The 228105-nt window shown below is 53.5% G+C and carries 214 protein-coding genes, 3 tRNA genes, 2 rRNA genes and 1 riboswitch (2 of these 220 cut by a window edge); of the genes, 112 read left to right on the forward strand and 107 right to left on the reverse strand.

What is annotated here, in order from left to right; genetic code table 11:
- The 6 genes from M0D42_RS02585 to M0D42_RS02610 form a co-directional block, all read left to right on the forward strand.
- Positions 1–1698: ribosomal RNA gene (locus tag M0D42_RS02585) — 23S ribosomal RNA — on the forward strand (it extends 1134 nt beyond the left edge of the window).
- A gap of 132 nt (positions 1699–1830) precedes the next feature.
- A 5S ribosomal RNA gene (rrf, locus tag M0D42_RS02590) occupies positions 1831–1945 on the forward strand.
- A 166-nt stretch (positions 1946–2111) separates the two neighbouring features.
- The gene (locus tag M0D42_RS02595; RefSeq protein ID WP_265020051.1) at positions 2112–2840 is read left to right on the forward strand and encodes a hypothetical protein; all 729 of its coding nucleotides are present in this window, start codon (positions 2112–2114) and stop codon (positions 2838–2840) included.
- A gap of 195 nt (positions 2841–3035) precedes the next feature.
- Positions 3036–3650 carry a TetR/AcrR family transcriptional regulator gene (locus tag M0D42_RS02600; RefSeq protein ID WP_265020052.1) on the forward strand — a complete coding sequence of 205 codons (615 nt, stop codon included), beginning with the start codon at positions 3036–3038 and terminating at the stop codon, positions 3648–3650.
- Positions 3651–3663: 13 nt separating this feature from the next.
- Positions 3664–4653 (forward strand): MDR family oxidoreductase, encoded by a 990-nt coding sequence (locus M0D42_RS02605; protein WP_265020053.1) that lies wholly within the window; start codon positions 3664–3666, stop codon positions 4651–4653.
- 187 nt (positions 4654–4840) lie between these two features.
- Complete coding sequence (locus M0D42_RS02610) at positions 4841–6775, forward strand: acyl CoA:acetate/3-ketoacid CoA transferase (protein ID WP_265020054.1); 1935 nt, start codon at positions 4841–4843, stop codon at positions 6773–6775.
- On the opposite strand, the gene cobF is transcribed toward M0D42_RS02610, so the two are convergent.
- The 6 genes from cobF to cbiE are packed head-to-tail and all read right to left on the reverse strand — an operon-like array spanning position 6767 to position 11930.
- The gene (cobF, locus tag M0D42_RS02615) at positions 6767–7525 is read right to left on the reverse strand and encodes a precorrin-6A synthase (deacetylating) (RefSeq protein WP_265020055.1); all 759 of its coding nucleotides are present in this window, start codon (positions 7523–7525) and stop codon (positions 6767–6769) included. The two genes, M0D42_RS02610 and cobF, sit on opposite strands and share 9 nt — an antisense overlap.
- A 3-nt stretch (positions 7526–7528) precedes the next feature.
- Positions 7529–8248: a uroporphyrinogen-III C-methyltransferase gene (gene cobA / locus M0D42_RS02620; protein ID WP_265020056.1), complete on the reverse strand. Its 720-nt coding sequence runs from the start codon at positions 8246–8248 to the stop codon at positions 7529–7531.
- The gene (locus tag M0D42_RS02625; RefSeq protein ID WP_419195957.1) at positions 8245–9561 is read right to left on the reverse strand and encodes a cobyrinate a,c-diamide synthase; all 1317 of its coding nucleotides are present in this window, start codon (positions 9559–9561) and stop codon (positions 8245–8247) included. The genes cobA and M0D42_RS02625 overlap by 4 nt, the downstream gene beginning before the upstream one ends.
- A gap of 1 nt (position 9562) precedes the next feature.
- Positions 9563–10357, reverse strand: coding sequence for a precorrin-4 C(11)-methyltransferase (gene cobM, locus M0D42_RS02630; protein WP_265020057.1), 795 nt, complete (start codon positions 10355–10357; stop codon positions 9563–9565).
- Positions 10354–10728 (reverse strand): cobalamin biosynthesis protein, encoded by a 375-nt coding sequence (locus tag M0D42_RS02635; protein ID WP_265020058.1) that lies wholly within the window; start codon positions 10726–10728, stop codon positions 10354–10356. Before M0D42_RS02635 ends, cobM begins: the two co-directional genes overlap by 4 nt.
- Positions 10725–11930, reverse strand: coding sequence for a precorrin-6y C5,15-methyltransferase (decarboxylating) subunit CbiE (cbiE, locus tag M0D42_RS02640; RefSeq protein WP_265020059.1), 1206 nt, complete (start codon positions 11928–11930; stop codon positions 10725–10727). The genes M0D42_RS02635 and cbiE overlap by 4 nt, the downstream gene beginning before the upstream one ends.
- Here cbiE and M0D42_RS02645 point away from each other — a divergent pair.
- On the forward strand, positions 11929–12687 hold the full coding sequence (locus M0D42_RS02645) for a cobalt-precorrin-6A reductase (RefSeq protein ID WP_265020060.1): 759 nt from the start codon (positions 11929–11931) through the stop codon (positions 12685–12687). The genes cbiE and M0D42_RS02645 overlap by 2 nt on opposite strands.
- On the opposite strand, the gene cobJ is transcribed toward M0D42_RS02645, so the two are convergent.
- From cobJ to M0D42_RS02680, 7 genes are read right to left on the reverse strand one after another with little or no spacing between them, the layout of a single operon-like run.
- Positions 12660–13412: a precorrin-3B C(17)-methyltransferase gene (gene cobJ / locus M0D42_RS02650; protein WP_265020061.1), complete on the reverse strand. Its 753-nt coding sequence runs from the start codon at positions 13410–13412 to the stop codon at positions 12660–12662. The two genes, M0D42_RS02645 and cobJ, sit on opposite strands and share 28 nt — an antisense overlap.
- Entirely contained in the window at positions 13409–14134 is a 726-nt protein-coding gene (locus tag M0D42_RS02655) for a precorrin-2 C(20)-methyltransferase (protein ID WP_265020062.1), read from the reverse strand. The genes cobJ and M0D42_RS02655 overlap by 4 nt, the downstream gene beginning before the upstream one ends.
- 4 nt (positions 14135–14138) lie before the next feature.
- Positions 14139–14768, reverse strand: a complete 630-nt coding sequence (locus tag M0D42_RS02660; protein ID WP_265020063.1) for a precorrin-8X methylmutase — start codon at positions 14766–14768, stop codon at positions 14139–14141.
- Positions 14768–15898, reverse strand: a complete 1131-nt coding sequence (locus tag M0D42_RS02665) for a cobalamin biosynthesis protein CobG (RefSeq protein ID WP_265020064.1) — start codon at positions 15896–15898, stop codon at positions 14768–14770. The genes M0D42_RS02660 and M0D42_RS02665 overlap by 1 nt, the downstream gene beginning before the upstream one ends.
- Entirely contained in the window at positions 15895–19170 is a 3276-nt protein-coding gene (cobN, locus tag M0D42_RS02670) for a cobaltochelatase subunit CobN (RefSeq protein ID WP_265020065.1), read from the reverse strand. Before cobN ends, M0D42_RS02665 begins: the two co-directional genes overlap by 4 nt.
- A gap of 19 nt (positions 19171–19189) precedes the next feature.
- The gene (cobW, locus tag M0D42_RS02675; protein ID WP_265020066.1) at positions 19190–20299 is read right to left on the reverse strand and encodes a cobalamin biosynthesis protein CobW; all 1110 of its coding nucleotides are present in this window, start codon (positions 20297–20299) and stop codon (positions 19190–19192) included.
- Positions 20300–20308: 9 nt separating this feature from the next.
- Positions 20309–20704, reverse strand: coding sequence for a DUF1636 domain-containing protein (locus tag M0D42_RS02680; RefSeq protein WP_265020067.1), 396 nt, complete (start codon positions 20702–20704; stop codon positions 20309–20311).
- Between the two features lie 84 nt (positions 20705–20788).
- A riboswitch (cobalamin riboswitch) is annotated at positions 20789–21014 on the reverse strand.
- Positions 21015–21036: 22 nt separating this feature from the next.
- Here M0D42_RS02680 and cobO point away from each other — a divergent pair.
- The 7 genes from cobO (at position 21037) to M0D42_RS02715 (ending at position 27136) form a co-directional block, all read left to right on the forward strand.
- Entirely contained in the window at positions 21037–21681 is a 645-nt protein-coding gene (cobO, locus tag M0D42_RS02685) for a cob(I)yrinic acid a,c-diamide adenosyltransferase (protein ID WP_265021083.1), read from the forward strand.
- Between the two features lie 15 nt (positions 21682–21696).
- A complete protein-coding gene (locus M0D42_RS02690; RefSeq protein WP_265021084.1) occupies positions 21697–22146 on the forward strand; it encodes a metal-dependent hydrolase in 450 nt (149 codons plus the stop codon).
- Complete coding sequence (locus M0D42_RS02695; RefSeq protein WP_265020068.1) at positions 22143–23591, forward strand: cobyric acid synthase; 1449 nt, start codon at positions 22143–22145, stop codon at positions 23589–23591. Before M0D42_RS02690 ends, M0D42_RS02695 begins: the two co-directional genes overlap by 4 nt.
- A gap of 63 nt (positions 23592–23654) precedes the next feature.
- Positions 23655–24380, forward strand: coding sequence for a molybdate ABC transporter substrate-binding protein (gene modA, locus M0D42_RS02700; protein ID WP_265020069.1), 726 nt, complete (start codon positions 23655–23657; stop codon positions 24378–24380).
- A complete protein-coding gene (gene modB / locus M0D42_RS02705) occupies positions 24380–25081 on the forward strand; it encodes a molybdate ABC transporter permease subunit (RefSeq protein ID WP_265020070.1) in 702 nt (233 codons plus the stop codon). Before modA ends, modB begins: the two co-directional genes overlap by 1 nt.
- Entirely contained in the window at positions 25078–26175 is a 1098-nt protein-coding gene (gene modC / locus M0D42_RS02710; RefSeq protein WP_265020071.1) for a molybdenum ABC transporter ATP-binding protein, read from the forward strand. The genes modB and modC overlap by 4 nt, the downstream gene beginning before the upstream one ends.
- A 58-nt stretch (positions 26176–26233) precedes the next feature.
- Positions 26234–27136, forward strand: coding sequence for a DMT family transporter (locus M0D42_RS02715; RefSeq protein WP_265020072.1), 903 nt, complete (start codon positions 26234–26236; stop codon positions 27134–27136).
- A 2-nt stretch (positions 27137–27138) separates the two neighbouring features.
- Here M0D42_RS02715 and M0D42_RS02720 read toward each other — a convergent pair whose 3' ends face one another.
- Complete coding sequence (locus M0D42_RS02720; protein ID WP_265020073.1) at positions 27139–27861, reverse strand: NUDIX hydrolase; 723 nt, start codon at positions 27859–27861, stop codon at positions 27139–27141.
- Positions 27862–28119: 258 nt separating this feature from the next.
- Between M0D42_RS02720 and M0D42_RS02725 the strand changes: the two genes are divergently transcribed.
- The 4 genes from M0D42_RS02725 to M0D42_RS02740 all read left to right on the forward strand — a co-directional run bounded on the left by M0D42_RS02725 (position 28120) and on the right by M0D42_RS02740 (position 30153).
- Positions 28120–28602, forward strand: coding sequence for an EF-hand domain-containing protein (locus M0D42_RS02725; RefSeq protein ID WP_265020074.1), 483 nt, complete (start codon positions 28120–28122; stop codon positions 28600–28602).
- A gap of 85 nt (positions 28603–28687) precedes the next feature.
- Positions 28688–29272 carry an RNA polymerase sigma factor gene (locus M0D42_RS02730; RefSeq protein ID WP_265020075.1) on the forward strand — a complete coding sequence of 195 codons (585 nt, stop codon included), beginning with the start codon at positions 28688–28690 and terminating at the stop codon, positions 29270–29272.
- Positions 29265–29648: a hypothetical protein gene (locus M0D42_RS02735; RefSeq protein ID WP_265020076.1), complete on the forward strand. Its 384-nt coding sequence runs from the start codon at positions 29265–29267 to the stop codon at positions 29646–29648. Before M0D42_RS02730 ends, M0D42_RS02735 begins: the two co-directional genes overlap by 8 nt.
- 4 nt (positions 29649–29652) lie before the next feature.
- Positions 29653–30153 (forward strand): periplasmic heavy metal sensor, encoded by a 501-nt coding sequence (locus M0D42_RS02740; protein WP_265020077.1) that lies wholly within the window; start codon positions 29653–29655, stop codon positions 30151–30153.
- A 9-nt stretch (positions 30154–30162) separates the two neighbouring features.
- On the opposite strand, the gene M0D42_RS02745 is transcribed toward M0D42_RS02740, so the two are convergent.
- Entirely contained in the window at positions 30163–31545 is a 1383-nt protein-coding gene (locus M0D42_RS02745) for a diguanylate cyclase (RefSeq protein ID WP_265020078.1), read from the reverse strand.
- A 70-nt stretch (positions 31546–31615) separates the two neighbouring features.
- Between M0D42_RS02745 and M0D42_RS02750 the strand changes: the two genes are divergently transcribed.
- The 5 genes from M0D42_RS02750 to M0D42_RS02770 all read left to right on the forward strand — a co-directional run bounded on the left by M0D42_RS02750 (position 31616) and on the right by M0D42_RS02770 (position 36139).
- Positions 31616–31906 (forward strand): DUF3572 domain-containing protein, encoded by a 291-nt coding sequence (locus tag M0D42_RS02750; protein WP_419195968.1) that lies wholly within the window; start codon positions 31616–31618, stop codon positions 31904–31906.
- A 76-nt stretch (positions 31907–31982) separates the two neighbouring features.
- Positions 31983–32675 (forward strand): HAD family hydrolase, encoded by a 693-nt coding sequence (locus M0D42_RS02755; protein WP_265020080.1) that lies wholly within the window; start codon positions 31983–31985, stop codon positions 32673–32675.
- A 58-nt stretch (positions 32676–32733) separates the two neighbouring features.
- Positions 32734–34482 carry a DUF4153 domain-containing protein gene (locus M0D42_RS02760; RefSeq protein WP_265020081.1) on the forward strand — a complete coding sequence of 583 codons (1749 nt, stop codon included), beginning with the start codon at positions 32734–32736 and terminating at the stop codon, positions 34480–34482.
- A gap of 65 nt (positions 34483–34547) precedes the next feature.
- Positions 34548–35135, forward strand: a complete 588-nt coding sequence (locus M0D42_RS02765) for a heme NO-binding domain-containing protein (RefSeq protein ID WP_265020082.1) — start codon at positions 34548–34550, stop codon at positions 35133–35135.
- Positions 35132–36139, forward strand: coding sequence for a GGDEF domain-containing protein (locus M0D42_RS02770; protein ID WP_265020083.1), 1008 nt, complete (start codon positions 35132–35134; stop codon positions 36137–36139). The genes M0D42_RS02765 and M0D42_RS02770 overlap by 4 nt, the downstream gene beginning before the upstream one ends.
- On the opposite strand, the gene M0D42_RS02775 is transcribed toward M0D42_RS02770, so the two are convergent.
- From M0D42_RS02775 to M0D42_RS02795, 5 genes are all read right to left on the reverse strand, one after another.
- A tRNA-Glu gene (locus tag M0D42_RS02775) sits at positions 36127–36201 on the reverse strand. The two genes, M0D42_RS02770 and M0D42_RS02775, sit on opposite strands and share 13 nt — an antisense overlap.
- A 66-nt stretch (positions 36202–36267) precedes the next feature.
- Positions 36268–36342 (reverse strand) — tRNA-Glu (locus M0D42_RS02780).
- Positions 36343–36468: 126 nt separating this feature from the next.
- Complete coding sequence (gene recJ, locus M0D42_RS02785) at positions 36469–38211, reverse strand: single-stranded-DNA-specific exonuclease RecJ (protein ID WP_265020084.1); 1743 nt, start codon at positions 38209–38211, stop codon at positions 36469–36471.
- A complete protein-coding gene (gene glpX, locus M0D42_RS02790; RefSeq protein ID WP_265020085.1) occupies positions 38208–39191 on the reverse strand; it encodes a class II fructose-bisphosphatase in 984 nt (327 codons plus the stop codon). Before glpX ends, recJ begins: the two co-directional genes overlap by 4 nt.
- An 85-nt stretch (positions 39192–39276) precedes the next feature.
- Positions 39277–40563, reverse strand: a complete 1287-nt coding sequence (locus M0D42_RS02795; protein WP_265020086.1) for a homoserine dehydrogenase — start codon at positions 40561–40563, stop codon at positions 39277–39279.
- Positions 40564–40752: 189 nt separating this feature from the next.
- Here M0D42_RS02795 and M0D42_RS02800 point away from each other — a divergent pair, with 189 nt between their 5' ends.
- Positions 40753–41340: a TetR/AcrR family transcriptional regulator gene (locus M0D42_RS02800; RefSeq protein ID WP_265020087.1), complete on the forward strand. Its 588-nt coding sequence runs from the start codon at positions 40753–40755 to the stop codon at positions 41338–41340.
- Positions 41341–41349: 9 nt separating this feature from the next.
- Here M0D42_RS02800 and M0D42_RS02805 read toward each other — a convergent pair whose 3' ends face one another.
- Positions 41350–42261 carry a pirin family protein gene (locus M0D42_RS02805; protein ID WP_265020088.1) on the reverse strand — a complete coding sequence of 304 codons (912 nt, stop codon included), beginning with the start codon at positions 42259–42261 and terminating at the stop codon, positions 41350–41352.
- A 122-nt stretch (positions 42262–42383) separates the two neighbouring features.
- Between M0D42_RS02805 and M0D42_RS02810 the strand changes: the two genes are divergently transcribed.
- A complete protein-coding gene (locus tag M0D42_RS02810; protein ID WP_265020089.1) occupies positions 42384–42803 on the forward strand; it encodes a PaaI family thioesterase in 420 nt (139 codons plus the stop codon).
- Between the two features lie 467 nt (positions 42804–43270).
- On the opposite strand, the gene M0D42_RS02815 is transcribed toward M0D42_RS02810, so the two are convergent.
- Positions 43271–44680, reverse strand: a complete 1410-nt coding sequence (locus tag M0D42_RS02815) for an aminotransferase class V-fold PLP-dependent enzyme (protein ID WP_265020090.1) — start codon at positions 44678–44680, stop codon at positions 43271–43273.
- 102 nt (positions 44681–44782) lie between these two features.
- Between M0D42_RS02815 and M0D42_RS02820 the strand changes: the two genes are divergently transcribed.
- From M0D42_RS02820 to arsJ, 5 genes are all read left to right on the forward strand, one after another.
- The gene (locus M0D42_RS02820) at positions 44783–45250 is read left to right on the forward strand and encodes an Lrp/AsnC family transcriptional regulator (protein ID WP_265020091.1); all 468 of its coding nucleotides are present in this window, start codon (positions 44783–44785) and stop codon (positions 45248–45250) included.
- 104 nt (positions 45251–45354) lie between these two features.
- Positions 45355–45708, forward strand: a complete 354-nt coding sequence (locus M0D42_RS02825) for an ArsR/SmtB family transcription factor (RefSeq protein WP_265020092.1) — start codon at positions 45355–45357, stop codon at positions 45706–45708.
- Positions 45705–46766: an ACR3 family arsenite efflux transporter gene (gene arsB / locus M0D42_RS02830; RefSeq protein ID WP_265020093.1), complete on the forward strand. Its 1062-nt coding sequence runs from the start codon at positions 45705–45707 to the stop codon at positions 46764–46766. Before M0D42_RS02825 ends, arsB begins: the two co-directional genes overlap by 4 nt.
- A gap of 25 nt (positions 46767–46791) precedes the next feature.
- A complete protein-coding gene (locus tag M0D42_RS02835; RefSeq protein WP_265020094.1) occupies positions 46792–47790 on the forward strand; it encodes an ArsJ-associated glyceraldehyde-3-phosphate dehydrogenase in 999 nt (332 codons plus the stop codon).
- A gap of 50 nt (positions 47791–47840) precedes the next feature.
- Positions 47841–49091: an organoarsenical effux MFS transporter ArsJ gene (arsJ, locus tag M0D42_RS02840; protein ID WP_265020095.1), complete on the forward strand. Its 1251-nt coding sequence runs from the start codon at positions 47841–47843 to the stop codon at positions 49089–49091.
- Positions 49092–49319: 228 nt separating this feature from the next.
- Here arsJ and M0D42_RS02845 read toward each other — a convergent pair whose 3' ends face one another.
- Positions 49320–50492 carry a hypothetical protein gene (locus M0D42_RS02845; protein WP_265020096.1) on the reverse strand — a complete coding sequence of 391 codons (1173 nt, stop codon included), beginning with the start codon at positions 50490–50492 and terminating at the stop codon, positions 49320–49322.
- Between the two features lie 35 nt (positions 50493–50527).
- On the opposite strand from M0D42_RS02845, the gene lepA reads away from it, so the two are divergent.
- Positions 50528–52342 carry a translation elongation factor 4 gene (gene lepA / locus M0D42_RS02850; RefSeq protein ID WP_265020097.1) on the forward strand — a complete coding sequence of 605 codons (1815 nt, stop codon included), beginning with the start codon at positions 50528–50530 and terminating at the stop codon, positions 52340–52342.
- A gap of 140 nt (positions 52343–52482) precedes the next feature.
- On the opposite strand, the gene M0D42_RS02855 is transcribed toward lepA, so the two are convergent.
- The gene (locus tag M0D42_RS02855) at positions 52483–53421 is read right to left on the reverse strand and encodes a hypothetical protein (RefSeq protein WP_265020098.1); all 939 of its coding nucleotides are present in this window, start codon (positions 53419–53421) and stop codon (positions 52483–52485) included.
- 1462 nt (positions 53422–54883) lie between these two features.
- Here M0D42_RS02855 and M0D42_RS02860 point away from each other — a divergent pair.
- The gene (locus M0D42_RS02860; RefSeq protein WP_265020099.1) at positions 54884–55069 is read left to right on the forward strand and encodes a CTP synthetase; all 186 of its coding nucleotides are present in this window, start codon (positions 54884–54886) and stop codon (positions 55067–55069) included.
- A 21-nt stretch (positions 55070–55090) separates the two neighbouring features.
- Here the strand turns inward: M0D42_RS02860 and M0D42_RS02865 are convergent, their stop codons facing one another.
- Positions 55091–55852: an alpha/beta fold hydrolase gene (locus M0D42_RS02865; RefSeq protein ID WP_265020100.1), complete on the reverse strand. Its 762-nt coding sequence runs from the start codon at positions 55850–55852 to the stop codon at positions 55091–55093.
- A gap of 72 nt (positions 55853–55924) precedes the next feature.
- Between M0D42_RS02865 and M0D42_RS02870 the strand changes: the two genes are divergently transcribed.
- Positions 55925–56299, forward strand: a complete 375-nt coding sequence (locus tag M0D42_RS02870) for a hypothetical protein (RefSeq protein WP_265020101.1) — start codon at positions 55925–55927, stop codon at positions 56297–56299.
- On the opposite strand, the gene M0D42_RS02875 is transcribed toward M0D42_RS02870, so the two are convergent.
- Together M0D42_RS02875 and glyA are read right to left on the reverse strand one after the other, a co-directional pair.
- On the reverse strand, positions 56259–57152 hold the full coding sequence (locus M0D42_RS02875) for a DUF817 domain-containing protein (protein WP_265020102.1): 894 nt from the start codon (positions 57150–57152) through the stop codon (positions 56259–56261). The two genes, M0D42_RS02870 and M0D42_RS02875, sit on opposite strands and share 41 nt — an antisense overlap.
- Before the next feature lie 82 nt (positions 57153–57234).
- Entirely contained in the window at positions 57235–58530 is a 1296-nt protein-coding gene (glyA, locus tag M0D42_RS02880) for a serine hydroxymethyltransferase (protein ID WP_265020103.1), read from the reverse strand.
- A 176-nt stretch (positions 58531–58706) separates the two neighbouring features.
- On the opposite strand from glyA, the gene M0D42_RS02885 reads away from it, so the two are divergent.
- Positions 58707–59468, forward strand: coding sequence for an NAD kinase (locus M0D42_RS02885; protein ID WP_265020104.1), 762 nt, complete (start codon positions 58707–58709; stop codon positions 59466–59468).
- A gap of 47 nt (positions 59469–59515) precedes the next feature.
- Here M0D42_RS02885 and M0D42_RS02890 read toward each other — a convergent pair whose 3' ends face one another.
- The 3 genes from M0D42_RS02890 to M0D42_RS02900 form a co-directional block, all read right to left on the reverse strand.
- Positions 59516–59722: a cold-shock protein gene (locus M0D42_RS02890; protein ID WP_265020105.1), complete on the reverse strand. Its 207-nt coding sequence runs from the start codon at positions 59720–59722 to the stop codon at positions 59516–59518.
- A 170-nt stretch (positions 59723–59892) separates the two neighbouring features.
- Positions 59893–61785, reverse strand: coding sequence for a propionyl-CoA synthetase (locus M0D42_RS02895; protein ID WP_265020106.1), 1893 nt, complete (start codon positions 61783–61785; stop codon positions 59893–59895).
- Positions 61786–62012: 227 nt separating this feature from the next.
- The gene (locus M0D42_RS02900; RefSeq protein WP_265020107.1) at positions 62013–64292 is read right to left on the reverse strand and encodes an NADP-dependent malic enzyme; all 2280 of its coding nucleotides are present in this window, start codon (positions 64290–64292) and stop codon (positions 62013–62015) included.
- Between the two features lie 223 nt (positions 64293–64515).
- Between M0D42_RS02900 and M0D42_RS02905 the strand changes: the two genes are divergently transcribed.
- The 6 genes from M0D42_RS02905 to M0D42_RS02930 all read left to right on the forward strand — a co-directional run bounded on the left by M0D42_RS02905 (position 64516) and on the right by M0D42_RS02930 (position 69928).
- Positions 64516–64929: a cytidine deaminase gene (locus M0D42_RS02905; RefSeq protein WP_265021085.1), complete on the forward strand. Its 414-nt coding sequence runs from the start codon at positions 64516–64518 to the stop codon at positions 64927–64929.
- Positions 64930–66237, forward strand: a complete 1308-nt coding sequence (locus M0D42_RS02910) for a thymidine phosphorylase (RefSeq protein WP_265020108.1) — start codon at positions 64930–64932, stop codon at positions 66235–66237.
- Positions 66234–67445: a phosphopentomutase gene (locus tag M0D42_RS02915; protein WP_265020109.1), complete on the forward strand. Its 1212-nt coding sequence runs from the start codon at positions 66234–66236 to the stop codon at positions 67443–67445. Before M0D42_RS02910 ends, M0D42_RS02915 begins: the two co-directional genes overlap by 4 nt.
- Positions 67442–68428 carry an adenosine deaminase gene (locus M0D42_RS02920; protein WP_265020110.1) on the forward strand — a complete coding sequence of 329 codons (987 nt, stop codon included), beginning with the start codon at positions 67442–67444 and terminating at the stop codon, positions 68426–68428. Before M0D42_RS02915 ends, M0D42_RS02920 begins: the two co-directional genes overlap by 4 nt.
- The gene (gene upp / locus M0D42_RS02925; RefSeq protein WP_265020111.1) at positions 68425–69057 is read left to right on the forward strand and encodes a uracil phosphoribosyltransferase; all 633 of its coding nucleotides are present in this window, start codon (positions 68425–68427) and stop codon (positions 69055–69057) included. Before M0D42_RS02920 ends, upp begins: the two co-directional genes overlap by 4 nt.
- A 67-nt stretch (positions 69058–69124) precedes the next feature.
- The gene (locus tag M0D42_RS02930; protein ID WP_265020112.1) at positions 69125–69928 is read left to right on the forward strand and encodes a hypothetical protein; all 804 of its coding nucleotides are present in this window, start codon (positions 69125–69127) and stop codon (positions 69926–69928) included.
- 17 nt (positions 69929–69945) lie between these two features.
- On the opposite strand, the gene M0D42_RS02935 is transcribed toward M0D42_RS02930, so the two are convergent.
- Together M0D42_RS02935 and M0D42_RS02940 are read right to left on the reverse strand one after the other, a co-directional pair.
- The gene (locus M0D42_RS02935; protein ID WP_265020113.1) at positions 69946–70956 is read right to left on the reverse strand and encodes a hypothetical protein; all 1011 of its coding nucleotides are present in this window, start codon (positions 70954–70956) and stop codon (positions 69946–69948) included.
- 68 nt (positions 70957–71024) lie between these two features.
- Positions 71025–72653, reverse strand: a complete 1629-nt coding sequence (locus M0D42_RS02940; RefSeq protein WP_265020114.1) for an AMP-binding protein — start codon at positions 72651–72653, stop codon at positions 71025–71027.
- 116 nt (positions 72654–72769) lie between these two features.
- Between M0D42_RS02940 and M0D42_RS02945 the strand changes: the two genes are divergently transcribed.
- Entirely contained in the window at positions 72770–73417 is a 648-nt protein-coding gene (locus M0D42_RS02945; RefSeq protein ID WP_265020115.1) for a sulfotransferase family protein, read from the forward strand.
- A 14-nt stretch (positions 73418–73431) separates the two neighbouring features.
- Here the strand turns inward: M0D42_RS02945 and M0D42_RS02950 are convergent, their stop codons facing one another.
- The 8 genes from M0D42_RS02950 to M0D42_RS02985 form a co-directional block, all read right to left on the reverse strand.
- On the reverse strand, positions 73432–75621 hold the full coding sequence (locus M0D42_RS02950) for a 3-hydroxyacyl-CoA dehydrogenase NAD-binding domain-containing protein (RefSeq protein ID WP_265020116.1): 2190 nt from the start codon (positions 75619–75621) through the stop codon (positions 73432–73434).
- Complete coding sequence (locus M0D42_RS02955) at positions 75618–76091, reverse strand: cupin domain-containing protein (RefSeq protein WP_265020117.1); 474 nt, start codon at positions 76089–76091, stop codon at positions 75618–75620. The genes M0D42_RS02950 and M0D42_RS02955 overlap by 4 nt, the downstream gene beginning before the upstream one ends.
- A complete protein-coding gene (locus M0D42_RS02960; protein WP_265020118.1) occupies positions 76091–77302 on the reverse strand; it encodes an acetyl-CoA C-acetyltransferase in 1212 nt (403 codons plus the stop codon). The genes M0D42_RS02955 and M0D42_RS02960 overlap by 1 nt, the downstream gene beginning before the upstream one ends.
- 10 nt (positions 77303–77312) lie before the next feature.
- Complete coding sequence (locus tag M0D42_RS02965; RefSeq protein ID WP_265020119.1) at positions 77313–77954, reverse strand: glutathione S-transferase family protein; 642 nt, start codon at positions 77952–77954, stop codon at positions 77313–77315.
- Positions 77955–78007: 53 nt separating this feature from the next.
- Positions 78008–78220: a hypothetical protein gene (locus M0D42_RS02970; protein WP_265020120.1), complete on the reverse strand. Its 213-nt coding sequence runs from the start codon at positions 78218–78220 to the stop codon at positions 78008–78010.
- 9 nt (positions 78221–78229) lie between these two features.
- Positions 78230–80005 carry an acyl-CoA dehydrogenase C-terminal domain-containing protein gene (locus M0D42_RS02975; RefSeq protein ID WP_265020121.1) on the reverse strand — a complete coding sequence of 592 codons (1776 nt, stop codon included), beginning with the start codon at positions 80003–80005 and terminating at the stop codon, positions 78230–78232.
- 18 nt (positions 80006–80023) lie between these two features.
- Positions 80024–80425: a MerR family transcriptional regulator gene (locus tag M0D42_RS02980; RefSeq protein ID WP_265020122.1), complete on the reverse strand. Its 402-nt coding sequence runs from the start codon at positions 80423–80425 to the stop codon at positions 80024–80026.
- Between the two features lie 289 nt (positions 80426–80714).
- A complete protein-coding gene (locus tag M0D42_RS02985; protein WP_265020123.1) occupies positions 80715–81083 on the reverse strand; it encodes a MerR family transcriptional regulator in 369 nt (122 codons plus the stop codon).
- A 117-nt stretch (positions 81084–81200) separates the two neighbouring features.
- Here M0D42_RS02985 and M0D42_RS02990 point away from each other — a divergent pair, with 117 nt between their 5' ends.
- From M0D42_RS02990 to M0D42_RS03000, 3 genes are read left to right on the forward strand one after another with little or no spacing between them, the layout of a single operon-like run.
- Positions 81201–81626 (forward strand): PaaI family thioesterase, encoded by a 426-nt coding sequence (locus M0D42_RS02990; RefSeq protein WP_265020124.1) that lies wholly within the window; start codon positions 81201–81203, stop codon positions 81624–81626.
- A complete protein-coding gene (locus tag M0D42_RS02995; protein WP_265020125.1) occupies positions 81623–82135 on the forward strand; it encodes a PaaI family thioesterase in 513 nt (170 codons plus the stop codon). The genes M0D42_RS02990 and M0D42_RS02995 overlap by 4 nt, the downstream gene beginning before the upstream one ends.
- Before the next feature lie 4 nt (positions 82136–82139).
- A complete protein-coding gene (locus M0D42_RS03000; protein ID WP_265020126.1) occupies positions 82140–83468 on the forward strand; it encodes an MATE family efflux transporter in 1329 nt (442 codons plus the stop codon).
- Here the strand turns inward: M0D42_RS03000 and arsC are convergent.
- From arsC to M0D42_RS03015, 3 genes are read right to left on the reverse strand one after another with little or no spacing between them, the layout of a single operon-like run.
- Entirely contained in the window at positions 83465–83803 is a 339-nt protein-coding gene (gene arsC / locus M0D42_RS03005) for an arsenate reductase (glutaredoxin) (protein ID WP_265020127.1), read from the reverse strand. The two genes, M0D42_RS03000 and arsC, sit on opposite strands and share 4 nt — an antisense overlap.
- Positions 83800–84858: a quinone-dependent dihydroorotate dehydrogenase gene (locus M0D42_RS03010; RefSeq protein ID WP_265020128.1), complete on the reverse strand. Its 1059-nt coding sequence runs from the start codon at positions 84856–84858 to the stop codon at positions 83800–83802. Before M0D42_RS03010 ends, arsC begins: the two co-directional genes overlap by 4 nt.
- On the reverse strand, positions 84855–85196 hold the full coding sequence (locus M0D42_RS03015) for a DUF952 domain-containing protein (RefSeq protein ID WP_265021086.1): 342 nt from the start codon (positions 85194–85196) through the stop codon (positions 84855–84857). Before M0D42_RS03015 ends, M0D42_RS03010 begins: the two co-directional genes overlap by 4 nt.
- A gap of 154 nt (positions 85197–85350) precedes the next feature.
- Here M0D42_RS03015 and M0D42_RS03020 point away from each other — a divergent pair, with 154 nt between their 5' ends.
- Positions 85351–86931, forward strand: coding sequence for a bifunctional metallophosphatase/5'-nucleotidase (locus M0D42_RS03020; RefSeq protein WP_265020129.1), 1581 nt, complete (start codon positions 85351–85353; stop codon positions 86929–86931).
- 47 nt (positions 86932–86978) lie between these two features.
- Here M0D42_RS03020 and M0D42_RS03025 read toward each other — a convergent pair whose 3' ends face one another.
- The gene (locus tag M0D42_RS03025; RefSeq protein ID WP_265020130.1) at positions 86979–87941 is read right to left on the reverse strand and encodes a pirin family protein; all 963 of its coding nucleotides are present in this window, start codon (positions 87939–87941) and stop codon (positions 86979–86981) included.
- 165 nt (positions 87942–88106) lie between these two features.
- On the opposite strand from M0D42_RS03025, the gene M0D42_RS03030 reads away from it, so the two are divergent.
- The 4 genes from M0D42_RS03030 to M0D42_RS03045 all read left to right on the forward strand — a co-directional run bounded on the left by M0D42_RS03030 (position 88107) and on the right by M0D42_RS03045 (position 90996).
- Positions 88107–88412, forward strand: a complete 306-nt coding sequence (locus M0D42_RS03030) for a DUF1992 domain-containing protein (protein WP_265020131.1) — start codon at positions 88107–88109, stop codon at positions 88410–88412.
- A gap of 113 nt (positions 88413–88525) precedes the next feature.
- The gene (locus M0D42_RS03035; protein ID WP_265020132.1) at positions 88526–89347 is read left to right on the forward strand and encodes a bifunctional allantoicase/(S)-ureidoglycine aminohydrolase; all 822 of its coding nucleotides are present in this window, start codon (positions 88526–88528) and stop codon (positions 89345–89347) included.
- 93 nt (positions 89348–89440) lie between these two features.
- Positions 89441–90442, forward strand: coding sequence for a type I glyceraldehyde-3-phosphate dehydrogenase (locus M0D42_RS03040; RefSeq protein ID WP_265020133.1), 1002 nt, complete (start codon positions 89441–89443; stop codon positions 90440–90442).
- Positions 90443–90444: 2 nt separating this feature from the next.
- Positions 90445–90996 carry a cysteine hydrolase family protein gene (locus M0D42_RS03045; protein ID WP_265020134.1) on the forward strand — a complete coding sequence of 184 codons (552 nt, stop codon included), beginning with the start codon at positions 90445–90447 and terminating at the stop codon, positions 90994–90996.
- 44 nt (positions 90997–91040) lie between these two features.
- Here the strand turns inward: M0D42_RS03045 and lpdA are convergent, their stop codons facing one another.
- The 6 genes from lpdA to puuE all read right to left on the reverse strand — a co-directional run bounded on the left by lpdA (position 91041) and on the right by puuE (position 100326).
- On the reverse strand, positions 91041–92771 hold the full coding sequence (gene lpdA, locus M0D42_RS03050) for a dihydrolipoyl dehydrogenase (protein WP_265020135.1): 1731 nt from the start codon (positions 92769–92771) through the stop codon (positions 91041–91043).
- Positions 92772–92783: 12 nt separating this feature from the next.
- Positions 92784–94052 (reverse strand): dihydrolipoyllysine-residue acetyltransferase, encoded by a 1269-nt coding sequence (gene aceF, locus M0D42_RS03055; protein WP_265020136.1) that lies wholly within the window; start codon positions 94050–94052, stop codon positions 92784–92786.
- 22 nt (positions 94053–94074) lie between these two features.
- Positions 94075–96726: a pyruvate dehydrogenase (acetyl-transferring), homodimeric type gene (aceE, locus tag M0D42_RS03060; RefSeq protein WP_265020137.1), complete on the reverse strand. Its 2652-nt coding sequence runs from the start codon at positions 96724–96726 to the stop codon at positions 94075–94077.
- A 318-nt stretch (positions 96727–97044) separates the two neighbouring features.
- Positions 97045–98364: a uracil-xanthine permease family protein gene (locus M0D42_RS03065; protein WP_265020138.1), complete on the reverse strand. Its 1320-nt coding sequence runs from the start codon at positions 98362–98364 to the stop codon at positions 97045–97047.
- A gap of 64 nt (positions 98365–98428) precedes the next feature.
- A complete protein-coding gene (locus M0D42_RS03070) occupies positions 98429–98914 on the reverse strand; it encodes an ureidoglycolate lyase (protein ID WP_265020139.1) in 486 nt (161 codons plus the stop codon).
- Positions 98911–100326, reverse strand: coding sequence for an allantoinase PuuE (gene puuE, locus M0D42_RS03075; RefSeq protein ID WP_265020140.1), 1416 nt, complete (start codon positions 100324–100326; stop codon positions 98911–98913). Before puuE ends, M0D42_RS03070 begins: the two co-directional genes overlap by 4 nt.
- Before the next feature lie 140 nt (positions 100327–100466).
- Between puuE and uraH the strand changes: the two genes are divergently transcribed.
- On the forward strand, positions 100467–100820 hold the full coding sequence (uraH, locus tag M0D42_RS03080) for a hydroxyisourate hydrolase (RefSeq protein ID WP_265020141.1): 354 nt from the start codon (positions 100467–100469) through the stop codon (positions 100818–100820).
- Here the strand turns inward: uraH and M0D42_RS03085 are convergent.
- The gene (locus M0D42_RS03085; RefSeq protein ID WP_265020142.1) at positions 100817–101722 is read right to left on the reverse strand and encodes a LysR family transcriptional regulator; all 906 of its coding nucleotides are present in this window, start codon (positions 101720–101722) and stop codon (positions 100817–100819) included. The two genes, uraH and M0D42_RS03085, sit on opposite strands and share 4 nt — an antisense overlap.
- 87 nt (positions 101723–101809) lie before the next feature.
- Between M0D42_RS03085 and M0D42_RS03090 the strand changes: the two genes are divergently transcribed.
- On the forward strand, positions 101810–103033 hold the full coding sequence (locus tag M0D42_RS03090) for a urate hydroxylase PuuD (RefSeq protein WP_265020143.1): 1224 nt from the start codon (positions 101810–101812) through the stop codon (positions 103031–103033).
- A gap of 9 nt (positions 103034–103042) precedes the next feature.
- Here the strand turns inward: M0D42_RS03090 and M0D42_RS03095 are convergent, their stop codons facing one another.
- Complete coding sequence (locus M0D42_RS03095) at positions 103043–103162, reverse strand: entericidin A/B family lipoprotein (protein WP_265020144.1); 120 nt, start codon at positions 103160–103162, stop codon at positions 103043–103045.
- Between the two features lie 160 nt (positions 103163–103322).
- Here M0D42_RS03095 and M0D42_RS03100 point away from each other — a divergent pair, with 160 nt between their 5' ends.
- Positions 103323–103940, forward strand: coding sequence for a DUF2726 domain-containing protein (locus tag M0D42_RS03100; RefSeq protein ID WP_265020145.1), 618 nt, complete (start codon positions 103323–103325; stop codon positions 103938–103940).
- Positions 103941–104147: 207 nt separating this feature from the next.
- Here the strand turns inward: M0D42_RS03100 and M0D42_RS03105 are convergent, their stop codons facing one another.
- Both M0D42_RS03105 and parE read right to left on the reverse strand, forming a co-directional pair.
- Positions 104148–104858, reverse strand: a complete 711-nt coding sequence (locus M0D42_RS03105; protein WP_265020146.1) for an HNH endonuclease signature motif containing protein — start codon at positions 104856–104858, stop codon at positions 104148–104150.
- 20 nt (positions 104859–104878) lie between these two features.
- Positions 104879–106837 (reverse strand): DNA topoisomerase IV subunit B, encoded by a 1959-nt coding sequence (gene parE / locus M0D42_RS03110; RefSeq protein ID WP_265020147.1) that lies wholly within the window; start codon positions 106835–106837, stop codon positions 104879–104881.
- A 247-nt stretch (positions 106838–107084) separates the two neighbouring features.
- On the opposite strand from parE, the gene M0D42_RS03115 reads away from it, so the two are divergent.
- The 3 genes from M0D42_RS03115 to ppk2 all read left to right on the forward strand — a co-directional run bounded on the left by M0D42_RS03115 (position 107085) and on the right by ppk2 (position 110390).
- On the forward strand, positions 107085–107849 hold the full coding sequence (locus tag M0D42_RS03115; protein ID WP_265020148.1) for a hypothetical protein: 765 nt from the start codon (positions 107085–107087) through the stop codon (positions 107847–107849).
- 124 nt (positions 107850–107973) lie between these two features.
- Positions 107974–109392 (forward strand): pyridoxal phosphate-dependent decarboxylase family protein, encoded by a 1419-nt coding sequence (locus M0D42_RS03120; protein ID WP_265020149.1) that lies wholly within the window; start codon positions 107974–107976, stop codon positions 109390–109392.
- Positions 109393–109463: 71 nt separating this feature from the next.
- Positions 109464–110390, forward strand: coding sequence for a polyphosphate kinase 2 (gene ppk2, locus M0D42_RS03125; protein WP_265020150.1), 927 nt, complete (start codon positions 109464–109466; stop codon positions 110388–110390).
- Here the strand turns inward: ppk2 and M0D42_RS03130 are convergent.
- On the reverse strand, positions 110387–111040 hold the full coding sequence (locus M0D42_RS03130; protein ID WP_265020151.1) for a TIGR02453 family protein: 654 nt from the start codon (positions 111038–111040) through the stop codon (positions 110387–110389). The genes ppk2 and M0D42_RS03130 overlap by 4 nt on opposite strands.
- A gap of 164 nt (positions 111041–111204) precedes the next feature.
- On the opposite strand from M0D42_RS03130, the gene M0D42_RS03135 reads away from it, so the two are divergent.
- Positions 111205–112581, forward strand: coding sequence for an MATE family efflux transporter (locus tag M0D42_RS03135; RefSeq protein WP_265020152.1), 1377 nt, complete (start codon positions 111205–111207; stop codon positions 112579–112581).
- Here the strand turns inward: M0D42_RS03135 and M0D42_RS03140 are convergent.
- Together M0D42_RS03140 and M0D42_RS03145 are read right to left on the reverse strand one after the other, a co-directional pair.
- The gene (locus M0D42_RS03140) at positions 112578–113000 is read right to left on the reverse strand and encodes a hypothetical protein (RefSeq protein ID WP_265020153.1); all 423 of its coding nucleotides are present in this window, start codon (positions 112998–113000) and stop codon (positions 112578–112580) included. The two genes, M0D42_RS03135 and M0D42_RS03140, sit on opposite strands and share 4 nt — an antisense overlap.
- A 15-nt stretch (positions 113001–113015) precedes the next feature.
- On the reverse strand, positions 113016–114218 hold the full coding sequence (locus tag M0D42_RS03145) for a pyridoxal phosphate-dependent aminotransferase (RefSeq protein WP_265020154.1): 1203 nt from the start codon (positions 114216–114218) through the stop codon (positions 113016–113018).
- A gap of 121 nt (positions 114219–114339) precedes the next feature.
- Here M0D42_RS03145 and M0D42_RS03150 point away from each other — a divergent pair, with 121 nt between their 5' ends.
- Together M0D42_RS03150 and M0D42_RS03155 are read left to right on the forward strand one after the other, a co-directional pair.
- Complete coding sequence (locus tag M0D42_RS03150; RefSeq protein WP_265020155.1) at positions 114340–114600, forward strand: succinate dehydrogenase assembly factor 2; 261 nt, start codon at positions 114340–114342, stop codon at positions 114598–114600.
- 85 nt (positions 114601–114685) lie between these two features.
- Positions 114686–115183: a MarR family winged helix-turn-helix transcriptional regulator gene (locus M0D42_RS03155; protein WP_265020156.1), complete on the forward strand. Its 498-nt coding sequence runs from the start codon at positions 114686–114688 to the stop codon at positions 115181–115183.
- Positions 115184–115186: 3 nt separating this feature from the next.
- On the opposite strand, the gene M0D42_RS03160 is transcribed toward M0D42_RS03155, so the two are convergent.
- The gene (locus M0D42_RS03160) at positions 115187–115615 is read right to left on the reverse strand and encodes a VOC family protein (protein ID WP_265020157.1); all 429 of its coding nucleotides are present in this window, start codon (positions 115613–115615) and stop codon (positions 115187–115189) included.
- Between the two features lie 207 nt (positions 115616–115822).
- On the opposite strand from M0D42_RS03160, the gene M0D42_RS03165 reads away from it, so the two are divergent.
- From M0D42_RS03165 to M0D42_RS03175, 3 genes are all read left to right on the forward strand, one after another.
- Entirely contained in the window at positions 115823–116656 is an 834-nt protein-coding gene (locus tag M0D42_RS03165; RefSeq protein ID WP_265020158.1) for a thymidylate synthase, read from the forward strand.
- Positions 116656–117135 carry a dihydrofolate reductase gene (locus tag M0D42_RS03170; RefSeq protein ID WP_265020159.1) on the forward strand — a complete coding sequence of 160 codons (480 nt, stop codon included), beginning with the start codon at positions 116656–116658 and terminating at the stop codon, positions 117133–117135. The genes M0D42_RS03165 and M0D42_RS03170 overlap by 1 nt, the downstream gene beginning before the upstream one ends.
- A gap of 163 nt (positions 117136–117298) precedes the next feature.
- Positions 117299–117637 carry a hypothetical protein gene (locus M0D42_RS03175; RefSeq protein ID WP_265020160.1) on the forward strand — a complete coding sequence of 113 codons (339 nt, stop codon included), beginning with the start codon at positions 117299–117301 and terminating at the stop codon, positions 117635–117637.
- Positions 117638–117701: 64 nt separating this feature from the next.
- On the opposite strand, the gene M0D42_RS03180 is transcribed toward M0D42_RS03175, so the two are convergent.
- Positions 117702–117908 carry a cold-shock protein gene (locus tag M0D42_RS03180; protein ID WP_072793626.1) on the reverse strand — a complete coding sequence of 69 codons (207 nt, stop codon included), beginning with the start codon at positions 117906–117908 and terminating at the stop codon, positions 117702–117704.
- A gap of 207 nt (positions 117909–118115) precedes the next feature.
- Between M0D42_RS03180 and M0D42_RS03185 the strand changes: the two genes are divergently transcribed.
- Together M0D42_RS03185 and M0D42_RS03190 are read left to right on the forward strand one after the other, a co-directional pair.
- Complete coding sequence (locus M0D42_RS03185) at positions 118116–118427, forward strand: ArsC/Spx/MgsR family protein (RefSeq protein ID WP_265020161.1); 312 nt, start codon at positions 118116–118118, stop codon at positions 118425–118427.
- Positions 118428–118471: 44 nt separating this feature from the next.
- On the forward strand, positions 118472–118840 hold the full coding sequence (locus M0D42_RS03190) for a hypothetical protein (RefSeq protein WP_265020162.1): 369 nt from the start codon (positions 118472–118474) through the stop codon (positions 118838–118840).
- Between the two features lie 4 nt (positions 118841–118844).
- Here the strand turns inward: M0D42_RS03190 and M0D42_RS03195 are convergent, their stop codons facing one another.
- The 5 genes from M0D42_RS03195 to thrS all read right to left on the reverse strand — a co-directional run bounded on the left by M0D42_RS03195 (position 118845) and on the right by thrS (position 123580).
- Entirely contained in the window at positions 118845–119405 is a 561-nt protein-coding gene (locus M0D42_RS03195; RefSeq protein WP_265020163.1) for a DoxX family protein, read from the reverse strand.
- Positions 119406–119407: 2 nt separating this feature from the next.
- Positions 119408–120163 carry a DNA-binding domain-containing protein gene (locus tag M0D42_RS03200; RefSeq protein WP_265020164.1) on the reverse strand — a complete coding sequence of 252 codons (756 nt, stop codon included), beginning with the start codon at positions 120161–120163 and terminating at the stop codon, positions 119408–119410.
- Positions 120160–121023, reverse strand: a complete 864-nt coding sequence (locus M0D42_RS03205; protein WP_265020165.1) for a DUF692 domain-containing protein — start codon at positions 121021–121023, stop codon at positions 120160–120162. Before M0D42_RS03205 ends, M0D42_RS03200 begins: the two co-directional genes overlap by 4 nt.
- Before the next feature lie 82 nt (positions 121024–121105).
- A complete protein-coding gene (locus tag M0D42_RS03210) occupies positions 121106–121411 on the reverse strand; it encodes a DUF2282 domain-containing protein (protein WP_265020166.1) in 306 nt (101 codons plus the stop codon).
- Positions 121412–121630: 219 nt separating this feature from the next.
- The gene (gene thrS / locus M0D42_RS03215) at positions 121631–123580 is read right to left on the reverse strand and encodes a threonine--tRNA ligase (protein WP_265020167.1); all 1950 of its coding nucleotides are present in this window, start codon (positions 123578–123580) and stop codon (positions 121631–121633) included.
- A 187-nt stretch (positions 123581–123767) separates the two neighbouring features.
- On the opposite strand from thrS, the gene M0D42_RS03220 reads away from it, so the two are divergent.
- From M0D42_RS03220 to M0D42_RS03230, 3 genes are read left to right on the forward strand one after another with little or no spacing between them, the layout of a single operon-like run.
- A complete protein-coding gene (locus tag M0D42_RS03220; protein WP_265020168.1) occupies positions 123768–124001 on the forward strand; it encodes a hypothetical protein in 234 nt (77 codons plus the stop codon).
- A gap of 24 nt (positions 124002–124025) precedes the next feature.
- Positions 124026–124781: an alpha/beta fold hydrolase gene (locus tag M0D42_RS03225; RefSeq protein WP_265020169.1), complete on the forward strand. Its 756-nt coding sequence runs from the start codon at positions 124026–124028 to the stop codon at positions 124779–124781.
- The gene (locus M0D42_RS03230; RefSeq protein WP_265020170.1) at positions 124782–125486 is read left to right on the forward strand and encodes an alpha/beta fold hydrolase; all 705 of its coding nucleotides are present in this window, start codon (positions 124782–124784) and stop codon (positions 125484–125486) included.
- A gap of 2 nt (positions 125487–125488) precedes the next feature.
- Here the strand turns inward: M0D42_RS03230 and phaZ are convergent, their stop codons facing one another.
- A complete protein-coding gene (phaZ, locus tag M0D42_RS03235) occupies positions 125489–126769 on the reverse strand; it encodes a polyhydroxyalkanoate depolymerase (RefSeq protein ID WP_265020171.1) in 1281 nt (426 codons plus the stop codon).
- A 105-nt stretch (positions 126770–126874) separates the two neighbouring features.
- On the opposite strand from phaZ, the gene M0D42_RS03240 reads away from it, so the two are divergent.
- The 3 genes from M0D42_RS03240 (at position 126875) to phaR (ending at position 129910) form a co-directional block, all read left to right on the forward strand.
- Positions 126875–128668 carry a PHA/PHB synthase family protein gene (locus M0D42_RS03240; RefSeq protein ID WP_265020172.1) on the forward strand — a complete coding sequence of 598 codons (1794 nt, stop codon included), beginning with the start codon at positions 126875–126877 and terminating at the stop codon, positions 128666–128668.
- Between the two features lie 131 nt (positions 128669–128799).
- Positions 128800–129240, forward strand: a complete 441-nt coding sequence (locus M0D42_RS03245; protein WP_265020173.1) for a phasin, PhaP — start codon at positions 128800–128802, stop codon at positions 129238–129240.
- Positions 129241–129361: 121 nt separating this feature from the next.
- Positions 129362–129910 (forward strand): polyhydroxyalkanoate synthesis repressor PhaR, encoded by a 549-nt coding sequence (gene phaR / locus M0D42_RS03250; RefSeq protein WP_265020174.1) that lies wholly within the window; start codon positions 129362–129364, stop codon positions 129908–129910.
- Positions 129911–129946: 36 nt separating this feature from the next.
- Here phaR and M0D42_RS03255 read toward each other — a convergent pair whose 3' ends face one another.
- From M0D42_RS03255 to M0D42_RS03290, 8 genes are all read right to left on the reverse strand, one after another.
- Positions 129947–131152 (reverse strand): DegT/DnrJ/EryC1/StrS family aminotransferase, encoded by a 1206-nt coding sequence (locus tag M0D42_RS03255; protein WP_265020175.1) that lies wholly within the window; start codon positions 131150–131152, stop codon positions 129947–129949.
- A 109-nt stretch (positions 131153–131261) separates the two neighbouring features.
- The gene (locus M0D42_RS03260) at positions 131262–131945 is read right to left on the reverse strand and encodes a type 1 glutamine amidotransferase (RefSeq protein ID WP_265020176.1); all 684 of its coding nucleotides are present in this window, start codon (positions 131943–131945) and stop codon (positions 131262–131264) included.
- 93 nt (positions 131946–132038) lie between these two features.
- Positions 132039–132845 carry an ABC transporter permease gene (locus M0D42_RS03265; protein ID WP_265020177.1) on the reverse strand — a complete coding sequence of 269 codons (807 nt, stop codon included), beginning with the start codon at positions 132843–132845 and terminating at the stop codon, positions 132039–132041.
- Complete coding sequence (locus tag M0D42_RS03270) at positions 132842–133726, reverse strand: ABC transporter permease (protein WP_265020178.1); 885 nt, start codon at positions 133724–133726, stop codon at positions 132842–132844. The genes M0D42_RS03265 and M0D42_RS03270 overlap by 4 nt, the downstream gene beginning before the upstream one ends.
- 59 nt (positions 133727–133785) lie before the next feature.
- The gene (locus tag M0D42_RS03275; RefSeq protein ID WP_265020179.1) at positions 133786–134505 is read right to left on the reverse strand and encodes a transporter substrate-binding domain-containing protein; all 720 of its coding nucleotides are present in this window, start codon (positions 134503–134505) and stop codon (positions 133786–133788) included.
- A 26-nt stretch (positions 134506–134531) separates the two neighbouring features.
- The gene (locus M0D42_RS03280; RefSeq protein ID WP_265020180.1) at positions 134532–135308 is read right to left on the reverse strand and encodes an ABC transporter ATP-binding protein; all 777 of its coding nucleotides are present in this window, start codon (positions 135306–135308) and stop codon (positions 134532–134534) included.
- 168 nt (positions 135309–135476) lie between these two features.
- Complete coding sequence (locus tag M0D42_RS03285) at positions 135477–135908, reverse strand: TerB family tellurite resistance protein (protein ID WP_265020181.1); 432 nt, start codon at positions 135906–135908, stop codon at positions 135477–135479.
- A 38-nt stretch (positions 135909–135946) separates the two neighbouring features.
- The gene (locus M0D42_RS03290) at positions 135947–136369 is read right to left on the reverse strand and encodes a TerB family tellurite resistance protein (protein ID WP_265020182.1); all 423 of its coding nucleotides are present in this window, start codon (positions 136367–136369) and stop codon (positions 135947–135949) included.
- A gap of 175 nt (positions 136370–136544) precedes the next feature.
- Between M0D42_RS03290 and M0D42_RS03295 the strand changes: the two genes are divergently transcribed.
- Positions 136545–137597: a Hint domain-containing protein gene (locus M0D42_RS03295; protein ID WP_265020183.1), complete on the forward strand. Its 1053-nt coding sequence runs from the start codon at positions 136545–136547 to the stop codon at positions 137595–137597.
- A 50-nt stretch (positions 137598–137647) separates the two neighbouring features.
- Here M0D42_RS03295 and M0D42_RS03300 read toward each other — a convergent pair whose 3' ends face one another.
- The 5 genes from M0D42_RS03300 to M0D42_RS03320 form a co-directional block, all read right to left on the reverse strand.
- A complete protein-coding gene (locus tag M0D42_RS03300) occupies positions 137648–139291 on the reverse strand; it encodes a CTP synthase (protein WP_265020184.1) in 1644 nt (547 codons plus the stop codon).
- Positions 139292–139523: 232 nt separating this feature from the next.
- The gene (secG, locus tag M0D42_RS03305; protein WP_265020185.1) at positions 139524–139886 is read right to left on the reverse strand and encodes a preprotein translocase subunit SecG; all 363 of its coding nucleotides are present in this window, start codon (positions 139884–139886) and stop codon (positions 139524–139526) included.
- A gap of 125 nt (positions 139887–140011) precedes the next feature.
- Positions 140012–141277: a sulfatase-like hydrolase/transferase gene (locus M0D42_RS03310; RefSeq protein ID WP_265020186.1), complete on the reverse strand. Its 1266-nt coding sequence runs from the start codon at positions 141275–141277 to the stop codon at positions 140012–140014.
- Positions 141278–141330: 53 nt separating this feature from the next.
- Positions 141331–141726 carry a DUF6524 family protein gene (locus M0D42_RS03315; RefSeq protein WP_265020187.1) on the reverse strand — a complete coding sequence of 132 codons (396 nt, stop codon included), beginning with the start codon at positions 141724–141726 and terminating at the stop codon, positions 141331–141333.
- An 83-nt stretch (positions 141727–141809) separates the two neighbouring features.
- The gene (locus M0D42_RS03320; protein WP_265020188.1) at positions 141810–142109 is read right to left on the reverse strand and encodes a YciI family protein; all 300 of its coding nucleotides are present in this window, start codon (positions 142107–142109) and stop codon (positions 141810–141812) included.
- 190 nt (positions 142110–142299) lie between these two features.
- Between M0D42_RS03320 and M0D42_RS03325 the strand changes: the two genes are divergently transcribed.
- The 3 genes from M0D42_RS03325 (at position 142300) to M0D42_RS03335 (ending at position 145804) form a co-directional block, all read left to right on the forward strand.
- Complete coding sequence (locus M0D42_RS03325; protein ID WP_265020189.1) at positions 142300–143595, forward strand: adenylosuccinate synthase; 1296 nt, start codon at positions 142300–142302, stop codon at positions 143593–143595.
- 10 nt (positions 143596–143605) lie between these two features.
- Positions 143606–143836, forward strand: a complete 231-nt coding sequence (locus M0D42_RS03330) for a DUF2842 domain-containing protein (RefSeq protein ID WP_265021087.1) — start codon at positions 143606–143608, stop codon at positions 143834–143836.
- Positions 143837–144190: 354 nt separating this feature from the next.
- Positions 144191–145804: a phosphotransferase gene (locus M0D42_RS03335; protein ID WP_330221186.1), complete on the forward strand. Its 1614-nt coding sequence runs from the start codon at positions 144191–144193 to the stop codon at positions 145802–145804.
- Positions 145805–145857: 53 nt separating this feature from the next.
- Here M0D42_RS03335 and M0D42_RS03340 read toward each other — a convergent pair whose 3' ends face one another.
- On the reverse strand, positions 145858–147771 hold the full coding sequence (locus tag M0D42_RS03340; RefSeq protein ID WP_265020190.1) for a hypothetical protein: 1914 nt from the start codon (positions 147769–147771) through the stop codon (positions 145858–145860).
- Positions 147772–147926: 155 nt separating this feature from the next.
- On the opposite strand from M0D42_RS03340, the gene M0D42_RS03345 reads away from it, so the two are divergent.
- Positions 147927–148601, forward strand: a complete 675-nt coding sequence (locus tag M0D42_RS03345; protein WP_265020191.1) for a thiamine diphosphokinase — start codon at positions 147927–147929, stop codon at positions 148599–148601.
- On the opposite strand, the gene M0D42_RS03350 is transcribed toward M0D42_RS03345, so the two are convergent.
- The gene (locus M0D42_RS03350; RefSeq protein ID WP_265020192.1) at positions 148534–149466 is read right to left on the reverse strand and encodes a DMT family transporter; all 933 of its coding nucleotides are present in this window, start codon (positions 149464–149466) and stop codon (positions 148534–148536) included. The two genes, M0D42_RS03345 and M0D42_RS03350, sit on opposite strands and share 68 nt — an antisense overlap.
- A gap of 117 nt (positions 149467–149583) precedes the next feature.
- Here M0D42_RS03350 and M0D42_RS03355 point away from each other — a divergent pair, with 117 nt between their 5' ends.
- Positions 149584–149964 carry a VOC family protein gene (locus M0D42_RS03355; protein ID WP_265020193.1) on the forward strand — a complete coding sequence of 127 codons (381 nt, stop codon included), beginning with the start codon at positions 149584–149586 and terminating at the stop codon, positions 149962–149964.
- Between the two features lie 89 nt (positions 149965–150053).
- On the opposite strand, the gene acs is transcribed toward M0D42_RS03355, so the two are convergent.
- The 6 genes from acs to M0D42_RS03385 form a co-directional block, all read right to left on the reverse strand.
- Positions 150054–152000 (reverse strand): acetate--CoA ligase, encoded by a 1947-nt coding sequence (gene acs, locus M0D42_RS03360; protein WP_265020194.1) that lies wholly within the window; start codon positions 151998–152000, stop codon positions 150054–150056.
- A 70-nt stretch (positions 152001–152070) separates the two neighbouring features.
- On the reverse strand, positions 152071–152826 hold the full coding sequence (locus tag M0D42_RS03365; RefSeq protein ID WP_265020195.1) for an ABC transporter ATP-binding protein: 756 nt from the start codon (positions 152824–152826) through the stop codon (positions 152071–152073).
- 14 nt (positions 152827–152840) lie between these two features.
- A complete protein-coding gene (locus M0D42_RS03370; RefSeq protein ID WP_265020196.1) occupies positions 152841–153596 on the reverse strand; it encodes an ABC transporter ATP-binding protein in 756 nt (251 codons plus the stop codon).
- 12 nt (positions 153597–153608) lie between these two features.
- Positions 153609–154814: a branched-chain amino acid ABC transporter permease gene (locus M0D42_RS03375; protein ID WP_265020197.1), complete on the reverse strand. Its 1206-nt coding sequence runs from the start codon at positions 154812–154814 to the stop codon at positions 153609–153611.
- A gap of 3 nt (positions 154815–154817) precedes the next feature.
- On the reverse strand, positions 154818–155849 hold the full coding sequence (locus tag M0D42_RS03380) for a branched-chain amino acid ABC transporter permease (protein ID WP_265020198.1): 1032 nt from the start codon (positions 155847–155849) through the stop codon (positions 154818–154820).
- A 126-nt stretch (positions 155850–155975) separates the two neighbouring features.
- On the reverse strand, positions 155976–157331 hold the full coding sequence (locus tag M0D42_RS03385) for a substrate-binding protein (RefSeq protein WP_265020199.1): 1356 nt from the start codon (positions 157329–157331) through the stop codon (positions 155976–155978).
- Between the two features lie 216 nt (positions 157332–157547).
- On the opposite strand from M0D42_RS03385, the gene M0D42_RS03390 reads away from it, so the two are divergent.
- From M0D42_RS03390 to M0D42_RS03405, 4 genes are all read left to right on the forward strand, one after another.
- Positions 157548–158774, forward strand: a complete 1227-nt coding sequence (locus M0D42_RS03390) for a helix-turn-helix domain-containing protein (protein WP_265020200.1) — start codon at positions 157548–157550, stop codon at positions 158772–158774.
- A 107-nt stretch (positions 158775–158881) separates the two neighbouring features.
- Positions 158882–159247 carry a response regulator transcription factor gene (locus M0D42_RS03395; protein WP_265020201.1) on the forward strand — a complete coding sequence of 122 codons (366 nt, stop codon included), beginning with the start codon at positions 158882–158884 and terminating at the stop codon, positions 159245–159247.
- Positions 159247–159522, forward strand: coding sequence for a hypothetical protein (locus M0D42_RS03400; protein WP_265020202.1), 276 nt, complete (start codon positions 159247–159249; stop codon positions 159520–159522). Before M0D42_RS03395 ends, M0D42_RS03400 begins: the two co-directional genes overlap by 1 nt.
- Positions 159515–162193 (forward strand): ATP-binding protein, encoded by a 2679-nt coding sequence (locus M0D42_RS03405; RefSeq protein WP_265020203.1) that lies wholly within the window; start codon positions 159515–159517, stop codon positions 162191–162193. Before M0D42_RS03400 ends, M0D42_RS03405 begins: the two co-directional genes overlap by 8 nt.
- 12 nt (positions 162194–162205) lie before the next feature.
- On the opposite strand, the gene M0D42_RS03410 is transcribed toward M0D42_RS03405, so the two are convergent.
- Genes M0D42_RS03410 through M0D42_RS03425 form a run of 4 tightly spaced genes read right to left on the reverse strand, consistent with a single transcriptional unit; the run spans position 162206 to position 164376 of the window.
- Positions 162206–162631 carry a TIGR01244 family sulfur transferase gene (locus tag M0D42_RS03410; protein ID WP_265020204.1) on the reverse strand — a complete coding sequence of 142 codons (426 nt, stop codon included), beginning with the start codon at positions 162629–162631 and terminating at the stop codon, positions 162206–162208.
- Between the two features lie 9 nt (positions 162632–162640).
- Positions 162641–163075 carry a YeeE/YedE family protein gene (locus M0D42_RS03415; protein WP_265020205.1) on the reverse strand — a complete coding sequence of 145 codons (435 nt, stop codon included), beginning with the start codon at positions 163073–163075 and terminating at the stop codon, positions 162641–162643.
- A gap of 1 nt (position 163076) precedes the next feature.
- A complete protein-coding gene (locus tag M0D42_RS03420) occupies positions 163077–163502 on the reverse strand; it encodes a YeeE/YedE family protein (protein WP_265020206.1) in 426 nt (141 codons plus the stop codon).
- A gap of 10 nt (positions 163503–163512) precedes the next feature.
- Complete coding sequence (locus tag M0D42_RS03425; RefSeq protein ID WP_265020207.1) at positions 163513–164376, reverse strand: MBL fold metallo-hydrolase; 864 nt, start codon at positions 164374–164376, stop codon at positions 163513–163515.
- A gap of 303 nt (positions 164377–164679) precedes the next feature.
- Here M0D42_RS03425 and M0D42_RS03430 point away from each other — a divergent pair, with 303 nt between their 5' ends.
- Together M0D42_RS03430 and M0D42_RS03435 are read left to right on the forward strand one after the other, a co-directional pair.
- Complete coding sequence (locus tag M0D42_RS03430; RefSeq protein WP_265020208.1) at positions 164680–164895, forward strand: hypothetical protein; 216 nt, start codon at positions 164680–164682, stop codon at positions 164893–164895.
- Positions 164896–164974: 79 nt separating this feature from the next.
- Positions 164975–167032, forward strand: coding sequence for an enoyl-CoA hydratase/isomerase family protein (locus tag M0D42_RS03435; RefSeq protein ID WP_265020209.1), 2058 nt, complete (start codon positions 164975–164977; stop codon positions 167030–167032).
- Here M0D42_RS03435 and M0D42_RS03440 read toward each other — a convergent pair.
- Positions 167025–167240: a hypothetical protein gene (locus M0D42_RS03440; RefSeq protein ID WP_265020210.1), complete on the reverse strand. Its 216-nt coding sequence runs from the start codon at positions 167238–167240 to the stop codon at positions 167025–167027. The two genes, M0D42_RS03435 and M0D42_RS03440, sit on opposite strands and share 8 nt — an antisense overlap.
- 133 nt (positions 167241–167373) lie before the next feature.
- On the opposite strand from M0D42_RS03440, the gene M0D42_RS03445 reads away from it, so the two are divergent.
- Positions 167374–167634: a DUF2312 domain-containing protein gene (locus M0D42_RS03445; protein WP_265020211.1), complete on the forward strand. Its 261-nt coding sequence runs from the start codon at positions 167374–167376 to the stop codon at positions 167632–167634.
- Between the two features lie 33 nt (positions 167635–167667).
- Here M0D42_RS03445 and M0D42_RS03450 read toward each other — a convergent pair whose 3' ends face one another.
- Positions 167668–168543, reverse strand: coding sequence for a hypothetical protein (locus M0D42_RS03450; RefSeq protein ID WP_265020212.1), 876 nt, complete (start codon positions 168541–168543; stop codon positions 167668–167670).
- Between the two features lie 83 nt (positions 168544–168626).
- On the opposite strand from M0D42_RS03450, the gene M0D42_RS03455 reads away from it, so the two are divergent.
- On the forward strand, positions 168627–170285 hold the full coding sequence (locus M0D42_RS03455) for an ABC transporter permease (RefSeq protein WP_265020213.1): 1659 nt from the start codon (positions 168627–168629) through the stop codon (positions 170283–170285).
- A 13-nt stretch (positions 170286–170298) separates the two neighbouring features.
- Here the strand turns inward: M0D42_RS03455 and M0D42_RS03460 are convergent, their stop codons facing one another.
- Positions 170299–171156, reverse strand: a complete 858-nt coding sequence (locus M0D42_RS03460) for a branched-chain amino acid aminotransferase (protein WP_265020214.1) — start codon at positions 171154–171156, stop codon at positions 170299–170301.
- 95 nt (positions 171157–171251) lie between these two features.
- A complete protein-coding gene (locus M0D42_RS03465; protein WP_265020215.1) occupies positions 171252–172226 on the reverse strand; it encodes a Hint domain-containing protein in 975 nt (324 codons plus the stop codon).
- 175 nt (positions 172227–172401) lie between these two features.
- Here M0D42_RS03465 and M0D42_RS03470 point away from each other — a divergent pair, with 175 nt between their 5' ends.
- Entirely contained in the window at positions 172402–175290 is a 2889-nt protein-coding gene (locus tag M0D42_RS03470; RefSeq protein WP_265020216.1) for a calcium-binding protein, read from the forward strand.
- Here the strand turns inward: M0D42_RS03470 and epsE are convergent.
- Complete coding sequence (gene epsE, locus M0D42_RS03475; protein ID WP_265020217.1) at positions 175276–176496, reverse strand: exopolysaccharide biosynthesis GT4 family glycosyltransferase EpsE; 1221 nt, start codon at positions 176494–176496, stop codon at positions 175276–175278. The two genes, M0D42_RS03470 and epsE, sit on opposite strands and share 15 nt — an antisense overlap.
- Before the next feature lie 116 nt (positions 176497–176612).
- Here epsE and M0D42_RS03480 point away from each other — a divergent pair, with 116 nt between their 5' ends.
- From M0D42_RS03480 to M0D42_RS03520, 9 genes are all read left to right on the forward strand, one after another.
- Complete coding sequence (locus M0D42_RS03480; protein ID WP_265020218.1) at positions 176613–177440, forward strand: glycosyltransferase; 828 nt, start codon at positions 176613–176615, stop codon at positions 177438–177440.
- Complete coding sequence (locus M0D42_RS03485; protein ID WP_265020219.1) at positions 177437–178834, forward strand: oligosaccharide flippase family protein; 1398 nt, start codon at positions 177437–177439, stop codon at positions 178832–178834. The genes M0D42_RS03480 and M0D42_RS03485 overlap by 4 nt, the downstream gene beginning before the upstream one ends.
- 97 nt (positions 178835–178931) lie before the next feature.
- Positions 178932–185327: a type I polyketide synthase gene (locus M0D42_RS03490; protein ID WP_265020220.1), complete on the forward strand. Its 6396-nt coding sequence runs from the start codon at positions 178932–178934 to the stop codon at positions 185325–185327.
- A gap of 3 nt (positions 185328–185330) precedes the next feature.
- Complete coding sequence (locus M0D42_RS03495; RefSeq protein ID WP_265020221.1) at positions 185331–186359, forward strand: glycosyltransferase; 1029 nt, start codon at positions 185331–185333, stop codon at positions 186357–186359.
- Complete coding sequence (locus tag M0D42_RS03500) at positions 186359–191023, forward strand: MupA/Atu3671 family FMN-dependent luciferase-like monooxygenase (protein WP_265020222.1); 4665 nt, start codon at positions 186359–186361, stop codon at positions 191021–191023. Before M0D42_RS03495 ends, M0D42_RS03500 begins: the two co-directional genes overlap by 1 nt.
- A complete protein-coding gene (locus M0D42_RS03505; RefSeq protein ID WP_265020223.1) occupies positions 191020–191745 on the forward strand; it encodes a 4'-phosphopantetheinyl transferase family protein in 726 nt (241 codons plus the stop codon). The genes M0D42_RS03500 and M0D42_RS03505 overlap by 4 nt, the downstream gene beginning before the upstream one ends.
- A gap of 76 nt (positions 191746–191821) precedes the next feature.
- On the forward strand, positions 191822–193096 hold the full coding sequence (locus M0D42_RS03510; protein ID WP_265020224.1) for a GumC family protein: 1275 nt from the start codon (positions 191822–191824) through the stop codon (positions 193094–193096).
- 555 nt (positions 193097–193651) lie between these two features.
- Entirely contained in the window at positions 193652–194317 is a 666-nt protein-coding gene (locus tag M0D42_RS03515) for a sugar transferase (RefSeq protein ID WP_265020225.1), read from the forward strand.
- A 125-nt stretch (positions 194318–194442) separates the two neighbouring features.
- Positions 194443–195954 (forward strand): hypothetical protein, encoded by a 1512-nt coding sequence (locus tag M0D42_RS03520; RefSeq protein WP_265020226.1) that lies wholly within the window; start codon positions 194443–194445, stop codon positions 195952–195954.
- Positions 195955–195984: 30 nt separating this feature from the next.
- Here the strand turns inward: M0D42_RS03520 and M0D42_RS03525 are convergent, their stop codons facing one another.
- Complete coding sequence (locus M0D42_RS03525) at positions 195985–196743, reverse strand: WecB/TagA/CpsF family glycosyltransferase (RefSeq protein ID WP_265020227.1); 759 nt, start codon at positions 196741–196743, stop codon at positions 195985–195987.
- Positions 196744–196925: 182 nt separating this feature from the next.
- On the opposite strand from M0D42_RS03525, the gene M0D42_RS03530 reads away from it, so the two are divergent.
- The 5 genes from M0D42_RS03530 to M0D42_RS03550 all read left to right on the forward strand — a co-directional run bounded on the left by M0D42_RS03530 (position 196926) and on the right by M0D42_RS03550 (position 203164).
- Complete coding sequence (locus M0D42_RS03530) at positions 196926–198050, forward strand: Gfo/Idh/MocA family protein (RefSeq protein ID WP_265020228.1); 1125 nt, start codon at positions 196926–196928, stop codon at positions 198048–198050.
- Complete coding sequence (locus M0D42_RS03535) at positions 198038–199282, forward strand: glycosyltransferase family 4 protein (protein WP_265020229.1); 1245 nt, start codon at positions 198038–198040, stop codon at positions 199280–199282. The genes M0D42_RS03530 and M0D42_RS03535 overlap by 13 nt, the downstream gene beginning before the upstream one ends.
- Entirely contained in the window at positions 199279–200244 is a 966-nt protein-coding gene (locus M0D42_RS03540) for a glycosyltransferase (protein ID WP_265020230.1), read from the forward strand. The genes M0D42_RS03535 and M0D42_RS03540 overlap by 4 nt, the downstream gene beginning before the upstream one ends.
- Positions 200244–202346, forward strand: a complete 2103-nt coding sequence (locus tag M0D42_RS03545; protein ID WP_265020231.1) for an NAD-dependent epimerase/dehydratase family protein — start codon at positions 200244–200246, stop codon at positions 202344–202346. The genes M0D42_RS03540 and M0D42_RS03545 overlap by 1 nt, the downstream gene beginning before the upstream one ends.
- Before the next feature lie 62 nt (positions 202347–202408).
- The gene (locus tag M0D42_RS03550) at positions 202409–203164 is read left to right on the forward strand and encodes a CpsD/CapB family tyrosine-protein kinase (protein WP_265020232.1); all 756 of its coding nucleotides are present in this window, start codon (positions 202409–202411) and stop codon (positions 203162–203164) included.
- Between the two features lie 21 nt (positions 203165–203185).
- Here M0D42_RS03550 and M0D42_RS03555 read toward each other — a convergent pair whose 3' ends face one another.
- Together M0D42_RS03555 and M0D42_RS03560 are read right to left on the reverse strand one after the other, a co-directional pair.
- Positions 203186–203551: a hypothetical protein gene (locus M0D42_RS03555; protein WP_265020233.1), complete on the reverse strand. Its 366-nt coding sequence runs from the start codon at positions 203549–203551 to the stop codon at positions 203186–203188.
- Positions 203548–204999, reverse strand: a complete 1452-nt coding sequence (locus tag M0D42_RS03560) for a UbiA family prenyltransferase (protein WP_265020234.1) — start codon at positions 204997–204999, stop codon at positions 203548–203550. The genes M0D42_RS03555 and M0D42_RS03560 overlap by 4 nt, the downstream gene beginning before the upstream one ends.
- A gap of 160 nt (positions 205000–205159) precedes the next feature.
- On the opposite strand from M0D42_RS03560, the gene M0D42_RS03565 reads away from it, so the two are divergent.
- Positions 205160–206818 (forward strand): phospholipid carrier-dependent glycosyltransferase, encoded by a 1659-nt coding sequence (locus M0D42_RS03565; protein WP_265021089.1) that lies wholly within the window; start codon positions 205160–205162, stop codon positions 206816–206818.
- Here M0D42_RS03565 and M0D42_RS03570 read toward each other — a convergent pair.
- Positions 206815–207621 carry a crotonase/enoyl-CoA hydratase family protein gene (locus M0D42_RS03570; protein WP_265020235.1) on the reverse strand — a complete coding sequence of 269 codons (807 nt, stop codon included), beginning with the start codon at positions 207619–207621 and terminating at the stop codon, positions 206815–206817. The two genes, M0D42_RS03565 and M0D42_RS03570, sit on opposite strands and share 4 nt — an antisense overlap.
- 109 nt (positions 207622–207730) lie before the next feature.
- On the opposite strand from M0D42_RS03570, the gene M0D42_RS03575 reads away from it, so the two are divergent.
- On the forward strand, positions 207731–208738 hold the full coding sequence (locus M0D42_RS03575; RefSeq protein WP_265020236.1) for an AraC family transcriptional regulator: 1008 nt from the start codon (positions 207731–207733) through the stop codon (positions 208736–208738).
- A gap of 25 nt (positions 208739–208763) precedes the next feature.
- Here the strand turns inward: M0D42_RS03575 and M0D42_RS03580 are convergent, their stop codons facing one another.
- The 3 genes from M0D42_RS03580 to M0D42_RS03590 form a co-directional block, all read right to left on the reverse strand.
- Positions 208764–210467 carry a hypothetical protein gene (locus tag M0D42_RS03580; protein WP_265020237.1) on the reverse strand — a complete coding sequence of 568 codons (1704 nt, stop codon included), beginning with the start codon at positions 210465–210467 and terminating at the stop codon, positions 208764–208766.
- Positions 210468–210937: 470 nt separating this feature from the next.
- Positions 210938–211024 (reverse strand) — tRNA-Leu (locus tag M0D42_RS03585).
- Between the two features lie 104 nt (positions 211025–211128).
- Positions 211129–211650, reverse strand: a complete 522-nt coding sequence (locus tag M0D42_RS03590; protein ID WP_265020238.1) for a DUF2306 domain-containing protein — start codon at positions 211648–211650, stop codon at positions 211129–211131.
- Positions 211651–211743: 93 nt separating this feature from the next.
- On the opposite strand from M0D42_RS03590, the gene M0D42_RS03595 reads away from it, so the two are divergent.
- The 4 genes from M0D42_RS03595 (at position 211744) to M0D42_RS03610 (ending at position 215581) form a co-directional block, all read left to right on the forward strand.
- Positions 211744–212529 carry a LytTR family DNA-binding domain-containing protein gene (locus M0D42_RS03595; RefSeq protein WP_265020239.1) on the forward strand — a complete coding sequence of 262 codons (786 nt, stop codon included), beginning with the start codon at positions 211744–211746 and terminating at the stop codon, positions 212527–212529.
- Between the two features lie 3 nt (positions 212530–212532).
- On the forward strand, positions 212533–213186 hold the full coding sequence (lipB, locus tag M0D42_RS03600) for a lipoyl(octanoyl) transferase LipB (RefSeq protein WP_265020240.1): 654 nt from the start codon (positions 212533–212535) through the stop codon (positions 213184–213186).
- Between the two features lie 94 nt (positions 213187–213280).
- Positions 213281–213748, forward strand: coding sequence for a c-type cytochrome (locus M0D42_RS03605; RefSeq protein WP_265020241.1), 468 nt, complete (start codon positions 213281–213283; stop codon positions 213746–213748).
- A gap of 231 nt (positions 213749–213979) precedes the next feature.
- The gene (locus tag M0D42_RS03610) at positions 213980–215581 is read left to right on the forward strand and encodes a tetratricopeptide repeat-containing sulfotransferase family protein (RefSeq protein ID WP_265020242.1); all 1602 of its coding nucleotides are present in this window, start codon (positions 213980–213982) and stop codon (positions 215579–215581) included.
- Between the two features lie 64 nt (positions 215582–215645).
- Here M0D42_RS03610 and M0D42_RS03615 read toward each other — a convergent pair whose 3' ends face one another.
- Together M0D42_RS03615 and M0D42_RS03620 are read right to left on the reverse strand one after the other, a co-directional pair.
- Positions 215646–217130, reverse strand: a complete 1485-nt coding sequence (locus M0D42_RS03615; RefSeq protein WP_265020243.1) for an inorganic phosphate transporter — start codon at positions 217128–217130, stop codon at positions 215646–215648.
- 98 nt (positions 217131–217228) lie between these two features.
- Complete coding sequence (locus M0D42_RS03620; RefSeq protein WP_265020244.1) at positions 217229–217687, reverse strand: NUDIX hydrolase; 459 nt, start codon at positions 217685–217687, stop codon at positions 217229–217231.
- Between the two features lie 301 nt (positions 217688–217988).
- Here M0D42_RS03620 and ctaD point away from each other — a divergent pair, with 301 nt between their 5' ends.
- The 4 genes from ctaD to M0D42_RS03640 all read left to right on the forward strand — a co-directional run bounded on the left by ctaD (position 217989) and on the right by M0D42_RS03640 (position 222197).
- Entirely contained in the window at positions 217989–219668 is a 1680-nt protein-coding gene (ctaD, locus tag M0D42_RS03625; protein WP_265020245.1) for a cytochrome c oxidase subunit I, read from the forward strand.
- A gap of 67 nt (positions 219669–219735) precedes the next feature.
- Positions 219736–220350 (forward strand): class I SAM-dependent DNA methyltransferase, encoded by a 615-nt coding sequence (locus tag M0D42_RS03630; protein WP_265020246.1) that lies wholly within the window; start codon positions 219736–219738, stop codon positions 220348–220350.
- 6 nt (positions 220351–220356) lie between these two features.
- Entirely contained in the window at positions 220357–220842 is a 486-nt protein-coding gene (locus M0D42_RS03635; RefSeq protein WP_265020247.1) for a DUF2244 domain-containing protein, read from the forward strand.
- Positions 220843–221066: 224 nt separating this feature from the next.
- Positions 221067–222197 (forward strand): hypothetical protein, encoded by a 1131-nt coding sequence (locus M0D42_RS03640; RefSeq protein ID WP_265020248.1) that lies wholly within the window; start codon positions 221067–221069, stop codon positions 222195–222197.
- Here M0D42_RS03640 and M0D42_RS03645 read toward each other — a convergent pair.
- Positions 222132–223202: an Mrp/NBP35 family ATP-binding protein gene (locus M0D42_RS03645; protein ID WP_265020249.1), complete on the reverse strand. Its 1071-nt coding sequence runs from the start codon at positions 223200–223202 to the stop codon at positions 222132–222134. The genes M0D42_RS03640 and M0D42_RS03645 overlap by 66 nt on opposite strands.
- A 228-nt stretch (positions 223203–223430) precedes the next feature.
- Between M0D42_RS03645 and M0D42_RS03650 the strand changes: the two genes are divergently transcribed.
- Positions 223431–223646 (forward strand): DUF1127 domain-containing protein, encoded by a 216-nt coding sequence (locus tag M0D42_RS03650; RefSeq protein ID WP_265020250.1) that lies wholly within the window; start codon positions 223431–223433, stop codon positions 223644–223646.
- Between the two features lie 502 nt (positions 223647–224148).
- Complete coding sequence (locus M0D42_RS03655) at positions 224149–225228, forward strand: DUF2235 domain-containing protein (RefSeq protein WP_265020251.1); 1080 nt, start codon at positions 224149–224151, stop codon at positions 225226–225228.
- Here M0D42_RS03655 and M0D42_RS03660 read toward each other — a convergent pair.
- Together M0D42_RS03660 and metF are read right to left on the reverse strand one after the other, a co-directional pair.
- Entirely contained in the window at positions 225215–225700 is a 486-nt protein-coding gene (locus M0D42_RS03660) for a PaaI family thioesterase (protein WP_265020252.1), read from the reverse strand. The two genes, M0D42_RS03655 and M0D42_RS03660, sit on opposite strands and share 14 nt — an antisense overlap.
- Before the next feature lie 82 nt (positions 225701–225782).
- On the reverse strand, positions 225783–226649 hold the full coding sequence (metF, locus tag M0D42_RS03665; RefSeq protein WP_265020253.1) for a methylenetetrahydrofolate reductase [NAD(P)H]: 867 nt from the start codon (positions 226647–226649) through the stop codon (positions 225783–225785).
- A 97-nt stretch (positions 226650–226746) separates the two neighbouring features.
- On the opposite strand from metF, the gene M0D42_RS03670 reads away from it, so the two are divergent.
- Together M0D42_RS03670 and M0D42_RS03675 are read left to right on the forward strand one after the other, a co-directional pair.
- Positions 226747–227652 carry a LysR family transcriptional regulator gene (locus M0D42_RS03670; RefSeq protein ID WP_265021090.1) on the forward strand — a complete coding sequence of 302 codons (906 nt, stop codon included), beginning with the start codon at positions 226747–226749 and terminating at the stop codon, positions 227650–227652.
- 105 nt (positions 227653–227757) lie between these two features.
- Positions 227758–228105, forward strand: the 5' portion of a protein-coding gene (locus M0D42_RS03675; protein ID WP_265020254.1) for an inositol monophosphatase family protein. 444 nt of this gene lie beyond the right edge of the window; the window shows 348 of its 792 coding nt (coding positions 1–348); its start codon is at positions 227758–227760; its stop codon lies off the right edge, out of view.

The following is a 228105-nucleotide window of genomic DNA, read 5'->3' on the forward strand; positions in this document are numbered from 1 at the left end:
AAGTTGTCCTGCGGCGAAGATGTAACTGGGCTCAAGCCATGAGCCGAAGTCTAGGATGCACATAGTGCATGGTAGCAGAGCGTAGTGTGACATAGTTCCAATCCTCTTTAGCATTCTTCGGAATGTCATGGAGGATATGGAGCTTTCGATGAAGCGGGCGCGTGAGCGATCCCGTGGAGAGATCACTAGTGAGAATGATGACATGAGTAGCGACAAAGAGTGTGAGAGACACTCTCGCCGAAAGTCCAAGGGTTCCTGCTTAAAGCTAATCTGAGCAGGGTAAGCCGACCCCTAAGGCGAGGCCGAAAGGCGTAGTCGATGGGAACCAGGTTAATATTCCTGGGCCAGATGGAAGTGACGGATCGTGAAGGTTGTTCACCCTTATTGGATTGGGTGGGCCGCTAATCGGTTCCTGGAAATAGCTCCATCATGAGATCGTACCCTAAACCGACACAGGTGGACTGGTAGAGCATACCAAGGCGCTTGAGAGAACGATGTTGAAGGAACTCGGCAAAATACCTCCGTAAGTTCGCGAGAAGGAGGCCCAGTTTCTACGCAAGTATTGACTGGGGGCACAAACCAGGGGGTGGCGACTGTTTACTAAAAACACAGGGCTCTGCGAAGTCGCAAGACGACGTATAGGGTCTGACGCCTGCCCGGTGCCTGAAGGTTAAAAGGAGGGGTGAGAGCCTCGAATTGAAGCCCAGGTAAACGGCGGCCGTAACTATAACGGTCCTAAGGTAGCGAAATTCCTTGTCGGGTAAGTTCCGACCTGCACGAATGGCGTAACGACTTCCCCGCTGTCTCCAACATCGCACTCAGCGAAATTGAATTGCCTGTCAAGATGCAGGCTTCCCGCGGTTAGACGGAAAGACCCCGTGCACCTTTACTACAGCTTCACACTGGCATCAGGCCATGCATGTGCAGGATAGGTGGTGGGCATTGAAACCGGAACGCCAGTTCCGGTCGAGCCTCCCTTGAGATACCACCCTTGCATTGCTTGATGTCTAACCGCGGTCCGTTATCCGGATCCGGGACCCTGTGTGGCGGGTAGTTTGACTGGGGCGGTCGCCTCCTAAAGCGTAACGGAGGCGCGCGAAGGTTGGCTCAGAGCGGTCGGAAATCGCTCGTTGAGTGCAATGGCAGAAGCCAGCCTGACTGCGAGACTGACAAGTCGAGCAGAGTCGAAAGACGGCCATAGTGATCCGGTGGTCCCGAGTGGAAGGGCCATCGCTCAACGGATAAAAGGTACGCCGGGGATAACAGGCTGATACTGCCCAAGAGTCCATATCGACGGCAGTGTTTGGCACCTCGATGTCGGCTCATCTCATCCTGGGGCTGGAGCAGGTCCCAAGGGTACGGCTGTTCGCCGTTTAAAGAGGTACGTGAGCTGGGTTTAGAACGTCGTGAGACAGTTCGGTCCCTATCTGCCGTGGGTGTAGGATACTTGAGAGGAGTTGCCCCTAGTACGAGAGGACCGGGGTGAACGATCCACTGGTGGACCTGTTGTTGCGCCAGCAGCAGTGCAGGGTAGCTATGATCGGACAGGATAACCGCTGAAGGCATCTAAGCGGGAAGCCCCCCTCAAAACAAGGTATCCCTGAGGGCCGTGGTAGACCACCACGTCGATAGGCCGGAGATGTAAGTGCAGTAATGCATTCAGTTGACCGGTACTAATGGCCCGATAGGCTTGATTTGATCCAGTAATAGACAGACATCACTGGAACCAAACAAGTCATACACAACACAATCAGTAATACTGACTTGGACAACACCGAATAAGTTTGAATTGGCTAAAGCCAATATCAAACTGCTTATCTATTTACTCGGTTTGGTGATCATAGCACGAGTGAAACACCCGGTCCCATTCCGAACCCGGCCGTTAAGCACCGTTGCGCCGATGGTACTGCATCTTAAGGTGTGGGAGAGTAGGGCATCGCCAAACCTAGTAAATAGATAAACAAAAATATGTATCTCTCATAAACGATGACATATGCACAGGCCGCCCGATGGGCGGCTTTCGTGTTTCTAGAATCCCGTACCAGCTTAAACGAAGTATCAACAAGTTTCTCCTATGTGTTTGTGCATATCTCCGGAGAAACTGGCTAGGCATGCGCAAAATTTGGTCAATTTACCTATCGGTATTGCTCGTTCATTTCTTGGCTGTACCCGTAAGCCGGGCAGGGGCAGAAGAAATTGATTGGGTCATGATTGAAGCGCGACTAGTGCCCCAAAACTGTTCGAAACCTCTGGAGTGCGTCCCAAAATCGTCCTTGATCTTACGAAACCTCGCTTTCATGGAGCAGGATGAGACACGGGAGTTGGCATTATTTCTGAATCGTATTGCGACGGTTCGGGGGATCGATGCCAAAGATAACTTGAATTATTCCTCGCCGATGATGATCCAAACGCTGCATCAGAAGCCGAAGGCGGATAAACCGCTCCTTCTGAAAGGCCATCCCGGTGTCTATTTTGATTCAGCCACATTAGATTCCATTTCGGAATCTAAGGCGTTTTCCGAATTCGTCCGCGTTCAGCTTTCAGCTGCGGGGGTTAGGTTTCTATCGAAAGAAGAGGTGGAACACATACCTGGTCGCCCGAAGATGAGTATTCGTTTTAATCGACATCGAGAGAGTGAGGGATGTATCATTCCTTTTTCAGTCTCCATGTCCATATCCGAAGAGACTGTATTGGTACGCAATCCTGCTCTTAAGACCACAAGTACGATCTGGTCAGGGTCAGTACGAGAAAACCTTGCGAATAGAAATTACCGTCCGGAGAGTGCGATCCGGGAGTTGGTCGAAAAGTTCCTGGCCGATTGGAATGCCGCTCAGGCATAGTGTCTGAAGGTACGCCCGAACCCACGTGGCAGTGAAGAAGAGGTACGCCCTCCCCAATGGGGGAAGTCTCGTGAAGCCCGAAATTGAGGATCAGATTGTGAACGGGTTTCCATAAAATTTTTGCGCTCCAAATCGCCACTTTATTTAATAGACTTTACAGTCTATTAAATATTTATGTCATCGGAACCCTCAGGATTGCCCAAAAAACGGGGACGCCCGAAAAGGGATCCTTCAACTTCTGAGACGCGGCAAAAACTGCTGCGCACAGGTCTCGCCTATCTGACGGAACGTGGGTACTCCTCTGTCGGGATAGATGAAATTCTGGCGTCATCAGGCGTGCCAAAGGGAAGTTTTTACCATTATTTCAGGAACAAAGCGGAGTTTGGCAGCGCTTTAATCGAATCCTACGACGCCTACTTTGTGGACAAGTTGGAGCGTTCACTAGACCGCAAGGACTTAAAGCCGCTGCAGCAGTTGCGCGCCTTCACTGAAGATGCGCAGGCCGGGATGGCGCGGCATGGGTTTCGACGTGGATGCCTCATTGGAAATCTTGGCCAGGAAATGGCCTCGCTCCCTGAAGCCTATCGGGAAAAGATCATTCAAGTTCTGGAAGGCTGGCAAGATCGTGTCGCGGAGTGTCTGGAGCGCGCGCAGTCTGAAGGCAGCCTTTCTACACATCATGATTCAGAGGCATTAGCAGCCTACTTTTGGATCGGCTGGGAGGGCGCGGTTTTGCGTGCCAAGCTCGAACACCTCCCAGACCCACTCAAGATCTTCGTGGATGGATTTTTCGCATCATTAAAAGCCTGAAGGAGGGCAGATCATGTTCAAAGCCATAGTGATCGACAAAGAGGGAGATAGTCAGGTTGTCGGCTATCATGAGATCGGCGATGCGCAACTGCCCGAGGGCGATGTGCTTGTTGACGTGGCCTACTCCACTTTGAATTACAAAGACGGACTGGCCATCACTGGCAGCGCCCCGATTGTGCGCCAATATCCACTTACGCCAGGGGTCGACTTCTCTGGCGTGGTTGCAGAGAGTGCTCACCCCGACTTCAAAGCCGGTGACCGTGTGGTTCTAAACGGCTGGGGCGTTGGAGAGAAACACTCTGGAGGGCTTGCTGAACGCGCACGTGTTAAAGGTGATTGGCTTGTGCACCTTCCAGAAGGGCTGTCCCTGCGTGAAGCCATGGTGATTGGCACAGCAGGTTACACGGCAATGCTTTGCGTATTGGCGCTGGAAAAACACGGCATCACTCCAGACGCAGGCGAAGTCGTTGTCACTGGGGCTGCTGGTGGGGTCGGCAGCGTTGCGCTCGCGCTTTTGTCGGCCAAAGGATACGAGATCGCTGCGGTGACGGGGCGAGATGGTGAAGCCGATTATCTGAAAACACTCGGCGCGACCAGCATTGTGCCGCGCGAAGAGCTGGAAGGCAAAGTCAGACCTCTTGCCAAAGAACGTTGGGCCGGAGGAATTGACGTTGTCGGCAGCACGATATTGGCCAATGTTCTTGCGGCGACGAAATATAACGGCTGCGTCGCTGCCTGCGGTCTAGCAGCAGGGATGGACTTGCCAAGCAGCGTCGCCCCATTCATTTTGCGGGGTGTCACACTCGCAGGCATTGACAGTGTCATGTGCCCCAAGCCAGAGCGTATGGCGGCCTGGGCGCGTCTTGCAACAGATCTGGATCTTAGCAAACTACAAAACATGGCTGTGGAAATTGCATTTGATGAGGTGCTTGAGGCCGCCCCCAAATTGCTTGCAGGACAGGTGCGCGGAAGGGTCGTAATACCCATCAATCCATCGCTATAAGAGACCCCCTGCACACTTCGGTATTCTGTTGTGTGCAGAATATTCATATATTTCAGAGCCTTAATTGCCGCTCCTCCGAAGGATGATGGCGTATTTGTTAGGTCGTGGGTCTCATTTTTGCTGAAAACTCCTTTGTGCGAACTGCTCCTTCCCAGGGCTTTCAAGGGGCAGCGGCAAGGGGGACCTTATGCAAGATAAAATCACTACCGCCGATCAGGCCATGGCACTCATCCGGGACGGGGATGTCGTGACTACAACTGGATTTGTTCAGAGCTGCATTCCAGAGATGTTGCACGCGGCTTTGGAAAAACGATTTCTGGAAAAAAGCCATCCCAGAGACCTTACATTGGTCATGTGCGCCGGCGCCGGCGACAGTAAAGGGCTTGGTACCGGGCGTCTCTACCATGACGGGCTGCTGAAACGCGTGATCGCTGGTAACTTTGGTCGCATGCCGAAAGTGGCGCAGGCGGCCATCGATGAAAAGATCTGCGGCTACAATCTCCCACAGGGGGTCATTTCACAGCTGTATCGTGCCTGTGCTGCAGGACAGCCGGGGCTGTTTTCTAAAGTTGGGCTGCACACGTTTGTTGATCCGCGACTTGGCGGCGGCAAGGTCAATAAACGCACTAAAGAGGACATAGTGAAGAGCCATGTCATCGATGGCGAAGAGTGGCTGTTTTACAAAGCCACCAAGATTGATGTGGCCTTTATTCGTGGAACAAGCGCTGATCCCAAGGGCAATATCTCGATGGAGAAAGAAGCGCTGACGCTTGACTGTCTGGCGCAGGCCATGGCGGCGCACAACAACGGTGGTATCGTAATTGCTCAGGTGGAGCGCATTGTCGAAGAAGGGTCTATTCCGCCAAAGAACGTCAAGATCCCTGGCCTCCTGGTCGACTGTGTGGTTGTCGCGGACTCAGAAGAGATGCACCGCATGAATTATGGGGTCATGTATGATCCAGGCCTCTCTGGCGAAATTCGTGTGCCAACCAAAGGCATGCCAAAGATGCCTTTGGATCAACGAAAGATCATTGCGCGCCGTGCGGCTTTTGAGCTGCCGCCGAATGGGGCGGTAAACCTTGGCGTTGGCGCCCCCGATGGGGTTGCGGCGATTGCCAACGAAGAGAAGGTAACGCCTTACATCACGCTGACCACTGAAGCCGGGGCCGTTGGTGGCGTTCTTGCTGGCGGGTCGAGTTTCGGCTCCTCTCGGAATGCCCATGCCATCATGGATCAAAACCAAATGTTTGATTTCTATGACGGCGGCGGCTTGGATCTGACCTGTCTTGGCATGGCGGAATGTGACCAACTGGGGAATGTGAACTCTTCACGATTTGGGGGGAAACTCAATGGTTCTGGTGGTTTCATCAATATCTCCCAAAACTCACGCGCTGTGGTCTTTGCCGGCACCTTTACGGCTGGCGGATTGAAAGTCGCGATCAAGGATGGTGAACTGAAAATCCTCGAAGAGGGGCGCAATCGCAAATTCGTTCAAGAGATTGAGCAGGTTACGTTCTCTGGCACCTATGCTGGGGGTCGCAATCAACCCGTACTCTATGTCACGGAACGCTGTGTCTTCCAGCTGACATCTCGGGGCATTGAACTGATCGAGGTCGCGCCGGGGATCGATATTGAAAGAGACATCTTAGCACATATGGATTTCACCCCGATCATGGAGAACGTCATCCAGATGGATGCGCGCATTTTCCAAGATAAACCTATGGGTCTTTTGGATGACCTTCTGAACGCCAATCTCGCAGATCGCGTGACCTATGAGGCGGAGCGCAACATGATGTTTGTGAACCTCGAAGGTTGGAGCATCAAGAAGAAGCAAGACGTTGAAGATCTGACACGGGTTTTGGAAGACGCCTGTAAAAAGACCGGTCGAAAGGTGAAGTCGATTGTGAACCAGAATGGCTTCCGTGTGGCAGAAGACCTTTATGAAGATTATATGAAATCAGTGGTTTACCTTCTGAAACGATACAGCATCACCACAGCACATTTCTCAACCAGCGCCTTCATGCGTCTGAAAATGCAAGAAGCGTTGTCCAGCCGCAGCCTGAGGCCGCATATCTTTGAAACCTCTGAAGAGGCGCGCTTTGCCTTGGAGGGATCAGACTGATTTGCGGCGCATCAGGTAGATATCCATGATCCAACCATTTTCAGCCCGCGCTTCGGCGCGGGTTTTGATGATCTTATCTTTAACATCACCAAGAGCACCTTCGCAGAGAACCTGCTGCGGCATGCCGACATAGCCTCCCCAGTAGATATCAATGCCGTCTGGTGTGATGTGCTGGAAGGAACATTCTCCATCAAGCATCACTGCGACGGTATCTGCTTCATTTGGCCATCCGTGGTCCCGGAGTTGCCGGCCTGTGGTAATAAGGACAGGTGCGCCCAAGTCATTCAGAGGGATCGCATGAGCAGCGGTCAGCATCTGTAACGAGGTGATCCCGGGTATGACGTTGACATCAATATCCAGTCCCTGCGCTTTCAGCCGCTCAGCGATCCTTAGGGTGCTGTCATAGAGCGAAGGATCGCCCCAGACCATTAGCGCCACATGGGCTCGCGCTCCGGCGTGCTGGTCAATCAAACCCGCCCAAATTGACGCAAGCGCGTCGTGCCATGTATTCACACCATCCAGATATTTGGGCGTAGAGGCATCGCGGATTGGATAGTCAAACTCAACCACATCTGGCGCTGCACTCAGAACTTCTGACACAATTCCCCGACGCAGATCCGCAAGCTCTGTCTTTTCATCGCCTTTGCGCGGCAAGAGGATTAAATCGGCAGCTTCAAGCGTCTTGATCGCCTGTAGCGTCAGATGATCCGGGTTGCCGGACCCAATGCCAACCAAAGACAGGGTGATCATCGGCTAAGCCTCCGCCAATTCGCCAAAGAGGATCAGACCGGGAGCAGAGGTGATCTCGGATGCAAGCTTCATGGCGAGCGCTTCCATGGTTGTGCGCTCCAGCGTCTGTTCTGGGTGACTGACGTTCTCGGCAAGCAAAGCTGGGCAGTCACGGCGCAAACCTGTCGCAAAGAGCTTCTCTGCGAGTTCCGGGAAGGTGCGCTTTGGCATGAACAACACTGTGGTTGCGCCGGGGTCTGCGAGCGATTGTAAATTCAGATCACCGGGAAGGGCGCCAGCCACGTCATGGCCCGTTACAAACTGAACCCGACGCGCGACAAGGCGGCGGGTAAGCGGGATGCCAGCGGCGGCGGCGGCCGCACAGGCCGAAGTCACGCCGGGGATGATTTCATAGTCGATGCCTGCCGATTTCAGCGCTGTGATTTCTTCTTCCAACCGACCGAAAATGCCTGAGTCACCGGACTTCAAACGCACCACATGTGCGCCGGTTTTGGCGTAATCCACCAGCAGCTGGCTGACGTGGTCTTGTTTCGGGGAAGGCCGTCCGGCGCGCTTGCCTACGCCCACAAGATCAGCCTCTGGGCTGGCATGTTCCAAAATTGGACCAGAACTCAGGTCATCAAACAGGATCGCCTGCGCTTTTTGAAGCCGGTTCACTGCTTTGACGGTCAATAGCTCCGGGTCGCCGGGTCCTGAGCTGACGAAACTGACAAATCCACTCATGATGTGGCCTCTGCGATCAGATGGAAGAACGTGCCCGTGACATGGCCTTTGACGGAACCGGTTTCTGGCACCGGATTGCCGTCGGCATCACCCACCTGCGCCAGTGGTTCGTCAGGCTCTTCCAAGATAGTTGAATAGTGGAACTCGTGTCCGCGCAGGCGTTCGCCAGAGCTAAAGCCCAACATCGGTGCATTCAATGTTGCTTGACGATAGCCGAGATGGAATTTGCGCTTTTCGTAAGAGGTTACAAGCCCCAGAAGGCCGAGCATTTCATGCCGGTTGCCTTCCTTATCAATCAACGCCTCACCTATGGCCATATAGGCCCCGCATTCGCCGTGCACCGGTTTGGTTTCGGCGTGTTTTCGCACCGCGCTGCGGAAATTTGTCGCCGCGGCGAGCTGCCCTGCATGCAACTCCGGGTACCCGCCAGGTAGCCAGACCAGATCTGCATCAAGAGCAGGGGCCTCGTCAGCTAACGGCGAGAAAGGCGTAATTTCAGCGCCTGCGGCGCGCCAGCCTTCGACAAGGTGTGGATAGGTAAAGCTGAAGGCAGCATCCTGCGCCATGGCGATTTTCTGCGCTGGAGGCTGGGGCAATGCTCCGGTGTGCGCCGGCCCAGCCGCAGCAGCGGTTTTAATCGCTTCAAGGTCAACGTTTTCCCGCAAGAAAGCTGCATAGCCTGCAATGGCTGCTTCGAGGTCAGGGTGCTCGACAGCTTGGATCAAGCCCAAGTGGCGTTCTGGCAGTGCGAGATCACCTCGACGAGGTAGAACACCAAGCACTTTGACACCTGCTTTTTCCATGCCAAGGCGCGTTAGACGTTCGTGACGCGGGCTGGCGCAACGGTTCAAGATAACACCAGCGAAAGGCACTTCGGGATTGTAGGATTTGAACCCCAGCGCGGTTGCGGCAGCGGATTGCGCCTGACCACCCACGTCGATGACGAGAACAACCGGCCAACCCATGGTCAATGCGGTTTCGGCTGAGGAGCCAAACCCGCTTTCGCCTTTGGTCGCAACACCGTCAAAGAGCCCCATTGAACCTTCTGCAACGATGATATCCGCGCCTTTTGACTGTTGTGACACCCCTCCTATCAAACTGTCATGCATCGCCCAAGTGTCGATGTTGAAAGACGGCCGACCAGCCGCCGCGCGGTGGAAGGCAGGGTCAATATAGTCTGGCCCTGACTTAAATGGCTGAACGTTCAAACCGTCTTCGGCCAGTGCCCTAAGGAGGCCCAGCATCACAGTTGTTTTGCCGGTCCCTGAAGAGGGAGCGGAGATAAGAATGCCCGGAGGGGTCGTCATTGCCATGTCAGTCGTCTCCATGGTTCCAGCTGGACCACGGGCTATTGGCGGTCTGGGGCCGGTACCTGCGGTCATAATCGGTGGCGTATAGGCAGCTTTCGTCAAAACCTTCACCCGCCAAGGCGGGGCCGACAAGGATCAGGGCTGTCCGGGTGACGTGCTCGGGCACGTCGGCCTGCATTTTCGCCAGTGAGGTGCGAATGATCTCCTGATCTGGCCAGCTGGCGCGATAGACCACGGCAACCGGGCAGTCTGAGCCGTAATGCGGGGTCAGATCGGAAATAACTTTCTCAACATTGCCGATGGACAGGTGGATTGCCAGAGTGGCGCCTGTCTTTGCAAAGTTCGAAAGGGTTTCACCGTCTGGCATGGAGGATGCGCGTCCGGGCGTCCGGGTCAGCACAACCGATTGCGCCAATCCGGGCAGCGTCAGCTCAGTGCCCAAAGCCGCCGCGGCAGCCGCAAAGCTGGGTACGCCAGGAGTTACAGACACCGGAATGTTTTCGGCTTTCAGACGACGGAGCTGTTCTCCCATAGCGGACCATACGGACAGATCTCCAGAATGGATGCGGGCCACATCTTTACCGGCCTCTGTGGCCGCTTTGCACTCAGCAACGATGGCATCCAAATCCAATGGGGCCGTGTTCACGATGCGCGCGCCTTCTGGGCAATGGGACAGGATTTCATCCGGTACCAACGAGCCCGCATAGAGGCAAACCGGGCTGCTTGCGATCAGATCGCGGCCCCGCAGTGTGATCAAATCGGCGGCACCCGGTCCGGCGCCGATAAAGTGAACGGTCATGTGTTTTGTCCTTCAGACGAGGTCATCGCTAAGGCACATGTAGCCATGCGATCCTCTGAAATATGGCGTGCAGCGATCAACCGGCCTTCTGCGCCAGTCGCAACCAAAGCGCAAGCTTCAGCCACGCTACCAGTCCCGCGTTTTTCGATAACTTTCTGGGCCTGTGTTTGGGTTTTCACAGATTGCATCGCATCTGCTGAAATCCTGTGCACTGGCAGATCAAGCTCTGCTGCCAGCTGTTTGAAACACAGCGCACCGGCCTTGTCATCAGGCACGGCGATGGCATCGGCACCGCCACCCAGCTTGTCATAGGCGTCTTTCAGGCTGCGCGCCGTTGCTTCGGCCCGGAAACCAAATCCTGCGATAATCATAGGGTGACGCTCCATTGTACGATTGGGTAACTGGCCTTCCAGCCGCGTTTGCTGCCAAGCGGTTTGCTTTCACTGACTTCAAACCGCATGAGGTCACCCCCTTTTGACGCGTGCCATTGCGCCAACAAAATTTCGGCCTCAAGTGTGACACCGTTGGCCACCAGACGTGTGCCCGCGGCAAGGTTGCCCCACAGCCAGTCCAGCATCTCGGCGCTGATGCCGCCGCCAATGAAGACAACATCGGGTTTGGGCACGTCACATAGAACAGCGGGTGCCGCGCCTGTTACAACGGATAGGGTTACGCCAAATTCGGCTGCATTTTCAGCGATACGCTCCGCGCGCGTCTCGTCGATCTCAAAGGCTGTCGCAGACAGGCTAGGATGAGCCAGAAGCCACTCGATGCTGATCGAGCCTGAGCCACCGCCAATGTCCCAAAGATGCTCGCCATGTTTGGGAGCAAGGGCAGACAGGGTCAACGCGCGCACGGGGCGTTTTGTGATCTGACCATCGTTGGCAAACAAACTGTCCGGGCGACCGGAAGTAAGGGGCAGGTGAGCGCCATCGCCTGCAACCTCCAGACCCACGCTGACCGGGTGGGCAATGTCGTCTGGGAATTGCGTTGCTGTCACGGTTCGAACGCGTTCTCGCGGACCACCAAGAGCTTCGAGAACATGAACTGCGCTTGCGCCAAAACCAGCGCCATCGAGCCAGTTGCCCAGGTCCTTTACGGCTTGTCCATCACGCATCGTGCAGAGAAGGCGTTGGCCTTCCGAAAGATGTGGGCGCAACCGCGCAAAGGGCGCTGCGTGCAGGCCGAAACAGGGCGTGCTTTCCAATGCCCAGCCAAGTTTCGCGGCCGCATGGGACATTGTGCCGACTGCTGGTAGAACGTGCCACTCAGCCGGATTCATATCGCGGGTGATGGATGTTCCAGCACCGTGCCAAAAAGGATCGCCTGAGGCCAGCGCGACGGTTCTGCGCCCTTTGTAGGACTTGAGAACGGAAAGCCCATCCGCGAAGGGAACTGGCCATTCAATCAACTCGGCACTCACTTCGGGCAGCAGCCCCAGGTGGCGTTTGGCGCCCATGATGATTTCTGCGTCTTGCAGTGCCTTCAGGCTTGCAGGCGGCAGCCCATCTGCGCCATCTTCGCCCAAACCAACGATGGTCAGCCAAGGCGCAACATTAGGATCAGCAGACATGACGCAGCACCTCCTTATTCTGGGTGGCACAACCGAAGCCAGTGCCTTGGCCAAACTTGTCGCTTCGCGGGGGCTGCAAGCCACCTTTAGCTACGCCGGACGTGTGGCCAATCCGAAGGTTCAGCCTCTTCCGACGCGCGAAGGTGGTTTTGGCGGTTCTGACGGTTTGGCGCAATACATTCGCGACCAAAACATTAGCCATGTCATTGATGCTACACACCCTTTTGCCGCGCAGATGAGCTGGAACGCTTTTGAAGCTTGCCGGGCAACTGGGGTAAATTTGACTGCTTTGACCCGTCCGGCCTGGCAACCTGTGGTGGGCGACCGCTGGCAGGTCGTTCCTGATATGGCAGGCGCGGTTACTGCGTTGAGAGGTCCAGCGAAGCGCGTGATGTTGGCGCTGGGACGGTTGCATATGAATGAATTCGCCCTCCAGCCGCAACACCACTACGTCCTGAGATTGGTTGACGCGCCCGACGTGCCGCCAGCCTTGCCCAACCACTCGGTTGTTGTCGCGCGAGGGCCGTTTGACGTCGCCGGAGACACGGCGCTTTTTCAGAAACACAATGTCGATGTCGTTGTTTGCAAAAACGCCGGAGGCACCGGTGCTGCGGCCAAAATTGAAGCGGCGCGCGCGTTGAACCTTCCGGTCATTATGATTGACCGACCCAAACTGCCCGAGCGCCCAGAAGTGGCGACACCCGATGCTGTTTTGGATTGGGTTGCAGCTCATCCTTCCACCGATCGTGGTGTGTAAACCAAAGGCGCTCCGTCGCGTTCGATGATCCGAGTTTGAGAAGACCCCAGCAGTACGACTGTGCGCATGTCTGCCATGTCTTCTGTCACTTCGGTCAGCGGGACGATTTTGATGGTTTGATCGGGCCGGCTCACGTTGCGGGCAAAGATCATTGGGCGCGCGTCACCGCAGGCTTCACGGAGAGCCTTCAGGGCTTTGCCAAATCCTTCGGGACGGGACTTAGAGCGAGGGTTGTAAAACGCCATCGCAAAATCGGCTTCAGCAGCCAGTCGCAACCGTTTTTCAATCAGCGCCCAGGGCTTCATGTTGTCGCTGAGATTGATGGCGCAGAAATCATGGCCAAGCGGTGCGCCGCAAGCAGCAGAGGCCGCCAGCATCGCGGTGATGCCAGGAAGGACTTGAATGTCGAGATTTCGCCAATGGGGTTCGCCGTGTTCCACAGCTTCCAGGACTGCCGCGGCCATGGCAAACACGCCAGGATCACCGGAGGACACCACAACAACGCGCTTTCCGTCGGTAGCCATTTCCAACGCATGACGCGAGCGGTCGATTTCGACGCGATTGTCTGATGCGTGTTTGGTCAAGCCCTCGCGGGCAGGGATACGCTCCACATAGGGGATATACCCAACAACATCAGTGGCTTGGTCAATGGCGGCCTGAACCTCTGGGGTGACAAGATAGTCATTTCCCGGACCGATGCCAACGATAATGACTGAGCCAGTCATGGACGCCGACCTTGGCCGTGCACCACAATGATCGAGAAGTAGGGGGTTACGTTTTCTGTCACTTCAGAAAGTTTGTTGACGGTTTGCTTTCCCATGGTCGCGAATTGCACCAAATAGGCATCGTCAAACTTGCCACCGGCTTTCAATGCGCGGATGACCTTTTCGAAGTTGGTTCCAATTTTCATGATCACCAAAGCGTCTGTGTCAGCAATATGCTGGGTGAGCTTCTCTTCACCCAGCGTGCCCATCAGAACCGTCAGCACGTCGTCGCCCCAGGTGATGGGCGCCCCAGTCGCTGTCCATGCGCCAGACATGCCTGTGATAGCCGGGACAACCTCGGTAGGTACGTGGTCTTTCACACGGGTGTAGATGTGCATGAAGGAGCCGTAGAAGAACGGGTCGCCTTCGCAGAGCACAACAACGTCTTCGCCGGATTTTGCCAGTGCAATCAGATGATCGGTGACTTCAGCATAGAAGCGCGACAGCATCTCATTGTAGCGCGGATCGGTCAGCGGGATTTCTGTTGTGACGGGATATTCCATTGGGAATTCAACCGCGCCAGCAGGGATCATCCCATCAACAATTGCGCGCGCCTGACCCTTGCGACCCGCTTTGCGGAAGAAGGCCACGTGTTTGGCGTTTGTTAGCAGACGATGTGTCTTGACGCTCATCAGGTCGGGATCACCCGGACCAAGACCAATGCCGTAAATGGTTCCACTCATTGGATTATTCCTTCCGGCTGGCGATGGCGTTGATCGCGGCAACTGTCATCGCCGAACCGCCCAAGCGGCCCTCAACAATCATGCAGGGCACAGGTTGATCCTGCCAAAGCGCGTCTTTGGATTCCATTGCGCCGACAAATCCCACCGGGCAGCCAATGATCGCCGCCGGGCGTGGGCACTCTGGGTCTTCAAGCATATTCAGCAGATGAAAAAGCGCGGTCGGCGCATTGCCAATCGCGACGATGGACCCGCCGATGCGGTCCCGCCAATGTTCCAAGGCCGCAGCGGAGCGAGTATTGCCGATTTCCTTGGCCAGCTCATAGATACCGTCAGCATGCAATGTGCAGATGACATCGTTATCGGCAGGCAAGCGCGGGCGCGTGACACCTTCGGAAACCATGCGGGCATCACAGAAAATGGGTGCGCCGTTTTCCATGGCTTCGCGCGCGGCGGCGACCATACCCGGAGTGAATTTCACAAATTTCTCAAGCCCAACCATGCCCGCGGCATGGATCATACGCACAACGACCTGTTCTTCGTCTTTGTCAAAGCCTGCCAGGTCTGCCTCGCGTCGGATCGTTGCAAAGCTTTCGTCGTAAATGGCCTGGCCATTCTTTTCATAATCATAAGGCATCAAAACTCTCCGATGCGGTCTAGCAGGTCTTTAGGGCTTAGGCCGGTCAGGGATGGCTCATCCCATGGCAGCCCGTTTTTCACAAGATCAAAGCGGCCATCGTGGCCGACAAGGGTCATTTCAGATTTACGCGGACGCGCGCAGCCTTTGGAGCAGCCGCTGACGTGAAGCCGTGCATTCGTGCTTGCTGCCAGCTTTTTGGCAATCTCGCGCGTTTCCACCGTCGAAGAGGTGCACAATGGCGCGCCGGGGCAGGCGTCGACGTTGAGAAGTGGATCATCTGGATCGGTTACAAAGGCGGTGGATTTCACAGGCGCTGCGTCTTCCGTCATAAACAGACGCCATGGCGTCACGCGCAGCGCGCGGCAACCGCTGGTTTTGACCAGCTCAGACAGCTGCGTTGACTCGATCTGCCCAAAGGGTGCACCGTAATAGGTTCCAAGCTCGGTTTGGCCGACTTCAGGCATTGAGCCATCCAGAACAGTCGATGCGGTTTGCCAGTCAGCTGGCAGTGGTGTGGTTTTGACATGTTGTGCCATACGTCGAGACGTGGCTCCGCCAGTCTCCGCAAACCAATGCGCCATTTCAATGGCCGCTGAAATTGTCTCTGCCTCTGCAACAGCACGACCTTTGGCACAGCCATCCGCGCGAACAACAATGTTTTTCCCAGAACGTTCGATCCGAATGTCTGCAGAGTTCTCGTGAAAGGCTGGGGCATCACCCGTGTCGACGGCAAAGCCGAATTTTGCAGGCAATTCGGGTAGCTCCGCGAGCCGCGCGTAAAGTTCCTTTGCGAGCCTTTTGGTCACGTCGCCATCCCGCCAATCAGGGGCAATCAGAATATTGCGCCGCGCTTCGAGCGCTGGATCGTCTGGTAGAAGGTCAAGCGCATTCAACTCTTGTAGTAGCGCCTCATGGTCTTCTTCACGCACGCCACGGATCTGTAGATTGGCGCGGCTGGTAAGGTCAATCAGGCCAGAGCCAAACTTGACGGATAAGTTGCAAAGACCCAAAGCCTGATCGGCTGTCACTCTTGCCATGATTGGGCGCACCCGCACCACAAGCCCATCGCCTGACATCATGGGGCGATAGGCACCTGGGCACCAGCCTTTGGCTACTGGTCGTGTCATGCGGTCGCCTCAAGTTCTGCCAAAATGGAATTGCGTCTGGTTTGCCAAAGACCAGCTTCAAAGAGTGCCGCAAAGCGATCGCGCATCGCTGTGAGAGCTTGTGGATTGTTTTCTTTTAGAAACTCTACGATGGCTTCATCGCCCAGTGTGGCCTCATGGTAGGCATCAAAAAGGGCTGGGTGCACCGCATCGGCCAGATGCGCAAAGGCGGCCATGTGTTCAAGAGTTGCAGCAATTTCCGCTCCTCCCCGGAAGCCATGGCGCATCATGCCCGCCAGCCAATCCGGGTTGGTCGCGCGAGCGTGCACGACGCGGGCGACTTCTTCGTCCAGTGTACGCGCACGTGGTTTCTCCGGGTTGCTCGCGTCCAGATGGTAGATTGCTGCGTTGCCGCCGGTAATGCCCTGCGCCGCTTTGAACCCGGCTTCGTGGCTGGCGTAGTCGACTGCCAGAAGGATATCGGTTTCCGGCATATCTTGAAGATGCACAAAGCTATCGGCGGCTGCCACGCGGTCGCGGATACCAGTTTGATCCTGATGCGGCTGGTCGTTGTCGAGCGCCCAGCTTGAAGCCGAGAGCCAAGCTTCGCCTGCGCGTGACTTGGCATCTTGGCCATAGTCCGTCAGGTGCCCCATGCCGAGACCGTAGCTGCCAGGTGCAGGTCCATAGACACGCGGGGCAGGGGGATGACCGGAGAAGGGGTTCCAATCAGCGCTTTCTTCGCGATCCGCGAGCGCGCGGACGGCTTGAGAAAACAGTGCAGAGAGCGTTGGGAAAACATCGCGGAAAAGCCCGGAGACACGCAGGGTAACGTCTAAGCGGGGGCGTTCCAGCATGGCGATCGGCAGGATTTCTACGCCTGAAACGCGTTCGGAGCCTTCGTCCCAGACCGGCTTAGCCCCAAGCAGATGCAGCGCCATGGCGAATTCCTCGCCTGCTGTACGCATGGTCGCAGAGCCCCAGAGGTCCACGATCAGGTTTTTTGGATAATCCCCTTCGTCTTGTAGGTGTTTGCGCACGAGCTCTTCAGCGAGTTTCACCCCCTGCGCATAGGCCGCGCGGGTCGGTACGCTGCGGGGGTCTGTTGTGAAAAGGTTGCGTCCTGTTGGCAAAACATCCGTGCGGCCACGATAGGGAGAACCCGATGGGCCCGCCTCAATGCGCTTGCCTTCCAGCGCCCGGATCAGGGCGGTGCGTTCAGAGGCTGCAGAGGGCGCGGCGTCAAAAGCGGATTGGTTGTCTGGGACGCGACCATAGATGTGCAGACCGTCGCCAAACTGGCTTTCTTTGATGTCACAAACAAAAGTATCGATCCGGGTGATGGCCTCAGCCAGAGATGTGGCCTCGTCCATGCCGAGTTGATCTGCAAGTCCAAGTGCTTCGGCCTCTGTGCGGATGTTATCTTGCAGACGGTCGCGGCGCTTCGGATCCAAGCCGTCGGCGTTTGAAAACTCGTCGAGCAGATTTTCCAGGTAGGCAAAGCGCTGTGGCGCTGCGCTTTCTTTCAGTGGGGGTGGTACATGGCCCAGGGTCACTGCGCCAATGCGGCGTTTGGCCTGAGCCGCCTCGCCGGGATCGTTTACGATGAAAGGATATATGACCGGGCGGTGGCCTGTAAGGACTTCAGGCCAGCATTCGCCAGAAAGGGCGACAGATTTACCTGGTAGCCATTCAAGCGTGCCGTGCGCGCCGACATGTACGATAGCATGGGTGTCGAACTGTTGTTGGAGCCAGAGATAGAAGGCGACGTAGCTGTGGCGCGGGGTGCGGGCGAGATCGTGGTATTCGTCTTCGCGTTCGGCATCAGACCCACGTTCTGGCTGCAGAGCGATCAGCAGGTTGCCGCGTTGGGTTGCCGCAAACCGGAAGCTGCCGTTCTCGCAGGATGGGTCATTCACCGGGGTGCCCCAAACCTCAAGCAGGTCGTCTTGCAAAGACTGAGGGAGCTGTTTCAGAGCGACTTGGTAGTCGGTAACCGACCACGTGATACTCTCAGAAGAAAGTGCATCCTGGAGTGGCGCAGCTTTGGAAACATGCAAGCCTTGTTCGCTGAAATCATCCGCGATGGTTTCGGCGCTTGCGATGGCGTCCAGACCGACAGCATGGGCCATGTTCCAATCCTGACCCGGGTAGGTCGAGAGAATCATGGCTACGCGTTTTTCAGGCATGGGCGTTTGATTCAAGCGCACCCAGTTGCAGACCTTATCAGCAATTGCTGCAATACGATCTGGATGGGCACGGTGACCAAAGCGAGAGTACTCCAGCTGCGGGTCTTTTTTGCCGGGTTCTTTGAAGCTGGCAACCCCTGAGAAGAGACGGCCATCGACTTCAGGCAAAACCACGTGCATGGCAAGGTCAGATGGGGCGAGACCGCGCTCGGCTTCGGCCCAGGCTTTCTTGCGACTGGTGGCAAGCGCCATTTGAAAAACAGGTGCATCGGTGGAATCAAGCGGCGAAGTGCCGTCATCACCTTTGCCGGAAAAGGCCGTGGCGTTTACGATGGCTGCGGGCTGGAGGTTTTGTAGCGTATTTGCCAGCCATACCGCGGCTTCAGGCTGTTTGAGGGTTGGAGCAAAGAGGCCTAAGACCTCATAGCCGCGGGACTCAAATTCTGTCGCAAGCGCTTCGATAGGTGCTAGGTCAGCGGCTGTCAGATAAGAGCGATAAAAGGACAGTACCACCAGGGGGTTGTCTGTCTGGCGTTTCGCTTCACAAACGCCAAGATCAGGCCGCCACGCCCCGAAACCCGGCACGGTTTTGCTGCCCATAACGGGTTTCGCATAGAGGCCTGCTGCCAATGCAAGCTGCGCCAAGGCTGCCTGAGCAGCCACCGCCCCACCTGTGTCACAGAGATGAGTAAGACGATCCAAAGTGGATTTCGGAAGGGTTGAAACCTCATCCAATCGGCTGTCTGGGCGCCCATCGGCAGGCAAGATCGCAAGAGCGACGCCTTTGCGGCGCGCCAAATCCTGAAGTTGCTGAATGCCGTAAGACCAATAGGGAATGCCGCCGATCAGGCGTACAAGAATGGCTTTGGCACCTTCCAAGGTCTGCTCGACGTAGGTGTCGACTGACAGGGGGTGTTTCAAAGCGGTCAGATTGGCGAGCCGCAGTGTCGGCAAATCGCCATTCGCGCGATGCCAGCCTGCCGCGAAAGCGCCGAGATCACTGTCAGAGAAAGATAAAACCACAAGATCGGCTGGGCTTTGACCCAGATCCATAGGGGTTTCACTTTCTTCTAACCTGTGGCTTTCGCGAAAGACGACATGCATGGCGGTTCATTCTGCCTTTTTAATTAACCAGCTCACCAATCAGCGCTGCACGGATGGCGTCGCTGTTGATGTTGTCATGTTCAGCAATGACCACGACTTTGCCCTGACGCCCTTCTGCTGGCTTCCAAGGACGGTCAAACTGATGACGCACACGTGCACCAACGGCCTGCACCAAGAGGCGCATTGGTTTGCCTTCGATGGCCACATAGCCTTTCACGCGCAGAATATTCTGTTCATTGGCAAGACGTTCCACACGCGCGGCAAACTCAGCTGGGTCGGTCTGTTCAGGTAGCTCAACCACGATGCTTTCAAATTCATCATGGCTATGGTCATGGTGATGATGGTGGTGTTCATGATCGTGGTGGTGATCATGGTCGTCAACGTGATGGTGATGATGGTCTTCATGATGAGACGGACGTGCGTCGATGTCGTCTTCGGCGGCGGCTTCCAGACCCAGAACGATACGTGGGTCAACAACACCTTCAGCCACTTCTACCACAGCGATCTTGCGCGGAGATTCTTTCGCAATCACTTCTTTGGCTTTGGCAACACCTTCTGGCCCCGCCAGATCAGGTTTGGTCAGTAGAATGATATCAGCACAGTTGATTTGATCTTCGAAGACTTCAGACAGAGGTGTTTCGTGATCCAAACCTTCATCCGCTTCGCGCTGGGCATCGACCGCAGCCACATCAGTTGCAAAACGGCCAGCGGCCACGGCTTCGGCATCAGCAAGAGCGATCACGCCATCCACGGTGATCTTGCTGCGGATATCCGGCCAGTCAAAAGCCTTCAACAACGGTTTTGGCAGGGCAAGACCAGAGGTTTCAATGATAATGTGCTCTGGGCGTGGCTCCAGTGCCATCAAAGCCTCGATGGTCGGGATGAAGTCATCAGCGACAGTGCAGCAGATGCAGCCGTTTGCCAGCTCCATGATGTTTTCGGCAGGACAATCCGGGATCGCGCAGGACTTCAGGATTTCACCGTCAACACCAACGTCGCCAAATTCGTTGACAACCACCGCTAGGCGCTTGCCCTGCGGATTGGTCATCAGGTGACGCACCAAAGTTGTTTTACCAGCGCCCAAAAATCCGGTGATAACAGTGACTGGGAGTTTTTCTAAAGTACTCATGGCAAGCTCTTATTCTGGCAGGTTCAGCGGCGGAACGCGCGCGATACAGTTTTTGCGGAAATGAACGGGGCGCTCGCGCCAGGGTACGATCCCATCTGCGGTGGCGGCGTATTTGGTGATACCTTCGTGCACGAGGGACGCGTCATCAGCGCCGGTGAAGTTGCCATAGACATAGGTCCAGCGCTCTGCGCCGCCACGTACGGCGATGGAACAGCCGCTGTCACAGTTGCTGAGGCATTCCACTTCGCGCACAGTGACATGATCTGGCCAGTCCATTTCATAAAGAGCTGCGCCAAGCTGCGCACCGGGGCGCGGGCCTTCGACATCTGTTGGCTGACCAGCGCGACAGGTGGCGCATACAAGCAACTCCACAGGCGCCAGTTCTGGCGTTACATCATTGGGCAAATTGTCTCTCCACTCCTTTGGAGGGACAAGGGCGAGGGACGGGGACGTTGCACGTATTCCCGACACCGGAACACCCCGTCCGGTTTCTTGTCTTTTGTCGCTGGCAGGTCTCCCGGCTTACGGATGTCAGGGCCCATTTTGATCTGGGCTCTGGTGGTGCTCTTAACCTTCCCGGCGCATTGCCAGTGGTGTGCAGAGACCTCTCCGGTCACGGTCGCGGGGGCGGCTGCGTTTCAAATTGCGTCGCAATCTTTATCGCATTCCCTTTTCACCTGTTCTAAGAACAGGAACCAACAGAACGGACATGCGCGATGGCGCAGGATGAGTCAAGCATGGAGGCCGACACCGTGAGCGATAACACCGACCAGACCGACGCCCAAAACGCCCGCCACGCGGAGAAGATGAAGAAAATCAAAGCGGCACGGGATCGTATGATGGCCACGAAGACCGAAGAAAAAGGTCTGATCATGGTTCATACTGGTCCGGGAAAAGGGAAGTCCTCCTCTGGATTCGGTATGATCATGCGCTGCATATCTCATGGCATGCCCTGTGCGGTGGTTCAGTTCATCAAAGGGGCCATGGCCACAGGTGAGCGCGCCTTTCTAGAAGAGCATTTCCCGGAAGAATGTAAGTTCTTTGTCTCTGGTGAAGGATTCACTTGGGAAACGCAGGATCGCGAGCGTGATATTGCGAAGGCGGAAGCAGGTTGGGAGCTGGCCAAGCAGCTCATTCGCGATGAGAATAACAGGTTTGTGCTGTTGGATGAGATCAATATCGCTTTGCGCAATGACTATCTGAACATCGATGATGTGGTGGAGTTTTTGCTAACCGAGAAGCCGGATATGACGCATGTCTGTCTGACTGGGCGCAATGCGAAACCAGAGCTGATCGAAGCAGCGGATTTGGTGACCGAAATGACTTTGGTGAAACATCCGTTCCGAGATGGGATTAAGGCTCAGAAGGGTGTGGAGTTTTAATTGATTATTGGCCACTTGCCAGCCGGGTACCTTGCCGCATGCGTCACCGAAAAGCTGACGCGGCTAAGAGTTTTGTTTTGGGCCGTAATTATTGGATCGGTTTTCCCTGACATTGATATGCTATGGTTCCACTTCGTTGACCAAGGCGCCCATCACCATCACGGGTATTTAACCCATCGACCGGCGATTTGGGCCGGTGTCGCGATCCTTGGGCTATGCCTTAGAAATTTTGCCGTTTCTGGGTTTGGGATTGGCGCTTTGCTACATATGGCTCTGGACACCATTGCTGGGGCTATCGCATGGGGATGGCCATTTTCAAATAAGTCGAGCACTTTTGTGATTGTTCAGCCAACACATGATCATTGGCTTTTGTCCTTTCTTTGGCATTGGACATTCAAAGTAGAGATCGCATTATCTCTTTTGGCCTTAACTGTCTTTTTAGTGCGTTGGAGAAATCGCGTATGACCAAAGCCATCATGATCCAAGGCACAGGCTCCAATGTCGGGAAGTCCATGCTTGTGGCGGGCCTGTGTCGTGCTGCTGTGCGGCGGGGGCTATCGGTTGCGCCGTTCAAACCTCAGAATATGTCTAACAACGCTGCAGTGACCTCGGATGGTGGCGAGATCGGGCGCGCTCAGGCATTGCAGGCTTTGGCGTGTAAGGTGCCATTAACCGTTCACATGAACCCGGTGCTTCTGAAACCTGAATCAGATGTCGGCTCGCAGGTGGTTGTGCAGGGCAAACGCCTCACTACAGTCAAGGCGAGGGAATATGCGAAGCTGAAACCCCAGCTCATGGAGAGTGTGCTTGAGAGCTTCAACCTACTGAAATCACAACATGATCTTGTGATTGTAGAAGGTGCTGGGAGCCCTGCAGAGGTCAATTTACGGGCCGGAGATATCGCCAACATGGGGTTCGCTCAGGCGAGCGAAACGCCCGTTATTCTTGCTGGTGACATCGATCGCGGCGGTGTGATCGCTCAGATAGTGGGCACGCAGGCGGTGATCGATGCCAAGGACGCGGCGTTGATCCAAGGGTTTCTCGTCAACAAATTCAGGGGCGATCCAAGCCTGTTCGACGACGGCTATGCCATGATTGAAGACAAGACCGGCTGGAAGGGCTTTGGGGTGCTGCCTTATTTTGGTGAAGCTTGGAAGCTTCCGGCTGAGGATGCCCTCGATATCCACGGATCGCGTACCGACGGGGAGTTTCATATTGTTTGCCTCGGCCTGTCGCGTATCGCGAATTTCGACGATCTGGATCCGCTCGCACAGGAACCCGATGTGCGCTTGACCATGCTGCGCGCTGGGCAGCCAATCCCAGGTGATACAGATCTGGTGATTATCCCCGGCAGCAAGTCGACGCGGGGCGATTTGGCATTCTTAAAAGAGCAGGGCTGGGACATCGACCTGCATGCTCACCTGCGGCGTGGTGGCAAAATACTCGGCATCTGCGGTGGTTATCAAATGCTGGGTCAAAGCATTTCAGATCCAGAAGGCATTGAGGGCCCGGCTGGGGAGACTGTTGGTCTTGGTTTGCTGGATGTGGAAACTCTCATGACAGCTGACAAGCGCCTGACAGAAACCAATGCAGTTCATGCTGCCTCTGGTCAGTCGTTTTCCGGATACGAGATTCACATTGGCCGCACAAAGGGCAAAGACTGTACTCGGCCCTTTGCGACCGTTGATGGCCGTAAGGAGGGAGCGACTTCCGCTGATGCTGCTGTGATGGGTAGCTATTTGCACGGGATGTTCTCCGATGATGGGTTTCGGAGAGCCTTCCTCGCCTCATTGGGCGCGAAAGCGGGCAATGTGAGTTACGCTCAAACTGTTGAGACAACTTTGGATGAATTAGCAGACCACATCGAAGCCCATCTGGATGTCGATGGCATCCTTGGGGCTGCTCGCTAAGTCTGCGGCTTGTAATACCTTTCGCCATAAGGAATAGTGCCTCAGACCTTCGGAGCCTGAGCCATGCGCGTCATCGCGTTGTTTTGCCTGATCTTTTTTGCACTGCCTGCGCGAGCGGAGGTGACGGTTTTTGCCGCTGCCAGCCTGCGCGGAGCCTTGGATGAGGTGAACGCCGAATTTGAGGGTGACGTCATTGTCTCGTATGCCAGTAGCGCAGCCCTTGCGCGTCAAATAGCACAAGGGGCTCCTGCTGATGTTTATCTGTCGGCAAATCCTGATTGGGTGCAGTATCTGGTTGATGATGACTTTGTGGACGTCCAGAAAAATGGACCAATTTTGGGCAACCAGCTGGTCTTGATTGGCTCCTCCCAATCTCTGGACACAACTCTGGATACACTTCCTTCAGTCTTAGAAGGGCGAAACCTGGCGACCGGGCTGACATCTGCCGTTCCCGCAGGGATTTACGCGCGGCAGGCATTGCAAAGCGCAGGGCTGTGGCAAGGTGTAGAGCCACACTTGGTTGAAACTGACAATGTGCGCGCCGCCCTGACTTTGGTGTCTCTGGCAGAAGTGGACTACGCCCTTGTGTACACAACAGATGCTTTGACTGCAGTAAACGTACGCGTTCTCGATCATGTATCTACAAGCACTCACAGCCCAATTCGGTATGCCGGAGCAGTTTTGAGTAAACATCAGGAAGCGGTAAATTACTTTGATTTTCTGACCACGGAACCTGCGCTCGAAATTTTTAAGGCCCACGGATTTCTCACTCTGGAAGGGGCGTCTTAGTGGGGGAGAGTTTTTTAAGCCCCGAGAGCTGGTCAGCGGTCGTACTTTCGCTGCGGGTTTCACTTGTGGCAACAATGCTGAGCCTGCCCTTGGCCATTTGGGTTGCTCATCTGCTTGCGCGCAAAGACTTCTGGGGAAAGCAGCTATTGAATGGGATTGTGCATCTGCCTTTGGTGATGCCGCCCGTCGTGACCGGCTATTTGCTGTTACTGACCTTTGGTCGGCGTTCATCTATTGGACAATTTATGGAAGAGACCTTTGGGCTGGTACTGGCGTTTCGCTGGACCGGCGCGGCTTTGGCTGCTGCTGTGATGGCGTTTCCTTTGATGGTACGCGCTATTCGTTTGGCTATCGAAGCGGTAGATCCCAAGCTTGAAGAGGCAGCCGCGACTTTGGGGGCGGGGCGTTGGTTCACATTTGTTAATGTGACGCTGCCGTTGATCTTGCCGGGCGTCATCGCGGGCGGTGTTCTGGGGTTTGCCAAAGCCATGGGAGAATTTGGGGCAACCATCACTTTTGTCAGCAATATTCCTGGTCAGACGCAAACGATCCCTTCTGCAATCTACTCAGCTTTACAAGTGCCCGGGCAGGAAAGCGATGTTCTGAAACTGGTTGGTCTTTCGGTGCTACTTGCAATGGGTGCTCTGATTGCTTCTGAATGGATTGCGCGTCGGCAACGGCGGCGGATGATTTCCTCATGACGCTTTCGGTTTCAATCAGCAGCAACCTAGATCAATTTGCACTCGAAGTGGACTTTCAGGCCCCACGAGGCGTGACCGCCATTTTCGGTGCATCAGGTTCTGGAAAAACCACGATTATCAATGCAATCGCCGGTCTCCATCGTCCTGATCGAGGGCAGATTTCTTTTGACGATGACGTGTTCTTTTCCTCCGACAAGGAGGTTGATCTGCCTGTTTCCAAACGGAGATTGGGGTATGTGTTTCAGGATCATCGGCTCTTTCCTCATATGACCGTTGTGGCAAACCTGAAGTTTGCACGGCGCGCACGTAAACTTGGACGCCAAGACGGGCAATTTGACAGGATCATCGACTTGCTTGGGCTAAGCAATGTCCTGGAGCGATATCCCGTTGATTTGAGCGGTGGCGAAAAGCAAAGGGTCGCCATAGGGCGGGCATTGCTTTCTGATCCTAAAGTTTTGCTGCTTGATGAACCCTTGGCATCGTTGGATCAAACGCGTCGGCTGGAAATTCTGCCTTATCTAGAACGTCTGAGAGATACCACTCAGCTACCAATCCTCTACGTGAGCCATTCCGTGAGCGAAGTGGCGCGCTTGGCCAATCATGTTGTGCTTCTGGATCGGGGACAGCAAGGAAAAACCGGAACGGTTTCTGAAGTGTTTTCAGACCCACAATCAGCGCAGTATGTTGCGCAATCTGATCTTGGTGCAGTTTTGTTTGCCCGCTTCGTGAAGGTACATGATGACGGCGTGAGCGAGTTGATGACATCGGGGGGTGGACGCCTTTTTGTAAACCAACAACTCCCTAAGTCTGATCATAAAGTCAGAGTGCGGATCAAGGCGCAGGATGTGATGCTAAGTCTTTCACAACCTGAAGGAATTTCAGCGCTGAACAGTTTGCAAGGCCACATTAGTGACATTCAAAGCAGCGCCACAGGCGGGGTGTTGGTGCAAATAGAATGCGGCGAAGACTTCATTTTATCTCGCATCACTGAAAGATCGCGCCGACAGCTGTGTCTTGAAGTGGGGCAAGAGATATTTGCTATCTTGAAAACGGTCTCCATGGCACAGAATGACATTGGTTATCGCAACAACTGATTTGACAATACGACAACATTAGTATGCAATAGTATACAGTTGAGGTGGGGAATTCTCTATGGAGCTTTGGATCGTCTTGTCGGTGATGGCTGCGCTGTTTCAGGCCGTGCGTTTCATGCTGCAAAAACACCTTAGCCAGATCAAGCTCAGCGCCTCTGGGGCGACATTTGCCCGCTTTGTCTATTCGGCACCGATCGCTGTCGTTGCAGCAGCGCTTTACTTTAACTCCAATGGCACTCCGCTTCCCGCCCTTGATTTGGGGTTTTGGGGATACGGCGCACTGGGTGGGTTTGCCCAAATCGCAGCAACGGTTTGTACTGTTCTGTTGTTTGGCCGCAGAAACTTCGCAGTTGGCCTGACCTTTAAGAAAACCGAAGTCATGATGGCCGCTGTCATCGGGCTCCTGTTTCTTGGCGATCTCATTTCTCCGTTTGGCTTCCTGGCGCTTTGCGTTGGATTGGCGGGGGTGTTGGTGTTGTCTGGTCCAATGGAAGTCGAAGGCCATTGGTGGCAACGCCTTTTAACACCTTCAGCAATGCTGGGCCTGTCAGCGGGCGCATTGTTCGGCGTGTCGGGGGTTTCCTACCGCGCTGCAAGTTTGACTGTACCAAGTGCGGATCCATTTGAACGTGCAATCCTCACGCTTGCCGTTGTGACAACCATGCAGATGGTTGGTATGGCGGTCTGGCTTTTCTTGAGGGACCGCGAAGAAATCACACGTGTTCTCAGCACATGGCGCACCGCGATCTTTGTGGGCATTACAAGTCTTGCAGGCTCATTTTGTTGGTTTGCAGCCTTCACCTTGCAAAACGCGGCCTACGTCAAAGCCGTTGGGCAAATCGAATTGATTTTTGGCTTTGCTGCTTCATCTTTGTTTTTCAAAGAGAAAATCACGAGGCGTGAGGTGATGGGCATTGCTTTAATTGCCACGAGCGTTCTGGTTCTCGTGATCTACGCCTAGATTTAACCACCCAAATCGGCTTCGGTCGGCGTGCGGCCGTAGAGGCGCGTGAACAATCCGGCTTCATCTGTGTTCTTGAAGAAGGGAACTGTGTCCGGAAGACCTTTTTCATGCAAGCGCCCTTCGACCTCTGCGAGAACCACTTCAGTGATAAAGGGAAGATCATAGCCGCGCGCTTGATCCAGAGGCACCCACTGAAGGTGGGAGAGTTCATCGCTAGCGCGCGAGAAGTCATCGAGATCACCGGAGAGGTCTGCCGCATCCACAAGGAAAAACCGCGCATCAAAGCGGCGGGGACGACCCGGAGGGGTGATGGCGCGGAAAACAAACTTTAGACCAGAAGCATGGGGCAGGTGCCCCGTCGCGGCATACTCACGCCAATCCTCGTTGGGATGAATGGGCCAATCTGCCTGTGTGCCCAGTACCAAACCGGTTTCTTCCCAAAGCTCCCGAATAGCTGCCGCAAAAAGCGCAGTGCCGATGCTTTCAGGTGTCTCTGGACGCAGGTCTTCCATAAGGCGCACAGAATTTATGTCGCTTGGAGGTGTGGCCAGTGGCACTGCGTGATCTTCCCGATCAACCGCGCCGCCGGGAAAGACAAACTTGTTTGGCATAAATGCCGCTTTGGAGCCCCGCTGGCCCATCAATACCTTCGGAGCCGTTTCTCGATCACGCAGAACGATGATGGTCGCTGCGTCGCGAATGGCGGTCTTATCGATGGTCATGGCGTGCCCTTCCGATATAGCTTTCCCAGAACCGTAATCGCCCTCATGAGGAGCGCCAACCGCAAAAGCGTCAAATGAATCCTCTCAGCGACTGTGACGCTGCGAATTTTCTAGATTTCAATTGGGCTTACGGCGCGCGCTAAAAACTTTTTTGAATCTTTTTCATCTTTTTGCGACGGAAAGCTGTTGGTCCGGCGTTTGACCTTTTGAAAACGGGCAACAAGCCGGTTTCGAGAAAACGGAAAAAGGAACCTGACTATGAAACGTGCAGTATTGATCTCCGGTGTAACAGCAATGGCTCTGGCTTTGACCGCAGGCGTGGCAGCCGCGAAGGGCGGCCACGGTGGCAAACACGGTCCAAAGATGAGTTTTGAGCAGCTTGATGCAAATGGCGACGGGCAAGTGACCAAGGAAGAAATCGCAGCAGCAGCCACAGCGCGCTTTAACGAAGTTGACACCAATGGCGACGGCAACCTCTCTGCAGAAGAGCTGGCAGCGGCGTCAGAGCGTGCAAAAGAAGAGCGCATCGCTAAGATGATCGAAAAGCGCGACGAGAATGGCGATGGTGTTCTGAGCCAGGCAGAAATGCAGCCTGATACAGATCGCACCGACCGCATGTTCGAGCGTCTGGATGCCAATGATGATGGTGTGATCAGTGCCGAAGAATTTGAGCAGATGAAAGATCGCCGCCAAGGCAAGCGTGGCGACAAGGAAAAGCGCGGCGATAGCGACGATAGCTGATCCGAAAGCCAATGGTTGCGCCCTTGCGAGCTGGGCGCAGCCATAACGATTGATACCGGGGTGTGAACCCGCTACTCCGACAGGGATGGAAATGCCGCGAGATAGCTTTCAGGACACCAGCGATGAGGCGCTGTTGGTACTTTACGCCAATGGTGACCCCAATGCCGCGCGTGTTCTGACGATGCGTTTGACTCCCAAAGTGATGGGCCATGCCTATCGCATGCTTGGGGATCGCGCCGAAGCGGAAGACACGGCTCAGGAAGCGCTGATCCGGCTCTGGAAGCTGGCACCTGAGTGGCGGCAGGGGGAGGCGAAGGTCACAACCTGGCTTTATCGCGTCGTCGCGAACCTCTGCACCGACAAGCTACGAAAGACACGCGGCGTGGCGCTGGATGCAGTGCCAGAACCTGAAGACGAAACCGCCAGCGCAGCAGAGCAGATGCAACACAAATCGCGTCTGGATGCTTTGCAAGCGGGGTTGAACACATTGCCAGAACGGCAAAAACAAGCGGTTATTCTGCGCCATATCGAAGGGTTGAGTAATCCTGAGATCGCAGAGATCATGGAGGTCGGCGTAGAAGCCGTCGAAAGCCTGACCGCACGAGGAAAACGCGCTTTGGCCAAAGCACTGGCCGGTCGCAAAGAGGAATTGGGGTATTCTGATGGCTGATAAAATGGCTGGAAAACAGAATATGGATGATCTTTTGGATGATCTCTTTGCCGAAGCCAAATCGGATGAGGCAGCGATGCCGTCAGACGATTTCATGGCGCGGGTATTGGCAGATGCGGAAACCCTGCAACTGCCAGCGCCTGAGGTGGCAGCACCGACCCGATCGCGTGGGTTGCTCCAGACACTCTTTGACACGATTGGTGGTTGGCAGGGCACAGGTGGTCTGGTGGCCGCTACGATGGCCAGCGTTTGGATTGGATTTTCCGGCGCGGAAAACCTGACCGTGGATGGCCTTCAGGCAATCGTGTCGGGCGACACAGATTTCTACCTCTCCGATCTTGGCGGAGACTTCAGCTTTGATTTTGGGGAAGGATAATCTCATGAGTGATCAGACACCTCAGCCCCGTGCACCGATGCGCCGCAGCCTGCGGGTCCTTCTGTTTGCCTCTCTCGCCGCGAACCTAATAGTTGTTGGCTTGGTGGCAGGTGCGGTCTTTGGCAATAAAAAAGGTGGGGATAAACCACCACGCGATGCCGATTTCATGGGGGCCTATACCCGGGCATTGCCAGACCAAGATCGCCGGGCCATTGGACGCGCCATCAGAGATCATCATCGCAATTCCGGGATCACACGCGAGCAGGCGCGGAAGCAGTTTCAGGAGATGCTTGGACTGATCCGAGCAACGCCATTTGATGCAGATGCGATGAGAGGACGGATGTTAGAGCAGGCGAAATCATCCTTTGACCGCCGCCAAGCCGCGCAGGATATTTGGCTGCAGCGGGTGGAGCAGATGACGGATGCCGAACGCCAGGATTATGCGGATCAAATTGAAGCGCAGCTGAAACGTGCTCCAAAGGGCAAGCCCAAGGGCACTAACTAAATTGAGGTTTCAGGCGGCGAGTTTAGAGATGCAAACCTGATCTCGCCCCAGCGCTTTGGCTTCATACAACGCTTTGTCAGCCTGCCGAAGCAGATCCTCGACAGGAAGATCTGGATAGCCCTTTCCGCCCATTGTCACTCCGACGCTCATAGTAATTGGAACTTCTGAGCTTTGATGCGTCAGGGGAATCGGCCTGTCGCGCAAAAGAGCGCAAAGTCTGGACGCCGTGGCCTGCGATCTTTCCAGATTTGTTTCAGACAGCACGATCAGAAACTCTTCACCACCAATGCGCGCCACAAGATCGATGGCACGTAGGTGCTCTCGCATCCGACGCGCTGTTTCGGAAAGAACTTCATCACCCGCGGCATGCCCAAATTGATCGTTCACCGCTTTGAAGTGGTCCAAATCAGCAAGTAGCACCGCGAATTGGCGTCCTTTACGCATGGCCTGATCTTGCAACCGACTGAGATGCGGCATGGCGTATCGACGGTTGAACAAGCCTGTCAGAGGGTCCGTGACCGCCGCTTGAAGCCCACTGGTTAGATTTGCTCGCAGATTGTCCGAGAAACGTTTCTGGCTCACCAGATTGGACACTCTCAGGCTCAGCTCATCGGCATCAAATCCGTGAAGCATAACATCGCTTGCACCAAGATCCATAGCGTCCACGACGGTTTCTCTGTCCTCCTGCTCTAGCATGACCAAGATACCTGCGTGTCGCGTGACCGTTCGTGCTCTGATTTCCGCGACAAGTCGCAGTCCCGGCTCAGGTTCGAGCGGATCGACCGCGATCACAAAAACATCCGGCGAAGGTGCATGGGATATGTCCTTCAACGTATCTCCATGAATACGGGATGTGATTTTGTAGGGTAGGATCGGTTTCAATAAAGAGGCCCATCGCACGCTGGTCGCGGCCTCTGGTGTCGCTAGATGAATACTTGAGCGGGGCGTGAAGGCAGAGCTGGGTTCTGCAAAACCCAGTGCCTCATTCGTCCGCTCGCGCAGCTGGTTTTCTTCAACGCTTTCATGTGATCTGAGCAAACTGCGCAAGCGCGCCAACAACACCACTTCGTCCATCGGGCGCACCAAAACGTCATTCGCACCTGATTTCAGGGCCCGCAGTCGCTCGGTGCGGTCATCTTCACTGGTGATGAGTACAATTGGAATGAACGCTGTTTGCTTTTGGTCTCGAAGCAACTTGCAGAAGTCCACTGAATCACAATCATCCAGCTGAACATTTATTAAGATCAGGTCGGGAGTCGCCTTGGCCAAAACCCGCTGCGCATCAGCTGCATTTTCCGCCTGCAACACCTCATAAACCGCATTTGTTAACCTGACTTTCAGGACAATACGGTTTGTCGCAATACTATCCACAATCAGTAGTTTGCCGGGCATTTGTCCTGTCCTTGCCAAGTTATGCAAACTATTAGTAAGCGTATTGGTTAACAAACTGTTTCAAAGGTTAATGAAATTGTCTTTTTCTTCAGAATCTGCCGAAACCCTCGCCCTAAACGCCCTTGGCTGGCTGGCAGGCAACGAAGAGCTGATGCCCGTGTTCATGGGAGCGACGGGTGCCTCGATTGACGATTTAAAAGGAAGAGCCGGTGATCCCGCTTTTCTGGCTTCAGTACTCGATTTCATTACGATGGATGATCAATGGGTTGTGGCATTCTGTGACAGTCAGCAGCTCGAATATACTGCACCTATGATGGCGCGTCAGGCGTTGCCAGGCGGTGAGCAGGTCAACTGGACCTAAAATGCTCTTTGTCAGAGGGCAGGGAACGGTCTAAGCAATGCAGCAAGAGGCATTCATATTTAGATTGGAACCTTCGGTGACCATCCAAGCCCTTTTGTTCGACAAAGACGGCACGCTCTTTGATTTCAGTAAAACCTGGAACAATTACACTTTGGGGGTGATTGAGCACTTTGCTGCGGGCAGTGCCGAGCGAATGCAATGGATCGCTGAGACCATCGAGTTTGATCTCGTGGGCTGCGCGTTCTTGCCAACAAGTCCGATCATCGCAGGCACCAATCGAGAAGCTGCGGAATTACTGGCGTCAGCCATCGATGGCAAAGACGCTGACGAGGTCGAGATCTATTTGTCCGAAAGTGCAAAGCACGTGCCCCTGGCACCGGTGCTTCCGCTGAAGCCATATTTAAGTGACCTCAAAGAAAATGGTTTCGCTTTGGGTGTTGTCACAAATGACTCCGAGCAGGCTGCGCGAGATCATCTTCGGTCCGCCGAAGCGCTTGATGTGTTTGATTTCGTTGCTGGGTATGACAGCGGATTTGGCGAAAAACCTGATCCCGACCCACTCCTGGCCTTCGCACAGCAGATCAAGTCCACGCCGGATAAGGTGGCAATGATTGGGGACAGCACCCATGATTTGATTGCAGGGCGGCGCGCGGGCATGGTGACGATTGGCGTGCTGACGGGACTGGCAACTGAGACTGTATTGGCCGAGTTTGCAGATGTAATCCTTCCAGATATCAGCCATATTCCTGATTGGCTGACCTCGGCCTGATCGCTTGCAATCTCAACCTTTCCACCTCTAGGCTGCCTGAAAAGAAAGGGCAGTCCTCATGAGCGAAACAGCGCCGCAGGGTGAACTCAATCAACAGCATTTATGGATGTGCCTATTAGGCGCCATCGCTGGGCTATCGATTTGGGTGCTCTTTGATGTCCTGCCAGATGCCATTGAGAACCAAAGACTTTTGCTTTGGCTCGCCAGCGCGATAGTTGGTTTTTTCATTTTGGCCTTCGCATTGCTGGGCAGTTTGCGCTGGAAAGAAGCCATGGCTGGCGCAACCGTTTTGGCCCTTTTCGACGCTGCCCTACTATTCTGGGCTAGTGGGCGGTTCGTTGAGTTTGACAATCTATTCGAAGAAAGTTTTGCCCCGGTCGCTTGGGCCGTGATCCTCTTCATCGGTGCGCCATTTGCCGCAGCAGCTCTGAATGGAAAGGCAAGAGATTATACCTTCCTGTTTGATACGGCCTGGAACATTGTGGTGCGCTACATTGCGGCCTGGGCCTTTGTCGGCCTCTTTTGGGCAGTGCTATATCTATCCGATGAACTGCTTGGAATTGTTGGCGTTTCCATCATCGATGATTTCCTAGATATTGATCCGGTGCCTTTCTTCTTGACCGGCGGAGCCTTGGGATTGGCACTTTCGATCAGCCAGGAGCTGAAAGCCTGTGTCTCGCCTTATCTTCCCCTCCGGCTCCTACGACTGCTTCTTCCGATGTTGCTCGTGGTCGTCGCAATCTTCATCATCGCTTTGCCACTGCGAGGTCTCTCTGATCTCTTCGGCGACTTCTCAGCTGCAGGCATTCTTCTGAGCGTGGCGATCGCATCTATAACATTAATTACATCCGCGTTGGATCGAGTGGATGAAGATGGGGTTCAATCCGCTCTTATGCGGGATGCCACCAAGGCGCTGGCCTTGCTATTGCCGATGCTGTCTGGGCTTGCCATGTGGGCGATTTGGCTGAGAGTTTCTGACTATGGCTGGACACCTCAGAGGATTGCTGCTGGCCTCTCTGCGCTTTTGGTATTTGCCTATGCTGTGCTCTATGCACTTGCGGTGCTGTTTAAAGACCAATGGCGCAGAATGATCCGTCAGACCAATATTGCGATGGCGCTGACTGTGATGAGCCTATCCGCACTGTGGATGACGCCGCTGATGGATGCCCAGCGGTATTCGTCCGAGGCTCAGCTTGCGAGTTACTTGCGAGGAGAGTTGGCCGCGAAAGATTTCCCGGCGTGGGAAGCGATCAATGTTTGGGGGATAGCAGGGCGGTCAGTGGCGGTTCAGCTTCGTGGATTGGCCAAGGAAGGTCACCCAGAAATTCACGCGCGCCTAGATCGCGCAGAGGAATTAAGTCGATGGGAATTTAACCAAAGTGATGAGATTCCAACGGCACAGGCCCTGGCTGCCGAGTTTGAAAAACATGTGCAAATATGGCCAGAGGACCACGTGCTTTTGGATGGGTACTTTGACAAAGCTGGCCTTTTTCGTTTGGAAACATGGGCCATTGATTGTCTTGCAGATGCTACGCGGCGCTGTGTGTTGGTTTTTGGCCCTTTTGCAGCTCAAGGTGCTGACAAATCATTGTTTTTTGTACCCAAGTCCGAAGGTGGCGCGCTCGCCTTTGCAGCCTCGTCCGGGGATGAACCTCCAAAGTACTTCACTGACTTGAGGGTCACTCCCGGTGAGGTCGGTATTAGCGAGGAAGCCTATCGTCGTTTGCTGACGGGAGGATATCGCATCGGTCCGGCGAGCCGTCAGTCACTATGGCTGGGTGATGTTGAGCTAACTGCTGACAATTGAAAATATTGGAGAAATATTAAAACCCTTTCGGAATACTGCCTCTCATTGGAGATTGAGGGGTCGATATGCATGGTCTGATCAACAGGGCTATTCAGTGTTTCGTTCGTGATACATATGGCGCCAATCGGTGGATTGCTGTGACACGGCGCGCGCAGCTGGACTTTACAGAGTTTGAAGCGATGCTGCACTATGAGGACAAGGTTACCGAGGATCTCGTCACCGCAATATCTGCGGAAATGTCCTTGCCCAAGCGTGTGGTTCTTGAGGACATTGGCACCTATCTAGCAAGTCATGAAAATGTCGAGGCTGTAAGGCGTCTGCTCAGATTTAGCGGTGCGACTTTTTTAGAATTCTTGCATTCCCTTGATGACTTGCAAGCTCGTGCGCGGTTGGCACTTGCTGATCTCGATATGCCAAAACTGGAGTTACACGATCACGGTGAAAACCAATTTTCTCTGCAGTGCCTGCATGAAATGGGTGGCTTTAGCTATGTCGTCATGGGGGTTCTGCGCACCATGGCAGATGACTATGGCGCATTGGTTTTACTGGAACATGCAGAGTCCCGTCCTGATCGAGAAATCATTCACATTCAACTGGTTGAGCAGGCCTACAGCGCCGGTCGGCAGTTTAATTTAGGGGCGAAAACGGCGTGAACATTCAAACTCCTACTCTGCGGTTTGCAAACACGATGGATATTCTGTGCCCGATGCATGTCCACATTGGAAACAACGGTCGGATTGTTCACGCGGGACCGACGATCAAGAAATTGCGTCCTAAGCTTGGCATTGCGGGGGGCTGCTTTCTGGAGGTATTCGATCTGCTACGTCCCAGAAGGCTAAAGACTGTTGAAGATGTTTTGCATTCCGTCGGGGACAAGGTTCACATCGGTTTCAAAGATGTGCCGACCACAACGTTGCAAGGTGTTGTTGTGTCTGATCCATTTGGCAATGGCGTTCTTATGAACCTTAGTTTTGGCATCAGCGTCCTAGATGCGGTTCAAGACTACGCTTTGACCAATGCTGATTTCGCTGCAACCGATATGGCGATTGAGATGCTTTTCTTAGTTGAAGCCAAATCAGCGGCCATGGATGCCTCACAGAAGCTGAACAAACGGCTACAGAACGCCAAAATCGCAGCAGAGAAACAAGCCTTTACTGATGATCTGACAGGGCTTCGCAACCGGAGAGCCATTGAGCAAATCCTTGATCAGAATATCTCTGAGCGGGCGGCTTTTAGTTTTCTGCAACTCGACTTGGACTTCTTTAAAGCAGTGAACGACACCTACGGGCATGCAGCGGGCGACTACGTTTTGCAAAAGGTCGCACGTGTCTTAAGCGAAGAAGCGCGCGATCAGGATGAGGTGGCGCGCATTGGGGGCGATGAGTTTGTTATTGTGGTCCAAGGGGACACGCCTCGCGCACGTTTGGCTGATCTATCGCAAAGGATCATTCGACGGTTGAAGCAACCGATTCATTTTGAGGGCAATCCTTGCCGTGTCTCAACGAGCATCGGGATTTCCTCTGTAAAAATTGGGCAAGTGACCTCTGCGGATTTGATCATGCAGCAGGCGGATAAGGCGCTCTACAAAAGCAAAGAAAACGGGCGAAGCCAATTCGCATTTTTTGAAGATTTTATTGAGAAAAGTGGCAGCCCGTAGGGGAATCGAACCCCTCTTTCCAGGTTGAAAACCTGGCGTCCTAACCGATAGACGAACGGGCCACGTAATTTTTTGTTCGCAATATGCGATTGGAATATCCCATTTTTTCTGGGAATTTCCTGCTTCGGTGGCAGCCCGTAGGGGAATCGAACCCCTCTTTCCAGGTTGAAAACCTGGCGTCCTAACCGATAGACGAACGGGCCGTGCCGAAGCGTGAGGCGGTATTTATGCAAAGCGCTTGGGCGGCGCAAGCGGAAATTTGCAGCAAGTCTAAATTTTTGTGAGATGGCTGCTGTGGGTGAGAATTTGAGCCCTGACAACAGGTATTCTTAAGCCGGGGCCGCATCTTCCAGTCGCAATTGAACAGACTGGCGACCACCCCAGGTGTTGATGTCGAGCCGCCCAGCGAGGTGGAAACGTTTCCCGCCATGATTTTCCAGAGCGGGGCCAATTGCGGTGTCATAGGCGCCAAAGCAGATCGCTTCGAGCCGGGCCGCTAAACCATCGCTGAACGTCACTTTTAGGTGGCTATCCCCAATACGTTTGGCAAAGCGAATTTCGACCTCTGGGAAGGCAAAGCGCGGCGCAGCGGCACCCGCTCCAAAAGGACCAGCGGCTTCCAGTTGATTGATAAGATCCAAAGAGGCCGCACCGGGCATCAGCATGCCATCCAGTTTCAGGTCTGCGGGGCCCATATCTCCGGCACCTTGTTTATTAAGCAGCTCGGCAAGCCGTGCCATAGCAGGTTCAAGTTGATCACGCATAACCGTGAGACCCGCGGCCATCTTATGCCCACCACCTTTCACCAAGAGCCCTTCGGCTGCGAGTTTTTGGATAGATGCCCCAAGATCGATCCCAGAAACCGAACGTCCAGAACCTTTGCCTTCATCCCCGTCAAAGCCGATCACTATGGCCGGACGGTTGGTTGCCTCCTTAAGGCGGCTCGCAACAATGCCCACAACACCGGGGTGCCAGCCATCTGCCGCTGCCCAGACGATTGGCGCATCAAGGCCGCGTTCTTCAGCTTGTTCCATAGCCGCCGCACGCACGGCTGATTCAATGTCCCGCCGTTCGGTGTTCAAATGATCTAGCCGCTCGGCCAAGGCGGAAGCTTCATGTGGGTCGGCAGTCGCGAGCAAGCGCGCGCCGAGGTCCGCTTGTCCAATGCGTCCACCCGCATTTACGCGCGGTCCCAGCAAGAAGCCAAGGTGATAGCTCGATGGTGCTGTATCCATGCGTGACACATCTGCCAGGGCAACAAGCCCCGGACGTTCACGCCGTGCCATAACTTTGAGGCCCTGGCGCACCAATGCTCGGTTCACACCGACAAGCGGAGCCACGTCAGCCACAGTCGCCAATGCCACCAAATCAAGCATTGCCATCAAGTCGGGCCCTTGCGCGCCTTCACCGCGCATCTGGCGATTGGCTTCGACCAGCATCAGGAAGACCACCGCCGCGGCGCAAAGATGGGCCAAAGCACCGTCTTCATCCTGGCGGTTCGGGTTCACCACAGCGTGGCAGTCAGGCAGGGTTTCACCGCCGAGGTGGTGATCCAGAACGATCACATCTGCTGCGCTTGCCGCCGCAATGGGGGCATGTGAGAGCGTGCCACAGTCCACGCAAATGATCAGATCATGCGCCGCAGCAAGGTCTGACATCGCTGTTTCATTGGGGCCGTATCCTTCGTCGATACGGTCGGGCACATAAAGCGTCGCTGACAGGTTCATAGCCCGAAGCCAGACAAGCAAAAGCGCTGCAGAACTACCGCCATCAACATCGTAGTCGGCAAATACTGCGATTTTCTGTTTGTGCTTTACGGCCTCAAGGAAACGCGTTGCGGCCCGTTCCATATCCTTCAGACTTCTTGGATCGGGCAGAAGATCACGAAGGGCAGGGGCTAGAAAATTCTCCGCCTCATGGGCCGGAATCCCGCGCCGCGCCAGAACCTGACAAAGAGCGCGAGGCAGGGTGGTGTTTTGCTCTAATGCTTCCGCGCTTCTATCGATCTCAATCGACGGGCCCACCCATCGGCGACCCGTCAAAGAGCTGGAAACATTTAGAAAATCGCTCATTCGGCGGCTTTGATGGAATCCACAGGGGTGCGATATGTCATGCGGCGTACCGACCCAGATTTTGAGCGCATCAAGAGTGTGGTTGTCTCTAGCCAACCGGGTTCGCGTTTGATGCGTGGTAGCAGAGAACCACCGGTGACGCCTGTTGCCGCAAAGATCACATCAGCTGTGACCATGTCGTCGCGCGTGTAGATGCGATCAAGATCTTCGATGCCCGCTTTGCGTGCGCGTGCTTTTTCATCTTCATTGCGGAAGAGCAAGCGTCCTGAGATTTGGCCACCCATGCACTTTAGCGCAGCAGCAGCAAGGACACCCTCTGGCGCTCCGCCAGATCCCATGTACATGTCGATGCCCGTTGTTGCGCTGTCGGCACAATGCATTACGCCAGCAACGTCGCCGTCTGTGATCAATCGAATGGACGCACCGGTGCTGCGCACCTCTTCGATCATATCTTCATGGCGGGGACGTTCCAGAATACAGACAGTGATGTCTTTTGGCATGCAGCCTTTCGCCGTTGCCAAAGCAGAAACGCGCGTCGCCGGCGGCATATCCAATGTCACGATGCCTTGCTGAAAGCCTGGTCCAATTGCCAGCTTGTCCATATAGACGTCCGGTGCATGCAGCATGGAACCACGCGGACCCATCGCGATCACGGTCAGGGCATTTGGCATATCTTTGGCGGTCAGAGTGGTGCCTTCCAGCGGATCAAGCGCAATGTCTACGCCAGGACCATTACCTGTACCTACTTCCTCGCCGATGTAGAGCATCGGTGCTTCGTCGCGCTCACCTTCACCGATGACAACGACACCTGCAATATCAAGAAGGTTCAGCTGCTCGCGCATTGCGTTAACGGCGGCCTGATCGGCGGCTTTTTCATCGCCGCGGCCAACAAGGTTGGCAGAGGCCAAAGCGGCCTGTTCAGCAACACGGGCCAAGCCCAGTGACAACAAGCGGTCGTGAAATTCGGGCTGGGTGCTCATGTGTCTGGTCCTTTTAATGACTTCTGGAACAAGGTGTAGCGGGCACAGCTGCCTGGAACAAGCCGCTGTGCTGAATTCGCGCTAATCAGACAGTTTCAATACGCAGGGCGACAGGTTCGCCTGCCAAGACACCGGATTGTTTAATTGCCGAAAGGGCTGTTTCCAGTGCGCTGCGCTGGGTCTTATGGGTGACGATCAAAATCGGCGCTTCCGATCCATCGTGGTGGCCCTGACGCATGCGATCAACGCTGACACCTGCATCCCCAAGGGCGGTTGCGAGCTTCGCCAAAGCACCCGGACGATCCAAAAGTGCCATGCGAACATAATAAGGCGCAGGAGAATTGGAGGTCGCAGGCTGGGCCAATGTCAACTCGTTGGCCGGTACGCCAAAGGTTGGAATACGCAGACCGCGCGCAACATCGCAGATATCGCCCATGACCGCACTCGCCGTTGGGCCTTCACCCGCACCGGGGCCTCGCAGAACAACTTGTTCTACCGCATCCCCTTCCAGCACGACCATATTGGTGCCGCCTTTGAGCTGGCCCAATGGGCTGTCTGCCGGAACAAGACATGGAGACATGCGTTGCTCTAGGCCGCGTCCCGTCAGCTGAGCCACGCCGAGCAATTTGATCCGGTAGCCCAGATCTTCGGCCTGTTTGATGTCTTCGATTGAAATCCGCTGGATGCCATCAAGCTCAACCCCATCAAAGGCAACTTTGGTACCAAACGCGATGGAAGAGAGCAGGGACAGTTTGTGGCCAGCATCGATGCCACCCACATCCAGGTTAGGATCGGCCTCAAGATACCCAAGAGCGTCTGCTTCTGCGAAGACCTCTTCATATGGCAGACCTGCATCCTGCATGCGTGTCAGGATGTAGTTACAAGTACCGTTCATGACGCCCATGACGCGTGTAATTTGGTTTGCCGCGAGACCTTCGGTCAGAGATTTGATAACCGGGATGCCACCTGCCACGGCCGCTTCAAAGCGGATAACACAGCCATTGGCCTCCGCCTTTTCCGCGAGTGCTTGACCATGGATCGCCAAGAGCGCCTTGTTGGCGGTGACCACATCTTTGCCGGCAGCCAGGGCCGCTTCAGTCGCATCTTTCGCAGAGCCCTCGTGCCCGCCCATCAGCTCTACAAACACGTCGATATCATCGCGTGTCGCAAGTGCAACCGGATCGTCTTCCCAAGCATAGTCAGAGAGGTTCACGCCGCGATCTTTGTCACGTGAACGAGCCGATACAGCGGTGATAACCACAGGACGTCCGGTGCGCGCAGCCAAAAGGTTGGCTTTTTGGCGAATGATTTTCACAACGCCGACACCAACGGTGCCAAGTCCAGCAATGCCCAGACGCAGAGGGGTTGTCATCACAATCTCCTTTGACTCGATTGTTGGCATGCCGTGTAGCGCTTTCATTCGAAGGCTGCAATCACGCGATTGCTGTAAGGCTGCATGAACGCAATGTTTTGACCAGGCAGCAAACATGCGATAGGAAAAGAACGATTGTTCATATAAAGCGATGAAATTAAGTCATAATACCTAGGCGAGGGCAGAGCGATGGCGCGTACATCTGGATCTCATTCTGAAATTACCGGCCCCCGCATTTTGGATGCGGCTTTGCGAATGTTTTCCCGGCACGGCTATGCCGCTGTTTCTATGCGGAAAATTGCAAAAGAGGTCGGTGTGCAGGTCGGCGCACTCTATAACTACACGCCGGACAAGCAGAGCCTGTTATTCGGGCTCATGCGTGATCACATGGAGAACCTGGTGTCTGCCTGGGCGACCGAGGAAAAGCCGGGATCTCCGCTTGAACGGTTGGAGCAATTTGCGCGGTTTCACATTCGCTATCACCATGTGCGGCGTGATGAAGTTTTCATCGCCTATATGGAATTGCGAAATCTAAGCCCAGAGAACTTTGTAGTAATCGAAGAACTGCGGCGTGCTTACGAAAATGAGCTGCAAAAAATTCTGGCGGATGGTGTCGCCGCTGGTGAATTCCAAGTGCCTGATACAAAGATCGCGGCCATGGCTTTGATCGCGATGCTGACCGGTGTGAACACCTGGTTCCGAGAGACAGGAAGACTGTCTCTCGAAGAGGTTGAGGCGATCTATTGGGACATGACGCGTAAGGCTGTCACGACTTAGACGCCTATTCTAGTGCGCGGGCTGGATGAATGTTCCATTACGCAATTCCTTGAAGGCTTGCTGCAGTTCGGCCTGTGTGTTCATCACAATTGGCCCGTGCCAAGCCACTGGTTCTTGGATCGGGGCACCGGAGACCAGAAGAAACCGAATGCCTTCGGGGCCGGCTTGCACGGTGACTTCATCTCCGGTCCCAAAACGGATCAAGGTGCGGTTCCCGCTCAGGTCACGGATATTGACCTCTTGCCCAGCCACTTCTTTTTCAAGCAACACACCAGACGGCGCGCTCGCATCGGCGAAAGCGCCTGCGCCGTCAAATACATAGGCGAATGCGCGGCGATAGGTGTCGATCGGGAAGGTCTTTTTTACGCCGGGAGGGACATAGATATCGAGATATTGCGGGTCTGCTGCAATCCCATCCACTGGACCGGATTTCCCCCAGAAACTGCCGATAATGACTTTCACTCTGGTGCCATCATCATCGATGATCTCGGGGATGTCGGAGCCTTTCACATCCTGATAGCGGGGCGTTGTCATTTTCAAGGACGCTGGCAGGTTTGCCCAAAGTTGGAAGCCATGCATCTGCCCCTTCGCATTTCCTTGCGGCATTTCTTGGTGCAAAATGCCAGACCCTGCAGTCATCCATTGGATGTCACCCGCTTCCAAATTGCCTGTGTTCCCAAGGCTATCGCTGTGTTCAACCGAGCCAGCCAGAACATAGGTGATTGTCTCAATGCCGCGATGAGGGTGCCAGGGAAATCCCTGACCGTAATCTTCAGGACGATCATTGCGAAAATCATCAAACAGCAAAAACGGGTCAAGCTCGCTTGGGTCCTGAAACCCAAAGGCGCGGTGTAGATGAACGCCAGCCCCTTCAATTGTTGGTTTGGCAAGGCGCGTTTCAAGAGTAGGTCTAAGTGACATGGCACTCTCCTTTCCCGATTGAAACTAGGGTGTAGATTGCTTAGCGCCAAGGTAGGGCGCTGTGCAGCGGCGAACGAGTATTGTGCATCTGTTGTTGATCGCAACTATGAGGGGAGTAATTGATGGTCAATCGAAAGGAAATTGATCCAGCGCTTTCTGAGGAAAATTCGGCGTTCCAAACGCATATGGGGTATCGCCTCACCCATTGGGAGGAGGGATATGCGCGTTTAGAACAGCTGATTGCGCCATTTCTCTTAAATCGTATGGGGATTCCGCATGGTGGGAACTATTGCACGATCCTGGACACCGCAATGGGGTTCTCCGGTGTGTATACCGGAGATCCAGAACGAAAAGGCTATGCTCTGACCTTATCGCTGAATGTAAATTTCATTGCCCCAGCTCAAGGCGATCTGCTTGTTGTGGAAGCAGAAGTCAGTGGCGGCGGGAAGCGAACCTTTTTTGCTCATGGGCGCATAACTGACCGGCAAGGGCGGCTGATCGCTACAGGATCTGGTGCTTTTCAACGACGTGAGAGCGTTTAGGTACGAAGCCTATATGGATTTGGAATTGTTTAAATGACACAATTCTTTGGCCTCACATTCATTATGGGTGTGTTGAGTTGCCTATATAGAACATTCTATTAATTGGTGTCCGTGATGACGGTTTGAAGATTAAATTGAACCGGTTTGAAAAAAATGGTGGACCTTAGAAGGCTTCTACGCATTTCAATAAAACATGGATGGTATTATTGTTATATATCATGTGTTTGGGCGGCTTAAGTGAAGTGGGATTTACGGGCGAATAAGGACGAAAAGCCGTGTTTCAGACCGTAATTTTATTCGTCGCAATCACGCCCTTGACCGGTAAGCTCCGTTGGAGAGGATTTTCGTGGATAATCTGGTCTCAGAGCCATCCACAAAGGTTAAACTGGATTTCTCATTTATTAGCAAAGAATTGGAAGGAGCTGCTCATAGTCATGAGGTAAGTATTTAACAGTTTATCAACAGATTTATTCACAGCAGTGTTGTGAATTGTCTTCCAGACACTTGGCTATACCGTCAAAAATTGCGTCGATTGTGTCGTCATCCATCAAATAACTAAGGTTGAAGCGCACGAAGCCGGGCTTTTTGCGATCGTCGCCTTGAAGCAAATCCGCGCGAAGTATTGCGGATGTCTGATCATCAATATCCAGGAGCTGATGTACATAAGGACCAGCACAACTACATCCCCCGCGCGCTTGAATCCCCTGCTTTTGAGAAAGCGCTATGGTGAATTCTTTATAATCGATTGCATTTCCACTTAGATCGTGTGGAACAAATGAGAATATGGGAAGGCGAGTTGCACGGGCCTCTGCTAGAAGTTTGGCTTGGGGCAAATTCTGGAAATGCGACATGCCAATCGAGCTCATCTTTGAGTTGATCTGGTCAATCTTTTTCTGACCAATCGTCTCCTTAATCAGTATGGCCAAAGCGGCGCGAATATCCCCGATGACATCGGGTGTGCCACCTTCCTCCCTCTGTTCAAGGCGAGAAACATAATCGTGCTGGTTTTCGTTCACAAAAACCACAGTGCCTCCGCCAGGGCGGCTGGGTATTGTTGTCACCACGGCATCTTGGCGAATGACCAAGACGCCAGATGCAGCGGGGCCACCGACAAACTTGTGGGGGCTAAACACGATTGCATCGATGTCGACACCGTTCGGCTTCATTGACATAGCAAGATAAGGGGCGCCGCCTGCGTAATCCCAAAGAATTCTGCCGCCGTGAGATTTGATGAGCTGGGAGACCGGGGCGGGGTCGGTGCAAACCCCAGTCACATTGGAAGCCGCAGAAAACGCACCGATCACTATGCCTGTTGATGCATGTTGCGCCAATTTCTGCTGCAGGTCTTCCAGATCAGCGCCGCCTTCTTTTGCTTCGCGGATCTCAATGAGCTTCGCACCGGATTCCCGCCAGGGGAGTAGGTTGGAGTGATGTTCATATGGGCCGACAAATACCGTAACCGGTTCACCTGCCCGAACTGCGTTATGAACGCCAAACAGATGAATGGCTTGATTAATCCCAGTTGTTGCACCCGAGCCGCCGAAAATAACGGCATGCTCGTCTACATTTGCATTGCAATGGCGAGCGACAATCGCGCGAGCCTCCTCTCGCATGCGTGTCATGCGAGCACCGCAGAAGCTCTGTTCGGTATGAGAGTTTGCGTAGAAGGGCAGAACTTCATTCATAACGAACTCTTCCACCTGCCTTAAAGCGCGGCCGGAAGCCACGTAGTCGGCGTAGATCATCTTCTTCGCGCCGTCCTCTGTTTCCAACATCACATCCGAGCCAATCACGCTTTGGCGGAAGGTTGCGATTGGGTCGGCAAGATCGTGGAGGTTGATCTCAAATTTCGAAAGGGCAGAGGTGAGGCGCAGCATGGAATGTCCTTAGGTTTATCCTAATTGTGACACCGAAAATTTAGAAATAATTAATCAAAATACCTGTTGTTATGCCTTTGTATGTGTCATATGATAGAGAAAATGAACAAAACAGACGAGATTGATCGCAGAGTGTTGGATGTGATCCAGCGAGATGCCGCACTGTCTCAGCGAGACATTGCGGAGCGAGTCGGGTTGTCTCAGAACGCTTTGTGGCGTCGATTAAAACGTCTGGAAGAATTGGGTTTCATACAGGGCGCGCGTACGCGTTTAGATGCGGCGCAGCTGGGTCTGGATCTGACGGTTTTCGTCATGATCCGGACCCGCAACCACTCCGTAGATTGGGCAGAAGAGTTTCGTAAGCACGTGGCGCGTATTCCGGAAGTATCCGAAATGCACCGTATCGGTGGGGAATGGGACTATATGCTGAAAGTCGTTACTCGCGGCATGTCCGGGTACGACACTGTTTATCGTAAGATCACAACCGGTTTCGATTTGGATGTTGTTACGGGGCTCTTCAGTATGGAAACCATGCTGGATGACCGGCCGCTGGATGTCTTTGGCGGCTAATTTGGGGCTGAATGGCTCTCCTTGAGCGTCTGTCACAAAAGTTTCACGGATTATCGCTCTAAACACGGTTGATCTATGTTCGATATATCAATAATTCCAGATATATGGATAAGTCAGCTGCCCTCAGCGCCTTTGCCGCGCTAAGCCAAACGTCTCGACTGGATGCTTTTCGATTACTTGTGCAAGCAGGCGAGCGAGGCCTCCTTGCTGGAGAGATCTCAGATGCTTTGGAGGCAAGGCAAAATACCATGTCGACCAACCTGGCGGTGCTTTTGAACGCAGGCCTCTTGCGCAATGAACGGGAGGGCAGGGCCATCAGATACTTCGCGGATATGAATGGGTTGCAGGGCCTTTTGGGGTTTCTCCTGCAGGACTGCTGCGGTGGCCAGCCGGACCTATGCCGTCCGTTGATTGAAGAAATCACATGCCAGACTGACAATTGCGGAGACCCCTCATGACCACCGAGCAACACGCTTATTCCCCGGAGGATAGTGGGTTAGGCCCGTTCGAACGCCTCTTATCGGTTTGGGTCGCACTGGCGATCACTGCGGGATTGATCCTCGGAAGCCTTGTGCCGCAGCTTTTTGCAGCCCTGGCCGCAATCGAAGTTGCATCGGTGAATTTACCAGTCGCTTTGCTGATTTGGGCCATGGTCTACCCGATGATGGTAGGAGTGGATTTCTCGGCACTGAAACAAATTGGTGATCGCCCGAAAGGCATCGCCATCACTTTGGTGGTTAACTGGTTGATCAAACCGTTCTCCATGGCGGCTTTGGGCGTTTTTTTCTTTGAATATGTCTTTGCCGGATTGATCCCGCCTGATGACGCGCAGGCATATATCGCTGGGGTCATTCTTCTCGGAGCGGCGCCCTGTACAGCGATGGTCTTTGTGTGGTCCAATCTGACGCGTGGCGATGCGACCTACACCTTGGTGCAAGTCTCGGTGAATGACGTGGTGATGGTCTTTGCTTTCGCACCGATCGTGGCATTACTGCTTGGCGTCAGTGACATCACTGTGCCTTGGGACACGCTATTGATTTCAGTGGTTCTCTATGTGGCTCTGCCGCTCGTGGCTGGCATGATCACACGCCATTTATTGGTGCGCAAAGGGGGCGAACAGGCGGTTGAAGCTTTCCAAAGTATGGTGAAGCCAGCATCGATCATAGGCCTTTTGATGACTGTTGTTCTGCTTTTTGGTTTTCAGGCACAGGTCATTCTGGACCGCCCATTGGTCATCGTGCTGATCGCGATTCCATTGCTTATTCAAAGCTATGGGATTTTCTTCCTGGCCTATGGGGCAGCGCGCCTGTGGAAAGTGCCATTTAACGTGGCTGCGCCTTGCGCCCTGATAGGTACATCGAACTTCTTCGAACTTGCCGTTGCCGTGGCCATCAGTCTCTTTGGGCTTGGTTCAGGCGCGGCTCTGGCAACGGTTGTCGGCGTTTTGGTCGAAGTCCCCGTGATGCTGTCTCTTGTCGCTTTTGCCAATCGCACGCGTGGCTGGTTCCCATCTTAATCTTCCCTCTCAAGGAAATGAAATCATGACTAAAATCGCAATCAATGGCCTTGGACGTATGGGCAAACTGGTTTTGCGTCGCCTGTTTGACATGGGGCTAGGAGATCAGATCGTCCTGCTGAACGATCCCTTTGGAGATATCAACACGCATGCGCTGCTGGTTGAATTCGATACCGTGCATGGCCGTTGGAATGGCGACGTCTCACATGATGAAAACAGCATAACATTGAACGGCCAATCCATGCGTTTCACACAGGAGATGAAACCGGAGGACTTGGCACTGGAGGGCATCGATCTGGTGATCGAATGTTCGGGCAAGTTCAAAACCTCAGACACCCTGCAGCCTTACTTTGATGCAGGCGTGAAGAAAGTTGTGGTCTCCGCCCCGGTGAAAATTGAGGGGGCAGCAAACATAGTCTATGGCGTGAACCACGACATCTATGACGACCACCGTATCGTGACCGCCGCCAGCTGCACCACAAACTGCATCGCGCCGGTGGTAAAGGTGATGCTAGAGACCTTCGGGATCGAGCAAGCGTCTTTCACAACCATCCACGACGTAACCAACACGCAAACCATTGTCGACAAAGCCCACAAGGACCCGCGCCGTGCGCGCTCTGCGCTGAACTCTTTGATCCCGACAACCACCGGCTCCGCGAAAGCTGTCATACAGATTTTCCCGGAACTGGAAGGCAAGATCAATGGCCATGCAGTGCGTGTGCCGCTGCTGAATGCCTCGCTGACGGACATTGTTTTTGACGTCGGCCGAGATGTGACCGCTGAAGAAGTGAACGCAGCCATGAGTGATGCGGCTCAAGGCGCAATGGCGGGCATCCTTGGCTATGAAGAGCGTCCTCTGGTGAGCTGTGATTTCACCAATGATGACCGTTCCACCATCGTCGATGCGCCATCAACCATGGTGGTGAACAAGCGTCAGGTGAAAATCTATGCTTGGTATGACAACGAGTGGGGGTACTGCTGTCGCCTGGCGGACATCACCAAAATGGTTGCGGAAAGCCTATGAATCCTGGCCCGGCTAAACAGCCGGGGCTCACTTCGAAGTTGGATCGGACTATGCCAGAGATCACGCAGGACAAATCAAACGGCCTCGCGGCTTATATCACGGTCACGGCGGCCTATTGGGCTTTCATGCTGACGGATGGCGCTCTGCGTATGCTGGTGCTGTTGCACTTTCACACGCTGGGGTTTTCGCCGGTTCAACTGGCCTATCTTTTCATCCTTTATGAAGTGATGGGCGTTGTCACCAACCTCTCTGCAGGCTGGATTGCGGCGCGTTTTGGTCTGACTTCGACGCTTTATGCGGGCCTGAGTTTGCAAGTGCTTGCTTTGCTGGCATTAGCACAGCTTGATCCGGCTTGGGGGCTCACGGCCTCAGTGATCTTTGTCATGTGCGTGCAGGGACTTTCGGGGGTCGCTAAAGACCTTTCTAAAATGTCCGCCAAATCTGCAGTGAAACTGCTTGCGCCAAAAGGGCAGGGCGGTCTCTTCCGTTGGGTGGCGATCTTGACAGGGTCAAAGAATGCCGTGAAAGGCTTTGGGTTTCTGCTCGGAGCGGGTTTGCTGGCTGTTTTCGGTTTCCTCACAGCCATTTGGGCCATGGCTGCTGTTTTGACCGTTATCCTGATTGGCACGGTGATATTCATGCCCGCAGGCCTGCCGCAGGGTAAAAAGTCTGCCAAGTTCTCCCAAGTCTGGTCCAAAGACCGCAATATCAACCGCCTCAGCCTTGCCCGCATGTTCCTCTTCGGAGCGCGAGATGTCTGGTTCGTGGTGGGCATTCCGATCTATTTCTATGCCGTCCTGAGCGACGGCAGTGAAGCGGGCAACCGTGCAGCTTTCTTTACAATCGGTACCTTTATGGCGATTTGGATCATCCTTTATGGCCTCGTGCAAGGCCTCGCTCCCAAACTGCTGAAAGCCGCCGAGCACGACACCTCGCAAATCGTGAACTCAGCCATTCTTTGGGTCGGCCTGTTAACTTTGGTTCCCGCAGCGCTCGCGGCTGCTGTCTACGCGCAAATCCCATTCCTGACACCCATTGTCGTTGCGGGTCTCCTGCTCTTCGGCTTCATCTTCGCTGTGAACAGTTCCGTGCACAGCTACCTGATCCTCGCCTTCACGAGCGACGAGCGTGTCACCATGGACGTTGGCTTTTACTACATGTCCAACGCCGCGGGGCGCTTGCTAGGAACGCTCTTGTCAGGTGTCAGCTATCAAGTCGGAGGTTTGCCGCTCTGCCTTGCAACGGCTGCGTTGATGGCGGGATTGAGCTGGCTCTCCGCGAGATTGTTAACAAAAGCGTAGGCCGGGCTTCAGCCCGGCTGTGACTACGCTGGCATTGATGCCGGGCTGAAGACCAGCCTACAGGCGCACCATTGCAATCGCCCGTCTGGCCGAAGGCCGGACAGCGCCCGACCCTCCCGTCAAACCGAAGGTTTGCGTCCGGCAAAGGGGAGGGCGCTTCGCACCCACCCAGGGTCAGGCGCCATCCTTTGTGTTTTGGGGATTTAGGGTGGGCTTTCAGCTCACCAATTAACCGGGCGGCAAGGTGCTGGCGTATTTTAGAATGGATTGAATCAATGCTGGAAGTCCTTCGGGCGAAGAGAGATGCGCCACCAAAGCTGTGCCGCCCATGGCACCAGCTTTCTTTGCGCCTTCCTTTAAGAATGTGCTGCTGATGTCCAACCCAAATTCGCAAAGACGTGTTAGTTGATCTGAAAACCAATTGGCAAGTTCAGTCAGCCTCGAACTCGACGGTTCCTCTTTGACTGTTTCTTGTTCAAGTTCATCTAAACGCGCTTTTAGGAGAATGATCTCTCTTTTGAATTCTACTGCATCTTCAACCGGCTCTGGGGGCTGGTTGTGAAGTCTGACAGATTGCGCTGCGCTGAGTGCGCTGTCCTCTATTTGCTCTTTTAGTTTTGTAACCTGCTGTTCCAACTCAAATCGAGCGCGAATTTCTTCAATTCGGCTTGCAATATGGTTAGGGCCTAGTTGCCAGTCAGCATCGCTGATTTTTGCAATGCGGAGCTGAAGTTCCAGTGAGAATGGATTGCCTTTTAGAATGTGCGAATACCAATCGAACCAAAATGCCCATTCGCTACCGTTCTTCAGAAAATCTAAAATTCCAAAACTGATACTGCTATTAAAACTGCTGGCGCTCCTAGTCGTGTCGGTTGATTCCTGAAGCCAAGATTTAAAGTCGCGTTGCTTGGGATGGCCAGCCAGCATCGACCGGCTCACTTTGTGTGCTGAAGATGCATAAATTTCGCTGGTTCCTTGATTGATGTGAAGCGGCGTTCTTGACGAGAGCAAATGGCTCAGGCCACCTTCAATACCGAAGAACATTTCGCTAGCAATTCGGCTCGACGTTTTGACGTTCAAACCGTCTATGTTCGTTTCGGTCGAAGGCAGTGTCCTCCATGCGCCTTTTACAGCTGGGTCATCACCAACAGTTGTTAATAGGTGATCTACGCAACTTTGATTGGTTCGAACCAAGATTTTTAGCGATCCGGGGTCTGCTGTTAGAACCCATGTGGTGAGCAATGAACGCAGTATGCTGAGTGTCGATTTTGCGTTTAATTGAGACGCCTCAGGTTTTGGCGCAGCGCCATAAGGTCCAGAAAGCGCAAATGCAAATGCAATGTGCTCCCAAGTCAGTCGATCACGTGCCAACTTAATGTGCGCGATGTCCTTATCTTCCATTGACCAAATTCCAAAATCTATACATATCCCCCTTCATGACAGAGCTTTCGAAAATCCGCAATTTCTCCATCGTCGCCCATATCGACCACGGGAAATCCACCCTCGCTGACCGCCTCATCCAAGAGACGGGCACGGTGGAAGATCGTGACATGAAGGAACAGCTGCTCGACAGCATGGATATCGAACGCGAGCGCGGGATTACGATCAAAGCCAACACCGTGCGGATCGAGTTCAAAGCCGATGATGGTGAGACCTATGTCTTGAACCTCATCGACACCCCGGGCCACGTGGACTTTGCCTATGAGGTCTCCCGCTCGATGAAAGCCGTCGAAGGCTCGCTGCTGGTTGTTGACAGCACCCAGGGTGTGGAAGCGCAGACCTTGGCGAACGTCTATCAGGCCATCGAAGCAGATCATGAGATCGTGCCGGTTCTCAATAAGATTGACCTGCCAGCGTCGGACTGTGACCGCGTTGCGGAACAGATCGAAGACGTCATTGGCATCGACGCGACCGGAGCGTTGCAGGTCTCTGCCAAAACAGGGCAGGGCATCCGCGAAACCCTGCAGGCCATCGTCGATGAACTCCCAGCCCCCGAAGGCACCCGCGATGCGCCGCTGAAGGCGATGCTGGTGGATTCTTGGTATGACGCCTATCTGGGCGTGATCGTTCTGGTCCGCATCATGGACGGCACCCTGAAAAAGGGTCAGCGCGTTAAGTTTATGTCCAACAACACGCTGCATTCTGTAGATCGCGTCGGCGTCTTCCGCCCGGAAATGCAGATGGTCGATGAACTCGGCCCGGGCGAGATTGGCTTCCTGACCGCCTCCATCAAACAGGTCCGCGACACGCGTGTGGGTGACACGATCACCAACGACCGCAATGGCACCGAAGTTGCTCTGCAGGGCTTTAAGCCCGCCCAGCCGGTGGTCTTCTGCGGCCTCTTCCCGGTGGATAGCGCGGAATTTGAAGACCTGCGCGATGCCATCGAAAAGCTCGCACTGAACGACGCGTCATTCTCTTTCGAAATGGAAACCTCAGCAGCACTTGGCTTCGGCTTCCGCTGCGGCTTCCTGGGCCTTCTGCACCTCGAAGTGATCCGCGACCGGATCGAACGCGAATATAACATCGAGCTGATCACCACCGCGCCGTCGGTGATCTACCACATCTATATGAAGGCCAAGCAGGACGAGGAAATGGAGATGATCGAGCTCCACAACCCGGCAGACATGCCTGACCCATCCAAAATCGACCACCTGGAAGAGCCGCGCATCAAGGCGACCATTCTGGTGCCGGATGAGTACCTCGGCGACGTGCTGAAACTCTGCCAAGACCGCCGCGGCATTCAGGAAGACCTGACCTACGCCGGCACCCGCGCGATGGTGGTCTATGACTTGCCACTGAACGAGGTGGTCTTTGACTTCTACGATCGCTTGAAATCCGTGACCAAGGGCTATGCGTCCTTTGACTATCAGATGACGGGCTATCGCGAGGATAACCTCGTGAAGATGGCGATCCTGGTGAATGACGAGCCGGTGGATGCGCTTTCCACCATGGTGCACCGTGACCGGGCAGAGATGCGCGGTCGCGCGATGTGTGAAAAGCTCAAGGATCTGATCCCGCGTCACATGTTCAAAATCCCGATCCAGGCGGCGATTGGCGGCAAGGTAATTGCCCGCGAGACGCTGTCAGCGCTGCGCAAAGACGTGACCGCGAAATGTTACGGCGGCGACGCGACTCGGAAGAAGAAACTGCTGGAGAAGCAGAAGGCGGGTAAAAAGAAGATGCGCCAGTTTGGTAAGGTGGATATCCCGCAGGAAGCGTTTATTAGCGCGCTAGAAATGGACGACTAGTCCATTTTTGCGCGGGTGGGCGAAAGCGAATGGCGCAGCCAATCGCGTGCCCAATCTGGTTTTGTTGGCCGTAGGTCTTGCGTTTAGATGGATGATTATAGATCGGATCATCCATTTAACATCCTAAGTAGGACAAGTTTTCAAAATTGATACACTCTATAGGCGATATCAAAAAGCGTATTGATCCAATTGTTTACCCGTTCTTGATCAGGCTTCTTCCCAAGGGCTTTAGCAAGACTCGTTTCTTTACCGTGGGCGACCAGTCCCCTAGCGATCCAGACGGTCTTTATTGTGTCTAGTTCTGCTTGACTGAATTCGATACTGTTTTCTGTCTCAGGTAAGTAGTCTGAAAAATACCGATGCGGCAATTGAGTATCATTTCTTGCTGCTTTTGCCTCGGAGTTCGTGACCAGATTTTTTCTGTTTAATTGTTCCCAAAGCGCGTATTTTGTTTTTTCAATTGCGAGTCCACAGTTCGAAATTGCGTCAAATATTGCACCGCTGGCTTGTTGGTGTTCGGCATACAGCAAATTATCGAATGCGTCGGTATCATATTCCTTTTTGGCTTGCATCCAAGCTGACAGCCAGTTTTCGTAGAGTAGTACCTGCATTCTAAGGTTTCCGGAGTGAATCGATGAGCAGGCGTGGATATTGGGGTTCAGCTTTTTGTTCAAAACCTCATAATGAGCACGTAAACTGCCTTCAAAGTAAATTGCAGGATGTCCAATCCAAAACTGTCCGGTAGTGCGGCGTAGATTGCGAATAGCAGTGGGTATCAACCAATCTCTGATGCGATCCGCTTTGTTTTCGCTGTTGGTCTCAATTTCAATTTGAAAAGAGTTTGTCTCGCTTTGATCTGGCTGCTTCGTCGCCGGGTTTTCAAAGCACAGTGGGAGTGTGCGAAAGCTCGGAACAGCAAGGTTTTCTTGTGGAATTTTGACGTTCCTGATTTTGAATGCGGGAGACGCGTTGATATCAAAATCAGCCGTAAGGCGCCCAGTCGTTCCGCTTAGGAATGGAGGAAATATACTCACTTTGATTCCGTTGATCTTGCGCGAAAATGGTTTCCAGTGGCCCATCGGCTGTTTGCAAATCAATGGAAAAGGAAAGGTATAACAATAACCGTGGCAGTTCATTTTTCTTAATCTCTTTAAAAATTGTGTTTAATCACATCTTTTTTCTAAGCTCAAATGTCGCTTGAGTTACCGATACTAGCTTATGCTTTGCATGGGCAGCGCCCGAGCCGCCCACGTCAAACCGAAGGTTTGCCTCCGGCAAAACGGCGGGCGCTTCTCGCCCACCCCGGGCTGGGCGCTGGGGTCAATTGAGAGAGTGGGATTGCGGCTAGGCGCGGGCGCGGTGCCGACTGTGAGGTCGTAGGGTGGGGTTTCACCCCACCGATTCCCTAACATTCGCGTTCAAAATGGTGGGGTGAAACCCCACTCGACACCCCGATTCTCAACTTCACCCCATACATTCGCAAACGCCGCAATGCAGCATCTGCCCTTTTCTCGAAATTTCTTTCCCAACCGTGCAAGCCTGCCGCAAAACTCCGAAATTTCGACTTATCCACAGGAAATCCACAAGCCTTTCCAATAACTTACCCTCAAGAAATTGACATAACATTCAATATTTTTCTTGTCAGGTCGCAGGATCAAATGCCAACGTTAATCCAACGCAAGAGAGCAAACGACGAGATCGCAAGATCAGATCAGACACTCTCAAGCGGGACGCAAAGGCCTCTTGGGGCTGGCGCGGGGAAGGGACGGCAACGACCCATCTTCGCACGGATTGCGGCGGTGCAAATCGCAGCAAACCAACCGAACCAAGACGCTGGCCGAAACAACGGGTTCTCTTTCAGAGATCACCTCGCGGGAAGGCAGCGCATAAACCTTTGTGTGGGTCGGTTCTGATGCCGGTCACATGGTTGACGTCTTCGGACTAAATGCCATGCGCTTGTATCAGACGGCTGTCGGCGGGTTCGCTCGGCGATGGTGTGAACACCGACTTGGGGGGAGCGTTCCCATGGTTTGCCCTTCGGGGTCTGCCCCATTGGATCGTATCCCGCGTGCGAAGGCTCGACAGAGCGTTTGCATTTTGAATGTAGAGGATATTGGTTTTCCCGTGTGGAGCTCCGCTATCTGATCATTCTAGGAAGGCGTCAGGGATTATGGCTTCGGCCATGCTGCGAGGACCGCGTCTGAGCACCTGACGTCTTCTTCTATTTTGGAATTTAGGTTTCCAGAAACGCATCGAGCATGGCTCGGTTTTTTTATGCTTTAGCAGCACCAGAAACTGAGACGTGGCTCGTTGATAAATCAACGAGCCCCGTGCGTCAGTTCTGCATACCGCGTCTTTATGCACCTGTAAGGCAGGGATATAGGCTGCGTGGATGAAAATCAACTACATATAGTATGTGAATTTACATTGCCCGCGAGGTTTTCTTTGCCTGTCTACAAAATGAAACGTCCTGACCCAGATCAAAGACGGATTTTCTGGGTGAACTAATGTGGCCGCAAAGATTTTAATGAGAGGTCAGATATGTTTCGACTCGCCTTCACTTTGCACTTTGTCATCGGTGCGACCCTCGCGGGGGTTGGCGTCATTGCCGCCTTGGTCAGTGGTCAGGATACGCTGCAACCAATCTTAATTACGGCCGCCTTGGGCTATTTGATTTCCTTTCCGATCGCTTGGGTGATCAGTAAGAAACTCTATGCCATGCGGTAAAGCTTTGGTGCCAGCGCTGGCTTAGCGATTGAGCCAAGCGCGTACCGTTGCGATGAATTCGTTGGGCTTTTCCGCATGCAGCCAATGGCCTGCGCCAGACATTTTCACGAATTTCGCCTTCGGGAAAAGCTGGCGGATCACGGGGCGGTGTTCTGGCAGGACATAGTCTGAATTCGCGCCTGACAGGAACAAAGTCGGGTTCTGGTATTCGCCAGAAATATCCTCTGGGAAACCCATGATCTTTGGCATCTCAACTTCGAGTACGTCGAGATTGAGCCGCCATTTGTTCTCCTTCAGATCCAGCGATTGCGTGAAGAAAGAGCGAAGGGTGGGGTCATCCACCCCTGCGGCTTCCAATTGCGCGAGGGCATCAGAGCGTTTTTCAACGAGGCTCAGGTCCACCTTCTTCATTGCGTGAATGAAGGGCAGCTGCGTGTGCCCATAGGCCACCGGCGCAATGTCGGCCACGATCAGACGCTTCACCAGCTCAGTGTGCTGAAGTGCGGTGACCATAGACGCCTTGCCGCCCATGGAGTGCCCCAGCACATCTGCTGGCCCGATCTCTTGCAGCACCTCAGCAAGATCACCTGCGAGATCCGGATAGTTATGGCTGTCCTGCCAGTCTGAGACACCGTGGTTGCGCATATCGACTGCAAAGACCTGCCGCTCCGCAGAGAGCTTCTTGGCCACGACACCCCAGTTGCGGGCAGAGCCGTAAAGCCCGTGCACGATCAGCAAAGGGTTTAGGTCGGTTGGTTCACCATGAGAGATCATATTCAGCATGCCCTTGCTTTATCACAGCACCTCTGTTGGGCAACCCATCAGCGTGATAGATTGATGGCGGAGGGATGCGACGTGATTGATGCCAAGACACTGGATGCGGATATTCAGCAACTGCTGAAGCTGATTGATCGCCAGTTTGGCATTCAAGCAGATGACTTGGCGAGTGCGATGAAGAAGATCGGCCGTCGTTTGCCAAAGTCTGCACATAAAAACGCAGCCATCCTGGTGGAAGCTCAGACGCAAGCTCGGAACCCAAAGATAGCCATTCAGATGGATGAGCGCCCTCTTAAAGCGCCCTACCGCGCTTTGCTAAGGGCGATTGAAGCCTATGACCGAAAGGACGCGCGGGTCGGGGCGATCTTAGGGACGTTGGGTGGACTGGCGTTTAATTTGATTGTTTTGCTGATCATTCTTGTAGCTGTGCTGAAGTGGCGTGGGTTTGTGTGATCTGCAGCGGTTCACTTTGCAACGCGTCACGAAACACCAGAGTGACCGTCACGAAACTCACATAGAGCAATAGATACCAAGACCCCATTTTTGCAAAGCTCACCATTTGATCGCTGGTCTGACCAGAATAGAGCCATGTCTTGGTCACGGTGCCGATGTTCTCTGCCACCCAAAGAAAGAAGCTTGAAAGGAACGCCGCAACGGGAAGCGGCATCCAGTAGTGTTGTGCTCCGATTGCAAACCAGATCCGCGTTCTGGCGAACAGCAACACCGTGGCGGCAAATAGGACCAAGCGTGAATCCCAGATGAAGTGATGTGCAAAGAAATTCACGTAGATCGCAGCGGCGAGCAGAAGTGTCACCCAAAACGGAGGGTAAGGTGCGAACTTCATATCAAAGAGGCGGATGACCCGTGCCATATAAGATCCGACGGCGGCATACATAAAGCCCGAAAAAAGCGGCACATCCCAGAGTTTGAAAATCGCCTCGCCGGGATAGGCCCAGCTACCGGCTGACACCTTGAAGATTTCCATTATGGTTCCGGTCAGGTGGAACAGCAAGATGACTCGCACCTCGCGCCAGCTTTCCATGCCGGTGAGTAGAAAAAGCACCTGCAAAAACAGAGCGTAAGCCAGCAGAGCATCATAGCGCGCAACGGGCCAGCTGTCTTGCCAGATGCGGCTGCTGATAAGAATGCCGATCAAGAGCGCCGCGCCGAAGATCGCGGCCCAGCCTTGTTTCAGAATGAACATCACCAATTCGGCTACGACAAACGGCAAGCGTGTGCGCATCCAGTCGCCGAGACGTCTTTCCAACTGTCGGGTTCGGTTCAGGTTTTCTGGCTGAGATGGCATCGTGAAATTTGTCATTCATGAATTGGGCACAAAAAAACCGTGCCCAATCTTTGGACACGGTCAACATTCTAAAGACGAGCTCTTACAGGTTGTCGTAAAGTGGGAAGCGCGCGCAAAGCTCTGCGACTTCGGCTTTCACTTTCGCTTCAACTTCGCCATTGCCCTCTTCGCCATTTGCCGCGAGCCCTTCGACAACTTCGACAATCCAATCCGCAATCTGACGGAATTCCGCTTCGCCGAAGCCGCGGGTCGTGCCCGCAGGGGTGCCTAGACGCAGACCAGAGGTCACCATTGGCTTTTCTGGATCAAACGGGATGCCGTTTTTGTTGGCTGTGATGTGCGCGCGGCCGAGAGCTTTCTCAGTTGCGTTGCCCTTCACGCCTTTAGGACGCAGGTCGACCAGCATGACGTGGGTGTCAGTGCCGCCAGTGACGATGTCCAGACCGCCTTTCATCAGCTGATCAGACAGCGCAACGGCGTTCTTGCGAACTTGCTGTTGGTACGTCTTGAACTCAGGACGCAGTGCTTCACCGAAGGCAACCGCTTTAGCCGCGATCACGTGCATCAGCGGGCCGCCCTGGATGCCTGGGAAGATCGCAGAGTTCACTTTCTTCGCGATGTCAGCATTGTTTGTGAGGATCATACCGCCACGAGGACCTCGCAGGGTCTTGTGTGTGGTTGTGGTCGCAACGTCTGCATATGGGAATGGGGAAGGGTGCTCGCCCGCGGCTACCAGACCTGCGAAGTGGGCCATGTCGACCATCAGGAAGGCGCCAACGGAATCAGCGATTTCGCGGAACTTCGCAAAGTCGATCTGGCGCGGGATCGCGGAACCACCGGCAATGATCAGCTTCGGCTGATGCTCAGTCGCGAGCGCCTGAACTTCGTCATAATCGATCATCTGGTCTTGCTTACGCACGCCGTACTGAACCGCGTTGAACCATTTGCCGGATTGGTTTGGCGCAGCACCGTGGGTCAGGTGACCGCCGGATGCCAGGTTCATACCGAGGATGGTGTCGCCTGGCTTGATCAGTGCATTGAAGGCACCTTGGTTTGCCTGAGAACCGGAATTTGGCTGAACGTTCACGAATTCACAGCCAAACAGCTGCTTGGCGCGGTCGATTGCCAGGTTTTCTGCGACGTCAACATACTGACAACCACCATAATAGCGGCGACCAGGGTAGCCTTCCGCGTATTTGTTGGTCATCACGGAGCCCTGCGCTTCCATCACAGCAGCAGAAACGATGTTTTCAGAAGCGATCAGCTCGATTTCGTCGCGCTGGCGGCCGAGTTCATCGGTGATGGAGCCAAAGAGCTCAGGATCACGAGAAGCAAGGGACTCGGTGAAAAAACCGGCGTCACGGGTTTGGGCGGTCATGTGCGGAACTCCGACTTGAGAAATTTGGAAGTTTCCTAAAGGAAACATTTTGAAATGAAAACCCGAGAAACGGCATAGATGCGTAAATCGGCGAAGGAACTCTGGTGTGTCGCGTAAACTTGTGTTTCTTTCGGAACCACATGTCGGCCTTTGGAAACAGGAAACGGTCTTAGATCATGGCAAAGAGAATCGCCTTTCTCGCTTCAGATGCGCCCATTGCGCAAACGGCTCGTGCGGCATTGATTGGCCGCTATGATTCCTGTGAACCGGAAGAGGCTGATGTGATTGTCGCCTTAGGGGGCGACGGTTTCATGCTGCAAACGCTTCATGCGACTCAGGACATTGATGCCCCTGTTTATGGGATGAACCGTGGCACGGTTGGTTTCTTGATGAATGAATATGCCGAAACCGATTTGCTGAACCGGTTGATGATCGCGGAGGAAGAGGTGATCAACCCGCTTTCAATGCGCGCCACCACAAGCGATGGCAAAGTGCACGAGGCACTGGCCATCAACGAGGTTTCAATGCTTCGGCAGGGGCCTCAGGCCGCGAAACTTCGGATTTGGATCGATGAGCGCCTGCGCATGGATGAGTTGGTTTGTGATGGGGCGCTGTTGGCGACGCCAGCGGGATCAACTGCCTATAACTACTCTGCCCATGGTCCGATCTTGCCGATCGGGTCTGATGTGCTGGCTTTGACGGCGATTGCGCCATTCAGACCGCGTCGCTGGCGCGGCGCCTTGGTGCGTAAAAGCTCTGTCGTGCGCTTAGAGGTCATGAATCCTCAGAAACGTCCTGTAATGGCAGATGCCGACAGCCGGTCCGTGCGGGATGTTGTGTCGGTAGAAATTCGATCTGAGCCTGCGATTGGGCATCGAATTTTGTTTGATCCGGGGCACGGACTTGAAGAGCGTCTGATCCGCGAACAATTCGTCTAAAAAAACGGGCGCTGGGCGCCCGTTTCGAAACTCAATAAAAGCTAAGCTTACAGCAGTTCGAGGCTGCCAGCGCTTTCGCGGCCGTCACGGCCGGATTGCAGCTCGTAAGACACTTTTTGGTTGTCTGCCAGACCTTGCAGGCCAGAATCTTGAACCGCGCGGATGTGAACAAACACGTCCTTGCCGCCTTCTTCTGGTGCGATGAAGCCGTAGCCTTTGTCGGTGTTAAACCATTTTACGGTACCTGTAGGCATTCCCGTATCTCCTTAAAAATCACCGCGCGCGACATGCGGCGGTTTGGTAGGCGTCTGTGCAGAAATCGAATGCATGGTCGCCAAGAGTGAAGTCGGGGCAGTATCAGGTAAACGAAGTAGGCACGTCGTGCCCGTGATTGATGACACGGGCACTGTGATAAGTCAAAGGGCTAAGTTGTTGCATAGCCGATGGTTTTAAGGGCATCTGTGATCTCGTCCAAAATGGCGGGATCATCAATGGTTGCTGGCATTTTCCATTCTTTGCCATCCGCGATAGAGACCATTGTACCGCGCAGGATTTTGCCGGACCGGGTTTTGGGAAGGCGATCGACAACAACAGCCTTCTTAAATGCAGCGACCGGGCCGATGGTGTTGCGGACATCTGCGACCACTTCTTTGATGACTTCCTCGCTGTTGCGTTCGCAGCCTGCGTTGAGGCAAAGGAAGCCAACCGGCATTTGCCCTTTCAGTGAATCTGACACGCCAATCACCGCGCATTCAGCGACATCGCTATGTGCAGCGAGCACTTCTTCCATCGCACCTGTGGAGAGGCGGTGCCCGGCGACGTTAATCACATCATCCGTGCGGGCCATGATATAGAGGTAGCCGTCTTCATCCTTCATTCCTGCGTCACCGGTTTCATAATAGCCGGGGAAAGCTTCCAAATATGACGACTTGTACCGCGCTTCGGCGTTCCAAAGTGTTGGCAGGGTGCCAGGAGGGAGCGGCAACCTAATTGCAATCGCGCCAAGTTCTCCATCGGCAACGGGGTGTCCGGCGTCGCCGAGGATCTCAACGTCGTAACCCGGCATTGGCTTCGCTGGGGAGCCCAGTTTAATAAGCAATTCTTCAATACCCAGCGGATTGGCCGCAATCGCCCAGCCGGTTTCCGTCTGCCACCAGTGGTCAATAACAGGTACTTTCAGATGGTCCTGCGCCCATTCAAGCGTGTCTGGATCAGCGCGTTCGCCCGCAAGATAGACCTGACCAAGACAGGAGAGATCGTAGTCTTGAACAAGTGCCCCATTGGGGTCTTCTCGTTTCACTGCACGCAGTGCAGTAGGAGCTGTGAAGAAGGACGTCACATTATGTTCGGAGATCACGCGCCAGAAGGTGCCGGCATCCGGCGTGCCGACAGGCTTTCCTTCAAAGACGATGGTGGTATTGCCATGGATCAGCGGAGCGTAACAGATGTAGGAGTGGCCAACGACCCAACCCACATCTGACGCTGCCCAGAACACATCACCAGGTTTGACATTGTAGATGGTCTGCATGGTCCAATTCAGCGCCACAAGCTGGCCAGCTGTGTGACGGATTACACCTTTAGGCTGCCCGGTCGTGCCCGAGGTATAAAGAATATAGGAGGGATGGTTGCCTTCCACAGGCAGGCAGTCTGCTGGTGCAATACCTTCTTGGAAGCCGTGATAGTCGAAATCCCGACCTTCGATCATGGACGCTTCATGCTGCTCACGCTGAAGGACAACGCAGAAATCAGGCTTGTGATTTGCGGCCTCTATGGCCGCATCCAAAAGCGGTTTGTATTCGACGATGCGCCCTGGTTCGATGCCGCAAGAGGCCGCAATCACCGCCTTGGGGGTAGCATCGTCAATCCGCACCGCGAGTTCATTGGCGGCAAAGCCCCCAAAGACAACAGAGTGGATCGCGCCAATGCGACCACAGGCCAGCATCGCTTCCAGTGCTTGTGGAACCATCGGCATATAGATGATGACACGATCGCCTTTCGTCACACCCTGTGCGCTTAGTGCGCCCGCAAGATTTGCGACACGTGTTTGAAGAGCAGAGTAAGAAATGTGCTCTTTCACACCGGTGACTGGGCTGTCATAGATGATCGCAGTCTGATCGCCTCGACCGGCTTCGACATGACGGTCCACCGCGTTCCAGCAGGTGTTGACCTTGGCATCGGCAAACCATTCAAACAACCCGTCGCCTTTATCACTCAGCGCCATTGAAGGGGCGTGATCCCAATCAATTGCAGCAGCGGCCTCCATCCAAAAGGCTTCTGGATTGGATTTCCAAGCGTCATAGGTGGCTGAATAAGTCATCGTAGTTCTCCCTTGCGGCAAGACTACTTATTCCCGTTCAAATCTGTAAAGATCGGCAGGTTTCACTAGGTGAAATTCTGTTGAATATTTTGCAAAATTGTAGTTTGTCGCGCTGCAAACTCTTGCAAAGTGCTATTAAATTTCAGGGAAATTTCAAGGTTTGCAAAGTTTTCTGGAGTTTTACAAGGCGCGATGTGCACCTTGTAAACTGAGTCAATTCTTCCGAATTAGCTGTAGTGCGTTACCGGTGTTCCAGCTATGGCAGCCATGTTCAAAAGTCCGCGCACTGTGATGGATGGGGTCACGATATGAGCGCGGTTACCCATGCCCATCAAAATCGGCCCCACCGCAATCGCTTCGGATTTCGCTTTCAGGATGTTGCGCACAGCAGAGGCCGCATCCGCATGCCCAAAGAGCAAAACATTGGCAGGGCCGTTCAGGCGGTTATCAGGTAGCAGCTTGAAACATAGATTTGGATCAAGCGCCGCGTCGATGTTCATCTCGCCTTCGTAAACAAAATCCGTGTCTTTGGCGTCGAGTAGTGCAATAGCATCCCGCAGTCGTTTGCCAGAGCCTTCCTTTTGATTGCCAAATTGAGATTGCGAGCAAAAGGCCACTTTCGGCTCGACACCAAAGCGACGCGCGTGGCGAGCGGCTCCCTCTGCAACCAATGCCAAGTTCTCAGGAGAGGGCAGGGACCAAACGTGGGTGTCGGCTACAAACAATGGCCCATCTTCCATGATCATGAGAGACAGTGCGCCGTGAGGTGAATGAGTTTCATCGCCCAGAACTTGGTTCACATAGTTCAAATGCCAGCGATATTCGCCGAAGGCCCCGCAGATCATACTGTCTGCTTCGCCACGATGCACCATCACAGCCGCGATCGCAGTAGTGTTGGTCCGCATCACAGCCCGCGCGATATCAGGTGTGACCCCGTCGCGCGCATTGATCCTGTGATAAGTCTGCCAGTAATCCCGATACCGGTGGTCGTTTTCTGGGTTCACGATCTCAAAGTCCTTTTCCGGACGGATCGTCAAACCAAGTCGTTGACAGCGCCTTTCAACAACCTCTGGACGGCCAATCAGGATTGGTTTCTCTGTGGTCTCTTCAAGGATCGCCTGTGCCGCACGTAGCACGCGCTCGTCTTCACCTTCAGAGAAGACAATTTTCCGGGACGCGGTTGCCGCTGCTTCGAAAACAGGGCGCATGAGGAGGGCGGATTTGAAAACCGATTGATTCAGTTCTTCAACATATTCCTCGATGTCATCGATGGGACGCGTCGCAACACCGCTCTCAATCGCTGCCTTCGCAACGGCGGCTGAGACAACACCAACCAAACGTGGGTCAAATGGTTTCGGGATCAGGTAGTCGGCACCGAAGGTCAGTTGCTCACCTTGGTAGGCGGCAGCCGCTTCAGCCGAGGTTGTTGTACGTGCCAGTTCCGCAATGCCTTCAACGCAAGCGATCTTCATCTCATCGTTGATTTCAGTCGCGCCCACATCCAATGCACCGCGGAAGATGAATGGGAAACACAGGACGTTGTTCACCTGGTTCGGGAAGTCGCTGCGGCCTGTTGCGATGATCGCATTCGGAGCTATTTCGCGTGCGAGGTCCGGCATGATCTCTGGCGTTGGGTTCGCCAGGGCAAAGATAATCGGTTGTTCCGTCATCTTCGCGACCATTTCTGGCTTCAAAACATTAGGGCCGGAGAGCCCAAGAAAGAGGTCTGCCCCATCGATGACATCATCCAGAGTCCGCAGATCGGATTTCTGAGCAAAGGCAGCCTTCTGCGGATTCATATCCTCTTTGCGTCCCTCATAAACGAGGCCATGAATATCGCAGAGCCAAACGTTTTCGCGTTTCACTCCGAGTTTCAGCAGCATGTTCAGGCAGGCAATCCCAGCCGCACCACCGCCTGTCGACACAATCTTAATGTCTTCAAAGTTCTTTCCAGCAACGCGTAGGGCATTGGTTGCGGCCGCGCCCACAACGATCGCAGTGCCGTGTTGGTCATCATGAAATACCGGGATATTCATGCGCTCGCGGCACCGTTCTTCAACAATGAAGCAATCAGGCGCTTTGATGTCTTCCAGGTTGATCGCACCAAATGTCGGGCCCAAGGCGCAGACGATATCAGCCAACTTTTCAGGGTCTTTTTCATCCAATTCAATGTCAAAGCAATCGATGTTGGCGAACTTCTTAAATAGAACTGCCTTGCCTTCCATCACGGGCTTAGAGGCCAACGCGCCAATGTTTCCAAGCCCCAGCACCGCAGTGCCATTGGACACAACAGCGACCAAGTTACCACGCGATGTGTATTTGCTAGCATTGGCAGCATCGCTTTTGATTTCCAGGCAGGCCTCTGCAACCCCCGGAGAATAGGCAAGCGAAAGATCACGGCCATTGGCCAATGGCTTTGTCGCGCGAACTTCCAATTTCCCTGGTTTTGGATTCTCGTGATAATACAACGCGTCCTTACGGAGCGTGTCCTTGTTATTGTCGCTCATTTATGTGTCCACCCATTTTGTTTAGCCTTAAACTAATTATTCGTACTCGGGTAAAGAGACGACTTGTCTCAGGCATTGCTTGCATATTCACCAGATCAACCGCAAAGTTTTTGAAACCAAAATCATTGATCAAGACAGCATTGTGAAATTTTGACTGACCAGTTAAAAATCATGGTTCCGGACCTAGTTTCAGCTCGGTATTTCGGCCCATTCTAAGGAAGCGATTGAAAGAAGGAAGACGCATATGAGTTTAAGAGACAAAGCCCTCGCTGTTCGTGAGAATGCCTATGCGCCTTATAGCAACTTCAAAGTGGGTGCAGCTCTGACCACTGAAGCCGGTGAAACCTATGTAGGCTGCAACGTGGAAAACGTAGCTTATCCTGAAGGTACATGTGCAGAGGCCGGGGCGATCGCGGCGATGATTGCGAGTGGAGAGTCGCGTCTGACTGAAGTCTACGTTGTTGCGGACGCGCCTTTACCAGTGTCTCCTTGTGGAGGATGTCGTCAAAAACTCATCGAGTTCGGGGCAGGAGATGTGGTTGTGACCATGGCGACTGTAGATGGCGTCGAACAAAAGATGACGCTGTCTGAGCTGATGCCGGGTGCCTTTACTGAAGAGCACCTGGAGAACACCTGAATGGATGCCCGCGCGATTATTGCCGGGGTCAGATACGGTCAGACACCTAGCCTAGAAGAGTTGCGGTGGTTTGCCAGAGGACTGGCGGACCAGTCGGTCAGCGATGCGCAAGCTGGGGCCTTTGCGATGGCTGTCTGTCTGAATGGCCTTAGCGAAGGGACGCGCGCAGATCTGACATTGGCCATGAGAGATAGCGGTGACTGTCTTTCATGGGAATTCGATGGGCCAGTGGTTGACAAGCACTCCACAGGCGGTGTTGGAGATTGTGTTTCCTTAGTCCTGGCCCCGGCTTTGGCTGCTTGCGGCGGCTTTGTTCCCATGATTTCAGGACGCGGGCTTGGGCACACGGGTGGCACACTCGATAAAATGGAAAGTATTCCGGGGTTAAGAGTTGATCTGGACGAAGATCGGTTTCGCAGTGTTGTTGCTGAAACTGGAGCAGCCATAGTCAGCGCGAGTGCAAATATCGCTCCTGCAGATAAGCGTCTTTACGCAGTGCGCGATGTGACAGCGACTGTCGAAAGCCTCGATCTGATCACGGCCTCTATCCTGTCCAAGAAGCTCGCGGCCGGATTGGAGCATCTTGTTCTGGACGTCAAAACCGGATCAGGCGCGTTTATGAAAACGCCAGAAGATGCGCGCGCTTTGGCGCAATCGCTTGTTCGCACCGCAAATCTTGCAGGTTGCCCAACCTCTGCTGTGATCTCGGATATGAACGAACCTCTGGCATCTTCATTGGGTAACGCCTTAGAGATCGCTGAAGTGATGTCGGTGCTGTGTGACGGCAAAGATGGAGCATTGCTTGAGCTGAGCTGTGCGCTTGGTGGTGTGCTGTTGAACAATGCTGGTCTTGCGAAAGATGTCGAAGAAGGTACTCAAATGATCGCGGCGTCGGTACAGGATGGGCGCGCAGCAGAGGCATTTGGAAAGATGGTTTTTGCCCAGGGGGGACCGGTGGCATTTTCCGAAAACTGGCGACGTTTCTTACCTGAAGCGCCGGTTATTCGTGAAGTCACTGCACCCAAAAGCGGTTACGTGTCTCACATAGATGGACAGGCACTGGGATTGACTGTCGTGGGGCTAGGAGGCGGTCGACAGGTGGAAACTGATGTGGTCGATCCAGCCGTTGGCCTGTCTGATGTCCTCCGACTGGGCACCAAAGTAAAGAAGGGCCAACCCTTGCTTCAGATACACGCCTCTCGCGAGGACAAAGCTGAACAAGCAGCAGCTGAGGTTCGTGCAGCGATCACGCTATCAGAGCAAAAACCAGAGACATCTCCACTCATTCATGAACGGATCGACGCATGAGCCGCGCATTTCTTGTCATAATAGATTCCGTGGGCATTGGTGGTGCCACCGATGCTGATCAATTCTTCAATGGAGATATCCCCGATACTGGGGCGAACACAGTTGCACATATTGCGCAAGCCTGTGCCGAAGGGCGAGCTGAAGACGGGCGTTCAGGTCCATTAAAACTACCAACATTGGATGCGCTTGGTCTGGGTGCTGCAACGCGTCTGGCGTCAGGCGAAGCTACACCGGGTTTGCATGCAGAGCCGACAGGGTTTTGGGCCGCGGCACAGGAGCATTCCAAAGGCAAAGATACGCCATCTGGTCATTGGGAACTCGCTGGACTGCCAGTTCCTTGGGACTGGAGCTTTTTTCCGGATACACGTCCATCCTTTCCAGAAGATCTGGTGAAAGACATCACAACGGCAGGGAACGTGCAGGGTATTCTGGGCAATTGTCACGCATCGGGTACCGATATCATTGACGAGCTTGGAGCGCTGCACGTCCAGACCGGATTTCCAATATGCTACACCTCAGCAGACAGTGTTTTTCAGGTGGCGGCTCATGAGCACAGCTTTGGCCTGGCTCGACTGCTGGAGTTTTGTGAAGCCATAGCGCCAATCCTGCACGCTCGAAAAGTTGGCCGTGTGATCGCACGCCCTTTTGTCGGGGATGAGGTTGCCGGGTTCTCACGGACCACCAATCGCAAAGACTTTGCCATCACGCCGCCAGAACCCATTTTGACCAATTGGGTCCAAGATGCGGGTCAGAAGGTCTATGGGCTTGGAAAGATTGGGGATATTTTCTCTATGCAAGGCATAGATGAGCTGCGCAAAGGAACTGATGCAGAGCTGATGAACCAACTGCACAATTTGGTTGAAACTGCCGAGAACGGCAGCCTGACATTCGCCAATTTTGTGGAATTTGACAGCGAATACGGCCACCGCCGCGATATCAGTGGGTATGCGCGTGCCCTTGAATGGTTTGATCGTGAAATCGGGCAGCTCATTGGCAAACTCAAGCCGGATGATCTCTTGTTGATCACTGCTGACCATGGCAATGACCCAAGCTGGATTGGAACTGATCACACACGCGAACGTGTGCCAGTCCTGTGCCACGGCCTGGGCGCCGGCCAAGCAGGAATTGTGAATTTTTCAGATGTTGCAGCTAGTGTTGCACAACATCTTGGTGTGACCGGGCTGGGTCCCGGAAGGAGTTTTCTATGAACGTCGCTGACCTTCCAAAGGTGGAGCTGCATCTGCATCACGAGGGGGCTGCGCCTCCTGATTTTGTGCGCCAACTGGCGGCAGAAAAAAAGGTCGATATTTCCAAGGTCTTCAACAGTGAAGGTGGTTATGCATTCAAGGACTTTGTGCATTTCTTATCGGTCTATGAGGCGGCAACATCAGTTTTGAAAACGCCTGAAGACTATGCGCGGCTTACACGCGCCGTACTTGAAGAAAGTGCCGCAAACGGAGTGGTTTATACGGAGAGCTTTATCTCTCCGGATTTCTGCGGGGGCGGTGACGTTGCAGCATGGAAAGAGTATCTTTCCGCGATGCAGGAGGCCGCTCATGAGGCTGAGCGTGATCTTGGGATTATCCTGCGTGGTGTCGTGACCTGCGTGCGCCACTTTGGGCCTGAAAAAGCCAAAGCATCTGCCCGATGCGCCGCTGAGACCGCTGGCGATTGGATCGTCGGCTTTGGCATGGGGGGTGATGAGGGGCAGGGCCATCAGGGGGATTTCTCCTACGCTTTCGATATGGCGCGAGAAGCCAGGCTGCGTCTCACAACACATGCCGGAGAGTTCGGCGGACCTGAAAGCGTCCGCGAAGCCATTCGTGATCTGAATGTGGAACGGGTGGGTCATGGTGTGCGTTCGATCGAAGACGCGGCGCTGATCGAAGAACTGGTTGCACGCCAGATCACGCTCGAAGTTTGCCCAGGATCCAATGTTGTTTTGGGGGTATACCCATCCTTTGAGGCGCATCCGATCAAGCGTTTGCGCGATGCCGGTGTGAATGTGACTATCTCAACTGATGATCCCCCGTTCTTTGCGACAACCATGAGACGTGAATATGAGATGTTGCAGCAGGCTTTCGGCTGGGATGTCGAAGACTTTACGGATTTGAATATCACTGCGGCCAAAGCCGCCTTTTGTGATGATGCCACGCGGGATCGCGTGATGAAAAAACTGGAGCTCACATGACCAATCATCTGACCGTCGTGAACCACCCGCTGGTGCAGCACAAACTGACCCTTATGCGGAAGAAAGAGACATCAACCGCGGAATTCCGCCAGCTTCTTCGTGAGATCAGTCAGCTTTTGGCCTATGAGGTCACCCGCGATCTGCCGATGACCACACGGACGATTCAGACACCAATGCAAGAGATGGAAGCGCCAGCCTTGGCTGGCTCCAAATTGGCGCTGGTCTCGATCCTTCGGGCGGGTAACGGGTTATTGGATGGTATGCTCGAATTGATCCCATCTGCGCGTGTTGGATTTGTGGGGCTTTATCGTGATGAAGAGACGCTAGAGCCCGTTCAGTACTATTTTAAAGTGCCTACGCAGCTCGATAAGCGTTTGGTGATTGCAGTTGATCCAATGCTGGCAACCGGGAATTCCTCGGCTGCGGCGATCGATTTGCTTAAAGAAGCGGGTGCAACCAATATTCATTTCCTCTGCCTTCTGGCAGCCCCAGAAGGGGTGGCGCGCATGAAAGAAGCGCACCCGGATGTTCCGATTGTGACGGCTGCATTGGACGAAAAGCTTAATGAAAAGGGCTATATCGTTCCGGGTCTCGGCGATGCAGGTGACCGTATGTTCGGTACAAAATAAACTATATGCACGCTTTACTCATATAGCGTAATGCGGCTAGACTGCCCCCATATCTTGTGGGGGCATGATGCAGTTTACTAGGGCTATTGCGATCGCGTTGATCGCTTCAATTGTCGGCATTCAGGCAGTCGACGCGAAGTCTTTGCGCAAGGATGGTGATCCTGCCGAGCTTCCACCTGCGAGCTTTCAGGGCAATCAATATGTGGATAGCCGTGGTTGCGTCTTTGTGCGCGCCGGTGTGAATGGCGGCACCAATTGGGTGCCGCGCGTCACGCGGGACCGGAAGTTGGTCTGCGGTTTTCAACCCACATTGAATGCAGAGCAGCGTAAATCAGCCTCTCAGCCTGAGCGTGTGGTGAAAATCACCCCAGAAGCAGCGCCCGTCGCAGAACCGACGCCAATGGCAAAACCGGTGATTGTGGCTGCGCAACCTGCGCCGAAGCGCGCTGTGCAGGTGCGCCAGACTGCGGCACCAAAACGCTACGCGACGCCTGTGGTTGCTCAACCCCGTACAATTGCTGTGAAGCCGTACCAGCCTAAGGCGGATGTTGCGCCAAAGGTTGTGACATCGACGCGGACCAAGCCTTTGCCGCAGCGTGTGGTGAACCGCAAGCCGCGTCGCGGTGACGTGGTGGTAGAGGGGCAGGTTGCCGATAACGTGCGTGTCATCCCGCGCCACGTCTATGAAAACCGAGGCAATACGATTGTGAAACCGCCAAAGGGTTACAAAACCGTTTGGAAAGATGATCGTCTGAACCCGTTGCGTGCGGATCAAACCTTCGCGGGTAAAGCAAAAATGGATGCGATCTGGACGCAGACTGTACCTCGCCGGTTGATCAAAGTGCCTGCACGCGAAACTGTCACCAAATAGGCTGGAAGCCTTCGGATTTAACTATTGCAGATTTCTTGCAGCGCGACCCATTCTCCATCACTCATGATGGATTGTGGATCGGACAAAAGCGCATCTGCTTCGATCAGATCGATTGTTGTTTCACCTGAGATATCAACGGCGTAAGCGTATGGGCTGGCTGGGATTTTCAGGGATGCAAAACTGTCCGAGAGCAGACCGGGATCGATTTCATTCGGCTTTGCACTGACCAACCATTCGGCGTGATCCTTTAGCGTCTCAGCGGTCAGCTGACCGGTTGTCAGCAACCTGAAGCTCGCCCAAAGCCCACCATTTTCCAAGAGTTGCGCAAGCGGATCGACAAGTTTTGTCCGTTGCATCTCTGCAATCACATAACCGGCAGCCACGGCTGGGTCTTCGTGATCTTCCAATATCGCGCGAGAAAGCAGAACGACACCACCCGGCAGGCTCGCTGTTGTTCGAATGCCGCCAGGCACCACGACGATTTCGCTGATATCCAAGCGCAGCGCGAGTTTCCCAAGCGCTCCGTTCGCGATCTCTTCATGGCAGGCCTGCCCAGTGACAGGTGCCATCTGAGCCAGAATATCTTGGCCGATCACGACGCGATTGATTTGCGGCACAACCGAGGTCACATGATTGCGCAGCGCATTTGGGAACCAGAAGATCGCGCCTGCCACAACGGCAGCCAAGGATGCAGCAAAGGCAAACCCTCGCAGTCTACCGGGGTGGGCTTCTTTGCGATCAATGGCCTTCTGGATCTTCTCAATCGCAGCGACCATTTCGGTTTCGTTTTCCGCGAGTTCAAGGGTTTCCGTTGAATCCCCAGCAGGATGGTAAACCGCAGGCAACTTACCCGGATTGGCGCGTTTGATCGCAGGAATGGACCAATGCGTTAGCGGGCGGTCCTGCATATCCGAGATGACCAAAGTCGCATCACCAATAGACGCAATCACCTCTCGGCGTTGATCTTCCGGTGCAGCGCGCCAAAGGCCAGAGGCCTCTAGGCGCTGATATTTGTTCAGCGCGGTCATTTTCGGAAACTGCTCTTCCTGCTTTTGCCGGGCAGTTTACGCGCAATGCCCGCCTGCCGCAATCGGGCCTAAAGCGTTGCTGCCCGTTTACGGAGCTCAAATTTCTGCACTTTGCCGGTCGCGGTCTTGGGCAAAGCCTCAAACACCACACGCTTCGGGGTTTTAAAACCAGCAAGCCGTTCTCTTGCAAACGCCACCAGCGCTTCAGCATCCTCTGCAGCGCCATCTTTCAATTCCACAAAGGCACAGGGAACTTCGCCCCATTTCTCATGTGGCATCGCAACAACGGAAGCCAGCGACACGTCCGGGTGCGCCATGAGCGTGTTCTCAACCTCCACCGAACTGATATTCTCACCACCAGAAATAATGATGTCTTTCGCTCGGTCAGCGATTTGTATGTAGCTGTCAGGATGCTGGATCGCGATATCTCCAGAATTAAAGTAGCCACCTTTAAAGGCCTCTGCAGTGGCTTCCGGGTTCTTGAGATATCCTTTCATGACTGTATTGCCGCGAAGAGCGATCTCGCCCTGGGCTGTTCCGTCCCGCGCGATTTTGGTGTGTGTGCTGTCTCGGACAACAACAGGTTCCATCATCGGCATCGCCACCCCCTGGCGGGCCTTGATGGCGGCTGCCTCATCTTCGCTGCAGTCAGACCAACGATCAGCCTGCCAGAGGCAGCCCGTCACATGGCCATAAGTTTCTGTCAGCCCATAGACATGGGTGACATTAAATCCGAGGTCTGCCACTTTGGCCAATGTAGCCGGGGCCGGGGGCGCTCCGGCTGTGAATACCTGAACTTCGTGGTCAAAATCACGACGCTCCTCCATCGAGGAATTAACCAATGTATTCAGAACGATAGGGGCTCCACCAAAATGTGTCACCCCTTCGTCCGCAATGGCATCAAAGACATTGCTTGCAGTCACGTCTCGACAGCAAACCAAAGTTCCGCCGACAATCGGTAGCATCCAGGAGTGGTTCCAGCCGTTGCAGTGGAAGAGCGGGACAATCGTCAGATAAACCGGTGTTTGGCCCATGTGCCAGCTGACCAGTGTGCCCATGGTCATCAGATATGCGCCGCGATGGTGATAGACCACACCTTTAAGGCGCCCAGTGGTGCCAGAGGTGTAGTTCAAGGCAAGGCTTTCCCACTCGTCTTCGGGCCAGATCCATTGGAACTCTGGATCAGCAGACTTTAGCAGGTCCTCGTATTCTGGATATTTCCCAGACGCAGCGATGCCAGCATTCGGGTCTGCGACTTCAACAATCTGGGGCGCTTCTCCTTCCATCACGTCAATTGCGGCTTCCGCAAGCGGGATCAGGGCGCTGTCTACCAGTACGACTTTGGCTTCGCCGTGATCAAAAATGTAAGCAACTGTCGACACATCAAGACGTATATTGATGGTGTTGATCACAGCTGCACAGGCTGGAACCCCGAAATGCGCTTCGACCTGTGCCGGGACATTGGGAAGCAGCGTGGCGACCACGTCTCCTGGGCCAACACCCAATTTCACCAGCGCAGAGGCAAGGCGCGTGATACGGTCTGCATAGCCTTCGTAGGTCTCTCGGTGTTTGCCGTAGGAAACCGCCAGACGATCGGGATAGACTTCTGCTGCACGTTTTAAGTGCGATAACGGCGTAAGTGGCACATAGTTTGCGGCGTTCTTATCAAGCCCGGTTTCATCTTTCATCCAGCCCATAGCCATGTCCTCCCCACATGTCAGATGTTACTAAACCCTAGCGAGGCAATGTCTTTTGGGAAACCCGTAGGAACCCGTCCGTAGATTTACGTAACGTGCTGGCGTAGGGTGAGCGCATGATTTTGTCGCGCGGACGTCGTTATATCTTTGTGCACATCCCCAAAACCGGAGGCACATCCTTGGCATTGGCCCTAGAGGACCGTGCCATGAAGGACGACATTATGCTCGGCGACACGCCAAAGGCTGCGAAACGGCGGCGGCGCGTCAAAGGTGTTTTGGCCAATGGACGGCTTTGGAAACACTCTGGGCTGTCCGACATCGAAGGCCTGGCAACCCGCGAAGAAATCGAGACGTTTTTTAGCTTTACACTCGTGCGCAATCCCTGGGATCGTTTTGTGAGTTATTATCACTGGCTGCGGGATCAGGGATTTGAGCACACCGCCGTTCGTTTATCTAAGGCGCTGACATTCAAGGAGTTTCTGTCCCATCCGCACACGCAGACCTCCCTCGAAGGATCACCCTATGTGCGTTACATGACGGATATGCGTGGGGTGGAGCAGGGAAAGCTCTATATCCGGCTGGAACACTTTGCGACTGACGCGCAGCCGCTGTTTGAGCATTTGGGATTTGAGTTGGACCTGCCGCAGGTCAATCAATCAGATCGGGACAACGACTATCGCAGCTACTATGACGAAGAAGATGCCGCCCTATTGGGCGACATCTGCCGGGTCGATATTGACCGGTTTGGCTATCGTTTCGACTAGTACGACTAGTTCGATCAGGCCGCTTTAGCTGGGGCGAAACGTTCATAGAAAGTTTCGGTGTTCTCGGCCATGTCGCGAAGAAGTTTCGGGCAGGCAAAGCGTGCGCCAAATTTCTCTTCAAGCGCATCACATTGCTCGGCAGCCCATGCCGCACCAACGATATCCAGCCAAGCAAACGGGCCACCGGACCACGGGGCAAAGCCCCAGCCTAGGATCGCGCCAACGTCGCCTTCGCGAATGTCTTCCAACACACCTTCTTCCAGTGCGCGGACCGCTTCCAGTACCTGCGCGAACATCAGACGGTTTTGTACTTCGCTGACGTCAGGTTGATCCTCAAGACGGTCGTACTGCGCGCCGATGCCAGACCAATATCCCTGACGTTTGCCTTTCTCGTCATAGTCATAGAAGCCTGCTTTGACTTTGCGCCCAAGACGCCCTTCAGCTTCCATAAAGAAGATCACGTCATCAACCGCACTATCCGGGTAGTCCTCACCCATGGCGGCCTTTGTGGCACGGGCGATTTTTGCCCCCAGATCAACAGAGGTTTCATCGACCAATTGGATCGGACCCACCGGGAAGCCCAGCAGCTGAGCGGAGTTATCGATCAGGGCAGCGGCCACGCCTTCGCCAATCATGCGCAGGCCTTCGTTGATGTAAGGGATGATGCAGCGGTTGGCGTAGAAGAAGCGCGCGTCATTGACTACAATCGGCGTCTTCTTGATCTGACGAACGTAATCAAGCGCTTTCGCAACGGCTTTGTCGCCAGTTTCCTTGCCTTTGATGATCTCAACCAGCAGCATTTTCTCAACCGGTGAGAAGAAGTGGATGCCAATGAACTGATCCGCGCGGCTTGAGGCTTTGGCAAGTTCGGTGATAGGCAAGGTCGAGGTGTTGGAGGCAAAGATCGCATCCTTCGGGATCACGGCCTCGACCTTTTGGGTCATTTCCGCCTTCACCTTCGGATCTTCAAACACCGCTTCGATGATCAGATCGACATCTTTGAGCGCGTCTAGGTCTGTGGTTGCATTGATACGCGAGAGCATTGCTTCCTTATGCTCAGGTGTCGCCTTTTTTCGCGCAATGCCTTTGTCGGCAAAGGCTTCGGTGTAAGCCTTACCACGATTCGCCGCATCTTGGTTCTGGTCGATCAGAACCACATCGATTCCTGCTTTGGCAGAAACCAAAGCAATACCCGCACCCATCATGCCCGCGCCCAGAACACCAACTTTTTTGACCTTCTGATCGTCAACGGCTGGGCGGTTTGCGCCCTTTTCCAAAGCTTCTTTATTGATGAAGAGGCTGCGGATCATGGCGCCAGAGCTTGGGTTCATCAAGACATTGGTGAACCAGCGCGCTTCGACTTTCAGGGCCGTGTCAAATGGCACCAATGCGCCCTCATAAACAGCACTCAGCAAAGCTTTGGCCGCTGGGAAAGCACCCCAGGTCTTGCCATGCACCATAGCCGAGGCACCGACATAGGTCATGAAACCAGCCGGGTGGTAGGGTGTGCCACCGGGCATTTTGTAGCCCTTTTCATCCCAAGGTTTGACGAACTTAGGTTCCGACAAAATCCATTCGCGTGCCGCCGCCATCGGGTCATCGCTGACCTCATCAATGAGACCAGCCGCTTTGGCTTTCTTGGGATCACTCAGCTTGCCCTCCAGCAAGAAGGGAGCGGCCGCCATGGCACCCATCTTGCGCACCAGACGCGTGGTTCCACCCGCACCCGGAAAGATACCGACCATGATTTCCGGCAAGCCAATCTTGGCCTTTGGGTTATCCGCTGCAAAAATCCGGTGTGTTGCCAATGGGATTTCCATGCCGATGCCGAGACCAGTGCCTGGCATCACACAGGCCACTGGTTTGCCGCCTTTATTGGTCTTCGGGTCCATGCCAGCGCGTTCAATTTTGCGCAGAATACGATGCATCTCCATGATCCCATCAAACAGACCCTTGGCAGGGTTGTCGCCGGCCATCTCCTTCATCTTTGCGATGATATTGAGGTCCATTCCGCCCGCGAAACTGCCCTCCTTGCCAGAGGTGATGATAATGCCTTTGACATTTTCATCCACCAGCGCCTCGTCGGTGAATTTGTCGAGCAGTTCCAATGCTTCAAGGTTCAGCACGTTCATGCTCTTGCCTTGAGTGTCCCAGACCAGCGTCGCGATGCCTTCGGCATCAATATTCATTGTAAAATCAGTCATGTGTCGTCTCCCGGATAGGGGCTGCCGTCTTTACGGGTGAAGGCATAACCGCCTTCATCAATGGTCACTTTCATGTCGAGATCGCTGTACCACCCGACCTCTGTCGGCGTGCGCGCACCGACAGCGAGAAAGCGCACTTCGCCGCTCGATTTGTTTACGATGGTATGGCCGTTGGCATCACCCGCAGGGAAGGCGGCGCATTCGCCAGCTGACAGCTCTGTTTCGCCATGGTCATCCAGTAGAGTTGCCGTGCCGGAAATCACCATGACGAACTCGTCTTGGTTTTCATGCCAGTGCCGCAGGCTAGATTTCGCGCCGGGTTCCAAAATGGTGATATTGGCTCCGAATTGGGTCAAGCCAGCCGCATCGCTGAACCGCAGGCTGGATCGCCCCTCCATCTCTTTATGATGAATCTCAGGGTAGATGGTGCCGGATCGTGGCTTGATATTATCAAGATCAATCTTCGGCATCAGACACGCTCGATAATGGTTGCGGCGCCCATGCCAGAGCCGATGCAAAGCGTGGCTAGGCCGGTTTCCTTGTCAGAACGCTCAAGTTCGTCCAGCAGCGTGCCAAGGATCATCGCGCCCGTCGCGCCAAGAGGGTGGCCCATTGCGATAGAGCCACCATTCACGTTGACCTTGTCGGGATCAGCTTCAAAGGCCTGCATGAAGCGCATCACGACGGAGGCAAACGCTTCGTTGACTTCAAAGAGGTCAATGTCACCGATCTCCATCCCGCTTTCGCGCAGGATTTTCTGCGTAACTGGAACCGGACCGGTCAGCATGATCGTCGGATCCGTGCCGATTTTGGCTGTGGATTTGATGCGCGCGCGGGGCGTCAGGCCCATGCGTTCGCCGTATTCCTTATTGCCGATCAGAACCGCCGCAGAGCCGTCCACGATGCCTGAAGAGTTCCCCGCATGGTGAATGTGCTCGATCTTTTCCAGATGCGGGTATTTCATCAGCGCGATCTTGTCGAAACCGGGCATGAATTCACCCATGTCTTTGAAAGACGGTTTCAATGCGCCAAGAGACTGCATGTCGGTTTCAGGCCGCATATATTCATCATGTGCGAGGATCGGCAGGCCGTTGATGTCTTCGATAGGAATGATGGATTTTTCAAAATGCCCGGCATCCCAGGCAGCCTTAGCCCGACGCTGGCTTTCGACGGCCAATGCATCTGCCTGATCACGTGTGAAGCCGTATTCAGTCGCGATGATGTCGGCGGAAATGCCTTGCGGCACAAAGTAGTTATCAATCGCGATGGAAGGATCGACGGCAATGGCACCGCCGTCCATGCCCATCGGCACGCGGCTCATGCATTCTACGCCACCTGCGATATAGGCGTCGCCGCCGCCACCACGCACTTGGTTTGCCGCCATGTTCACAGCTTCGAGCCCAGAGGCGCAAAAACGGTTGATGGATACGCCTGGGATGCTTTCATCCAAGTCGGATGCCAACACGGCGGTTCGTGCCAAGCAGGCCCCTTGTTCGCCAACCTGAGTGACATTGCCCCAAATCACATCCTCGACCGCATGGCCCTCCAGATTGTTACGAGATTTCAACGCATTCAGCACCGCGGCACTGAGCTTTGGAGCGCTGACTTCATGCAAAGAGCCATCTTTTCGGCCTTTACCGCGCACGGACCGCACGGCGTCATAGATATAGGCGTCTGTCATGTTGGTCTCCTTAAAGGCCGCGGTCGCTTGGGTGACCGGGCATCAGATCGTATGGGTGTTTCCAACCGGGAGTGGCTTCAATGTTTGAAAGCCAGCGGTCAATGTTTGGCCAGTCTTTGCGGTCAAAACCGAAAGGTTCTGGGTAAAAGAGGTAGCCGCAGCAGGAGATGTCAGCGTTGGTAAGACCATCGCCAACCATCCAATCGCGACCCTCCAGATGACCATCCAGCACCTTGTAGGCGGCTTTCAAGCGGCCCTGCAGGAAGGCAATGGCCTCTTTGGGACGTTTGTCCTCTGGCAGGAAGTTCATGAGGAAACGGGTCGCGCCGTTCTGGGAAGAAAGCTTATGGTTGTCCCATAGAACCCAGCGCAGGATTTCATAGCGCTCTGCGGCGTCTTTGCCGCCAAATTTCCCAGACTTGTCCGAGATGTACTGCTGGATCACGCCGGACTGTGAAAGCTTTATATCGCCATCCACCAGAACCGGGACTTCTCCCATCTCATTCACATTGCTCAAATACTCTTCACTGCGGGCTTCGCCTTTGAAGAAGTCAACATAGACAGCTTCCCAAGGTAGGCCGGAAAGTTCCAGCGCGAGTGCGGCTTTGTAAGCGTTGCCGCTTTCACCGAAGCAGTAGAGTTTTAAGGTCATTAGGTGCTCCCAAAATCCAATTGCGTGCCGGAGGTTCTTCCTCCAGTTCTAAATCAGCGCTTTCGCGCTTCGAGTTCCAGATTGAACCGGCGCAGGCGATGCGCCAGTCCTTCTTGGTCTGTAACGGCGTCGAAGTTTTCGAAGAGAAATGACAGCGCTTCACCTTCGTCCAAACCGGCCTCTTGTGAAAACCGTTTCAGGCGCCGATAGGCATCTTCGGTCAGTGCAATTGGCATGCGGCGGGTTAGGCGAAAGCGTTTTGGCATGGTTTTTCCTTAGAAAGCTTCGGCATCCAGCGCCATAACGGTGTCTGCACCGCTTTCAATGCGAGCGAGGTGCATGGCCGTGGCTGGCAGGCGGCGTGCCATATAGTAACGCGCTGTCGCCAACTTGGTCTCGTGGAACGCCACGTCGGCGGTGTCGGCAGCGATTGCATCCAAAGATGCGCGCGCCATACGGCCCCACATCAGGCCCAGACAGACATGACCAAAGAGGTGCATGAAATCATAAGATCCGGCCAAGGCATGGTTCGGATTCTTCATGCCGTTTTGCATGAAATACATACCGGCGGCTTGAAGATGTTTGCTTGCGGTTTTTAATGGCTCAATGAAGTCTGCCATGGCTTCGTCTTCGCCATGTTCTTTGCAGAAGCTTTTCACCAGGTCAAAGAAGGCCATGACGTGCTTACCGCCATCTTGCGCCAGTTTACGCCCCACCAGATCCAACGCCTGCACGCCGTTTGCGCCTTCATAGATCATGGTGATGCGTGCATCGCGGGTGAACTGGCTCATACCATGTTCTTCGATGTAGCCGTGACCGCCATAGACCTGCTGAGCCTGTACCGTCATGTCGTAGCCCTGATCGGTCAGGAAACCTTTGATGACAGGGGTGAGCAGGGATACAAGGCCATCGGCGTCTTTGTCACCTGAGCGGTGGGCTTCATCAATCAGTTGAGCACCCCAAAGCAGGAAGGCTCGGCCACCTTCGATGAAGCTCTTTTGATCCATAAGCGCGCGGCGAATGTCCGGGTGCACAATCAATGGATCAGCTGGGCCATCCGGATTTTTGGCACCCGTCACATCGCGGCCCTGCAGGCGATCTTTTGCATAGGCCACTGCGTTCTGGTAGGCACCTTCGGCTTGTGAGAGACCCTGCATCCCCACGCCAAGTCGCGCTTCGTTCATCATGGTGAACATGGCGCGCATGCCTTTATGTTCCTCACCTAAAAGGTAGCCCGTTGCTTCGTCGTAGTTCATCACACAGGTTGAGTTGCCGTGGATGCCCATCTTCTTTTCGATATTGCCAACAGAGACACCATTGCGTGCGCCGAGTGAGCCATCTTCATTGACTATGAACTTTGGCACAATAAAGAGCGACACGCCTTTGATGCCTTCGGGCCCACCTGGGATTTTCGCCAGCACGAGGTGGATGATGTTATCCGCCATGTCGTGCTCGCCAGCTGAGATGAAGATCTTCTGGCCGGAAATTTTGTAGCTGCCATCATCCTGCGGTTCCGCTTTGGTGCGCATGAGGCCCAGATCGGTGCCGCAGTGCGGCTCTGTCAGGTTCATGGTGCCGGTCCATTCGCAGCTGACCATATTTGGCAGATAGGTCGCCTTCTGCTCATCCGTGCCATGTGCCAAAATCGCGGATGCCGCGCCGTGGGTCAGGCCCTGATACATGGTGAAGGCCTGGTTTGCGGCAGAGAACATCTCGCCGACAGCTGTACCAAGCACCACGGGCATGTTTTGGCCGCCGAACTCCTCGGGCATATCAAGCCCCGTCCAACCGCCTTCTTTGACCTGCTCAAAGGCTTCTTTGAAACCCGATGGTGTATAGACCACACCGTTTTCCAAACGACAGCCTTCCTGATCACCAACCACGTTCAAAGGGGCCACGACTTCGCTGTTCAGTCGTCCGGCTTCTTCCAGTATGGCATTGGTGAAGTCACGATCCAGATCAGCATAGCCAGGCGTATCGCTTTCGCTGACTTTCAGAACATCGTGCAACAGAAACTGCATGTCTTTGGTTGGCGCGGTGTAGGTTGGCATATTTGTCTCCGGGGCCTGTTATTCGGCCGCTTTTTTGGGCTGGTTCAGAGAGGCGATCATTTTTTCCCCCCACTTCATTTGTTCTTTGAGATCGGCAATGGCTTCATCAAGCTCTTCGCGCTGACGTTCCATATCGGCCAGCCGTTCCCTTGCGATGTCATAGGTGCGGCTGAGCTGCGTGAGCTGCTGATCGCCCATGTCATAAAGATTCAAAAGCTGGCGGATCTCTTCCAGTGAGAAGCCAAAACGCTTGCCGCGAAGGATGAGTTTTAGCCGGGCGCGGTCGCGGCGCGTAAACAGGCGTTTTTGACCTTCACGTACCGGGAACAAAAGTTCTTTGGCCTCATAAAACCGCAAGGTTCGTGGGGTGACACCAAAAGCGTCACACATCTCGCGGATCGTCATAAAGTCTTCAGTCATCGGTTTCCCCTCACATCAGCCCGGTGGTGATCTCCTCAAATCGGCCAGGCATCCCAAACCCCATTGGGAGCTTGTTCCTTTACGTTTACGTAAGAATACTATTACGTCAATTCTAGCTTTACGTAAACTTCCTTCACGTAAAGTGTGGTGAATTGGTGAATTTCCGCCGCGTTATGGGCTGTTTCGGATATTTTATTGTTTTAAAACAATGTATTAAAAAAATCGCGCAGCGGGGCTACACGATTTCGTGACGTTACGGATTTTCGAAGTTTAACCGCTGAATGGCTGGCTATTTCAAAGAATTGGCTGTCTCAGCGCGCAGATCTTCAAGTTCTTCGATTGCTTCTGCGAGCTGGTCGCGCTGCTCATATAGGCTTTTGAGTTGCTCGTCCGCCATCTCTACAAATGCAGCCATTTGCGCCTCGCTGCCTTCTTTTTCATAGATCAAAAGCCACTGACGCAGCTGTTCGAGTTTCAGCCCAAACCGGCGACCACGCATGATCAGAGTCATTCGGGCGACTTCTCTTGGACCGTAAAAGCGAGATCGGCCTTCGCGCTCTGGGGCAAGCAGTTCGATATATTCGTAGTAACGCAAAGTCCTTGGCGTCACCTCGAATTTCGCGCACATTTCTTTAAATGTCAGACGCTGCGTGGTCATAACAAGTTCTCCCTTGCGGCAAACTTATGCGCAGTGTTCAAAGAGAGCAACCGGTCAGGCGCGATGACGTCGCTACGTCCTTGTGATTGATCGAAGATAACGTGAAAGGATCAGGCGATGAGCGTCGATCAAAGCAAGATTGCTCAGCAGTTTATCGAGGCCATTCCTCACGCCAAAGCGCTTGGAATGGAAGTGACTGAGGTTGGTGAAGGCATTGCGCAGCTTGAAATGGACTATGACAAGCGGTTCATTGGCGATCCTGACACTGGGGTTATCTCCGGAGGTGCAGTCTCAGCATTGATGGATACCTGTTCCGGGGCTGCTGTTCTCAGCCACCCAGACGTCACCGGGGCAACAGCGACCATCGACTTGCGCATCGACTACATGCGGGCCGCTAATCCGGGTCAGCGCATCATTGCGCGAGCAGAAGTTTATCATCTCACCCGGACAGTCGCTTTTGTGCGCGCCAAGTCTTACGACAATGATCGTGAAAATCCTGTTGCCACCGCGACAGGTGCTTTCACAGCGGAGAAAAAGGCATGAGCAGACCGCGTCCAGAACCCGTCCAAGTCGTAAAGCAACGCCGAGATGCTGCATTAAATGCTCTGGTCGCAAGTATCCCTTACTGTGAGTTCCTAGGGGTTCACTTTGAGCGGCGCGGAGATGAGCTGACCGGGATCATGAAGTTTCAGGAAACCAATATCGGGAACCCGCTGCTGCCAGCATTGCATGGGGGGGCGACGGCGGCGTTTCTTGAAATCACTTCGGTGATTGGATTGCGCTGGGCAACGCTTTGGGAGGATATGGAAAGCGGGGTGCTCTCGCTGGATGAGCTCGAAAAGGGCAGCCTTCCACGTTTGCCCAAAACCATCGATTTCACCGTGGACTACCTGCGTTCAGGATTGCCACGAGATGCCTATGCACGTGCGCGGGTCAATCGGTCGGGGCGTCGCTATGCGTCTGTGCATGTCGAAGCTTGGCAGGATCGCCGCGAGAAGCTTTTTGCGCAGGCGACTGGTCATTTCCTGATGCCGGCTCCCGTGGGCGATTGACCAGATGACAACACAAGCCGCTCGGCAGCCAGAGGTCACACACCGCCGTATTCTTAAGATCGCATTGCCAGTGGTCCTGTCCAACGCGACCGTCCCGATTTTGGGTGCCGTCGATGTCGGCGTTGTCGGTCAGCTAGGTGAAGCTGCGCCAATTGGTGCAGTGGCGATGGGTGCGATTATTCTGTCTTCGATCTACTGGATTTTTGGTTTCCTGCGCATGGGAACAGCCGGTCTGGTTGGCCAAGCGGCGGGTGCCGAGGATAGTGCCGAAGTCTCGGCTATTCTCACTCGCGCAATGATGATCGCAGGGGCAGGGGGCTTGCTGCTGATCCTGCTGCAGATACCAATATTCGCAGCGGCCTTTATGTTGTCGCCTGCCTCACCTGAGGTCGAGAGCCTTGCGCGGGATTACCTGCAGATCCGTATTTGGACAGCACCTGCTGCGATTGCGGTTTATGCCGCCACAGGATGGCTCGTCGCGATGGAGCGCACAACGGGTGTGTTTTGGGTCCAGTTCGTGATGAACGGGATCAATATCCTGTTGGATCTATGGTTTGTTTTGGGCCTCGGCTGGGGTGTCGAGGGCGTAGCCATAGCGACGGTCATTGCAGAATTGACTGGCGCCGCCCTGGGTCTGTGGCTTTGTCGAGATGCCTTTGATCATGTGGAGTGGCGCAATTGGGCGCGTGTCTTTGATCGTGCCAAGCTTATTCGCATGGGGCTGCTGAATGTGGATATTCTCATCCGTTCAGCTCTCCTTATGGCGATATTCTCAAGCTTTGTTTTTCTTGGTGCAGGCTTTGGCGATGTAACATTGGCGGCAAACGAAGTCCTGATCCAGTTCACCTACATTGTGGCCTATGCCATGGACGGCTTCGCCTTTGCAGCCGAAGCGCTGATTGCGCGTGCAATCGGGCAGGGCAATGTGAGACGATTGCGAAAATCCGCCCTGATGTGTTCCTTCTGGGGCGCTGTCACCTGCACCAGCATGGCGCTATTCTTCGCCTTCGGTGGGCCCTGGCTGATTGACGTGATGGCCAAGTCGGCAGACGTGCAGGCCGATGCGCGTATCTATTTGATCTGGATGGTTGCAGCGCCAATCGTTGGCTGCGCAGCGTGGATGTTAGACGGTATTTTTATTGGCGCAACTCGCGGGAGTGATATGCGCAATATGATGATCGTCAGCGCCATCATCTATGTGATCGCGGTGCTGGTTTTGATCCCAGTCTTTGACAATCATGGCCTCTGGGCTGCTTTGCTGATTTCCTTCGCGGTGCGCGGAGCTACACTTGGCTCGCGCTACCCAGCTTTGGAGCGTTCCGTGAACGCTTAAAGGATATCCAATACGCTTTCTGGTGGGCGTCCCAGACGCGCTTTGCCATTGGCAATTACCACAGGGCGTTCAATCAGTTTTGGCACTTCGACCATGGCTGCGATCAACATATCTTCATCGCTGTCCTTGCTCAGACCACGCTCTTTAAACTCCGCTTCGCTTTTACGCATCAGATCTATTGCCGGAATGCTGAGAAGTTTGAGAACCTCGCGGATTTCGGCCTCAGTCGGCGCATCCTCAAGGTATTTGCGGATTGTCACCGGGCCTTTTTCTTCAACCAAAGCAAGGGTTTGGCGGGATTTCGAACAGCGTGGGTTGTGCCAGATCTCAGTCATAGCCAGTCCTCTCGTTTGGTGCCAATGGCCTCTGAAACACTGCTAAAGCCATCGCGGGCAAGCAATTCATCCAAGCCGCGCACAATGTCCTCGACCATCGAAAGGCCGCCATAAACCAATGCGGTGTAAAGCTGCACCACAGAAGCGCCTGCGCAGATTTTCGTATAGGCCTGTTCTGCATTCGAGATGCCACCAACGCCTACCAGCGGCAGCTTGCCTTCGGTCAGTCTGGAAAGCTGCGCCAACACGCGTGTCGATTTCTCAAACAACGGCGCGCCTGAGAGGCCGCCTTTTTCATCTCGGTGCTCTGACAGCAACCCGTCGCGGTCCAACGTGGTGTTGGTGGCGATGATGGCATCCAAACCGCTTTCCACGGCCACCTCGGCGATCTCGGCCAGTTCCGCTTCGGTCAGATCCGGGGCGATCTTCAGGAACACAGGGATTTTACGGTCCAGACCCGCGCGAGCTTCCATCACACCAGCGAGCAAGGCGGAGAGAGCCGCTTTGCCTTGCAAGTCACGCAGTTTTTCGGTGTTCGGTGAGCTGACATTCACTGTTGCGAAATCCAAATGCGCGCCGCAATGCGCTAGCACCTTGGCAAAGTCGGCGGCGCGATCCTCAGAGTCTTTGTTGGCTCCAAGGTTCAGACCGATCACAGCATCTCGTGGACGCTGTGCAAGACGGGAGGCAATGGCTTCCATGCCTTCGTTGTTAAACCCAAAGCGGTTGATGGCCGCGCGGTCCTCAGTCAAACGGAAAAGGCGTGGTTTCGGGTTGCCGGGCTGTGGCCGCGGTGTCGCTGCACCAACCTCGAAGAACCCAAAGCCTGCGCGCGAAAGACCCAAAAGCGCTGTCGCGTTTTTGTCGAAACCTGCTGCGAGCCCCACCGGGTTGGGCAGCTCGATCCCTGCAAAAGTCGTGCGCAGGCGAGGGGAGGTTAAAAGTCCCGGATTGGCTGCAGCACCAAGTTGCAGCGCTTTGATCGCCAAACCATGAGAATTCTCTGGATCAATCTTGTGTAAGATCGGCATGCCGATTTTTTCAAGGAAGTTCATACGCCAGCCTCCTTCGGGAATTCGTGGACACCATCCACCAGCGGCAGCGGTTTCGCCCACAGCACTTCATCAAGGCGCATTTCGCGATATAGATGCGGGAATTTATCGCCACCGCGTGAGACTTCCCACTTCAGCGCCTCGCCTAGATCATTGGCCTCCAATGCCAGCAGCCAAAGCCCATCGAGACCCGCAAAGTGCTTGGCGGCTGTCTCTGCAGCCTGCGTAGCCGTGGAAAAATGCACGAAGCCATCGGCCAGATCAATTGGGGCGCCCATTGTGGTGCCTTCTGCCTGCAACTGGGCCCATTCATCGGCCCGAAATATCTTGAAAATCAGCATGAGGCTCAAATGCCCGTCGAATGTGCAATGGTCAAGCATTTGCGCGCTGTCATGATCCTGTTACCGCCACAACCGTAGGTTCCGCGACAAGAGTTTTGACTCATGGGTCAAAATTGTGTCCAAATCACTCCGATAACAATTAAGGGGAGTTCCGATGTTCATGCGTTTTCTAACCAGTGCGGCCGCGCTTGCTGTCACAGCTGGCATGGCGTCTGCCGAATATAAGCTGACCATCCTACATACAAACGACATCCACAGCCGGATTGAGTCGATCAACAAATATGATTCTACCTGTAACGCCGAAGGCGAAGCAGAGGGCAAATGCTTTGGTGGCGTTGCGCGTATCAAAACGCTGATCGATGCCAAGCGCCAAGAGCTGGCCGGTCAGAACTTCTTGGTTCTGGACGCGGGCGATCCATTCCAAGGGTCTTTGTTCTACACCACCTACAAGGGTGAAGCGGAAGCCGAGTTCATGGAGCAGATCGGCTATGACGTCATGGCCGTTGGCAACCATGAATTTGACGATGGTCCAGCAGGCCTTGAAAAGTTTGTAGATACGGTTTCCTTCCCGGTGATCTCTGGCAACCTGGATCTGACCTCAGAACCAATGCTGAAAGGCAAAGTGAAGAATCACGTCGTGCTGGAAGTTGGCGGTGAAAAGATCGGCATCATCTCAGCGTTGGCGGTGGATACGGTCGACACATCTTCTCCGGGTGACAACGTTGTTTTCCAAGATGAGATCGACAGTCTGAAAGCAGATGTCGCTGCGCTGGAAGCAGAAGGTGTGAGCAAGATCATCGCGTTAAACCACGTCGGTCTGGCAAAAGACCTCGACATTGCAGCCAACGTTCCAGGTCTTGATCTGGTGGTCGGTGGGCACTCTCACACTTTGCTGTCCAACACATCTGACCGCGCGGCGGGGCCATACCCGACTATGGTTGGCGACGTGCCTGTGGTTCAGGCTTATGCCTATTCAAAATATGTTGGTGAGATCACTCTGACCTTTGATGATGCGGGTAACGTAACATCTGCGATGGGTGAACCAATCCTACTCGATGCATCTGTCGAACCGAATGCGGCCATGTCGGCACGTGTTTCTGAGATGGGCGCTCCCATCGAAGAGATGAAAAAACGTGTCGTAGCGGATGCAGCTGACGTGATCAATGGCGATCGCAATGTCTGCCGTCTGCAGGAATGCGGCATGGGCAACCTTGTAGCGGACGCTATGCTTGACCGTGTCGCGGATCAGGGCATCACAATCGCGATCCAGAACTCTGGTGGTCTGCGTGCCTCTATTGATGCGGGCGAAGTCACCATGGGTGAGGTTCTGACGGTTCTGCCATTCCAGAACACTCTGTCGACTTTCCAGGTGTCTGGTCAGACCGTGATCGATGCGCTTGAAAATGGTGTGAGCCAAATCGAAGAAGTGAAGGGCCGCTTCCCTCAGGTGGCTGGCCTGAAGTTCACCTTTGATGGGTCTGTCGCGCCGAACGAAGGCCGCATCCAAGAGGTGATGGTCATGAAAGACGGCGCTTGGGTTCCGATTGATCCAGCGGCAACCTATGGTCTGGTGTCCAACAACTACGTGCGTAATGGTGGTGACGGTTACAAAATGTTCCGCGATGCTGAAAACGCTTATGACTTTGGCCCTGACCTGGCAGATGTGACCGCAGAATACATTGCTAAAAACGCGCCATACACTGCTTACACAGACGGTCGTATTACTCAAAAGTAGGCCTTAAAATAGCACATGAGGGCGCGGGTTACCGCGCCCTTTTTTGTTCAGCGATCCCAAGTTTTGGGGCGCATACGTTCCATCTCCGGCGTGATCGGGATGAATTCTTTGTCATCACCAATAGGCAATGAAAACGGCCCCTGTGACCAATCCTGAGATTTCCAACTTTCTTTTGCGAGATCAATCTTCTCCGGCGATGAAGACACAAAGTTCCACCACATGTACCGCGGTCCATTTAATGTGGCGCCCCCAAGCGCAAGCAGGCGCGCGCCCGTCGGCCCGGCTTTCACAGCCATTTTATCACCTGGCTTGAAAATCATCATTTGTCCCGCTTGATAAATTTGCCCGGCCACTTCGATGCTGCCAGTTGTCACGTAGATTCCACGATCTTCATGGTCATCCGGCAAGGGAAACCAAGCGCCGGGTTGAAGCGTTACATCAACGTAAAATATGTCTGATTGCATCGTTACAGGGGATGTTTCGCCATATCCGGTCCCCAGTATCAGGCGCGCAGAGGCACCATTGTCCTGGAGGAATGGAAGTGCTTCTTTGCTGTGGTGCTCAAAATCAGGATTGGTGTCTTCTTTGTCTTCAGGCAAAGCAACCCAGGTCTGAATACCAAACATGGAATGCGCTGTTTTGCGCGTCTCTTCTGAAGTGCGCTCAGAGTGGGTGACGCCTTTACCTGCCAGCATCCAATTGACTTCGCCCGGATAGATCATCTGCCGTGTGCCGAGGCTGTCGCGGTGTTCGAACTCTCCTTCATAAAGATAAGTCACCGTGCCAAGGCCAATGTGCGGATGTGGGCGAACATCAATGCCGTTTTCGTTGATAAATTCAGCTGGTCCCATTTGATCAAAGAATATGAAAGGTCCAACCATCTGGCGTTGCGGGGCCGGTAGGGCACGGCGTACTTCAAAGCCGCCAAGGTCGCGACTGCGTGGAACAATCATTGTTTCAATATCGTCCACCGAAGCGGCGTAGGTCGGGTGTAGAGGGTTCCAACTCATGTTCAGCTCCTTGATGTTGATATCTTTGTTGCAACAAAAGTAGGAGCTGTGACTCAAAAGGCCATCCTCTGAATCTGCACGATATTTGCGCATGATCGCACATCGCAGGGTGGTCCGTGCAATTTAGAAGGGTGAACTACGGCGATTTTTGCATTAGAAATCCTTATGGACCACCCGCTGATCGATCTCATCAACCAGAAAATCGCCGAGGCTGAAGCCGACGGCGAATTTGAAAATCTGACGGGGCAAGGAAAGCCTCTACCCAAAGTGGATGATCCGGAAAACGCTCTGATCAACCGCTTGATAAAGGAAAGTGGTGGCGTTCCAGAGTTTGTATCGCTCAGCCGTGAACTTCAGAAACTGCGCGAAGAGTTGCGCGAAACTGGGGACCGCACGCGTCGGCAGGACATTCTGAAAGAGATGTCGATGATGGAAGCGCGGATAGAAATCGCTCGGAAAGCCCATCGCTGACATCCTGATTATCAAATGAAGCCGTTAGGTGCATCAGGAGGTGCATAAGCGCAATTTGACTTGGCGAGGCTTTGCCAACTCGATTTAGTAAAGGGGCTTAACAAGAGGCCTTTATGACCAACTCCTACGCCACACCTCCGGGAGGATTGCCTCCGCAAAAGCCGTTTGACGCAAGTCGGGCGGTTTTTAACGAAGCCTATGTGTTTTTCCCGCGGCGTGTGATGACGGATATTGTCACCTCAAACCTGCCGTATTGGTCAGACACAAGGGCGTGGATCATCGCGCGGCCTTTGAGCGGATTTGCGGAGACCTTTGCGCAGTACATCATGGAAGTGGCTCCGGGTGGCGGAAGCACACGCCCAGAGCCAGACCCCGATGGCCAAGGCGTTCTTTTTGTAGTGTCAGGGACGGTTTCCCTGACCATCGAAGGGCGGCTCTTTGAGTTGATGGCAGGCGGATATGCCTATCTACCGCCCAGCTGCGACTGGGCGCTTTCAAATGATGGAAACACAACCGCAACCTTTCACTGGGTGCGAAAGTCCTACGAACGTGTTGAAGGTATTGATGCGCCTGAAGCTTTTGTCGTTGCCAATGAGGCAGACATTGCGCCCACTCAAATGCCCGACACGGATGGGCGCTGGGCGACAACGCGTTTTGTTGACCCAGATGACCTGCGTCACGACATGCATGTAAACATTGTGACCTTTGAGCCGGGGGGCCTGATCCCGTTCCCGGAAACCCACATCATGGAGCACGGGCTCTATGTGCTGGAGGGGCAGGCGGACTATCTGCTTAATCAAGACTGGCTGCACGTTGAAGCGGGCGATTTCATGTGGCTGCGGGCTTTCTGCCCTCAGGCCTGTACCGCCAAAGGGACAGGGCGTTTCCGCTATTTGCTTTATAAAGACGTCAATCGCCATCCACGCCTGCGCTGAGTCTGGCTTTGTAACCCATACAATCTGGGGCTGGTCATTTCTGGCGAAAGCCGTTGAAGTGCCCATAAGCGCACTGATTGCAGGAGCATTGATATGTCTGAGCGTAAAATTCGCATATTCATCAATGGGTTCGGCCGCATTGGCAGGACGGTTTTGCGAATCCTGACGCAGACAGAGACCCATCCGGGCTTTGAGATTGTCGGCATCAACGACATCGAATCCCTGGAAACCTGTGCCTACCTTTTTGAGTATGACTCTGTCTTTGGCACCTATGGCGGTTCAGTTGAGACCACCTCTGACGCGCTGATTGTGGATGGGCAGAGCTATGCATTTCATGGAGTAGAAGATATCGCGACGCTCGATCTTGCTGGCGTTGATATCGTGCTGGAATGCACCGGGATGACTGGCAATCGGGCTGTTGTCGAACGTGGTCTTAAAGCAGGCGCCGGCAAGGTGCTGATCTCAGGGCCAAGTGATCAGGCTGATCTGACAATTGTCATGGGTGCAAATGAGGAAACTCTGCAAGATCAAAGGATTGTTTCCAACGCCTCATGCACGACAAATGCTCTGGCACCTCTGATGAAGACGCTCGATGAGGCTTACGGCTTGATCAGTGGTCATATGACGACAGTGCACTGCTATACTGGCTCGCAGCCGACCGTGGACAAACCGCGCGGTAACTTGGAGCGCAGCCGCGCCGCTGCGCTCTCGATGGTGCCAACCACAACAAGCGCACAGAAGATGATTGATCGTGTCCTGCCGCATCTCGAAGGGCGCGTCGAAGCTCGCGCGATCCGGGTGCCGACGGCTTCGGTCAGTGCGATCGACCTTACAATTCAAACTGAGAAGAATGTCAGCAAAGAAGATGTGAATGCGCATCTTCTGAGGGCAACGGAAGCGGGCATACTGGGCTGGACCAAGAAGCCTTTGGTTTCAACGGACCTACGCATGCGCCCCGAATCCCTTGTGATCTGTGAGCGGGAAACGTCTGTGTCAGTTGGCGGGCTGCTGCGAGTCTTTGGCTGGTATGACAATGAATGGGGCTTTTCCTGCCGCCTGCTAGATGTGGCAAAGCGCATGGCAGGAGAAGACTAAGGATGTCAGAGCATGCATTGATCCTGATCGATATTCAGGTCGGTTTTAATGATCCCATCTGGGGAGAGCGGAACAATCCCGATGCAGAAAAGCGTGCAGGTGATTTATTAGCGCATTGGCGTGCAAATGGGCGGCAGGTTGTGCATGTGCGGCACGTTAGCGTAGAGCCGGGATCTCCGCTGTCCGGGGCAGGGACCGAATTCAAACCTGAAGTTACGCCGATGCCAGAAGAGGTGATTTTCGAGAAATCCGTGAACTCTGGTTTTATTGGCACCGGGCTGCAGGCACATCTGGAGAACATCGGTGCGTGTGAACTGACAATCTGCGGTCTGACCACGCCGCATTGTGTTTCGACCACTACGCGCATGGCCGCCAATCTGGGGTTCAAAGTCAATCTCGCAGAGGATGCTTGTGCGGCTTTCACATCCAATGCAGACACGAGTTTTGACGATGGACCTGCGCTGACGGCAGAGGAAATCCACCGGACCGCATTGGCGCATTTGCACGGTGAATTCGCCGAAGTTGTGAAAACAAACACGCTGCTTCAGGCATAAAAAAGCCCCGCACACGGCGGGGCTTTTTGTTCTATTTCAGCGCCTTACTTGCGCTTCTTCGGAGGCATCAGATCGGTGATGGTGCCTTCAAACATTTCAGCCGCGAAGTTCACGGTTTCCGACAGGGTCGGGTGCGGGTGAATGGTGTGACCCAAGTCCACTGCGTCAGCACCCATTTCGATGGCAAGCGCGACTTCGGCAATCAGGTCGCCAGCGTTCGGGCCAACGATTCCTGCGCCAATCACACGTTCGTGCTCGTCAAACACCAGCTTGGTGATACCTTCGGAGCGACCAAGTGAAAGGGAACGACCAGAGGCAGCCCATGGGAAGACACCTTTGCCAACCTTCACGCCTTCGGCTTTCGCCTGCGTTTCGGTCATGCCGACCCAAGCCACTTCTGGATCAGTGTAAGCCACAGACGGGATGACGCGTGCATCAAAGAAACGCTTGTGACCTGCGGCCACTTCAGCGGCCACTTTGCCTTCATGCACGGCTTTGTGTGCGAGCATTGGCTGCCCGACGACATCGCCGATTGCGAAGATGTGGGACTGTCCCGTGCGCTGCTGGTTGTCGACCGCGATAAAGCCGCGCTCGTCGACTGCAACACCTGCCGCTGCCGCGTTGATCTTCGCGCCATTCGGGCGACGGCCAACTGCGACCAGTACTTTGTCGAAGGTATCAACGGTCTCGCCGTCTGGGCCTTCCATGGTGACTTTCAAACCAGCGTCGGTTGCTTCTACAGCGGTGACTTTGGTCTTGGTCAGGATGGCTTCATAGCGGCTTTCGATGCGTTTCTGCAAAGGCTTAACGATGTCTTTGTCAGCGCCCGGAATGATCTGGTCCATGAATTCAACGACGGTCACTTTCGATCCCAGCGCGTCATAGACTGTGCCCATTTCCAAGCCGATAATGCCACCGCCGAGAACCAGAAGACGCTCTGGAATGTCTTCCAGTTCCAGCGCGCCAGTGGAGTCGATCACGCGAGGATCGTCATGTGGAATGAACGGCAGAGTGACAGGCTCAGACCCAGCAGCGATGATGCATTGATCAAAGCTGACGGTGGATTTTGCACCATCATTGTCGACTTCGATCATGTTCGGGCCGGTGAACGTGCCGTAGCCGTTCACAACCTGAACCTTACGCGCCTTCGCAAGACCTTTCAGACCGCCAGTCAACTGGTTGACCACACTCTCTTTCCAGCCGCGCAGCGCGTCGATATCGACCTCAGGCTTGGCAAACTTCACACCGAAGTGCTCCATTTCTTCGGCCTCGGTGATGACCTTTGCGCCGTGCAGCAATGCTTTGGACGGAATACAGCCGACGTTCAGGCAGACACCACCAAGGGAGCTGTCTTTCTCGATCAGCACCACCTTTTTGCCAAGGTCCGCCGCGCGGAAGGCCGCGGTGTAGCCGCCCGGGCCAGAGCCCAGAACCACGACTTCCGCATGCACATCACCAGCGCCTGTGGCAGTGCCGGTTGGCGCAACGGCTGTTGGCGCAGCGGGTGTTTCTGCCTCAGCAGGCGCTTCTGCTGCAGTTTCAGCTTCCGCGCCGTCCAGAACCAGGATCAGCGAGCCTTCAGAAACATTGTCGCCTTCGGCCACTTTGATTTCTTTGACCGTGCCCGCCGCAGGGGACGGTACTTCCATGGTCGCTTTGTCAGATTCTAGCTCGATCAGCGGGTCTTCAACACCAACGGCGTCACCGACTTCAACCAGGATAGACACCACTGGGACGCTGTCGAAATCACCAATATCAGGGACTTTAACTTCCATCGATCTCTCTCCTTACCACATCAACTTGCGCATATCGCCGAGCAGGGTCTTCAGCGTCACGGTGAACCGTGCTGCCAGTGCCCCGTCGATGGCGCGGTGGTCGTAAGACAGGGACAGCGGTTGCATCAGGCGCGGCACGAATTCCTCACCATTCCAGACCGGTGCCATTTTCGAACGTGTCAGGCCAAGGATCGCCACTTCAGGTGCGTTCACGATAGGGGTGAAGGAAGTGCCGCCGATGCCGCCGAGAGACGAGATGGTGAAGGTCGCGCCCTGCATGTCGTCACCCTTCAATTTACCTTCGCGCGCTTTGCCTGAAAGCTCCATCAGGTCCTTGGAAATCTCAACGATGCCCTTGCGGTCCGCGTCTTTGATCACCGGAACCATCAGGCCGTTTGGCGTGTCTGCCGCAAAGCCGATGTTGTAGTAGTCTTTCTTGATCAGCTTGTCGCCATCTGGGTGGATGGAGCTGTTGACTTCCCAGTGCTCTTTCAGGGCAGAAACGGACGCTTTGATGACAAAGCTCAGCAGGGTGACGCGGTAGCCATTTTCCTTGGCCATCGTGTCCATTTCCTTGCGGTATTTGTCCAGATCCGTGATGTCCGCTTCGTCGTTGTGTGTGACGTGCGGGATGTTCAGCCAAGAGCGGTGCAGGGCCGGGCCAGAGATCTTTTTGATGCGTGGCATCTCGACATCTTCGACCTTACCGAATTTGCTGAAATCAACCGCTGGGATCGGCGGAATACCCATGCCGCCGCTTGCCGCAGGCGCTGCTGTTGCGGGTGCGGAAGTGGATTTCAGGAAGGCAGTGACGTCTTCTCGTAGGATGCGGCCTTTGCGACCACTGCCGTTGATCTTTGCGATATCAATGTCGAGCTGGCGTGCGAATGCGCGCACAGATGGGGAGGCGTGTGCTTTACCAAAACCGCTGTCGGTGACAGCCACTGGTGCCGCTGGAGCGGGGGCCGTTGCCGGAGCAGCTGGTGCCGCCGCAGGGGCAGCGGTTGGCGTTTCCGCAGGAGCGACTGCTAGCGCATCTGCACCCACTTCGGAATCCAGAACCAACACAACAGCGCCTTCGCCAATCTCGTCGCCTTCAGCGACTTTGATTTCCAAAACCTTACCTGCTGCGGAGGACGGTACTTCCATCGTTGCCTTGTCGGATTCCAGCTCGATGATCGGATCTTCTTCGTCGATCACATCACCGACTTCAACCAGAACGGATACAACGGGAACCGCGTCGAAATCCCCGATATCGGGTACTTTGACTTCAATTGTCATGATCTTGTCTCCTCTGTTCCGATCACACTAGACGGGGGTTCGGCTTGGTGCCGTCAATGTCGTATTTCTTAAGTGCCTTCTCGAGCACGGCTTTGGTGATGCCACCTTCACGATAAAGATCGACCATGGCCGCTGCTGCGATATGGTTGGCATCAACTTCGAAGAAGCGGCGCAGGTTCACGCGGCTGTCGGAACGGCCGTAGCCGTCTGTGCCGAGTACCGTGTAGCGACCCGGCACACAGGCGCGGATCTGTTCTGCGTAGTTCTTCATGTAGTCGGTGGCCGCGATGATTGGGCCTTTGGTCTTTGCCAATTGCTCTGCCACAAACGGAACCTTCGGATCCGCAAGCGGGTTCAGGCGGTTGTGGCGTTCAGCGTCCTGACAATCACGTGCCAGTTCGTTGAAGCTTGTCGCGGACCAGATATCGGACGTGACACCAAAGTCCTCTTCCAGCATCTCTGCCGCCTTGATGGCCTGGACCAAGATCGTGCCAGAACCCATCAGGTTGACGTGTTTCTTGCCCGGCTTCTTCACTTCCTTGAAGCGGTAGAGACCTTTGATGATGTCGCCTTCCACACCCATCGGCATATCCGGATGCGCGTAGTTTTCGTTCATCAGTGTCAGGTAGTAGAAGACATCTTTCTGTTCTTCGTACATTTCCTTCATGCCGTGCTGCAGGATAACCGCCACTTCATACTGGAAAGTTGGGTCATAGCTGATGCAGTTCGGGATTGTGCCCGCAAGGATGTGGCTGTGACCGTCTTCGTGTTGCAGACCTTCGCCATTTAGCGTTGTCCGACCTGCTGTGCCGCCGAGCATAAAGCCACGTGCACGGCTGTCGCCTGCCGCCCATGCCAAATCGCCGATGCGCTGGAAGCCAAACATGGAGTAGTAGATGAAGAATGGGATCATCGGTACGCCGTGGTTGGAATAAGACGTTGCCGCTGCAATCCAATCAGCCATCGCACCCGCTTCGTTGATGCCCTCCTGAAGAACCTGACCATCTACAGTTTCTTTGTAGTACTGCATCTGATCCGCATCTTGTGGCGTGTAGTTCTGCCCCAGCGGGTTGTAGATACCCACAGAACGGAACAGGCCTTCCATACCAAAGGTGCGGCTTTCGTCCGGCACAATTGGCACAACATTTTTGCCCATCTTCTTGTCGCGCAGAAGCGTGGTCAGAATACGGACAAAGGCCATAGTGGTAGAGATCTCACGATCACCGGTGGATTTCAGCTGTGCTGAGAACTTGTCCAGAGCAGGAATTTCCAGCTTCGGAGAAACGGTCTCGCGTTTAGGGAACTCACCACCCAGAGCCTTACGGCGATCCGCCAGATAGGCTTTCTGCGCGTTGTTTAGCTTCACGAATGGGGCTTTGCCCACGTCTTCATCGCTCACTGGGATGTCAAAACGATCCCGGAATGCGCGAAGTTGGTCTTCATTCATTTTCTTCTGTTGGTGAGTCGTATTCTGACCTTCACCGGCAGAGCCCATGCCATGACCTTTTACGGTTTTTACCAGCAGGCAGGTTGGTTGACCTTTGGTGTCTGTCGCGCGTTTGAATGCGGTGTAAACCTTTTGAGGGTCGTGCCCGCCACGACGCAGGGACCAGATTTGCTCGTCAGTCCAATCTTCCACCAGCTTTGCAGTCTCAGGGTATTTGCCGAAGAAGTGCTTGCGGATGTAGGCACCGTCTTTGGATTTGAATGTCTGATAGTCACCGTCGACGGTTTCATCCATCAGCTGACGCAGTTTGCCGGTGGTGTCTTTCTCAAGCAGCTCGTCCCAGCCTTTGCCCCAAAGCAGTTTGATGACGTTCCAGCCTGCACCTCGGAAGTCGCCTTCGAGCTCCTGTACGATCTTGTGGTTGCCGCGGACCGGGCCGTCCAGACGCTGTAGGTTGCAGTTTACAACAAAGATCAGATTGTCGAGCCCCTCACGTGCTGCAAGGTCAATTGCACCACGGGATTCTGGTTCATCCATCTCGCCATCGCCGAGGAAGACCCAGACTTTGCGGTCTCCCATGTCAATGTGACCACGGTTATGCATGTATTTCATGAACCGGGCTTGGTAGATCGCCATTAGCGGACCAAGACCCATAGAAACTGTTGGGAACTGCCAGTAATCCGGCATCAGCCATGGGTGAGGGTAGGAGGACAACCCGTTGCCGGCCACTTCGGAGCGGAAGTTTTCCAGCTGCTCTTCGCTCAAGCGACCTTCCATGAAGGAGCGAGCATAGATGCCAGGGATCACATGGCCTTGGAAGAATACCAGGTCGCCTCCGTGGATCGCGGATTTGGAGCGCCAGAAGTGGTTCAGGCCGATGTCATACATGACGGCAGAGGAAGCAAAGGACGCGATGTGACCGCCATATTCGCTGGAAACTTTGTTGCGGCGCACAACGGTTGCCATTGCGTTCCAGCGGTTGATAGTGCGAATGCGCCATTCCATGTCCAGATCACCTGGGAAGGCTTCCTGATCATCGGCTGGGATGGTGTTTTGATAAGGGGTGGTTGCCGAGAATGGCAGGTTCGCCCCAGCAGCGCGCGCCTGCTGGACTGCACGATCCAATAGGAAATGCGCGCGGTCTGCACCATCCTTCGCAATGACATCTTCAATGGCTTCCTGCCATTCACGGGATTCAATTGGATCAATGTCTTCGAAATTTGCCATGTTGGGCGTCCTCCTCCAAATTGGGCTGATCTCTTATAGTTTAACATTAAACCATTTAGGTAGTGCGCTTGTGGCATAGCAGGATTGCACTGAGCGGGATACAAGTATTTTTGGGTAGTTAGCGCTAAAGTTTGGGCTAAAATTTGCCAAAAGCGTAATTTTGTTTAACCCTAAACTAAAATTGCAAAGCCTCTTGGCGAGATTCGCCCAAGCAGTTGAGGTTTGCCAATGAGCTATTTCGTAAGAGAAAGGCCGCCACAGTGGGCGACCTTCTATAGTTTAATATGGGCACCACACGGCGCCCAATTTCATTGAAACTTAGGCCGTTTCAGCTTCTTCTGGCAGGACCAAGTTCAGAATGATTGCACACAGCGCGGTTGGCGCGACTGCTGATGTCATCAGAATTTTCACAACACCCGGTAAGTATTGCACGGCAGTTGGAACCAAGTTGAGTCCCAACCCGATTGCAAGCGAGATCGCAATGATCACCATGTTACGACGGTTGAGTTTGACCTCGGACAATACGTTCAATCCAGCAGCTGCGACCATGCCGAACATGACGATCACGCCGCCACCCAGGACGGGCAATGGCATGGAGGCGATCACCGCGCCAATCTTCGGGATCAAGCCACAGGCCACCAAGACGAGGCCACCAATGGTGACAACATGGCGGCTCATGACGCCGGTCATGCCCACGATGCCGACGTTCTGGCTGAACGACGTGTTTGGCAGACCCCCGAAGACCCCGGCGACTGCGGTCCCAAGACCGTCCGCATAGGTCGCGCCTGCGATCTCCTCATCTGTTGCATCTCGTCCTGCACCGGCCTTTGCCGTCGCCGAGGCATCGCCTACGGTTTCAATGGCCGAAACGATGGATACCAAGGTCACCGCGATGACCGCGCCAAGGCTAAACTCAAAGCCATAGGGCAGGGGGGTAATCCCTGTGATCCAAGAGGCTTTGCCAACGGCTCCGAAGTTTACCATGCCGACCATGAAGGCTAAGACGTAACCCGCCAAAAGTCCGATTAGGATCGCGGCGTTTGATGTGATGCCCTTGGTGAAGAACTTCAGGATCAATGAGACCACCACGACGGTCAGGGCGACACTCCAGTGTTTCAATGACCCGAAGCTTTCCGCTTCCATCTGGAACTGGGCCGCACCACCCGCAGCGTATTTGATTGCGACCGGGATCAAATAAAGACCGATGGCCAAGATCACCAGGCCGGTCACCAGCGGAGGAAAGAGCCAACGGATCTTGCCAATCACAGAGCCAAGTAAGAAGTGGATCACGCCGCCAATGATACAAGCCGTTAGCGCGACGCCCAGGCCCTGTGTTGCAGCGACCCCTGCAAGCACACCGACGAAGGCAAAGCTGGTGCCCTGCATGATTGGCAGCCGAGCACCGACAGGGCCAAAGCCCACGGTTTGGAAAAGCGTCGCGATGCCAGCAAACAGCATGGCCATCTGAATCAGATAGACCTGTTCGGCGCTTCCAAAGGCCAGGCCCGCGGCCCCGGCGACGATGATGGATGGAGTTACGTTTGACGCAAACATTGCCAAAACGTGTTGAAAGCCAAGCGGTACCGCTTGCCCAAGGGGTGGGGTCACATTTGGATCCCGGTAGTCTGTTGCAGTCATCTTCTGTCCCTCTACAGTTGATTAAGTTGCACAGTATTCCGGCAATTGCGCGATATCTGCGCAATTAGCCTGGTGAATCTACCACATATTGTGTCTCAAAGATATGTTCTTCTAAATTGGTGTCGTCCCCGATGCGGTCAATCACAGCAAACAAGCCTGGTGATTGCAGCGGTGTCAGAACGCCATGCCATGTGTTTCGGTAGAAGTTGACACCCTGTCCGGGCCGGGTCAAAAACGCCAGTGGAGTGCTCGGAGTTCCGTTTTCGTCGGGTGCCACGATCACCAGAAAAGATGTCATGGACATCGGAATAAAGGCCTGACTGCCTTTCGGGTGCCTTTCAACCAAGTCGAACGTGTAAGGAAGAGCCCGAGGCTCTGCCTCAAAAAGGCTGATCCCAGCACGGCCATCTATGATGTCTACATTGGCGAGGTCGTGATGCCGGTCGCAAAGGCCCGCGTTGATCTCAAAGGCCTGATCCCCAAGTTCGATGACATCTCCGAAAGCTGCGAAGGCGTCAGAAGAGAGGGGAGCAGGCACGATCCTTTTCATGGCAGGATGGCCTCTAGCCGAATGGCGGCAATACGTTCCACTTGTCGGCAGGCCTCCGAAAACTCCGTCTCGGTGTCATTGGCAATGCGCCGTTCAAAAGCGCGCAAAATACCGGCTTTGTCATGGTCCTTCACCGCGATGATGAAGGGGAAGCCATGTTTGGCAACGTAATCTGCGTTATGGGACTGAAACGCCGTTCGCTCCTCATCCGTCAACATATCCAATCCAGCGCTGGCCTGTTCTGAGGTTGACTCTGCCGTAAGCCGCCCAGCCGCTGCAAGTTTCCCTGCAAGGTCGGGATGGGCATTCAAAACACCCAGTCGCTCGTCCTTGGAAGCAGACCTAAAAATGCGCGCCAACGCACTATGCAAGCCAATCGCTGTGTCATGCGCAGGGCCGAGCTCCGCGTCATAAGCGCGTTTGGCAATCCAGTCAGAATGCTCAAATATGCTGCCATAGGTCGACACAAAGGTCTTTTCACCCATCTGACTTGGCCGGCCCCATCGTGTGTGCGGATGTTCCTGCTGCCAATGCTGCGCGATCTCGATGCGCCGTGGGGTCCAGACGCCTTCAAACCCAGCGATATAGTCGAGGAACTGTATGAGTCCCGCGATCTTGCCAGGGCGGCCGATCAAGCGGCAATGCAGTCCGATGCTCATCATCTTAGGCGCGCCCTCGCGGCCTTCCTGATAAAGCACATCAAAGGCGTCTTTCAGGTAGGTGTAGAAATCCTGACCTGTGACCCAGCCGGGTGCGGTCGCAAAACGCATGTCATTGGCTTCAAGCGTATATGGGATGATCAGCTGATCGCGATCCCCAATCTCTACCCAATAGGGCAGGTCGTCATCATAGGTGTCAGAGATGTAATCAAAGCCACCTTCCTCAGCGACCAGACGCACGGTGTTTTCAGAACAGCGCCCGGTATACCAGCCACGCGGGCGTTCGCCGACAACTTCCGTATGAAGACGAATAGCTTCGGCAATAGAGGCGCGCTCGTCTTCCTCAACCAAGTCTTTATGTTCAACCCACTTCAACCCGTGGCTTGCGATCTCCCATCCGGCGTCTTTCATCGCGGCGACTTGTTCTGGTGCGCGCGCCAAGGCTGAAGCCACCCCGTAAATGGTCAGCGGGATTTGCCGCCCTGTGAACAGGCGATGCAGGCGCCAGAACCCAGAGCGGGCACCATAATCGTAGATCGACTCCATATTCCAATGACGTTGCCCAGCCCAAGGCTGTGCGCCCGGAATATCAGAGAGGAATGCCTCTGAAGCGGCATCGCCATGTAAGAGGCAGTTCTCACCGCCTTCTTCGAAGTTCAACACAAACTGCACCGCAATCCGCGCATTGCCCGGCCAATTGGCATTGGGGGGCGTCGCCCCATAACCGCGCAAATCGCGAGGGTATCTGTTCATGTATTACTCCTTTGGTTGCACCATAGGATGAAAAGATCAGCCTGACTTTATCAAGTATTTTGAAAGACCTGACGGCATCTGTACAGTGTGCAGACGGAATGCGGTGCGTCTATGAAAGATGTGCCTAAAAGGAGAGCGCAATGAGCGGATATCTGACAACTCATGTCTTGGACACGGCGCGGGGCTGTCCCGCCGAGGGGATTGAAATCGCACTGTATCGTGTGTCTGGCAATTCTCATCGCAAAATTGCCACGGCCGTGACCAACGCTGATGGCCGCACGGATGCACCGATCTTGCCTACAGATCAGTTTGAACTAGGCACCTATGAGTTGATCTTCTTCTGCGGAGACTACCTTCGCAAACATGGCGATACGCAGGGCGACGTCATGTTTCTCGATCAAATTCCTATTCGCTTTGGCATGAGTGAGCAGGATCACTATCATGTGCCACTTTTGCTCTCACCCTTTGGTTATTCGACCTATCGCGGCAGCTAAGACTGTACGGCGCGCGCCATAGGTTTGGCGAGAAAATCAATGAAGAGGCGCGTTTTAGGGTCTTGATGGCGGCGATGGCTGTAGAGACAGCCAAGCTGCACTGAAACCGGTGCATTGTCTTCCAAGACAGGCACAAGCGCGCCGCTTTTTAAGTGTTCTCGCACTTCGAAAAAGGGTTTCAGGACAATGCCATGTCCTTCTAGGGCCCAGTTGGTAAGAACGTCACCATCATCGGATTCAAAAGGGCCCTTCACTGCAAATTTCTGAGTGCCATCAGGGGTTTGTAGCGGCCATTGAAACTCTGGCGCGCCGGGGTACCGCAGGTTCAGGCAGTCGTGTGTGCCATCTACCAATTCCTTTGTGGCTTTGGGCCAGCCTTTCTGTGCCACGTAATTCGGAGCGGCGCAGAGCACGCGCGGGCAATCCGCGATTTTGCGCACCTTCAGGGTGCTGTCTTTTGGCAGGCCTAGAAAAAACGCAATGTCCAAGCCTTCGCCGGTGATGTCCAGCTCGCGATCTGACAGGCGCAGGCGAATGTCAATCAGTGGGTATTCTTCTTTGAACTTGGGAATGAGTGGCGCAATCAGGCGTCGGCCAATTCCTAGAGGCGCGGCCACCAACAATGACCCACGTGGTGTTAGGGTGACGCTTTCCACATCTGCCTCTGCTTGCTCAACTGCCTCCACAATTTTGCAAGCCCCACCATAGAAAATCTGGCCCTGTTCCGTGGGATGCAACTGCCGCGTTGTGCGCTGAAACAACCGCACCTTCAGGTGTTCTTCCAATTGCGCAATCCGTGAGCTCGCCACCGCCGCCGAAATCCGCTGGTCGCGCGCAGCCGCAGACATATTGCCCAATTCATAGACACGGATGAAGGTTCGGATATTGTCGAAATAGGACATTGTCAGGTTTTTCTTGAAACTCTTCGGGTTTGTTAGAGGATAGAAGATAATCTAACGAGCCGATAGTCAAGAAGGCGGAGGTATATCATGCAAGAATGGCCGATCATCTGGGAATGGCTGGGCTTCGCCGCCCGCTGGGTGCACGTTATTACGGCAATCGCCTGGATCGGCTCGTCTTTCTACTTCATCGCCTTGGACTTGGGCCTACGCCGCGACGGTGATTTCGGTGGCGCGGACGGCGAAGAATGGCAGGTGCACGGTGGTGGGTTTTACCACATCCGTAAATACCTCGTCGCACCGGCGGCCATGCCCGATCACCTGACGTGGTTTAAGTGGGAGAGCTATTCGACATGGCTGTCGGGCTTTGTCCTCTTGATGATCGTCTATTGGACCGGGGCAGAGCTTTATCTGGTCGATGCCAATAAATCCGACATGGCGATTTGGCAGGGAATTTTGCTGTCTGCAGCCACTCTGGGTGTGGGCTGGGTGATTTATGACGCGCTGTGTAAATCGCCATTGGCCGAACATCCGACCGTCCTGATGGTGCTTTTGTTCTTGCTTCTTGTGGTCATGGGCTACGGCCTGAACCAAGTCTTTACCGGCCGCGCCATGATGCTGCATCTGGGGGCTTTCACGGCCACGATCATGACGGCGAATGTCTTCTTTATCATCATGCCGAACCAACGGATTGTGGTGGCGGATTTGAAGGCGGGCCGGGTGCCTGACAGTAAATACGGCAAGATCGCCAAGCTGCGCAGTACCCATAACAACTACCTCACGCTGCCCGTGATTTTCCTCATGTTGTCAAACCACTACCCGCTGGCCTTCGCGACGCAATACAACTGGCTGATCGCCGCGCTGGTTTTCCTGATGGGCGTCACGATCCGGCATTTCTTCAACTCTATGCACGCCCGCAAAGGCATGCATTGGTGGACGTGGTTGGTGACGGTGCTTTTGTTCATCGCGATCATGTGGCTGTCGCAAGCGGGGCCGGTGATGAAACCGCTGGAAGAAGCCGAGGCTGAGATGCCCGCCCATGCGGTGCAATTTGCCGAGGCTGACGGCTTTGAAGAGGCACGCGATATTGTGCTGGGCCGCTGCTCCATGTGTCACGCGCGGGAGCCGGTTTATGAGGGTATCCACCGCGCCCCGAAAGGCGTGCTGCTGGAAACCGATGGCGAGATCGCGGCGCTGGCGCAGGCGATCTATGTGCAGTCAGGTGTGAGTGACGCCATGCCGCCCGCCAATGTGTCTTGGATGGAAGACGACGAGCGGCAGAAGATTGTCGCTTGGTTCAAGAACGGGTCGTGATGCGCCGCGTTACTTTTTGGCCGCGTTTTCAATCGCCGTGCCAGCCGCCGAAATATCGCGGCCCGCGCCTTCGATGGTTTCACATGCGGTCAATGCAAAGAGGGCGGTGATCATAAGAATGCGGGTCATGTCGGCTCCGTGAATAATGTTTGGGTTGAATTTAACGGCACCGCCGCGCGAGGCAACCCGTCGGGTTACACCTTCACCCTACGCAAACGCGAAAACGTGATCCTTGCAATAGTCTCTGATTGATACATAAAATTAACTTATTGTTAATTTTGGGCTCAGCATGGAACTGTTTCTGGTTTTCTTAGTCGTATTTTTGGGTGTCCTTTTCTGGCGAGAAGGTCGAAAACCTCGGCGTAGAAAACACACAAACGTTAGGCCAATTAATTCAGCTCGCCGTCATTGGGGTGATCGGAACAACAAGGGCATGGCCGATCCGGCTAACCAGTTGAATGCGATTTCAAAGGTCAATTTTGAAAAGGTTCAGATACTAAACAAATCCGAGTATCGGGTTTTCGTGGAATTAGAGAAAGTCGTTGATAGCTATGCCGGTAAGTACCGATTGATGGCGCAAACCAGTCTTGGGGAGTTGTTGAAACCAAGAATGAGTTCGGGCGATTGGAAAGAGCGCAAAGAGGCCTTCGCATCTATCAATTCCAAGCGTCTAGACTTTGCAGTGATTGATGAAAATGGGTTGCTGGCGCTTGCCATCGAGTATCAAGGCGCAGGCCATTATCAAGAAAAGGCCTTTATGCGCGATGCGGTCAAACGCGAGGTTTTACGACGTGCTGGTGTGCCATTCTTGGAGGTTAAGAAAGGTACGAAACCTAGCGAGCTGCGATCTGATGTTGAAAAGCTGTTAAGCAACAAAGCGCCTTGGGGTGTTCCATCTCGCCGGTGACGCTTGCGGCACGGCCAGCGCCCCGTTGACCGGTAGTCGATTGCTTGCAATCGATGAAAGGTGACCGCCCCCAATTTGCCGAAGGCAAATCCGCAATTGCGCGGAAACGTCTCGCCAAACATGCCCAGCACCGCCGGGCAGCGCCCGACCGCCCCCATGGGCGGGCGCTTCGCTACCGCCCGCGGTCAGGCGATGCCTTTGACTGGTTTAGTGGCTTGGCAAATTTTGATACGCCTGCCAGCGACCTTTCAATGCGCTGGCTATTGCAGGAGATCGCTTCGGAAAGTTGATACTGCGATCAATAAGATTGGAATAGTTATTTTCGATAGATGAATGAAAGTGAACTTTATTTGACGTTGGGTTGAGAGCGACCAGATTTGCGTCGAATAGCTTGTGCAAATCAGAACGTAGCAGAATGCCATTTTCGATTTCGTCTGATCCGCCGACTGCGACAGGTACTAAGTGCGCTGCCTCTAATGCTGCAAGCGCATCGCAGCTGCTAATTGCGCATTTCCCTTTCCATGCCTCGAGAACATTAATTCTAAACTGTGCTTGCTGTGGCCGGGAAATTACCTGTTGAAACTTGATTTGACGTTCAACTTCTTGGCTAGATTCTAGGCCATTTTCTGGTATCTGGACCCATTCAATGCCAAATGTTCGCTTGAGCCAGTCGCGCCCATTATGAGAGGTGAACTCCTTGCGGCCTGGTTGAGTAGGGTCAATCCCTTCTCGCAACATTGCCTGTTTAATCACGGCCTTTAGCGGATGGAGTTCATCCTTGTGTCGAATAAAGTGGTCTTTCGGCGCTCCCGCACCTTTAGTGTGCTTGTGAAGTTCGAGGCCTTGAGCTTTAAGTTTAGCCGAAAAGGAAAGTGCTTCGAAAATTGATTGTTCTGAAATTCCTGTAAAATACTTCAAATTGCGATTTCCTTAATAAATCAAACATCCAACTCCTCCACAAACCGTGCGTTCTCCTGGATGTATTCAAACCGTTTCTCAGGTTTCTTACCCATCAGGCGTTCAACAAGGTCGGAGGTCTCTCCGGGTTCATCCTCGTCAATGGTCACGCGGATCAATGTGCGTGACGCAGGGTCCATGGTGGTTTCTTTCAAATCCTTCGCGTCCATCTCGCCCAGACCTTTGAAGCGGGAGACGTCTATCTTGCCTTTGCCGCCAAGGCCTTTTTCCAGCCATGCGTCGCGTTCGGCCTCGTCGACGCAGTAGATGCGTTTTGCGCCTTGGGTCAGGCGGAAGAGGGGCGGGCAGGCCAGATAGAGGTGGCCCTTGTCAATCATCGGGCGCATCTGGGTGTAGAAGAAGGTCATCAAGAGCGCCGCGATATGGGCGCCGTCAACATCCGCATCGGTCATGATGATGATCTTGTCATAGCGCAGATCATCGACGTTGAATTTCGTGCCAAGCCCGACGCCAAGCGCCTGGGTCAGATCGCTGATTTCAGCGTTTGTGCCGATCTTGCTGCTGGCCGCGCCCAGAACGTTCAGGATTTTACCGCGCAGGGGCAGCAGCGCCTGCGTTTTGCGGTTGCGCGCCATTTTGGCAGAACCGCCCGCAGAGTCTCCCTCCACGATGAAAAGCTCTGTGCCCTCGCGGTTGGTGGCCGAACAGTCGGTCAGCTTGCCGGGGAGGCGGAGTTTCTTGGTGGCGGACTTGCGCTGGGTTTCTTTTTCCTGACGGCGGCGCAGGCGTTCTTCGGCGCGCAGCACAAGGAAGTCGAGGATCGCACCGGCGGATTTGTTGTTGGAGGCCAGCCAGTTGTCAAAGTGGTCGCGGACGGAGTTCTCAACCATCTTGTTGGCAGACTCTGTGGAAAGCCGGTCCTTGGTCTGACCCACGAAGGCCGGGTCAGCAATAAAACAGCTGACCAAGGCGCAGCCGCCCGCCAGAAGGTCGTCGCGAGTGATCTGCGCGGCCTTTTTATTGCCGACGAGTTCTCCGTAGGCCTTGATGCCTTTCAGGATCGCGGCCCAGAAGCCAGTGACATGGGTGCCGCCCTCAGGCGTTGGGACGGTGTTACAGTATGACTGAATGAAACCGTCACGCGATGGTGTCCAGTTGATTGCCCATTCCACATAACCTGCTTCGTTGAACTTCTCTTTGAATTCAACTTTGCCTGCGAATGGCACATCAGCGTAGACGGTCGATCCTCCCAAGGTTTCGGTCAGATAGTCCGACAGGCCGCCAGGGAAGTGGAAGGTGGCTTCAACCGGTGTCTCGCCGTCATCGATCTCTGATTTCCAGCGGATTTCCACGCCAGAAAAGAGGTAGGCTTTGGAGCGTACCAGCGTGAAGAGGCGTTTTGGTTTGAAACGGTGTTTGCCGAAGATCTGATCATCCGCGTGGAATGTCACAGTGGTGCCGCGCCGGTTCGGGGCTGCGCCAATCTTTTCCAATTTGCCTTGCGGCACGCCCCGCATGAAACTTTGTTGGAACACTTCTTTATTCTTGGCGACCTCAACAATCAAACTGTCAGAAAGCGCGTTTACGACGGTGGAGCCTACCCCGTGGAGACCACCGGAAGTTTCATACGCCTTGCCGGAGAATTTACCACCCGCGTGTAGCTCGGTGAAAATCACCTCAAGCGCAGATTTGTCTGGAAATTTAGGGTGCGGATCAATCGGGATGCCGCGCCCGTTGTCTGTGACCTTGAGGGAGTAGTCTGCCAGCAGAGTGACTTCGATCCGTGTGGCAAAACCCGCAACGGCTTCATCCATTGAGTTATCGATGATTTCCGCTGCCATATGATGCAGCGCGCGCTCATCCGTGCCACCGATATACATGCCCGGGCGTTTGCGCACGGCCTCAAGGCCATCCAAGACATCGATCGAGGAGGCGTCATAGGTATGTTCGGTTTCGGTTGCCGCGAGAAGATCGGTCATGCGCTGCTCTTTTAATTATGGTTGCTGGTATTATTCCACCCGGATGCGCGATGGGCAAGAGCGCAAGCCTATTGCAGTACAGCCACGCATAGAGCTGCAGAAGGTTACGAAAAGGTTAATAAATACCATGAAAAAGCAGCAATTTCTTTAGATCTTTGATTGCGTTAATTTTTTATGTTGCAGATTGAGACTTTTGCTCCCACGGTTGAGGTGTGAGGCAAACCACACCCCAGAGGAGAATAATGTCATGGTTTATAATGACGCTATGGGGTCCTTGGGTCGAACAATAAGACCCGCTGTTCGGGAATACGAGCAGAAAGAAAAGGACAGGCAGAAGCGGGCGATGGAGAAATCCAACGCTCAGGACCTGAATGAGCTGGAGAGTTACATTCGCCAGATCACAGGTCTGCACCATGAGGTGATAGATGAAATCCAATGGGCTGCTCAGACGCGGCCTGAGGCAAAGCAGGTTTACGCAAAACTGCGTGCCGGGGATGATGGCACCTTGATGAAGGTGGTCAAAAGTCAGCAGACTTTGACACGCATACACAAGCTTGCCCGTGGGCTGGGCTTCTCGGTCGAAAATGGTCTGTTACATGCGATCCTGGCGTTGCACAAACAAACCATCGTGCCGGACTTCCATTTCAAATACATGCCAAGCGGCAAGTTGACGGAAGTTAAGATGCCCAGAGAAAAATCGATGAAGCTTTATCAGGCCTATGCCTCCAGCGCGGTTTTGAAAGTGGCGTCAGACATCTTCAGGCTTGTCCCAGTCGGCAATGTGGTGGTCACAGCGATTGCGCCTTGCCGCGTGGTAGACAGCGAATATGATGAAGAATGGCCGGTGATTTCAGGCAATCTGAAACGCGATCAAGTGATGTCTTTGGATATGCCCAATGCTGAACCGATCGCAGCACTTCGCGCCTTTCAACATGTTGAACGCTTTCATCCGACGCAGGGTTTTGGTCGCATCGTTCCCTTGATGAGCATCCCGACACGCATGTCGATTTAACGTACGATTTTTCATTTTTTTGAAACCGCGACGTTGTGTTCCTGCAATGTTGCGGTTTTGGAGTGCGCGCAGCTTTCTGGTCATGTAAGTGGCTCATCAAGTTATGACCTGAGGGGGACTGCGCGTGACTGAACAATCTCTGGACCCAAAAGATTGGGAACGGTTTCGCTCCGAGGCGCATGATCTTTTGGATCATTGTATCGAACTCATGCAGCGCGCAGATGAACGCCCCTGGCAGCACGTGCCGGAGGATCTTCAGGCGCAATACGCCATCGGCCAGACCGAAGCCAAACAAGCCGACCTCATGACGCGCTTGCGCGACGAGGTCTTGCCTTATCATGCGGGCAACACTCATCCGAAATACTGGGGCTGGGTGCAGGGCACCGGGATGGCGACAGATGTGACTGCCAGCATGGTCGCTGCGGTCATGAACTCCAATTGTGGCGGACGGAACCACGGCGCCAACTATATGGAACGAGCGGTGATCGACTGGACCTGTCGCAAGATGGGCTTGCCGGAAACCGCTTTCGGCGTCTTTGTCACCGGAACGTCTCAAGCCACAGTTCAGGCTTTTGCCGCGGCGCGTGTGCGCGCTTTGGGCAGTGACGTGCGTGCAGGTGGTCAGGGCGAGGTCCGCCTGACGGCCTATGCCGCAGCAGGCGTTCACAATGCGACGAAAAAGGCGCTGGAGCTTTTGGGAGTCGGGTCAGCAAACCTTCGATTGGTGCCTCTGAGTGAAGGCAAAATGAACATCGATGCTCTTCAGAGCATGATCGCTGAGGACCGTGCTGGAGGAGCGCAACCATTTTTGCTGGTTGGCACTGCCGGATCGGTGGATCTTGGGCTCTATGACAACTTCCATCATCTGGCGGATGTGGCTGCTGCTGAAAGCATGTGGCTGCATATCGATGGTGCTTTTGGCGCATGGACACGTTTGGCTGAGGAACCATACCGCAGCCTGTCTGATGGTATAGAGCGCGCGGATTCCATCGCATTGGATTTCCACAAGTGGATGTACGTTGGCTACGACAGCGGGTTGTGCCTTGTCCGTGATGGCGCAGAATTGCGCGCGGCTTTCACAGCGCGGCCGGTTTATCTGGACGGAAAAGAGCGCGGCGTTGCGAGCGGCGAACCTTGGTTCTGCGACTACGGCATCGATCTCTCACGCGGCAACCGCGCCATCAAGGTATGGATGGCTTTGGAAACACTTGGCGAAGACGCTTTTACGCAGGCCATTACCCGAAACTGTCGTTTGGCAAGCCGGATGGCAGAAGAGGTTCGCAAACATCCTGAAATGGCACTGGCGCAGGATCCGGTATCTAACGTCTGTGTCTTCACAGCAGATGCTTCGCTTTCATTGGAAGATCAATCCGAACTGAATGTGCGCATTGCTGTTGAATTACAGGAGAGCGGTGAGGCGGTCTTTTCAACCACCAAAGTTGGCGAAGTTGAAATGCTGCGCGCCGCGATCGTAAATCATCGCACGACCGAGGCGCACATCTGCGAAGCGGTGCAAGCTGTGGCGGATTTGGCGTCAAAATAGCTTGACGTGAGTCAAGGCGCTTAAGGCCTTCATCTGGTAGCGAATACGCATAACCAGATGAAGGAGCGACAATGCCTGCGACAGTGAAAACTTCCGAGAAAACCTCAGAAAATGCCAAACCTCTTGCCACAGTGAATGGGCAGGACGAAACCTCCAAAGTGCTGGCCTTTGAGCAGGGGGAATACCCCTATGAAAAGCGTATGACACGCAAAGAGTATGAGACCCAGAAGGCGCAGCTTCAGGCGGAACTGTTAAAGGTTCAGCTCTGGGCGCAGGAGACAGGACAGAAGTTTGTCATGCTGTTTGAAGGGCGCGATGCGGCCGGCAAGGGCGGCACGATCAAACGTTTCACAGAGCATCTCAATCCTCGGACCGCACGCGTTGTCGCGTTGAACAAACCAACGGATGAAGAGCGCGGGCAGTGGTATTTCCAGCGCTATATCGATCACCTGCCAACGTCAGGTGAAATCGTCCTCTATGACCGCAGCTGGTATAACCGGGCCGGGGTAGAGCGCGTCATGGGTTTCTGTGAGCCCAATGAGTATCTCGAATTTATGCGGCAAACACCGGACTTAGAACGCATGCTCGTGCGGTCCGGCATCCATCTCTATAAATATTGGTTTTCAGTCACCCGCGAAGAGCAGAAATCACGCTTTGCCAGCCGTGAAACCGATCCGTTGAAGCAATGGAAGCTCAGCCCGATTGATAAGGCAAGTCTCGGCAAATGGGATGACTACACCGAAGCAAAAGAGGCGATGTTCTTCTACACGGATACCGCGGATGCGCCTTGGACGGTGATCAAGTCCAATGACAAAAAGCGCGCGCGGTTGAACTGCATGCGACACTTCCTGAATTCAGTGGAGTACCCAGGCAAGGACCATGACGTTGTCACAGCGCCTGATCCCCTGATCGTCGCTTCTGCAAGTCACGTGATTCACCGCTCAGACCACATTCTGGGCAAGGCACTGCACCCAGAGACTCGTCGTAGCTCGGCCTAACGCAATCCACCTAACATCTGAGCCAAGGGAACAAGGTCCTTGAACACTGTTTCAAGGGCCTTGGTTGGTGCAGGGATATCGCCTGCCTCAAAGTCTTTCCAAGCCGACAGGCTTTTGCGCTTCAAAAGCTCGCCGCGTGGATGCTCTTTGTCATAGGGTGCGGGGACACGTTTTAGTTCCGGCTCAGCGATACGAAAGCCTTGCTGACCGAGCTTTTCGACCTGGCTTTGGTAGTCTGCACCCAGTGGTCCATCGATGGCTGCGCGCCAGCTGATCAAAGTGTCTTTCTCAAACCCCATCAGTCCGGCACCAATGGAAATATATTCAAGCCCGATTCCGAAGAAGAATCCCAAGGGTTGCCGCCCGCCAAGATCAGCCGTCCAAAGCATGTGCAGATGCTGATGATAGGGTGTTTTGTCCTTCGAAAACCGCACATCGCGGTTTGCGCGAAAGAGTTTGGTTTTCACATCAGCGCCAAGTGCTTTGTTCAGATTGGCACCAGCTTGTTCAAGCAGCAATTCCGCTGGGCGCTTCAATGTGCTGTCGTAGCGATCTTTGTTTGCCAAAAACCAATCACGGTTATTATTCGCGGCCAATTCTCCTAAAAAAGCGCGCGTATCAGGAATAAGCGATTGAAACGTATCCACCATTAATCTCCACAAGACTTCGACCAGTTTTGCGAGATCAAAGTGATACGTCTAGTGTTTTCTCGTTTTGCGTGAGTGACCTGTGCATTAGCGCAGGGCGAGATCGAAGGAATCATCTTGCCTAAAAATTGGGCGAGTCGTATGGCTGTTTTATGGATCAAAATGAGATGAAATATCGCGGCCATGTGCGTGCGCTCATGCAGCTTGGCCTGCCGTTGATCGGTGGGCATGTGGCGCAGTTTTCTGTAGGGCTGACCGATACGGTCATGCTTGGTTGGTATTCCGTGGATGCGTTGGCCGCCGTTGTCTTGGGTTCTCAGGTCTTCTTTCTGGCCTTTATTTTGGGGTCAGGCTTTGCTTTTGCCGTGATGCCCATGGTGGCCGAAGCTTTGGCGCAGGAAGATGACACCACGATCCGCCGTACCACGCGAATGGGCATGTGGCTCTCGGTGATCTACGCGGTGGCGCTGCTCCCGGTCTTTTGGTGGGCGAAACCCATTCTTGTGGCTGCGGGCCAGGATCCAATGCTCAGTGAGGCGGCACAGAGCTATTTGCGGATTATGGGCATCGGGTTGATCCCGGCGCTTCTGGTTATGGTGCTGAAAAGCTATCTTGCAGCCCTGGAACACACACGCGTGGTGTTCTGGATCACAGTCTTGGCGGCCGTGGTGAATGCATTTGTGAATTATGCGCTCATCTTCGGAAATTGGGGGGCACCTGAGCTTGGCATCACCGGTGCCGCGATTGCGTCACTCGCTGTGCAGGGCGTTATGATTGCAGGTGCCGTCGTCTATGCTGCAGGCCGTCTGCCGCAATATGATCTTTTCTCGCACCTCTGGAGACCTGATTGGGAAGCCATGGGGCGCGTGTTCCGAATTGGTGTGCCAATTGGTTTCACAACGCTGGCTGAGGTTGGGCTCTTTGCTGCGGGTGCCTTGATGATGGGGTGGCTTGGAACCATCCCGCTGGCGGCCCACGGAATTGCCATCAACCTCGCTGGTCTCATGTTTATGGTGCACCTTGGATTGGGCAATGCGGCGACAGTACGGGCTGGGAATGCGCTTGGCAGGGGAGACGTTGAACACCTTGCACGTGGGGCTCGGACAGCGATTTTCATGAGCCTCGCCTTCGCCGTGTTCTCGATCGTGGTCTTTGTCACTCAGGCGGAGTTCCTGATTTCTCTCTTCCTCAGCGCTGATGAGCCAAACTACGATCAGATCATTCAGATTGGGGCGGTTTTCCTTTTGGCCGCGGCATTCTTCCAATTTGTAGATGGTTTGCAGGCGATGGCGCTGGGCGTATTGCGTGGGGTTCTCGATACCCAGGTGCCGTTGATCATGGCGGCGATCAGTTATTGGATTGTCGGTGTGCCCGCGAGCTATGTGCTCGGGTTCACTCTGGGCTGGGAAGGGATCGGCATCTGGATCGGCCTTGGGCTTGGTCTCGGTGTGGCCGCGATCCTGCTGATGTGGCGGTTCTGGGCGCATATGGTTGCGAACCTGCGCCAACAGGCTGCGCAAAGGCTGAAACCCAGCGCAATTTAGCCCTGTTTTTCGGCGTCTTCTTTGTCAGCCAATGCATTCGCGCGCTTACGCACTAAAACGCTGCGCAGATCGTGCATGGCCATCAGAAGCGTGTCTGTAACAGCTTCAAGCTGTTCGTCGCTCGCCTTTGATTGCGCCCAATGGGCGGTGCCATTGATCTGATCGACCGTGCGCAGAATGTCATCCATCTCGCGCCAGTCGAGCGTCTCTTTGCGATCTGCGATCCACGTGTTGATGGCTTGCAGGTCTTCTGCAAACAGCTCTCGGTCCCCATTGGGACGTACTTCTCCCGTGCGCATATTGATAGTCGCGATTTGCTCCATCTCAATACGCCGATGCCGGTTGTTGCTGTCTACCCGAAACACGCTCGCGCCACCTTCACGGGTGCGGAAGAAATACTCGGGCAGATCAGCAACCATAGGGCTCTCCGAAGGTTAGGTCAGGCTTGCACAGAAATCGGTGATACGGGTCAACGCTTCTTTCAAGGCCTCATCAGAGGTCGCATAGCTGACGCGGAAGTTTGGCGACAGACCGAAGGCCGCACCAAAGACAATCGCGACGTCTTTTTCTTCCAGAAGAGCGATTGCGAACGCCTCGTCATCTGTGATCTTGGTGCCTTGTGGGGTGGTTTTGCCAATCAGTCCTGCAATGGACGGATAGACATAAAATGCACCCTCAGGAGTTGGGCAGGTGATCCCATCAATGGCATTCAGCATTTCTACAGCCATATCCCGGCGACGCACAAACTTCTCATTGTTTGGGGCAACGAAATCTTGAGTGCCGTTCAAGGCTTCAACCGCAGCCCATTGGCTTACAGTACAAGGGTTTGAGGTCGACTGGCTCTGGACTTTGCGCATCGCGGCAATAAGGTGCTCTGGCCCAGCGGCGTAGCCAATCCGCCAGCCGGTCATGGCATAGGCTTTGGATACGCCGTTGCAGGTGAGCGTCCGGTCGTAAAGGCTTGGCTCAACTTCTGCAGGGGTGCAGAATTCGAAATCATCATAGGCCAGCAGTTCGTACATATCGTCTGTCATGATCCAGACATGCGGGTGTTTGACCAGCACATCGGTCAGGGCTTTCAGCTCATCACGGCTGTATCCGGCACCGGTCGGGTTGGACGGGCTGTTGAAGATGAACCATTTGGTCTTTGGTGTGATCGCCGCTTCTAATTGCTCTGCAGTCAGCTTGAAGCTGTTTTCAAGCGTTGTTTCCGCCACCACGGGCGTCCCGCCTGCAAGCAGAACCATATCCGGGTAAGAAACCCAGTAAGGTGCAGGGATGATTACCTCATCACCTTCGTTCAAGGTGGCCATCAGGGCGTTGTAAAGCGTTTGCTTGCCGCCCGTGCCAACGGAAACCTGCTTGGTTGTGTATTCCAAACCATTGTCGCGTTTCAGCTTATCGCAGATCGCTTGCTTCAGCTCCACAATGCCATCAGGTGCTGTGTAGCGTGTTTTGCCCGCATCAATCGCCGCTTTGGCTGCGTTGCGAATATTCTCTGGCGTATCAAAGTCCGGCTCACCGGCAGACAGGCCAATGACATCGCGGCCCTGAGCCTTAAGCTCCGCCGCTTTGGCGGTCATGGCGATGGTTGGAGAGGGTTTCACACGCGAGAGGGTTGTGGACAAAAACGACATGGTGGCCTCTGATATGTTTGATCCCCCAAGTCTTAGGGGGCAGGATTTGAAGGTTCAAGCGCTATTGCGATTTATGATGCGGGGGGGTAGGTGCAAGCGGAGCTGCAAGGGGATTAAGACCATGTCAGAACTGCGTGAACACCGTCTGAAACGCATGAAGATGCGCTCAATGCGGCGCGGCATCAAAGAGATGGATATCATCCTAAGCCATTTTGCCGACACCAGGCTTGATGCCATGGATGAGGCCGCGCTGGATCACTACGACGCGCTTTTGAATGAAAACGATCAAGATCTCTATCAATGGGTCAGCGGGCAGGCAGACGCGCCAGCTGAATTCAAAGATCTGATCGCAGATATCGCGTCCGAAATGGTGCGAAAGTAGTTCGCATTTTAGCGAATTAAGCCGACTTAACAGATTTTTGGCTATTTTGCTTCAGTTTCTCTCTGAACTTGAGACGGAGACTGGAATGAGCATACATCCATCGCTTGGCCAGGCCGATGAAATTGGTTTCATCGCGGGCTATCTAGACACACTGGCGCTGGTCGAACGCCTGCACCGGCTGTTGCTGGATGTGATCAAAGACGAATTTGAACGCGTGGGTGTTCTGGAAATCAACGCGGTCCAAGCCCTGCTTCTTTTTAACATTGGTGATAACGAAGTTACCGCCGGTGAATTGAAGTCGCGCGGTTACTACCAAGGCAGTAACGTCAGCTATAATCTGAAAAAACTGGTCGATGCGGGCTATATGCATCATCAGCGCTGCGAGATTGATCGCAGGTCCGTGCGCGTGCGCTTAACGGATAAGGGGCGGGGCATTCATGACGTTGTCTCGGCACTTTTTGCCCGCCACGCTGAGGGCCTGCAGAGCAAAGGGGTTTTGGGGCCAGAGGGACTGGAAGAAATAACCTCCTCCCTCCGGCGGGTAGAACGGTATTGGAGCGACCAAATCCGCTACATCTATTAAGGCTTACCAATGGCCGGTGTTGCCCATGCTGGTCCAAGGCTCCGCTGGCGGTAGGGCATCACCCATTTGCAGCAGCTCTACTGAGATATTGTCTGGTGAGCGCACAAAGGCCATGCGGCCATCATGTGGCGGGCGATTGATCAGGACGCCATTGTCCTGAAGGTGCTGACACATCTCGTAAATGTTCTCGACTTCATAGGCGAGGTGACCAAAGTGGCGGCCATCACTTGGCAGGCCGTCGTCACCATCCCAGTTATAGGTCAGCTCGACAGGGCATTCTTCTTGACCTTCCGGGGCCATAAAGATCAAAGAAAACCGGCCGCCTTCGTGGTCGATACGACGAGTTTCTTTCAAGCCAAGCAGGGCAAAGAATGCCATGGATTTCTCTAGGTCTTTCACTCGGACCATTGTGTGCAAGTAGCGCAGTTTCATTGGGAATCTCCTTTTCGTGGCCAGTCTAACCCGTCGATCACCAATGTCGAGCGCTGATTGTAATCGATTACATTTATTTGGTATCGACGCCAGCTCGAATGTTTATTTGGTATCTTTCGCTTTTGTGGCCACGAGATATAGCGTTGCTCTGGCAAAACAGTTATCAAATGAGTCTCTGACTTTGCTGAATCCCAAAGGAGGGCTCGGGTGCAGCAGTATCACGACGCTTTGCAAGCCATCTTAGACCGCGGCGAAACCACAACGGATCGCACCGGAACCGGAACGACATCCTATTTTGGCATGCAATGCCGCTATCCTTTGTCGGAGGGTTTTCCTCTGGTCACCACAAAGAAGCTACACCTGCGCTCTATCATACATGAGCTACTTTGGTTCCTAAGTGGTGATACCAACATTCGCTATCTGCAAGAAAACGGCGTGACCATCTGGGATGAGTGGGCGGACGAAAACGGCGATCTGGGGCCGGTCTATGGCCACCAATGGCGACGGTTCCCGGCACTTGAGGCCGTGGATGCCCCGGAGGGCGAAGAGCAACTTTATCGCAAGCGCACCGTGGATCAGATTGCTGATCTTGTGGAGATGATTAAGACCTCTCCCAACAGTCGCCGCCTGATCGTTTCTGCCTGGAACCCTGCGGATGTGCCTGACATGGCGCTGCCCCCATGTCATACGCTGTGGCAGGTGAAAATCCTTGGTGGGAAGCTGCACCTTCAGCTTTATCAGCGCTCAGCTGACATGTTCCTCGGTGTTCCATTCAACATCGCGAGCTATGCACTGCTTCAGGTGATGCTGGCCCATGTAACGGGTTATGAGCCCGGAGATTTTGTGCACACGATAGGGGATGCGCATATTTACTCCAATCACATGGAACAGGTGAAAACCCAGCTGTCACGCACACCAAAAGCGCTGCCAGAACTTCGCCTGAAGCGGGATGTGTCTTCGATCTTTGATTTCAAATACGAGGATTTTGAGATCGTGAATTATAATCCTGACGCCATCATCAAAGCGCCGGTTGCTGTCTAATGATTACTCTGATTGTCGGGCGCGATAAAAACGGTGCCATTGGGAAAGACAATGATATTCCATGGTACGCGCCGGAAGATTTAAGTTTTTTCAAAGGCGAGACCCTTGGCGGCGCCGTGGTCATGGGGCGCAATACCTGGGATAGCCTGCCGTTCAAGCCTCTGAAAAATCGTCTGAATATTGTGGTCAGTTCTCAAGAGGGGCTGGGAGATATCACGGTTCCTTCCGTCGAAGCGGCGATTGATGCTGCGCATGCTGCTGGTTATCAGCGCATTTACAGCATGGGTGGTGCCGGAATTTACAAAGCTATGTTGCCTCTGGCAGATCGGCTGCTGATCACCGAGGTCGATGTTGAAGTGGATGCGCCCGACACGTTCTTCCCAAGTTTTTCGGATAATGAATGGGTGCTGGCCCATAGCCGCCCTTTGCGTGAGGCTGATCCGAAATGCGAACTTACCGAATACTTCCGCAAGCGTTAGGGCATCTGAGACGATTCAAAAATGTCACGCTTTCGCTGAAAGCGTCACTCTAAGAGCTGAGCGGAGTCGCAAAAATTGACTGAATCTCAAAATCTTGTAGTGTGAAGCTGCGCTAAAACACCTGAATAACATTGAGCAGTTCGAATAGAGAAAAGGTGACCAGATGTTAAAGAAATCGCTGTTGATTGCAGCCTTGGTCGCGGTAGCCGCGCCTGCGCATGCAACCTGCGTGATCTTCCCGTGCAAAATTAAGGAAGATCCAATTGTTGAATTCATTCCTGTTCCGCCACCGCAAACCCCATCAGGTTGCGTGTACCGTACAGCGTCTTCCAGCCAGAACCTTTGCCCAGCAGGTCTGCAGCCTGTTCAAGCCGGTGGAATGGTCAGCTGCGGTGTGCCTGTTGCGGGCGAAATTTGCCACGAGCCGAAGCGTGTGAAGAAAGTTCACAAGAAGCGCATCGTATGCCCGGTTGGCGAAAAAGGATGTTACACCACCCACTAAAGCCGGTGGCGTTCATTTGATTTATGGGGAAGTGAGTGGGGCGTGAAATACGCCCCGCGCGTGCTTATGATACTTTGAGATCAGTCGCCATCTGGCGGCCGTCACGACCTTCCGACAGCTCGAACTCAACTTTTTGGTTGTCGGCAAGGCCAGTCAGACCAGAACGCTCAACCGCAGAAATGTGAACAAAAACGTCTTTGCCGCCTTCATCCGGTGCAATAAAGCCGTAGCCTTTGGTTGTGTTAAACCATTTTACGGTGCCACTTGGCATACCGTCTCTCCTTCTACTTCAAACAGTCGCCCCGATCTTCTGGGGTGCAGCACCTTTCCAATGGCCCGAATGTCTGAATTGGCGAAATCGAGCAAGCGAAACAAAATGCCACGGGCGAATGATTGCACGGACAATGTAAAAAGCAAGCAAAACAAAGCCTAATTCCTAAGGCTTACCTAAGGTCAACTTCAATAAGGGGTATCTGAAATGCAACTTTATGGTCTGAAAAACTGCGATACCTGCCGTAAGGCACTGAAATCTTTACCGACTGCGGTGCTGGTGGACGTGCGTGCGGAAGGTGTACCTGCAGAGATCCTTGAAAGAGCACATGCCGAATTTGGCAGCGCTTTGCTGAATACGCGGTCAACCACATGGCGTCAGCTTTCTGCAGAAGAGCGCGCAAAACCTGAATTGACGCTGTTGTCTGAACACCCAACGCTAATGAAACGCCCGCTGATTGATCGTGACGGGGAATTATTTCTAAGTTGGAGCAAAGAGGTGCAGGCCGCCTTGGCGTAACGCCTTCCTCTGCCTATGTCGAGCTACAGAGATAGGAGAATGGGATGAGAAACGCAGCTTTGGTGCTGGGGATTATTGCCGGAATCACGGGTATGATCGTGGGCTTTTTCGGCTGGGGCTATACTGCTGCCATTGAAAGCTGGGGCGAGCTTGAAGGGATTGCAGAGCAGGTCGACAATGTCGAATTAATCCGGAGCACGTCTTTGATGGCTCCCATGCTCGCCATCGCAGGTGGCGCAATGGCGCGGGCTCGTGCGCTCTGGGGCGGGCTGCTTTTGCTGGCGTCGGCAGTATGGATGTATGTGGGATTTGGCTTCAACGTCTTTACGATGTTCCCGATTGCTTTTGCGGGCCTCGCCGGGGTTCTTGCGGTGGCCGCAGGCAAACCCGACGAGGAAAAGGCGCATTTCTAAGAGATCAAGCTGCCGCTGTTTCTGATTTGCGTCCCGCAAGGATGCGGTCTAGTGACAGAGGGCCTGCGCCCTTGATCACTAGCAGCAAAAGTACGAAGACCCAGAATGCACGTTGGTCCATGATGTGCGCATCAGAGATGCGGTCAAACCAACTGCCGATGGTGTCCGCGTCAGCGCCGTGGCCGTAGATGTCGGTCAAAGATTGCATGATCACGAAGCCGATCATGCCCAGAGATGCGATGCGGGTCAGAAGGCCAATCACAATCAGGGCAGGCAGAATAAATTCCGTCACTGTGCCCGCAAATACCACAGCCCAGTGGAAGATGCTGAGGGCACTGGTGTTGTAACTTACGGCTTCCAAAGCCTTCGGGAAGATCTGCGCATAGGCGCCAACTGACGGGAAAAGGAAGCCAAAGAAACCATCACCCAGTTTGGTAAGGCCTGAGTTCCAATAGTAGAACAGTAGCACAGCGGCAAAAATCAGGCGGGCCAGGGTAGGCAGCAGCCAATCCTGTCTGTCCAGCCGATCAAAGATGGCGTTGTGCAATGAAATCAGCATGTTCATAGTCAGTCCTCGTTCTTAATTTCGATGATGGCGCCATGGGTCAGTAAAAGACCCAGAACAGCTCCAAGATCGAAGTCCTCTGCCAGCTCCGCCGCGGTTTCTGTGGCTTTGCCCAGGGTTTCTCCCTTTTGAATGGCAGAGATAAAAGTTGCGCCACCCGCGGGGAGCGGATGCGGGGTGGGATCAAACTCAGGTCGCATGATCACAACGTTCTGCGCCTGAGCCTGGGGTTGGGGATGACCTTCATAGGTGTTGAAGGCCCAGATATCATAGATCGGCCAATGTGAGCGTAAGACCTCAAGCGAAGGCGCAAGAGTCATGCGAACATTGGGCAGTATTTCAGGTGCAATTTGAGCGAGCGCATCACCTGCCACACCTGTGCTGTCTGCTGCATGATAGCTACGGCGTAACGCCAGCTCGATTTCAGCCACATCACCCAGATAACCCAGATGCTGCAATGGCTGAAACTCTCTCAGAAACTGAGGGAACGCGGCTCCATAGTGCATCATAACGGGTGCGGAAGGCGGAGATTGGCGCAGAAACAACCCAGCGATGGGTTTGAAGTTCGCTTCGCCTAGAAGTTTTGCGATGACAGGAAAACCTGTTTCGAGCGCCTCTGTGAGCGAAACCGCGACGTTATTGCGATAGACGCTGAAACGGCGGCCCGCTGGTTGATCATGGCCATCAAGCAGTCCGCTGGGCACCTCATGAGATGCATCCAGCATGGCGGCCCGGAATTCGGTTTGCGTCACACTCATGCTGGCACCGTGATGTTCGCAAGCGCTGTTGCGGCCCGATCTGCCTCGGCAGAAAGCACGGGCCACTCTGGAACATCGGTATCCCATTCAATCAGGATCGGGCGGGGCCCAGATAGGGCCAGAGTGTGATCAAGCAGGGCCCAAACCGGGTCAACGACTTCAGCACCGTGACTGTCGATCAACAGAGGTTTGCCGTGATCATCTTCGTCTTCATCATGGCCGCCAAGGTGGATTTCTCCAACCTTATCAAGCGGGTATTCGTTGATGTAGTCGCGTGGATCATATTCGAGGTTCGTGGCCGACACGAATACATTATTCACGTCCAAAAGCAGGCCACAGCCTGAACGTTCTGCGACTTCACGCAGGAAGTCTGGTTCAGACCAGGTGCTTTCGGCGAATTTCAGGTAGCTTGAGGGATTCTCAAGCATCATCTGACGGCCAATCGTGTTTTGAAGCTGATCGATATGATCGGCGACACGGGTGAGCGTCTCTTTGGTGTAAGGCAATGGCAGCAGGTCGTTGAAATAGCTACCGTCATGGGTGGACCAAGCGAGGTGTTCGGAGAACACCGTCGGGTTCAGCCATTCAACCAAGTGTTTCAAGCGTGCAAGGTGTTCTGGATCAAGTGGGCTTTCACCACCGATCGACAGGCCTACACCATGCACAGAAATTGGAAATTCTTCGGCCAGATGACGCAACTGCGCAAGTGGTCGGCCTCCCATGCCCATGTAGTTTTCTGCGTGAATTTCCAACCAACCCACAGATCCCGGATTATCCAGAATATCGGCAAAGTGCTGAGCTTTATAGCCAACACCCGGCTTATGGGGAAGAGAGGGAAATTTCTGAGCAGTATCAAGCATGTTCAGGTCTTTCTTGGGTGCCCTAGAGGGCAGAAAGGCTCCGCCCGAGGGGAGCGGAGCCAGTGAAGCTTACGTGAGAGCCTTATGCTGGCAGGTCACGATCCAGTGCTTCCAGGGAGCCCATGCGGGCTTTGCCGTCTGCCATTGCAGGCAGTTCGATCTTGTCGCATGTGCCCGCGTCAACCAGTGTCCACGCGTTGCCTTGGTAGTCTACAGTGGATGTGCCGGCGCATGTTGTGCCTGGGCCAGCTGCGCAGTCGTTTTTACCTGCCAGAGAAACGCCGTAGCATTTTTCTTTGTCCATTGCGTGTGCAGTGGTGGAAGTAACTGCAGTCATTGCTGCTGCGACGGAAGCTGCTGCTGCCAGTGTTTTTACGGTCTTAGACATAATCATGTTCCCTAAATCAGGTTGTTCATTTTTGCCGCTCTTGTCGGCATGACTGGACTCTAGCCGTTCACTGTCTCACTTCTCCAATAACGCATTCGTGGGTCACGGTCGTGTTATCTGGTGTGATCAATCTTAGGGGAAAATGGCTTAAAATAAAGGAAAAGCCGGATCATCTGACCCGGCTTTTTACATAACTGTCGTGAGAAATGTTACAAACGCTTAGCGTAGGTCTGGCGGAGTAGCCTCTGCTTTCAGGCTTGTAACAATTTCGTCGAGCGTCTGGACCTTGGTTTGCTTCTCACCCAGGCGGCGCACCGTCACAGAGCGATCTTCAACCTCTTTTTTCCCGCAGGCTAAGATCACCGGCACTTTGGCGACAGAGTGCTCGCGGACTTTATAGTTGATCTTCTCGTTACGCAGATCAGCCTCAGCACGCACGCCTACCGCTTTTAATGCTTCGACAACTTCAAGGCAGTAGTCATTGGCGTCCGAAACAATCGCAGCAACCACAACCTGACGCGGGGCCAGCCAATATGGCAGCTTGCCTGCGTGTTCCTCGATTAGAATACCGATGAAACGCTCAAACGACCCGAGTGTCGCGCGGTGCAACATGACAGGGCGGTGTTTTTCACCATCCGCGCCAATATATGTTGCGTCCAAACGTTCTGGCAGGTTTGCATCAACCTGAAGAGTGCCGCATTGCCAGTTTCGACCAATCGCGTCGGTCAAAGTGAATTCAAGCTTCGGGCCATAGAAAGCGCCTTCGCCTTCGAGGATTTCAAACTCGTGGCCCGCCGCTTTACAAGCATCGCCAAGGGCTTTCTCCATCTCGTCCCAAGTCTCATCAGAGCCGATCCGCTGTTCCGGACGGGTAGAGAGCTTGATGGTCCAATCATTAAAGCCTAGGTCGCTGTAGATCTTCGACAGAAAGTCGATGAAGATTTTTGTCTCGGACGTGATCTGATCATCGGTACAGAAGATGTGGCCATCGTCCTGAGTGAAGCCGCGTACCCGCATGATCCCATGAAGCGCACCTGAGGGCTCATACCGCGCACAGGAGCCGAACTCGGCCATACGCAACGGCAGATCGCGATAAGATTTCAGACCCTGATTGAAAATCTGCACGTGACACGGGCAGTTCATCGGTTTCAGAGCATTCACGGCCTTTTCGCGCGCGTGATCCTCATCCACTTCAACGATAAACATGTTTTCCTGGTACTTGTCCCAGTGGCCGGATTTTTCCCAAAGCTTGCGGTCCACCACCTGTGGAGTGTTCACCTCTACATAGTCGCCTTTGCGCTGCGCGCGGCGCATGTAGTCCTGCAGCTCGGTATAAACAGTCCAACCATTCGGGTGCCAGAAGACCTGGCCCGGTGCCTCTTCCTGCATGTGGTAGAGGTCCATTTCACGGCCCAGGCGACGGTGATCGCGCTTTTCAGCTTCCTCTAGGAAGGTGAGGTGCTTTTTCAGGTCTTCTTTGTTTTTGAAAGCCACACCATAGATACGCTGCAGCATCGCGCGGCTGCTATCGCCGCGCCAATACGCGCCAGCCACGGACATCAGTTTGAAAGCATCCGCTGGCACCTGACCTGTGTGCTGCAGGTGAGGGCCGCGGCAAAGATCCTGCCACTCACCGTGCCAATACATGCGTAGAGGCTCGTCGCCAGGAATGGCTTCAATCAGCTCTACTTTATATGGCTCACCACGATCTTCGTAGTATTTCACTGCAACTTCGCGCTCCCAGACCTCAGTGCGGACGGGATCGCGCAGATTGATGATCTCTTTCATCTTCTTTTCGATGAGGCCGAGATCTTCTGGTGTGAAGGGCTCTGCACGGTCAAAGTCATAGTACCAGCCGTGTTCGATCACTGGGCCGATCGTGACTTTGACGTCTGGCCAAATCTCTTGCACAGCGCGGGCCATGATATGGGCGCAGTCGTGGCGAATGAGTTCCAGCGCTTCGGCGTCATTGTCTTTCAATGTGTTGATTGCGATGGAGGCATCTGCCTCGATTGGCCACGCAAGGTCCCAATGTTGACCATCAACAGTCGCAGAGATCGCTTTTTTTGCAAGGGAGGTCGCGATGGATGCGGCGACTTCGCCAGGTGTTACACCTGCGTTGTAAGATCGTGCATTGCCATCGGGGAAAGTCAGGGAAATCTGGGTCATTGCCAGAAGCTCCTCGTCAGTTTGGCGCCTACAGAACGCCCGGTTGCGGGTATGTGGTTCGCCCCCTAGATGCTTTGCCCGATGCGCTAAGTCAAGTCGTGGAAAGTGCTGATGTTAGAAATCGTTTTTTCTGCGCTTCGATTGCGCCTAACATAAAGGGGAACATCCCAAATTGGAGGCGCAAAAAATGGCTGATTTTAACACTAGCTTTGAATTAAACGTCGAAGATGTGGAGTTGATCGAAATGGCATTGCGCAAGACCAAAGCGCTGATGGCGCGACCGGATCTGGATGAGACCCTCGGTGAAGACGCCATTCAGGACCGCGATCAGACTTTGCACCAAATTCAAGACCTTCTGGGGCGAATGCATAATCAGAAGGTCTTTTATCGGCCTAAGAATGAAGTCTATATCGGCGGGTAAGACCGAGGACAGAGGGGCACAAAAATGACGCAGGCAAAATTCCTTGAAACCAAACAGGGCCGGACGCTGGCCTATCACAAGACCGAAGGCCGTGGGCCGTGCGTCGTGTTTATGGGCGGACTGAAGTCCGACATGGAAGGAACCAAGGCGATCCATCTGGAAGCCTGGTGTCAGAGCCAAGGTCGTGCCTTTCTGCGGTTTGACTATTCTGGCCACGGGGAAAGCTCTGGCACCTTTGAAGAAGGCTGCATCGGGGATTGGCATGAGGACTCTCTAGAGGCCGTGAACGCGCTTGTGGATGGGCCATATATTTTGGTTGGGTCTTCGATGGGCGGCTGGCAGTCACTTTTGCTGGCTCGCGCGCAACCTGAGCGTTTGGCTGGGTTGGTCACAATCGCAGCAGCGCCTGATTTTACAGAAGATAGCTATTGGGCGGGTTTTGATGATGCTCAAAAGGCTGCTCTGGAAAGCGTGGGGCGTGTCGAGCTGCCAAGTTACTATATGGAGCCATATATCATCACCAAACGCATGATCGAAGATGGTCGCAAGCAGCTGGTTCTGCGGTCGCCACTTAAACTCGGTTGCCCGGTGCGGTTCCTACAGGGCACTGCGGATACAGCTGTTTCAACCGAAACCGCGTTGCGACTGCTTGAACATGCGGAGGGGGAGGATATACGTCTGACGCTTGTGAAAGATGCAGATCACCGGTTCTCTGATGAAGCTTGCTTGGCGCTTATTGAGACGGCGGTGCAAGATGTAACACCAGACGAGGTGCGCTAGATGACCGAGCCCTTGGTTCTTCTGCCGGATCTTCTGTGTGATGCTCGTTACTTCGGACCTCAACTTGCAGAGCTTTCCGCTGATTACACTCTTATGACTGTTCCGCTGGGGACGTCTGGTAGAATGTCGGATTTAGCCGACATGGTTCTTGCGCGAGCCCCAGGCCAGTTTGGTTTGATTGGTGCAGGGCTTGGTGGTGTGGTCGCAATGGAAATTCTGGCCCGTGCGCCAGATCGTCTATCTCGGCTCGCTTTGATATCCGCCTCACCGCTGCAAGAAAGCCCTTTTGGAGCAATGGCTTATGAACCAATGCTCGTTACCGCGCGCTCAGGTCGGTTGGCCGAAGTCGTGTCAGAGCTTTTCGGTGTTTCTGAAGAGGAAGCAGAGGGACAGCTTCTCCCACTTCTGCAGGATATGGCAACAAACGTTGGATTGAGTGCTTTCGTCAATCAAGTGCGCGCGTTGCAACGGCACCGAGATATGCAATCGGTTCTGCGTAAGGCCACATGCCCGGTTCAGGTGATTTGTGGAGAAGACGACGCATTGATTCCGGTGAAACGCCATCAAGTGATGACGGATTTTCTCACTGATGGAGAACTCTCCATCATTCCCCAAGCCGGTCATGTGCCAACGCTGCAAAACCCAGAAGCCGTAACGCAGGTTCTGCGTCACTGGGTATCTCGGCCATTACAGCTCAGGCATTAACCTTAAGCAGCAGCGTTCTTATTTGCCGCTTTCTTTGCATTCTTCACGGACGCCGGGCGATTGGCGTTGATGAAGTCCAGAACCAATGGGCGGATATTGTTACGCCAGCTCTTGCCAGCGAAAATACCGTAGTGGCCCGCTTCAGGTTCTAGGTGGCTTGCCTTTTTGTCGTCAGGCAAACCTGTCAGTAGATCAAGCGCCGCCACACATTGGCCAGGTGCCGAAATATCGTCTTTCGCGCCCTCAACGGTTTTCACCGCAACGGTCGTGATCTTACCGATGTCGACTTTGTGGCCGTTTACGGTGAATTCGTTTTTAGCAATCTCGCCGTTTTTAAAGATACGTTCGACGGTGGACAGATAGAATTCCGCAGGCATATCCATGACAGCCAGATATTCATCATAGAAACGGTTGTGCGCGTCGTGATCGGAGGCTTCACCTTTCATCACGCGGGTGATCTGATTGGTGAAAGCCTGAGAGTGACGCTCTGCATTCATCGACATGAATGATGCCAGCTGCAACAGGCCTGGATAGACCTTGCGGCCAACGCCAGCATATTTAAAGCCGACCCGCTGGATCATTGTTTCTTTTAATTGATCCATGGAAACCCGATCACCAAAATCGGTCACATCGGTAGGGGTTGCGTTTGGATCAATTGGACCGCCAATTAGGGTCAGCGTTTGTGGCTGCGCTTTCGGATCTTGCTCTGCCAGATAAGCCGTTGCCGCTAAGGTCAGTGGGGCAGGCTGACAAACAGCAATCACATGAGTATCTGCGCCCAGCTCTCGCATGAAATCCACCAGGTAAAGTGTGTAATCTTCTACATCAAATTTACCAGCTGAAACTGGAATATCGCGCGCGTTGTGCCAATCTGTAACAAAGACTTCACAATCAGGCAGTAGTGAGATCACCGTAGAACGCAGAAGCGTTGCATAGTGACCAGACATCGGTGCAACCAGCAGAACCTGTTTGCGGCGACGTTCACGGCCCAGAACGGAAAAATGAATCAGATCACCAAAGTCGCGTTCAATGACAGTTTTGACTTGAACAACATGATCTTTGCCATCTTCGCAGGTGAAGGAATGAATTCCCCAGTCTGGTTTAGTCACCATGCGGGCAAAGGTGCGTTCGGTTACCTCTCCCCAAGCACCGAACCATTGAAGGGCAGGGTTGGGAACCAAGGAAAATAGGGGGTAGGCCGCCATGGCTTGTGCAGACGCGCCAAGCCATTGATTAGTGTTCCGAAAGGATTCCATCATATCGTACGTGGCCATGTAACGCATTGGCGTCTCCTCATTTTCCCCGCTATTCTACGAGGTATTATGGCCGACTCCCCTCGGCCCTACACAATTGCTGCGTAGCAGCGACGATAAGGTCTGGTGATACATATGACAACTGAAGACAATGCCGCAGTTGCGAAATACGACGAACTCAACAAGAATTTGGAGAAAGTAGAAGAGCTTTCACAACGTCTGGTTGAGGTTATGAGCAATCATAATCCCGTCAGGCGCGAGCTTACGGCACCGAATCATGATGTTTTCACAAATGCCGCCACAGCCTATTGGTCAGAAATGATTGAAAACCCGACCAAGGTTTTTGAGCAACAAATGGAATTTTGGGGAAAGTCCGTTAAGCATTTCGTCGATGCGCAGCAGATGCTTGCGCAAGGCAAACTGGAAGCACCAGAAGACAACACACCAACAGACCGTCGCTTTTCCAATCCACTTTGGCAGACCAACCCATACTTCAATTTCATCAAACAACAATACATGATGAACGCTGAAGCAATCCGTAAGTCTGTGGAAACTATAGAAGATTTACCACAGAAAGAACGGGCTCGGCTTAAGTATTTTTCCAATCAGATCGTTGATATGATGGCGCCGACCAATTTCCTGGGTACCAATCCAGACGCCCTGGAAAAGGCCATGGAGACCGAAGGGCGATCTCTGATTGCAGGGCTCGAGAACCTGATCCGCGACCTTGAAGCCAACAATGGCGAATTGATTGTGAAGCTTGCTGACGAAAGCGCGTTTGAGCTTGGCAAAAACGTTGCAACGACACCAGGTAAAGTGGTTTTCCGTAACCGAATGATGGAACTACTCCAGTATTCTCCGTCCACAGAAGAAGTTCATGAGATCCCTCTGGTGATCTTCCCGCCTTGGATTAATAAGTTTTACATTCTGGACTTAAAAGAAAAGAACAGTCTGATTAAATGGCTGGTTGATCAGGGTTACACTGTTTTTGTCGTCAGTTGGGTGAACCCAGATCGCTCCTTTGCCGATGTTGGCATCGAGGACTACATCGAAGACGGCTATTTGACGGCGATTTCCGAGGTCAAAAAGCTCACAAAGCAAAAGCAAGTGAATGCCGTAGGCTATTGCATTGCCGGCACAACGCTGAATTTAACTTTGGCATTGATGAAAAAGCGCGGTGATAAGTCGGTGAAATCCGCGACATTCTTTACTACGCTGACAGATTTCTCCGATCAGGGTGAGTTCACACCCTTCCTGCAAAATGATTTCGTTGATGGCATCGAAGCCGAGGCTGCAGAACACGGTCTTCTGCGGTCGTTTATTATGCAGCGCACCATGAGCTTCCTTCGGTCCAATGACCTTATCTATGGCCCGGCCATTCGCAGCTATATGTTGGGCGAAACCCCACCGGCCTTTGATCTGCTCTATTGGAACGGCGATGGTTCCGGGCTGCCGGGTAAGATGGTCGTCGACTATCTGCGCCGCCTCTGTCAGGACAATCAATTTGTGAATGATGGTATCGAGCTTTGTGGCGAGACACTTCATATCAGCGATGTCACCGTGCCGATCTGCGCCGTGACCTGTGAAACCGACCATATCGCGCGTTGGAAGGACTGCTACCGCGGCTTCCAGCAAACCAAAAGCCGCAATCGGACGTTCATTGTCTCGCAGTCCGGTCACATCGCAGGCATTGTAAACCCGCCCAGCAAAAAGAAGTATGGCCATTACACAAACAAGGATCTGAAATTGGATTCAGAAGAGTGGCTTGAGAAGGCGGAATTCACCGAGGGAACATGGTGGCCGCGCTGGGACACATGGTTGTCATCTAGTTCTGGAAAGATGGTTCCTGCACGCGAACCAGGGGATTCGGAGCATCCTCCGCTTGAAGACGCGCCGGGAAGCTACGTGAAAGTCCTTGCAACGCGTTGATTTCATTTGATTAGTTAAATTATTCTGCGATGCAGCAAAAAATATCTTGAAATGCTGCGTTGCAGAAAGCATATTGTCTTCAGACTAAGAAACCGCGGGATCGGCCCGCACATTTATTTAGGACCAAGACTATGGCTAAAACACAAGACATGACCGCCGTTCTGAAAGACATGATGGGCGCATTTCCAGTAGACACTTCCGCTCTGGACGACGCGTTCAAAAACGGCGCAGCACTGAACGAAAAACTGGCAGGTGTCGCTCTGGACGCGGCAGAGAAATCTTCCGAGATCTCTTCCAAGTGGACAAAAGACACTCTGGCGAAACTGGCAGATATGTCCAAAGCAAAAGCAGAGCCAGCTGACTACGCAAAAGCGCTGACAGACTTCGCTTCTGCACAGGCTGAAGTTGCTGCAGAAAACATGGCGGCATTCGCAGAAGTTGCGAAAAAAGTTCAATCCGAAACTGTTGAGCTGATGGTTACTGCTTCCAAAGAAGCAACCGAAGAAGCAACCGCAGCTGTTAAAAAAGCAACTGCAGACGCGACAGCGGCAGCGAAAAAAGCAGCGAAGTAATTTCGATGTGATTTTCGGGTGAATACCCAAATTGAGAAGGGCGTGCTTTCTGCACGCCCTTTCTTTTTGTTCTGCACTCGCATAAGGTTTTCTGCAACGCTGCATAAAAGGGAGGCTGCCTGTGGCTGAGACCAATTCGCCGCTGTTGATTAAGCGCTACGCGAGCCGTCGACTGTATAACACTGAAACCAGCGACTATGTCACTCTAGACGACATTGCAGCATTCATTCGAGATGGGCGAGAGGTTCAGATTGTTGATCTGAAAACTGGCGACGATCTGACCCGCCAGTATCTGCTTCAGATCATTGCAGAGCATGAAAGCCGCGGTGAGAATATGCTGCCGATTAACGTTCTGACCGACCTGGTGCGCTCATACACAACACAGGCGCAAAGCGTCGTTCCGCAGTTCCTGGCGCAAAGCTTTGAGATGTTTCGTGAGGGTCAAGAGAAGATGGTTGAGAACATGTCGACCATGAATCCAATGGCAGCGATGCAAGCTCAACAAGAAGCTTTCATGAAAGCCATGACCGGTGGTATGGCCAACTGGCCGAGTTCCCCTGAGCCGAATTCGGATAAAGCCGCTGCTGAACCTGAAGGCGAAGAAGAGGCGCTGGATGATATAAAGAAGCAGCTTGCAGATCTTCAGGATAAACTCTCCAAGCTTTCCTAAGAAAAGGGCCCCCGCAGGGGCCTTTTTTGTTTCTGCTTATTCCGCTGGAGCAGGAGACATCACGTCTTGAATAGCTGCCAAGAGAGTACCTGCAACGGCATCAAGTTCAGGCTTTTTCAAGCGCGCAGGCAAGCGCACGTCACAGGCCTTCATCAACATGGCACGCGTCTGAGGAAGTTCTGGTAAGTCTTTGATAAATTGCCAGTTCCAGAAAGCACGAGCGTTATCTTGTGACACCCCAAAGACCTGAACTTTCAAGCCGCGCGATTGCGCAGCAGATTGGAAGGCTGCGACCTGAGCATCGTCCATATCCACCAGATTAAACTGGATGCTATCCGGCGCGCGTTCTTCTGGATCGAGCTTTGGTGGCACAGACATCCAAGCACTGGTATTCAATTGATCCGCCACATAGTCGTGGTTAGCACGGCCATCACGGACGCGGCGCGCCAGCTCAGGAAGCTGTGGACGAATGATGGCAGCGGAAAGATTGGAGAGACGCAGATTGTACAGCGGCAGCTGGTTTTGCCATTTGGCAAAAGCGTTTTGCAGGTCTTCAGTGTTATCACCCGCGCGAGATTTGTGTTTCTGCCAATTGTGCTCATAAGCACCGGACATGATCACCATGCGCGCCACGAGGTCCGCATCATCACTGACCAGAATGCCGCCTTCGCCTGCGTTGATCAGTTTGTAAGATTGAAACGAGAAACAGCCGATCTTGCCGATGGTGCCGATGTTGCGCCCATGCCAGGTGGTGCCAAGGCTGTGCGCTGCGTCTTCGATAACGGGAATGCCTTTCTCATCACAGATCGCCATGATCGCATCCATATCTGAGGTATGGCCTCGCATGTGGCTGATGATCACGGCCTGAACGTCATCGATCTTCTTGGCGAAATCATTCATGTCGATGCGGTAGTTTTCACCGACCTCACAGAGCACGGGACTCAGGTCCGCATGGGCGATCGATGATGGCACCGCAGCGAAAGTGAAGCCTGGGATCAGGACTTTGGAATCGCGCGGCAGGTCCAGGGATTTCAACGACAGGAACAGCGCCGCGGAACAGGAGCTGACCGCCAAGGCGTATTTACTGCCCAGAAGCTCCGCAAATTCTGCCTCCAAAAGCGCGACAGGGGCATCTTCTGGTGCCGTGTAGCGGAAAAGATCACCCGTCTGCAGCAGACGCTCCACTTCTTCGCGGGCAGAGGCTGGGATCGGTTCGGCGGAATAAACGTCTGGTAGGGACATAGATTTGGCTTTTCTTAACACTCTCTTCCAGAATTCTAAATCTGAGCACAGGCAAAGACTAGTCCTAACCTCACGTTTAGGAGGGAAAAGATAACTTATTGCAGGGATGTCACGCGTTGTGGCCCTGGCGGAAAAAGTCGGCGATTTGATCTCCGATCACCTCATTCGCCAGCGGTTCATCTAGTGCGAGTAGTGCTTCTGAGACCTGCTGTGGGTCTTCCACAGTATCGCCACGTGTCAGGGCGAGGCCTTCGATCATTTCGGAGCCGAACTCTGGATGGGCCTGAAATGTCAAAGCACGATTGCCATAAAGTAGGGCAGCATGGGCGCAGAAATCATTAGAAGCCAAAGTGATAGCACCTTCTGGGGCTTCGATCACTTGGTCTTGATGCCAGGCATTCAAGGGCAGTTCAACACCGCCAAAGTCATAAAGCTTACGGCCAACGGCCCAGCCTTTGTCGAATTTTTCGACCTTGCCCCCCAAGGCCTGCGCGATCAATTGATGCCCAAAGCAGATGCCCACGACAGGGCGCGCCACAGTCACTGCTTCGCGGACAAAATCCTCTAAAGGCGCGATCCAGTCGTGATCTTCATAGACGCCATGTTTAGAACCACTGATCAGCCAGCCATCCGCCTCTTTGACGGACTTTGGGAACTCGTTTTCAAAGACACTATCGGCTTCGAACGTGAACTCTTGCCCGCCAAGCAACGTCATAAACATCGCATCGTAGTCGCCGGTCAGTTCTTGCAGGTTTTGCGGGAAAGCACCGCACATCAAAATTCCGATTTTCATCGCTGATCTCATCCGAATCCGTGAAGGTCAAAGCAAGGTCTTGCCACGACACGAGACGTCATGCCAGAGCCGCGGTTCACAATCGCCTGTGTGTTAGCGGATTAGGTTGAGCCGCAGTTTCAACTTGCTGCGCGCCGCGCGCGGAACGTGCCGGTTCAAGCGTTTGTTCATCAAACCAAAACAGCCGATCACCACCAAGGTCAGCAATATGAAATAGCCTGCCAAGATTGGGTAGGGGATGAACGGATTGAAGGTCTTATCCGCAAAGTAGTTTGCGTAGTAGAGCGCATCCCCCTGTTGGCGAAGAGCCGGGAAGCCGGAGAAGAAGACCAGCGTCGTGGCGTGAAACAGGAAGATCGCTTCGTTGGTATAGGCAGGCCAAGCCAGTCTCAGCATGGTTGGAAAGGTGATACGTTTGAAGCGCATCCAGCCCGTCATGCCATAGGCATCCGCAGCTTCAATGTCGCCCTTAGGTATGGACATAAGGGCGCCGTAGAAGATTTCTCCTGAGTAGGCCGCGGTATTGCAGAACAGCACAACCAGTGCCCCCAGCCAGGCTGAGGTGAAGGGATCAAAGAAACTTGATACGCCTTTCAGGCTCAGGAACAGGAAGTATCCAAAGAAGAACTGAATAAAGAGTGGGCTGCCTCGGAAGATAAAAATGAACCATTCGGCAGGCTTACGTAGTCTGGCATTTGGGCTTGATTTGGCGACCGCAAGGGCCACGGCAAGGACAAAGCCACTGATCAACGCCAAGATGCCAAAATAGATATTCCACATCATCCCAGAGCCAATGAGCGTGAAGTGCTCACATAGGCTGTATTCGCCGCGCGGTAAAAGACGCTCGCCATAGCCCAAAGACCGGAATGCATAGGCCTGGATGGTGTCCCAACAACTCATGCTGCGGCCTTTCTTTGTGCTTCACCAGCGGCTGTCGCCTGACCTTTGGTGAGCCGTTTCATCAGTTTATCAAGCACAATCTCTGAAACCCGAGTGAAACCGAGATAGAACACAAGTAATGCAAGGAAATACCACATCCGCCAATCACCGTGCGGGTAGTCGGTGAAACGAGGTGACTTGGTGCCGCCCAACTCACGCGCCCAGTACACGATGTCCTCTACGCCCAGCAAGAACAGGAGCGGTGTTGCTTTGATCAAGACCATCCAAAGGTTGGACAGGCCCGGTAGTGCGTAGACCCACATTTGTGGCACCAAAACCCGCCAGAAGGCCTGGCGGCGTGACATACCGTAGGCTTCTGCGGTTTCCATCTGGGCGTGGGGCACCGCGCGCATCGCGCCAAAGAGCACGTTCGCGGCAAAGGCACCAAAAACAATGGCGAAGGTCAGAACCGCTAAGAAAAACCCATAGGTTTCATGAACCCATTGAGGTGCGCTTCCCAAGGGCAGCTTTGCGGCTTCACAGACTACAAAGTCCACGCCCTGTCGCACTGGTTCATCCCATTCCGGGCATTTGACCTTATGCCTTAGCCATTCAAAGGCCTGGTCCAACGCAATAACGAAAAAGAGGAAGAATGCGATGTCAGGGACACCGCGCACAATGTTTGTGTAGCCCCAGCCAAACCACCGCAAAGGTGGAATGCGTGAACGTGTGGCTGTAGCGGCGCCAAAGCCAAAAAGTAGGGCAGTGGGGGCGGTGATTGCCAACAGCACCAGAACCACGAAGACGGACACATAAAGGCTCATGTGTTTGCCGGTGGTTAAGTAGCAGCTGAGCCAGCTTAGACCTTCAAGAGTGGAGGGATCGGTGCAGTAGGAAAACATCGCGGCCTTAAATTCATTTGGCCCGCAACCTAGATTGCGGGCCAAGATTTGGGATTAGGTTACCAAGTAGAGGAAACCTGCCACTTTTCGATCAGAACGTTCAAAGAACCATCTTCTTTCATCGAAGTGATCGCAGCATCGAATTTGCCGCGCAGTTCAGCGTCAGATTCACGGAAGCCCATGCCTACGCCGCCACCGATTGCTTCTTTGCGCTCCAGCATTACCAGACCGTCAGAACCGGCAACTGTGTCGAGGAAGGATTGGTCGGCCAGAACCGCATCCGCTTCGCCGTTGCGAACCGCTGCTACTGTTTCTTCTGGCGTCGCGAATTCGATCAGGGTCCAGCCCTGTTCAGCGATGAATGCTGCTTGAAGTGTAGACGCCTGCGCTGCGATGATGCCGCCTGCCAGATCAACGTCAGCACTTAGAGCAACGTAGGCAGATGGGTCTGGCGGGGTGTATCCCTGAGTGAAGTCGATGACTTCTTCGCGCTCATCGGTAATGGACATGCCCGCGATGATCGCGTCGTAGTTACCAGAGACGAGGTTAGGGATGATTGAATCCCAATCGTTCTTAACCCATTCGCAGTTAAGTTCTGCGCGTTTACACAACTCATCGCCAAGATCGCGCTCAAAGCCGTCGATTTCGCCGGCATCGTTCACAAAATTCCAAGGTTCATAGGCACCTTCGGTGCCGAGACGCACGACTGAGTGGCTGCCCGCGAACGCCATGCCCGCAGTAAGGGCCAGAGCGGCGGTGCCTAGGATCAGTTTTTTCATAGTGTCACTCCTGTTATAGTTTGTTTTTATGCATAAGCGGTTGAAGACAGGAACTGTTTCAACCGCTCGGATTTTGGAGCGCCAAAGAGTTGCTCTGGCGCGCCCTGTTCTTCAATCAGACCCTGATGTAGGAACACAACGTGGCTGCTGATATCAGCGGCCATTTTCATGTCGTGTGTCACGATCAGCATTGTGCGTCCTTCATCGGCGAGCGATTTGATAACCTTGATCACCTCTTGCTCAAGCTCAGGGTCCAAAGCTGAGGTCGGTTCATCAAACAACAGTGCCTGTGGCTCCATGCAAAGCCCACGTGCAATTGCTGCACGCTGTTGCTGACCACCTGACAGCTGAGCAGGGTAGACATCACATTTGTCGCCGATGCCGACGCGGGTCAGGTACCCGCGGGCTTTCTCTTCCACCTCATTGCGATCGCGTCCCAGAACCGTCACAGGCGCTTCCATAACGTTCTGCAAGATGGTCATGTGGGACCACAAGTTGAACTGTTGGAATACCATGGACAGATTAGTGCGGATGCGAAGCACCTGTTTGGCGTCGGCAGGTACGCGACCAGCGCCTGAGCCCTTCCATTTCACGGCCTCGCCGTTGAACAGGATATCGCCTCGCTGACTGTCTTCCAGCAAGTTCGCGCATCGAAGAATGGTGGATTTACCGGATCCAGAACTGCCAATCAGACTGACGACGTCGCCTTTATGTGCCGAAATGTCGACGCCTTTTATAACTTCTAGGCTGCCGTAAGCCTTGTGCAGGCCACGGATTTCGATCACTGGCGCAGTGTCAGACAAGTCAGATAATCCCCGTTAACTTTTTTTGTGCACTCAATTGCAACGAAAAAAATGGCAATTGCAACTCGCAAATCGACGAAATCTGACCAAATGATAACAAAATGACGGTCTTAGGCGTCGTCTTGTCGTCAAATCACGCACTATGGGAATTCTTTGGGGTGCCTGATGTCAGCTCACGCGTTGACGTGCCAACGCGCTGTCGCGGTCATTTACGCCAAGTAAGTTTGCGGCTAATCGCACCAAAGCATCTTCTTCTGCATCACGGGCGCCATCGGCCAGCACAACTTGCCAGAGCGCTTCGATCACACCGATCCGATCTTCATGTGACACCGCGTCTTTGATGGCGCGCGTAAAGCGCACTGTATCAGGGGCTTCTGTTTCTAAGGTTTCAGCTTCCTTGCGTAGGGCAGAGGCCTCAAACGGGGAAAGCGCGTAGCGCGCGGCTGTAATCCGGTCGATCCTCTCGACTTCTTCGGCCGCATAATCGCCGTCGGCGCGCGCAATGCGCACCAGAAGTGCAGTGAGTGCAAGACGCGCATCGGTGTCTTGAAGCGGGGCGGGTTCAGGCGCAGTGAGGCGCTTTAGCAAATCGGCAAACATATCTGTTAGATCGGTGTTCTTTCTAAGGACGTCAACCTTCAGGGAGCTGGGCTATCCTTTGGGTCGATACCCAAATGGTCTTCAATCTCATGCAGAGCAGCATCCTCTTCTGGTGTGTCACGGCCATCCGCCAAAATGACGTCCCAAAGTGCGTTCACGACTTCTAGTCGATGCGCATAGTCCACATGTTCGCGAATGATCAGGGCAAAATCCGGTGTGCCAGGGGCCTGCGCTTCTAGTTTTTCGCATGTCGCACGCATTTTTGCGGCTTCTACGGCATTGATATCGAACGATTTTGATAGAATGCTGTCGATTTCAGCAATTTCCGCGACGTGATATTCACGATCTGACTTCGCAACGCGCACCAAAAGTGCTCCAAGTGCCAGCTGCTCATCTGGTTCCGGTAGTGGCTTTGGCTCCGATGTTTTTCCCGTCAGGCGCGCAAGCAGTCCATCCCACATAATCTGTTCCCTGTTTTTTCTTCACTCTGCTTAAGTCGTTCGATTTTGGCAATCAAAACTAAGAACCGGGCTAGGGGGAAATTTCCTAAGAGGGACTTAAAAATGGAAATAACAACTTAGGTTTTGCGCTGCTTTAACCAAGGATGTTTAAGAATGGTAAAAAAGAGGTTTTTAAGTGCCATTCGTTTATGTGTATAGCCCAAGTGATTTCATTGGGGGGCTTCCTGATGAACAGGGCGCCGCCGCCGCTGGGTCAGGAAAGTTTGAACTGACACTTTCTCCGGATGCCTCTCCGACCTTGATTGAAATCGACGATGACGATTCAGTCTTTGATGAGGTCGACTACGGCCAGACAATTGCTGATGGTGTGAACCTCGATGGCACGAAATACGAAGCTGGTACCACCATTCATTCCGCCTATGACCTGATCAACACCTCAACAGGGCATCAGGTCACCAGTATCCATTTCGGAGGCACGGGATATGAACAAGGTGCCGTACATGGCCTAATTTCAAACGAACCTCTAGAGGCTGGAAAGTCTTACACGTTTAACTACGAACGCACGTCACACCAAAAGGCGAACAACTATGATAACTTTGTCGCTTGCTTTGTGGCAGGCAACCAAGTGCGCACTCAGGCTGGGGATGTGAATATAGAAAATCTGCGGCCCGGCCAGCTGGTTGAGACAATTGATGGTGCTAACCAGACTGTACGTTTGGTTTTGAAGCGAGAACTTTCTGCCGCTGATCTGGAAAATACAAACTTGCGCCCCGTTCGAATTACGGCGGGGGCCATGGGGCAGGGGTTACCGCATCGCGATCTTTTGGTATCGCCGCAGCACCGAATGCTGGTCAGCGGCCCAACTTGTTTGCGCGTGTTCGGCGAAGACGAAGCTCTTGTGTCTGCCCGAAAACTGACGGAGCTGCCCGGTGTCTATGTCGATATGGACGTAGAGCACGTCACCTATGTGCATCTCGTCTTTGATCAGCACGAGATCATCTACGCCGAAGGTGCGCCGAGCGAGAGTTTTTTCTTAGGCGCACAGGCCATCGACAGCCTTTCAGAGGATGCCCGCGAGGAACTAATGCAGTTGTTTCCTGATTTCGCGGTGTCCGACCATGACATTGAAACCGCGCGGGCCATTCCGAAGGGCAAGGCGCAGACCAATTTCGTGAAACGGCTTCTCAAGAACGCGCAAACGCCCTTAAGCCCGATAGCTGAGAGTTAACAAAAAAACGCCGCGATTTGCGGCGTTTCTTCTTTTTACTGTGGTTAAGATCAAACCAGGCGAGAGTTCTCTTTCGCAGCCCTGACAAAATCTTTGAACAGTGGATGTGGATCAAAGGGTTTGGATTTCAGTTCTGGGTGGAACTGAACGCCGATGAACCAAGGGTGGTCTTTCCATTCCACGATTTCAGGCAGACGGCCATCTGGGCTCATCCCGGTGAACTGAAGCCCCGCTTTTTCAAGCTGTTCACGGTATTTGATATCCACCTCATAGCGGTGGCGGTGACGCTCATCGATCGCGGTGGTCCCGTAGACATTTGCGACGTTTGAACCCTCGGTCAGAGTGGCGTTGTAGGCGCCCAGACGCATGGTGCCGCCTTTGTCGTCGTCCGCTTTGCGTTTGACTTTCGCGTTGCCCTGAACCCATTCCTTCAGGTGATAGACCACTGGCTCGAAGCGCTTTTTACCGGCTTCGTGGTCAAACTCTTCGGATCCCGCATCTGAAACGCCAGCCACGTTACGTGCCGCTTCAATCACGGCCATCTGCATGCCGAGACAGATGCCGAGGTATGGGACTTTGTGTTCGCGCGCAAATTGCGCGGCTTTGATTTTGCCTTCGGTACCACGCTCGCCAAAGCCACCTGGCACTAGGATCGCGTCATACCCTTCCAGATGAGGTGCCGCGTCGCCTTTGTCAAAGACCTCGGCATCCACCCAGTTCACGTTAACCTTCACCCGGTTGTGCATGCCGCCATGCACCAGTGCTTCTTTGATGGACTTATAGGCGTCTTCAAGCTGCGTATATTTGCCAACAATCGCGACAGAGACTTCACCGTCGGTGTTGTGAATACGGTCCTGAACATCGTGCCAACGTTCTAGATTTGGTTTTGGGGCAGGGGCAATGTCAAAGGCATCAAGAACTGCTTGGTCCAAACCTTCGTGGTGATAGGCCAGAGGTGCTTCATAGATCGATTTCAGATCATAGGCCGCCACAACGGCCTCTTTGCGTACATTACAGAAGAGAGCAATCTTCTCACGCTCCTTCTCGGGAATCGGCTGCTCAGAGCGGCAGACCAGAATATCGGGCGCAATTCCGATAGATTGCAGCTCTTTAACAGAGTGCTGCGTCGGTTTTGTTTTCAGTTCGCCAGAAGCCGCCAGATACGGCAGCAGCGTCAGGTGCATGAAGATACACTGGCCGCGAGGCTTGTCGTGGGTGAACTGGCGGATGGCTTCGAAGAATGGCAGGCCTTCGATGTCACCAACAGTACCGCCGATTTCGCAAAGCATGAAATCCACTTCGTCTTCACCAATTGAAATGAAGTCTTTGATCTCATTGGTCACATGCGGGACAACCTGAATGGTTTTGCCCAGATAGTCGCCCCGACGCTCTTTTTCCAACACATTGGAATAGATCCGGCCAGAGGACACAGAGTCGGTCATGCGGGCAGGGACGCCGGTGAACCGTTCGTAATGGCCAAGATCGAGATCGGTTTCGGCACCATCGTCAGTCACAAAGACTTCGCCGTGTTCAAACGGGCTCATCGTGCCCGGATCGACGTTCAGATATGGGTCCAGTTTCCGCAGGCGAACCGTATATCCGCGTGCTTGCAGCAGTGAGCCCAATGCCGCTGACGCAAGGCCTTTGCCCAGCGAAGAGACAACACCACCCGTAATGAAAATGAACCTTGCCATAGGTTTGGCATCCCCCGTGATTGCCACACGCTGCGTATTTGAGGCAGCGTGAAATTCCAAAAATGCGAGCACCCACGGCACAAAAATTGCCGTAGCATCACGGGACTCAACGTATAAAGGATTCGCTTGAACTTGGCAATGGGACCGCAAGATGCTGTTGCGGTCTCGCCGAGAAACTCAAGCTATGGTGGTTGGCCCCTTGGATTGCTCCAGCGGCCACCAAATGTGCTGTTTAGTTCGCTTTTGGCACCAGTGGTGCGTCGTCACCTTCTGCTGGCGGCAACAGGCTGTCTGTCGCCGGTGCAACGGGTGTCGCAGATGCTGGGGCCGTCAGGTCTGTACCCAAGCTGTCGATGACCGAATTACCTGCAGCGTTTTTCGCGGCGATAATGGTCAGTGTGATTGAGGTACAGATGAACGCTGCTGCCAGGATCCAGGTCAGTTTGCCAAGGGCTGTCGCCGCTGCGCGGCCAGAAACCGCGCCTCCGCCACCGCCACCCATGCCAAGGCCGCCGCCTTCAGAGCGTTGCATCAAGACGATGCCAATCAGGGCCAGCGCCAAAAGGAGATGGATGATGAGGACGACGTTTTCCATTAGAACCTGTCTTCTTGAGCGTTCGAATACTACAGCGCGCTATCTATGCAGTTTTACCGGCTAGGGCAAGGCGCTTTGTTGCAAAGCTTGCACCCTTTGATCCGGCCGCTCAAACCTCAAACAGATTACTGCTGAAGCAACTCGCGCCGAAGCGCGGTTAACTGCTCGACAACCTCAGGATTGCGCGCCGCCAGATTGCGCCTTTGTTTGCGGTCTTTCTTGGCGTCATAAAGCTCTGGCGCTTGGCCTTCTGGCGCAATCAGCGCGTAATCGTCTGTCTGAATGGTCCATCCATAAATAGGATTGCCGCGTGCTTCGGACTTGGAGAAATGCTCGATATAGGTTGCCGGTCGATTTACGCTTCTGCCGGTCAGGGCTGCCGTCAGGCTATCGCTGTCGGTGGTGGTTGCGGATGATCCTGCAAGTCCAAGAAATGTTTCAAATAAATCGGTGATCTGCACGGGATCAGAGTTTCGTCCATTCGCGACACCCGGTCCTGAAAATACCAATGGCACATGCGTTCCACCCTGATAGATCGACCCTTTGGCATCCCTCGTCAGCCCCAATCTGCGTGAGACCTGAGAAGGTGTGCCATTGTCTCCTGCAAAGACAACGACCGTATTCTCACGCGTTTCGTCAGGCAGGGATGACAATAGGCGATCAACTTCAGTGTCGACCGCTTCCAAGGCGGCAAAATAGTGATTCCGCACGTCTGATCGACGTTCCGGTGAGGGGGACAGATTGCCAAAACTGTGCAGGTCATCCGGAGGTGAATGGAACGGAGCGTGTGGGGCATTGAGTGCGAGCCAAAGAAACCACGGTTGAGTTTGATCTTTGATCCAACTTTCTGCTTTGTCGACAAACGCTGTTGTTGTGTATTTGGTCACGCGCACAGGTGTGCCGTTTTCAAATCCAGACCAGTTTTCGTAGTCGCGTACTCCTCCACCGAATGGACCATAGTAATAGGGAATTCCAAGTGCTCCGGGGTGATCGCCATCTCGTCGATCAGAGGTGAGATGCCATTTGCCAATCACTGCAGAGGCGTAGCCGACATCGCTCAGATGATCGAATACGGTCTCGTAAGAGCCTGACAAACTGCCATTTTCACGCGACACAGGCGCTCCGACACCTGTACGGCTGGCGTAAAACCCAGTGATCATCGAAGCGCGTGAAGGAGAGCAGGTTGGATATGCATGTGCATTGTCAAAGACCATTCCATCGGCGCACAAGGCCTTCAATGTGGGCATGCGCACAGATTTGGTTGCTTCTGGAATGCAGGGGCTGACGTCGGCACCCATGTCGTCGGCCAAGATCATGAGGATATTTGGCTGAGAAAGGCCAACGGTTGGCAGGCCAGACAGGACTGAAACAGATAATAGTAAGCGACGCATGGCTCTCCCTTTTGTTTGGGATGATACGCGGCTATTTGGAATTTCCGTCGAAATTATTCGTCGACGTCATCGATATCTGCCTGACCTGTCAGCTGGCGACGCACAAGGCTCCAGCTGAGGCCTATCCCTAGGACGAGTGACAGCGCCAATACGCCGAGCCAAGTGTTTAGCGCACGATTCTCTAATGTCAGAATGCCCCAGTCATAAAGCACCCAGAGAAGAGCTGCGACGACGGCCAGGATAAGGAACATGCCAAAGCCACCGATGCTGCGCAGGGTAGCACGCAGGTAGATAATATAGCCGATAACCAGCAGGAGCCCCATGAGGACGGTGATTGGCGTTTCGGAGGCATAATTCATCATGCTCCAACGAACATAGTTGTAGTCCGTTGGATTGAATGTCAGCGCCAATAGCAGAAAGGCGAATATCCAACGCAGGAAATAGCCCATCCGGTCCCCCAATTTTTTCCTAGCATGTGCTTAAAATGATGGGCGATGTCTAGAGGTTAGACGGTTTTATGTAAGATTTTGATCTAAAGCGTGACAGGTTTGTCGAGCGACTTACCCCAAGAGAATATACGAAATCGCCTGTATTGAGGGTTATAGTAGGGGTCTTTCTGCACGATATCGACCACATCCTCAAAATCACACCCGCGCACAATCCACATGTCGCCACAGTAAGGAGCGCCCGGCATGGGGCGCATGCCACCCGCGATTTTGATGCGGTTCTCGTTGGCACGCAGAAATCCCATATGCGCGTCCCGATGTTTCCGCCGGTGATCATTCATTTCAGGTTCGTCTTCAAAAAGCACCACCCAGTAAGCATTCGGCATGAAAGGCTCCTTACTATCGGTCCAGATTACGAGAGGTTGCCCATCTTCATAGGGCCAGTTAGCAGAACGCTGTCATCCCAGCCATAGGTTATGTGATGTATCAAATGCCGCAGGTGCGATTAATGGTTTCACATATGTGTCACTGTCGCTAAAAGGGCGCGGGTTTGACTCTTGAAAGCAAGGACCGGATATGGCCAACGTTGTTGTCGTAGGCGCTCAGTGGGGCGATGAAGGTAAAGGCAAAATCGTGGACTGGCTCAGCGAACGCGCTGATGTCGTCGCGCGATTCCAAGGCGGACATAACGCCGGCCACACACTCGTCGTTGGTGAAAAGGTCTACAAACTGCACGCTCTGCCGTCCGGCGTTGTGCGCGGTGGTAAGCTTTCGGTCATTGGTAACGGTGTCGTTCTGGATCCGTGGCACCTGATCAAAGAAATTGAAACCGTAACAGCGCAGGGTGTGGATATCTCCCCTGAAACGCTGATGGTTGCCGAAAACACTCCGCTGATCCTGCCAATTCACGGTGAGTTGGATCGCGCCCGTGAAGAAGCGGCCTCAAAGGGCACCAAGATTGGTACCACCGGTCGCGGCATTGGCCCGGCTTACGAAGATAAAGTTGGTCGTCGTGCGGTCCGCGTTGCTGATCTAGCCGACGAAGCCACTCTGGAAGCCCGCGTTGACCGCGCGTTGCAGCACCATGATCCACTTCGCAAAGGTCTGGGCATTGAGCCAGTCGATCGTGACGCGCTGGTCGCTCAGTTGAAAGAGATCGCGCAGAAAATCCTGCCCTACGCGGCACCCGTCTGGAAAGTGCTCAACGAAAAGCGCAAAGCGGGCAAGCGTATCCTGTTTGAAGGCGCACAAGGCGCACTTCTGGACATCGACTTCGGCACATATCCGTTTGTGACCTCCTCCAACGTAATCGCGGGCCAAGCCGCGACAGGTGTTGGGATCGGTCCGGGTTCTATCGACTATGTGCTGGGCATTGTGAAAGCCTACACAACACGTGTTGGCGAGGGTCCATTCCCAACAGAGCTTGAAGATGAAGACGGTAACCGTCTTGGCACCCGCGGCCATGAGTTTGGCACCACTACAGGCCGCAAACGCCGTTGTGGTTGGTTTGATGCCTGTCTCGTGCGACAGACCTGCGCAACTTCAGGTATCAACGGTATCTCTCTGACAAAACTTGATGTTCTGGACGGCTTTGAAACTCTGAAGATCTGTGTTGGCTATGAGCTGGATGGCGAACGTCTGGACTATCTTCCAACAGCGGCCGATCAACAAGCGCGCTGCACACCGATTTATGAAGAGATGCCCGGCTGGTCCGAAACCACTGAGGGCGCGCGGAGCTGGAACGACCTGCCTGCGAATGCCATCAAATACGTGAAACGTGTTGAAGAACTGATCGAGTGCCCTGTCGCGCTGCTGTCCACATCACCGGAGCGTGACGACACGATCCTCGTTACAGACCCGTTCGCGGACTGATCCGGTGGCGATGTCCCATAAAGCCAAAAAACGCTGGGCGATCATCATTCTGGTGATCGGCCTGCCGGTCTATATGATCCTAGCATCGGTTCTTGCCACAACCTTTCTGGGGTGGCTTGGCCGTCCATCACTCTTGCTGGAACTTGTTATTTACATTGCTCTCGGGGTGATTTGGGTCTTTCCATTGAAAAACCTTTTCATGGGTGTTGGTCAGGCAGGTCCTGACGATGAGGAAAGCTAGACGCCATTTGAAGCGCAGCGCTTTCCTTGTAAGCCAATTGCCGGTATTTCTTTTGCAATAAATTGAAACACCGACACTGGCAGTCCTTTGACAAAATCTCTTGAGGCCATCAGCCGCAAACATGCGGAGGCCCATTTTCCAGAAGCTTTCGAAGAGGGGGCGTCTTGGAAGGTGAGCAAGCTCCATGCGCGAGAGGACGCGCAGGTCGCGCGTTGCGTGCTAAAACTTGTCGGTCCGGGCGTCGCATATAGTTTCAAGCACGAAAAATCTCCGGTAAACCGCCAAAGGTACGCGAAAGTTTTCCAGCATCAGCAAGACGCGTTTCAAAGATTTCCGAGAATCTCCGGTCTTGCGATGTCGGAGCCCATTCGGGTTGATGCAATGCGGCAGTGTTCCATCTTTCGTTATGTGGATGGTCATAATCTGCGTGATCACCTGACGTATTTTTGTCCGACGCGCGAGTTGCAGCTCGAAATGCTGGAAAGGGTGGGGAAGTGGCTCGATCATTTCCATCGCAGCAGCATAGAAGAACGCCGGAAGTTTCATCCGAATTGGACCAAGAACCGTTATCTGGACCTTCGGAATAGCGCAGAAGCTGGCCGATTGAAGGTGCCAGAAACGAAGCTTTTTACCGATTGCATCGATGTCATTGAGCGACTTGCGCCAGAGCTACGTGGCCAAGAAACCATTTCGGCACTGCCGCATGGCGATTTCCATGCGGGCAATTTGATTTGGGATGGCGAGACCTTAACAGGCATAGATCTAGGGTCTGGCGGTGCGACCCCTGTCGGACACGACATAAACAAGTTTCTAATTGATCACGTGCGGCGTTTCTGTTCTGTCGAAGAGCTCGCTCCTGGACAACTTCACCCCGATGACGTGAAAGAGGCCTTCTTCAGCGGCTATAAACTGGTGGAGCCAAGCGATCCAACAGTTCGTCTCTTTGCCCTTACCCAGCTGATCGAAACTTGGATGCTTATCCCTGATGACAAGCTGAAGCGTAGCGAGGCGAAGCAGACATGTCTGGCGCAGATCAGACCCATAGCCAAAAGCTTAGTTCAGGCGCAGGATCCTGGCAAAGTACTGAGGGTGCTTCTAACCAAGCGCTCTGTTGAGGCTGAGCGGAAGCGGGAACATGAATTTGTGCCGGTTCTGCGCAAAGCAGCACGACGCCGGGGGTTTGATCTCACGATCCGAGAGGATAGTGCGGGTGCGCGCCGCCTCGCCAGTCGCGCAAACGCCTACACTATGTTTCATATGTCTGAGCCTTTGGACCAAAACAGTCTGTGTTTCCGCAAATCTTATGCTGCTCCTTTCTGGCAAATTGCAAAAACCTCCGCGCGCTGGCGCTGGCCTGTGGCGCGAGCCACCTTCGACGCGAAATCAACGGAAGAAGCGCAGGCGTTTTTTACCCATTGGGCCAATCGGTTACACAATGTATCGAGCAAAACCATTCGTGATGATGGCTTCATCTATATGCCACTACAGGGTAAACTTTTATCGCATCGGGGGTTCCAAACACATTCGCCAGCAGAAATGATACAAGCGACTTTGGCGCGTACTAAACTGCCCATTCGGGCAACTCTTCACCCCAATGAAACCTATTCAAAGGCCGAGCTTGATCTGCTGAAAGAGATCAGCGCGCTCAATTCGAGGTTTTCATTGGTTGAACTTCCGATGGCAGAGGCCTTGGAGCGCTGCAGTTACGTTGTGACTGAAAACTCTAGCGCAGGTTTTCATGCGATGTTTTTTCAAAAGCCTGTGGTGCTTTTCGCCGACATCGATTTCCACCACATCTGCCTGCGCGTTGGTGATAAGGGGGCGGAAGCAGCGTTTGAGCAGGTTGAAAGCCACAATCCCGATGTTGCCAGCTATTTGCATTGGTTCTGGGGGAACCACGCCATCAATATTGAAGAAGGCAATGCTGGGGCGCAGCTTGCGAAACGACTAAGAAAACTCGGCTTCTAAACGAATAAGGCCGCCCAAATTGGGCGGCCCTCTCATTCGGTTATCGGAGCAGGTTACCCCGCGGCACGATCATCCGGTTTGAAATTGATCGCCTCAGAGACGGTGAACCGTCCGCCAGCAATCTTTTCAATCTTCTTGTCACGCAGAAGTTGGCCAAAGCTGCGCAGGCCCGCTTCACGCTCAAAGCGCTCATCGCCAACCTGATAAGCCAGACGCATCAGCATTGGGCGAGAGAACTTCTTACGACCTTCCACGAAGGTCAGGTAAGAGGCTGCCGCTTCCAGAACTTCTGGCAGCTGAGTTGCGCCCATGTTTTCGGCAAACTCAACAAAGTTGCTGGAGGCTTCATTTGCTTCAGCCGCCGCCAATTCATCTACGGAAACGCGACGCGGGCGGATGCCTGCAGGCTTCTCTTCTACTGGCGTATCGATGCGCTGCTCAGCAACCAGCTTCAAAGGAGGTGCGGACTTCGCCTTGCGAGGACGTACGGCTTCCGCCAGATCTTCGCGATAAGCTTCGGAGTTGTCTTCCTTCTCGAAAGACTTGCCCGCTTCCTTCTCTGCCTTAGTGGCCGCAACAGCTGCACGAAGATGTGCGATGGCGCTGCGACGACGGTTGCCTTCAGGCTCATCAAGCTTGGTATTGGCCTCTTCGATCAGACGATCAACTGCTTCTTCACCTGGCTCAACTTTGTCCAGCTTAGCGCGGCGCTCACGGCGCTTTTCGCGCTTGGAGGCGCTGTCATCTGCAACCACAGCATCAACGGGTGTTTCTTCAACCGGCGCTTCAACAGACTCCTCGATGATTTCTTCGATCTCATCTTCGATGGTCTCGTCTTCGATAACCACGTCTGTGGTTTCTGCCAGTTCGGCATCCACCATGGCCAGCTCAGCCATCAGGTCAGCTTCGTCTTCATCAGACAAAGACGTTGCCGGGGCTTCTTCAACAGCGCTTACTTCCGCTTCCTCTGCTTCGTCAGCCTCTTCCAGAACACCTTCAGAAACTGCGTCTTCAAATTCAGCGCGTTTCATGCGGATCACGCGAGCACGTGGCTTTGGCGCGTCTTGGATTGCTTCGACCTCTTCTTCGGCGTCCGCCTCAACCTCATCGGAAACTTCATCAGCTTCAGCGGCATCGTCGCTCAGATCGAGATCGATTGGGTCGGAGACATCAGCATGCTGATCTTCGATGTAATCGTCTTCCTCATCTTCAGAGGTCTCGGCGCGAGATACAACGGCACGGATACGACGCAGCTTTGCAGCGATGCTATCTTCTTCCGCTGGCTCTTCTTTAGGTTCAGCGTCGGCAAAGGCATCTTCGAAGAGATTAACAGTGTCTTCTTCTTCGTCCTGCTCGAACTGTTCGAATTCATCAGCGGTTTCTTCGGCTGCCGCGAAGAACTCTTCTGCAGCCTCTTCAACCTCTGCGTCTTCGATCGTGGCAACCTCAGTCGCCTCGTCTTCTACAGCTTCCTCAATCGCTTCTTCGGAAACATCCTCTTCAGGGGCTTCAGCAACGAGGTCTTGAACATCCAGATTCAGCGCCTCATCTACAGCGTCCGCTGTTTCCTCATCCGCTTCGACTTCAGCCACAGGCTCTTCAGCAACAACCTCTTCCTCTAGAGCCTCAACTGGGGCGTCTTCGGACTTGGCTTCGCTGGCAGGTTCTTCAGAAGGGGTCTGCGTTGCTTCAGCAGTTTCCTCAGCCACTGGTGGCTTGGCGCTCAATACGATAGCGCCAGCTTCGTGGCGAGCCTGTACGCGACGTTCGATTTCGCGTTCTGCGATCCGAGTCAGCATCTCTGCATCTGGGGTGGGCGGTTCTGCACCAAAATAGCGGTCGTCTGCGGCCAGATCCCGGAAGTACTCGGCAATCGCTTTCATGGTGTCGAAGGAATCGTCGAATCCCTCCAGGGTGCACGAGAATGTCCCGTACGACACCGTCAAAACTTTGTTATTGGTAACCATTGGATTCGGGTCCTTTGCACTACTCGGGAGCCTGTTTACCACGGGGAGGGTGACCAAACGTGACCGATTCTGTGCCTCTGAGCGTATCATTTTGGGGCCAAAATGGGGCAAACTAACTAGAATGGATGCTGAATGGCAGCTTGGGAGAGACGATTGTGATTGTACACAATGCTGAAGCAGTGACGCTGGTTGGGGCTGGATTGGCCACGGATGAAGAGATAAATCGCTGCGTTGAACTATCCTCTAAGGTGGTTGCGGCAGATGGCGGAGCAGCACATTGTTTGCGTGCTGGGTTGGTTCCTGATGCCGTGATTGGCGATATGGACAGCCTGGAGAAGACGCCCCTGGATGGAATTCCCTCTGAGCGCGTACATGCCATCTCAGAACAAGACAGCACAGATTTTGACAAAGCTTTACGCAATATTGATGCACCGCTGGTTCTGGGTGTTGGCTTTACGGGTGCGCGGCTTGATCACCAATTGGCTGTTTATAATGTGCTCGTGCGTCGGCCAGAAAAGCAGTGCATCATTTTGAGCGATACAGACATTGCCTTCCTGTGCCCGCCCGTATTGCGACTGCCACTGGCGCCTGAAACCCGCGTGTCGCTATTCCCAATGGGGCTCGTTGAAGGCACGTCTCATGGTTTGAAATGGCCTATCAATGGGCTCACATTTACGCCAGATGGCCGCATTGGTACCTCCAATGAAGCGACCGGGGATATTGAGATCACCATCACAGGTCCAAAGCTGTTGGTCATCCTACCTAAGTCTGAGCTGGAGTCTGTTGCGCAGTCGCTTTTGCGCTCTCCCGCAGATTGGCCTGCTCTCTGAAGATCACATAGAGTCCCGCCATTACTGAAATGCAGATGCCTGTTGCGGCAAGTGCATTTGGGAGATCTCCAAAGACAATGAAGCCAACCAATGTGGTGATCGGAATTTCTACATATGTCAGCGGGGCGAGCGTTGTTGAAGGTGCAAACCTGAGCGACCATGTCATCAAAAGATGTGCAGCGGTGCCAATCACGCCTGCGAGCAACAGGAGCCAAAGCGTTCGGCCCGTTGGCAACAGAAATCCAACTTCTGGCCAATTGAGGTGGCTGCCGACAAACATCAGTGGGATCATGACCACCACGGCCATATAGCCGCTGACCATTTGAATCGCGATTGGATCAGCTTGCTGAGCAATCTGACGGCCAACCAGCATGAAGACAGCAAAGGCCAAGGCTGTGAGAAGCGGCCAGAGGGCGGCTCCACCAACTTCAATGAAACTTGGTTGGATCACCAAAAGCGTGCCCACAAAGCCAACGCAGCAGGCCCCTAGGCGTCGTATCCCAACTTCTTCACCCAGAACAACTTTCCCAAGCAAGAGTGATAGGAACGGCATTACAAAGGCGATGGCGATCGCATCGGCAAGCGGCAGATAGCGGAACGCGATAAAAATCGAGCCCACCCCAAGGATGTGGCACAGGGTTCTGATCAGGATCAGACCATATTGTTTTCCTGTCATCGCCCGCAGCGATTTGGACATCACCACAATCGGTGTCAGAAGCAGAGCCTGAATGGCAAAGCGCCAGACAATGAAAAAGGCCACCGGCACCAGATCGCCCAAGAGTTTTACCACCGCGTCGCCAATAGGGGCGAGCAGACTGAAACCAAGCATCAGCAAGATGCCAAGAAGAGGGCGGTCATGTTTCATGCCGCGACGCTAGGTGTGAGGCGACTTGAAAGCAAGCGATGTGATTTCTGATATCGGCGGGGCTTGTGAAATTACGTCAATTCCATAAGTCTGATGCCGATTTTCGGAGGTGGACTATTGATTGGATACACAACGCTCGGGACAAATGATCTTGAACGAGCAGAGCATTTTTACAACGCGCTCTTTGAAACCATCGGCGTTAGCCAGATGTGGAGCCACAATGGGTTCATTGCCTGGGGGCGCAACCGGAGTGACCCTGCTTTTTGCATCACACGCCCATTCAATGATGGTGAGGCGACAGCCGGCAATGGCACAATGATCGCCCTACGAGTGGAATCCGAGGAGCAAGTCAACGCGATGCACGCTAAAGCGCTGGAGTTGGGCGGTGTTGACGAAGGTGCTCCTGGTCCGCGTGGGGACAATGGGTTCTATGGTGGGTATTTTCGTGATCTCGAGGGCAATAAATTGAACGCCTACGTCCCGGCTAAAGGCTTCTAGCGAGTAAAAGTCGGGCCGATCAAAGGACCGGCCCTAGTCTGTGACGCGCGCGACTGGAAACGCATACGCGCGTCGGGGACGGAGACCGCTTAGCGGTTCATTCGGTTTTCAATGAGGTCATCGACCACGGCGGGTTCAGCCAGTGTCGAGGTGTCACCCAAAGCGCCATAGTCATTTTCAGCAATCTTACGCAGGATGCGGCGCATGATTTTGCCGGACCGTGTTTTGGGCAGGCTAGGGGCCCATTGAATAAGGTCTGGGCTGGCAATCGGCCCAATTTCGGAGCGGACCCAAGTGCGTAGCTCTTTGCGCAGCTCCTCAGTTGGTTCTTCGCCAGCCATCAGAGTGACATAGCAGTAGATGCCTTGCCCTTTGATATCGTGCGGGTAGCCAACCACGGCAGATTCAGCGACCTTCGGATGCGCAACAAGTGCGCTCTCAACTTCGGCTGTGCCCATACGGTGGCCGGACACGTTGATCACGTCATCCACACGGCCAGTGATCCAATAATCGCCGTCTTCGTCGCGACGGCAGCCATCACCCGTGAAATAATAACCCTTATAGTCGGCGAAATAGGTCTGCATAAAGCGCTCGTGGTCGCCCCAAACCGTGCGCATCTGACCAGGCCAGCTGTCTTTGATGCAGAGGACACCTTCAACGCCATTACCTTCGATCTCATCGCCAGAAGCTGGTTCAAGAACAACGGGTTCAATACCGAAGAAAGGCTTCATGGCTGATCCCGGTTTGGTCGCATGTGCGCCGGGCAGGGGGGTCATCAAGTGACCACCGGTTTCGGTTTGCCACCAAGTGTCTACGATTGGGCAGCGACCGCCACCTACAACTTCGTTGTACCAGTTCCAGGCTTCTGGGTTGATCGGTTCACCCACAGTCCCCAGGACTTTCAGGCTGGACAGGTCGCATTTCTCAACGAACTCATTGCCTTGGCCCATAAGAGCGCGGATCGCGGTTGGTGCGGTGTAGAATTGATTGACCTTGTGCTTTTCGCAGACCTGCCAGAAGCGGGAGGCATCCGGATAAGTTGGCGTACCTTCAAACATCAGCGTGGTCGCGCCATTCGCCAGAGGTCCATAGACGATATAGCTGTGGCCCGTGACCCAGCCGACATCGGCAGTGCACCAGTAGACGTCACCATCGTGGTAATCAAATGTGGTCTCATGCGTCAGGCTGGCGTAAACCAGATAGCCACCAGTGGTATGCACCACGCCTTTCGGCATGCCGGTGGAACCCGATGTGTAAAGGATGAAGAGCGGGTCTTCCGCGTTCATTTCTTCTGGTGCGCATTCGGTTGAGGCTTCCGTAGCCTTTGCGTTGTAGTCGACGTCCCTCGCATCGTTCCAAGCAACATCTCCACCAGTGCGGCGTACCACCAGACACTTCACGCTGTCATCACAGCTCTCAAGTGCGATGTCTGCATTTGCTTTCAGAGGCGTATTGCGCCCCCCACGCGGGGCTTCATCGGCCGTAATAACCACTTTAGCTTCCGAACCATTAACTCGAGCAGACAGAGCGTCTGGCGAGAAACCGGCAAAAACGATGGAGTGAATAGCGCCAATCCGGGTGCAGGCCAGCATGGCGTAGGCGGCTTCCGGGATCATTGGCATATAAAGCACGACGCGGTCGCCTTTACCGACACCGAGGTCTTTTAGAACATTGGCCATTCGGTTGGTGCGACGGTAGAGCTCGTCGTAACTGATGTGCAGCGTCTCTTCGCCCAGATTATCAGGTTCCCAGATAATCGCGGTCTGATGGCGACGCGTCTCAAGATGGCGATCAATGCAGTTGGTAGACACATTCAACGTGCCATCAGCGTACCAATTGATATTTACGTTGCCATATTCATAGCTAACGTCTTTGACCTTGGTGAAAGGTTTGATCCAGTCCACCCTTTTGCCCTGTTCGCGCCAAAACGCTTCCGGGTCTGCAATGGAAGCCGCGTACATTTCATTGTACTTGGCTTCATCCACATGAGCATTGGCCGCCAGGTCGGCAGCAGGGGCAAATGTTTGTGAGGTCATCTTTGATCCTATTATTATTCTGCATGTCCTGCGTCCGGAGGAGGGCCGGGCGCAGGATTGCTCCTCCGCGTCAGATAGCCAGATATTCGGCGCGGAGTTCATCGTTTTCAAGCACTTCCTGCGCGGTACCGTCAAAGACAATGCCGCCGGTATCCAGGATCACAGCGCGATCAGCCAGTTCAAGGGCCCGGATAGCGTTCTGTTCAACGATGATTGTGGTGATGCCTTGCTCTTTGATGATGCGAAGCGTTTTTTCGATTTCATCCACGATCACAGGGGCAAGACCCTCATAAGGTTCGTCCAGCAAGAGCACTTTGATGTCACGCGCTAAGGCTCGGGCGATGGCTAGCATTTGCTGCTCACCGCCCGAGAGGGTGACCCCTTCCTGTTTCCGGCGCTCCCCAAGCCGTGGGAAGAGGTCGTAAAGGCGTTCGATTGACCACCCAATAGGAGGGGCGATTTGCGCAAGTTGCAGGTTTTCTTCAACGGTCAGCCCTGGAATGATTGAGCGATCTTCTGGGACTAGTCCGATGCCTGCAGCTGAAGCCTGATAGCTTTGCATTTTGTGCAGCGGCTGGTGATCGAGCCAGATTTCGCCATGAGTGACCTGTGGCTCATCCATGCGCGCGATCGAGCGCAGGGTCGAAGTTTTGCCGGCGCCGTTCCGGCCCAAGAGGGCTAGAATTTCACCTTCGTGCACGTTGAAGCTGATGTTTTGTACGATGTAGCTTTCGCCGTAGTAGCTTTCCATGTTCCAGACAGACAGAAAGGCCGGGGCGGTTTGCGCGTGGCTTTTTCCTTTGGAAAAATCTGCGGGTGCATTCATTTTAATGTCCTCCCTTACGCCGCTTCGCCAAGGTACGCTTCGCGCACTTTGGGGTGGCCCTTGATATTGTCTGGGGTGTCTTCAACAAGCGGAGTGCCCTGCGCCAGAACAGTGATACGTTCTGCCAGCGAGAAGACCACATGCATGTCGTGTTCAATGATGGCGATAGTAATGTCGCGCTCTTCTTTGATCTGCTTCAGCAGATCGATTGTGTTGTTGGTATCCGCCCGCGCCATGCCAGCGGTGGGCTCGTCCAGCAATAAGAGCCGGGGCTCCTGCGCAAGACACATACCAATTTCCAGACGACGTTTATCACCGCGAGACATAGCGGCCGCGTGCATTTCGCGTTTGTCTGCCATGTTCATATCGACCAGCATCTTCTCTGCCGCTTCCACGATCTCCTTTTCGGACATCATGTTTTCGATGCCATGCAGGCGAAAGGCGCCATCACGTTTGGCAAAGATCGGGATCATCATGTTTTCCAGAACGCTGAGATCTCCGAAGATCTCTGGGGTCTGAAACACGCGAGAAATACCCATCTGATTGATCTGATATGGCGTGCGCCCCAGAACAGATTGGCCATCAAACATGACCGAGCCAGTGTCCGGGATCAGCTTGCCCACGAGACAGTTCAGCAGAGTGGATTTGCCTGCACCGTTTGGCCCAATGATGGCGTGGACTGTGTTTTCTGCCACATCAAGGTTCACATCTCCCAGCGCTTGAAGGCCACCGAAGCGTTTCCCCACGTCTTTGACTTCTAGAATACCCATCAGTCGCTCTCCTTATTCCGCAGGGGTGGTTTTGGTGGCAGGTTCTTCAGACCGGCGATTGAACATCTTGCGAATGCGCTGCCCGCCTTCGACCAGACCGCCTGGTAGGAAGATCACAATAGCCATGAACATCAGACCCAGAGTCAGGTGCCAGCCTTTGCCGATGAAGGGGTGGATGATGGTCACCATGAAGTCTTCAAGCCCATCGGGCAGGAAGGCAAACCATTGATGCAGCAGGTTGTCATTGATCTTAGAGAAGATGTTCTCGAAGTATTTGATCAGACCTGCACCCAGAACTGGGCCGATCAAAGTGCCAACACCGCCAAGGATGGTCATCAGAACCACCTCACCAGAGGCTGTCCACTGCATGCGCTCTGCACCCACCTGAGGGTCCATCGCAGCCATCAGTCCGCCTGCAAGACCGGCGTACATGCCTGAGATCACGAAGCAGGCCAGCATATAGGGGCCGGTGTTCAGGCCCGTATAGTTCATACGCTGCTGGTTCGACTTCACCGCTTTCAACATCAGACCAAAGGGGCTGCGGAAGATGCGGATTGCCAGATAGAAGGCCACCAGCATCATGAAGCCACAGATGTAGTAGCCCCAGTTGAAGGTCCAGAGCCAGCCAGCCACGGGCAGTTCAAAGCTAGAACTGACTTCCATGCCAAAGAGGGATGGTTTCGGGATGTTGCCATCCACAGATGAGCCACCTCCCAGGAATTGCGGCAGAATGCGCGGATCGTTGAGGTTTGTCTGAAGGCCAGTTTCACCGCCAGTGATCGGTGTCAGAACAGAAGCCGCGAGCGCAAAGGCCATCTGAGCGAATGCCAGGGTCAGGATCGAAAAGTAGATGCCTGAGCGTCGCAATGAAATCCAACCAATGGCCAACGAGATGACACCGGCGATGATGGTAGAAAAGATGATCGCAGGGATCACGTTGATCGACAGCAGCTTCATCATCCACATGCCAGCATAGGAGCCTGCACCCAGGAAGGCAGCGTGGCCGAAGGACAGGTAGCCAGTGAGGCCAAAGAGGATGTTAAAGCCAATCGCGAAGATTCCGAAGATCACGAAGCGCTGCATCAGATCTGGGTAGCCTGCATTGAACTGCGCCAATCCAGAGCCTTCAGGGAAGGGGTTCAAGATGATCGGTGCAAGCAGCACGAGCGCTGCGACGATCAGGAGAAGGGATGTGTCTTTTTTATTGAGACCAAACATGAATTAGTCCTCCATCACACCGCGGCGACCCAAAAGGCCCCGTGGACGCGTTAGCAGAATGACGATGGCTGCGAGGTAGATGACAACCTGATTCACACCGGGCAGCAGCTCGATGACTTGGCGCATGGAAGCAAAGCTCTCCAGCACACCCAGAACAAAACCCGCCAGAACCGCACCGGGCAGAGAACCCATGCCTCCGACAACAACCACAACAAAGGAGATCACGAGGAAATCCATGCCCATGTGGTAGTTGGGTGAGTTAATCGGCGTGTACATCACGCCTGCCAGACCAGCGACAGCGGCGGCGATACCAAACATGATGGTAAAGCGGCGATCGATGTTGATGCCCAGCAAGCCAACCGTTTCCCGATCTGCCATGCCAGCACGTACTACCATTCCAAAGGTGGTGAATTGCAGGAAGGCAAAGACGGCACCAATCAGGATCATCGCGAAGCAGAAGTAAACGATCCGCCAGTATGGATAGATGATTGCACCGGGCTCAAAGCCCACAAGCGCACCGAAATCCAAAGAACCGACAAAAGCCTGTGGGGCAGGGGCCGGGATCTGGTTTGCACCGAAGTAATACTTGATGATTTCCTGCAGAACGATAGCCAGACCAAAGGTCACAAGGATCTGATCCGCATGAGGACGCTTGTAGAAGTGTTTGATCAGTCCGCGTTCCATCAGAACGCCGATGCCAATCATGACAGGGATCGCAAACAGAATGGAGAGTGGGACCGCCCAGTCTATGATCGTGGCCCCCGTCGTTTCCCCAAAGATGTCGTAGATGTAAGGCACATCGACTTTCAGCGGATTACCCAAAAAGTCTTTTCTAGTCGGGTCCACGACCTCGTGGCTGAGCGTAAGCAGCCGGCTTAGGGTGACCGTGCAGAAGGCCCCAAGCATGAACAGCGCCCCGTGGGCGAAGTTCACAACACCTAGGGTGCCGAAAATAAGAGTAAGCCCCAGCGCGATCAGCGCATAGGCCGAGCCCTTATCGAGCCCGTTTAGGATTTGAAGAATAATTGCGTCCATGATCCCCACCGTGGATTTGGTGTGTTGGGCATCTCCTCCCCAGGGAGAAAGGAGATGCCCTCTCCGTCGCTTAACCGTGTGTGTGAAACAGCGCTGGGTCTGTCGGGAACCCAGCGCCGAGGGAGGTTATGCGCCCGGGTTGCAGGAACCCAGCTCGCCACCGAAGATCGACGCGTCATAAGACACTTGCGCCGCCGGGGTAACGTCAACGATTTCGAGCAAGTCGAACTCGTTGTCTGGGTTCTCTTTACCTTTCACGACCAGCACGTCTTTGAAGCACTGGTGATCTTCGGCACGATAGAGGGTTGGGCCGTTGCCCAGACCGTCGAACTCGTAGCCTTCGAGAGCTTCTGCAACCGCACATGGGTTGAAGGAGCCCGCACGCTGGACTGCATCTGCATATAGGAGCGTCTGACAGTAAACGGTGTGCGCCGCCTGAGATGGTGGGAAGCCGTATTTCTGGCCGAAGGACTGAACGAAGGCGTTGGTGCCTGCGTAGCGAGAGCCCGCCACATTTTCCAAGGACCAGTGCCAGTTGGTGGATCCGAAGATACCAGCAACGTTTTTACCAGCACCACGTGCCATCAGACGGGAATAAAGCGGTACGATGATTTCAAAGTTCTTACCATTCGCCTCTGCTGCACGCAGACCAAACTGAACCGCAGAGGTCAGCGAGTTCACCATGTTGCCGCCATAGTGGTTCAGAACCAGAACGTCCGCGCCGGAGTTCAGAACTGGTGCCACATAGGACGAGAAGTCTGTTTGTGCGAGTGGTGTTTTCACCGCTGCAACAGTTTCCCAGCCCATAGCTTCTGTAGATGTGCGTACCGCTTCTTCTGTGGTGTAACCCCAGTTGTAGTCCGCGGTCAGGTGATAGGCTTTACGATCCTTGCCGTAGTTCTTGGCCAAGATTGGCGCAAGCGCCGCACCAGACATGTAGGAGTTAAAGAAGTGACGGAAACCATTGGCTTTCTTGTCTTTACCAGTGGTGTCATTGGAGTGGGTCAGACCTGCCATGAAGATGATGCCAGCTTCTTGGCAAAGCGCTTGTACAGCAACCGCAACACCAGAAGAAGAACCACCGGTGATCATCACTGCGCCATCTTTTTCGATCATGGAGCGAGCAGAAGCGCGCGCTGCATCTGGTTTGGTTTGCGTATCACCGGTGACGAATTCAACCTTTTTGCCCAGAATGCCTGAGCCATTCAGCGCTTTGGAGCTGAAGGTGTTCATCATGCCGCCGTCGCCACCACCGTTAAGGTGCTCAACCGCCAGCTCATAAGCGCGCAATTCGTCTGCACCCTCATCCGCATAAGGACCGGTTTGTGGAACGTTAAAGCCAAGCGTCACGGTGGAACCGGTTGGTTCGTTAGTGAAGGCAGAGGCAGAGCTCGCAGTAAAGATTGTTGGAACGGCAAGACCCGCACCAGCCACCGCACCTGTTTTCAGGACGCCGCGACGAGAAACAGTCGTTTTAGACATTATTTTCCTCCCTTTGGAATGTTGCACTGACCGGCTCCTCTTCCGTTCAGTACGCGCATTTACATGCCATTGCATTTTCGTGGGAAATCAGAAAACTTATCAATAAGAGCCCGTAACAAAAGAAAAAAATTGTAAAATTTCTTTCTGGAGTTAGGGTTGGTTTGTAAAGTTATTATTCTGCCGTGCAGAAAGCCGTTGAAATGACGAGGAAATGCGATGCCGGAAAACAGACTGATCGGAAGTCGGATACGCGAACGCCGTGCTTTGGCAGGAAAAAGGCAGGCGGAATTGGCCAAAGCGGTGGGAATCTCACCGAGCTATCTCAACCTGATCGAGCATAATAAGCGAAAAATCGGTGGCAAACTCCTGATCGATATTGCCCAGGAATTGGATGTTGACGTTGCGTTGTTAAGTCAGGGTGCTGAGGCAAACCTTGCTGCCAGTCTGCGTCATGCAGCAGATGATTGGCCGGAAGTGGAACCTGAAGTCGATAGGATTGACGAGTTTGCCGGACGGTTTCCAGGATGGGCTCAGCTGGTGACATTGGGGCACGAACAGGTCATGAAACTTGAGCGCGTGGTAGAGGCATTGTCAGACCGAATGGCCTACGATCCGCTGCTTTCGACTTCGATGCATGAAGTCCTGTCAACGGTAACAGCCATTCGCTCAACCGCGTCAATCCTGGCAGAGAACAAAGAAATCGGACCTGAATGGCAGGCGCGATTCCTGCGCAATATCAATGAAGATAGCGCTCGCCTGGCCGAAAGCGCTCAGGCTCTCGTTCATTTCTTGGATGCGGGCAGCGAAAATCCAGCCGCAGCAGCGACACCTCAGCAAGAGATTGAGCAATTCCTAAGTGGACACGGTTACAATTTCCCGGGGCTTGAAACTGCGACCGGCGACCCAGAGGCGCTGATAGCCGATGCGGATGAACTCCAGACCGTCGCGGCACGCAAGCAGGCCCTGGAGCTCTTGGAGCAGTATAGTCGAGACGCCGCGAAAATGCCTATGACAACTATGAGATCAGCCATTCAGGCCAATGGGTTAGACCCTTCAAAACTGGCAACGCTTTTCGAAGTGTCACCTGGAACGGCACTCCGTCGGCTGGCGATGATGCCGGCTGATGTGCTGAACGTTGATGTGGGGCTTGTGGTCTGTGACGCGCCGGGGAGTCTGCAGTTTCACCGTAAGCTGGAAGGCTTTGGCGCTCGTCGTTTTATGGCGACACGTGCGCAATGGCCGCTGTTTGAAGCGCTAAGTCGACCTATGCAACCCATTCGCAGGACTGTAGAAGTGCCTGACTACGAGTTTCAGAAGTTTGAGTGTTTTGCGGTGGCGGAACCTATCAACGCGATGAGTTTTGACGAGATGCCAATCTATGTCGCTTACATGCTGATCGTGCCATCAGCCTATTACCAAGGCAGTGAAGGGCAGGTGAAATAAGAGTTTAGTCTCAATGTGCGACCATTTGGGTGTTTGAAAACACTTGGTTTTTGAGGCGTGGTGGATAAGAATATCTGAACGCGAGCTTTTGCAATGGGGAGAGAGGCATGGGCAAGCGAGTTCTTCTGATCGAGGATGAACCGAATATTATTGAAGCGATCAGCTTCATCCTATCAAGAGATGGGTGGGACGTTGCCACGCATTCCAATGGCCACACGGCTGTGGAGGCGATCAAGCAGCGTGAGCCGGACGTGATCATATTAGATGTCATGCTTCCGGGGCGAAGCGGATATGAAATATTGAACGACATCCGTGGGGATGACGCATTGAGGGTATTGCCTGTATTGATGCTGACTGCGCGCGGGCAATCTAAAGACCGAGAAATGGCTGAAAAGGCCGGGGCGAACATGTTCATGACTAAGCCCTTCTCGAATGCGGATGTCTTAAATGCAGTGAAGGAACTCGCCGCGTAATGCGCGGGCCGCGTTCATCTGTATTCTTAGAACGGCAGACTTACCGCCGCCGGCGTCTGATTGACTGGATCAAAATGCTACCTCTGATCGGGCTGGTCTTATGGCTGGTCCCGCTTCTGTGGACGACAGAGGGAGCAGATCAGGTCTCAAGTGCGGATGCGATCATCTATATCTTTGTGATCTGGTTTATTTTGGTTTTGGCCAAGGCACTTTCAGCGCGCGCTTTGAAAGATGTCGACGGCGAGGACAATAAGGCGAGAAGCGACAATGGGTAGTCTGAACGCATTGGTCGCCGTTTGTCTGATCTACGTGGCTTTTCTGTTTGGTGTCGCCTTTGCCGCGGAGCGGGCGACACTGCGCGGGAAGGGGGCGTGGCTGCAATTGCCACTGGTCTATACGCTGTCGCTTTCGGTCTATTGTACCGCTTGGACGTTTTACGGTGCCGTTGGTTATGCGGCGCGATCTGGATTGGAATATCTGACCATCTATATCGGCCCGTCCCTTGTCTTGTTTGGTTGGTGGTGGTTCCTGCGCAAGCTGGTTCGGATTGGGCGCAGCCAGAGGATTACCTCTATCGCGGATATGATTTCCTCGCGTTACGGCAAGTCTAATATGCTGGCTGTAGGCGTCACAATCCTTGCCGTCATCGGCACCACACCCTACATCGCATTGCAGCTACAGTCTGTAACCACAAGTTTCGCTGTCTTCTCAGGTGCTCCCGGTGGGGCAAGTGACCTGTCAGCTACTGCGTTATGGGTCGCTGGAGGCCTAGCAGTTTTCACGATTATTTTCGGAACGCGCAACTTGGATGCCAATGAACGCCACTATGGTGTTGTGATGGCGATTGCTGTGGAAGCTGTCGTCAAACTCTTTGCACTATTGGCTGTGGGTGTCTTCGTGGTCTGGGGAATCGCGGATGGTCCTTCCGATATTCTAGCGCGCATCGAAGCATCCAAGATTGCCAAATGGGAAATCCAAGGTGGACGCTGGGCGGGGCTGATATTCCTATCTGCGGCGGCTGTTCTATGCCTTCCACGCATGTTTCAGGTGATGGTCGTAGAAAACGAAAACGAGGATCACCTGCGCACGGCCAGCTGGGCTTTCCCGGCCTATTTGATGGTGATGAGTCTGTTTGTTGTGCCAATTGCGGTCGTTGGCCTCGACTTGATGCCTGCAGGATCAAACCCGGATATGTTTGTTCTGACGTTGCCTTTGGCCACCGGCAACGAAGGACTTGCTATGCTGTCCTTCTTGGGGGGCTTTAGCTCTGCAACATCAATGGTCATCGTGGCTGCAATTGCACTCTCGACCATGGTTTCAAACCACATTGTGATGCCAATCTGGCTCTCGCTGTCCGGTGGCGTGCGCGCGAGCATTTCCGGTGACGTGCGTGGAGTCGTGCTTTTGTCGCGTCGCGTATCAATCGCGGTGATCCTGCTGCTTGGCTATATTTACTACCGGTTCTCCGGTGGTGGTACTGCGCTCGCCTCCATCGGTTTGATCTCATTCGCCGGGGTTGCGCAGTTCCTTCCGGTACTTGTTGGCGGTGTGTTCTGGCGAGGGGCAACTCGCGTTGGTGCGCTTGTCGGGTTGACGGTTGGCTTTGTGCTCTGGGCCTATTGCTTGTTGCTGCCGAGCTTTGGTGACAGTGTTCTCCTCCCGCTGTCTGTGATGGAATCCGGTCCGTTAGGCATTGGGTGGTTGAAACCGCAGGCGCTCTTTGGAATCAGCGGGTTAGATCCGCTTATTCATGCGATTTTCTGGTCAATTTCTTTGAATGCGCTGTCGTTTTTCCTGGTGTCTATGCTGGGGGTTCCATCACCATTGGAACGCCTTCAAGGTGCTCAGTTTGTAAATATCTTCGAGCATTCCTCGCGCGCGCCCAGCTGGACAGGTGGCGTTGCGAAGTCTGAAGACCTGATGATCATGGCGCAGCGTATTATGGGGGCACGCGAAGCCCAAACCCTCTTTGAGCGGGAAGCGACACAGCAGGGTTTGACCGGGGTGTTGCCTGAGCCAAACTCTGATTTCCTTCAGGTCTTGGAGCGTGAATTATCGGGCTCTGTCGGGGCGGCGACGGCCCATGCGATGATTGGGCAAATTGTCGGCGGCGCATCTGTTTCGGTGCAAGACCTGATGGCTGTGGCAAATGAAACCGCACAGATCATGGAGTATTCCAATCAGCTTGAAGTGAAGTCGGAAGAGCTAGAACGCACTGCCCGACAGCTACGACGGGCAAATGACAAGTTGCTGCTGGTCTCAGAACAGAAAGATGAATTCCTAAGCCAGGTCAGCCATGAGCTGCGTACGCCAATGACCTCAGTCCGGGCGTTTTCGGAAATCCTGAGAGATAGCGAGCGTCTGAGTGCGAGTGAAAAGCGAAAATATGGTGGGATCATTCACGACGAGGCGGTGCGTCTCACACGGCTCTTAGATGATCTGCTTGATCTAAATGTTCTGGAAAACGGTGGCGTCTCGCTCAATACCCAGCGCGCGCGCCTGGATACCTTGCTTGATCACGCCATTAAAACAGCGGTTAGCGGGGCCGAAACCGTGCTGCGGGTTGAGAAGGCCAATGCTGCTCATGTGGAACTTGAAACCGATGTGGATCGTCTTAGTCAGGTGTTCATCAATGTGATCCGAAATGCGCAGAAATACTGCGATGCGAAAGAGCCGATCCTGACCATCACGGTCACCGAAGAAGACGAGCGCGTGTTAATTGATTTTGCTGACAATGGCACCGGCATCGAAGAAGCATCACAGGAACTGATCTTTGAAAAATTCGCGCGAGTGAATCAGCAAAAAGCAGGAGGCGCCGGGCTTGGTCTCGCGATTTGTCGAGAGATCATGCAGCGCCTCGGTGGTGAGATCAGTTATCTGCCAGGGCAGGGTGGCGCGGCGTTCCGCGTCACCATTCCGCAAAGGCTACGTCAGGCGGCACAGTAGTCCGGTCAGGGATCAGGACTGTGAAAGATACTCTAGCTGAGGGCGTAGGGCTTCCAGATGGTAGCCACCTGCCGCCGCCGCATTCAGCAGGGTGTCAGCGTCCAGAGTATCCGCGTGACCAAACATCCAAGCAACAGTCGAGCGCGTGCCAGAGGCACAATAGGCCAACACTTTGCCTTCCGCGCCTTCCAATGTCTGTCTTTGCAGCTGCAGTCGATCCGCCGTCATTGTTTCATGCGTCAGCGGATTGACAATGAAATCCAATCCCGCTGCCTTTGCGGCAGCTTCGATCACTGTCGCATGGTGCGATGGCGGGATTTCTACATCCGGGCGGTTGCAAATCACACAGGTATAGCCTGCGGCGACGATTTCCGGGATGTCTTCGGCAGCAATCTGCGGGGACACCGAGTAGCGTGGCGTGATTTCGCGAATATCCATGGCGACTGCTTACTCTGCCGGAACCATACTGTCCAGACGCTCCCGAAACCGAGGTGCAAAGATCATCCCTGATATCATCGCAGCAAAGAACAGCCAGTGTGGCCAGCCCCCGTAGCTCAACGAGGCAATAGAGGGACCGGGGCACAGTCCGGCAAGTCCCCAACCCATGCCGAAAAGTGTTGATCCGATGATCAGGTTACGTCCTACTTTAGGATCAGGCTTTGCAGGGAAATCCCCGCCCAGAACCGGCTGTCTGTTGTTGGTGTAACGCCATGCGAAAAACATTGGAATTATCGCGCCGCCCATGACGAAGGCGAGCGTGGGGTCCCATTGGCCGAACACATCTAGCCAGCCTTGAACTTTGTCGGTTTCCGTCATTCCGGAAATGAAGAGGCCGACACCAAAGAGGCCGCCTGCAAAAAGCGCATATAATTCGCGTTTCATATCAGATGACCCCCAGAATATGACGAAACAGAACAACGGTGATGCCACCAGCGAGAATGTAAAAGACCGTCGCAACAATCCCGCGTAAGTTTAATCGCGAGATTCCGCAAACCCCGTGGCCCGAGGTGCAGCCATTGGCGATGCGTGTGCCGACACCCACTAACAGACCTGCAACAACCAAGACGAGCACGTTTGTGGTTGCTTGGGTTTCTATACCTCCGCGGAACATTACAATGAGGGCAGGGGCAATGAATACGCCTGCAAGGAAAAAGAGGCGCTCTCGAAAACTGTCGCGTCCCGAACCATCCACGAGACCCCCTAAGATACCGGAGGCGCCCATAATCTTTCCGTTGATCAGCAGATAGGCAGCTGCGCCCAGGCCGATGATCGCGCCACCGACGAGGCCCATGATCCAGTCCATTTGCATCTTATATCCTTCAGAGTTTGTTGACGGGAACCTTGAGGAAGACATCACCGTCTTCGTCTGGTTCCGGCATATTGCCTGCCCGCATGTTCACTTGCAGCGAGGGAATAATGAGTTTGGGTTTAGAAAGCGTCGCATCGCGGCTGTCGCGCATTTCGACAAAACTGTCTTTGGAAGCACCCTGACCGATGTGCACGTTTGATGCTTTCTCTTCTGCGACCGTGGTTTCCCAGGCAAATTTGTCTCGTCCTGGCGCTTTGTAGTCGTGCCCCACAAAGATGCGCGTTTCATCCGGCAGGGTCAGAATTTTCTGGATGGAGTTATAAAGCTCTTCTGAAGAGCCCCCAGGGAAGTCGCATCGCGCAGTTCCAAAATCAGGCATGAAGAGCGTGTCGCCGACAAAGGCGGCATCTCCTATTACATAGGTCAAGCAGGCCGGTGTGTGGCCCGGTGTATGCATCACATCACAGCGCATCTGTCCGATCATGAAGACATCGCCTTCCTGAAAAAGCTGATCAAACTGGCTGCCGTCTCGTTGGAATTCTGTACCTTCATTGAAGATTTTACCGAAGGTGTCTTGGACGACGGTGATCCGATCCCCAATGCCTATTTTCCCCCCGACTTTTTGCTGGATGTAGGGGGCAGCAGAGAGATGATCGGCATGCACATGGGTTTCTAGCAGCCACTCCACTTTCAATTCGCGAGAGCGCACGAATTCGATCACATCGTCTGCTGATTTTGTGTTCGTATGGCCGGACGCGAAATCGAAATCCAGCACGCTGTCAACGATGGCGCAGGAGGATCCGTCTGGATCAACAACCACGTAAGACACCGTGTTTGTATCAGTGTCAAAAAATCCTGTGACGTCTGGTTTCATGGGCTTGCTCCTTTCGAGATTACATATTTCATAAATGGAATATGTTCAAGGATTGTGTTTTGATACAGGTCAAAGAATGATCATTCCCTTCTCGATATTAAGCATTTGAAGGAGAAAACGCTCCGAAATATTTGGGCGCACTTGTCTGCCATCCGGATTCGCGCTGTAGTTTTCGGTATCAACCAAATGCAAAGCAGCGGTCATCGATGGGCCGAAGGATCGGTTTCTTGAAACTGAAATATTTGCGCTTTAAAGGGGGCGGAAACTTCATGCTTTGGTTGAATAATGCTTAAGGGAGAGAAGATGGATATCAAAGAACTTGTTGAGCGTGCTCAGGAAATTGCAACAAAGATTTCAGATACCTCTGGTGATGAAAGGTTCGCATTGCACGACCAGTTACATCGCACCCTAGAGTTGATTAAACTCCGTGGGGGTAAAGTTCCCAGCACATTACATCGTCTGGATTTGGATCTGGTGGATGAAGCAGTTGAAGCTGCTTTTGACAACGTGCCTGTCTAAAACCCAGCAAGCCTTGCCAGATGCCCCCTGCTTCGTTGTAGAGTTAAGTCATTGATTAAACGGTAGGGTAGGCTCGTTGGTGGCTTTATTACGAAGTGAAACGCAGGGATCGGTCTGCCATATTGAAATGAATGACGGGCGCGATAATCGGTTATCGCGCCTGATGTGTTTTGAACTGTCCAAATCGTTACAAACCGCATTTGAAGACAAGACGGTCAAGATCGTTCTGTTAACAGGAGCAGGATCATATTTTTCAGCAGGATATGACCTGTCCAGTCTTTCAAGTGATGCGGATCAAATCGCACTTTTCCATCTAATAGATTTGCTGACAGATGCGCCTAAACCCGTGATTGCAGGTATTCAGGGCGATGCCTTTGGAGCGGGATTTGAAGTCGCGCTTTTATGCTCCTTCCGACTGGCCGCATCCGGCGTTTCATTTGGTTTCCCTGATATCTCGCACGGTTTGATGCCCGGCGCAGGTGCAACACAGACATTGCCTCGCATTTTGGGGGCAGGGGCAAGCTTGGATTTGCTTTTGGACGGGCTACCGGTCAAATCCTCTGAACTAGGCCCTGTAGTTGACGCCGAGATTAAAGGCGACTTCAAATCCGGCGCGAAGAGATTTGCGGTATCATTGGCAGAAGAAAATATTGGCCCGTTGTCGATCGCGTCACGCGATGAAGGCCTCGCGGACCCGGTCGCTTTTCAAAGTGCCTTGGTGGACGCACGCGCTGAAAGAGCAAATGATCCAATCTCTGAATCCATCATAAATGCAGTCGAAACGGCTTTATTGCTTCAGTTTTCGTCCGGCATCGATGTCGAACGAGAGCTTTTCAAAATCGCAGAGGCGCGTCCGAAGGCTCGTGCAAAACGTCACCTGAGTTTTCAACGCTGGCGTTTAAAGGAAGATATCCGCGCCCAAATCACTCCGATAACTCAGCTTGGCCGTATCGCTGTAGTTGGGGATGGTGAGCTTGCGCAAAACTGTGTCTCACGATTGCTTTTATCAGGCCGTTCGGTGACTGCTGTGCTGGGGGACACTCTCGCAACTGATGATTTTCGATTTGAGGTTCTTGATGTTGCGCGGCAGGTGGCAAGCACGCAGGAAAGCGATATCTTTCATGAGGCTGGTTTGTCCGATCAACTTACAATCAGCTCTGAGCTTGCGGATTGCGCGACAGCTGATTTGGTTCTGGATGCCAGTGAAGAGGAACGTGCTGGTCTCTTGGCGCGTGCGCTGCAGCTAGGGGATATTTTACCCGGGCACGTTGTGTTTACAGTGGCGTCTCAGGAGCTGGGAATTGAGCCGGTCGAGTTGGCATTTGGGCGACCAGCGCAGTTTAGCAAAGTGTGGCTGGAACCGGATCTTTATCAAGAAAGCGCTGTCTATTCCTTATCGGGTGAAAATCATTCTGGCACCCGTGCATTGGTGCTGACTTTGCTGAATACCTTCGGGTTGAATGGTATCGAGACCAAACAAGAAGCGGGTTTCGTGTCAATTTCCATGTGGCTCACCCTTCTGCAGGCTGCTGAAACACTTTGCCTGAGCGGAACGCCTGTTTCCGCCATTGATGCGGCCCTATCGGAGAAAGGTTTCGGAGATGGACCCTTCCGAATGGCTGAAGAGCTTGGACTTGAAGTCATTACGCAGCTTGCGTCTGATGTTTCTGGTTTCAAAGGAGATTTGAAAATCACGCGCGCACTCGCGGATCAGGAGCGCTCAGAAGACAGCGCGGAAGTTGGATTTTATCTCTCCGAAGATGGGCGCCAAGGATTACCTAATCCGATTGCCACACGTGTCATTCAATCGTTGAGAGAAGACCGAGGCGCAAAAGCAGAGGCCTTGGAAATCCAACAGTATTGTTTGGCGGTGCTGGCAAACAAAGCTGCCACGATGCTTGCTGAAGAGGACATCCGATGTGCAGGTGAGCTAGACGTGATATTGACCGAAGAACTCGGACTTTCAGTAGATCTTGGCGGCCCATTGCATGCCGCTGACCAAGAAGGTTTGCTGCATCTTCGATACCTTTTGACAGGTGAAGATGGCAAAGAAACGCCCAGTGAGGCTTTGCTTGATATGATCAAAAACGGGTTAAGCTTCAGCGCGCTAAACGCAGAAGTTCAACGGTTCAGCTGAAGGAAATACCAACCATTACGGTCATTAGGCCTATCACGGATAGAAACAGCGACCCAAGGTTCAGAGGCATAACTTTCTGAACCGCTGCGCGCAGCTCCTCGTCCGGTAGGTTTTGCTTTTTAAGACCCGCAACGCGCACGATTGACATGATCAAGCCCGCAAGACCGACCAGCGAAATCGCAGTACCTATCCAAACCAGCCATTCCATGCGTCTATCCTTTCGATCAGATTGCGGCCCCGCGTAATGGATTGCGCCTTTATTCGCAAGACTGAATAGATTGCCAGTTGCGGCCCTCAAAGCTGCGCATTAGGGTGCGCGATTGAAGAAGACAGGAGTGAACATGTCCGAGAATACTGTTGAGGCAAGCTACCGCGTAACTGCTGACGAGCTGCGCCAGTTCATTGAACGTTTTGAGCGTTTGGAGCAGGAAAAGAAAGACATCATGGATCACCAGAAAGAGGTGATGGCCGAAGCCAAAGGCCGTGGCTATGACGTTAAAGTCATGCGCAAGATCATTGCGTTGCGCAAACGCGACCAGAACGACATCGCCGAAGAAGAGGCGGTTCTGGAAATGTATAAAGAAGCGCTTGGTATGAGCTAAAGAAAAACCCCGGTTTCGGCCGGGGTTTTCTTCTTAAGGTGTGAGAAATTTCACATCCGGTATTTTTTCGATCTCATAGATGTCTTCGTCATAAAGCTCAGTGAGCGCATCGACATGCATCTCTGTCCACCCCGGGAAATCGATGTCTTCCTCCAGAATGTCATCGCGCGCAAATTTTTCTAGGAAGGCGGCAATCACACGCTTTTGCTGAACAACGGTGATGTTTGGGCGCTGAGCGATATAGTCTTTGAAACGCTTAAAGCCCTCTGGGATCATGATTTCTTCTAAGAAATCAAAAGCACCTGCGAGTTCAAAGGTCGGATCAACCCCTGCGATTTCGCGGATGATTTCCTGCCAGATCAATGGCGAGTCCTCATTACACCAAACGGTCATGGGCAATTGAGGATAGATATCTCTGATACGCGCTATGAATTGCGACCAGCGTAACTGCATCGGATCGCTGTATTCGATCAGACTCTGAGGGTCTTCCCCCGGATGGGCTTTGATCATGCTTTGTAGATAGGTGGCAGGGTTGCAGGTGGCGAAATAGAGTTCGACATCCGCGCCATCAAAAAGCTGCAGAAAGCTGTCCAGTCGATTTGGATATCCCGGATAAAACTGATCCTCGCGCACACTCATGCGCGGAACACCGAGAAAATTGTCGGTTGAGAACACCACACGGTCGGGCTGGGTATCGCCTGCAACAGAGGTGATGAATTCTTCGCGTAGCGCATCATCCCCCAAGCCGCCACGGAACTTATGGAGGACGGGACGCAGGTTTTTGCGGTAGCTCGATGGGCGTGGAATAAACGTTCCAACCTCCGCCAGCTTTTCTCGGTTTTTGCCGAGACACAGCTGCAGCCGGTTCTCATCGGTGTAGGGCGCTCCGAAGTGTAAGGCTACCTGCATATCAATTGGGTCTTTCTGCTACTTTGCGCCACAATATAGCTTCGTTTCTGGACAGCGAAACCAGTTTCGGGCAACACGTCCACATGAGTGACATACCGGCACAGCCAAATTCTACTGTCAGACGGCGTTTGAGCCTTGATCCATGGTCCCTTGGGGCTGTGTTCATCGCTTCTATCGTATTGATCCCGATTGTTGCGGTTGCGATCCTGGCGTTGTTCCCGACGGAGAACATCTGGCCGCATCTTCTGGCGACAACTTTGCCGCGCTATTTCCAGACCACTTTGATCCTGATGCTCTCGGTTGGTTTTCTGGCGGCCAGTGTGGGAACTGGGGCAGCTTGGTTGATCTCACGCTATACATTCCCGCTGTCGCGTTGGCTTGAGTGGCTTTTGCTTTTACCACTGGCGATCCCAGCCTATGTAGGCGCCTATGCTCTAGTGGATTTCCTCGAATACGCAGGTCCCGTGCAAACAGGCCTGAGATCCATATTTGGCTGGGAAACATCTCGCGATTATTGGTTCCCTGAGATCCGCTCGCTTGGCGCTGCCATCATCGTTTTGGCGGCCTCGCTCTTTCCATACGTCTACATTCTGGCGCGTGCAGCCTTTCGCGAACAATCTGGTGCCGCTGAAGAAGTGGCACGATCCTTGGGGGCAGGCGCGATCGGGCGCTTTATGCGCGTCGGTTTACCGTTGGCACGGCCTGCGATTGCGGCGGGCGCTGCGATTGTCATGATGGAAACCGTGAATGACTTTGGCACCGTTGATTACTTCGCAGTGCAAACGCTAACGACCGGCATCTTCAATGTTTGGCTGGAAAGCCACAACGTGGGCGGCGCGGCGCAGATTGCGTCAGTGATTTTGATATTGGTGATTTTCCTCGTCACTTTGGAAAAGATCAGCCGCCGGAAAATCAAATTCTTCAGCCTCTCAAATCGGCACCGCCCTGTTGATCGTGTGCGCTTGAGTGGCGTATCCGCTGCCGGAGCGACTCTGGCCTGCCTTATACCTTTTGCGGTTGGCTTCCTGCTGCCGGTCTCCGTGATCCTGAGCCATGCCTTGGACAATCCAGAAAGCTGGACAGACGAGGGGCTTCTGCGTGCGCTGACCAATACGCTTACTGTTGGGGGTATCGCGGCAGTTGTGACTGTTCTGGCTGGGGTCTTCTTGGTCTACGGCGTAAGATTGTCCGGGCGCAAACTGCCACGCTTGTTGCTGCCCATCACGACCATTGGTTATGCCGCGCCGGGTGCCGTTTTGGGGGTGGGGATACTGATCCCATTGGCCTTCCTTGACCATCGTCTCGCGGATTTTATTGAAAGCATCACTGGCGAGCGGGCAGGGCTTATCCTGACGGGCTCTGCCTTTGCGCTGGTCTTGGCTTATTGTGTGCGTTTCTTTGCCATCGGGCAGGGGGCGGCAGATGCGGCGATGGGGCGTGTGTCGCCGAGCCTTGAGATGGCAGCACGGTCACTGGGACGCACACGGGCGCAAACGCTCAAGGAAATTTACTTCCCGCTGATCAGGGGCTCAATCGGCTCTGCGCTGCTGTTGGTCTTTGTGGATTGCGTGAAGGAACTGCCGGCAACGATGCTGCTGCGGCCTTTTAACTATGAAACCCTGGCCACGCGTGTGCATGACCAGGCCAGTCTTGAAAATCTTGGCGATGCAAGCCCGGGAGCTTTGCTGATCGTGTTGGTCGGACTCTGCGCTGTGTCGCTTCTGGCCCGGGCCAACCGATAGTCAAATTACCTGTTCAGGCGCACAGCGCGAAATCCCAATAGAGATCACGTGCCCGCTGGGTGATCGGACCTGTACCCAGCACGCGGTCTTGGAATTTTTCGACAGGCATGACTTTCGCGATATTCCCAGTGCAGAATATCTCATCCGCAGTTTCAAAGTCCGCAACTGTCATTTTGACTTCATTCACCTCGACACCATCGGCGCGCAGCAGCCTAATGACACGCTGACGGGTCAGGCCATTCAAGAAGCAGCCGTTTGGCACCGGAGTGGACACAACACCGTCTTTGACTGCAAAGACATTCGTTGAGGCTGTCTCAGCTACATTGCCATCAATATCGAGCGACAAAGCATTCGAGAAACCACGCGCTCGCGCCCATGCCATGATACGACCGTTGTTGGCATAAAGAGATCCAGCTTTCGCTTCTGTCAGCGCCATGTCCTGACGCGGGCGGCAGAAGGGTGCGACTGTCAATGAAAATGCGCCGATCTCAGGCATAGGAAGCGTTTCAATACAGACAGAGAAAACTGTCGATTCAGGCACCAAATCAATGATCCCTGGTGTGCTTTCCGTGGCCCACATCATCGGGCGAATATACAGCTGCGCGTCGTCTGCGTAGGTGGCCACGCCTTCCTTTACGATGTCTATGATCTCTTCGCCTGAGACATTAGGGATCATCCCCATAGCTTCAGCGGAACGGATCAAACGGTGGCAATGCCCCTCAAGATCCGGCATCACGCCTTGAAACTTGCGTGCCCCATCAAAGACCTGCGAACCTAGCCATGCCACATGATCCGCAGCGCGAATAACCGCTACGTTTCCGTCCTGCCATGTGCCATCGAAATAGGTTCGAACATCGTCGCTCAGTGCCATTATAGCCTCCAAAAACACTCCCTAAATTTATGCTTAACGAGGAGAACGAAGGGGCTGCAAGGCCAGTTTTAAATAAGAAATTTTGTTGCGCGAACCTATCTTCTGCTGTGCAAAGGTTGCCGATTTTGCCCGTGTCGAGCAACCAAGCGCTTCTGATTTTTGGCAGAGGGGATAAGAGACGCAGGATTGTCGCTTTTCATCTCTTTCAGTTCTGGGAACAGCGCTTGCAATTCTTCCAATGCTTCGGGGGCCAAAGTCTGCAGAGCTTCCTCCCCGGTCAGAAGGCTCTCCGCGGGTGCATTCTCCGCAAAAATCACTTGGTGATTTTCCATCAACAGGTGGTGGTAGGTGACCGAAGTCACGCTGGTGTCGATAAAGATACCTGGAAGCTCCGTCAGCTTGATGGCAGAGACCAAGACATCCGGTTTACCAAACATGCGCATGGCAATTTTGGAGCTGATCAACATGCGATGCTGGCGAGAAACCAGAAGATCGCGTGTGGGGAGACCTTTCCCCAATGCCCCTGCAGATATGCGGACCGGACGGAGCTTTGGGTTATCGTTCAAATCCTGAGCATTCAGCTGGCGACTCATATTCAACACGAGCGGCTGCAACCCGTCGGCCTTTGTGACCAGAAGGTCACCTGCGATCAGCTCTTCAACGGGCCGATCCCCGGTATCGGTTGCTATGAAAGTACCTGAAGCAAAACAAACAACATCAGAATAAGACCAACCTACGGTGTGACTTTGATAGCGGCCAAGTGTGGCCCCGACAGTGAATTCCGATCCGGGCAAAGGAGCAAAGTACCAGCCGCCGTCAGTGGTATGGAAGAAGTTGAAGGTTTCAACGTGATCGTTGCCGTCGACATCCGTAAAGCTGACTTGAATCGAATAAGGGTTGCTATTGGTCCCATTGAAGTCGCCCCCATCGATACTGACGCGTTCGTCTGAATCGAACCGGCCACCAACCTCACCGTCATTGTCTTCAAACGTTGCGGTGTAGGACTCGTTATAAGTCGCGTTGTAGTAGGTTCCGCTCCAGCGGAACACTTCAAATGTATAGTCAGGCATGCTCTTGCCTCTGGATTAGACGTCGGGTTTTCCCGTTAACTTGTTTTAAGGGTACTTTAATGCGCATATTTGATCAAGAATATCATAGGATTGCCCTAATATTTCGCTAACCTTTTCGCCGACGATTTGAGTTGGTCGTATTTCGATTGCGGCTTTTCTGTCTGGAGTAGGATGAATGACGAATTTCACCCGTAGATACGGCAGTTTGCTTCGCGATGGTTCTATTGCGCAGCTGCTGTGCGTTTTGGCCTTAGCGTTTGTTGCCGGTTCGGTGCGAGCCGAAGCAACCAAGGTCTTCGTTTTTGGCAATAGTCTGATCAATCATGTCAGTGAGACCGAAAAGACCACAGTGCCGCACTGGCTGGCCCATTTGGCGGATCGCAACGGTGAAGAGCTGGAGCTGGATGGTAAATTTGGGTTCTTGCGGAACTTCGCCAGCGAATTGCCGCCCCAGGCACAATGGAGTTTTGAAAACGTCACCCCGGCATGGGGACGCAGCTACCGACAATTCGATGATGTCGGTTATAGCCACTACATTTTTAATCCAGCGAATTTCATTCAGTACCAAGCCGCCGATGAGGCCTATCACGGAGATAACCCGGAGGGGTTCTCTCCTCTTTCGGCAGCTGCGCAACTCTTTCAGAATATTGCGCCGAGCCGAGAGATCATTCTTTATGAAGGCTGGGCGGATCTAGAGGCCTTTTCAACGCGGTTTCCCCCGCGCAATCGCCCATTGCGCAAATACCATGCCTATAATCAGGGGGATTATCATGACTGGTACGTGGACTTCGCAAATAAGCTGCAAGCTGCCTTGCCTGAGAGAAATGTCACATTGATCCCCATCGCGCGCATCCTTTCGCGCGCATTTACCGAGACGGGGCTGAAGGGACTAAAGGCCACAGACATATACTTGGATACTGCGCCACATGGGGCGTCAAATCTTTACTTCCTCGCATCGATCCCAGTCTACGCGCGGCTTTTTGGAAGCCTTCCCGATGTAGATGATGTACCCGCCGAAGTACATCCGCTGATCAAAGCGCATTTCCCTGATTACCTAAAAATCATTGCCGAAGAGATGCCGATCCAAAAGGCAGAGGTGTCTGTTGACGCTCCATCAAGTGGCGTTTCGGAAACTAGCAATGAGGTGCCTCAGGTCGATAGGGCCGCCTCGGATGCCCCTGCCTTGGGGTATGGATTGGACGGCATTGCAGACTGGTCCACGCAGGTGCCTTTTGTGGACTTGATGAAATCCTCGCGTCAGTGGGTCGGCCATCTCAAAGATGCGGAATGGGGCGGCTGGGGACAGGCAGAGCTTGAGGATGGAGGTTATCTGGATGCTGAGGGCTGGCCTGTGAAAATCCCTGAGCAGCTTACCAAAATCGAAACCTTCATGTTGACGGATTTCCCTGAGGACGCGCGCCAGCACAACGGTCTCTATCGCTTGTCTTGGGAGGGCGAAGGTAAAATCGATCTATCAGGTAGCTCGCGCGCGACACGTTACGGCGACCATGAAATCTGGTTTCGCTTTTCTGTCGGCGGGGGACCGCTTGGGATTGTCATTTACAACACCGACCCCAACGGGACCGGAGATAATATTCGAAATATCTCAATTGTGAGAGAAGACCAGATCCCGCTTTTTGAAGCCGGAGTCGTATTCAATCCTGAATGGCTTCGTGTGGTGGAAGATGTCCGTCTTGTCCGTTTCATGGATTGGATGTTCACCAATGGCTCTGATCTGGAGCGCTGGGCTGACCGCCCCGTAATCAGCGACTACAGCTGTACACGTCGCGGAGTCCCGGTGGAGCTAATGGTGGAGCTGGTCAACCAAATTGGAGCGGACCCTTGGTTCACGATGCCCCACAAGGCTGACGATGATTTCATGCGTCGGTTTGCGGCCTACGTTCAGAGTCATCTTCGTGTGGGATTAAAAGCGCATGTTGAATACTCAAACGAGGTTTGGAATTTCCTGTTTCCTCAGACGCACTGGGCCGCGGCTGAGGCTGAAAAGCTCTGGGGGGCGGATACCGGTGGGGATGCTTGGATGCAGTTTTACGGCCACCGAAGCGCACAAATGGCTCAGATCTGGTCTGAGATCTTCGCGCAAGACATGGATCGCTTAACGCGCGTTTTTGCGACACACACGGGCTGGCCTGGATTAGAGCAGGGGGCGTTGAATGCCCCACTTGCAGTTCAGCAAGGGGCACCCAAACCTGTTGAATACTTTGATGCCTATGCAGTCACCGGATACTTCGGCCTGGAGTACGGTTCGGATGAAAAGGCGCCAGTCGTCGTTAAATGGATTGCCGAGAGTCAGGCGGCAGGTTTGGGCTACCAAACGGCGATTGAAAACGTTGCACGTGATTTGCAAAGCAATGGATTAAAGCAACTGACCGAGGAACTCTGGCCTCATCATGCGAATGTCGCCAAGAAGCATGGGCTGGATCTCATCATGTACGAAGGCGGCACGCATGTTGTTGGGCACTTGGATTGGACGGAGAACGAAGAACTGACCGCGTTTTTCCACGCCCTAAACTATTCGCCAGAAATGGCTGAGATTTATCACGCCCTATTGTCCGCTTGGGAGGCGAATGGCGGCACTGTGTTTAACGCTTTTGTTGACGTCTCAAAGCCCAGCAAATGGGGAAGTTGGGGCGCGCGGCGTCATTTGAATGATGGTAACCCGCGGCTGCAGGCTCTTAGCGATTACAATCTCGCAGGTGCCAGTTGGGACATTGCTCGCAGTGCAGAGGACTTTGCTGCGGGTGTGGTCATTACGGGCGGCGCAGGCACTGATGTTCTGGCAGGAACGGAATTCTCAGACGTGTTAATTGGACAAGCCGGAGATGATGAGTTCAGTGCAGGCAAGGGAAACAATTATGTACATGGGGGCGAGGGCAATGACCACGTGGTCTTGCAGGGGTTCCTAGAGGAATATCGCTTTGGTCAGGACGGTGAGAAGTTGGTCGCCAAATCCAAACACGGCACCACAAGGCTCTTTGCAGTAGAAACCCTGTCCTTTTCAGAAACACCCGATTTAATACTGTCAGCGTCAGATCTCTTTTGAGATTGTGAGGTCTAGGGATTCCCGTGCGATCAGCTCGGCCCCTTTGCGGCAATCAAACCGCTCTTCAATTCTTGACCGTGCTGATTTGCCATACCGCATGGCGTCCTGCGGGGAATTGGCGACCAGCTGAATGGCGGCTGCTAGGTCATTGGGGGCGTGAGGCTCCACAAGAACCCCGTCAACTCCGTGATGGATTAATTCCGGCACGCCACCAACCCTCGTGCCTGTAGTGGGCACTTCGCAGGCCATGGCTTCCATATAAGCCACTCCAATGGCTTCCTGATGGGTCGCCAAAACAAAAAGATGGGCGTCGTTGAGCTGCTGGCGCACGTCTTCTGCGCTGACTGCACCTAGGAGTGTGACCGCATTGTCCAGTTCCAGCTCAGTGATCTTTTCTTCCAAAACCTTTCGGAAGCCCCCGCCACCCTGATCATCTTCACCTGCGATGGTCAAGCGGGCATCGATGCCCTTGTCACGCAGCAACTTGACTGAGTCGATGAGGTCTTGATGGCCTTTGGCAATGTTCAAACGTCCACATGAGAAAAGACGCAGCGCTTCACCGGGGGGATATGGCTGATATGGCCTATCCCGGCGCAACGCATTCAGATCAACACCCATAGGCTGGACAAATACGCGGCTGGGTCGGTCAGGTCCAAGCACCTGGTCGAGCTGTCCATTGAGCTGTTCCGACACAACTGTTGCAAACTTCGCGTGTCGCCATTTCAGTCGCTGGCCCGCTCCATAGCCGTCAATATCGCCATGTAGGGTCACGCTGTAGCTTGGCCCACCCATCAAATATGCCATGACGGCCACCAAAGCCGCGCGACCGCAAGAATGGACATGTACATGGGAAATTCCCTGCCGCGTGCAGCTTTGTTTCAAGAGCTGTGCTGCGCCCGTGGTCACGGCGAGGTCTTTGGCAAGCTGTTTGCCTTCACTCAGAATGTCTTTGGCATAGATGGTTGGTGAAACGCTCAACGCGGTTTTAGCCGCGGCTTTGGCATCAATCACGCCAAGGTATTCTGTGCGGGCAATGGCATCTTCTGACCACTTATGTGAAATCAGCCCAGCAGGAGGGCGTCTTGTGCTAAACAGGGAAACAGAAATCCCCATGCGTTCCAGCGCCTCAATCTCGCGCCAAAAGAAAATATGGGTCTGACCCGGAAATTCAGGTATCAAATAGCCAATTTTGGGCGAAGTCGACACGGTGCCTGCTCGAAATTTTGTTTGTTATGCTTTCGCGATGGACGCGTGCTATCGAATTAGCATATTTGACGGGGTAAGCCGAGCATAAAGACAGCAAAAAACCGGCGGGACCGAGCATGAAAACGAGCATCATCATTCCAGCCAATAACGAGGCGCATTGGATGAGCGCCTGTCTGGAGGCTGTGTTTGCCTCTCAGAAGCTTGAGGCGGCGCAAGTGATCGTTGTTGCGAATGGATGCACCGACAGGACCGCCGATATCGCGCGCAAGTACGAGCCACTGGCAAAGGCCAAAGGTTGGGAGCTTTTGGTGGTCGAGTTGAAAATCGGCAACAAATTGCATGCGCTGAATGTGGGTGATCATCAGGCTACCGGTGATGTGCGTGTCTACTTAGATGCGGATGTTCAGGTCTCTGAGCGGGTATTGCACCAGATTGAGCGTGCTTTGGATCGTGAGGAGCCTGCTTGGGCCAGCGGTAAAATGCAAATGGCAGCGGCAGGGCGGGTCAGTCGGCTCTACGGTCGTTTTTGGTCCAAGGTGCCGTTCATGGCAAAGTCAGTTCCGGGATCTGGCCTATTCGCCGTCAATAGCGCTGGGCGCGCGCGTTGGGGAGAGTTCCCGGATATTATTTCGGACGACATGTATGTGCGCCTGCAATTCAAACCGCGTGAGCGTTTAGGGGTTCCAGGCACCTACATCTGGCCTATCGCGGAAGGCTGGCGCAATTTGATCAAAGTGCGCCGTCGCCAGAACCAGGGCGTGGATCAAATCGCCGACCGATTTCCGCATTTGCTGAAAAATGAGGATAAAGGCAACTTTGGCAAAGGTCCGATTGCAACCTTGGCTTTGAACTATCCGTTTGGGTTCTTTGTCTATGCGTCGGTCGCATTGATCGTAAAGCTCAGCAGGGACAAGTCTGAAGGCCAATGGAGCCGAGGACGATGACGGATAAAGGCGCAGAGCCGCAGTCAGTTGGACGTGTGAAAACGCTTTTGCACGGGCAGGGGCTGGCGGCGAAAGCCATGCGCGGGGGCGCGTTGACCATTCTGGGGTTTGGCGGCAGCCAGGCGCTGCGCTTTGCCTCAAACTTAATCCTCACCCGTATCCTGTTTCCTGAAGCCTTTGGCGTCATGGCGCTTGTCTACGTGTTCATGCAGGGGCTGAATAACTTTTCGGATGTCGGGATCACCCCGGCAATTATGCGAAGCAAGCGCGGAGATGATCCGGATTTTCTGAACACAGCTTGGACAATGCAGATCATCAGAGGCTTCACGCTCTGGATGGTGACATTCATCATCGCAGCGCCCGCTGCGCAGTTCTTCAATGCTTCGCTGCTTGAGCAGATTTTGCCGGTCATTGGCGTGACCCTGTTTATTTCAGGCTTCAATCCTACTCGGCTTGATACAGCCAACCGACACCTGAATTTTGGCCGCATCACCGTCATTGAGCTGATCGCACAGATCATTGCTCTGATCGTCGCGATTGTTGCAGCAATCATTCTTGAAAGCGTTTGGGCGTTTGTGATCAGCGGTATAGTGGGTTCTTTTGTTCATCTCATCTTGCTGACGTTTTTTCTGCCGGGGGAGCACAACAAGTTCCGCTGGGAGAGGGAATCCTCTAAGGAGCTGATTAATTTCGGAAAATGGGTCTTCTTGAGCACGGCCGCAGGGTTCTTTATCAGCCAGGGGGATAAGATCATCCTCGGTAAATACCTGTCGATCAGCACGCTCGGAATTTACAATATCGGCTTCTTCCTTGCGGGCTTCCCGCTGCTTCTGGGCGGCACTGTGACGCGCCGCATATTGATCCCGCTCTACCGCGAACGTCCGCCAAAGGAGTCTCGTGAGAACTTCCTGAAACTCAGGAAAATGCGTTTTGCCTTGTCGGCTGCTCTATTGGGGGCATTGGGTGTACTGGCGATGCTGTCGGGTTGGTTGATCGATGTGCTTTATGATCCGCGCTACATCGCAGCAGGGGGCATTCTGCTGCTCGTCACCTTTGCCCAACTCCCTTCACTGATTGTGTTGACCTATGATCAGGCCGCTCTGGCTTCAGGGGACTCCAAACGGTTTTTCGTCTTAGCTTTTGCAAGAATGATTTTCTTGATCGCAGGGCTTTGGATTGGCGTTGTGACCTATGGGTTGGCTGGCGCGCTGATTGGGCAAGCCATTGGAATGGTTGCGGTTTATCCTGTTGTGGTCTGGCTGGCACGACATCAGGGTGCATGGGATCCGCTGCATGATCTGACCTTCGCCATTTTGGGGGCCTCTATTCTTGCCGTCGCTTTTTGGCTAAACTTCGGATTTGTCACAGAAATACTCGCCTTGAATTCGCCTTGATCTCACCAAGTTGACGCTTGGTTTGACGGGTACCCAAAACGCCAAGAGTCCCTTGCGCGCGCGCATTGGGACCGAGGCTTCGATGATCGAGTGATACATGGCAGATAAGCAGACGTCCGACTATTGGACTGAAAATGACATTGCGATTGTGGGGATGGCGGCCCATTTGCCGGGGTCTGCCACCTTGGATGAGTATTGGCAAAATCTGCGAGACGGGGTGGAGTGTATCTCTCCTCTGACCGAAGAAGAGCTGCTGGATGCGGGTGAAAGCCCGATGCGCCTGAAGCACAAGAATTACGTGAAATCAGCTGCGCTGCTGAAAGACTTCGAAAAGTTTGATGCGGAGTTCTTTGGGTTGAGCCCGAAAGAGGCAGCGATTATGGATCCGCAGCATCGCCAGTTCCTCGAAGTGAGTTGGGAAGCGCTTGAAAACGCGAACCACGTTCCGGAAAACTTCAAGGGACCTATCGGGGTTTTTGGCGGCTGCGGCATGGGCAGCTATTTCTATTTCAACATCTGTTCCAATCGTGATCTGGTCGACAACACCGGTATGTTCCTGCTCCGCCACACAGGCAACGACAAGGACTTCCTGTCTACACGTCTGAGCCACATTCTCGATCTTAAAGGGCCGAGCCTTTCGGTGCAGACAGCCTGTTCCACCTCATTGGTGGCGGCACATTACGCCTGCCAGTCTTTGCTCAATGGCGAATGCGATATGGCGCTGGCAGGTGGTGTCACAATCGAGCTCCCCCACAAACGTGGCTACATTTTTGAAGATGGCGAGATCCTATCTCCTGACGGGCATTGCCATGCCTTTGATCACCGTGCGCAGGGAACTGTCTTTGGTAGCGGGGCAGGCGTGGTGGTCTTGCGGCGCATATCTGATGCGATTGCAGACGGAGATCATATTTGGGCCGTCATTCGTGGCTCTGCCGTGAACAACGATGGCTCTGACAAAGCTGGCTATCTGGCACCTTCTGTCGATGGGCAAGCAAATGCCATCGCAGATGCACTCGCGATGGCGGATGTGCCAGCGGATACAGTCGACTATGTCGAGTGTCATGGCACTGGGACTTACCTAGGCGATCCAATTGAGATCGCGGCGCTCACTGAAGCCTTCCGAGAAACCACGGACGAAAACGGTTATTGTCGCGTTGGATCGGTGAAAACCAATATTGGGCACCTCGATACCGCAGCCGGGGCCGCCAGCCTGATTAAGGCGGCCATGTCGCTGAAGAATAAGCAACTGCCCCCAAGCTTGGGTTTTGAAAAGCCTAACCCAGCTATTGATTTTGAAACCAGCCCATTTCGCGTGAATGACGCGCTCAATGACTGGACATCTCACAAGGGACCGCGTCGTGCCGGGGTCAATTCCCTTGGCGTTGGAGGCACCAACGCGCATGTGGTCATAGAAGAGGCGCAGGCGCGTCCGGCATCAGAAGAGTCAGATTGGCCCTTCCAGCTTCTCACAATTTCTGGCCGCAGCAATAAGGCGCTCGATGCCAATGCGGCAGCTTTGGCCGCGCATCTGCGTACACATCCAGAACAAAACCTCGCGGACATCGCCTACACCCTGCAAAAAGGGCGTCGTGCCTTTGAAAAGCGGCGTGTGCTTGTGGCCTCAACTCACGAAGAGGCTGCTGAGCTTTTGGAAAGGAAGGACCAGCGCCGCGTCTTCAGCCACTCTGCGGAAACATCTGTGCCAGAGCTTGTTTTCATGTTCCCCGGAGGCGGCGCACAGCATGTAAACATGGGTCATGACCTCTATGAGACCGAACCAGTCTTCCAAGAGTGGATGGACAAGGGCCTCGCGATCCTGAGTGAAAAATCCGACATGGATGCGCGCGGTATTTGGCTGGCGGAAGGCATGTCCAAAGACGCGGCAGAAACGGAACTGCGTCGCCCTTCGGTGCAACTGCCTCTGATCATGATCGTTGAATATGCGCTCGCGAAACTCTGGCAGAGCTGGGGGGTTGACCCTGCGGTTTTGGTCGGTCACTCGATGGGTGAGAATACTGCCGCTTGCTTGGCAGGTGTGATGTCGTTTGAAGACTGCATCGGGCTCGTGCTGCTGCGTGGCCAACTGTTTGAAACGGTGCCTAAAGGCGGGATGCTTTCAGTTTCCCTATCCCGCGGCGACCTTGAGCCTTTCATGGGGAAAGACCTTGATATCGCAGGGGAAAACGCCGCTGAGCTGACTGTTGTCTCAGGCCCAGATGTGGCCTTGGAAGCGCTTCAGGAAGAACTTGCTAAGAATGACATAGAAGCTCAAAGAATTCCGATCGATATCGCCGCGCATTCGCGGATGCTGGAGCCGATACTGGTCCAATTTGGTGACTATCTCAAAAGTATTGAGCTTAACGCACCGCAAGTCCCCATTGTGTCTAATCGCACCGGACAGGTGCTAACCAATCAAGAAGCAACTGACCCAGACTATTGGGTGCAGCATCTGCGCGGAACGGTTCGCTTTGTCGATTGTATCAGCGAGCTGACGCAAGTTCCGGGCCGCGTGTTCCTTGAGGTCGGTCCCGGCAAGGCATTGAGCGCCTTGGCCGGTATGCACCCATCGGTTGGGCAGGGCAAAGCCATCTCATCGCTGCGCCACCCAGATCATGAGATCGAAGATGACCTTTATTTCATGAGCGTGCTTGGGCGTCTTTGGGCGAATGGCGCGCAGTTTGACTGGTCCCAAATTTGGGGAGAGGCACGCCGCAACAAGGTGATTTTGCCGAGTTATCAGTTCCAACGCGCGTCTTATTTCATTGAGCCTGACAATCGTCATGTTCCCGCCGCCGCAGAGGTCATGCGCAACGAAAATATGTCTGAATGGGGTTTCCGCCCTGTCTGGACACCAAAGTTCGCAGAATACGACGTTGATGTGCTGGATGACCTAACGTTGGCCGATCCACAGTCGTGGCTCATTTTTGTCGATGAGGGCGGTCTGGGGGCCGACATTGCGCGTACCCTGAGAGAGGCCGGCCATTCTGTTGTCGAGGTGACGACTGGTGATGCCTTTGGGAAGAAATCTGATACGCAATACGTGCTCTCGCCCGAACGCGGCCGGGAAGGGTACGATCAGCTGCTAAAAGAGCTCATCGCCCACGGTCAGGCCCCAAATCGCATCCTGCATATGTGGCTTCTGACCTCGCAAGAGACCTTCCGGCCGGGCAGCAGCTTTTTCCATCGCAATCTTGAGCAAGGCTTCCATTCGTTGATGTTCCTTGGCCAGGCGATCATCGATGAAAATCTGGCGCAGCCTGTACAACTGACATGCGTCACGAATGGGGCGGCGTCGGTTGGCAAAAACGCGTTGACCTATCCTGAAAAAGCAACCGTTCGTGGCCCGTTGGGTGTCATCCCACGCGAAGTACCAGGAATGACCTGCGCCAGCATTGATGTGGAATTGGCGGAGGGGCTTACAGGCCAACTGCTTGAAGATCTCATCGCTGATCCGCGGTCCTTTCAAGCAGCATACCGCGATGGAAAACGGTTTGAACTCAGCCATAAACAAACCAGCGTAGGTGAAAGCTCTTTAGCGCAGTGGGAGAAGGGGAAAACCTATCTCATCACCGGTGGCTTTGGTGGAATTGGCGTCACTGTCGCAGGCGAGATGCTTGAAGCCGGGGCAAATGTTGCTCTGCTCAACCGTTCTGAGCTGCCAGATCGCAGTGAATGGCTTAAGATCGCAAGCTTCCGAGGGAAATCAGACAAGACAGCGCGTACAATCCGCACGTTACAGCAGCTCGAACAATTGCCCGGACAGGTCCGCGTCGTGGTTGGTGATGTCTGCAACATTGTTGAGATGCGCGCTGCTATTGAAGAGGTCAAAGAACACTTTGGACAAATCCACGGTGTGATCCACGCAGCTGGCGCCATTGACGACGCGCCATTGTTGGCAAAAACCACTGCGCAGGTGGAGGATGTCTTAGCGCCTAAGGTGCACGGTACCATGGTGTTGGATCAACTTTTTGCCGATGGCGAATTAGAGTTTCTGACGCTCTTCTCCTCGACCTCCACAGTTCTCACACCTGCAGGGCAGGTTGACTATGTGGCGGCCAATACGTTCCTGAACGCCTATGCGGAAAGTCGGAAATCTGATCAGACCCAGGTGACAGCCGTCAACTGGGGCATCTGGGCGGATGTGGGCATGGCAGCTGACAGTATTGCTGACAGGTCTGGCGAAACGGAAGAGATCATGCACCGCCCGATCGAAGCGGAGACACTTCAGAACCTGCAGGTGCTGCACGATGGAACTTTGATGTTTGAGGCCGAAGTTTCCACCGAAACCTGTTGGATGCTGGATCAGCACCGCACGGCACAGGGTGAGGCGATTTTCCCGGGCACAGGCTATTTGGCGTTACTTGCTGAAGCGATGCAGGTGCTTGATGAAACCGCCGCCTATGAGGTGCGAGAGCTTACTTTCCTGCGTGCATTGCATGTTGAGGATGGTGCAGCACGGAAACTGCAACTTCGCTTGACCCCTGATGAGTTGGGGTATGCCTTTGAGCTGCTCTCTGACTATCAGGACGCTTTTGTGCGCCATGCCGAAGGGCGGGTTTCTATGGTGTCACTGCCAAAAGCGAAGGCTTTTGATCTGCCGGTCATCACTGCCCGTTGTCCGAACATCGAAGTGGCCAATGATGATGGTCACCTCACCAGCCCGCAAGAGGCGCATCTGAATTTCGGGAAACACTGGAATGTCCTGCGCAAAGCTGCGCTGGGTGATGGAGAAGGTCTGGCGCAACTTTCGATCTCTGACGCGTTGCGCGAGGAGGCAAGTGGAATGGCCCTGCATCCAGGTCTGCTGGATTTAGGGACCGGTTGGGCGATGAATCTAATTGAAGGTTACTCTGCAGAAAACCTTTGGGTGCCAGTAGGTTACGGTGCATTGCGCCATTATGGTGAGCTCCCAAGTCAAGTGACCAGCTGGGTCACACTAAGCGATGGTTCTTCGAAAGAAAACAGCGCGCGATTTGATGTCGTTTTGGCCGATACAAGTGGCAACGTTTGCGTTGAAGTTGATGGTCTGACTATTCGCCGGCTGGAAGGTGAATTCACAGCTAAAAATCTGCCGCGCCCTACAGCATCAGAGTTGGTGCGCGACGATGCAGAGCAAGCGCCTCAGCTCTCGGCAAACGAACAGCGCCTGCAACACAACCTTTCTCAGGGTATCCCTGCCGTGCAAGGCTCCGAGGCGTTGCGTCGTGCCCTTGGGACCGGGCTCAGCAATATTATTGTCAGCTCGCTTGATCTGGATGCGTTGAAATCGCAAATCGATGCGCAAGCGCTTGATGTAGAAGAGGAAAGTCAAGGTTTCGAACGCCCTGATCTGGACAATGACTTTGTTGCGCCTCGCAATGATGTTGAGAGAACGCTAACCGGGTTCTGGCAAGACCTGCTTGGGATCGAAGAGGTCGGTGTACAGGACAATTTCTTTGATCTGGGTGGCCATTCGCTGATCGCTGTGCGGCTCTTTGCGATGGTCAAAAAGGCCTATAGGACAGAGTTCCCGATCTCGATCTTGTTTGAAGCGCCGACAATTGAGCAATGCGCGGCTCTGATCATTGAACGGATTGGTGATCAGACTGGTGAAGACACATCGGAAGCCAAGCCCGAAACCATCGCACCAGAACGACGCTATACGCACATTGTTCCAATGCATCAGGCAGGCAATAGTGAAAAGGCTCCGTTCTTCTTGGTGGCGGGTATGTATGGCAATGTTCTGAACCTGCGCCATCTAGCTCATCTGATTGGTGCGGATCGGCCGTTCTATGGCCTGCAAGCACGCGGTCTGTTTGGTGACGCTGAGCCACACGACGACATCGCGGAAGCAGCGCGTGATTACCTTGTGGAACTGCGTCAGGTGCAGCCGCATGGCCCCTATATGCTGGGCGGTTTCTCTGGCGGTGGCCTGACAGCCTATGAAATGGCGCGCCAGCTGAAAGAGCAGGGCGAAGAGGTCTCTTTGGTTGTCATGTTGGACACACCCTTGCCAGTGCGTCGTGCGCTTAGCACCCAAGATCGCATTAAAATTCAATGGCTTGAGTTAAGGAAAGGCGGTCTGGGTTATCTCTATCGGTGGGCGAAGAACCGCATTCTTTGGGAGTTTGCAAAACGGCGACAGCCTGAAGCCACCGAAGAAGACGGCGGTCAATTTCACAATGCTGAGATTGAAGCGGCCTTCTATCGTGCCTTGCCCAAATATCAGGTGCATCATTGGGACGGGCGTGTCGCACTCTATCGACCGCCATTGGTTGGCAAATGGCAAGTGAGCGAAGATCGCTGGGTTAACTCTGAACGGACATATGTTCTGCCCGACAATGACTGGGGGCAGCATGTGCCTGATCTGCATGTCACCGAAGTGCCTGGGGATCATGACAGTATGGTTCTTGAACCCAATGTGCGCGTGCTGGCGACCCACATCCGCAAGGAAATCGAACGTGCAGAGCGCGGCAAAGCCGTGATCCTACCATTCCGACGGGCCGCGGAGTAAGGCATGACCGACAAAAGCGTCTTAACAATCATTCTGAACTACAAAACGCCCGACATGACACTGCGTGCGGCAGAGGCCGCGCTGCGGGAGATGGAAGGCATGCTTGGGCGAATTTTGATTGTCGACAATGACAGCCGTGATGGTTCGTTTGAAAAAATGGCGGAATCGGCTGTTGCCAAAGGTTGGTCAACGGATCGCATTGAAGTTCTGCAATCGGGTCACAATGGTGGGTTCGGCGCTGGCAATAACTTCGGAGTTTTACATGGCCTAAGGACAGGCATTGAAGGTGCTGCCCCAGACTACATTTACATCCAGAACTCTGATGCATTTCCACATGATGGGGCTATTCGAAAGCTCTATAAGCATCTGGAAGAAAATCCCAAAACCGGGTTCGCAGGGAGTTACATCCACGGTTCAGACGGTGAGCCACATCTTACAGCATTTCGATTTCCCAGCATCGCCGGAGAACTGGAAGGATCTGCCAAACTTGGCCCGATTTCACGACTGCTTCGGAATTCAATCGTTCCGTTACCAATCCCTTCAGAGACCATTTCGGTCGGATGGACGGCCGGTGCATCCGTTCTGATCCGCCGAGAAGTGCTGGAAGAAATCGGCCTCTTTGATGAGACATTCTTTCTCTACTTTGAAGAAACCGATCTTTGCCTACGTGCGCAGCGTGCAGGTTGGTCTGTCGACTATGTTCGTGAGAGCGAAGTGGAGCATATCGGGTCGGTGTCGACAGGTATGAAGACTTGGGAACGCATACCGAAGTTCTGGCTCGACTCTCGCCTACATTATTTTGTGTCAAACCACGGCGCAGGCTATGCATTTCTCGCGACACTCGCGCATTTGCTTGGCGGCTCGATCGCGCGGCTGCGTTTTGCGCTGCAAGGTAAATCCATGGGTGAGCCAAAATATTTCCTCATTGATATGGCACAACATGCTTTGAAAGCCGCCCTGACAGGCATGTTGAAGCGGCCTAGAAAAGTTAATTTTCCTAGGGGTTTATTGCCCTTGGATGGAGCAAAGTGATGAGTTTGGACCAAGCTGCAGCAATGGAACGCCAATCGGCCGTGATGATCGGAAACGAGTCGCTTCTGATCCAATGTGCAACGCTGTGGCAGCAGTCTGGACATGAAATAGCCACGATTGTCACCCGAAACGCAGAGATAGCGCGTTGGGCGAAAGATGCGGGTGTGAACGTCGTACAACACGCGGGTACGCTTGCTGATGTTGAACTTTCAAGCGGGTTTGACTGGCTGCTTAGCATCGCAAATTTGCAGATCGTTCCAGACGCTCATCTTGCCTTGGCCAAGAAAGGTGCGGTCAACTTCCACGATGGGCCTTTGCCAGCATATGCAGGGCTAAACGCGCCGGTTTGGGCTCGGCTGAACGGAGAGGCCACTCATGGTATCACCTGGCACATGATCGAAGGCGCTGTGGATGAGGGCGATATCCTTGTGCAACGTGATTTCGCAATCACGGAAAAAGACACAGCGCTGACTCTGAACACCAAGTGTTTTGAAGCCGCCATTGAAAGCTTCCCGGATGTGATCGCAGCACTGGAAGCTTCCACGCTGCCGAGCGTTCCTCAAAATCTCTCACACCGGTCATATTTTGGTCTGGTCGATCGGCCAGATGCCGGGGGACGGCTGGATTTCACAAAGACACAAACAGAGCTGATCGCACTGGTTCGAGCCTTGGATCATGGTGGTTATTTCAACCCGCTATCCGCCCCTAAGGTGATGATTGATCAGGACATTTATCTGGTCACTGATATTGCAGCCTCTCCGGCAAAAGGCGAAAATGGCGAAGTACTGGCTTTGGATGATGACGGGTTGCTTGTAAGTTGTGCAGATGGCGCTGTGCAACTGAAGGGCCTCACAGATCAATCTGGTCGCCCGACTGATCTGAGCACAGCGGTGGTAGGGCAGCGTTTGGCTGCAAGCCGGAATAGTGAAACCATCAATAAAGCCCTGTCTCAGGTCGCCCGTTTTGAATCCTTCTGGCGCGAAAAGCTCTCTGAATTCGTTCCAATGCGTTTGCCTTTTATCTGTGTTTCTGAGGAGCCGGCGAATTGGCAAACTGCCAAACTCTCGGTTCCCGTGAACTTGAGCGAGCGGCAGATTCAGGCAGCCGCTATGATCTTCGCGCAAGCATCCGGTGCTGAAGAGGGCACTGGTATTGCCTATCGCAATGAGGGGCAGACGTCTTCAGCCGGCTATCTGTCGGACTGGGTGCCTGTATCCGCTGGTCTGGATGGAAAGGTTTCGATCTCTGAGGCGGTCAGCATCGTCTCGCAGGTCATTGATAAAGCAGAGGAAATGGACGGCTTTGCGCTTGATCTCGTTGCGCGTGCGCCGGATATTCAAGCTTTCGATACGCCGGAGCTGGCGATCGTTACAGATCCTGATGCCGGGCCTCTTTTGGGAGCGGCGATCAATGTCATGATCAACGGTGGCAGTGCGCGCCTGCGCTATGATGAAAACCGGTTGACACGGCAGCATGCCGAATTCTTGGCCGCGCGTCTTGAGAAGGTGCTGAACGCCTTTGAAAACGACGCACCTCGCATCGCTGAGATCAATGTTCTGCCAGATGCAGAGCGTCAGTTGCTCTTGACGGGCTGGCTTGGAGAAGAGATCGACATTGATCCGAAAGCCACTGTTCATAAGGCCATCAGCGCTCAGGCAGCGCGGACGCCAGATGAGACCGCGATTGTCTTTGAACATGACGCATTGAGCTATGCTGAGCTCGATCAGCGGTCTAACCAATGCGCGCAGCTCCTAATAAGTCGAGGCGTAAGAGCTGGGGACATCGTTGGTGTGCACTGCCGCAGATCGCTCGACCTCGTGGTGGCCTGCCTTGCTGTGATGAAGGCGGGTGCGGCCTATCTGCCGCTGGACCCAGGGTTCCCGGCAGATCGTATTGCGATCTATCTGGAAGATAGTGCAGCGAAGTTTGTGGTTTCGCAGACAGCCATTGCAGGTGAGCTGCCAAATTCTGATGCTAATGTACTGCTCATCGACTCCGATCCAGCTCTCGTCGATGCTTCGACCGACTCCCTAAATGCAGATGTCGCAGGCAATGACCTCGCCTATTTGATTTTCACCTCCGGCTCTACCGGTCGCCCAAAGGGGGTCATGGTTGAACATGGCAATGTAATCAATTTCTTTGCGGGCATGGATACGCGCGTGACGTCCGAGGGGCCAGCCACCTGGCTCGCGGTCACAAGCCTGTCGTTTGATATCTCTGTTCTTGAGCTTTTCTACACCCTGTCTCGTGGCCATAAGGTGGTGATCTCTGGTGACGAGAGTGCAACGCAGATTTCAGATGGTCCCATTGGCTCCGACGGGCAGGGGATGGACTTTAGCCTCTACTATTGGGGCAACGATGATGGCGCAGGGCGCGGGAAATACCGGCTGCTGTTGGAGGGCGCGCAGTTTGCCGATGAGAACGGTTTTTGCGCCGTCTGGACGCCAGAGCGTCACTTCCATGCCTTTGGCGGCCCATATCCAAATCCATCTGTAACCGGTGCTGCCGTTGCCGGTGCAACGAAGAATATTGGTGTGAGGGCTGGCAGCTGTGTCGCACCGCTACATCACACGGCTCGCATTGCCGAAGAATGGGCGGTGATTGACAATCTTACAGACGGCAAAGCCGGGCTAGCGATTGCCAGTGGCTGGCAGCCGGATGATTTCGTGCTGCGCCCTGAAAACACGCCCCCCGCAAACAAGCCCGCAATGTTTGAACAAATCAAAGATCTGCGCAAACTCTGGCGTGGGGAAGCCGTGGAGTTTCCTCGTGCAGACGGCACGCCACATGCAGTGGTCACGCAACCACGTCCGATGTCAAAAGAGTTAGACGTCTGGGTGACGACTGCCGGTAACCCTGAGACCTGGAAAGAAGCCGGGCGCAGTGGCGCACATGTTCTGACCCACCTTCTGGGGCAAAGCGTTGATGAAGTCGCTGAAAAAATTAAGCTCTATCGGTCAGCTTTGAAGGACGCGGGTTATCGCCCTGATGATTTCAAAGTCACCCTGATGCTGCACACTTTTGTTGGCGATGATCGTGAAACCGTTCGCGAAATTGCGCGGGAGCCCATGAAAGACTACCTGCGCTCTGCGGCTGGATTGATTAAGCAATACGCCTGGGCCTTCCCGGCCTTCAAGAAGCCAGAAGGTGTGAACAACCCTTTTGAGCTCGATCTCGGCAGCCTCAACGAAGACGAGTTGGAAGGCATTCTAGAGTTTGCCTTCCTGCGGTACTTCGAGGATTCAGGTCTCTTTGGCACGGTGGATGATTGCCTTCAGCGGGTCGAAGAATTGAAGCGGATTGGCGTGACCGAGGTTGCATGCCTGATCGACTACGGCATCGATACCGATGTTGTATTGGAGGGCTTGCGCCCACTTGCAGAGGTTGTGAAAGCCACCAAGGGTGGTGAGGCTGTGTCGGCAGATGATGTATCCATCGCGGGCCAGATCATTCGCCATAAAGTCACGCATATGCAGTGTACGCCTTCTATGGCGCGTCTGCTGACCATGAGTGACGAAGCCTCCACCGCTCTGCGTCAGGTGAAGCGCCTGTATTTGGGTGGCGAAGCATTGCCAGGTTCTTTGGTTGCGCAACTGGCACAGCTGACCGATGCCGATGTCACTAATATGTATGGTCCGACAGAGACAACCATTTGGTCCTCAACAGGGGCGGTATCTGCGCGGGAAACGACTGCGAATATTGGTCAACCCATTGCGAATACATCACTTTATGTGGTCGATAATGCAATGAAGCCAGTTCCATTTGGCGTTCCAGGAGAGCTGTTGATCGGCGGCGCGGGTGTTACTCGTGGTTATTGGAAGCGCGATGATCTGACGTCGGATCGATTTGTCGACGATCCCTTCAGTGGTGGTGGAAAGCTCTACCGGACAGGTGATCTGGTACAGCGCCGATTTGATGGTGCATTAGATTTTATAGGCCGGGCGGATCATCAGGTGAAGCTGCGCGGCTACCGCATTGAACTTGGCGAAATCGAAAGTCGACTGGAAGATCTGCCAAACGTATCCCAAGCCGTTGTTATCACACGCGAAGATACGCCGGGGGATATTCGTTTGGTCGCCTATACACAGGGTTCCGCAACGGAGACGCAGATGCGCGATCAGCTGAATGCGCATGTCCCGTCATATATGGTTCCAAGTCACTTTGTTCGACTAGAGGTCTTCCCTCTGACCCCCAACAAGAAAGTAGATCGCAAGGCTCTGCCGAAACCGCAGAAAAAAACCGCTGCCCCTCAACCTGTCGTGGCGGCTGTTGAAGCTTCAGATGGCTCGCCGGTTGCACAGCAGATCGCAGAGCTTTGGTCACGCATCTTGGGTGTTCAATCCGTGGCGCCAGGTGACAACTTTTTTGATCTGGGTGGTCATAGCCTCCTTGCAGTACAGGCCCATCGGGAAATCCGCGACCAGCTGGGTTTCAAGGGCGTGTCCATCACTGATATCTTCCGCTTCCCAACCTTAGGTGGGATCGCGGGGCGCATTGAAACTCTGGTTGGGGCTCAGCAACCGAAAACCATATCTGAAGTGCCAGCAGAAGCGGAAGCACCCAAAACGCAACCCGAAGTTCAAACCGAGGGTGCCTCTAGTCGCCAAGACGCGATGGCCAAGCGCCGCGCGATGCGCGCCCGCCGTCGGGAGAAACAATCATGAGCAGTCTTATTCGTCGCCTTTCCATGCTTGAAATGTCCGCGCGAACATTGGTGCCCGCCGGGGTCGCTGTGTCGGTTACGGATGCCAAAGGGGAGGCTGAACCACTATGGCCTGCCGAAGAAAGCGCAATTCAAAACGCCACGCCCGCACGTCAAACGGAATTTGCAGCTGGTCGCATGGCGGCGCGCCGTGCGCTTCTGGCTCTGGGCCGTGCTCCTTCTGCGATTCCGGTCGGGGAGGATCGCGCACCCGTATGGCCACGCGCCGTCGTTGGAAGCATTGCGCATGATGCTAAGGCGTGTATCGCAGTGGTTGGGGAGCGAGAGCGCTTTAAAGCGCTTGGTATTGATATTGAACCGGCACTGCCGCTCGAGGCTGAGATTTTCAGTGAAATCTGTCGCCCTGAGGAATTGGCTTGGCTGCGCCAGCTGCCTTTTGAAACGCGTGGCCTCGTCGCCCGCCGTTTCTTCAGTGCAAAGGAAGCCATCTATAAGTGCCAGTACGCGGTGAGCCGCACGATGTTTGATTTCCACGCCTTGTCCGTGGTCTTTGACAAACAGGGTCGGTTCGATGCACGCCTAATGCTGGATGTAAATGGCTTCTCAAAAGGTACGATTTTCAGCGGCTTGACCACAAAGGCCGGTGAGCAAATCCTGAGTATCTGCCATATTGCCGAAGGGCATGAATTTGGCAGCGATTATCCAAATTCGGTCATCGGATAAACACATTACAGTGGCATAGCCTGTATCAAGAGCAAGAAATGCGCCATAAATTGCGCGTGAATTAGAGGCACTTGAGATGAACGGGCTATCAACGCTTGATGAGATTTTTGGCGCATTTTTGCGCCACATTGTGCTGTTGGCGCTGATTTTGGCGGCGGGTGTGGCTGCGTCTTTGTTCTATGCAGTAAGCTTGCCGCGTGAATATGAATCCTCTGCTGTCATCCAGATCGAACAGTCACAAGTAGAAGCCTCTACATTTGGAAGTGCGTCGGCCGCGAATGCGCGCACGCTGCAACAGCTTCAGATCATAGAACAACGTGTGATGTCTCGCGATAATCTGTTGGCTATCATTGACCAAGAAAACCTGTTTTCCGAAGTCCCTAACATGACCGAGGCACAAAAGGTCACCGCATTGCGCCTAGCTGCACGTGTGGTGCGCGTAAGCGACCCTGCTTTGGCCTGGCGCCCTGATGTCATTCCCACGGCTTTGAATATCACTGTGCGTTTAGGGGATCCTGAGGTGGCAGCACGTGTTGCCAACACGCTGGTGAGCAACGTCTTGGATCAGAACCGGAGCCGCCGCGAAGCTCAGGCAACTGAAACGCTTGCGTTTTTTGAAAGCGAAGAGGCCCGGCTTGGACAAGATATAGCGGCGCTCGAGACCCGGATTGCGGCATTCAAGCGCGAAAACGTAGACAGTTTGAACGCGGGGTTGAGCTCTCAGCGAGATCAGCTCACCACTCTGCGCCAAGATCGATTGGCGATTGAGCGAGAGATCATTGATCTGAACACCGGCAATCGCGGCACAAGAAATACACTGGTCGCCAATAGCTTAGCTCAGTTGAGAGAGCAGGCGGCTCTTTTGGATTTGCAGATAGCGCGAGCTTCGGAGCGGATCCAAAATGCGCCAGACATTGAACGCGAACTCAGTGCTTTGGAGCGCGAGCTTCAAAAACTGACGGATCAGTATCAGGTGATTACGCGCAATCAGGCCGAAGCTGAAATGAGCCTGATGCTGCAGGCCAGCCGTCAGGGTGAAAGCTTCCGTATTTTGGAAGGGGCGGTTCCGCCAGAACACCCTATTGCTCCAAACAGAAAGCGCATTGCGCTTTTGGGCTCGATCCTGGCAGCAATGGCAGGTGTGGTGATTGTTTTGTTCCTCGAGTTGCGCAATCCGATCATTCGCACTGAAACCCAGTTGGAGAGACATCTTGGATTGCGCGCCGTGGCCGTCATTCCAAATGTGCATGTTGCCCGTGAGCGTACCTGGCGGCGCATTTTCTGGACGATTGGTATTCTGGTTTTTGCCATCGCATTCTTCGCTGTGGCGGCGATCGTCTCTATCCGCTGATACTCCCGGTTTATCCTTCAAAGAGGCATCCATTTGGGTGCCTTTTTTTCGTCAGAATTACCTAAGTCGGCGAATCAAATTCAACTGATGAAGGAATATGCGCGTTAAAGAGTCGTGAACTGGAATAAATTTCCGCTACACGTCTGAATTGATTGGGTTTTGGAAACACTGATTGGCCTGTCAGCGGAAACAAAAATTCGATTATTAATGGATTGGCTAATTTTAAGAGACGATCAATGTCTGAATTGCCTCCAATTATGCAGAAAATATGCCAAAATTTTGCCTATCTCTTTAAAAAGTCAATAAATACAATGTATTAAACCTATGCGTGTATTGCAAATTTGTGGACGATTTTCGCCTTATTTGATAAGTTTTCGATGAAAGTTGGGTCTACTGGATAGCCACACAACGAAATGTCAGAGTTTTGCCTTGGCTGAGCTTCAGCCTATCGGGGGCAACGATTAGCAAAACTCTCATTGATCTGAACCTCAGATCAAATCGCCGATTTTCGGCGGATGTTTCCTTGCGGTCTGCTATCCGAACAGAGGAAGTGGGATGGCATACTTTGAACGGCGCAATTATGCGCCTGTGCAGCTTGCAGACAGTCCGGCCCCCGGTCTGTACCGCGCATTCGCTAAGCGTATTTTCGATCTTTTGATCGTTGCGCTTTTGGCGATACCAACGTTGATCGTTGTGGTTGTCACAGCGGTGATGGTCGCAATGGATGGCAAGTCGCCATTCTACACGCAAAAACGTGTGGGACGCGGCGGACGAGAGTTCTCGATCATCAAACTTCGTAGCATGGTTCAGGATGCTGATGCTCTGTTGACAGAGTACCTCAGCAAGAACCCTGAAGCGCGTGAAGAATGGGACGAAAAGCAAAAGCTTCGCCACGATCCGCGCATCACCAAGGTCGGTCATTTCATTCGTAAAACTTCGCTGGATGAACTGCCGCAGCTTTGGAACGTGATGATGGGGGATATGTCGCTTGTTGGCCCACGCCCTATGCTGCCTTGCCAGCAAGAAATCTACCCAGGCCGCGCCTGCTATAATATGCGCCCAGGTATTACCGGTCTTTGGCAAGTTTCGGAACGGAATGAAGCCAGCTTCAAGCAGCGGGCCTTTTACGATAACCAATATCATGAAGAGTTGAGCTTTGGGGCTGATCTCGCTGTCATGGCTAAAACGGTAACGGTGGTGCTTCGAGCCAACGGTCACTGACATTCGGCGCAACAGTTTAGAAAGCACGCCACAAAAATGGCGTGCTTTTTTGCTTTATTTGACGTCTTTCTCCTGCAGAGTCAGGATGAATTCAGCCCTTTGGCGTTAACGCAAAGACAAATCAGATGCCGAATAGCATTGCATTTCTTGTTCTGGCCCTCTGGCCTTTGGTGATGCTTGTATTGTTCAAGCGTCTACCGGTCGGGCGTGCGCTGATTTGGTCTTTTCTTGGTGGCTACCTGTTGCTGCCGCCACATCCGACCGCATTTGATTTTCCACTGATGCCACCGCTCAATAAGCTGACCCTGCCGAATATGATGGCAGTCATATATGTGATCTTTGTAGCCAACGAAAAAATCGAATTCTGGCCGCGATCTGGTTTGGGCAAGACACTGATGGCGACGTTCATTTTGTCACCGATCTTCACAGTGTTAAACAACCCAGAACCGGTCCTATTCGCGACCGGGGGTCTGCGTGGGTTATATGCGCGAGATATTATTGCTTTGGTCATCAACCAAGCCATCTTGCTGAGCGGGTTCATTTTAGCGCGGCAGTTCCTACGCTCTCAGGACGATCTACGTGATCTCCTTTTGGCCCTGGTCGTTGCTGGCCTGTTTTATAGCTTTCCAATTCTGCTTGAGGTGCGTTTAAGTCCGCAGCTCAATATTTGGATTTATGGCTACTTCCAACATGTGTTTGAACAGACCATGCGTGGAGGGGGCTTCCGTGCGCTTGTGTTCCTCGAACACGGTATTTGGGCTTCTATGCTGATCATGATGTCCCTCGCTTCGGCGATTATCTTGTGGCGCGCAGACATTGGGAAATCCCGATCTTGGTTCATGATTGCGGCCGTTTTTCTTGCGGGTGTATTGGTTCTTAACAAAACGCTAGGCCCGTTGGTTTACGCAATCTTCCTGATTTCTCTGGTGGTTCTGACGTCTTGGAAACTCCAAACAAGAGTGGCGGTTTTGCTTGCTGCCTTGGCCCTGGCTTACCCACTTGCAAAAGGAGCTAATCTTGTTCCAGAGGAGCGTATTCTCCAGGTGGCGTCTGCTGTCAGTGAAGAACGCTCATTCTCATTGAAGTTCAGATTTGATAACGAGAATTTGCTCTATGAACGCGCCATTGAAAAGCCGCTCTTTGGTTGGGGATCCTGGGGACGTAACCAACTACATGATCCTATCACCGGCACGAGCTTAGCTGTCACCGATGGCCGTTGGATCATTGCAGTTGGTATGTTTGGCTGGGTCGGATTTTTGGCTGAGTTTGGTCTTCTTGCGTTGCCCATCTTCATGTTTGCGCGCGCCTCAAGTCAAAATGAGAAGGGTATCAAAAAGCAGTGGAAGTCAGAGATCCACGCTTCCATTCCCGTTCAAAAAGAACAGAAAGAACGGGTCATTGAACACGTTGTGACACCAATTGGCGGCGGCCTTGCTTTGTTGTTGTCCTTGAACTTGATTGACCTGTTGCCAAACGCAACTTTGACCCCCATCACTTGGCTCCTTGCTGGGGCACTTTTGGGGTATTCTGAGAGTCTTCGGGAGACGTCAAAAGATATTGGGATTAAAAGAAAAAAGTCAGTTCTGGATGCCCCAAATCGTGTTCACGTATCGGCTCGAACTCGGACTATTCTTTAGCTCCCATAATGCGAATTTTTACATGGGCCGCTAGTGCATCGAGCGGCGGATGCGAAGCGCGCGATGAAGGTGACCGGGTAAAATTGCAAAACACCGTGCGTAGCGCAAAGCCATTCGTTTTGGGTTCCCAATCAATCGCCAAAGCCATTCCAGCGCCAGTTTGCGTACCCATCGGGGTGCACGGGTTTGGCTACCGGCAAGGAAATCGAGGCTTGCGCCGATGCTCACAAACCCTGTCTGTTTTGCGATATCTTTTCCGCGCGCAGCGATAACCTCTTGCTTTGGCGCGCCAAAGGCCAAAAAACAAAGTTGAGCTCCAGATGCGTCAACTGCCCTGAGTGCTTCCTCAGCCGCGTCACCTTCTGGGTCAAATCCAAAAGGTGGTGATAGCTTGAGCGCTATTTTCAATGAAGGAAACAGTGTGGTGAGGTAATTCGCCGACGCATTCAGTGACTCCTCAGTTCCTCCCACCAAGGCAATCGATATACCTAATTCGGCCATCTGCGCGCAGAGTGGTACAACCAGATCGGAACCCGGAACAAGTTCGACATGATGCCCCGCGATCTGTGACAACCAGACGATGGGATTGCCGTCGGCGACAACAAGATCATGTTTGTGATAGGCGTCATAAAACACCGGGTCGGTATTTAACTTCACAAGATGGTCGAGATTGATCGTCGCGAGAGCAAAACCCTGATTTTGTTTGAGTCTATCAGAGATTTCCTGCTGCAATTGCGCATGGTTTGGAACATTGACCATGATCGGCCCTTGCGCTGTTTCAAATTGCATTTTGATCTCCGTGATCCATTTCCAGCGTATTTATCATGGGAAATGTGGAATTCTATGGCTTATCCCTTGAAATGATTTTGAAATTTGCCTGACCTCTGACGTAATCTTGTCGATATTGTTGAATATCGAGATACTGTCGGCATCAACGGGTGATGCCCAATGAATAAGAGCAGGCTGGAACAATGAGGCCTTTAGCAATTGTAGGCTGTGGCTTTGTCGCGGATCTTTACATGAGATCTTTCGCGACGTTTCCGCATGTGCAGATCTCGGCCGCCTTTGATCGCGATGAGAACAGGCTTTCAGCCTTTTGCAGCCATTGGGATGTCGAGGCCGCAGCAAGCTTGGATGAGATGCTGTCAGAGCTGCCTGAAGGCAGCTTGGTGCTAAACCTCACCAATCCTGGTAGCCACCGCGAGATCAACGAAGCATGCCTTATAGCTGGGCATCATGTTTATTCCGAGAAGCCCCTCGCGGTCTCGATGGCAGAGGCCCAAAGCCTGCATGCTTTGGCTGCGGAAAGTGGATTGCAGCTGGCATCGGCACCGTGCAGCGTTTTAGGCGAGGCAGCCCAGACCATGGGCAAGGCGCTTCGGGATGATGTGGCCGGTCAACCGCGATTGATCTATGCGGAACTTGATGACGGGTTTATCCCGCAGGCCCCTTATCAGGATTGGAAAAGTGAGAGCGGTGCCACATGGCCCGCGGGTGATGAATTCAGAGTTGGCTGTACATTAGAACACGCTGGCTACTATCTGGCCTGGCTCATTTCATGGTTCGGCCCGGTACGCCGCGTGGTTGCTGCTTCTGCAGAGGTTTTGCCAGAAAAGGACCCAAATGGGGAAGGCACCCCCGATGTGTCGGTTGCGTCGCTCTTTTTTGAGAATGGTCCGATGGTGCGCCTGACCTGTTCGATTGTTGCAAGCCATAATCATCAGATCCAGATTTTTGGCGACAAAGGTGTCTTAGAAGTCAAAAAGGCATGGGATAACAATGCGCCGGTTGGTTTTCGTAAGCGTATGACAATACGCCGAAAATTGATTGAGAGCCCAATTGCGAGACGTATCAGAATAGCAGGGCAGACGCATCCAAAGGTAAAGCGTTGGGGCGCGGCTGCGATGAATTTCGCCTTGGGTCCTATGGAAATGCTTGATGCGATCGAAGCTGGATTACCAAGCCGACTGTCCGGAGACTTTGCATTGCACCTGAATGAGGTCACGCTTGCGATCCAGAACGCGGGTGATACAGCAGGGGCGCAGGATATGACGACCTCTTGCAAGGTCATGGAGCCAATGCCATGGGCGCTTTAGAAAAGATCGCATATCTGACTGGGGAATACCCGCGCGCAACGGATACCTTCATACAGCGCGAGGTTGCTGAATTGCGCGCGATGGGGCGCGAGGTGTTGACCTGTTCCATTCGGCAAACTGGGCCAGAACATCATGTCGGGCCAGAGCAACGCGCGGAAGCGGCTAAAACCTTTCATGTATTGAAGGCCGCAAAATCCCCCATTCATCTTCTTAAATGCCATTGGCGGTTCTTGCGTGAAGATGCGGGACGTTATTTTTCCGCACTTAGATTGGCATTTTCGACCAACCCTGGTGGGGTCAAAAATTCGCTTTACCAGGTGTTCTACTTTGCTGAAGCAGCGGTATTGGGTGCGCATCTAAAAGATCAGGGCGTTGTGCACTTGCACAATCACATTGCAAAATCGAGCTGCTCGGTCGCGATGTTGATGTCGGAAATGACGGGCATACCTTTTAGTTTCACTCTGCATGGGCCGGATATTTTCTTTGCACCGGATCATTGGCGGTTGGACAAGAAGATCGAAAAGGCAAGCTTTGTTGCCTGTATCAGTCATTTCTGCCGTTCACAGGCCATGGGTTTCTCGGAAAGTGCTACATGGGCAAAGCTGCATATTGTGCATTGCGGTGTCGACCCGAAGAAATACGAAGGCGCGAAGCCAGCCTCAGGTCAAAAGCTGCTTTTTGTGGGGCGTCTGGCCGCTGTCAAAGGCCTGCCGATTTTGCTCCAATCTATGGTTGACGTAGAAGGTGCAAGCTTAACAGTGATTGGTGATGGACCGGATAGAGGGGATTTACAGGCTCAAACACGTGATCTGGGTCTGGCGGATCGCGTGGATTTTGTAGGCTACAAATCCCAAGACGATGTCGCTGAGGCATTGAAAAATCACGACATTTTTGTTTTGCCAAGTTTTGCAGAAGGTGTGCCCGTCGTTCTTATGGAAGCTATGGCAACCGAGCGGCCTGTGATAACAACTCAGATCGCAGGGATTCCTGAGCTTGTTGAAAATGGCGTTGATGGCTTCCTTGTGCCGCCCGGCAACACGGCTGCTTTGACAGAAGCGCTTAAGTCGCTTTGTGCTGACACCAAACTACAGGTCAAAATGGGTAAGTCGGGGCGGCAAAAGGTGACTGCGGGCTATACATCAAAGGATGAAGCTGCTTGGCTATCGAAGCTGTTTGATGGATATATCTCCAACGATCCCCCTATGGATGTGAGGCCAGGAGGCACTGCATGAGCGTAGAGGTTGGTATCGTCGCGATTGGTCGCAATGAAGGAGAGCGACTGAAAGCCTGTCTTGCATCACTTCCTGAGGTGCCAGTTGTCTATGTGGATTCTGGATCAACTGATGGGTCCGTTGTTGTTGCGCGTGAATATGGCGCTGATATTGTTGAACTTTCAGCTTACTCACCTTTCACTGCCGCGCGGGCACGGCGAGAAGGCTATGAGCGATTAAAACAGACGCATAATCCGAAATTTGTACAGTTCATTGATGGCGACTGCCTGATGGTGCAAGGCTGGCTGGATGCAGCACTTGACGCCATGAGAATAAATCCTGAGGTCGGTATTGTGACCGGCTGGCGACGTGAATTGCACCCAGAAGTGAGCCTTTACAATGATCTTTGCCACCACGAATGGAACCGCCCAGCGGGGGACATTCTAACCTGTGGTGGCGACATGCTTGTGCGCTCTGAGGTGTTAGATCAAGCTGGGCCCTTCGATGACACCGTCATTGCTGCTGAAGACGATGAATTCTGTGTGCGAGTCAGAAAGTCAGGCTGGAAAATTCACCGTATTCCCAGTGAAATGACGCGACATGACGCAGCAATGTTGCGCTTTGGTCAATGGTGGCAACGGGCAGTACGATCGGGGCATGGTTTTGCGCAGGTTGGCCATATGCACCCGCCTTACTTCGCGCGTGAACAAAAGCGTGTTCTGGTGTACGGATTGGCGGTTCCTGCAATTATTCTGCTGTCGCTCATTTTCTCGCCAATCATCGCAGTTTTGGGCATTTCTGCCTATCTTTACAACTACATACGCACCGTATCGGGCCTGCGCGGTGAAGGCCTTTCAACGGGCCGAGCCCTAAGACACGCAAGCCTCATCACGCTCTCCAAATTGCCGAATGCCATCGGCCTGATAGAATTCCACCGCCGCCGCATCTTTGGGCGCAAAATGCAGATCATCGAGTATAAGTAATGACGAAAAATACGATCAAAACAGCCATTATTGGCGCTGGCTACATTGCCGATTGGCATGCTCAGGCGTTGCAGGCGACCGAAGGTGCTGAGCTTGTTGCGGTTTGCGATCTGTCGGCCTCGGCGGCAGAGGCCTTTGCCGAAGCTTATGGGCTAGTTGCCTACACAGATTTGCAAGAACTGCTGGATGCCGATGTCTGTGACGCAGTTCATATCCTGACACCTCCAAGCAGCCATGCTGATCTGGCCATCCAGTGTCTGGAAGCGGGCAAACATTGCTTAGTCGAAAAACCAGTCGCGCTCAATTTTGAGGACACCAAGCGCATCACCGATGCCGCTGATGCCGCCGGCAAGGTTTTCGCAGCTGGTCATAATTTCATGGGGCTGCCGTCTTATGTACGTTTAAAGTCCGCTACGCGGGCCGGAGAATACGGCAAGATCACCTCGGCGGAGATCAATTGGCATTTCCCGCTGGCACCACTGCGGTCAGGTCCCTTTGGCTTGTGGCTTCTGAAAGAACCCAAAAACCTACTGCTTGAGCTTGGTCCTCATCTCTTTGCCTACGCCGTCGATCTATTTGGCGATGTCGACATCGAGTATCTCAGCCTCGGCAAATCGATCGAACTGCCGGCGGATACGGATCGCCCGCAAAGCTGGCGTATTCTCGCGCGGGCAGGGGATGTTGATATCACTTTCAACCTGTCCCTCGTCGAAACCGTTGATGATCGCTCTGTCACCCTGCGAGGTAGCAGTGCATCTGCACGGTTGGATTACGCGAATGACACGCTGATCGTGCAACGCGAAAACGCTTCTGACATCATTCTGAACCCCTTCCGAAAGCAGCTTGATCAGTCCTTTCAGAACCTCAAAGAGGGTGTGGTAAACGCGACCCGCCAACTGGGATCTCTCAATGGGAAGTCTGCCTACGGTTTGAGCTTTCAAGGCGCTTTTACACCATTTTATCAGTCTCTTAGAGATGGAAGTTCATTGGATGAACGCTTTGCTGGTGCTGCCGCTCTTAAAGTGATGAAGGCCATCGATGAGACTTTGGCATTGATACCAAAACCAAAGGCGAAGCCGAAGCCTGCAGGCAAAAAGAAACCTAAGCCGAGCGTGCTGGTCATTGGTGGCACGGGCTTTATTGGCCGGGCACTCACCCGGGAGCTCGTGGCAGAAGGTAAAGACGTGCGTGTGCTAAGTCGTGGTGTTTCCGGGCCGTTTGATGACATTGCTGATCACGTAGAGCTTTACTCCGCTCCTCTCACGGACAGGCAGGCGCTGACCAAAGCCATGCAGGGTATCGACGCGGTTTACCACTTGGGTAAGTCACTGGATGCGACATGGGAGGCCTGCCTGAAGAATGATGTTGGCGTTACTGTTGGTATTGCAGAGGCCGCTATGGAGGCAGGCGTTAGTCGGTTCATATATACTGGCACCATTGCCTCATATGATATGAGTGATCCGTCAGAAAGCATTTCAGAGCACACAGGGTTCGCCGAAGATATGACAGACCGCAATCTTTATGCGCGATCGAAGGCGAAATGCGAAGAAGAGCTGCTGAAAATGCATGATGACATGGGGCTGCCTCTGGTTATTGCGCGCCCTGGGATTGTCGTGGGCGAAGGTGGACCTTTGCAGCACTGGGGTATCGGTCGTTGGCATGGTGCTGGCGCGGTGCGTATCTGGGGTCCGGGTACAAACATCCTGCCATTTGTGCTGATCGATGATGTCGCCAAAGGGCTGGTCTTGATGATGAACAGCAGCGATGCCGTTGGGAAATCCTTTAATTTGGTGGCCGACCCGATGATGTCGGCGCGGGATTACTTTGCCGCAATCCATCGCGAACTCGGTGCAAAAATCCAGGTGTCTTCAGGCAATCTGACAGCCTTCTGGATGGCTGATGCGGTGAAATATGGGTTGAAGAAATATGCGTTGCGCCGCCATGGTGCGATCCGTCCAAGCCTTGCGGACTGGAAGTCCCGCGCGCATTTTTCACCATTTGACAACGGTTTGCCAAAAGATCTGCTTGGCTGGGAACCGGAAAATGACAAGTCCCGCTTTGTCCGAAAAGCCATCACCGAGGCAAATTTGCTTGGATTTTAGCAAATGCCATAATTTCCCCGTTTTTTACGCATATGGGCTGAAGGACGGATTGAGGATAGCCGATGAAAGATAAGCGACTGCCGCGTGCAGCAAATTCAGAACTCTACATGTCCCTTGGCGATGAAGCGCAGGTGCTATGGGATGAAATGCACGAAATCACGCTGGATGAGGCGCATCTGCGTCGCAATCGGATTGTGACTGCGCAGAAGACCGATCCTGTGCATAAACGGTTCGATATGCTCCGCACGCGTCTGCTATTGGCCATGCGGGAACACAACTGGAGCCGTATCGCGGTGACAGGTGTGACAGAAGGCTGCGGTGCAAGCTTCGTTGCGGCCAATCTGGCACTGTCTGTTGCGCGCATGGAAAGCGTGCGGACAATCCTCTTTGATATGCATTTCACCAAGCCAGAGCTCGCAAATCTCTTAGGCGTCGAAAATCCGGGTCGGTTGAGCGACTATTTGGGTGGGCATATTTCACCCGAAGAATACCTGATCCGCGCTGGTCAATCTCTGGCACTCGGATTGAACGACACAAAGGTCTATCATTCCTCAGAGCTGATTCAGCAGATGATGACGACAGATGTGCTGTCAGAAATGCAGGATCTGCTATGCCCAGATATGGTGATTTTTGATCTGCCTTCGGTTCTGGACAGCGATGATGTGCTGGGCTTTCTGCCGAACGTTGATGGCGTGCTGCTGGTTGTCGGAGGCGGGCAGAGCCTGCCAGAAGAAGTGCAGCGTGCAGAGCAGGCTCTGGGAGACAAAACCCAATTGCTGGGTGTTGTCCTGAACAAGGCGGAAAGCCTCTTTTCCTAACAACTTAGGTTTTACTTGGGATTACGCTTTGGCCATCACAATCAATCCGATTGTGATGATTGCCAGACCAAGCGCGCGCGTGTTGTTCCAGGGCTCCCCAAGGCCGACGACCCCAATTGCAAAGACCACAATGAAACTGATCGCCACGAATGGGTAGGCGAGTGACAGATCAAGCTGGCGCAGCGCAAAAAGCCAGAACAACGTGCCCAATCCATAGGCCGCGAGCCCAGCTAGGATAAAAGGTGAGGCGGCGAAGGCCAGTATTTTGCCCACAATCTGAGCGCCATCTGCGAACACAAGCTTGGAAACCCCGAGTTTGAAAGCGATTTGCCCGACGGCGGAAAGGCTTACCGAAATGAATACTAGGATAAAGGCGTTCAAGCTCATTGGATCAGGCCCTCTAACGTTAGGAAACGGGAGGCCAAAACCACAAAAATAGTGAGGCCCAGAGTAATGCGGCTGATCGGGTCGCGCAGCGCAAAAACAACCGGGTCGTCATCGATTTCATCGCGCAGGGCTTTGAGCCAAGCGCGGAAGACCCAGAACATGATCAAAGGAGCGATTAACCACAATAGCTGAACAGCGCCATATGTAGCTGCAACGAAGGCACTGTTGAGATAAAGCGTCAGCGTCAGCACTGCCAAACCACCTGTCGCCACACCCATGGGCAGGATCGCTGCAAGGTCAGAAACCAGATACCCACGCGCCATATCTTTACCCTGAGCTTCGACTTTGCGCATTTCAGTATAGCGTTTCATGAAAGCCAGACTAGCAAAGAAGAAGAGCGAGAAGTTCAGCAGCCAAGGGGAGAGCGCAACGCCGATTGCTACGCCGCCAATGAATATTCGAAGCGTGTAAAGGCAGGTCAGCACCACCACATCGACAATTGGTTTATGCTTTAACCATGCGGAGTAAAGCGTTGTTGATATGAGATAAAGTACGAACAAGGAGGTGAGCAGAGCCCCAAAGACGATGCTGCTGATCGACAGGGCTACTATAAGCAATACCAATGCAAATCCTGCCCCTGTAACAGGACGCAAATCACCTGCAGCGAAAGGACGATACCGTTTCTTTGCATGTTTGCGATCAGCTTCGATATCAAGCAGATCGTTCACGATGTAGATCGCAGAGGCACACAGGCAAAAGATCAATGTCGCCAAGAGCGCTTTTGCGACGAGTTCCACTTGCCCGTATTGATGGGAGAAAAACAGCGGCAAAAGGATCAACGCGTTTTTGGCCCATTGATGTGGCCGCATTGCCTTGAGCAGCGCATTGGTCACTGGCTTGTTGTCAGAGATCAAAAGGGAGGTTTTATCAGTTTCCTTTTGGAACTGAAGCGCAGCGGTTGGAGCATTCACATATCCCGCTCGTTTCGCGGCCTGCCAGATGGGAATATCAGCTGTAGAGTCTCCCAAGTATTCAAACTCATTGCTCTCATCTTGAATGACCTTAAGCTTATCAGACCCTTTAAGATTGTTTCCGTTTTCAGATGCAATGATGTCATCAAAATTCCCAATGAAGTCAGCAACTTTTGTTGCAATCTTCATGTCAGTGGCACTGGCGAGAATGACGCGGCGACCACGGTCCTTCTCTTGCTGAATGTAGTCAAGTACCTCAGAGCGATAAGGTAGATTTTCAGGAGCAAACTCAGCCGTCTCAGAAATATAGGCCTTGGTTTCAGCGCGCCCACGCGATGCTGATTTCAATAGCTCGATCCAATGACCTGGCTTTGCGGCCACTTGGCATAGAAGTTCCTGGGCAACATCGGTTTTAACCAATGTGCCATCCAGATCCACATAAAGTGGCAACTCGTCATATGAATCGGTGTTTTGCATCAACTGCTCTCATTATGACCGTAATTTTGGCACAGAGTACTGACATATCGCTGCAAAAGATTGACCCAATTACGGTTAAATTGCGATAGGCAAATTATTTGTCGCGAAAGGTGCTTTGAAGATGATTACCTCAGAAAATCAACGTGTTGAGTGGAAATGGATGATCGCACTTTTCGCCGTCGCATTAGTTGTACGCATCATCGGAGTCGATCATGGTGCCATTATTGGTGATGAACGCATCAATGAGGCTGCAAAGGTCTTAACCGGGCGTTTGGTGCCAGATCAGCATTTCTATCCGCCATTACTGAATTATCTGACCGCAATTTTGTATGGATTCATGTTTGCAGTGGGCAAAGTCATGGGTGTCTGGCCTGACGCGACCGCATTCAGATCACAGTACTTCCAAGACCCAACGATATTCTCCGTTGCAGGCCGCGTTCTTGTCGCTGCCATTAGCGCGCTTATGGCGCCAATCGCTTATAAATTCGCTCGCAAAATGAAGTATGAAATGGGCGAGGCTTTACTAATTTCGACCGTCATTCTTCTCGCACCGCTGTCGGTGTATTTATCATTTATGTATAAGGGTGACCCTGCATTGGCCAGTTTTTCCCTGCTGACAATTCTCCTTATGGTGCGAAAAAGTCAAGTGCCCGAAAGTTGGAGGCTGGACATTTGGCTTGCTCTCTCAATGGTTTTGGCACTCAGCTTCAAGCATTCCTTTGCGTTGAATATGCTGCCGCTTGCTATTGCGTATCTGGTCGCGATCTACCCACTAGTTGGGGTATCGGGGACGCTCTGGTCCGTTGTAAGAATTTTCCTTGTGGGGGTGATCACCTGGCCAGTTCTTAATATCGGCATAGTTTTGGATTTTCAGAACTTCTTAGATTTTCAAAAAATTCAGTCCGTAATGTCGATCACCGAGGGCGCTACGCTTTCGCAATCTTTGGGACTATTGGTTGAACGTGTTTTCCACCTGCAAAGCGGCTTAGGGCTTATTCTTCCGGTCCTTTTTCTGGCTTTTCCTTTAGTTGCCAACAGAACAGTGCAACCTCGCATGCTGATTTCGATCTGGTTGGCGACGATCGCCGGTATGATCTTAGTGGCTTATCTTGTGCGACTGCGTCAGCCAGAGCATCTTTGGGTTTCTTTCTTTGTCGTCGTGGCCTTTTTTGCAGCGCTCACACTGATTGAGATCTTACGTATGCATCGCGCAGTGGGACGCATTTTGGGGGCAGGGGTTCTTGCTTTGGCGATCTTCGGATGCCTAGGGCTATGGCAGCAAACATTGGCTCGCCCGATCACCCAGGAAATCGCGTCGGTGATTCAGGAAAATTACTCGGTTCGCAAGATTGCGACGGGCATTCCGTTACCCACAGTGCCTCAATCGCGAATTGCGCAAGATTATGAGGTCGCGCGGCATCAACGGACGGCAAACAAGTATGACATTGAGCTCCCTCCCTTGTCCGCTGAGAGGATAATTCCGCTCAATAGCCCGAACTCTCAGTTCATTCTGCCGTTGCCCAATCCGATGTCGGGTCTTGAGAACGCAAGGGATGAAGATTTAGTGGGCAACATCCGTCCCTATGCGTGGCCCCCGCAAATCGCGGATTGGACCTTGGATGCCTGGCTCGCGGATGGGGTCGATGTCTTTGTTGTCTCAAACTTGCCATATCTGATGCATGAGACCAGTTCTGTGATGCTGCGAGCCTTCTATCAGGATTTGAACGAACGCTGTAAAGTGACTGCGGAGTTTGAACCTCGCAAGCCTCTGTTTTTGGAAAGAAAAACAATCATTATGGATTGTTCAATGCGGCCCTAACTGTTGGGGCGTACACGTGCTGCTGTCTTGTCTGCGAAGGCCGCGAGGCGAGCACGCGCATCTGGTTGGGTATTCACCACACCCGCAACTACGGCTTCCGCGTAGGCAGCATCCAAAGCCGACATATTTTGCATGTGGCTTATCGCAGAACAGATCGCGAAATTGGTGAGCGGAAGGTTTGCTGCCGCGCGTTGCGCGAGTTCTAGGGCACGATCAAAGCTGGAGCCTTCTACCAAATACTGCGCAAGGCCGAGGTCGATGGCTTCTTGTCCCTGATAAACACGTCCAGTCAGCATCATGTCGATCATCCGAGCTTTTCCGATGAGATCTGCGACCCGTATAGTCGCGCCACCACCTGTGAACAGGCCACGTTGTCCTTCAGGAAGCGCAAAATAGGTGCTCTGATCCGCGACACGGATGTGTACCGAACTCGCAAGTTCCAGCCCTCCACCTACTACCGCGCCTTTCAGAGCCGCGATCACAGGCACACCACCATATTCCATTTTGTTAAAGGCTTCGTGCCAGCGCAGGCAAACATGCATGAAATCTGCTGGGCTGCGATCTTCATCGTGATGTTCAATCAGGTCGAGACCCGCGCAGAAGTGATCCCCTTCAGCTGCAAGCACAATCGCCTTTGCACCCGCTCTTGGCGCATTTGTAAAAAGGGTGACCAGCTCTTCAATCGTGTCCAAGTTCAGCGCGTTGCGCTTTGTGGGCCGGTTCAGCGTTACAACCCAGACGCCATCATCGTGCTTTTCCAGTTTTAGGTTGGAGAATTGTTCTGCTGTAACTTGCGGTGCCATTGTCTGCTCCCAGTAATTTGCTTACTACGCCAAATAACAGCGCGGCAATTGCTAATATATGCTTATATATGACAATCTATTTGCATAAAGTGACACAAGGGGGCGTTAAGTGGTAAGTGACCAACGGCATTCCACAGTTTCATATCTACTGATTGAAGATCTTCTTGACGCCATCCGTGAGATTGCAGAGCCGCATGTCTTTCATCAAATTTTGCTGAAAGCGGGGATTTCAATTCCAGGAGATCGGCGCAAAGCTCGGATTTCTCGCGATCAAATCGTGCGCCTTTATAAGGTCGCAGCCCATATGACAGGCGACGAAATGATGGGCCTCTGGAGCAGGCCCATTCGCAAAGGAGCGCTTAAGCAGATATGCGTGGCGAGCTTGTCTGCCTCTTCGCTGGGCGCCGGCATCTTTCGTATGGCAACTTTCTGGAATTTGGTTCTGGATGATTGTCAGTTGAAACTTACAGCCTCGAATGATCACGCGCATTTGGCTCTCATTCCGCAAGAGGGGGCACAACTTAATCGATTTGGGCAGATGCTGCTTCTGAAGCTGACACATGGTTTGGCGTCATGGTTGGCGGGACGGGAATTGCCCGTAGCTCAGGTTGGTTTTGCATTTCCTCAACCCGAATTTGCCGAAGACTACCCAGTATTGTTCCCAGCGAATTGCAAGTTTAGTGCCCCGATTTCGCAAATATCATTTGACCGCGCGCTTTGGGCAAATCCGATCAATCGCCAGTTCTCTGAACTATCAGAATTCTTAAATCAGGCGCCAAGAGATTGGATTTTTACGTCATCCCACGAACATGCGCTTGCATTGCAGGTTCGTGAGCATCTCTATCAGACACATTTTGAAGCAACGCTCCAAAGTACTGCGGATTATATGAATGTGACCACAAGGACACTCATCAGACGTCTTGAAGCGCAGGCGACTTCTTTCCAAACGATCAAAGACAATACGCGCCGAGATCAGGCCATGTCAGCTTTGTCAGAGGGGGTGAGCGTTGAAGCCGTTGCTCAAGATCTTGGGTTCTCGTCCGTATCAACCTTTCATCGTGCATTTAAAAGCTGGACGGGCCTCACGCCTGCGGGTTTTCGTAAAAGCGCAGTTTGAACTCGCCTTCTACGCCCAGATCGATTTATGCCCCATCACAATCCAAAATGGTCACATCTCGTTCGAGGAATAGCGGCTTTCTCGCCGGCACGACCTCAATTTCCTCGCAACGCTCACTAAGCTCAACAAAAAGTGGTTTCATTACTGGCGCTGCATCATGGAATAGCCAAGAGTCCAAATCTTGGATCATGAACATGCTGAAGCCCTGATCCAACCAGGTCTGCAACTGCCAGTCTTCGGCCTGCGGCGGCCAGGCGAAGGGCTCTACCTTTCCATTCAACTCTTCATCGGTTGAGTTTTCGAGACCGTACATCACCATGGGCAAGCCCACATAGTCGTAGGATTTACGGTTGTTGGCATGTTCAATCCGCTCTTCTGCTTGCTCAGGCATTGTCACGCCATATTTGTCAGCGATGCGCTGCACGCGTTCGGCCTCAAAATCCATTGATGCAGGCGATTTTTGCAGGGGCAGGGCGATATTTACTGCGATTTTCCGTTCCGGGTAGTTCATTTCGATCCGGTCCGCCAAGTCGTGGGATATCGGCTGCGCAAGTGCTTGGCGCCAAATTGAAATGTCGCCGAATAGAGAAATCGCGAGCGCCGCGGCAATGATCACTGCTCCTACAGTAGATGATCTCCTGAAGATGCAGATCAAACTGATTGTCGCGAAGAGCTGCATTACCATAAAATGAGCGATCCAGAGCTGTTCTGGCTGCCGCAGGCCAACAATTGCTGCAAGTAAGAGCAACGCGGCGACCGTTGCTGCCCAAATTCCCAATAGCATGGCTCGTTGTTCTATCCGGCTCGCCAGAACCGGGAAAAGCAGAAAGGCGATGGGCATCAAAATGCCTTGGCCAATATGCCAGCTCGCGGCCGTCTGAACCATTTTCGCGACGGCATCGACAATATTCCCATTCTCAGAAACCGACATCACTTTCTGAATTTGCTGAAAGCGAATAAACCCTTCCAGATCCAAGAGAATGCCGATGTTCAAGAATGGCCACAGCAGGAGCGTCGTACCCACAATTCTTGTGAGTGCGCTCAGGCCTGATTTCAGGTCATGTTTGGAGCCAACGACAATGACAAAGGTGATTGCAAAGGGGACCAGCAAAAGGATTGCGGAATGTTTGAAGCTCAGAGCTAAACAGACGCCGACACCTATCAAGTAATCAAGTCGGAGAAGACCTGGGGATTGCGTCTTACGGATCATCAGGAGGATGATCCAAACCGTGGCGGTCGCAACACCCAGATCGCCTTTGAAAATATAGGACAGCAAAACCGAAATAGGGGCCAAACCCGCAAAAGCAGCGATAACGAAGCTTTCGATTTTCCCAAAGGCCAACACTCTACCAATTCGATAGAATAGCGGTGTCATCAAAGCTGCGATTGCCCCGGTGAGTGCTCGGGCGGTAAGATAGAATATTGTTGGGTCTTCAAAGTATTGCGCACGAAATGCGCCAGTATTCGGCCACCAATCCAGGATATTCCCGACGACGTAGAGGCCCCCATAAAGAACGGCGGCAATATAGTGCATCAATGGTGGGTAAAAGTGCTGATCTGGAACCAACTGCCCTGCTAAGACTTTTGCGGCTTGGTTTACCCGTTCATCGCCGTGAAAGTACCCCCAATCAAGACCAATGAACCTGACAGCCCAGGCGAGCAGGAAAAGGAAAATTAAAATATGCCAATCCATCTTCGGCGTCGGCGTATCTAATTCATGATTAACCAATGCTCACCTCTAAAAATATGATGATCCACTGTTAACACTTTTTTAAGCTGATTGCGGAAGAAAATCCGAGTCGCGATATAACAATTCAGTGCTGTATAAATTGGATGAGTGGCGGTTAAGCCAAATAAGAACGGTATGGTCATTACGATTGGCTGTGTGGCCAGACGGCCATTTTTCATGAAGTTGAATGACTTCCGTTTCTTTTTGAGCCGAGATCGCAGCTCAGTGGTTTTAAATCGCCTTGATCAATGCGAGGCGATTTTATCGATTAGAAATGCACGAATTTTGAACTGGACGGGGCAGATCCCAAAAACTGTAGTCAGCCTCATTCTCAATCGTAATTGGTCGCTGATGACTGAGTAAGATGGCATCATCATTGATATAGCTTACGGCAGCTTTCGCAGAACCATCGATGCGCTGAAAGGCGAGTACGCTACAAGCAATTGAAATGATTTGGGATATCCAAGTTATGGTGCGGTCGAGAAGACTCGAACTTCCACTCCGGTTAAGGAACAGCGACCTCAACGCTGCGCGTCTACCAATTCCGCCACGACCGCACATGACTTGGTGACGGGGTCTATATCGAGTCGCCTTTTGGATGTGAAGCAGAAAAACGAGCGCTAAAGCAAAAATATTTGTGCGCAATGATGGATGGGTCCCGTCACGCACTGAAACGTGTGAGAGGAAGGATGCTTCTGAGTTTCTGATCTTTGCGTTTAGACGTCCGCCAGACGAGAATACCGATATACATCAGGCTCATAAGGGTTAGGCCGAGTAAGGGGCTTTCGTTCGAAAAAGCCCGTGACAAGGTGCGATCTGGCAAAAAGTTAAGCACCATCGGTAAGCCCAGTCCAAAGGTCGCCAGGTTACGAAGCGCAGCTTGATGGCCTTTGATATTGCCTTTGATGGCCATTCGAATAGCGGAGTAAAGCGACCACAGGGCCAGGATCGCAAGACCGTGCAAGAAACTGAAACGGCCAAATCCACCCACGGCAGATATGGAGAAAGACGACAACGCTGTGATGGCCATGGCGATGACCCACGCGTAGCCAAGGATTTTGTGCAAACGGTCGCGTTTCTGTCGCCACAAAACAAATGGGGTGAGGCAAAAGGCAAAAGTCGCTGCACCTGCATGTAAAGCGACATTTGGTTGCATATTTGTAAGAACGCTCAGGGTTGTCATGATTGGGTCCACGCATTGGTTTCAAGTTGAAAAAACCATCTCTCGCTGTCACATCTATCGCCAGAGTGAAGTCGCAAATGACCGGAGCGATACGTGGAAGATAGCCCTTTGCAGCTTGCGAAGCGTGAAATGCAATTGAGTTTGCGCAATAAACCCGTTTGGGTTGGGCTTTTTGCGGCTGGCTTTATCCTTGGACTGGCTGGACCCTTTGGCACTGATCAGGTTTTGCGTTTGATCCCAAGGCTTATCTATTGGACAGCGCTGACAATTGGTTTCTATTTCGTTGGGTCATTCATTGGTACTTTTCTGAATCGAGTATTTGCCGCTTGGAACCTGCCATTCTGGCCAAGCGTTGTGATCGCTGGGGCAGGGGCTGGGCTTGCGATTTTCCTGATCTTGATGGGGATCAACATCGCGCTATTTGACGTACCACTGGATTGTGCCACTTGTCATATTATCCTTGGGGCAAATGTCGTCGGGATTTCGATTATAGTCACAGTGGCAATTGTCTATATTCAGCAGTCCCTGCTGCAATCTGCACCAGTTCAAGAAGGAGCCGGTGCACCGGCAATCTTGAAGCGGTTGCCACTGGAAAAACGTGGCGCATTGGTTTCGATGTCTGTCAGCGATCATTACGTTGAAGTTGTCACTGAAAAAGGAACCGAGCTTCTGTTAATGCGCCTGACAGATGCCATGGGCGAAACCGGCGATACACAGGGATTGCAGGTTCACCGCTCTCACTGGGTTGCTCTGGATGCGATTAAGGGCGCACGTCGGGAAGGTGCGAAAGCTGTGTTGACCCTGACCGATGGACGTGAAATTCCTGCAAGCCGCACCTATGTACCGTCTTTAAAAGAGGCTGGGGTTCTCCCCAGGTAGATCATGGTCGAATGGAAAATTACCCCTGGCTTGACGGACTATGATGATGCCGTTGCCTTTATGGAGGCGCGTGCGGACGCCATTCGGAATGGTGATGCTGATGAGTGCATTTGGCTTGTAGAGCATCCGCCGCTTTATACCGCTGGGACCTCTGCAAAGAACGAAGACTTGACTGATCCAGATCGTTTTCCTGTCTACACCAGCAAGCGTGGTGGGCAGTATACTTATCATGGTCCGGGTCAGCGGGTCATCTATGTCATGCTCGATGTGGCCAAACGTGGCAAAGACGTGCGCGGTTTTGTGGAGCAATTAGAACGCTGGGTGATTGAGACACTGGACCAGTTCAATGTGAAAGGCGAAATCCGCTGCGGACGCGTGGGCGTCTGGGTCGAGCGCGATGACAAGCCACTGACGATCAGCGGACAAAAGGCAGAAGACAAAATCGCTGCAATTGGCATCCGCCTGCGCAAATGGGTGAGCTTTCACGGGATTTCGATTAACGTCGAACCAGACTTGGAGCATTTCACAGGTATTGTTCCCTGCGGCATCACTGAGTTCGGGGTGACGTCTTTGGTGGATTTGGGGCTGCCGGTCACGATGGATGACTTGGACGTCGCGCTAAAATCCACATTTGAAACCACTTTTGAAGCGCAGTGATCAATTCAATCAGACCGCGCTCTTTTGTCCATTGCGGATCATTGTCCAGGAACTAGGTTGTGCGATGAACGCGCAAGCTAAAGTGAGGGATACGATGAAACGTATCATGTTGACTGTCGCCACAGTAGCATTCGCCAGCTCCGCTCAAGCGGAAGGAGATGCTGATGCAGGCAGGAAGGCCTTTGGGAAGTGTAAATCCTGTCACCAGGTTGTAAGCCCTGAGGGTGAAGTATTAATCAAAGGTGGCCGCACTGGGCCTAACCTTTACGGAGTCATTGGACGTGAAGCTGCTGCCACAGATTTCAAATACTCCAAGACCTTTAAAGCTCTGGCTGAAACCGGAGTCATCTGGGATGAAACAAGTCTGGCCGAATTCGTGAAAGACCCACGCGGGTACCTTAAAGCGCAAGGTACTGATGGCAAAACGCGGATGACGTTTAAGCTTAAAAAGGGCGGTGAGGATGTCGCAGCCTTTCTGGCGAGCTTGAGCCTAGCACCAGAAGTAACAGCTGAGGTTGAGGGGGATGCTGCAGCAGCGGAAGAAGCAGCTGAGACCAACTGAGCTTACTGATAAATCTTTGCATTGCTAAGAATAGCCCTTCTGAACCCAAAATCAGAGGGGCTTTTTTTATCTAAGCGTTTGGGCCAGACCGCTGGATGATCCAGAAGTTCTAAGGATTGGTAAACAAACGTAGTGGTTTGAGTGGTTTTAAGCATTCTGCATGTGATCCTTGGTTGAGGCAGGGCGTTCGTCACGTATTCTGATCGTGTCAACAAACGATCGGTTCCTGACATGCCAACCAAAATATCCGTAGACAAATCGCTTTCTCAGGCGCGCCAAGCTGTAAAGAAACAGGATTGGGTGACTGCGGTTCAACTTCTGCGGTCTGTGTTGGATCGCTTTCCAGCCAATAAAAAAGCCGCGAGAGCCCTAGGTGACATTCGCGTCACAGCGCTTCAAGCATTGCTTGAGTTGGCGAAAAGCGCTCAGGGCAATGAAGATTGGCGTCTGGCAAAAGCACAATTGGAAGCGGCACATTATCTCGCACCAGATTTGGTTGAGGTGCGCACAGCTTTGATTGAATGTTGTCTGGAAGCGAAGTTTCCAAAGCAAGCGCTTGGCTTAATAAAACCTGTTCTTGATCAGAATCCTGAATATGCACCCTATCTCGTGTATCAGGGACGCGCTTTGCATGAGCTTAATCAAGCTGATGCAGCGAAGCAGTCATTGAAGCGAGTTCTCGCGACTGCGCCCGACGATGTTTCTGCGCATCGCGTGTTGGCGACGGTTGAGCGTTCTCAAGGGGACCTCATTAGTGCTCAGAAACATTTTGAGGCAGGCCTAAAGTCAGCCCCATGGGATGTCGGGATTATTCGAGACCTATCAGCGTTAAGGAGCGAGTTTTCACCTGATGACCCTGTGATTGCACAGGCAAGGCAATCTCTTGCGAAATTGGGTTCAGAGAGCGTGAGGGGCGCATATTTGCATTTTGCCTTGTTTGATATGTTGAAAAAGGCAGGCGAGCGCGAGGCAGCCTTTGAGCACCTTATAAAGGGCAACAAGATTTTGGCAGCGCACCATCCATATGACTTTAAGTCTGAAGCCCTCGCTGGCGCGTTCTGCAAAGCCCAATTTTCCGAACCCTTGCAAACTAAAACTGAGAAGGTCGAAACCAAATTCATTTTTATCACTGGACTACCGAGAACCGGCACAACCCTTGCCGAGCGCATTTTAGCAAGATCAGATGAGGTTCAAGCTGCAGGTGAATTAAACATCATCAGCACTGCAGTGCTCGAGAAGCTTCGCAGCATTCGCGATCGCTCCAATCAACGGATTACTGATAAAGACATCGCTTCGCTCCGGGAGCGTATCTTACTGGAGTTCGACCAGATTTCAGATGGGCACCCAGTCATCGTTGACAAAATGCCATTAAATTTTCGCTGGATCGGTTTCATCTGCGCCGCTCTTCCAGAGGCGCGTATCGTACATATGAACCGTGATCTTCATGCCGTAGCGTGGTCGCTTTACCGGCATGCCTTTCAGGGCAGGGGACATGATTTTATCTATACGCCCGAAGATATCGCCCGCTTTATGATTTTCCATCGCGATATGATGCAGCACTGGCGTCAAGTCTGTGGTGACCGCATTCATGATCTAAACTATTCCGATCTGGTGAACGATCAAAGTGCTGCAACACGCGGATTAGCGAAGGCGGTTGGTCTTGAGTGGACGGAAGCCTTCCTGTCGCCAGAAAAAGCGACCAACCACGTTAGAACATCCAGTGTCGTTCAGGTGACCAAGCCGATCTATCAAGGTAGCGATGAGACATGGAAGACCTTTGAGATGCAACTTGAGCCGCTCATGAAGGCGCTTGAAACCGCGAAACTGATATAAACTCGGTAGCCTTAAACTGAATTAAACTGAAAAAGCCCGGCGTAAGCAAACGCCGGGCTTTGTGTTAAGCGCTGATGCTGTTGAGCAGCAAGAACAGGATGCCTGATATCAAGGCGGTTGCTGGAACCGTAATCACCCAAGCTGCTGCGATTGTGAGGAAGTGAGAACGGCGCACCAATTTGCGACGACGGCGTTCTTCGCGAGAGTATTGCTTACGCTCCGGAACTGCCAAACGCGCCTGTTTGATGCGGCGCTCTGTGTACCATTCGCGGAAGAAGCCCACGCCGAAGACACCACCGACTGCGATGTGGGTGGAACTGACAGGCAGACCAAGCCAGCTCGCAACGATCACCGTGATGGCGGCAGAAAGCGCCACACAATAAGCGCGCATCGGGTTTAGCTTGGTGATCTGATCTCCAACCATTTTGATGAGCTTTGGCCCAAAGAGAAACAGACCGAAGGAAATACCGAAGGCCCCAATGACCATGACCCAGAAAGGAATACTGACGGCTGCCAGAAAATCACCTGACCCAGACGCCTGAACAATCGCAGCCAATGGGCCGACAGCATTTGCCACGTCATTTGCACCATGTGCAAAGCTAAGTAGGGCTGCTGAGACCACCAATGGGATGCCGAAGAGTACCTTCAGAGATTTGTTGCGGTTCTCTAGCCCTTCGGACTGTTTCTTGATCAGTGGGATCGTTAGGGCCCAAATCAAGATGCCTGCCGCTGCGCCGATCATCAGAGCAGTTTGAAGGTCGATCTTGATGATCTTCTTAAGACCCTTGATGGCCAAGTAGGACGCGAATGCGCCCGCCATGATGCCGACCAGTACAGGCACCCATTTGCGTGCCGCTGCGATCTTGTCTTCTTGATAAACGATCCGCACTTTGATGAACCAAAGAAAGCCCGCTGCGATCAAACCGCCAAGAACCGGGGAGATCACCCAGCTTGCCGCGATCTTGCTCATCGTGCCCCAACTTACTGCGCCGAAACCTGCCGCAGCAATGCCAGCGCCCATGACGCCACCAACAACAGAGTGCGTGGTGGAAACTGGCGCGCCGACCCAAGTGGCAAGGTTCACCCAAAGGGCAGAAGCCAAAAGTGCCGCCATCATGGCCCATATAAAGACTTCGGTCGTCCCAAGGCTTTCAGGGTCAATAATGCCTTTGGCAATGGTTTTTACAACATCACCACCTGCCAGTAGCGCACCGGCGCTTTCAAAGACCGCAGCGATCAGGATGGCGCCACCCATAGACAACGCTTTCGCCCCAACCGCCGGTCCCATGTTGTTGGCCACATCGTTGGCGCCGATGTTCAGCGCCATGTAGGCCCCGAAAGCCGCAGCGATTGTTACCAGCAACGCGTTGTTGGATTGCCCAAAAAAGAGTGCTGCGGTCAGACCTGCCACTGCGATAAAGACCAAAGCGATGCCGCCCCCCACAATCGGTCGAGCCGCAAATGAAGTGGCGCGTTCCAGATTGGACAGACGTCCAAGATCGCGATCCAGCGTTTCTAAGTGACGTGGATCAAGGTTGTTGTCAGACATGTTCTATACCCCGATGAATCGACCATCGGAGTAGGTGGGCTCGCCTGCGAAAGCAACAGTTTTGTAACAGTTTTGTGACATGCGGCCCGGTGGGCCACCTAGAAGTTTTGCAGGATTTTCTTGAGTTCCGGTTCGGAAACGAGGTTGGCTGCTTCCTGCGGACTGACCCATTTTCGCTCACGTTCAGACGCTTCCGGGAATTGGTCGGACAGTTCTTTTACTTCGACCGGGTAAACCAGAGCTTTGATGGGTTGCGGCCAGCCTGCAGGTTTTCGTTTGTCATAGCTGAAATGTCCAAGCGCATGTTTGTCTGTATAACCGACGCGCACACCAGCTTCCTCCCAAGCTTCCACGAGGGCTGCTTCACAGGATTCCTTACCCCGCATGGGCCAGCCCTTGGGAATAATCCAACGCCCGGTATCTCGGCTGGTTATAACAAGTACTTCCCGACCTCCTTTGCCATCGCGATAGCAAAGTGCGGCAACTTGAAGTCGGCTTGGACGTTGTAAAAGCGGGGAGAGGAATTCCCCCCACATAAATTTAAGTGGATTCTGCATCCGAATTGCCTGCGCTCGATTTTTATCGGTGTTTCACCGTTTTGATTGGAGCCGAACCTAAGGGATACACGTCAGAATTGCAAATCGCTGCAGTTTGGACACCAAATGAGCTTTGGCTTTATCAATTTGCGTCCTGCCACCTGAGAAGTTTGGAATAGATCAAGCGCCCCGCGACGTTTTTTCTTGATCTGCGTCAAAGACGGTCATTGCCGCGCAGCCCTTAGCACACTAAAACGTCCAAGGAATCCGAGCGCGAGAGGTGACTCTCGCGCCAATCATGCACTTCAACAGGAGGCGAGGCATGGCAGACGCAGCCATTCAGGGCCACGAACACGAGGACGACCGTAGCTTCTTTACGCGCTGGTTCATGTCCACGAACCACAAAGACATCGGTATCCTTTACCTCATCGTATCCGCAGTCGTCGGCTTGATCGCCGTTGCACTGACTGTCGGTATGCGTCTGGAGCTTATGGAGCCAGGCGTTCAGTACATGTGTCAGGAAGGCAGCCGCTTCCTGAGCCTCGGTGCGACCACCGAAGGCTGTACGCCAAACGGTCACCTTTGGAACGTTTTCATCACCTACCACGGTGTTCTGATGATGTTCTTCGTTGTTATCCCAGCGCTTTTCGGTGGCTTTGGTAACTACTTTATGCCGCTGCAAATCGGCGCGCCTGATATGGCCTTCCCACGTATGAACAACCTGAGCTTCTGGCTCTATGTTGCGGGTACATCTCTGGGTGTGGCGTCCATGTTCTCTCCAGGTGGCAACGGTCAGCTGGGTTCTGGTGTAGGCTGGGTTCTCTACCCACCGCTTTCCACCTCTGAAGCAGGCCTGTCCATGGACCTCGCGATCTTCGCGGTTCACGTGTCCGGTGCCTCTTCGATCCTTGGTGCGATCAACATGATCACAACTTTCCTGAACATGCGTGCCCCAGGCATGACCCTGTTCAAGGTTCCTCTGTTCTCTTGGTCCATCTTCGTGACCGCATGGCTGATCCTTCTGGCGCTTCCAGTTCTGGCTGGCGCGATCACTATGCTGCTGACCGACCGTAACTTCGGCACCACCTTCTTTGATCCAGCAGGCGGCGGCGACCCGATCCTGTATCAGCACATCCTGTGGTTCTTCGGACACCCAGAAGTGTACATCGTGATCCTGCCAGGCTTCGGAATCATCTCTCACGTGATCGCAACATTCGCGCGTAAGCCAGTCTTCGGCTACCTGCCAATGGTCTGGGCGATCATCGCGATTGGTGCACTGGGCTTCGTTGTTTGGGCACACCACATGTACACAGCTGGTATGTCGCTGACTCAGCAGTCCTACTTCATGATGGCAACCATGGTGATCGCGGTTCCAACCGGGGTGAAGATCTTCTCTTGGATCGCGACCATGTGGGGCGGCTCAATCGAGTTCAAGGCACCGATGCTCTTCGCATTCGGCTTCCTGTTCCTCTTCACCGCAGGCGGCGTGACAGGCATTGTTCTGTCCCAAGCAGGCGTGGACCGTGCATACCACGACACTTACTACGTGGTGGCGCACTTCCACTACGTGATGTCCTTGGGTGCGGTATTCGCGATCTTCGCGGGCATCTATTTCTACTTCGGTAAAATGTCTGGTCGCCACTACCCAGAATTCTGGGCGAAGGTTCACTTCTGGATGTTCTTCATCGGCGCAAACCTGACCTTCTTCCCACAGCACTTCTTGGGTCGTCAGGGTATGCCACGTCGTTACATCGACTACCCAGAAGCGTTCGCATACTGGAACAAGATCAGCTCCTACGGTGCGTTCATCTCCTTCGCGTCCTTCCTGCTGTTCTTCGGCATCATGTTCTACGCAGCCTTCAAAGGCCGCCGCGTGACCGAAAACAACTACTGGAACGAATACGCGGATACTCTGGAATGGACACTTCCTTGCCCACCACCAGAGCACACCTTCGAAATCCTGCCTAAGCAGGAGGACTGGGACAAGGGCCACGCGCACTAATCCCTCTCTTGGAAATCGCAGCGAGGCCCCGGATCTTCCGGGGCCTTTCTTTTTTTGGAGATGAGATGTGACAAATATTCACGAAATCAAAGCAAAGACCCAGGCGGTCTATGACCGAAAAGCAAAGGCCTGGGATCACGGACGGAAGATTTCTTCTGGAGAAGAGGCTTGGATTTCTGAACTCTTGCGCGGAGTGCCTTCTGAGAGCGCTGTTCTCGACCTGGGTTGCGGCACAGGCAAGCCATTGGCGCAATATGCGATGGATGCAGGGCTAAAACTGACTGGCTTAGATAGCAGCCCGGAGATGATCCGACTGGCGCAAGCGAACTTCCCGCAGGCCAAGTGGGTTGTCCAGGACATGTGTCAGTGGGATGAGCCTGACACCTATGACATCATTCACAGCTGGGATGGTTTCTTTCACCTTTCGCCCGAAGAGCAACGTCGGCTGTTGCCGAAGCTTGCTGAGGGGCTAAGGGCAGGCGGCAAACTGCTTCTGACGATTGGAGATGGGGAAGAGGAGGTCATAGGTCAGGTCCACGGTGATCCCGTCTACCACGCATCGCTTTCGCACTCAGAGTACACTAAACTTCTGGAAGCAGCTGGCATCGGAAGCGCTACCATCTCTGATTATGACCACTTCGATGCCAATCGCATCGTTCTTTTCGCAACGAAAGCAGCCTAGCTCAATATGCCCTATCATTGGACAGACACGCCTGAAGGGCCATTGGTATTGGAGCTTTCAGCGCACAACTCTCTGACGCCCAGGGGTTTCGTATGGATGATCGGGATAACCTCTGCTCTTTTGGTTCTGCCGCTTTTCTCTGTTCTGGGAACAGTGATCCTGTGGTGGATGCTACCGTTCCTTGCGGCGGCTGTGGCGATGCTTTGGTTCGCCTTGAAACGCAGCTACGCCGACCGCAGGGTCTATGAGACCCTAGAGCGAAAAGGTGACGATGTAACACTCACCCACTTTCCGGCACGTGGGCAACCGGTCAGTTGGTCGTGCAATATCTTTTGGGTCCGTGTGGATATTCACAAGACCGGTGGGCCTGTGGATCACTACCTGACTCTCACTGGAAGCGGACGGACCGTAGAGATTGGAAAGTTTCTATCGGAAGATGAGAGAAAGGCATTGTTTGGTGAATTGTCGAATTACCTTAGTGAACAGCGCTAAACCTTAGGTGGCGTCCTCTCTCGTGGTCTATAATTGAAATTTTGCGAGGCAATTTTTCGGAAAGCATTTAAAAATATACAATTTTTCTAGTCTCAATTGAGACCAATATTTCCAGTTTTTGACCACTTTATGCGATTTTCTGCATATTATTGATTTATATCAATTGACATAATTTCTATTTATGGTTGAGCTTGTCTCAAAATGATAACTAATTGAGGTAACGAATGCAGCAATTGGAAGGGCTGCAGGGATCAGGGCAGATTCCCATGCACGGCCAATTTCGATGGTCAAAATCCCATATTTTTGGGGCCATTATACTTTGTGGACTGGCTTATCCGGAAAACGGGAAAGCAAAAGATATTAATACTCTAGCAGCCAATGCGAATTGTGATCGTGTCACGATAAAGCAGGCCGCACGTGAGCCCGATGCAGCAGACAGTGAGAAAGTTGATTGGCTTGCAATCAACCGCATGCAGCGCGAGTACACCGGTCAAGAGTTGCTTCCCGAACATTTCCCAGACGAACCACAACATGACACAGTTACGGGCTGTGCAATCAAGAACGACGAACACGCAGCCGGAGTGGGGGATAGCGACTTAGAAGACGTTCAAGTTGCTGAAATGGAATTTGTGGGTTGGGCGAAAAACGCCGCGGTCGCGCAAGAAGCTCAGGAGGAGGTTGAGCACGACGGCGTCGTAAGATTACAGAGCAAAATGGATGAGCCAGAAACAGACATCATCAGATACTTAACAACTGAAGCTTCCCTAATCGTTCGATGCACTTCCATTCTCCTGCTAACCGCGATTGCAGTCGCAGTCGCTTTTGGTCTGCGGTTCGTTTTCAAAATTATCATCGGGCTTATGCAACGACGCAGAGTTTGTCATATTCCGTGTTCTCTTGTCACAACAAACCAACATGTGATTGAGGGGCACATGACAGTCATTGGGCTTCGAAGCTTCCGATTTGTTCCCGTGAATCAAGATGAGATGACATTCTTCAAGAAGACGCTCGATGAGCCTGAAATGTTCTATTTCAGTGTTCATGTCGGGGACTTGGAGTTTGAAGTATTTGTGGATGGCATTCGGGGGTATTATTCACCAGTCGCCTTCGATGATAAATTGACCCCGAAAATACAAAAGCAAATCCTAGAGTATTCGACAATTGCGCCGAAGATCGGTCAGTTAATTGTGGTGCCTTACAACGTCAAAAAGCACAAAGCACATATTAAAAACCGTGCCAACAACACGGTTTATATAGACGAGCGCAAGGTTAAGGGTGCGGATAAAAACTTAGGCCATTCCTCCATCCGTAAGGCCCTTCGCAATGCGCGCATAGGCTTCAGCCATAGCACCTGACCCAGCTGCAATTGGCGTGCCTGCATCACCAGCGAGACGTGTCTCAAGATCGATTGGCAGAGCTCCCAGAAGCGGTACGCCCAGCTTTTCAGCCTCGGCAGCCACGCCACCGTGACCGAAGATATGCTCTTCGTGGCCACAGTTGGAGCATACGTGGAAAGACATGTTTTCGATCATGCCAAGGACGGGTGTTTTTAGAGCACCGAACATATCAAGGGCTTTGCGGGCATCCAGCAGAGCCACGTCTTGTGGCGTGGAGACCAGGATCGCACCTGTGAGTTCCGTCTTCTGACACAGGGTCAGTTGAACGTCTCCAGTTCCTGGTGGGAGGTCGACAAGCAATACATCCAACTCGCCCCACTGTACCTGACCTAGCATCTGCTGCAGCGCACCCATCAGCATCGGACCGCGCCAGACCACAGCTTTGTCAGGGTCAAGCATAAAGCCAATAGACATCAAGGTTACGCCATGGGATTGCAGTGGGATAATGGTTTTGCCGTCTGGAGAAGAAGGGCGTTTTTGAATGCCCATCATGCGAGGCTGTGAGGGGCCATAGATATCAGCGTCCAATAGTCCGACTTTGCGACCCTGCTTTGCCAGTGCAACCGCCAGGTTGCTGGACACCGTTGATTTCCCTACGCCACCTTTGCCAGAGCCAATCGCGATGATGCGTTTCACACCTGCAATTTTCATCGGGCCATCTTGTGGTTTTGGGTGACCACCTACTTTCAGGCTTGGAGGCGCCTTTTGTTCTGCAGGTCCGTGCGCGGTCAGTGCGACTTGAACAGAGGAAACACCGGGAACCTGACCAACAACCTGTTCCGCAGCCTGACGCAGACCTTCCATACGACGTGCAAGTTCAGGGGAGGGGGCCTCGATCACAAATTTGACCTTGCCATCTTCAACCGATAGCGCGCGGATCATATCGTTGCTGACAAGATTTCCGCCATCTGGCAGCCCAAGGCTTTCAAGCGCGGATTTAATCTGTTGTTCGGTCACGGCCATGGCATGTCTCCTTTGTGCGCACTCTGCCTGCTGAGCGGCTGGGCGCAACCCATATCATTAATAAGTTGCATTGAGACTGCGCAATTTGACGCGAGCGAAATCCAATAATTGACCAAATGGTTGCTATTCATTTTCTGCATAGCAGCAATGCAAGCCTGGCCGTTGTGCGGATGCAGCAATTTCCTATATCCTCCTCGTAAGACACAAGATGACTAGAAAGCTGAGACAATGGCACACGCTGTACAAATGAACGCAATCCAATCACGCAGAGCGCTGGCTGGTGAGACTGTATTTGCTGCGCTGATGACTCGCTTCGAGCTGTATCGCGCTTACCGCCGGACAGTCAAAGAACTGAGCGAACTTTCAAACCGTGAGCTCGCAGATTTGGGACTGTCACGTTCCGGTATCCGTGGAACTGCAATCGAAGCGGTTTACGGCGCATAAGATTAGAATTCGAGAAGCCTCTCCTCCTCCCTGGCTTCTCGTGATAGCGGCGACTTCCTCCTCCTCCCTGAAGTCGCCGCAGAAATACCGGGCCCATAGGCCCAGACATACAGAGCCTCTCTCCTCCCTTGAGGCTTTGTTACAAGACCGGCGGTGCTCCTCCTCCTCCCTGAGCACCGCCGGACCTGAAATTCGGGTCTAGCGACCCACCGAAATGCGGAAGGCCTTTCCTCCTCCCTGGCCGGACGCTAACTAGAACGGCGGTGCCCCTCCTCCTCCCTGGCGCCGCCGTTTCTGTTTTCTGGGCTGGTGAAAAGGGGAGGCTGCCACTGAAATTTGCGATTTTCGGCAGGCGGGTGCCCTTATTGCGCCGCGTTCGCATGAGAAAATTTTAACCAAATTGGTGAAACATTCGTCACGCGAAGTTGCATTCTGAAATGATGAACCGTGATCGAAGACGAATTATGTTAGACTGGTAACATGCAAGGTCTGTGAGGAAAGGATGAAACTGCCACGTTGGGCATTGAAGCTACACACGCTGTTCCGCCGAAAGGTGTCGGGACTGCAAGGCGATTCATCATCCAAACGCGAGTCTCAGACCCACGTCGTCATCTTGGATGGCACCATGTCTTCCCTGGCTGCTGGCATGGAAACCAATGCTGGTCAAACCTACCAACTCCTGCAACGCGCTGTCCCACCAGTCTCGCTTTACTACGAGGCAGGTGTTCAATTTAAGAAGTGGCGTCACGCGCCAGATGTGATGATGGGGCGAGGGATCAACCGCCAGATCCGGCGTGCCTATGGTTTCCTTGCTTCCCGCTATCGCCCCGGTGATAAGATCTTTCTGTTTGGCTATTCCCGTGGAGCCTTTGCCGTGCGCTCTTTAGCGGGGGTAATTGACCGAGTTGGATTGCTTGAGGCGAAACATGCCACCGAACGCAACGTGCAAATGGCCTATCGCCATTATGAATGTGCGCCGGACAGTATTGCGGCACAGGATTTTGCTAAGAACTTCTGCCATGAGAACACCGAGATCGAAATGATTGGTGTTTGGGATACGGTCAAAGCTTTGGGGCTGCGCCTGCCACTTCTATGGCGTCTGACCGAAGAAAAACACGCATTTCACAACCATCAGCTCGGCAAATCCGTGCGCCATGGCTTCCATGCTTTGGGGCTCGACGAGAACCGTTTGGTTTATGAACCTGTGCTTTGGGAAACGGGGGATGAATTCAACGGTCGTGTTGAGCAGATGTGGTTCCGTGGCTCCCACGCTGACGTTGGAGGCCAACTACAGGGCCATGAGGAAAGCCGTCCGCTGGCGAATATTCCATTGGTCTGGATGCTGCAGAAATCAGAAAACCTTGGGTTGCCTCTTCCGCAGGGCTGGCAAGCTCAATTCAGTCAGGATGTAAATGCACCGTCCGTCGGCACTTGGATGGGCTGGGGAAAGCTCTTTTTGCTCAGAAAGAAACGCAGATTTGTCGCTGCCCCGAGCCACGCTATGCATGAAACCATCTCGCAGAAAGCCGATCAAACGCAGGGATATCGCAAGGTTTTTCGGAAATTCTTTAAGCCTGCATAATAATGCAAGTCGTTGATCCCGTTGCATAAAGCCGTTCGGTTTCCAGATCGCGAATCTCTCCATTTGAAATCCCAGTGCTTCGCCCCGCGTGTTGAATGATCCCGGTGGCGGCGACCCTTCGACCTATGGGGATTGGACGGATGATGTTCACTTTGAATTCAAGAGTTGTGTAGTAGCTGCCCTGAGGCACCATGGTCATCACGGCGCAGGCCATGCAGCTGTCCAGAATGGTTCCATACCATCCTCCATGGACCGTCCGCATGGGGTTCATTGCCGAGGATTGTGGCGCGCCTTCAAAAACAACTTTGCCCTTTTCGACGCGAGTAAGATCGAAATTCAAAGTGTTCGCGATCGGAGGCCCCTTTAGATCACCGTTTAAGATCGATTGCATGAATTCCAATCCTGACATCGATAACAGCTGCTGCTGCGTTGGCAGTGCGTTGACGATGCTTTCGGAGTTCGGATTGGTCATGAAAAAAGCCTCCTGTGGCATCAGGAGGCTCTTGTTTAGGGTAAGTTGCAATTACAACGTGGCGTCACAGCCGCATGTCGACTTAAGCAACCTTTTCCAGTTTTGATGCAGGCGTGACACCCAGTGCGTGGCACACATCGCGTGTCAGCTCTGGACGGTTGAGCGTGTAGAAGTGGAAATGATCCACACCTTCTGTACGCAATGCATCGCAAAGCTCTGTACAGAGAGCTGTAGCAAGCAACTCTTCACGATCATCACGTTCCGCCTTTTCGAAGGCGTCCTGAAGCCAGGCTGGGAACGACGCGCCGCAGCGTTGTGCGAAGTTGCGGATGCCTTTCCAGTTTTCAATCGGTTGAATGCCCGGAACGATCGGCGCATCAATGCCGGCTTTCGCGCAGGCGTCACGGAAACGCAGGAAGACTTCTGGCTCAAAGAAGAACTGTGTCAACGCCTCTGAAGCGCCTGCATCAATCTTAGCCTTCAGCCAGTTAATATTGGCAGCTTGATCTGCAGCATCCGGGTGGGATTCAGGATATGCGCCAACGCGGATATTGAACTTCCCTGTGTCTGAAAGTGCTTCGATCAGCTCAATGGAGTTTGCAAAACCCTCAGGGTGCGCTTCAAAGCGGCCGCTGCCTTTTGGAGGGTCACCGCGCAGGGCAACCAAATCTGTGACACCCGCTGCGGCGAAGTCATCTGCGATCTTAAGGGTTTCTTCTTTGCTGGCATTCACGCAGGTCAAATGCGCTGCAACGTTCAGTCCACTCGATTTGTGCAGAGTGGCTACTGCGTCGCGTGTCAGCTCGCGGGTTGTGCCACCCGCTCCATAGGTCACGGACACAAAACGAGGGCACATCGGCGCCAGCACCTGCACAGTATCCCAGAGGCGGAATGAGGCCTCAAGGTTCTTTGGCGGGAAGAACTCAAAAGAGATTTTCGGTGCGGTCATTTTTCTCGTCCGTTTTTTAAGATTGGCCCCTTGTGACACGGTAAGCGTTGTGAGAAAACTTCATAATACTCAATAACAATATGAGTTTTACATGAAGATGCACATTGAGTTCCGCCACCTGCGGACGGTTAAAGCAATCCACGAATGTGGTGGTTTGGCGCGAGCGGCGGATCAATTGAACATCACGCAATCCGCTTTGTCACATCAAATCAAAGGCTTGGAGGATCAAGCTGGCGTCGAGCTTTTTGTGCGCCGTTCTAAGCCAATGAAATTATCAGCAGCAGGCATGCGTCTTCTGCGACTCGCGGAACGTATTTTGCCTGAGGTTGCAGCGCTGGAAGATGAATTTTCCGGGCTTCGGTCAGGAAATTCCGGGCGTCTTCACATCGCAATTGAATGCCACGCCTGCTTTGAATGGTTGTTCCCGGTGCTTGAGCAGTTCCGCAAAAAGTGGCCTGACGTGGATGTTGATATTCGCCCTGGGCTTGCTTTTGACGCGATGCCAGCGCTTCAGAAGGAAGAAGTGGACCTTGTGGTGTCCTCTGATCCAGAGGAAATGCCGGGTGTCGAATTCACGCATCTTTTTGACTACAAGCCTGTTTTTGTGGCGTCCAGTAGCCATCCTCTGTCGCAGAAAGACTGGGTAGACGCCGAAGATTTTCGGGGTCAAACGCTGATCACTTACCCTGTGGAACGCTCTCGGTTGGATATCTTCAGCCAATTGCTTACCCCGGCCAAAGTCGAGCCCGAACGTGTGCGACAAGCTGAACTGACCGCCGTGATCCTGCTCCTTGTGGCGTCTAATCGCGGCGTTGCAGTTTTGCCGGATTGGGTGGTACGTGAAGTGAAGTACAACTCTGACTACGTCACACGACCATTGACCCAAGAGGGGATCACACGGGGGCTTTTTGCAGCCACGCGTTCTGATGATTTAGAGAAACCATATATGCAGGATTTGATCCGACTTGCCGGAACTGAAGCCAAGCGGTTGCAAAGCGTCTGATCAGCTCAATATCCAAGCAAAAAACAGCAATCGGACGCCCTTATGCTCTTGGCAAAAGGGGCGTCTGGGTGTATCCGCGCACTCTGACGTCAAAGGAGCCGGATGATGCAGGGCAGCGCCAATCTGAACATTATGATGAAAGCCGCGCGTAAAGCGGGGCGGTCTCTGGTGAAAGACTTCCGCGAGGTGGAAAACCTGCAGGTGTCTTCTAAAGGCGCAGGCGACTTCGTAAGTAAAGCGGACATCGCAGCTGAAGCCATCCTGAAAGAAGAGCTGATGGGCGCACGTCCAACTTACGGCTGGCTGGCCGAAGAAGGCGGCGAGGAAGAGGGCAAAGACCCGACACGTCGCTGGATTGTTGATCCGCTCGATGGCACAACAAACTTCCTGCACGGTCTGCCGCATTGGGCGATTTCCATCGCGCTTGAGCACAAGGGTGAGATCGTATCCGGC

The organism is Cognatishimia activa (assembly GCF_026016445.1).
Lineage (GTDB): Bacteria > Pseudomonadota > Alphaproteobacteria > Rhodobacterales > Rhodobacteraceae > Cognatishimia > Cognatishimia activa_B.

Excerpts from the sequence above, each read along its gene's own strand:
- metF (WP_265020253.1), bottom strand. The coding sequence starts at position 226,649 with ATGACCGCACCGAAAATCTCTTTTGAGTTCTTCCCGCCAAAGAACCTT.
- M0D42_RS03645 (WP_265020249.1), bottom strand. The coding sequence starts at position 223,202 with ATGGCCGTGACCGAACAACAGATTAAATCCGCGCTTGAAAGCCTTGGG.
- M0D42_RS02715 (WP_265020072.1), top strand. The coding sequence starts at position 26,234 with ATGGAGCTTTGGATCGTCTTGTCGGTGATGGCTGCGCTGTTTCAGGCC.
- cobO (WP_265021083.1), top strand. The coding sequence starts at position 21,037 with ATGGAGGCCGACACCGTGAGCGATAACACCGACCAGACCGACGCCCAA.
- M0D42_RS03510 (WP_265020224.1), top strand. The coding sequence starts at position 191,822 with ATGAACGGGCTATCAACGCTTGATGAGATTTTTGGCGCATTTTTGCGC.
- M0D42_RS03185 (WP_265020161.1), top strand. The coding sequence starts at position 118,116 with ATGCAACTTTATGGTCTGAAAAACTGCGATACCTGCCGTAAGGCACTG.
- M0D42_RS02860 (WP_265020099.1), top strand. The coding sequence starts at position 54,884 with ATGTTTCGACTCGCCTTCACTTTGCACTTTGTCATCGGTGCGACCCTC.
- M0D42_RS02820 (WP_265020091.1), top strand. The coding sequence starts at position 44,783 with ATGAACAAAACAGACGAGATTGATCGCAGAGTGTTGGATGTGATCCAG.
- lipB (WP_265020240.1), top strand. The coding sequence starts at position 212,533 with ATGGTCGAATGGAAAATTACCCCTGGCTTGACGGACTATGATGATGCC.
- M0D42_RS03275 (WP_265020179.1), bottom strand. The coding sequence starts at position 134,505 with ATGAAAAAACTGATCCTAGGCACCGCCGCTCTGGCCCTTACTGCGGGC.
- M0D42_RS03255 (WP_265020175.1), bottom strand. The coding sequence starts at position 131,152 with ATGTCCCTACCAGACGTTTATTCCGCCGAACCGATCCCAGCCTCTGCC.
- uraH (WP_265020141.1), top strand. The coding sequence starts at position 100,467 with ATGAGCGGATATCTGACAACTCATGTCTTGGACACGGCGCGGGGCTGT.
- M0D42_RS03535 (WP_265020229.1), top strand. The coding sequence starts at position 198,038 with ATGGGCGCTTTAGAAAAGATCGCATATCTGACTGGGGAATACCCGCGC.
- glpX (WP_265020085.1), bottom strand. The coding sequence starts at position 39,191 with ATGAGCACCCAGCCCGAATTTCACGACCGCTTGTTGTCACTGGGCTTG.
- M0D42_RS03285 (WP_265020181.1), bottom strand. The coding sequence starts at position 135,908 with ATGTTTGCCGATTTGCTAAAGCGCCTCACTGCGCCTGAACCCGCCCCG.
- M0D42_RS02965 (WP_265020119.1), bottom strand. The coding sequence starts at position 77,954 with ATGACCTTAAAACTCTACTGCTTCGGTGAAAGCGGCAACGCTTACAAA.
- modA (WP_265020069.1), top strand. The coding sequence starts at position 23,655 with ATGCGCGTCATCGCGTTGTTTTGCCTGATCTTTTTTGCACTGCCTGCG.
- M0D42_RS02805 (WP_265020088.1), bottom strand. The coding sequence starts at position 42,261 with ATGTCACTTAGACCTACTCTTGAAACGCGCCTTGCCAAACCAACAATT.
- M0D42_RS02745 (WP_265020078.1), bottom strand. The coding sequence starts at position 31,545 with ATGCCCGGCAAACTACTGATTGTGGATAGTATTGCGACAAACCGTATT.
- parE (WP_265020147.1), bottom strand. The coding sequence starts at position 106,837 with ATGACCGATCTTCTCGCGGCAACCGAAACCGAACATACCTATGACGCC.
- M0D42_RS02610 (WP_265020054.1), top strand. The coding sequence starts at position 4,841 with ATGCAAGATAAAATCACTACCGCCGATCAGGCCATGGCACTCATCCGG.
- recJ (WP_265020084.1), bottom strand. The coding sequence starts at position 38,211 with ATGAGCGATTTTCTAAATGTTTCCAGCTCTTTGACGGGTCGCCGATGG.
- M0D42_RS03030 (WP_265020131.1), top strand. The coding sequence starts at position 88,107 with ATGGACCACCCGCTGATCGATCTCATCAACCAGAAAATCGCCGAGGCT.
- M0D42_RS02815 (WP_265020090.1), bottom strand. The coding sequence starts at position 44,680 with ATGCTGCGCCTCACCTCTGCCCTTTCGAAATTTGAGATCAACCTCCAC.
- M0D42_RS03605 (WP_265020241.1), top strand. The coding sequence starts at position 213,281 with ATGAAACGTATCATGTTGACTGTCGCCACAGTAGCATTCGCCAGCTCC.
- M0D42_RS02800 (WP_265020087.1), top strand. The coding sequence starts at position 40,753 with ATGGCGCGTACATCTGGATCTCATTCTGAAATTACCGGCCCCCGCATT.
- M0D42_RS03300 (WP_265020184.1), bottom strand. The coding sequence starts at position 139,291 with ATGGCAAGGTTCATTTTCATTACGGGTGGTGTTGTCTCTTCGCTGGGC.
- M0D42_RS03225 (WP_265020169.1), top strand. The coding sequence starts at position 124,026 with ATGACGCAGGCAAAATTCCTTGAAACCAAACAGGGCCGGACGCTGGCC.
- M0D42_RS03020 (WP_265020129.1), top strand. The coding sequence starts at position 85,351 with ATGTTCATGCGTTTTCTAACCAGTGCGGCCGCGCTTGCTGTCACAGCT.
- M0D42_RS02990 (WP_265020124.1), top strand. The coding sequence starts at position 81,201 with ATGAGCGTCGATCAAAGCAAGATTGCTCAGCAGTTTATCGAGGCCATT.
- M0D42_RS02955 (WP_265020117.1), bottom strand. The coding sequence starts at position 76,091 with ATGCCGAAGATTGATCTTGATAATATCAAGCCACGATCCGGCACCATC.
- M0D42_RS03420 (WP_265020206.1), bottom strand. The coding sequence starts at position 163,502 with ATGCAAATGGACTGGATCATGGGCCTCGTCGGTGGCGCGATCATCGGC.
- M0D42_RS03460 (WP_265020214.1), bottom strand. The coding sequence starts at position 171,156 with ATGGCACTGAGCGACGATGTTCGAACCTATTTCGATGGCACATGGCAG.
- M0D42_RS03065 (WP_265020138.1), bottom strand. The coding sequence starts at position 98,364 with ATGACTGCAACAGACTACCGGGATCCAAATGTGACCCCACCCCTTGGG.
- M0D42_RS02935 (WP_265020113.1), bottom strand. The coding sequence starts at position 70,956 with ATGACCGCGCTGAACAAATATCAGCGCCTAGAGGCCTCTGGCCTTTGG.
- M0D42_RS03220 (WP_265020168.1), top strand. The coding sequence starts at position 123,768 with ATGGCTGATTTTAACACTAGCTTTGAATTAAACGTCGAAGATGTGGAG.
- M0D42_RS03410 (WP_265020204.1), bottom strand. The coding sequence starts at position 162,631 with ATGGATATTCGCGAAATCACGCCACGCTACTCGGTGTCCCCGCAGATT.
- M0D42_RS03615 (WP_265020243.1), bottom strand. The coding sequence starts at position 217,130 with ATGTCTGACAACAACCTTGATCCACGTCACTTAGAAACGCTGGATCGC.
- M0D42_RS03610 (WP_265020242.1), top strand. The coding sequence starts at position 213,980 with ATGCCAACCAAAATATCCGTAGACAAATCGCTTTCTCAGGCGCGCCAA.
- M0D42_RS03480 (WP_265020218.1), top strand. The coding sequence starts at position 176,613 with ATGAAAACGAGCATCATCATTCCAGCCAATAACGAGGCGCATTGGATG.
- M0D42_RS02920 (WP_265020110.1), top strand. The coding sequence starts at position 67,442 with ATGAACGTCGCTGACCTTCCAAAGGTGGAGCTGCATCTGCATCACGAG.
- M0D42_RS03565 (WP_265021089.1), top strand. The coding sequence starts at position 205,160 with ATGATCGCACTTTTCGCCGTCGCATTAGTTGTACGCATCATCGGAGTC.
- puuE (WP_265020140.1), bottom strand. The coding sequence starts at position 100,326 with ATGAACAGATACCCTCGCGATTTGCGCGGTTATGGGGCGACGCCCCCC.
- M0D42_RS03485 (WP_265020219.1), top strand. The coding sequence starts at position 177,437 with ATGACGGATAAAGGCGCAGAGCCGCAGTCAGTTGGACGTGTGAAAACG.
- M0D42_RS03085 (WP_265020142.1), bottom strand. The coding sequence starts at position 101,722 with ATGTCCTATTTCGACAATATCCGAACCTTCATCCGTGTCTATGAATTG.
- M0D42_RS03395 (WP_265020201.1), top strand. The coding sequence starts at position 158,882 with ATGGGCAAGCGAGTTCTTCTGATCGAGGATGAACCGAATATTATTGAA.
- cobM (WP_265020057.1), bottom strand. The coding sequence starts at position 10,357 with ATGACCGTTCACTTTATCGGCGCCGGACCGGGTGCCGCCGATTTGATC.
- M0D42_RS03245 (WP_265020173.1), top strand. The coding sequence starts at position 128,800 with ATGGCTAAAACACAAGACATGACCGCCGTTCTGAAAGACATGATGGGC.
- M0D42_RS03445 (WP_265020211.1), top strand. The coding sequence starts at position 167,374 with ATGTCCGAGAATACTGTTGAGGCAAGCTACCGCGTAACTGCTGACGAG.
- M0D42_RS02660 (WP_265020063.1), bottom strand. The coding sequence starts at position 14,768 with ATGCCTTATGATTATGAAAAGAATGGCCAGGCCATTTACGACGAAAGC.
- M0D42_RS03190 (WP_265020162.1), top strand. The coding sequence starts at position 118,472 with ATGAGAAACGCAGCTTTGGTGCTGGGGATTATTGCCGGAATCACGGGT.
- M0D42_RS03010 (WP_265020128.1), bottom strand. The coding sequence starts at position 84,858 with ATGAACTTCCTTGAAAAAATCGGCATGCCGATCTTACACAAGATTGAT.
- M0D42_RS02720 (WP_265020073.1), bottom strand. The coding sequence starts at position 27,861 with ATGACCATCGATAAGACCGCCATTCGCGACGCAGCGACCATCATCGTT.
- M0D42_RS03000 (WP_265020126.1), top strand. The coding sequence starts at position 82,140 with ATGACAACACAAGCCGCTCGGCAGCCAGAGGTCACACACCGCCGTATT.
- M0D42_RS03095 (WP_265020144.1), bottom strand. The coding sequence starts at position 103,162 with ATGACCCGCATTCTTATGATCACCGCCCTCTTTGCATTGACCGCATGT.
- cobW (WP_265020066.1), bottom strand. The coding sequence starts at position 20,299 with ATGAGTACTTTAGAAAAACTCCCAGTCACTGTTATCACCGGATTTTTG.
- M0D42_RS03350 (WP_265020192.1), bottom strand. The coding sequence starts at position 149,466 with ATGAAACATGACCGCCCTCTTCTTGGCATCTTGCTGATGCTTGGTTTC.
- M0D42_RS03340 (WP_265020190.1), bottom strand. The coding sequence starts at position 147,771 with ATGGTTACCAATAACAAAGTTTTGACGGTGTCGTACGGGACATTCTCG.
- M0D42_RS03660 (WP_265020252.1), bottom strand. The coding sequence starts at position 225,700 with ATGACCAATCCGAACTCCGAAAGCATCGTCAACGCACTGCCAACGCAG.
- acs (WP_265020194.1), bottom strand. The coding sequence starts at position 152,000 with ATGACCTCACAAACATTTGCCCCTGCTGCCGACCTGGCGGCCAATGCT.
- M0D42_RS02750 (WP_419195968.1), top strand. The coding sequence starts at position 31,616 with ATGAAATTGTCTTTTTCTTCAGAATCTGCCGAAACCCTCGCCCTAAAC.
- M0D42_RS02810 (WP_265020089.1), top strand. The coding sequence starts at position 42,384 with ATGGTCAATCGAAAGGAAATTGATCCAGCGCTTTCTGAGGAAAATTCG.
- M0D42_RS03290 (WP_265020182.1), bottom strand. The coding sequence starts at position 136,369 with ATGTGGGATGGACTGCTTGCGCGCCTGACGGGAAAAACATCGGAGCCA.
- M0D42_RS02890 (WP_265020105.1), bottom strand. The coding sequence starts at position 59,722 with ATGCCTACAGGTACCGTAAAATGGTTTAACACCGACAAAGGCTACGGC.
- M0D42_RS02975 (WP_265020121.1), bottom strand. The coding sequence starts at position 80,005 with ATGCCAACCTACACCGCGCCAACCAAAGACATGCAGTTTCTGTTGCAC.
- M0D42_RS02605 (WP_265020053.1), top strand. The coding sequence starts at position 3,664 with ATGTTCAAAGCCATAGTGATCGACAAAGAGGGAGATAGTCAGGTTGTC.
- M0D42_RS03330 (WP_265021087.1), top strand. The coding sequence starts at position 143,606 with ATGTCCCATAAAGCCAAAAAACGCTGGGCGATCATCATTCTGGTGATC.
- M0D42_RS03545 (WP_265020231.1), top strand. The coding sequence starts at position 200,244 with ATGACGAAAAATACGATCAAAACAGCCATTATTGGCGCTGGCTACATT.
- M0D42_RS03620 (WP_265020244.1), bottom strand. The coding sequence starts at position 217,687 with ATGCAGAATCCACTTAAATTTATGTGGGGGGAATTCCTCTCCCCGCTT.
- M0D42_RS03450 (WP_265020212.1), bottom strand. The coding sequence starts at position 168,543 with ATGCAGGTAGCCTTACACTTCGGAGCGCCCTACACCGATGAGAACCGG.
- M0D42_RS03530 (WP_265020228.1), top strand. The coding sequence starts at position 196,926 with ATGAGGCCTTTAGCAATTGTAGGCTGTGGCTTTGTCGCGGATCTTTAC.
- M0D42_RS02910 (WP_265020108.1), top strand. The coding sequence starts at position 64,930 with ATGGATGCCCGCGCGATTATTGCCGGGGTCAGATACGGTCAGACACCT.
- arsJ (WP_265020095.1), top strand. The coding sequence starts at position 47,841 with ATGCCAGAGATCACGCAGGACAAATCAAACGGCCTCGCGGCTTATATC.
- M0D42_RS02865 (WP_265020100.1), bottom strand. The coding sequence starts at position 55,852 with ATGCTGAATATGATCTCTCATGGTGAACCAACCGACCTAAACCCTTTG.
- M0D42_RS03145 (WP_265020154.1), bottom strand. The coding sequence starts at position 114,218 with ATGTCGTTTTTGTCCACAACCCTCTCGCGTGTGAAACCCTCTCCAACC.
- M0D42_RS03100 (WP_265020145.1), top strand. The coding sequence starts at position 103,323 with ATGGAACTGTTTCTGGTTTTCTTAGTCGTATTTTTGGGTGTCCTTTTC.
- M0D42_RS03320 (WP_265020188.1), bottom strand. The coding sequence starts at position 142,109 with ATGCCGAATGCTTACTGGGTGGTGCTTTTTGAAGACGAACCTGAAATG.
- M0D42_RS03240 (WP_265020172.1), top strand. The coding sequence starts at position 126,875 with ATGACAACTGAAGACAATGCCGCAGTTGCGAAATACGACGAACTCAAC.
- M0D42_RS02625 (WP_419195957.1), bottom strand. The coding sequence starts at position 9,561 with ATGGCAATGACGACCCCTCCGGGCATTCTTATCTCCGCTCCCTCTTCA.
- M0D42_RS02795 (WP_265020086.1), bottom strand. The coding sequence starts at position 40,563 with ATGACAACCCCTCTGCGTCTGGGCATTGCTGGACTTGGCACCGTTGGT.
- M0D42_RS03490 (WP_265020220.1), top strand. The coding sequence starts at position 178,932 with ATGGCAGATAAGCAGACGTCCGACTATTGGACTGAAAATGACATTGCG.
- M0D42_RS02635 (WP_265020058.1), bottom strand. The coding sequence starts at position 10,728 with ATGATTATCGCAGGATTTGGTTTCCGGGCCGAAGCAACGGCGCGCAGC.
- M0D42_RS03470 (WP_265020216.1), top strand. The coding sequence starts at position 172,402 with ATGACGAATTTCACCCGTAGATACGGCAGTTTGCTTCGCGATGGTTCT.
- aceF (WP_265020136.1), bottom strand. The coding sequence starts at position 94,052 with ATGACAATTGAAGTCAAAGTACCCGATATCGGGGATTTCGACGCGGTT.
- thrS (WP_265020167.1), bottom strand. The coding sequence starts at position 123,580 with ATGACCCAGATTTCCCTGACTTTCCCCGATGGCAATGCACGATCTTAC.
- M0D42_RS03070 (WP_265020139.1), bottom strand. The coding sequence starts at position 98,914 with ATGAAAAGGATCGTGCCTGCTCCCCTCTCTTCTGACGCCTTCGCAGCT.
- cobF (WP_265020055.1), bottom strand. The coding sequence starts at position 7,525 with ATGATCACCCTGTCTTTGGTTGGCATTGGGTCCGGCAACCCGGATCAT.
- M0D42_RS02945 (WP_265020115.1), top strand. The coding sequence starts at position 72,770 with ATGATTTTGTCGCGCGGACGTCGTTATATCTTTGTGCACATCCCCAAA.
- M0D42_RS03560 (WP_265020234.1), bottom strand. The coding sequence starts at position 204,999 with ATGCAAAACACCGATTCATATGACGAGTTGCCACTTTATGTGGATCTG.
- M0D42_RS03045 (WP_265020134.1), top strand. The coding sequence starts at position 90,445 with ATGTCAGAGCATGCATTGATCCTGATCGATATTCAGGTCGGTTTTAAT.
- M0D42_RS03135 (WP_265020152.1), top strand. The coding sequence starts at position 111,205 with ATGAAATATCGCGGCCATGTGCGTGCGCTCATGCAGCTTGGCCTGCCG.
- arsC (WP_265020127.1), bottom strand. The coding sequence starts at position 83,803 with ATGACTGAGATCTGGCACAACCCACGCTGTTCGAAATCCCGCCAAACC.
- M0D42_RS02855 (WP_265020098.1), bottom strand. The coding sequence starts at position 53,421 with ATGGGCCACTGGAAACCATTTTCGCGCAAGATCAACGGAATCAAAGTG.
- M0D42_RS03650 (WP_265020250.1), top strand. The coding sequence starts at position 223,431 with ATGGCACACGCTGTACAAATGAACGCAATCCAATCACGCAGAGCGCTG.
- M0D42_RS03425 (WP_265020207.1), bottom strand. The coding sequence starts at position 164,376 with ATGAAACCAGACGTCACAGGATTTTTTGACACTGATACAAACACGGTG.
- M0D42_RS02845 (WP_265020096.1), bottom strand. The coding sequence starts at position 50,492 with ATGGAAGATAAGGACATCGCGCACATTAAGTTGGCACGTGATCGACTG.
- M0D42_RS02900 (WP_265020107.1), bottom strand. The coding sequence starts at position 64,292 with ATGAGCGACAATAACAAGGACACGCTCCGTAAGGACGCGTTGTATTAT.
- cbiE (WP_265020059.1), bottom strand. The coding sequence starts at position 11,930 with ATGTCTGCTGATCCTAATGTTGCGCCTTGGCTGACCATCGTTGGTTTG.
- M0D42_RS03175 (WP_265020160.1), top strand. The coding sequence starts at position 117,299 with ATGTTAAAGAAATCGCTGTTGATTGCAGCCTTGGTCGCGGTAGCCGCG.
- arsB (WP_265020093.1), top strand. The coding sequence starts at position 45,705 with ATGACCACCGAGCAACACGCTTATTCCCCGGAGGATAGTGGGTTAGGC.
- M0D42_RS03505 (WP_265020223.1), top strand. The coding sequence starts at position 191,020 with ATGAGCAGTCTTATTCGTCGCCTTTCCATGCTTGAAATGTCCGCGCGA.
- M0D42_RS03195 (WP_265020163.1), bottom strand. The coding sequence starts at position 119,405 with ATGAACATGCTGATTTCATTGCACAACGCCATCTTTGATCGGCTGGAC.
- M0D42_RS02995 (WP_265020125.1), top strand. The coding sequence starts at position 81,623 with ATGAGCAGACCGCGTCCAGAACCCGTCCAAGTCGTAAAGCAACGCCGA.
- M0D42_RS02885 (WP_265020104.1), top strand. The coding sequence starts at position 58,707 with ATGGCAAAGAGAATCGCCTTTCTCGCTTCAGATGCGCCCATTGCGCAA.
- M0D42_RS02970 (WP_265020120.1), bottom strand. The coding sequence starts at position 78,220 with ATGCCAAAACGCTTTCGCCTAACCCGCCGCATGCCAATTGCACTGACC.
- M0D42_RS03335 (WP_330221186.1), top strand. The coding sequence starts at position 144,191 with ATGTCGGAGCCCATTCGGGTTGATGCAATGCGGCAGTGTTCCATCTTT.
- M0D42_RS03205 (WP_265020165.1), bottom strand. The coding sequence starts at position 121,023 with ATGCTTGATACTGCTCAGAAATTTCCCTCTCTTCCCCATAAGCCGGGT.
- M0D42_RS03270 (WP_265020178.1), bottom strand. The coding sequence starts at position 133,726 with ATGTTTTCCTACTGCACCGATCCCTCCACTCTTGAAGGTCTAAGCTGG.
- M0D42_RS03590 (WP_265020238.1), bottom strand. The coding sequence starts at position 211,650 with ATGACAACCCTGAGCGTTCTTACAAATATGCAACCAAATGTCGCTTTA.
- ppk2 (WP_265020150.1), top strand. The coding sequence starts at position 109,464 with ATGCCTGCGACAGTGAAAACTTCCGAGAAAACCTCAGAAAATGCCAAA.
- M0D42_RS03040 (WP_265020133.1), top strand. The coding sequence starts at position 89,441 with ATGTCTGAGCGTAAAATTCGCATATTCATCAATGGGTTCGGCCGCATT.
- M0D42_RS03520 (WP_265020226.1), top strand. The coding sequence starts at position 194,443 with ATGCCGAATAGCATTGCATTTCTTGTTCTGGCCCTCTGGCCTTTGGTG.
- M0D42_RS02930 (WP_265020112.1), top strand. The coding sequence starts at position 69,125 with ATGCAGTTTACTAGGGCTATTGCGATCGCGTTGATCGCTTCAATTGTC.
- M0D42_RS03540 (WP_265020230.1), top strand. The coding sequence starts at position 199,279 with ATGAGCGTAGAGGTTGGTATCGTCGCGATTGGTCGCAATGAAGGAGAG.
- M0D42_RS03655 (WP_265020251.1), top strand. The coding sequence starts at position 224,149 with ATGAAACTGCCACGTTGGGCATTGAAGCTACACACGCTGTTCCGCCGA.
- M0D42_RS03430 (WP_265020208.1), top strand. The coding sequence starts at position 164,680 with ATGGATATCAAAGAACTTGTTGAGCGTGCTCAGGAAATTGCAACAAAG.
- M0D42_RS03495 (WP_265020221.1), top strand. The coding sequence starts at position 185,331 with ATGACCGACAAAAGCGTCTTAACAATCATTCTGAACTACAAAACGCCC.
- M0D42_RS03090 (WP_265020143.1), top strand. The coding sequence starts at position 101,810 with ATGCAAGAATGGCCGATCATCTGGGAATGGCTGGGCTTCGCCGCCCGC.
- M0D42_RS02980 (WP_265020122.1), bottom strand. The coding sequence starts at position 80,425 with ATGACTGAAGACTTTATGACGATCCGCGAGATGTGTGACGCTTTTGGT.
- M0D42_RS03525 (WP_265020227.1), bottom strand. The coding sequence starts at position 196,743 with ATGCAATTTGAAACAGCGCAAGGGCCGATCATGGTCAATGTTCCAAAC.
- M0D42_RS02740 (WP_265020077.1), top strand. The coding sequence starts at position 29,653 with ATGAGTGATCAGACACCTCAGCCCCGTGCACCGATGCGCCGCAGCCTG.
- cobA (WP_265020056.1), bottom strand. The coding sequence starts at position 8,248 with ATGAGTGGATTTGTCAGTTTCGTCAGCTCAGGACCCGGCGACCCGGAG.
- M0D42_RS03455 (WP_265020213.1), top strand. The coding sequence starts at position 168,627 with ATGAGTGACATACCGGCACAGCCAAATTCTACTGTCAGACGGCGTTTG.
- phaZ (WP_265020171.1), bottom strand. The coding sequence starts at position 126,769 with ATGCGTTACATGGCCACGTACGATATGATGGAATCCTTTCGGAACACT.
- M0D42_RS03170 (WP_265020159.1), top strand. The coding sequence starts at position 116,656 with ATGATTACTCTGATTGTCGGGCGCGATAAAAACGGTGCCATTGGGAAA.
- M0D42_RS02960 (WP_265020118.1), bottom strand. The coding sequence starts at position 77,302 with ATGACAGACGCCTATATCTATGACGCCGTGCGGTCCGTGCGCGGTAAA.
- M0D42_RS03375 (WP_265020197.1), bottom strand. The coding sequence starts at position 154,814 with ATGTTTGGTCTCAATAAAAAAGACACATCCCTTCTCCTGATCGTCGCA.
- lepA (WP_265020097.1), top strand. The coding sequence starts at position 50,528 with ATGACAGAGCTTTCGAAAATCCGCAATTTCTCCATCGTCGCCCATATC.
- M0D42_RS03130 (WP_265020151.1), bottom strand. The coding sequence starts at position 111,040 with ATGGTGGATACGTTTCAATCGCTTATTCCTGATACGCGCGCTTTTTTA.
- M0D42_RS03015 (WP_265021086.1), bottom strand. The coding sequence starts at position 85,196 with ATGCTGATTTTCAAGATATTTCGGGCCGATGAATGGGCCCAGTTGCAG.
- M0D42_RS02655 (WP_265020062.1), bottom strand. The coding sequence starts at position 14,134 with ATGAGTGGAACCATTTACGGCATTGGTCTTGGTCCGGGTGATCCCGAC.
- M0D42_RS03180 (WP_072793626.1), bottom strand. The coding sequence starts at position 117,908 with ATGCCAAGTGGCACCGTAAAATGGTTTAACACAACCAAAGGCTACGGC.
- M0D42_RS03635 (WP_265020247.1), top strand. The coding sequence starts at position 220,357 with ATGCCCTATCATTGGACAGACACGCCTGAAGGGCCATTGGTATTGGAG.
- M0D42_RS02760 (WP_265020081.1), top strand. The coding sequence starts at position 32,734 with ATGAGCGAAACAGCGCCGCAGGGTGAACTCAATCAACAGCATTTATGG.
- M0D42_RS03415 (WP_265020205.1), bottom strand. The coding sequence starts at position 163,075 with ATGAAACGCGAATTATATGCGCTTTTTGCAGGCGGCCTCTTTGGTGTC.
- M0D42_RS03570 (WP_265020235.1), bottom strand. The coding sequence starts at position 207,621 with ATGGCACCGCAAGTTACAGCAGAACAATTCTCCAACCTAAAACTGGAA.
- M0D42_RS03400 (WP_265020202.1), top strand. The coding sequence starts at position 159,247 with ATGCGCGGGCCGCGTTCATCTGTATTCTTAGAACGGCAGACTTACCGC.
- M0D42_RS03315 (WP_265020187.1), bottom strand. The coding sequence starts at position 141,726 with ATGGGCTATTTCCTGCGTTGGATATTCGCCTTTCTGCTATTGGCGCTG.
- M0D42_RS02665 (WP_265020064.1), bottom strand. The coding sequence starts at position 15,898 with ATGACACGACCAGTAGCCAAAGGCTGGTGCCCAGGTGCCTATCGCCCC.
- M0D42_RS03160 (WP_265020157.1), bottom strand. The coding sequence starts at position 115,615 with ATGAAACTGCGCTACTTGCACACAATGGTCCGAGTGAAAGACCTAGAG.
- M0D42_RS03440 (WP_265020210.1), bottom strand. The coding sequence starts at position 167,240 with ATGGAATGGCTGGTTTGGATAGGTACTGCGATTTCGCTGGTCGGTCTT.
- cobN (WP_265020065.1), bottom strand. The coding sequence starts at position 19,170 with ATGCATGTCGTCTTTCGCGAAAGCCACAGGTTAGAAGAAAGTGAAACC.
- M0D42_RS03370 (WP_265020196.1), bottom strand. The coding sequence starts at position 153,596 with ATGGGTATTCTAGAAGTCAAAGACGTGGGGAAACGCTTCGGTGGCCTT.
- M0D42_RS02730 (WP_265020075.1), top strand. The coding sequence starts at position 28,688 with ATGGAAATGCCGCGAGATAGCTTTCAGGACACCAGCGATGAGGCGCTG.
- M0D42_RS03500 (WP_265020222.1), top strand. The coding sequence starts at position 186,359 with ATGAGTTTGGACCAAGCTGCAGCAATGGAACGCCAATCGGCCGTGATG.
- lpdA (WP_265020135.1), bottom strand. The coding sequence starts at position 92,771 with ATGGAAGTTAAAGTCCCTGATATTGGTGATTTCGACAGCGTCCCAGTG.
- M0D42_RS02725 (WP_265020074.1), top strand. The coding sequence starts at position 28,120 with ATGAAACGTGCAGTATTGATCTCCGGTGTAACAGCAATGGCTCTGGCT.
- cobJ (WP_265020061.1), bottom strand. The coding sequence starts at position 13,412 with ATGACTGGCTCAGTCATTATCGTTGGCATCGGTCCGGGAAATGACTAT.
- M0D42_RS02735 (WP_265020076.1), top strand. The coding sequence starts at position 29,265 with ATGGCTGATAAAATGGCTGGAAAACAGAATATGGATGATCTTTTGGAT.
- upp (WP_265020111.1), top strand. The coding sequence starts at position 68,425 with ATGACCAATCATCTGACCGTCGTGAACCACCCGCTGGTGCAGCACAAA.
- M0D42_RS03555 (WP_265020233.1), bottom strand. The coding sequence starts at position 203,551 with ATGAGCTTGAACGCCTTTATCCTAGTATTCATTTCGGTAAGCCTTTCC.
- M0D42_RS03670 (WP_265021090.1), top strand. The coding sequence starts at position 226,747 with ATGCACATTGAGTTCCGCCACCTGCGGACGGTTAAAGCAATCCACGAA.
- M0D42_RS03405 (WP_265020203.1), top strand. The coding sequence starts at position 159,515 with ATGGGTAGTCTGAACGCATTGGTCGCCGTTTGTCTGATCTACGTGGCT.
- M0D42_RS03025 (WP_265020130.1), bottom strand. The coding sequence starts at position 87,941 with ATGAGTTGGAACCCTCTACACCCGACCTACGCCGCTTCGGTGGACGAT.
- M0D42_RS03260 (WP_265020176.1), bottom strand. The coding sequence starts at position 131,945 with ATGAAAATCGGAATTTTGATGTGCGGTGCTTTCCCGCAAAACCTGCAA.
- M0D42_RS02645 (WP_265020060.1), top strand. The coding sequence starts at position 11,929 with ATGACGCAGCACCTCCTTATTCTGGGTGGCACAACCGAAGCCAGTGCC.
- modC (WP_265020071.1), top strand. The coding sequence starts at position 25,078 with ATGACGCTTTCGGTTTCAATCAGCAGCAACCTAGATCAATTTGCACTC.
- M0D42_RS02765 (WP_265020082.1), top strand. The coding sequence starts at position 34,548 with ATGCATGGTCTGATCAACAGGGCTATTCAGTGTTTCGTTCGTGATACA.
- M0D42_RS02915 (WP_265020109.1), top strand. The coding sequence starts at position 66,234 with ATGAGCCGCGCATTTCTTGTCATAATAGATTCCGTGGGCATTGGTGGT.
- M0D42_RS02695 (WP_265020068.1), top strand. The coding sequence starts at position 22,143 with ATGACCAAAGCCATCATGATCCAAGGCACAGGCTCCAATGTCGGGAAG.
- M0D42_RS03550 (WP_265020232.1), top strand. The coding sequence starts at position 202,409 with ATGAAAGATAAGCGACTGCCGCGTGCAGCAAATTCAGAACTCTACATG.
- M0D42_RS03150 (WP_265020155.1), top strand. The coding sequence starts at position 114,340 with ATGTCAGAACTGCGTGAACACCGTCTGAAACGCATGAAGATGCGCTCA.
- M0D42_RS03115 (WP_265020148.1), top strand. The coding sequence starts at position 107,085 with ATGGTTTATAATGACGCTATGGGGTCCTTGGGTCGAACAATAAGACCC.
- M0D42_RS03385 (WP_265020199.1), bottom strand. The coding sequence starts at position 157,331 with ATGTCTAAAACGACTGTTTCTCGTCGCGGCGTCCTGAAAACAGGTGCG.
- secG (WP_265020185.1), bottom strand. The coding sequence starts at position 139,886 with ATGGAAAACGTCGTCCTCATCATCCATCTCCTTTTGGCGCTGGCCCTG.
- M0D42_RS03265 (WP_265020177.1), bottom strand. The coding sequence starts at position 132,845 with ATGAGTTGTTGGGACACCATCCAGGCCTATGCATTCCGGTCTTTGGGC.
- M0D42_RS03325 (WP_265020189.1), top strand. The coding sequence starts at position 142,300 with ATGGCCAACGTTGTTGTCGTAGGCGCTCAGTGGGGCGATGAAGGTAAA.
- M0D42_RS03365 (WP_265020195.1), bottom strand. The coding sequence starts at position 152,826 with ATGAATGCACCCGCAGATTTTTCCAAAGGAAAAAGCCACGCGCAAACC.
- M0D42_RS02895 (WP_265020106.1), bottom strand. The coding sequence starts at position 61,785 with ATGACTTATTCAGCCACCTATGACGCTTGGAAATCCAATCCAGAAGCC.
- M0D42_RS02940 (WP_265020114.1), bottom strand. The coding sequence starts at position 72,653 with ATGGGCTGGATGAAAGATGAAACCGGGCTTGATAAGAACGCCGCAAAC.
- M0D42_RS03310 (WP_265020186.1), bottom strand. The coding sequence starts at position 141,277 with ATGCGTCGCTTACTATTATCTGTTTCAGTCCTGTCTGGCCTGCCAACC.
- ctaD (WP_265020245.1), top strand. The coding sequence starts at position 217,989 with ATGGCAGACGCAGCCATTCAGGGCCACGAACACGAGGACGACCGTAGC.
- M0D42_RS03515 (WP_265020225.1), top strand. The coding sequence starts at position 193,652 with ATGGCATACTTTGAACGGCGCAATTATGCGCCTGTGCAGCTTGCAGAC.
- M0D42_RS03465 (WP_265020215.1), bottom strand. The coding sequence starts at position 172,226 with ATGCCTGACTATACATTTGAAGTGTTCCGCTGGAGCGGAACCTACTAC.
- M0D42_RS03640 (WP_265020248.1), top strand. The coding sequence starts at position 221,067 with ATGCAGCAATTGGAAGGGCTGCAGGGATCAGGGCAGATTCCCATGCAC.
- M0D42_RS02950 (WP_265020116.1), bottom strand. The coding sequence starts at position 75,621 with ATGACTGATTTTACAATGAATATTGATGCCGAAGGCATCGCGACGCTG.
- M0D42_RS03155 (WP_265020156.1), top strand. The coding sequence starts at position 114,686 with ATGAGCATACATCCATCGCTTGGCCAGGCCGATGAAATTGGTTTCATC.
- glyA (WP_265020103.1), bottom strand. The coding sequence starts at position 58,530 with ATGACCGCCCAAACCCGTGACGCCGGTTTTTTCACCGAGTCCCTTGCT.
- M0D42_RS03035 (WP_265020132.1), top strand. The coding sequence starts at position 88,526 with ATGACCAACTCCTACGCCACACCTCCGGGAGGATTGCCTCCGCAAAAG.
- M0D42_RS02835 (WP_265020094.1), top strand. The coding sequence starts at position 46,792 with ATGACTAAAATCGCAATCAATGGCCTTGGACGTATGGGCAAACTGGTT.
- M0D42_RS02875 (WP_265020102.1), bottom strand. The coding sequence starts at position 57,152 with ATGCCATCTCAGCCAGAAAACCTGAACCGAACCCGACAGTTGGAAAGA.
- M0D42_RS03390 (WP_265020200.1), top strand. The coding sequence starts at position 157,548 with ATGCCGGAAAACAGACTGATCGGAAGTCGGATACGCGAACGCCGTGCT.
- M0D42_RS03140 (WP_265020153.1), bottom strand. The coding sequence starts at position 113,000 with ATGGTTGCTGATCTGCCCGAGTATTTCTTCCGCACCCGTGAAGGTGGC.
- M0D42_RS03200 (WP_265020164.1), bottom strand. The coding sequence starts at position 120,163 with ATGAGTGTGACGCAAACCGAATTCCGGGCCGCCATGCTGGATGCATCT.
- aceE (WP_265020137.1), bottom strand. The coding sequence starts at position 96,726 with ATGGCAAATTTCGAAGACATTGATCCAATTGAATCCCGTGAATGGCAG.
- M0D42_RS03210 (WP_265020166.1), bottom strand. The coding sequence starts at position 121,411 with ATGTCTAAGACCGTAAAAACACTGGCAGCAGCAGCTTCCGTCGCAGCA.
- M0D42_RS02985 (WP_265020123.1), bottom strand. The coding sequence starts at position 81,083 with ATGACCACGCAGCGTCTGACATTTAAAGAAATGTGCGCGAAATTCGAG.
- M0D42_RS03230 (WP_265020170.1), top strand. The coding sequence starts at position 124,782 with ATGACCGAGCCCTTGGTTCTTCTGCCGGATCTTCTGTGTGATGCTCGT.
- M0D42_RS02595 (WP_265020051.1), top strand. The coding sequence starts at position 2,112 with ATGCGCAAAATTTGGTCAATTTACCTATCGGTATTGCTCGTTCATTTC.
- M0D42_RS02825 (WP_265020092.1), top strand. The coding sequence starts at position 45,355 with ATGGATAAGTCAGCTGCCCTCAGCGCCTTTGCCGCGCTAAGCCAAACG.
- M0D42_RS03380 (WP_265020198.1), bottom strand. The coding sequence starts at position 155,849 with ATGGACGCAATTATTCTTCAAATCCTAAACGGGCTCGATAAGGGCTCG.